The following is a 230686-nucleotide window of genomic DNA, read 5'->3' on the forward strand; positions in this document are numbered from 1 at the left end:
TCGAGCACCGGACTGGCACCTTCCGCATGCCATGAGGCTTCAAACTTGTGGGTTTTGCGCTGCAGGCTGACGATCGCCCGCCCGCCGGTAGTCTTATCGCCGACCACCTTATTGAGCGGCGCGCTGCTGCTGCCGTTACTGAATGAGGACTGGCCGAAGATTTCAATCTCCCACGCATCGCCGACATCCGGGGTATAGATGTTGCCCAGCTCAACCCATTTCTGCTGATTGCTGTTATTTTCGATGCGGAAACGCGAAGTCAGGTAGTTGTACTTCATGCTGCCGTCGACCGCGATACCGTAGGATTCCACGCGGGTTGAACCGCGCTCCCAGGCGCCCAGCCACTCACCTTCCGCCAGCGAGTTATCGATCCAGCTGCCGGCCTGCAGATTCGTCTGGCGCGTATTCAGGCGCGAGTTATGGGCGATCAGCGGGTTCTTACAGGTTTCCAGGCTCAGGGCATCGATAATCCACTGGCCGTTGGAGATGTCGCCGGGGAATTCGGTATGCTCGATCCAGCCGTTGTGGATCAGCGACTGACCGCAGCGCTGCAGGTTAAGGACTTTCCCTTCGGTGCAGTACTGCGCGTTAAAGTTAGACAGCTCGATGGCGGTGCTGTGGTCCCACTTGCCCTGCGGCGCGTTCGACCAGACAGATTTGATCACGTCGCCGCTGCAGCGCAGCGCATACCACTGGTCAATTTTACAGTCGAGGGTGTCCATCAGGCTGAGCGAGGTGCCGCCAACGCGCACGAAGCGCAGGCAGGCGCCGCGGAAATACTGGCCGCCGGCGCATTTGTTGTCGAAAAAACCCTGCCTGTTCGGGCGCTCGTCGGTGCGGCCGTTGAACTGCAGGTTGCTGACTTCCACCCAGCGGGTGTTAACCTTAAAGACAAAGTCTGAATCGCCGTCGGAAACAATGGTGGTGGCCGGGAAGTAGCCAAAGTTGACCATCGCACCAGAGATGCGGAAGAAGCGCGTTTGCTGTGCAGAGAAATCACAGGCGCTGACGAAGAACGTCCCCGCCGGGAACTGCAGGCAGATCTGCTGATTGGCATCCTGCGCCCACTGGTACATGGCCTTGATTGCCGGTGCACTGTCGGTTTTGCCATCGTCAATCGCCCCGAAGTCAAACAGGGTCAGGCGGTTGAAGTCCTCAACCACGCGGCGCCAGTGGAAGTCGCCGTTGCCTGCGATAATCACCCCGCCATCATCTTTGGCGGCGCTGAGGTTACCGACAAACTCACCGCCGCCGACCTCCAGCCCGTCATGCCAGCTTTTCAGCTTAATCTTGGCGCCGCTGAACAGCGGGCGGGTTTTACGCAAGTCATCTACCGAGGCAATTTCACCGATCAGCTGGTAACCGGCGGGCTGTGCCAGGCGCTGGCTGAAGTTGTTACTGCCGCGCGTCACGTCAGGGATGTTAAACAGCGTTTGTCCGCCGTCATCCACCACCGCCATTGAGTGCGACGGGTCAGCAATCAGCGCGGCATTATCGGCAATAAACTGCTCGAAGCTGCCTTTATTCAGCGCCACCGGCTGCTGCACTTCAGACACGTTGCCTTTGGCATCGCGCAGGTAGAGGCTAATCAGATTGCCCGCTTGGGTCGGGTCGCTGCCGGCTTTACCGATATAGAGTTTGCCGCTGAAATTTTTCCAGAACTGATCCGGCATGGTATAGACATTTTCCGGCGTCAGAATAGGCACATCACCCTTCGGCAGATCGCCAGGATTGACACTTTTCAGGGCCAGTGTGGGGTTACTTTTGGCCGCATTAGCGGTGAATGAGCTTACAGTGAACCCTGCAAGAATCGATGAGAACGCAGTGAGTAATTCTCTTCTTTTCATGATGTTGTCCCGTGGTCAATTTTTGGTCCTGCAGCACAGCAGGTATGAAACAGACTTCCAGAGGTCAGGCGCGAGCCCGTGCCGTCGTTAAATCAGCGACAGCCAGGCTTCTTTGATGACCTTGCCGTCAAACTTGAGGGCGGTCGTTTGAGTACTGGCGCTCATGGCGTAAAACAGCTCATCGTCATGGGCCAGCTGATTCATGCTTTCGATAAAGCGCGCTTTATCGTTCATCGCCACCAGGAATCCATCCTGCTGATGATTAACGATCTCCTGCGGCCCGGTCGGGCAGTCATACGCCACCACCGGCAGGGACCAGGATTTCGCTTCCAGCAGCACCAGCGGCAAGCCTTCATAGCGCGAGGTCATCAGCGCCATATCGCTGTCGCGATAGTAGTCGTTGATGTTGCTGACGCGGCCGACAAAATTGACGCTGTTGCTGATATTCAGGCGCGCCGCCTGGGCTATCAGCTGCTCTTTCAACTCACCGTCACCGGCAATCACCAGCTTCCAGTCCGGATTGGTCGCCACAAAGCCCTGCCAGACATCCAGCAGCAGATCGAAACCTTTCTGATGATCCAGGCGGCCGACGGCCAGCGCCTGGTAGTGGCGCTGAGTGCGGTGATGATTTTTGTACACCACAGGATTGGGGATGGTTTTGCTGGCGATATTCCAGCCGTTGAACACCTGATGGTCTTTATCCGTCAGCACAATTACGCGGTCGTAATAGCGCAGCATCAGGTACTTGAGGAGTTTGATCGGTTTACTGAAGGAGTTAATCGCCACGTGCTCGCAGGCGTACACTTTGGCCGTTTTCTTTTTCAGCGTCATCATGCTGTACAGGGCAAACATCACGCTGAGGCGCCCCATGCTGATCAGAAACACTGCGTCAAACTGCTCCTGATGAATACGTTTCACCACGCTTTTCAGCGGCTGCTTTTCACCGGCAAAACTGACAATTTGCTGCACATGCTCAAAGGGATAGAACGGCTGACCCGAGCCTTCCAGCGAATAGACGGTAACCTCATGCTGCGGGCCTAAACACTCCGACATAAAGTTACAGATATTCTCGGTTCCGGCATAGGAATAGGCATCTTTGATAACCAGCACGATTTTTTTCATGATTAAAACCACCTCAAAAACATCAAATATTAACGGTGCTTCAAAGTAAACAACACGCCATTAACCATGTACCAGACATAGTAGTAATAGACTTTCAGCGGGTTATTTTTAAAAATGAACTTCAACAGGTCGAGATGCCATTTGGCCGCTTTATTTTTATTGCGCGACAGCGAGTCACCCATCTCGTAATAGGTCACCAGATTTTTATCGATCACCCGCGCCTGCTTATATTGTTCAAACAGCTCGTACAGGAACAGGAAGTCTTCGTGGCCCTTTTTCTTAAACAGCACCGTTTTCGCCGGGCGGCGATAGCAGACGGAAGAGAAGCAGATACGGAACTGCTTTTTCACGAAGCTATCCTGCATCAGATAGGGTTTACCGTAGCGCACGTCATAGGATTTGGTGCGCGAACGGTAGCTGTAATCGCTGATCACCAGATCGTCGCCGGAGGCCAGCGCGCGCGTTTGCAGCATCAGCTTGTCACTGAACCACTCATCATCACTGTCGAGGAAAGCAATAAACGGTTCGCGCGCCGCTTTCAGGCCGACATTGCGGGTTTCCGCCGCGCCGAGGTTGACCTCATTACTGAGGATCGTGATGCGCTCGTCGGTGCAGTGCTGGCGCACGAACTCCAGTGAATCATCGGTAGATTTATCGTTAATCAGGTAGATCCGCCAGTCAGTATAGGTCTGATCAATCACCGACTGCACCGCCCGCAAAATGGTCGCGCGCGCGTTGTACATGGGGATAATAATCCCGACCGTGCCGATTTGATTATTCATCTGATACCCTGAATCTGAGGTTTATAAATTATTAAATTTTCAGGGCCGGGTATGCCCGGCCGCGACGTTAATTAAAACAATCTGAATATTGGCGCGATGCTGTAACCGTTAATCGACTGCACCGACAGGATGGTGTTGTAAGCCAGGTAATAAGACGTCATGGCAAACAGCAGCCCAAAGTTCAGCAGCACGTTACGGATGCGCATCATCAGGAAGGCCAGCAGCAACGGCTCGCAGTGCAGGAACAGGTTACCCACGCGCCCACCCAGGATTGAGAAGTCTGAGAAGACAATACGCACCGCCGCACCCGCCGAATAGGCGATAAACAGAATATAGGCGATGCGATCTTCTTCTTTAATCGGCTGGCGGAAGTAGACCACGGTGAAGAAGGCAATAAAGGCGATGTTTTTCAGGTTCGCCAGGCCAAACACCGGCGAGGCAGCATCAAACACCGTACCGCTATAGCCCATGGCGCGGTCGCCGATCACCGGCACAATACCCAGCGAGTCAAGGAACAGCTTTTTACCGCCGACCAGGCCTAATGGGATAGCGGCAAACACCATCGCCAGACCGAAGTACTTACGCTCTTTCAGGAACAGGAACGGCAGCACCATCAGCACCGCATAGCCAGTGGAGTGCGACTGAGTACTAAATGCCAGGAAGACAAACGCCATGAAGTACTTGCGCCCGGCCGCCGAACAGATACAGGCCACGGCGAAAGCACTCGACAGGCCGAAACGGATCTGGTTCATATCCTTGTTGATAAACAGGTGCGCTGAGTACAGGCACAGCGAACAGAGGATCAACGGCGAATACTTCTTATAAATCCAGGCGTTGGTCGATACGGCAATAAATGCGACAAACAGCAGGAAGTAGTAGCTTTCATGCGTGAACCAGCCCAGCACCCATGCCAGCAGCATAAACAGGTTTTCATAGCGGTAAATATCCGCCACGGTGGCGTAGCCACTGATAGTGGTCTGCCGCGAGAAATCGTGGAAGAAGCCAAGATACTGCCAGTCATCAATACCCGAATTTGGCCCCCTGAAACCGGCAAACATGATCAGCGCCACCGTACCAATAAAGAAGAAGTAGGTCAGCACGCGCTTCATTTTTGGTTCATTGGCCTGGTTAATCGATGCCAGTTCAAAAAAACAGAAAACGAGAATGGTGTAGCTAATTATCCAATATATTGCCATGTTCTAATCCGCCCGTTCTTTATAATTCTTATAGTGCTACTTCCCCCCTAAACGCGCCCTGAATTTATCTTTCAGACGATTAAGGAAGTAAGTGCGGTTATCTTTATTGGTTAAGAAAAAGTAGCGGGCAAAGCTGAGGCTGGCCTGGAATGACTTGCCATCCATCTTATAACGTAACGGCAGCTTGTACGCTTTATAGGTGTGGATATCACGGCGCGTCAGGTACGGCTTCATATTATCGAGCCAGAAGTAAGAGTACTTCACCGACTCACCCTTATGCTTGGAGCCAAACTTGGTCACCAGATGATAGTTCGCCAGCGGCTGCGCAATCATCACGAACTCATAGCCAAGACGATCGGCGCGGATGCAGAAATCGTAATCCTGATGGCGGATGTACTTCTGATCAAAGCGGATCTCCTGCGCATATTCGCGCTTCAGCACAATGGTGCTGGTCTGGATAAAGCCGTAGCAGCCAAACAGATATTCGGCCACGGTTTCAGTGCGCGACACCTGCTGTAGCGGCAGCACTTTCAGGAAGTGACCGTCCTGAATAATGTTAACCTGGCTATAGATAATAAACTTCTGCTTACCCTGCCCTTCCAGCTGCTGGATGAGCTTCAGGCTCTCCTGCAGCTTGTCCTTGTGCCATTCGTCATCGGCATCGAGGAAGCTGATATAGTCGCCGGTCGCCAGTTCGATGCCTTTATTGCGCGCGCCGGAGCCGTTGAGCTTCTCCTGCGACAGCACCAGGTTGATCTTCAGCTGCGCGTAACGCTCTGACTGCACCACCGCAGCCAGCTGTTCGGCATCGGCGGATTTATCATCAATGATGATCACTTCAAAATTCTGGTAACTCTGCGCTGCCACACAATCCAGGGTGGTCACGATAGATTCGGATGCATTATATGCAGGAATGACGATGGAAAATAAAATATCCTTCATTGTCAGGCACCTTTTAATCGTCCAAAACAACATTCTAAAAAATAAAGGAACCTTCAAAGAAGGTTCCTCAGGGTTTACTTAGCTTTTCGCATCCTGCTTGTAGCTGTAGTCGTAATAGTCATAGCCGTAACCATGAGAATTAGCGGCCTTACGCACTACGGCATTGAGGATCACCCCTTTAATATCGATACCATTCTGGGCGAAGCGCTTGTAGCTGAACTCGACCTCTTTCACGGTGTTGGTTTCGAAACGCGCCACCATCAGTGACGTCCCTGCCATCTTGCCGATGATGGAGGCATCGGTTACAGCCAGAATCGGTGGCGTATCGATCAGCACCAGATCGTAGTTCTTGCTGGCCCAGTCGAGCAGCTCGCTCATGCGGTTATGCATTAACAGTTCGGACGGATTCGGTGGCACCTGGCCGCGGGCGATAAAGTCAAAGCCGTACGGACCGTGCTGCACCAGTTCACTGCTGAGCGGTGTTTTACCGGACAGGATGTTCGACAAACCGCTTTTGGTTTCCGCACCCAGCAGGTCGTGGGTGTAACCCCGGCGCATATCACCATCGATGAACAGCACTTTCTGACCGGCCTGAGCCACCAGTGTCGCCAGGTTGGTACTGATAAAGGTTTTACCAATCCCCGGGCTGGCACCGGTAATCATCAGAATGTTGTTTTTCGCTTCCATCATCGCAAAGTGCAGGCTGGTACGCAGGCTGCGGATCGCTTCGATAGAGAGGTCGGTCGGGTTACCCAGCGCCAGCAGCGTGTTGTGCGGGTCAGCTTTGGCTTTCAGGCCGCGTTTGGCCAGCGCTTCAGCATCTTTCTTACGCTGCCAGTCGGAGAGCGGCACGCTGGCGTAAACGCTCAGGCCCAGCTCTTCCAGCTGCTCAGGGTTGTCGATACCGTGGTGGAACAGTGCCTTCAGCAGAATCACGCCTACAGAGACCACCAGGCCAACAATCAGGCTGGCGGCAATCAGCAGCAGTTTCTTCGGTGCCACAGGCGTACCGGCAGTTTCCGCATGGTCGATAATACGCACATCACCGACGGTGCTGGCTTTGCTGATGTTCAGCTCCTGCTGACGGTTCAGCAGCTGCATGTAGATCTCCTGCCCGGCCTGCACATCACGCGTCAGACGCACGATTTCCTGCTGGGTTTGCGGCATCTGGCTGATTTTGCCGTTCAGCTTTTTCTGCTGATCTTCCAGCGTCTGGCGTTTTTCCAGCAGCGCACGGTAGGTTGGGTGATCTTTCTTGAACAGCTGGGACACTTCTGCTTCACGGAAGGTCAGCTCGTTCAGCTGGCTCTGGATGCTGACGGAAGAGTCGAGCGCCGACTTGGCTTCCAGCGACATATCCACCGAGTCATTCTGGCGACGGTAGCTGTTGAGCTTATCTTCAGCCTGGTCCAGCTTAGCGCGCACTTCCGGCAGCTGGTGCTTAAGGAACTCGAGGCTCTTCTCGGCTTCTTCAGATTTACGCTCAACGTTCTGATACAGATAGTTGTTAATAATCTGGTTCAGGACCAGGCTGATCTGCTGCGGATCCTCACCGTTATAGGTCAGGCCCAGCACGCCGGTGTCTTTACCCATATCGGCCACGGTCAGGTTGCTGCTGACCAGTTTGATCGCCTGCAGGTCGCTGAGTTTGGTCACGGTGAAGCTGGTACCCTCATCCGCTTTAATGTCGCTGACCAGCATGGTGACATCGCCGTGCTGCTCGAACTGACCCACTTTACCTTTGAACAGCTCATCACCATCTTTACTGACGGTGTAGCTGTCCGGGCCATCAACTTCAACGGTCAGCTGACGCTTTTCCCACACCGCCGGCACTTTCATGCGCGAAATGGCGATCTGCGCCGGTTTGTTGCCCATCATGCGCGACAAACCTTTACCGATCAGCGGGAAGAAATCTTCCTGCACCAGCACGTCGAGGCCAAGGTCCTGAACCGTTTTGCCCAGCACCATACGCGAGGTAACGATTTCCACTTCGGTCGCTGAGGCCGGCTGTGAATTCGGCATCATCTGCGTTAAGTCATTCAATACGGTGTTGGCGTTTTTCGACTCCACCTGCACCATCGCATCGGCGCTATAAATCGGTGTTGCGAACAGGCTGTACAGCGTGCCCATCAGCATAAACAGCGCTGTGACAGCCACAATGATCCAGCGATGGTCAATAAGTTGTCCCACAAGGTGCGCCAGATCGAATCCGCTAGAATCGTCTTTAGGCGCTGACGGTGCCTTACTTTTTATTTTCATGGAGGTCCCAACTATCGGCTTAATGCGTTGACCCATTTCTGGGCAGCGTTTTCAAGGATTCCGTACACGGCTTCAAAGGCATCGCGGCTTTTCTTATACGGGTCCGCTATTTCCTGCTGATTGATCCAGTGTCCAAACAGCATAGTTTTGCCACGTACGGAGGGGTTGATGCGGCACACCTGGTCGACATGTTTTTTTTCCATCACCAGGATCAGGTCATAATCCCGGCACATGTTCGAGGTGAGCTGCTGTGCCGCATGACCTTCCAGCGACACACCATGCTCACCGGCCACGCTGCTGGCGGTTTCGTCAGCAGCGTGATCAACCAGAGCGCCCAGCCCTGCGGAAGCGATATTCTTCTCAGGCAGTGCGGTTTTCAGCAGCCGTTCCCCGGTCGGGGAGCGGCAGATGTTGCCTACACAAACGACTAAGATTGAATTAATCATAATGATCCCCGAGGGTTACCAGTTATGAAGCGTCTGCACGGTTCGTGTCGCATCGTAAACACCACTGATGGTTGGGACCAGCTGTGAAATCACGCGGTTCCAACGTGCCAGAGGCGTCGAGGTGACATAAACGATGTCATAAGGTTCTAGCTGGAACTCAGTTCCCATTACCATCGCGGCGGCATCTTTAGTATTAAGCTGATAGATGTTGGCGATTTTACTGCGGTTTTGTCCACGAATTGGACGGATAACGAAGACGCCCGTTGCATCTGCCACGGTCTGATCCATACCCTGTGCATTACCCAGCGCTTCCGACAGCGTCATACCGCTGCGGTCCATTTTCAGCGTGGCCTGCTGCTTGACTTCACCCATCACAAACACTTTGAGATCGTCATTACGCGGCACATAGAGAATGTCGCCCGGGTAGAGCAGGTGGTTTTGCGACAGGTCGCCATTCTGCATCAGCGCCTGCAGCGAGATCGGCTGCTCCTGGCCGTTGTGCGTCAGCACCACGTTGCGCCAGTCGGCGTTGGCAGTCAGACCGCCCGCGGCATTGATCGCATCCAGAATCGTCAACGGCACGTTAGTGATTGGCTGCTGGCCAGAGGTGGTCACTTCCCCGGTCACGTAAGTTTTTTGCGATTTGAACGAGGCGATGCTGACATCCACCTGCGGGCTTTCGATGTACTGCGCCAGACGGCGGGCAATCTCATCGCGCACTTCCTGCACGGTACGGCCGGCAACGCGCACGCGGCCGATGTACGGATAGAAGATGGTGCCGTCGGAATGTACCCAGTTACCGGTGTCGCTGGCGCTACGGTACTGACCGGCTGGCGTGGTCAGTTCCGGGTGATCCCGAGACGGTCACGGTCAGGACATCGCCCACACCAACGCGGTATTCATAGTTCTGCACCTCGCGCTGCAGACCGGCATTGGCCTGCGCCACAACGGGCTTCGGCTTCATGCGTTCTACCAGGCTTGGCGTCAGCGGGTAGACATTGACGTATTTATCAATATCGAAGTCGCTGTCCTGTTGCTTGACGACATCTTTCCCCATGGTGGAGAGATGACTGCCCGGCTCGATAGTACAGCCGGAAAGGAGTGCTGCCGATACCAGCAGGGGTATCAATTTAGTTTTGATTGTAATCATCTAGTTCATCGCTATCAGTAATTTGAATGATAGTGGCGAGACCGCCGCTGTGTAGCGTCTAAAAGTAGCTAATTGCTCAAATCAGGCACTGGTACTGTTGGTCATTATCTTTAGCCCCCTGGCTTCGTTTTAATAAGCCCCATCGCGTTTCAACACGACGCCGACGGTTTTAAATAAGATGGCGATATCGTTCCACAGTGACCAGTTCTTCACGTACCAGGAGTCGAAGTAAACACGGGTTTCATAGTCCACGTCGTTACGCCCACTCACCTGCCACAATCCAGTCATGCCTGGTTTAGCCATAAAGTAGTAATCAACATCCCCCGCATAACGCTCCAGTTCGGCTTCGATCACCGGACGTGGACCCACCAGGCTCATCTCACCGCGCACCACGTTCCACAGCTGCGGCAGTTCATCAAGGCTGGTTTTGCGGATGAAATGGCCAACGCGGGTAATGCGCGGGTCATTTTTCAGCTTAAAGTCTTTATCCCATTCTTCACGCGCTGCCGGATCGGTTCGCAGCACCTCCTCCAGAACCTCCTTGGAGTTCACTACCATTGAGCGGAACTTTAGACATTTGAATTTGCGGCCGTTAAGGCCCACGCGTTCGTGACCGTAGATAGGTGCCCCACCATCGCGGGAGACCATAAAGATCAGGACAGCCAATGCGGGCATCAGCATGGTGATAATGCTCAGCGCACCCACAATATCGAAGCTGCGTTTCAGGAAACGCGAAGTGCGCTTGGCGAGATTGTTATTTACGCGCAGGATCATCACTTCATGACTGAAGATATATGCCATATCCGTGCCATAAAGCGGAACGCCGCGTAAAGAAGGAATGACCGAAACAGAACGGCAGTTATGTTTAGCCAGATTTTTCAGCCACAGATCGCGTGACTGGCTCTGCTCATATTCCACGGCCACGATAAACTGCGTTTCGCTGTTTACCAGTGACCATAGCTGCTGCTCATCTTTGAGTACCGGAATACCAAACAGCTCCAGAGCGGGCTGGCTACCGTCAACATCAAAGAATGCCACCACGTCGAAGCCCATCACTTCTTCGCTTTGCAGCGCTTTATACGCCTCTTCCGCATTCTTACCGCTGCCAAGAATAATGGACTGTTTCTTCCATAACTTGTTGCGGTTAAGCACGCGTTTCACTATCGAGCGCCCAATTGGAATCATCACCATCGCCAGCAGCCAGGTTAATACCCAGATCCAGCGGGAGAGTTCCCATTTGGACAGTGCGCTAATTGACAGGTCAACAATGGAGAATACCAAAATTGTTCTGAAGACTTCTTTTAACTCAAACCAGAACGGTTTGCGGTATGTGTAATGGCGTAATCTCACCCAGAACCAGCCAACACAAACTACAGAAAGTAAAATATGTGTTGCTATTTTCAGGTTTAGATCGTGAGCCGGTATTTCTGACAGAATATCACCAGGCAAACTATTAATCAGCATAATGGCAATTGCCAGTGCCGCATTAAAACAGATGAGATCTGAAAGAGCCAATGACAGTTTTATTAACAACCCTTTAAAGGTAAATTCAATATCGCGCATAGTTAACTCGTAATTTTTATCTTAGGAAGCCTGTGTTTTATTGGTTTCAAACCTGGAGATGCGTGTCTTAGCAACACGGCGGTTATTTCACAGGAAACTTATTTAGGGAGTCTGGCAAAAAAGTCATTATAGCTGCATAGCGGCAAGAGATTTTGGCAATAAAATCAACATAAACGTTTACTGTCCGCGGCGCTTCCTGAACAGTCTCAAGACTCGTCAGGACACGCTACCGCCCCTGGCTTGTAGCTGCCAATGCGCTGTAAATGTTTCCGTATCATGTCGTCCACCCGTCATCTCTTACGGCAGGCCTTAGCGTTTACCAGCAAGTTGCGTGTCGAATCACGTAAATCAACATCCAACCGCTTAGCACTGCGCTAAATACAACATCCACGCAGACATTCAGTAACACGTTGCTATACTAGTTATAACTGGCCTGTTTACAAGAGGCTCCCTGCGCCCGTACCTTCTTTTCGGAATAAGACTACCTTACGACTGTGTCAGTACCACTCATAGCCCCACCCCTTACACAGTAAAATTCGGAATTAGCTTATATTGTAATTTAAGACTAATCCTGCTCGGTGCGTTATTACCCGTTAAGTATCACGCTTTAATCAGATAGGCCCTATACGATTATTCCTGAAAGCCATCAGATTAAGAATTTCGGAAGTAATGGGTTAATAACATAGCGTGATTGCTGTTTTTTTGTTCGCCAGCCTGCTAAGCAAAAGGCGCAGAAGTGCCGTTGCAGGTTGAAATGCCGGACAAAGCGTCCCATCATTGAAATATTGCAAATGCTGTTCAGGTGAAAACAATGTTCGAATGGATCGCCGACCCGTCAATATGGGCTGGCCTGGTCACGTTAGTGGTACTGGAACTGGTGCTGGGCATTGACAACCTGGTGTTCATTGCCATTCTGGCGGAAAAACTCCCCCCTGCCCTGCGCGATCGAGCGCGCGTAACCGGATTACTGTTGGCGCTGGTGATGCGCCTGCTGCTGCTGGCTTCAATTTCCTGGCTCTCTTCACTGACCGCACCATTATTCAGCGTGGGCGCGCACCCCTTTAGTGCACGCGATTTAATCATGCTGGTCGGCGGAATATTCCTGCTTTTTAAGGCCACCATGGAGTTGAATGAGCGGCTGGAAGGCAAGGATGAAGACGAGGGGCCGCAGAAGCGTGGCGCCCGTTTCTGGCCGGTGGTGGCGCAAATCGTGGTGCTGGATGCGGTATTCTCACTCGACTCGGTGATCACTGCCGTCGGAATGGTGGACCACCTGGCCGTGATGATGGCCGCGGTCATTATTGCTATCCTGCTGATGCTGCTGGCCAGTAAGCCGCTGACCCGCTTCGTTAACGGCCACCCCACGATTATTATTCTCTGCCTGAGCTTCCTGCTGATGATTGGCTTTAGCCTGGTGGCTGACGGCTTTGGCTACGCGATCCCAAAAGGCTATCTGTACGCGGCGATTGGCTTCTCGGTGATTATTGAAGCGCTTAACCAGCTGGCGCACTTTAACCGCCGACGTTTCCTGTCAGGCAATGCCCCGCTGCGCAAACGCACCGCAGAAGCCGTCCTGCGCCTGCTGCGCGGGCATCATGAAGAGTCAGAGCTGGATGCTGAGACCGCCTCGCTGGTGGCCGATAATCCGGGGCGTAAAGCGATCTTTAATAAGCAGGAGCGCATGATGATTGCACGCGTGCTGGCCATGGGCCAGCGTAGCGTCAGCAGCATCATGACCTCACGCCACGATATTGAGCATATTGATCTGGCCGAATCGCCGCAGCAGATTATGGCGTTGCTGGATAGTAACCAGCACACGCGATTAATTATTACCGAGGGCAATGATGACCCGCTCGGCGTGGTGCATGTCATTGACCTGCTGAAGCAGGCACTGCACGGCAACGATCTCGACCTGCGGGGGTTAATTCGCCAGCCGCTGGTGTTCCCGGAGCAGCTCTCCCTGCTGCCCGCGCTGGAGCAGTTTCGCCACGCGCGCACCCACTTTGCCTTTGTGGTCGACGAGTTTGGTTCGGTCGAGGGCGTGGTCACGCTGAGTGACGTCATGGAAACCATTGCCGGTAATCTGCCCAATGAGGGGGAGAAGACCGACCCGCGCTATGATATTGAGCAGCACAGTGACGGCAGCTGGATCGCCAACGGCCACATGCCGCTGGATGATTTAGCCATGCATCTGCCGCTGGAACTGGATGATAAGCGTGAGTACCACACCCTGGCGGGCCTGCTGATGGAACATTTGCAGCACGTGCCGCAGGAGGGAGAAGAGGTGGAGGTCGGCCAGTATCTGTTCCGTACCCTGCAGGTGGACAGCCACCGGGTGCAGAAAGTGCAGATTATCCCGTTAAATATCAATCCGTAATGCTAACTGTAGGGGCGGACCCTCTTTTTCGCTCCGCCCGGTGTAAATCATCAGCACGGGTCGACCCCGACAGGCTTCACACTCCCTGCAGAAAGTACATGCTGACTGTAGGGGCGGACCCTCTTTTTCGGTCCGCCCGGTGCATATCATCAGCGCGGGTCGACCGGAAAAAAGGGTCGCCCCCTACATCACATATCCTTGAGTAACTTTTTCGCATCGCTGTTTTTGTCACTGTCCGGGTTGCGGCCAATCCACTCTTTCAGGCGTTGGCGCGCTTCGTCACGCAGCTGCTGGCGCAGCACATCATCCACCTTCAGGTTGTAGTTAATCGCTGACCACGGACCGTAAATGCGCAGCGGCACCGGCGTCTGCTGCAGGCGTTTAACCAGCGTGTCGTCGCCGCTCCAGCCCGCCGTCACCGTGACGCCAAAGCGCACATCCAGCGCCCGCTTAACCAAATCAACGCTGCCCGCACCGGTATAGTTCAGCAGGTTCGAGCGGGCATCCAGCGTGCCGAAATCAATCACCCCATTGTTCAAGCTGGCGCTGCCGGTAATTGACTGCAGGTCCGGAATATTCTCATCGCCCTGGCCGTGCACTTTGCTGCTGCTATTTTCCACCGCACGCTGAATCAGCTGCTGGAAGTTCAGCCCGGCGAACTGGGCATTCTCCACACTGAGCTGGGCTTTGCCCCGCCACTGGCGTTTAAAGTCATCCACGCTCAGGCCGCTGCCGGTAAAATTGCCGTTGAGCGACAGAACGCCGCTGACGGTGTCCGGCATGGCGAAACTTTTCAGCAGCGGTGGCAGATTGATTTGATGCAGTTCAGGAGCCAGCGTCACGCGCGTCGTGGCGGTACGCACATCAACGGTCCCGGGCAGCGAGAAACTGCCGTTTTCAGACTGCCCTTTAAAGTTGTCCACCGTCAGCAGCCCGTCTTTACTCACGCCATGCACCGCAACCTTGCTGAACGGCATACCGCGCCAGCGCAGCTGATCCACCGCCAGCGTCAGTTCACCGTCCATCGCGTTCAACACCGAATCGGCATTATCAGATTCAGGAGTGCTGGAGATCACCGGCCCGCGCCCGCTGCGCTGATCTGACCCGCTGGTGCTGTCCTCGGCATCGGCGACAAATCCGAACAGCGAGTCAAGATTCAGGCTGGGCGAGTGCAGATCGGCCAACAGCTGTGGCCGCTGGCCGAGGGTGCCCGAAAGGGTACCGGCCAGCGTGCTGTCGTTGGCGCTGAGGCTGAAATCGCTCAGTTCGAAACGCTGAGCGGTTGCCGCCCAGCGCGCTTTCATCTGCCCTTTACCCTTGATGCCCTCCTGCGGCAGATCGGCCCCTTTCAGCTGGTAATCAAGCTGGTTAACCAGCGCGCTGAGATGCTTCGGGTAATCGGTGATATCGAGATCGGCATCAAAGTGCAGCTGCAGTTCACGCTGATCGCGGTTGATGCGGCTGCTGAATTCAATGTGTGCCTGGCGCGGCTGAGTTTGATCGAGCGACAGATTAAAATCGCGCACGTTAAGCTGCTCGCCGTTATTTTGCTGCCAGACCAGCAGGCTGTCGTTGATACGCAGGCGGGAGATATCAAAGCGCCAGCCGCGCGTCACCTCATCCACCGACAGCTCGCTGTTGTCGCTGGCCGGGCCAATCGGTGCATCTGCCGGGCGCTGGCTTTCGCTGTCCGGCGTCAGGCGCACCACCGCCCCTTTCAGCATCACCTGCTTAACGGAAAGCTGATGGGAGAGCAGCGGCAGTAAGTTGACGTCGAGACGCATATTGTCTGCGTGGACAATCGGCTGGGCCGCACCGGGTGCGGTCAGGGTGATCGGGCCGGAAAGAATGCTGAGCTGCGGCCAGACGTGCCAGCGCAGCTCACCGTTTAGCGCCAGCTGATAGCCGCTGCGCTGCTCGACCTGACGGATCATATAGGCGCGAAAATCATTCGGATTGACCAGCACCACTAACGCAGTCATTCCTGCCACCATCACCACCAGGAGGATGGCCAGTGTGGTTATCAATCTTTTCATGCCTACTCCTTAAACCCTTCATCGTTCAAATTGCAGGTGTATTGGCTGCCTTCCTGCAACCTGAAATCTCTTGGGCCTGACATCTGTCCGCTAGTCTTTATCTATCCGGCTGGCGTCGGCACCCTGCTGACCCTTGTACTTGGCATCCTGGCGGCTGTTATAAGGACGAGCAGCCGGCCCGGAAAGTGGCTCAAAACTGAGTGCGCCAATCAGCATCCCGGGGCGCAGCGCCAGCGGTAGCTTACCTGAATTATAGAACTCCAGCACGATGCGTCCCTGCCAGCCAGGGTCGATGCGGTGCGCCGTAACGTGCACCATCAGGCCGAGGCGCGCCAGCGAAGAGCGCCCGTCAAGCCAGCCGACTAAATCGTCAGGCAGCGTAACGGATTCAAACGTCACCGCCAGCGCCAGTTCGCCAGGATGAAGATAAAAAGCATCCCCTTCCGGCAGCACAATCTCGTCGCTCATCACGCGGTCAAGCGCTGCGCTGACTTCATCCTTAGGACCGCTTAAATCGATAAAGGGGGCCGTATGGCCGCGAAAGGTGCGGAACTGGTTGCCCAGACGCACATCAACGGTTGCGCCATTGATACGCTCAACCGGCGGGCGCGGCTCAATGCCCAGCTTGCCATTGTCGAGCCAGGCTTCTATATCGCGGTCACATAATCTCATTGCGCTACTCCAGCTGACGCTTCGATCATTCGAAGAACTGATTAATTTTTGCTTTCAGGATATCGATAGCAATGCGGTTTTTACCGCCGCGCGGCACGATGATATCGGCGTACTGTTTGGACGGTTCGATAAACTGCAGGAACATTGGACGCACTGTCTTCTGATACTGTGCCATAACCGAATCCATTGAGCGCCCGCGTTCGTTAACATCACGCTTCATGCGGCGCATCAGGCAGATATCCAGCGGCGTGTCGACGAAGATGGAGAAGTTCATCTCCTGGCGCAGGCGCGCATCGGTCAGCAGCAGAATGCCTTCAAGAATAATCACTTTCTTTGGCTTGAGAATAATCGTTTGCGAGGTGCGGGTATGCTCAACGTAGCTGTAGACCGGCAGTTCAATCTGCTGCCCCGCTTTCAGCATCTGCAGATGCTGCAGCAGGAGGCTGTGATCCATGGCGCTCGGGTGGTCGTAGTTGGTTTTGACCCGCTCTTCCATGGTTAAATGGCTTTGGTCTTTGTAATAGGCATCCTCTGGGATAACGCCGATGTTTTCATCACCTACCCGATCGCGCACTTCACGATACAGCGTACTGGCAATAAGACTTTTTCCCGAGGCAGATGCGCCCGCGATACCTACGATGACGCACTGGTGTGACTTGTCAGTCATATATTAAAGACCTGATTTTGAGACGATATTAAAAAGTATGAATACACCTGGATGGAACGCCGCAATTATAGGGAGTTAGCCGCTCTGATGCCAGAGAAAAGCGCCCTTGCTGTTTTCGGACTTTCCCGTTAGGCGACAAATGCTTTCACCGTTAAACTGGACAGCAGAAAAACAGCAAAAGGAAACAGCGTGTCCTGGCATCTCATTCATCTCCTGACTTACTTTGGCGACAGCATGTTGCTGATCCCGACCGCCGTCATTATGGCGCTGCTGCTGCACTGGAAAAGTGACGATAAGCGCACCGCGTGGTACTGGGTGCTGGCGTTTTGCGCGGCGGGTGCAGTGGTTAGTCTGTCTAAAATTGCCTTTCTCGGATTTGGCATCGGCAGCGCACGCTTTAATTTTACCGGATTCAGCGGCCACAGCGCGATGTCTGCCACCCTGTGGCCGGTGATGCTGTGGCTGCTGAGCGGCCGTCTTAGCAACGTCTGGCGCGGGCTGGCGCTGGTTGTCGGCTATCTGATCCCGCTGATGGTGGGGATTTCACGCCTGGTGCTTAACTACCACTCCACCAGCGAAGTCATCTGCGGTCTGATCCTCGGTTTCACCCTCAGCACCGCCTTCCTCGTCAGCCAGCGCCGCATCCGCCCGCACGGATTCTCCCCCGTCCAGCTGTGCATTGCCCTGCTGCTGCCGCTGTTGCTGATTGGTCATGGGCGCATCGCCACCACTCAGCAATTTTTACAGCGTCTGTCGGTGCAGATAGCCGGTATCGACCATGCCTGGACGCGCGAAGAGCTGCTGAAGCTTCGCCAGTAACAGGATTCTCTGGCCGCCCCGCGCGGCCACAATCGCCTGTCAATCGTCCGAATACAGGCATCTTTGTATTTCGCGCGCTGCATCGCTTATTTCTTATGCTAGCATGGCAAAAGTTATTAAGATTACGCCTATATCGGCGCCGTGCTGGATGTGTGATGACGACAGAAACTTTGCCCCGCCCCGAAACCTCTCCCCAACCCTGGCTTAACGCCGGGCTGCTGGGGGTATTGAGTTTTGTCGTCACGTTTTACTGCCTGGAACTGATTAAGGTCAGCGGGCAGATCTCTCCGCTCTGGTTCTCTACCGCCCTGATGACCATCGTGGTGTTCCGCAACCCACGCCGCACGCTGCCGCTGCTGTTACTCGGCTGCGTGCTGGGCGTTGCCTGCGCCAATGCGCTGGTGATTGGCCCGGCTCTGTCTAACCTTCTCTTCCCGCTGATCAACCTGATCCAGGCGCTGCTCGGCGGCGCTCTGCTGCGCCTGCTGCTCGATCGCCATGCGCCGCTTAGCTCGTTATTAAGCTGGAGTAAAATGTTGGTGGCCGTGGGGATTTTCACCCCGCTGGTCGGCGGGCTGCTGGCCAGCTGGCTGCTGGACATTCATGGTCATGCCTCGCTGCGCTTCTTTACGACCTGGGTCATGTCAGAAGTGGTCGGCATGCTGGCAATCGGACCGGTCGGCCTGCTGTGGCAGCGCGATTATGTGCGCCGCCACCTGCGTCAAAATGTGCTGTTTGAAGCCCTGCTGACGCTGACCGCCACGCTGGCGCTGTGTTGGGTCACGCTGCGCTATGCGCCCTGGCCATTTACCTTCGTCATCGTGATCCTGTTCTACAGCGCGGTGCGCCTGCCACGCCTTGAAGCTTTTGTGGTCTATCTCGCCACCGTGTCGATGATGTCGCTGATGCTGGTGTTCCAGCTGATACCCATCGACACCACCGCACGCCAGCTGCTCTCCATGCCCTGGGTCCCCTTCCTGCTGGCGCTGATCCCCAGCCATATGATGACGCTGGTGATGCACTCCTTCCGCGAAGAGCGCAAACACATCTCGGAGAGCGAAACGCGTTTCCGGCATGCGATGGAGTTTTCCGCCATCGGCATGGCGCTGGTCTCCCCTTCCGGCCAGTGGTTACAGGTCAATAATTCCCTGTGCAAACTGCTGGGGTACACCCCAAAAGAGCTGCTGTCGCTTAACTTCCAGCAGCTGACCCATCCGGACGATCTCAACGCTGACCTGACGCAGCTGCAGGCGCTGCTGACGGCAGAGATTGACAACTACAGCATGGAAAAACGCTATCTGCGCAAGGATGGCGAGATCGTCTGGACGCTGCTGGCGGTGTCGCTGGTGCGCGACAGTGAGCGCACTCCGCTGTATCTCATCGCACAGATCGAAGATATCACCGGCCTGAAGCAGACCGAAAAGGTCAACCAGCGCCTGATGGAACGCATCACGCTGGCGAATGAGGCGGGCGGGATTGGCGTCTGGGAGTGGGATTTTAATAGCGGCACCATGAGCTGGGATAAGCGCATGTTCCAGATCTATCAGTTGCCCAGTGCGATGCAGGCCAGTTACCTGACATGGGTAAACAGCCTGCACCCCGCCGACCGGGAGATGGCGATTAAAACCTTCGATAATGCTGCCAGAGATGGCACCCCGGCGGACGTTGAGTTCCGTATTGAAACCGCCACCGGCATCCGCTACATCCGCAGCCAGGGCAGCATCGTGCTGGATGAGAAAGGCAATGTCGAACGCATGCTGGGTATTAACCAGGATGTCACCGCTATGCGCCTGCTGACCGACGCGCTGTATCAGGAAAAAGAGCGGATGCACATCACGCTCGACGCCATCGGCGAAGCGGTGATCAGCACCGATGACGAGATGCGGGTGATCTTTATGAACCCGGTGGCCGAGAAGATGAGCGGCTGGCTGCAGCATCAGGCTTCCGGCAGGCCGCTAAGCGACATTCTGCGCATCACCTACGGCAGCCACGGCCCCCGGATAGAAAATCTGCTGCAGTGCGATGTGCCGCAGGAAAAAACGCCGGGCGACTTTGACGCTGGGCTGGTGCTGCACAACCGCGCCGGCGAACAGTATGCCGTTCACTACAGCCTGTCGCCGTTGAGCACGCTGGAAGGCGAGCAAATCGGCAGCGTGATGGTCATTCAGGACGTCAGCGAGTCGCGGGAGATGATGAAGCGCCTGAGCTACAGCGCCTCGCACGATATGCTGACGCGCCTGCCGAACCGGGTCAGCTTCGAGCGTCAGCTAAAACGCCTGATCGCCAGCGCCAGCGCCAGCGAGCATCAGGTGCAGCATGCGCTGGTGTTTATCGACCTCGACCGCTTTAAGGCGGTAAATGACACCGCAGGCCACGCGGCGGGCGATGCGCTGCTGGGCGAAATCTCCGGGGTGATGCAGCATCACCTGCGCGGCACGGATTTCCTTGCCCGCCTCGGCGGCGACGAATTCGGCGTGCTGCTGGCGGAGTGCAGCATGGAGAAAGCCAGTGAGGCGGTCGGCCGCATCGTTGATGCCGTTAACCAGCATCGCTTTCTTTGGGAGGGCCGCCTGCACCGCGTCGGGGCCAGCGCCGGGTTAACCGTGATTACCCGGGAGAATGCCAGCGCCAGCGAGCTGATGGCCCAGGCCGACCTCGCCTGCTATAACGCTAAGCATAACGGCCGGGGTCAGCTATCGGTGTATGAAAATCACCTGCACCAGCGCCTGAAGCCAGTGATGAGCCGCATTGAAAATGAGCAGATTATCACCCAGCAGCCGATGCGCCTGCAGATCCGCGCCGCCGCGCCGCCGCGCAAAATTCATGCGGTCAGCTTCTGGCTGGCGGAGATGCAGCTGTTTACCCCGGAAGGTTATGAGATTGATGAGGCCAGCTTCCGCGCTGGCTTACAGGATGGTGAGCTGTTCGTCGCGCTCGACCGCAAGCTGATGAGTGAGTTTTTCCAGCACTATGCGCAGGGAGTGATGAGCAAGTCGCTGACGCTGGCCCTGCCGCTTTCCGGCTTCGGGCTGCGTGAGGATGCCTTTATCAGTGACGCGCTGGCGATGATTGGGCGCTATAACGTTCCGAATAATCTGCTGTGGTTCACCATCAATGCCGATGTGCTCAGCCAGCCGGACGAGCGCCTGCATGCTAATATCGGCCGCCTGCGCGCTGCCGGCTGCCGCATCGTGCTGCGCGATTTTGGCCGCAATCTTGATGCCTTTAATCAGCTGCCCGCTGATGAGATTGATTACCTGATCCTCGCCCCGGAACTGGTCAGTAACGTCCACTGTAATCTGATGGACGAAATGATGGTGTCGATTATTCACGGTCACGCCCAGCGCCAGGGGATCCTGACGCTGGCCGGACCGGTCGACCTGCCCGCCGCGCTGAATACTCTGTCATCAATCGGTATTGATGCCGTGTGGGGCGATGCCATCGCCACACCCCAGCCATTATCTACGCTGCTGGTGAACAGCTATTTTGCGATTAAGTAGGGGCAGAACACCGCTGCGCAATCCGCTGACGAGCGCGAATATCGTTGTCATCCTCTTTCAGCAGCGCGCTGACGGAGAGCAGTCGGGAGCACGGCAGCCCCGCCTCGATCAGCATCGCCAGCGTTACCCCCTGCTCGTCGTAGCGTAAAATATCTGCCAGCTGCGCTGCTGGCAGCGTGGCACGCTGGCGCACCGCGCTGACCAGCACCTGCTGCAGCACCGTGGGGTTTTCATCGCGAAATCGCCAGTTCCCGCGCGCCTCATTCACCAGCGTATTCTCTACTTTCCCGTCAGCTGACGCGCGCTGAAAGCGATCCCACGCTATCAGGTTGCTCTCCAGTACGGCCTGACGGGTGGGTTGAGCGGCGTATTTAATCAGCCACTCCATCAAACTCAAACGGCGCCCCGCACCCTCCGTCAAGGTTTCTTCGAGCTGCGCCGGCTGCTGGTGCAGCGCATTCATCAGCGGCTGCGTTTGACCATTTAACGCCAGCAGCGCCAGCTGCCAGACCCCCTGCGGGGCGGGCAGCCACGCCAGTAAAAAGTTGGCACTTTCGGTGTAGCCGTTAAAGATGGCGGTGGTGAAATAAGATGGCGAAGAGCCACTGCGCGGATGGATCCAGTCCGGACGTGCCTTCAGTAACAGCGCCATGCTGCGGTAAAACTTTTTCCTTTCGGCATCGTGATAAGGCGGTTCGAGGCGCAGGTCGCGCAGCGGATCGTGATCGAAGGTGAGCGCCTGAATCTGCGCCGGAGTCATCAATCTTAAGAACAGATCAAGGGCGACCGGATTATGGTGTTCAATCGCATTACTGAACGGCGTAAAGCCAAACTCCTGCCGATCGAGGGGGGAGATCCCCTGACGAATAAAGTAGTGGTAGCTCTCAACCGGATAATCCTGCTCGACTGCACGGAAAAACAGCTCGCGCTGTTGCCCGCTCGGCAGGCGGTCGAGATCTGCCCATGCCTGCCGCTGCAGCAGACCCAGATTATGCTGCACCTGCTGCTGATGGCGCGCCCATTCCATGGCGCTCTGATGCTGTGGGTAGAACCAGAATGCCGCCGCCAGCAGGATAAACAGCGCCCAGCCGCTCACCAGAGCCTGGAGCCACGCCTGCGGTCGCCAGCGGCCAAACAGCAACGTCAGCAGCGCGCAGAACAGCACCAGCCAGGCCATCATCGGCAGCGCCAGCCCGACAGCATTCAGGCCCTGCCACAGCATCACCGCGGCAATCAGGCACTGCGGCAAGAGCAGCAAGAGAAGGAGCCGCCGCGACGCAGGCTGCTGCCATTTGACGGCCAGAACCAGTGCGCCGATAGCCAGCAACAGCGGCCCCAGCATGATAATCAGCAACAGCAGCGCCACTGACAGCGTTAAGTGCACAATATGCCCCCTGCAAAATAATAAAGAACGATTCCGTTCAGCGCTGCCGATTCTATATGCAGGCGGTTGATATTTGAAAGCCGCGATATTCAAAGCGGGATTTGCCGCTTGCGCCGCCCCCGCACACAGGCTAAAGTCGCCCCCTTTTTTCACACTCAGCGGAGGAAACGATGTTTATCGGTTTCGACTACGGTACGGCAAACTGCTCGGTTGCCATCATGGAAAACGGCGCACCAAAGCTGCTGCCGTTAGAGCAGGGCTCGCCTTATTTACCTTCAATGCTGTGTGCGCCGACCCGCGATGCCGTCAGTGAATGGCTGTTCCGTCACCACCAGGTGCCGACTCCGCAGGCGGAAAACCAGGCGCTGCTGCGCCGTGCCCTCGCCTTTAACCGTGAGGAAGATATCGAAGTGCTGCCGGGCAGCGTGAAATTCGGGCTGGCGTCGCTGGCGCAATATATGGATGACCCGGAGGAGGTGTGGTTTGTTAAATCACCAAAATCCTTCCTCGGTGCCAGCGGCCTGAAACCTCAGCAGGTGGCCTTCTTTGAGGACCTGGTGTGCGCGATGATGCTGCAAATTCGCCTCTCTGCGCAAAGCGCGCTGAATGACAGCGTGACGCAGGCCGTGATTGGCCGCCCGGTCAACTTCCAGGGGTTGGGCGGCGATGATGCCAACCAGCAGGCTGAAGGTATTCTGGCACGCGCTGCCAGCCGCGCCGGGTTTAGCGATGTGGTATTCCAGTTTGAACCGGTCGCTGCCGGGCTGGATTTTGAAGCCACGCTGAGCAAAGAGACGCGCGTGCTGGTGGTGGATATCGGCGGGGGAACCACCGACTGCTCGATGCTGCTGATGGGGCCGCAGTGGCATGATAAAGCCGACCGTAAGCAGAGCCTGCTGGGCCACAGCGGCTGCCGCGTTGGCGGAAACGATCTCGACATTATGCTGGCGTTTAAAGAGCTGATGCCGCTGCTGGGCCTTGGTGGGGAAACCGTGAAGGGCACCGGCCTGCCCGCGCTGCCGTGGTGGAATGCCGTGGCGATTAACGACGTTCCGGCGCAGAGTGATTTTTACGCCGCAGCTTCGCGCAAGCTGCTGCAGGACCTGATCCGCGACGCGGCCGAGCCGCAAAAGGTGCAGCGTCTGCTGAAAGTGTGGCAACAGCATCTAGGCTATCGCCTGGTGCGCGCGGCGGAAGAGAGCAAAATTGCCCTGTCGCAGCAGAGCGAGGTGCTGACCGCGCTGGACTTTATCGAGAGCGGGCTGGAAACCGGGATTAGCGTGGCGGGATTAGAGACGGCTATCAGCCAGCCGTTAGAGCGGATCCAGGAGCAGGTGACGCTGGCGTTAAATACCAGCGGCACCCGTCCTGACGTCATTTATCTCACCGGCGGCAGCGCCAAATCCCCGGTACTGCGTGCCGCACTGCAACAGCAATTGCCGGATATCCCGCTGGCCAGCGGCGATGATTTCGGCTCGGTCACCGCCGGGCTGGCACGCTGGGCGCAGGTGATGTTCCGCTGATTTGGTTGCGGGCGTGCTGGCCCACCTGTAGGGGCCGATCATCTTTTTCGATCGGCCCTTTCACTCGTGCGGTGCGGGCGGGCTGGCTGACCGGAAAAGAGGGTCAGCCACTACGAATCCCTCGTACCGTTGATTTATTGGGTTTACGCTGCACGGACGGGCTGACCGGAAAAGAGGGTCAGCCACTACGGTAGGACCCACACATCAATAGCTGCTCACTTCCGACAGCAGGCGCAAATCGTCATCCTTCAGCTTCAGCACCGCCGCTTTGCTTAGCTCTTCAACCTGTGCCAGGGATGTTGCGCTGACGATCGGGGCGGTGATGCTCGGGCGGGCAATCTGCCATGCCAGTGCCACCTGCGTCGGCGTAGCGCGATGTTTCTCCGCCACCTCTACCAGTGCTTTGACAATCTTCAGCCCGCGATCGTTAAGATACTTCTCGACCACGCCCTGCCCGCGCGCGCTTTTCGCGGCGTCCTCTTTACTCAGGTATTTCCCGCTGAGGAAACCGCTGGCCAGCGAGTAGTAGTTAATCACCCCCAGCCCGTGATCTTTCGCGACTTTCTCCAGCCCGCTCTCATAGCCTTCACGGTCGTAAAGGTTATATTCCGGCTGCAGAGTTTCGTAGCGCGCCAGGCCATTGTCGCTGCTGACTTTCAGCGCCTCCTCAAGACGTTCATCGGAGTAGTTAGAGGCACCAATCACCCGCACCTTGCCCTCTTTAATCAACGCATCAAACGCCGCCAGCGTCTCCTGCAACGGCGTATCGGCATCGTCACGGTGCGCCTGATAGAGGTCGATATAGTCGGTTTGCAGGCGCTTGAGCGATGCCTCAACCGCCTGACGAATATAGTGCGGCGCGAGGCCGGTTTTGCCATCACCGAGGTCCATGCCAACCTTGGTGGCGAGAATAATTTTGTCGCGCTTGCCGCTCTGCTTCAGCCAGTTACCAATAATCACCTCTGACTCGCCGCCCTTGTTGCCCGGCGCCCAGCGTGAATAGACATCGGCGGTATCAATAAAATTGAGTCCCTTTTCCACCAGCGCGTCGAGCAGCGAAAACGAGGTCTTTTCGTCGACGGTCCAGCCAAATACGTTGCCACCAAACGTCAGCACCGGAACCTGAAGCTTGCTGCGGCCCAGCTGGCGATGTTCTAAATTACTCATGATCATTCTCCTGATATGAAGGATGCAACAGCCTGTAAGCTTAGCAAACTAAGCTTTTCGCGCTGCGCTAATTTGTGGCAAAAGATTTGCGTATTCGGCCCGATGAACGCGGGACAGAACAAAACTAACCCGTTATCCTTATTTCCTTCATTTTTCAGCGCTTGAAATCCGCTATTGTGACTATATTCGGGATACTGTTTTGTCCCGCCTGGGCTTCAGGCCCTGCTACCGGAGAGCAAAAAAACCATGAAATCGCAGCGCCGCGTTCCGCTAATTCCCCTGATTATCCTCGTTGCCCTGATCGGTGGTGGCGCTTACTGGTGGCACAGCCACAGCGCCTCATCCACTGCTGAGCCAAAAGCCGGCACTCAGCAACCGCGTGGCAAAGGTGGGCGACACGGCGGCGCGGGTGCAGCGATGGCTCCCGTGCAGGCGTCAGAGGCGGTACGTCAGAGCGTGCCGCAGTACCTTTCCGGATTAGGGACCGTCACCGCGGCCAATACCGTGACGCTGCGTAGCCGGGTGGACGGCGATTTAATGGCGATTCACTTCACCGAAGGGCAGGAAGTCAAAGCCGGTGAGCTGCTGGCCGAAATCGATCCGCGCCCGTACCAGGTCGCGCTGATGCAGGCTCAGGGACAGCTGGCGAAGGATCAGGCGACATTAGCCAACGCCCGCCGCGACCTGGCGCGCTATGAAAAGCTGGCGAAAACCAGCCTGGTGTCAAAACAGGAGCTGGATACGCAGCGCTCGCTGGTCAGTGAAACCCTCGGCACCCTTAAAGCCGACGAAGGCAGCGTGGCCAGCGCCCAGCTCAACCTGAGCTACAGCCGCGTCACCGCGCCCATCTCCGGCCGCGTCGGGCTGAAACAGGTCGATATCGGCAATTACATCACCAGTGGCGATACCAACGGTATTGTCGTGATCACCCAGACGCACCCGATTGACCTGGTGTTCAGCCTGCCGGAAAACGATATTTCCAGCATTCTCAGCGCGCAGAAAAGCGGCGCGGTGCCGGTCGAAGCCTGGGATCGCAACAACAAAAACCTGCTCACCACCGGCCAGCTGCTGAGCATGGACAATCAGATTGATACCACTACCGGCACCGTCAAGCTGAAGGCGCGCTTTACCAATGAAGACGATCGGCTGTTCCCCAATCAGTTTGTTAATGCGCGTCTGAAGGTCAGCACGCTGCAGGATGCGATTGTTATCCCGACCGCCGCGCTGCAGATGGGCAACGAAGGCAGCTTCGTCTGGGTGGTCAACAGCGACAGTAAAGTCAGCAAGAAAATTGTCAGCGTAGGCTTCCAGGACAGTGAAAAAGTCGTGGTTAAGGCCGGGCTGGAAGCCGGGGAGAAAGTGGTCACCGACGGGATTGACCGCCTGACCGAAGGCGCGCAGGTGGAGGTGGTGGCTGCGCAGGCCACGCCGCTGACCTCAGGGAAAAGCGCCCTGCCAAGCAAGGGAGCCAGCGACTGATGCAGGTGATGCCCCCAACGCCAGGCGGCGGACCGTCCCGCCTGTTTATTCTGCGCCCGGTCGCCACCACCCTGCTGATGATCGCTATCCTGCTGGCGGGGATTATTGGCTACCGCTCGCTGCCGGTTTCGGCCCTGCCGGAAGTCGACTACCCCACCATTCAGGTCGTCACGCTCTATCCGGGCGCCAGCCCGGACGTGGTGACCTCGGCGATTACCGCCCCGCTGGAGCGCCAGTTCGGGCAGATGTCCGGGCTTAAGCAGATGGCCTCGCAGAGTGCGGGCGGTGCATCGGTAGTAACGCTGCAGTTCCAGCTGGCGCTGCCGCTCGACGTTGCCGAGCAGGAAGTGCAGGCGGCGATCAATGCCGCCACCAACCTGCTGCCTAACGATCTGCCCAATCCGCCGGTTTACAGCAAGGTTAACCCAGCCGACCCGCCGATTATGACCCTTGCCGTCACCACCTCCAGCATGCCAATGACCCAGGTGCAGGATATGGTGGAGAACCGCGTGGCGCAGAAAATTTCCCAGGTGTCCGGCGTCGGGCTGGTGACGCTCTCCGGTGGCCAGCGGCCCGCGGTGCGGGTGAAGCTCAACGCGCAGGCGCTGGCGGCGCTCGGTATCACCAGTGAAACGGTGCGCACCGCTATCAGCAATGCCAACGTCAACTCGGCCAAAGGCAGCCTGGATGGCCCTGACCGCTCGATTACCCTCTCCGCCAACGACCAGATTAAAACCGCCGAAGGCTACCGCCAGCTGATCGTCAGCTACAGCAACGGTGCGCCGGTGCGCTTGGGCGACGTGGCATCGGTTGAACAGGGGGCGGAAAACAGCTGGCTCGGCGCCTGGGCTAACCGCCAGCAGGCCATTGTGCTGAACGTGCAGCGCCAGCCGGGCGCCAATATTATTGCCACCGCTGACAATATCCGCCAGATGCTGCCTGCCCTCACCGCATCGCTGCCAAAGTCGGTCAACGTGCAGCTGCTGAGCGACCGCACCACCAATATTCGCGCTTCGGTGCACGACGTACAGTTTGAGCTACTGCTGGCGATTGCGCTGGTGGTGATGATCATCTATCTGTTCCTGCGCAACGTGGCGGCGACCATTATCCCGGCGGTGGCGGTACCGCTGTCGCTGGTCGGCACCTTCGCGGTGATGTACTTCCTCGGCTTTTCGGTGAATAACCTGACGCTGATGGCGCTGACCATCGCCACCGGCTTTGTGGTCGATGACGCTATCGTGGTCATCGAAAACATCACTCGCTACATCGAGAAAGGCGAAAAGCCGCTGACGGCGGCGCTGAAAGGGGCGGGTGAGATCGGCTTTACCATTATCTCGCTGACCTTCTCGCTGATTGCCGTGCTGATCCCGCTGCTGTTTATGGGCGACATCGTCGGCCGCCTGTTCCGCGAGTTTGCGGTGACGCTGGCGGTGGCTATCCTGATCTCCGCGCTGGTGTCGCTGACGCTGACGCCGATGATGTGCGCGCGCATGCTGAAGGCCGAGTCGCTGCGCAAACAGAACCGGTTCTCCCGCGCCAGCGAAGCCTTCTTTGAGCGCGTGATTGCGCGCTACGGCATCATGCTGCAAAAGGTGCTCAGCCATCCGTGGCTGACGCTGGGCGTGGCACTCAGCACCATGGCAATCACCGTGCTGCTGTGGCTGGCGATCCCGAAAGGCTTCTTCCCGCTGCAGGATAACGGCATTATTCAGGGCACCGTTCAGGCGCCGCAGTCGGTTTCCTACAGTAATATGGCGCAGCGCCAGCAGGAAGTGGCCTCGATCATTATGAAAGATCCGGCGGTGCAGAGCCTGACCTCCTTCGTCGGCGTGGACGGCACCAACCAGGCGCTGAACAGCGGCCGCCTGCAGATCAACCTCAAGCCGCTTGACCAGCGTGACGACCGCATTCCGGTGGTGATCGCCCGCCTGCAGCAGGAGGTGGCGAAGCTGCCGGGCATTAACCTCTATCTGCAGCCGGTGCAGGACCTGACGATTGATACCCAGGCCAGCCGCACGCAGTATCAGTTCAGCCTGCAGGCAGGTTCGCTCGATTCGCTCAGCCTGTGGGTGCCGAAACTGCAGGCCGAGCTGAACAAATTACCGCAGCTGAAAGAGGTGAGCAGCGACTGGCAGGACCAGGGACTGGAAGCCTATATCCGCGTCGATCGCGACAATGCCAGCCGGTTGGGCATCTCCCTGTCTGACGTCGATAACGCGCTGTATAACGCCTTCGGGCAGCGGCTGATCTCAACGATTTATACCCAGGCCAGCCAGTATCGCGTGGTGCTGGAGCACGACACCGCCGCCACGCCGGGGCTGGCTGCGCTGCAAAGCATCCGGCTGAATAGCACCGATGGCGGCAGCGTGCCGCTCAGCGCCATTGCCAGCATCGAACAGCGCCACGGCGCGCTGAGCATTAACCACCTCGATCAGTTCCCGTCGACCACCTTCTCGTTTAACGTCAGCGACGGTTATTCGCTGGAGCAGGCAGTGAATGCGATAACCCAGGCGGAACAGGATCTGGCCATGCCGACGGAGATCATTACCCAGTTCCAGGGCAGCACCCTCGCCTTCCAGGCGGCGCTCTCCAGTACCGTGTGGCTGATTGTTGCGGCGGTTGTGGCGATGTATATCGTGCTCGGCGTGCTGTACGAGAGCTTTATTCACCCGGTCACCATTCTCTCGACGCTGCCGACCGCCGGGGTGGGTGCGCTGCTGGCGCTGCTGATCAGCGGCAGCGAGCTGGACGTGATTGCCATTATCGGCATTATTCTGCTGATCGGCATCGTCAAGAAGAACGCCATCATGATGATCGACTTTGCGCTGGCGGCCGAGCGTGAACAGGGCATGACGCCGTATGAGGCGATTTATCAGGCCTGTCTGCTGCGCTTCCGTCCAATCCTGATGACCACGCTGGCGGCACTGCTCGGTGCGCTGCCGCTGATGCTGAGCACCGGCGTCGGTGCCGAACTGCGCCGCCCGCTGGGCACCGCGATGGTGGGCGGCCTGATCGTCAGCCAGGTACTGACGCTGTTCACCACGCCGGTGATCTACCTGCTGTTTGACCGTCTGGCGCTCGCCACGCGCCGCCGCTTCAGCAAGCAGGAGGCAGAGTGAAATTTTTCGCGCTGTTTATTCATCGCCCGGTCGCCACCATTTTGCTGACGGTGGCGATCCTGCTGGCGGGCATGCTCGGCTTTCGCCTGCTGCCGGTGGCCTCGCTGCCGCAGGTCGATTTCCCGGTGATTGTGGTCAGCGCCTCGCTGCCCGGTGCCTCGCCGGAAACCATGGCCTCCTCGGTTGCCACCCCGCTGGAACGGGCGCTGGGACGCATTGCCGGGGTGAGTGAAATGACCTCTACCAGCTCGCTCGGCAGCACGCGGGTGATACTGGTATTCGACTTCGAGCGCGATATCAACGGCGCGGCACGTGACGTGCAGGGCGCGATTAACGCCGCCCAGAGCCTGCTGCCAACCGGGATGCCAAGCCGCCCGACCTATCGCAAAGTGAATCCGTCCGATGCGCCGATCATGATTATGACGCTAACCTCGGACACTTACTCCCCCGGCCAGCTGTACGACTATGCCTCAACGCAGCTGGCGCAGAAGCTGGCGCAAATTGATGGCGTAGGCGATGTCACCATTGGCGGCAGCTCGCTGCCTGCGGTGCGCGTCGACCTCAATCCGCAGGCGCTGTTTAATCAGGGCGTGTCGCTGGACGCGGTGCGTACCGCCATTGCCGACGCCAACGTGCGTAAACCGCAGGGTGCGATCGAGGATCAGCAGCAGCGCTGGTGGCTCAAAACCAATGACGAGCTGCAAACCGCTGCCGAGTATCAGCCGCTAATCGTGCATTACAACAATGGCGCGGCGGTGCGGTTGCAGGATGTCGCTACCGTCTCGGACTCGGTGCAGGACGTGCGCAACGCCGGGATGTCCAACGCCCGCCCGGCTATTCTGGCGCTGATCCGCAAAGCGCCGGAAGCCAATATCATTGATACCGTCGACCGGATTAACGCCCAGCTGCCCGAACTGCGCAAAGTCATTCCGGCGTCGATCAAACTGGAGGTGGCGCAGGACCGTTCACCGACCATCCGCGCCTCGCTGCATGAGGTCGAGCAGTCGCTGGCGATCTCGGTCGGGCTGGTCATTCTGGTGGTGTTTGCTTTCCTGCGCTCCGGGCGCGCCACGCTGATCCCGGCAGTCGCCGTGCCCGTCTCGCTGATCGGCACCTTCGCCGCGATGTACCTGTGCGGCTTCAGCCTCAATAACCTGTCGCTGATGGCGCTGACCGTGGCGACCGGCTTTGTCGTCGATGATGCAATTGTGGTGCTGGAGAATATCTCGCGCCACGTCGAAGCGGGGATGAAACCGCTGGCGGCGGCGCTGCAGGGGGTGCGTGAAGTCGGCTTTACCGTGGTCTCGATGAGTATTTCTCTGGTGGCGGTATTTATTCCGCTGCTGATGCTCGGCGGGCTGATAGGCCGCTTCTTCCGTGAGTTCGCCGTCACGCTGTCGGTATCGATCGCCATATCGCTGCTGGTGTCGATTACCCTGACGCCGATGATGTGTGCCTACCTGCTGCGCAATAAGCCGCGCCACCAGCAGCCGCGCATTCGCGGTTTTGGTAAGCTGCTGCTGGCCGTGCAGCAGGGCTATGGCCGCACGCTGAATCTGGTGCTGAATCATGCACGCTGGACGCTACTGGTGTTTCTCGCCACCATCGGCCTGACGATGTATCTCTACGTCTCGATCCCGAAAACCTTTATGCCGGAGCAGGATACCGGGCGGCTGATGGGCTTTATTCAGGCCGACCAGAGCATCTCCTTCCAGTCGATGCGCGGCAAGCTGGAAGACTTTATGCGCATCGTCCATGCCGACCCGGCGGTTGACAGCGTGGTGGGCTTTACCGGCGGGTCACGCACCAACAGCGGCTCGATGTTTATCGCCCTGAAGCCGCTGAGCGCGCGCACGGAAACCGCCCAGCAGGTGATTGCCCGCCTGCGCGGCAAGCTGGCGAAAGAGCCGGGCGCCAATCTCTACCTGATGGCCGAGCAGGATCTGCGCGTCGGCGGGCGCGAGTCCAACGCCGGCTATCAGTACACGCTGCTGTCCGACAGCCTCGACGACCTGCGCGAGTGGGAGCCGAAAATCCGCCGCGCCTTTGCCGCGCTGCCGGAGCTGGCCGACGTCAACTCCGACCAGGAGGACAAAGGCTCGGAGATGGCGCTGACCTACGACCGTGAGACCATGGCGCGGCTGGGGATTGACGTGGCGGACGCCAACGGCCTGCTGAATAACGCCTTCGGCCAGCGCCAGATCTCCACCATCTACCAGCCGCTCAACCAGTACAAAGTGGTGATGGAGGTTGACCCGCGCTACACCCAGGATATCAGCGCGCTTAACCAGATGTACGTGATCAACAGTGAGGGGCAGTCCATTCCTCTGTCGTCGTTCGCCAAATGGCAGCCGCAGAACTCGCCGCTGTCGGTCAATCATCAGGGGCTTTCTGCGGCTTCAACCGTGTCGTTTAACCTGCCGGAAGGGGTATCGCTGTCCGAGGCCTCCGCCGCGATCGACCGCAGCATGACCTCACTGGGCGTGCCTTCCAGCGTGCGCGGCAGCTTTGCCGGTACGGCGGCGGTGTTTGAGCAGACCCAGAGCAGCCAGCTGTGGATGATCCTCGCCGCTATCGCCACGGTGTATATCGTGCTGGGGATCCTGTATGAGAGCTACGTCCACCCGCTGACGATTCTCTCTACCCTGCCCTCGGCGGGGGTCGGCGCGCTGCTGGCGCTGGAGCTGTTCTCCGCGCCGTTCAGCCTGATTGCGCTGATCGGGATCCTGCTGCTGATCGGCATCGTGAAAAAGAACGCCATTATGATGGTCGACTTTGCGCTTGAAGCGCAGCGCAACGGCAATCTCACGGCGCGTGAGGCGATCTTCCAGGCCAGCCTGCTGCGCTTCCGCCCGATTATGATGACCACGCTGGCAGCCCTGCTGGGCGCACTGCCGCTGGTACTGACCAGCGGTGACGGGGCCGAACTGCGCCAGCCGCTGGGGATCACCATCGTCGGTGGCCTGGTCATGAGCCAGCTGCTGACGCTGTACACCACCCCGGTGGTGTATCTGTATATGGATAAACTGCGGCGTAAAGCTAAGCCGCAACCGGCACACGAAGGAGCCTGAGATGGCTAACGCCTCCCCCGCTTCGGTTCGCTGGCAGCTGTGGATTGTTGCCTTCGGCTTTTTTATGCAGGCGCTGGATACGACCATCGTCAATACCGCGCTGCCGTCGATGGCCGCCAGCCTCAACGTCAGCCCGCTGCATATGCATTCGGTGATTGTCTCCTATGTGCTGACGGTGGCGGTGATGCTGCCTGTCAGCGGCTGGCTGGCCGACCGCTTTGGGGTGCGCAACGTCTTCTTTAGCGCGATTATCCTGTTCAGCATCGGCTCGCTGTGCTGCGCGATCTCCGCCACGCTGGATCAGCTGCTGCTGTCGCGCGTGGTGCAGGGCATTGGCGGGGCGATGATGGTGCCGGTCGGGCGCCTGACGGTGATGAAGCTGGTGCCGCGGGCGGAATATATGGCGGCGATGACCTTTGTCACGCTGCCAGGGCAGATTGGCCCGCTGCTCGGCCCGGCGCTCGGCGGCGTGCTGGTCGAGTACGCCAGCTGGCACTGGATCTTTCTGATTAACATTCCGGTCGGCATAGTTGGCGCGATCGCCACGCTGATGCTGCTTCCCAACTTTACGCTGCAGACCCGGCGCTTCGACTTTAGCGGCTTCTTTCTGCTCGCGGCAGGGATGGCCACGCTGACGCTGGCGCTCGACGGCCAGCGCGGCTTAGGCATTTCCCCGCTGCTGCTGTGCCTGCTGATCCTCGCCGGGGTATTCGCCCTGCTGTTCTATCTGCTGCACGCGCGCAATAACGAGCGCGCGCTGTTCAGCCTGAAGCTGTTCGATAACCGCATCTACTCAATTGGCCTGCTCGGCAGCCTGACCGGGCGCATCGGCAGTGGGATGCTGCCGTTTATGACGCCGATTTTCCTGCAGATCGGCATGGGCTACAGCCCGTTTCACGCCGGGCTGATGATGATCCCGATGGTGCTCGGCAATATGGGCATGAAGCGCATTATCGTGCAGATCGTCAATCGCTTCGGCTATCGCAACGTGCTGGTCGGATCGACCCTCGGGCTGGCACTGGTGGTGGTGCTGTTCCCCACCGTGGCGCTGCTGGGCTGGAACCTGCTGCTGCCGGTGGTGCTGTTCTTACAGGGCATGGTCAACGCTATCCGCTTCTCGGCGATGAACACCCTGACGCTGAAAGAGCTGCCCGATGAGCTGGCCAGCAGCGGCAACAGCCTGCTGTCGATGGTGATGCAGCTGTCGATGAGTATCGGCGTGACCATCGCCGGGCTGCTGCTCGGCACCTTTGCCCACCAGGCGGTGACCGACAGCCCGACGGTGCACCAGGCCTTTATCTATACCTATTTCTGCATGGCGCTGGTTATCGCCCTGCCCGCGCTGGTGTTCTGGCGCGTGCCTGCGGAAACCGGCCCTAATGCGCTGCTGGCGCGCAGGAGAAAGCGTTAAATGTTGGCAAAATTACGTATCGGCATCACCGCCAAGCTGTTCGCGGCGATCTTCTCCACCTGCATGCTGGTGCTGATCACCATGCACTGGGGGGTGCGCCTCAGCTTTGAGCACGGCTTTATCGACTACATTAAACGCGGCAACGAGCAGCGGCTGATGATGCTAAGCGATGCGCTGGCGGACCAGTACGAACAGCACGGCAACTGGGACTTCCTGCGCAACAACAATAAGCTGGTGTTTAATATTCTGCGCTCGCTGGAGCAGAATCCCGACGCCAGTAATCAGCTGCCGCCGCACGGCTGGCGCACCCAGTTCTGGATTATTGACCAGCAGTATCAGGTGATGATGGGGCCGCGCGCGCCGGTGCCGCCGGAAGGTTCGCGGCGCAATATCACCACCAGCAGTGGCAAAGTGGTCGGCTGGGTGATTGGCTCGCCGCCCGAGCGCCTGACGCGCAGCGCCGATATCAACTTTGACCAGCAGCAGAAGCGCACCAGCTGGATGATCGTCGGGCTGACGATGCTGCTGGCCGCAGCGGTAACCTGGCTAATGTCGCGCGGCCTGTTGGCCCCGGTAAAACGGCTGGTCGACGGTACCCATCACCTCGCCGCCGGGGATTTCGCCACCCGCGTAGAGTCCTCCAGCCGCGATGAGCTTGGGCGGCTGGCGCAGGACTTTAACCGCCTTGCCAGCACGCTGGAGAAAAACGAAAGCATGCGCCGCGCCTTTATGGCCGATATCTCGCACGAGCTGCGCACGCCGCTGGCGATCCTGCGCGGCGAGCTGGAAGCGATTCAGGACGGGGTGCGCAAGCTGACGCCGGAGTCGATCGTCTCACTGCAGGGTGAAGTCGCGACGCTGACCAAGCTGGTCGACGATGTGCACCAGCTCTCGCTGTCCGACGAGGGGGCGCTGGCTTACCGCAAAAGCCAGATCGATCTGGCGTCGCTGCTGGAGCTGGTCTCCGGGAACTTCTCCCAGCGCTTTGCCCGCCATCCGCTGGCCCTGACGCTGGATCTGCCGGCGAGCGCGCCGCAGTTTGGTGACCCGGACCGCCTGATTCAGCTCTTTACCAATCTGATGGAGAACAGCCTGCGCTATACCGACCCCGGCGGCACGCTGCATATCACTTTGCAACACCTGCCGGACGGCAATTACCTTCATTTTGACGACAGCGCACCCGGTATTAGCGATGAGCAGCGCACTCAGATTTTTGAGCGCTTTTACCGGGCGGAAGGGTCGCGTAATCGCGCCAGCGGCGGCTCTGGCCTTGGGTTGGCAATCTGTCAGAACATTGTCGAAGCCCATGACGGCACCCTTGTTGCGGACCACTCCGATGCCGGAGGCGTGAGAATTACGGTACACTTACCGTATAAGACTCACTGATATGGACTCCTTTAATGCTTCCGGACAACGCTGCTCCGCTGATCTTAATCGTTGAAGATGAACCCAAACTTGGCCAGCTGATGGTGGATTATCTGCAGGCCGCCAACTATCGCACCCACCATCTGATGCGCGGTGATGAAGCCATCGACTGGATTAAGCAGCACGCGCCGGACCTGGTACTGCTCGATCTGATGCTGCCGGGGCTGGATGGTCTGTCAGTGTGCCGCGAGCTGCGCCGCTTCTCCGAGCTGCCGGTGATGATGGTTACGGCGAAAATTGAAGAGATTGATCGCCTGCTGGGGCTGGAGATTGGCGCGGATGATTACATCTGTAAGCCTTTCAGCCCGCGGGAAGTGGTGGCGCGGGTGAAAACCATTCTGAAACGCTGCCAGCGCACGCCGGAAGAAGCCCAGGCAGTCTCGCTGCTGAAGGTTGATGAAAACCGCTTTCAGGCCAGCTGGGACGAAAAACCCCTCGACCTCACTCCGGCGGAGTTCCGCCTGCTGAAAACGCTGGCGCAGGAGCCGGGCAAGGTATTTTCCCGCGAACAGCTGCTAAACCACCTGTACGACGATTATCGCGTGGTGACCGACCGCACCATCGACAGCCATATTAAAAATCTGCGCCGCAAGCTGGAGTCGCTCGACGCCGACCAGCCCTTTATCCGCGCCGTTTACGGCATGGGCTATCGCTGGGAAGCCGATGTCTGTCGTTTGATTTAGATCAAATCCCGCCGCGATTCCCGCCAGTACAATCCCCCGCCGTCGGGCCGATCGAAAAAAATGATCGGCCCCTACAAAAACTAACCCCCATTGCAATTTCTGACCTGACATCAGACTGAGACATCATGTATAAACCGGAACTGCTTTCTCCGGCCGGCACCCTGAAAAATATGCGTTACGCTTTTGCGTATGGCGCAGACGCAGTGTACGCCGGTCAGCCTCGCTATAGCCTGCGCGTGCGCAATAATGAATTTAATCATCACAACCTTGCCCTCGGCATCAATGAAGCTCACGCGCTCGGAAAAAAATTCTACGTGGTGGTAAATATCGCCCCGCATAACGCCAAGCTAAAAACGTTTATTCGCGACCTGCAGCCGGTGGTGGCGATGGGGCCGGATGCGCTGATTATGTCCGATCCCGGGCTGATTATGCTGGTGCGCGAAGCCTTCCCGCAGATGGATATTCACCTGTCGGTGCAGGCCAACGCGGTCAACTGGGCAACGGTGAAATTCTGGCAGCAGATGGGGCTGACGCGGGCGATCCTGTCGCGCGAACTGTCGCTGGAAGAGATTGGCGAAATCCGCCAGCAGGTGCCGGAGATGGAGCTGGAGATCTTCGTGCATGGCGCACTGTGTATGGCTTATTCCGGCCGCTGCCTGCTTTCCGGCTATATCAACAAGCGTGACCCGAACCAGGGGACCTGCACCAACGCCTGCCGCTGGGAATACAACGTGCAGGAAGGTAAAGAGGATGCCGTCGGCAATATCGTTCATCGCCAGCAGCCGATTGCGGTGCGCAACGTTGAACCCACGCTGGGCGTCGGCGAGCCGACCGATAAAGTATTTATGATCGAAGAAGCGATGCGCCCCGGCGAATATATGACCGCCTTTGAGGATGAGCACGGCACCTATATTATGAACTCAAAGGATCTGCGCGCGGTGGCGCACGTTGAGCGCCTGACCCGGATGGGCGTCCACTCGCTGAAGATCGAGGGGCGCACCAAGTCGTTCTACTACTGCGCCCGCACCGCTCAGGTTTATCGCCGGGCGATTGATGACGCCGCCGCCGGAAAACCGTTCGACCCTGCCCTGCTGGAAACGCTGGAAGGGCTGGCGCACCGCGGCTATACCGAAGGGTTTCTGCGCCGCCACACGCACGATAGCTACCAAAGCTATGATGCCGGGTACTCCGTCTCCGACCGTCAGCAGTTTGTCGGGGAATTTACCGGCGAGCGGCGCGGTGCGCTGGCCGAGGTCGATGTGAAGAACAAATTCAGCGTGGGTGATAGCCTGGAACTGATGACCCCGGCGGGCAATATCAATTTCACCCTGGCACAGATGGAAAACGGCAAGGCGCAGCCGATTGAGGTTGCACCGGGCAACGGTCATCTGGTGTGGCTACCGCTGCCGGAGGCGGTGGATCTGCAATACGCCCTGCTGATGCGCAATCTGTCAGGCACCACTACCCGCTCCCCCCATGCGGTCGACTTGGCAAAAGAAGTCACATAATGTTACTGATATTAGAATCTGGTCACATAACCTCAGGACATTCCTGGTTATGATGCTCCCGCTCCTAACGAACAAATCCAAATAGCATATCGGTCATTCAAATTTCCACCCGAAAAAGGGATGACCTGGACCACCTCATTTGGCTCGCCCGGCTCCCCCGTGCGGGCCATTTCTTTTTTTACAGCCCTATTTTTTCAGACGTTGTCCCCCTGCGTTACCCCCAGGCGCCAGGATATGCTATATCTTGATGCAAACTGCAAACGCCATCAGGAATTAAAAATGGAAAAACATTCACTTACCCTGGCGATCCTCAACGGTAAAAGCGCTGGTAATGAAGAGCTGCGCGCGGCGATTAGCACTTTGCGCCAGCAGGGCTTCCCGCTGGAGGTACGCGTTACCTGGGAACACGGCGACGGCGAACGCTACGTGCGCGAAGCGGTAGCGCTGCAGGCCAGCACTGTGATTGCCGCGGGCGGCGACGGCACCATCAATGAGGTCGCCACCGCGCTGGCCCGCCTGGCGCCGCAACACCGCCCGGTGCTGGGCCTGGTACCACTGGGTACCGCCAACGACTTCGCCACCAGCGCGGGTATCCCGCTGGAGATGGAGAATGCGCTGCGCCTGGCCATTCTCGGTAAAGCCACGCCTATCGACATCGCCCGCGTCAATAACGACCGCTACTTTATCAATATGGCGACCGGCGGCTTCGGCACGCGCATTACCACCGAAACCCCGGAAAAGCTCAAGTCGGCACTCGGCGGCGTCTCCTACTTCATCCATGGCCTGATGCGCATGGATACCCTGAAAGCCGACAGCTGCACGCTGCAAGGCCCGGATTTTCACTGGCAGGGTGATGCGCTGGTGATTGGCATCGGAAACGGGCGCCAGGCCGGAGGCGGGCAGCGCCTGTGCCCGACCGCGCTGATTAATGACGGCAGGCTGGAGCTGAGCATCGCCACCTCGCAGGAGCTGCTGCCCACCCTCATTCACAAGCTGACCAGCGACGAAGAGAACCCGAACCTGATCACCGCTTCCCTGCCGTGGCTGACCATCAGTGCGCCAAATGAGATGACCTTTAACCTCGACGGCGAACCGCTGAGCGGAAAAGAATTCCGTATTGAGGTGATGCCGGACGCGCTGGAGTGCCGCCTGCCACCTTCCTGCGAACTGCTGGCTTAACCCCTAAAGGCCGATCGCAAAACGATCGGCCTTAATATCATCACCCATCATTATTTTGCGGCACGCCTTCCATTTTATTTATCACACCAATTATTTAAATAGACTCGTTACGCCTTATCGTTAATATACCTTGTAAATGAGCAGGCGTTATTTTTCTGCGGAGAACAAGGATGATGACACAAATGGAATTTAAAAAATTTTACTATCACACAAACCGGGTGACTTATATTTATGAGTTCCTCTCGCAGGGTATTGATTATGAGATTATTATCGAGCAGCTCACCCATGTCGATCAGGCCACCATCAGCCTGCATGACGGCTTTACCCTCAGTAAAAATGGCGCGTATGAAGTTAGCTTTGATATTAAAGCGAATCGCTTAGCGAAGCGGTTATATGCGCGGGCGTTGCCTGGCCAGGTGTCAGCAATACAGGTTATTCGCCAGATGGAGAAAGCATTAATTGCACACATGGAAGAATTTAATGCTGGTATGTATATCTTCACCGCCAGCGATATTAAGCTGGCAGCGATTTATCGACGCATTATTAAAAAACACCACGCCAGGGGAAATACTCTGGAATCAGGCTTTAAACCCATCGGGAGGGGATATGTTATACGGACGAAATACTGTTACCGCTGAGCAAAAAGAAGCGGATAAAAAGGAAGATGAAGAAGCGTGGCAAAGAGCTCTCAATATACTCACTGCGATGATGGTGCGGGCCGGGGAAGCTTATGACGCCTGGAAAGCCGAAGAAGCGGCGAAGGCAGCCGCTGCCGCGCAGGCTGACTCCTCTGCCAGTGAGTAAGCGACTTTCCACTTTCTGATAAGCGCCATCCGGCGCTTTTTTTGTTATCCCAACCCTGTTAAGCAAATGTGATCCCCTTCGCGAATTCTGCACGCGCATCTTGTATGGTAGTACGTTAAGAGCGTATTTTTTCACCATTGTCAGCGCACAAGGCGAACTCAGAATGAAAATTGTTAAAGCAGAAGTCTTTGTTACCTGCCCCGGCAGGAACTTTGTCACCGTTAAAATCACCACTGACCAGGGGCTGACCGGCGTCGGTGATGCCACGCTCAACGGGCGCGAGCTGCCCGTTGCCTCCTACCTGAAAGATCACGTCTGCCCACAGCTGATTGGCCGCAATGCGCACCAGATTGAAGATATCTGGCAGTTCTTCTATAAGGGCGCTTACTGGCGTCGTGGCCCGGTCACCATGTCGGCGATCTCTGCCGTGGACCAGGCGCTGTGGGATATCAAAGGGAAAGCGGCGAATATGCCGGTTTACCAGCTGCTGGGCGGCGCATCCCGCACCGGGGTGATGGTTTACTGCCATACCACCGGCCACAGCATTGATGAAGTGATGGACGATTACGCCAAACATAAAGAGCTGGGCTTCAAGGCGATCCGCGCCCAGTGCGGCGTGCCGGGGATGAAAACCACCTACGGCATGGCGAAGGGGAAAGGCGAAGCCTATGAACCCGCCACCAAAGGTGCCCGCCCGGAAGAGCAGCTGTGGTCGAGCGAGAAATACCTCGACTTCACGCCAAAGCTGTTTGCGGCGATCCGCGACAAGTTTGGCTTCAACGAGCATCTGCTGCACGATATGCATCACCGCCTGACCCCGATTGAAGCGGCGCGCTTCGGTAAAAGCGTGGAAGCGTACCGCCTGTTCTGGATGGAGGACCCAACCCCGGCCGAGAACCAGGAGAGCTTCCGCCTGATCCGCCAGCACACCGTCACGCCGATAGCCGTCGGCGAGGTGTTTAACAGCATCTGGGACTGCAAGCAGCTGATTGAAGAGCAGCTGATCGACTATATCCGCACCACTATTACCCACGCGGGCGGCATCACCGGGATGCGCCGCATCGCCGACTTTGCCTCGCTGTACCAGGTGCGCACCGGCTCACACGGCCCGTCCGACCTGTCGCCAATCTGCATGGCGGCGGCGCTGCACTTCGACCTCTGGGTGCCTAACTTTGGCGTGCAGGAGTATATGGGCTATTCGGAGCAGATGCTGGAGGTGTTCCCGAACAGCTGGAGCTTCGACAACGGCTATATGCATCCGGGCGACAAGCCGGGCCTCGGCATTGAGTTTGACGAGAAGCTGGCGGCGAAATATCCCTACGAACCTGCGTACCTGCCGGTGGCACGCCTGGAAGACGGCACCCTGTGGAACTGGTAAGGAGAGAACAATGAAAAGTGTGGTGATTGAACGCCCGGGCGAACTGCAGCTGCAGGAGCGCCCGCTGCTCACCCCGTCCACGGGTGAAGTGCGCGTCAAGGTGCGCTTCGCCAGCATCTGCGGCTCTGACGTGCATATCTGGCACGGCCATAATCCCTTTGCCCGCTATCCGCGCGTCATCGGCCATGAGTTTTTTGGCGTCATCGACGCCGTCGGCGACGGTGTGGATGCTGCACGCATCGGCGAACGTGTGGCGGTGGACCCGGTGGTGAGCTGCGGCCACTGCTACCCCTGCTCCATCGGCCGCCCTAACGTTTGTCGCGAGCTGCAGGTGATTGGCGTACACCGCGACGGTGGCTTCAGCGAATATGCGCTGGCCCCGGCGGGCAATGCTTACACTCTGCCGGAAGCCATCCCCGATACGCTGGCCAGCCTGGTTGAGCCGTTTACCATCGCCGCCAATATCACCGCGTTCCTTAAGCCGCAGCCGGATGACGTGGCGCTGATTTACGGCTCCGGTCCGATGGGGCTGACCGCCATTCAGGTGCTGAAAGGCGTGTATAAGGTCAGGCAAGTGATTGTCGCCGATCGGCTGGATGAGCGACTGGCGATGGCCAAAGCCAATGGCGCGGACCTGGTGCTGAATAATGGCGAAACGCCGCTGGCAGAACAGCTGAATGGCGTGCAGCCTACGCTGATTATCGATGCCGCCTGCCATCCGTCGATTTTGGCGGAAGCGGCGGCGCTCGCCTCCCCCGCCGGGCGCATCGGCCTGCTTGGATTCTCCGGCGAGGCGTGCACCGTGACGCAGCAGAGCCTGACCAGCAAAGAGCTGTCGCTGTTCACCTCGCGCCTGAACAGCCATCGCTTCCCCGAGGTGATTGCCTGGATGGAGCAGGGGCTGATCCAGCCGGAAAAACTGGTTACCCATACGCTGCCGCTCAGTCAGATTGAGCAGGCGATGACGCTGTTCGAAAAGGATCCGCGCAGCTGCTGCAAAGTGATTTTACAGGTTAGCTAACACCAGAACGCCGCAGGCCCGGTTCCCGGCCTGCGGTCAATATCAATACCTCAAACCCTACCCACTAAAAATATAACAAGCGGAGTTATTACTATGTTTAAGAACCTGCGCTGGACGATAGTCTTATTACTGTTCCTTGTTTACATGATCAACTATCTCGACCGCGTCGCGCTGTCGCTGACCGTGCCGATGATTGAAAAAGACCTGATGCTGAACGCCGAAGAGTTTGGCCTGATTTTCGGCAGCTTCTTCTTCGGCTATGCCATCTTTAACTTTGTCGGCGGTCTGGCGACCGACAAATTCGGCCCAACGCTGACCCTCGGCGTCGCCGTCGGGATGTGGTCGCTGTTCTGCGGCTTCACCGCGCTGGCGACCGGCTTCTGGTCGATGCTGATCCTGCGCGTGCTGTTCGGCATGGCGGAAGGGCCTATCTGCGCCTCGGCTAACAAGGCCATTAACGGCTGGTTCCCAAAAAAACAGGCGGCAACCGCGATGGGGCTGCTTAGCGCGGGTTCTCCGCTCGGCGGGGCCGTGGCGGGGCCGATTATTGGCTACCTCGCCCTCGCCTTTGGCTGGCGCCCGGCGTTTGCCATTATCTGCAGCATCGGCATCGTCTGGATGGTGGTGTGGTTCTTTATCGCCTCGGATAACCCGCTAAAAAGCAAAATCATCAGCGAGCGTGAGCGCGCCCTGATTGCGCAGATGAAAGATGAGCAGCTCAGTGCGGAAGAGGAGCTGTCGCAGTCGCAGCACGGGCTCGGTTACTACCTGCGCCAGCCGATCATTCTGGTCACGGCGTTCGCCTTCTTCTGCTACAACTATATTCTCTTCTTCTTCCTGAGCTGGTTCCCGGCCTATCTGGTACAGGCGCACGGGCTGGATATTAAGGCGATGAGCATCACCACCATGATCCCGTGGATTGTCGGTTTCGTCGGCCTGGCGCTGGGTGGGATCATTTCAGACAAGATCTTTAAAGTCACCGGTAAGTTACTGCTTTCCCGCAAAATTGTGCTGGTGGTCTCGTTAATGGCAGCGGCGATTTGTGTCGGCCTGGCGGGTACGGTAAAAGAGGTAACGTCGGCGGTTGGCCTGATGTCGGTTTCCATCTTCTTCCTGTATATCACCGGGGCCATTTACTGGGCGATTATTCAGGACGTGGTGCACAAGAGCCGCGTCGGCAGTATCAGTGGTTTTATCCATCTGATTGGCAGCCTGTCCGGTATCGTTGGCCCGATTGTCACCGGCTATATCGTGCAGCACACCGGCAAGTTTGACAGCGCCTTTATCCTCGCCGGCTGCGTGGCCGCGCTGGGCGCGCTGCTGGTACTGCTGGTGATTAAACCGCCGAAAACCCATAACACCCCGGTTTCAGTGTGACCCCTGCGGGCGGGGATAACCCGCCCTAAACTAAGGATGTTTTATGCTCTCCCTCGATAAGCTTCCGCAAGACGTACAGCGCCCGCAGTATGACCGCAAGGCCCTGCGCACCCGCATGGTACATATCGGTTTTGGTGCTTTCCACCGCGCTCATCAGGCGGTATGCAGTGACCGCCTCGCCGCCGAGCAGAGCAGCGACTGGGGCTATTGTGAAATCAATCTCAACAGCGGCGAGCTGATTCAGGCTCTGCGCCAGCAGCAGCTGTGCTACAGCGTGGCAGAGATGGCCGATGACCGCCTCAATCTGCGGGTCATTGGCGTGGTGACCGCCGCTCTGCACGGCCAGTCCGACGGCATCAGTGCGGTACTGGATGCACTGTGCCAGCCGGATGTGGCGATTGTTTCGATGACCGTGACGGAAAAAGGCTACTGCCATCATCCGGCCAGCGGCAAGCTGAACCTTGAACACCCGGCTATCGTGCACGATCTGGCCCATCCGGATGCGCCTGAATCGCTGCCGGGCATTATTCTTGCCGCCATCCGCCGCCGCCGCGAGCTGGGGCTGGCTCCTTTCAGCGTGATGTCCTGTGACAATATGCCAGAAAACGGCCACGTCACGCGCCAGGTTATCAGCGCACTGGCCCGCCAGCAGCAGCCCGAACTGGCCGACTGGATTGCGCAGAACCTGACTTTCCCGTCGACCATGGTTGACCGTATCGTTCCGGCGATGACGGATGACACTCACCGCGCCCTGCACAATAAGCTGGGCTGCGAAGACCCGGTAGCCGTGGCCTGTGAACCCTTTTTCCAATGGGTGATTGAGGATAATTTTGTCAGTGGGCGCCCGGCCTGGGAGCTGGCTGGAGCAGAGCTGGTTACCGACGTACTGCCGTTCGAAGAGATGAAGCTGCGCATGCTGAACGGCAGCCACTCTTTTCTCGCTTACCTCGGCAATCTGGCGGGCTATGAACATATCAGCGACTGTATGGCCGATGCCAAATTTAAACAGGCCGCACGCCAGCTGATGCTCGACCAGCAGGCGCCGACGCTGCGCACTCAGGGCGTGGACCTGACGGCCTACGCCGATTCCCTGATAGCCCGCTACAGCAACCGCGCAATTAAGCACCGCACCGCGCAGATTGCCAACGACGGCAGTCAGAAGCTGCCACAGCGCTGGCTGGACAGTATTCGCTGGCACCTCGCCAACGGCAGCAACTTTGACCTGCTGGCGCTTGGCGTGGCGGGCTGGATCCGCTATGTCGCGGGCAAAAACGAACGGGGAGAGCCGATTGCGATTAACGATCCGCTGCGTGACGATCTGGCGCAGCGTGTGGCATCGAGCAGCGAAGGTCAGGAGCGCGTGAGTGCGTTACTGGCGATGACTAACGTATTTGGTGAAGATTTACCCGCCAGCGCGCAGTTTGTCAGCCGGGTCAACCATTTTTACCAGCAGCTGCTCAGCCAGGGTGCCAAACTGACGGTGCATCAGCTGGTTGCTGACGTTTAACGCTAGCGCACTAACGCCATGCTGATTAGACTGGTGCTTTCCCGTCGCTCGCAGGCAGGCTGCTGAGCCTGCCGCAAAAGGAAGTTGCCGAATGTCTTATACCATCACCGCCAGTGAACCGGTCAACCAGCAGATCTACCGCTTTTTGCGCCAGGAGATCGTCACCTGTGCCATTCACCCCGGTTCGCTACTGTCGGAAAAAGAGGTGTCTGCGCGCTTCAACGTCTCGCGCCAGCCGGTGCGTGAAGCCTTTATCAAGCTGGCGGAAGCCGGACTGGTGCAGGTACTGCCGCAGCGTGGCACCTTCGTGCGTAAAATCTCCGCGCAGCGCGTGGCCGATGGGCGATTTATTCGTGAGGCGGTGGAAGTCGCAGTCGTGCGGCGGGCGGCCGTTGAAGCGAGCGCAGACGGACTGGCGGCGCTGGAGCACAATCTGCAGCTGCAAAGACTGGCGGCAGAGCGCCATGACAGCCAGGCGTTCCTGCTGCTGGACGATGAGTTTCATCGCCTGATTGCACAAAGTATTCACTGTGAGCTGGCGTGGGAAACGGTGGAAAATATTAAAGCCACTATGGACCGCGTGCGCTTCCTGACGCTGAGCAAAGTCTCCCCGCCCGAAAGCCTGATTGAGCAGCACCAGCTGATTTATCAGGCGCTGCGCGCGAAAGATGCCGACGCCGCCGAAAGCGCGCTGCGCCGTCATTTGCAGGAGATGATCTTCTCCATCACCCCAATTGCCGAGCAGAACAGCGAGTGGTTTGAAGCGCTGTAACGCGTAGGGGCTGACCCTCTTTTTCGGTCAGCCCTTTTTGCTCACGGCTGATGCAAACCTTCAACACGGGTCGACCGGAAAAAATGGTCGACCCCTACGGAATTTTGTAGGGGCTGACCCTCTTTTTCGGTCAGCCCGTTTTACCTCAGGCGATAGTCACGTTCTTCGCCAGATACACATCCTGCACCGAATTAATCAGCGCCACGCCCTCTCTCATCGACTTCTTAAACGCCTTGCGGCCAAGGATTAACCCCATACCACCCGCACGTTTGTTGATCACCGCGGTACGCACCGATTCGGCGGTATCCGTCTCCCCCGCTGCTGCGCCACCGGAGTTAATCAGCCCGGCGCGGCCCATATAGCAGTTCGCCAGCTGATAACGCACCAGATCGATAGGATTATCACTGGTCAGATTGCTGTAGACGCGCTCGTCGGTATGACCGAACTTCAGCGCCTGGTAGCCGCCGTTATTCTCCGCCATCTTCTGCTTAACGATATCCGCCCCGATGGTGGCGGCCAGATGGTTGGCCTGCCCGGTCAGATCGGCGCTGGCGTGGTAATCCACCCCATCCTTCTTGAAAGCATCGTTACGCAGGTAGGCCCACAGCACGGTGACCATCCCCAGCTCATGCGCCCGTTCAAACGCGGCGGAGATCTCCTCAATCTGGCGACGCGACTGCTCAGAACCGAAATAAATCGTGGCACCGACCGCCACCGCACCGAGGTTGAACGCCTGCTCGACGCTGGCGTACAGGGTCTGGTCGTACTGCGTGGGGTAGCTCAGGGTTTCGTTGTGGTTCAGCTTGACCATAAACGGAATGCGGTGGGCATAGCGGCGCGATACCGACGCCAGCACGCCATAGGTGGACGCCACGCAGTTGCATCCGGCTTCAATCGCCAGCTCCACGATATTTTTCGGATCAAAATAGAGGGGATTGGCGGCGAAGGAGGCCCCCGCAGAGTGCTCAACGCCCTGATCGACTGGCAGGATAGAGAGGTAACCTGTCCCGGCTAAACGTCCGGTGTTGTACAGGGTTTGCATATTGCGCAGTACCGCTGGCGGGCGGTTATTATCCACCATCACCCGATCAACATAATCCGCGCCCGGGAGATAGAGGCTGTCCGCTGGAATAGTCATGCAGCGATGTTGCAAAAGAGAGTCTGCTTCTTTGCCCAGTAACTGTACGATGTCCGTCATGGTAACTCCTGTCAAAGTTGTGGAGGCCGCAGCGAAGCGGCCCGCGGGTCAGACTGACTGACCTCAACAGGGTGAACCTAAAACGTCCATTAAGGCAAATTGCTGACTCCATTTTTCAGAAGGATCCGCACTAAAAAGCGTGAGGGGGTGCGCGCTACCACCACTGATGGAAATGGTGCACCGGGCCGTGCCCGTGGCCGACTTCCAGCGAGTCAGCCTGCTCCAGCGCCCCCTGCAGCCACTGCTTGGCGGCCTGCACCGTCGTTACCCAGTTATCATGGCGCGGACGCAGCGCTGCCAGCGCCGCCGAGAGCGTGCAGCCGGTGCCGTGGGTGTTGCGCGTGTTAATACGCGGTGCGGTGAAGCGCTGTTCTAACTCGCGGGTTAACAGCCAGTCAGGGCTCTCCTCTTCGCTGAGGTGGCCGCCCTTCATCAGCACAGCCTGGCAGCCGAGCGCCAGCAGCGCCCGCCCTTGTGCGCGCATCTCGGTTTCGTTGCGCGCGGGCTGGCACTGTAACAGAGCCGCAGCTTCAGGCAGGTTTGGGGTGATCAACGATACCTGCGGCAGCAGGCGTTCGCGTAGCGTGGCAACGGCCTCCACCGAGAGCAGCGGATCGCCGCTTTTCGCCAGCATCACCGTATCCAGCACCACCCACGGTGCGCTGGCACCCTTCAGGCGATCGGCCACCACGTCGACGATGGCACTTTCCGCCAGCATGCCGATTTTAATGGTGTCGATGCGCACGTCGGACAGCACCGAATCCAGCTGCGCGGCGACAAAATCCGGCTCAATGCGATACACCGACTGCACCCCGGTGGTGTTTTGCGCCACCAGCGCGGTGATCACGCTGGTGCCGTAAGCGCCCAGCGCGGAGAACGCCTTAAGATCGGCTTGAATACCCGCCCCGCCGCTCGGGTCGGTACCGGCAATAGTCATGGCGTTGATACGTTTCATACCAGCGCCTCCGGATTGAGTTGGTACAGGGCATCGAGAAACGCCGGGATAAAGCTGCCCGGCCCCTTCACCTGCGCGGCAGCACGCTCGCCAGCCAGCGATACCACGCGGCAGGCACTGGCGACATTCACCAGACGGTCGCCCGGCAGCGCGGCAAACCCGGCCACCACAGCCGACAGTGCACAGCCGGTACCCACCACGCGAGTCATCAATGGCGAACCGCCGCTCACGCTTAGCGTGCGCCGCCCGTCGGTAACAAAATCGACCTCGCCGGTTACCGCAATCACCGCGCCGCTGGCAAGCGCTAGGGTTTCGGCGGCCTGTAACGCTGCATCCGACGGATGCAGGCTGTCGACGCCACGCCCGCTGACCGCCTGTTTTGCCAGCGCCATGATTTCGGAAGCATTACCGCGAATCGCGGCGGGCCTGCTCGCCAGCAGCTGCTGACAGAATTCACTGCGGAAATCCAGCGCGCCGACCGCCACCGGGTCCAGCGTCCAGGCGTGTCCGGCGCCATTCGCAGCGCCGATCGCCGCACGCATCGCGTCACTGCGCGAATGCGTTAGCGTGCCGACGTTGACCAGTAAGGCATCGGCGATGGCGCTGAACTGCGCGGCTTCATCCGGGTCGATCACCATCGCCGGGGAGGACCCCAGCGCCAGCAGCACGTTGGCGGTAAAGGTTTGCACCACGTCATTGGTCATACAGTGGATTAACGGTGATTTTTGGCGAAACAGCGCCAGAGAGTGGGCCACGTCGGCGTGGCTGAGGCTTTGAGGTTGGATCATGATTACTCCCAACCGGCGATCAAGAAGGCGATGCCGGTCGGGCATCTGACTTCCCTACGCTGGCATTATCCAGTTCAGGTTATGCGGGTTTTTCTCAGCCGGACGGTTAGGTCGGGCACCCCGAGTCATTGATAAATCGTTAAATTTTAGAATTCATTGCGCTGGTAGCGAATCCACAGAATACGGGGGATGGCGCTATCTTGTAAACCCATTTGTCATGCATCCGAATACCAGACGCATCTCGTAGGTGACAGGTTGCGCAACGCCCATAATCCCACCTCTTTAACCGTGCCAACACCGCAAATACATCCAAATAATAGAGACAGAAATGAAACTTTTTATTGCCGCAACACTACTCGCCCTGTCTGCATCAGCCAGTGCAGAGACAGCGCCGCACTGGACCTATGAAGGCCAGGCTGGACCAGAAAACTGGGGGAATCTGAGCGAAAAGTTCGCCACCTGTAAAATTGGTCAGTTTCAGTCACCCATTGATATCCGCTTTGTCACTAAAGCGAATCTTCCCGCGCTAGAAATGGATTATCACTCTGAGGCGGAAAGCCTGGTGAATAACGGCCATACCTTACAGGTCACCGTGGATGATGAAGATGATTTCAAGCTGGATAACAGGATGTTTAGGCTGCGCCAGTACCACTTCCATGCGCCGAGCGAAAACCTGATCAACGGCAAGCGCTATCCGCTGGAGGTGCACTTTGTGCATGCGGATGCCAGTGGTTCACTGGCGGTAGTTGCGGTGATGTTTGAAGTGGGTGCGGAAAACAGTGCTCTCAATCCCATCCTTAAGCGCATTCCGGCTAAGTTAAACCAGAGTGTGAAGCTGGATGAGCGTTATGACCTGAAACCCCTGTTCCCGACCGATCTACACTACTACCGTTTCAGCGGCTCGCTGACCACACCACCTTGCACAGAGGGCTTGCGCTGGCTGGTGATGAAAAAGCCGGTCACCTTGTCCGCAGCACAGCTGGCGCAGTTCCAGAAAGCGCTGGCACAGAGCAACAATCGCCCGGTGCAGCCGCTGAATGGCCGTATGGTAGTCGAGTAAAGGCTTTTCTATCCCTGCTCCGCCACCAGCAGCGCCAGCGTATCCGGCTCCAGCGCCTTGAAGATATGCGGGCGATCGCCGGGATAGCAGATGTAATCGCCGGGGAATAACTCTTCCGGCGACTCTTTCAGCCCCACCAGCGCCCGCCCCTGGGTGATGATAATATGCTCAACAGAGCCGGGAATATGGGGCTGTGAGAGGCGTTCCTCGCCAGGCTGGGTGATCAGCAGATAGATATCCCGCCGCGCGCCCGGCGGACAGCTGGCCAGCAGAATGGCCTCATAGTTGCCGCGCTCGGCCACCACTTTACTTCCCTCTCCACGCCGTACCACCTGAGTCTTATTGCTCTCCGGCTCCAGCAGTTTAGCAAACGGGATATTCAGCGCCACGCACAGCGCCCACAGCGTTTCCAGGCTGGGATTGCCGTTACCCGCCTCCAGCTGCGACAGCGTGGATTTAGCGATCTCTGCCCGCCGGGCGACTTCGGCCAGCGACAGCCCTGCGCGCGTCCGCTCGCGCACCAGGCTTTGGGCAATCAGGGCGATTGGCTGGGTCATGCCTTACCTCACAGTTCGTTAAAACGAACGAAACGTTCGTCTTGATAACCTATTCTAATGCGTTCATTATAATGGCAGTTTCGTTCGATAGGGTTAGAAAAGCATGTTTAGCCACAATTTTTCCTCGCTGACGCCCGCCACGCGTAAGGCGATCTACCTGATCTGCCTTGCCGTTGGCGTGGTGGGTGTTTCCTACGGTTCTCTGGCAACGGCTTACGGTTTTCCGCTGTGGGTGCCGCTGTTCTCCTCGCTGTTTGTGCTGGCCGGGGCGTCAGAGTTTATGTTTATCGCCATTATTGCCAGCGGCGGCAATCCGTTAGCCGCCGCCGCCGCCGGGCTGCTGGTCAATGCCCGCCATTTTCCGTTTGGCATTGCGGTGCGCGACCTGGTCGGTTCACGCCTCTCCGCGCTGCTTGGCTGCCATATTATGAATGACGAAAGCGTGGTATTTGGCCTGTCGCAGTCCACGCCGCAGCAGCGTAAGGCCGCATTCTGGCTGTGCGGGCTAGGGGTGGCGATCGTCTGGCCGCTTGGGGCGCTGATCGGCAGCCTGATTGGCACCCTGCTGCCCGATACCAGCGTGATTGGGCTGGATGCCGTGTTCCCGGCGATCCTGCTGGCGCTGGTGATCCCGGCGTTTAAGTCTCGTACCACCCTGACGCGCGCCTCCTGTGGCGCGGCGCTGTCGCTGCTGGCAGTGCCGTTTACTCCGGTCGGCTTACCGGTGCTGCTGTCGATGGCCGGCCTGCTGGCGAGGAGGAAATAATGCCCGCTCACTCTTTGATCATCAGCGGTATCGCGATTCTGGCGCTCGGCACCTGGCTGATGCGTTTTGCCGGAGCAAAACTCGGTAACCGCATGGCGCTGTCAGAAAATGCGCGCACGCTGCTCTCCGATGCCGCCACCACGCTGCTGTTTGCCGTTGCCCTGGCGAATACCTTCTATGAAGGGGTACATTTTGCCGGGATTGCCCGCGTGGCTGGGGTGGCCGTGGCCGTGCTGCTGGCCTGGCGTAAGGCGCCGCTGATCGTCGTGATCTTCGCGGCGGCGCTGGTCACCGCCCTGCTGCGTTATGCCGGGGTCAGCTAACCGCCTTTACGCGCTTTTTCTTCTTCAGAAACGGCTGTTTTGCGATAAACTCTGCGCCGTTGCCACACGGCGTTTTGCTGCAGGAGTTTCATCATGAATATTCGTCCGTTTACCGAAGCTGACCGCCCCTTTTTGCGCACGCTGTTTCTCGCCTCGCGCAAGGCGAACTGGACCTGGCTGGACGACGCCGAATGGCAGTTAGAGGATTTTGACCGCGTGACGCTCGGCGAGCGCGTGCTGGTGGCAGAAGAGGACGGGCACCGCGTGGGTTTTGCCGCGGTGCTGGATAACGATAACTTTTTGCACAGCCTGTTTATTGACCCGGCCTGGCAGGGCAGCGGCGCGGGCAGCGCGCTGTTGCAGGCGGTACAGAACAGCTTTACCTCTACCGGGGCGCTCAAGTGCCTGGCGGAAAACTTACAGGCGCAGAGCTTCTATAAAAAGCACGGCTGGCGGGTAGTGGCGCAGGGCGAGAGCGACCAGGGTGAATACCTGTTAATGCACTACGTGCTGAAATAGCCGCCACCGCAGCATCACACCTGCACTGAAATATAAAATCGGCTTGCCGCCTGTCGAACACAACCGACTATAATGCGGTTTTAGCTCTAAGAATGGCGCCAGAACCGACGATGACCAACAGACCTCTTCACGAACAGGCGGGCGTAAGCAAAAACGCTTATGAGATGCTGCAATATCTGAAGCGCATTGCGCGTGGCGACAAGGCCTTTACTATCCAGGACACCCTGCTCAACCACCGCTGCAACGTGACGCCGGATAATGACTTTACCCTGATTAACCAGCTGTTTGACGGCGGGAAAATCGATTTTGATTATTCGATGGTGGATGGCTTCCAGCAGCGGCACGTGCGTTTAGTGTGAAATATCTTAAACAGGCCGACCAGAATAAAGGTCGGCCCCCTACAAAGATAGAGAATTACAGCGCGCGGAAGGCGATATCCTGCGGGATAACGTCGCCCTGCCAGTAAAGCTGGGCCGCCACGGCGTTCGCCAGCTGGCGGTAAAGGCGCGTAAACTCACTGTCCGGTCGGCGCACCACGGTTGGCTCACCAGCATCGAGGTCTTCGCGCAGGCTGATGTGCAGCGGCATCTGACTCAGCAGCCGGGTGTGATACTGCGCCGCCAGCTTCTCCGCCCCGCCGGTGCCAAAGATCGGTTCATGATGGCCGCACTGGCTACAGATATGCATGCTCATATTTTCCACCACGCCCAGTACCGGAACGTTGACCTTCTCGAACATCACAATGCCCTTGCGCGCATCCAACAGCGCAATATCCTGCGGTGTGGTGACCACTATCGCCCCGGTCACCGGCACGTTCTGCGCCAGCGTCAGCTGGATGTCTCCGGTGCCTGGCGGCATATCGAGGATCAGGTAATCCAGCTCCGGCCACAGCGTTTCATTCAGCAGCTGCATCAGCGCCTTGCTGGCCATCGGGCCGCGCCACACCATGGCGTTATCTTCGCTGACCAGGTAGCCAATCGAGTTGGTTGCCAGGCCGTGCGCCACGATCGGCGCCATATGCGTGCCGTCCGGTGAGGTCGGGCGCTGATCTTCCACGCCCAGCATGTCCGGGATCGACGGGCCGTAGATATCCGCATCCAGCAAACCCACTTTCGCCCCTTCCGCGGCCAGCGCCAGCGCCAGATTCACCGCCGTGGTCGATTTCCCCACCCCGCCCTTGCCGGAGCTGATGGCGATAATATTTTTCACGCCGTTGGTGCCCGGGCGGTTTTTCACCCGCTGCAGCGTGGCGACATCCAGCGTTAAGCGCCAGTTAATCGCGGTAGCTCGGGTCAGGCGCAGCAGCTCGGCGCTGAGCGAAGCTTTCAGCTCCTCAAACGGGCTTTGCCAGACAAACGGCATGCCCAATTCGATATGCAGCGTATTATCCATCAGCGCGCAGTGGCGTAACGCCTTCAACGTCGTGAGGTTGTGCTGCAGAGTGGGGTGTTCAAACGTCGTCAGCACGCCCATCACGATAGCACGCAGCGCCTCGGGGGAGTGATGCCCCCTGGATTGTGAAGTCATCTCGGTTCCTTGATATTGCTGGTGGTTTTGTTCGATATCTGCGTTTAAGCATATCAGATCTGCCATGTACTGACCTTAGCCGCTGGAAAAATCCTCGGGCAGTAGAAGCCCTTGTTTACGCAGGGTCCGGCAATCGGTTACCATCTAAACCCCTTTTTCAACAGGTATGAGCTAAGTCTCACTATGACTCAAGTCGCGAAAAAAATTTTGGTAACGTGCGCACTGCCGTACGCTAACGGCTCCATCCATCTCGGCCACATGCTCGAGCATATCCAGGCAGATATTTGGGTCCGATACCAGCGAATGCGCGGCAATCAGGTTTACTTCATCTGTGCCGATGACGCACACGGTACGCCAATCATGCTGAAAGCTCAGCAGATGGGTATTGCGCCGGAGCAGATGATTGCCGAGATGAGTCAGGAACATCAGACCGACTTTGCCGGTTTCGAAATCAGCTATGACAACTACCACTCGACGCACAGCGAAGAGAACCGTGAGCTGTCTGAGCTTATCTATACTCGTCTGAAAGAGAACGGTTTTATTAAGAACCGTACCATCTCTCAGCTCTACGATCCGGAAAAAGGCATGTTCCTGCCGGACCGTTTTGTTAAAGGCACCTGCCCGAAATGTAAATCTCCGGATCAGTACGGCGACAACTGTGAAGTGTGCTCGGCCACGTACAGCCCGACCGAACTGATCGACCCGAAATCGGTGATTTCTGGCGCCACGCCGGTGATGCGTGACTCTGAGCACTTCTTCTTTGACCTGCCAGAGTTCAGCGCCATGCTGCAGGCGTGGACGCGCTCCGGCGCGCTGCAGGAGCAGGTGGCGAATAAGATGCAGGAGTGGTTTGAATCCGGCCTGCAGCAGTGGGATATCTCGCGCGATGCCCCCTACTTCGGCTTCGAAATTCCCGGTGCGCCGGGCAAATACTTCTACGTCTGGCTGGATGCCCCCATCGGTTACATGGGCTCGTTCAAGAACCTGTGTGATAAGCGTGGCGACATCAACTTTGACGACTTCTGGAAGAAAGATTCGGACGCCGAGCTGTACCACTTCATCGGCAAGGACATCGTCTACTTCCACAGCCTGTTCTGGCCGGCGATGCTGGAAGGCAGCAATTTCCGCAAGCCTACCAACCTGTTTGTGCACGGCTATGTCACGGTCAACGGCGCGAAAATGTCTAAATCGCGCGGCACCTTTATTAAGGCCAGCACCTGGTTGCAGCACCTGGATGCCGACAGCCTGCGCTACTACTACGCGGCCAAGCTCTCTTCGCGTATCGACGATATCGACCTCAATCTGGAAGATTACGTGCAGCGCGTTAATGCGGACATCGTAAACAAGGTGGTGAACCTGGCCTCGCGCAATGCCGGTTTCATCAACAAACGCTTTGGCGGCCAGCTGTCTGCTGAACTGGCCGACCCGGCGCTGTACAAAACCTTTACTGATGCCGCTGAGAGCATTGGCGAAGCCTGGACCAGCCGTGAATTTAGCCGTGCCATCCGCGAAATCATGGCGCTGGCCGACGTGGCCAACCGCTATGTTGACGAGCAGGCTCCGTGGGTAGTGGCGAAGCAGGAAGGCCGCGATGCCGATCTACAGGCGATCTGTTCAATGGGCATCAATATGTTCCGCGTGCTGATGACCTGGCTGAAGCCGGTGATGCCTTCGCTGGCCGAGCGCACCGAAGCCTTCCTGAATCAGGAACTGAGCTGGGACGGCATTCAGCAGCCGCTGCTGAGCCACAACATTTCGGCGTTCAAGGCGCTGTATAACCGCGTTGAAATGGACAAGGTTAACGGCCTGATTGAAGCCTCGAAAGAAGATGCCGCGGCGGCAAAAGCACCGGCTAGCGGCCCGCTGGCGGACGACCCGATCGCTGAAACCATCAGCTTTGACGACTTCGCCAAAGTTGATATGCGTATCGCGCTGATTGAGAATGCCGAGTTCGTTGAAGGTTCTGACAAGCTGCTGCGCCTGTCGCTGGATCTCGGCGGCGAGAAGCGCAACGTGTTTTCCGGCATCCGCGCCGCCTATCCTGACCCGGCGCTGCTGGTCGGCCGCCTGACGGTGATGGTAGCGAACCTGGCGCCGCGTAAAATGCGCTTTGGCATCTCGGAAGGAATGGTGATGGCAGCCGGTCCTGGCGGGAAGGATATCTTCCTGCTCAGCCCTGACAGCGGCGCACAGCCAGGCCAGGCGGTTAAGTAACTTCGTAGGGGCGGGGCATGCCCCGCCCGGGTCAGGCATGCCTGACCCCTACGGCGATTGTCGTTCAATCCTGGGGCCGACCATGCGCAACGTTCCGCTTGTTTTATGGCAATACCTCCGCGCCTTCTTCATAATCTACCTCTGTCTTTTTGCCGGTCGCGGCATTGAAACGCTGTTGCCCGTCGCCATCCCCGGTAGCATTCTCGGTATGCTGCTGCTGTTTGCCCTGCTCGCTTCACAGCTGCTGCCCGTTCACTGGGTGAAACCCGGCTGTCATCTGCTGATCCGCTATATGGCGCTGCTGTTCGTGCCGATCAGCGTCGGCGTGATGAACGATATGGATATTCTCACCGCCCAGTTTGCCCCAATTGTGCTCTCCTGCATTGTCAGCACCCTGATTGTACTGGTGACCGTCGGCCTGATTTCGCAGCGCCTCAACGATCGCCACATCCAGCGAGCGGGAGGCGAAAATGAGTGATATCTGGTGGTCGCTACCGCTGACCATTGCGGTGTTCTTCGCGGCGCGAAGGCTGGCGGCAAAAGTGAAAGTGTCGATCGTCAATCCGCTGCTGATCGCCATGGCGGTGATTATTCCGCTACTTTTGCTGCTGCAGCTGCCCTATACGCGCTACTTTCAGGGCAGCAAGCTGCTCAATGACCTGCTGCAACCGGCCGTGGTAGCGCTGGCGCTGCCGCTGTATGAGCAGATGCATCAGATCCGCGCACGCTGGAAATCGATTATCAGCGTATGCTTTATCGGCAGCCTGACGGCGATGATCTCCGGCACCGCGATTGCGCTGTGGCTGGGCGCAACGCCGCAGATCGCCGCTACCCTGCTGCCGAAATCGGTCACCACGCCGATTGCGATGGCAGTCTCCGGCACGCTGGGCGGCATCCCGGCGATCAGCGCCATCTGCGTGCTGCTGGCCGGGGTGCTCGGCGCGGTGTTCGGCCATATGCTGCTGAACCTACTGAAGGTGCGCAGTAAAGCGGCGCGCGGGCTGGCGATTGGTAATGCATCACACGCTCTTGGCACCGCTCGCGCTGCTGAAGTGGACTATCAGGAGGGCGCATTCAGTTCGCTGGCGCTGGTACTGTGCGGGATTATCACTTCCCTGCTGGCGCCGTTTATTTTCCCGCTGCTGATGGCGCTGTGGGGATAAAACTTGCGATAAGTCTCGCAATTTGTTGATCGTTTTCATGTATTGCATTGATAGAGCGATTCAGATCACATATAAATGGCTGCCGGCCCGCTAGCACGGGCGGCTTTTTGCGAGAGGCTTACTATGCACCCACGTTATCAGCAGGCATTTGCCACGCTGCCTACCCTGTTACAGAGCGCTTTGCAGCCGATATTATCTGCTGACGACTTTGCCGGATTTATCACTGCCAGCCAGGCACACCAGTTAAAACAGCACTGCGGTTACAGCGACAGCGAGCTGGCCTTTGCCCTGCTGCCGCTGGCGGCGGCCTGCGCCGTCGCCACCCTGTCTGATTTTAAAGTGGGGGCGATTGCGCGCGGAGCCAGCGGCACGCTGTGGTTTGGTGCCAATATGGAATTTGCCGGGGCCACCATGCAGCAGACGGTGCATGCCGAACAGAGCGCGGTCACCCATGCCTGGCTGCGCGGGGAAAGCGCGCTGGCCTCGGTAACCGTCAACTACACGCCGTGCGGCCACTGCCGCCAGTTTATGAACGAGCTGAACAGCGGAACGCAGCTGACGATTGAACTGCCCGGCCGCGCTGCCGCAACGCTGGGCCACTATCTGCCGGACTCTTTCGGCCCGCGCGACCTGGCGATCACCACCCTGCTGATGGATGCCGTCGATCACGGCATCGTCGCTTCGGGTGATACGCTGGAGCAGGCCGCCCTGAATGCCGCCAACCGCAGCCATGCCCCTTACAGCCAGGCTTACAGCGGCGTGGCGCTGGAGACGGCTGAGGGGGGTATCTTCGCCGGAAGCTACGCGGAAAATGCCGCCTTTAACCCTGGCCTGCCGCCGTTGCAGGGGGCACTGAACCTGCTGAACCTGGCAGGGCACAGCCTGAATACCATTCAGCGTGCAGTACTGGCTGAATCCCCGCAGGCGAAGCTGAGCCAGCAGAATGCCACCGCCGCCACCCTGGCTGCCCTCGGCTGCGGTAATCTCAGCGTCGTTGCTCTGGTTAAAGCGTAACAAAGCCTCTGTTCGTCGAGGAGGATCGCAGCTTTTGTTATTACTTGTTAACAAAAGCTGTACTTTCAGATGAATTATTTTAGGATTGGCGCCACGACACTTCCGATCCTGACACCTGACAGAGTATTAATTGCATGGAACTCGAATACGAAAGTAAACGACCGCTGTATATCCCCTATGCCGGCCCTATCCTGCTGGAATTTCCCCTTCTGAACAAAGGCAGTGCGTTCTCCATTGAAGAGCGTAATGACTTCAACCTGAATGGTCTGCTGCCAGAAACGGTGGAAACCATTGAGGAGCAGGCTGAGCGTGCATGGCGCCAGTTCCAGGACTTTAAAAACGATAACGATAAGCACGTCTACCTGCGCAATATTCAGGACACTAACGAAACGCTGTTCTACCGCCTGCTGGACAATCATCTGGAAAAGATGATGCCAATTATTTACACCCCGACCGTGGGCGCGGCCTGTGAGCACTTCTCCGAAATCTACCGCCGCGCGCGCGGCCTGTTTATCTCCTACCCGAACCGCTCCAGCATTGAAGACATGCTGCAAAACGCCACCAAGCAAAACGTGAAGGTGATCGTGGTCACCGACGGCGAGCGCATCCTTGGCCTGGGCGACCAGGGCATCGGCGGCATGGGCATTCCTATCGGTAAGCTGTCGCTGTACACCGCCTGTGGCGGCATCAGCCCGGCGTATACCCTGCCGGTGGTGCTGGATGTCGGCACCAACAATCAGCAGCTGCTGAACGACCCGCTGTATATGGGATGGCGCCATCCGCGCATCACCGGCGAAGAGTATGACGCGTTCGTCAACGAGTTCATCAACGCTGTCAAGAGCCGCTGGCCGAACGTGCTGCTGCAGTTTGAGGACTTCGCGCAGAAGAATGCCATGCCGCTGCTGGAGCGCTATCGCGACGAAGTGTGCTGCTTTAACGATGATATCCAGGGCACCGCAGCGGTGACGCTGGGTACGCTGATCGCCGCCAGCCGCGCCGCGGGCAGCAGGCTGTGCGAGCAGAAGGTGGTGTTCCTTGGTGCCGGTTCCGCGGGTTGCGGCATCGCCGAGCAGATCGTCGCGCAGATGAAGTCTGAAGGGCTCAGCGACGAAGAGGCGCGCGGGCGCGTATTTATGGTCGACCGCTTTGGCCTGCTGACCGACAAACTGCCAAATCTGCTTAACTTCCAGAGCAAGCTGGTGCAGAAGAGCGACGGCCTGAGCGGCTGGGACAGCAGCAGCGATTCGCTGTCGCTGCTCGACGTGGTGCGTAACGCGCAGCCAAGTATTATGATCGGTGTTTCCGGCCAGCCGGGCCTGTTCAGCGAAGAGATCGTGCGCGAGATGCATAAGCACTGCGCACGCCCGATCATTATGCCGCTGTCGAACCCGACTTCACGCGTGGAAGCAACGCCGCAGGATATTATGGCGTGGACCGACGGCAATGCGCTGGTCGCCACCGGCAGTCCGTTCTCCCCGGTGAGCTGGAAGGATAAAACCTACCCTATCGCACAGTGCAATAACTCCTATATCTTCCCGGGTATTGGGCTTGGCGTGATTGCCTCTGGCGCGACCCGCGTCACTGACAGCATGCTGATGGCGGCCAGCCGCGCGCTGGCCGACTGTTCCCCGCTGGCGAACGAGGGCAGCGGCCCGGTGCTGCCTGAAGTGAAGGACATTCAGGGCGTGTCGAAAGTGATCGCAATGGCGGTCGGTAAAGCCGCACAGCTGGCCGGCGTTGCCGTGGTGACTTCTGAAGATGTACTGTCGAAAGCCATCGCCGCCAACTTCTGGCTGCCGCAGTATCGTAATTACCGCCGCACCTCAATTTGATCGTCTGAACCCTCACTTGATAGCCGGGTGCAGCATTGCGCCCGGTTATTTGTGCGAAATCCCGCCATCCGACGCACTGTCACTTGCTTCACTCCCCTGCCTCAAGTAGCCTTGAATTCTCTTTTGATTGCCAACCCGAGCGCCGTCCAGCATGTTGAAACGCCTGATTTATGGTCTGATTATCATCGTCGCCCTGATGGTGATGGCCGCGCTTGGCCTGGACCGCTGGATCAGCTGGAAAACGGCACCCTATATATATGACGATCTGAAAACGCTGCCGCACCGTCAGGTTGGCGTGGTCCTGGGCACCGCGAAATATTATCGCACCGGGGTAATCAATCAGTATTATCTCTACCGCATGCAGGGCGCGTTGAACGCCTACAACAGCGGCAAGGTGAACTATCTGCTGCTGAGCGGGGATAACGCGTTACAGAGCTACAACGAGCCCATGACCATGCGCCGCGACCTGATCGCCGCAGGCGTTGAGCCATCCGATATCGTGCTGGACTATGCCGGTTTCCGCACCCTCGATTCGATTGTGCGCACGCGTAAGGTCTTTGATACCAACGACTTTATTATCATCACCCAGCGCTTCCACTGCGAGCGTGCGCTGTTTATCGCCCTCCATATGGGCATTCAGGCGCAGTGCTATGCGGTGCCATCACCCAAGAATATGCTGAGCGTGCGTATGCGTGAAGTCGGCGCCCGCCTCGGCGCGCTGGCGGACCTGTACCTGATGAAGCGTGAACCGCGCTTCCTCGGACCGCTGGTGCCGATCCCCGCCGTACACGAAGTGCCGGAAGATGCGCAGAGCTACCCGGCGGTGACGCCAGAGCAGCTGCTGGAGATCCAGCAGAAGAGATAAGGCTTAAGCGTTAAATCCCGTGTGCGTGTTATCAGCCTGTTTCCGAAATAAAAAGGGCCGACCCAAAAAGCGGTCGGCCCCTACGCGATCTTCTGCCACTTGTAGGGGTTGACCTTCTTTTTCGGTCACCCCGTCAGCTCAGGAGAATTACTTCTTACGTGCGTACTTAAGCGAATCCAGCGCCACGGCGAAGATGATGATGCCGCCCTTAATAATGTACTGCCAGTAAGGGTTAACGCCGATATAGGTCAGGCCGTAGTTGATCACCGTAAAGATGATAACCCCGGTTACCACGCCCGCTACCGTACCCACACCACCGGCAAACGACACACCGCCGACCACGCAAGCCGCAATCGCATCCAGCTCATACATAAAGCCGAGGTTATTGGTAGCAGAACCGATGCGCCCGGCTTCCAGCATGCCGCCGAAGGCGTAGAACACGCCGGACAGCGCGTACACCAGAATCAGGTTGTACGGCACGTTAACGCCAGAGACTTTCGCCGCTTCCGGGTTACCGCCGATAGCGAAGATGTTTTTACCAAAGCGCGTTTTGTTCCACAGGATCCACACCAGGAAGATGGCGATAATCGCGTAGAAGGTTATGTAAGAGAGCTTGAAGTCACCAAAGCGCAGGAAGCCCTGAGCAAAGGTTGAAAACTTCTCGTCAAAGCCCGCCACCGGCGAAGCACCCACAAAGTCGTAATACAGTGAGTTAATACCGTAAACGATAATCATGGTGCCCAGCGTGGTGATAAACGGTGTCACCTTCAGATAGGCAATAATCAGGCCGTTAACCAGGCCAATCACCGCACCAATGGCGCAGACAATCGCAATCACCGCCGCAATCGGCAGAGTTTCCAGGTGCGGGAACACCTTGTTCGCATTGTCCATCGCCTGCAGCAGCGTTGCTGCCACCACCGCTGCAAGGCCAACCTGACGCCCTGCTGACAGGTCCGTGCCCTGAGTAACAATCAGCCCGGCCACACCGAGTGCGATAATCACGCGAACGGAAGACTGAGTCAGAATATTACTCAGATTCATTAAGCTTAAGAATGTTGGATCCTGGATAATAATGATCGCCAGCAATACCAGCAGCACCACATAAATCCCGCCCTCTTTTAAAAAGGTGAGCGCACTTTTCTTATTCACTGCATTCATAGTAACAGCCCTTACATCATTAAAGGTGCAACGATGCCAAACGCAATATTTCGTTTTGCGTAGTCGTTTTTGTTTCGACAATGCCTGCAACCAGGCCATTACTCATTACCAGAATCCTGTCGGTAATCCCTAACAACTCTGGCATTTCAGAAGAGATAATAATAATCCCCTTATCCTTCTTCGCCAGCTCTGAAATCAACTGATAGATTTCAAATTTCGCCCCCACGTCAATACCGCGCGTAGGTTCATCGAGCATCAATATTTCCGGCTGGGTTAATAACCAGCGGCCGATAATGACCTTTTGCTGGTTACCACCGGATAAAGAACCGATGGACGTGTGGTGCCCCGGTGTTTTCACCCGCATGGAGTCAATCACCCACTGGGTATCGCTCTTCATGCGGCTATTATCCAGCAGGCCAATACTGTTTTTATATTTCTTAATATTGGAGATCAGTGAGTTAAAACCGATATCCAGGTACGCATAAATCCCGGTTGAGCGGCGCTCTTCGGTCACCAGGGCAAAACCGTGGTTGATGGCTTCATTGGCACTGTGGTTATTGATCGCTTTACCGTGCAGGCGAATAGTACCGGCGGACTTCTCGCGAATACCAAACAGCGTTTCCACGATATCGGTTCGTTTCGCCCCAACCAGGCCCGCAATGCCGAGGATCTCGCCTTTACGCAGGTCAAAGGAGATATCACGGATCGACGGCTGGCGCAGCGATGTCAGGTTGCGCACCTCAAGAATGGTTTCCCCCGGCACGTTGGCTTTATCCGGGAAACGCTGATTGAGCGAGCGCCCAACCATCATTGAGATGATCTTATCCATATCCAGCCCTTCCAGCGACTGAGTGGCAATCCACTGGCCGTCGCGCAGGATGGTGATTTCGTCACACAGCTGGAAAATCTCTTCCATCTTGTGCGAGATATAGATAATGCCGCAGCCGCGATCTTTCAGCTTACGAATAATCGTGAACAGATGGTTCACTTCTTTTTCGGTCAGCGATGACGTTGGCTCATCCATAATGACAATTTTGGCATTATAGGAGAACGCTTTCGCGATTTCGATCATCTGCATCTGGGATACAGAGAGATTGATCACCTTGTCGCGCGGATCGATATCAATATCCAGCTCGTCGAAAATGGCTTTGGTATCGCGATACATTTTATCCTGATCGACGAAGAAGCCTTTTCTCGGATAACGCCCGAGCCACATATTGTCCATAACGGTACGTTGCAGAACGAGGTTTAATTCCTGATGCACCATTGAAACGCCATTTTCCAGCGCTTCTTTAGAGCTTTTGTAATTAACTTCCTCACCCTGAAAAAGAATGCTCCCCGTATCTTTACTGTAAATGCCAAACAGGCATTTTAATAGCGTCGATTTCCCCGCGCCATTCTCCCCCATCAAGGCGTGAATAGAGTGTGGACGGACTTTTAAATTTACATTATCGAGCGCTTTAACACCGGGGAATGACTTACTGACATCAGTCATTTCCAGCAAATATTCGCGCTGTGTTTGCACGTTATCACTGCCCATATGTCTACCTGGATGAGTGGTGTAGAGTCAGGTCACCCTGACTCAACGCCTGAATACAGGCGCCGCAGCGCCCGCATCAGGTGATACTTATTTGACGAACTGAGACAGATTCTCTTTATCGACTGGAACATAGGCAACGCGAACCACTTTGCCGTCCAGCTTATAGTTGGTGCCTTCGGTAGCAGGTTTACCCGCTGCCAGGTTTTTCGCCATATCGAAGGTGGCTTTAGCCTGGTTTTCAGCATCATTCAGTACAGTACCGGCCATCGCACCGGATTTCACCATCGCCAGTGCTTCTGGCAGCGCATCTACACCGAACACCGGTACAGAAGATTTGTTGTGGGCTTTCAGGGCTTCTACCGCACCCATCGCCATTGCATCGTTGTTAGCGATAACCACTTCGATTTTGTTACCGTTCGGGCCGGACAGCCAGGCGTCCATTTTGTCTTTCGCCTGAGCGGTATCCCACATCGCGGTATCCATATGCAGCTGCTGAGTTTTCAGGCCATCTTTATTCAGCGTCTCGATCACATACTTGGTACGCGCTTCAGCATCCGGGTGGCCCGGCTCGCCTTTCAGCAGCACGAACTGGATCTGACCATCTTTGTTCAGGTCCCATGCCGCGTTCGCTTTCCACTGCTTCTCGATCAGTTCGCCCTGCTTCACGCCAGACTCTTTGGAGTCAGTCCCGACGTAATAGGCTTTGTCATAGCTGGCCAGTGCTTTTGCCGATGGCTCTTTGTTGAAGAACACCACCGGGATATCATTAGCTTTCGCTTTGCTAATCACCACCGCAGCCGCAGCCGGGTCAACCAGGTTGATGGCCATCGCCTTAACGCCCTTAGCAACCATAACGTCGACCTGGTCGTTCTGGGTAGACTGGCTGTTCTGCGAGTCATTCATCAACAGCTGAACGTCCGGGCTGTTTTTGGCTTCTTTCTCGATATCCTTACGCACCACCGACATAAAGTTGTCGTCATACTTATAAATAGTTACGCCGATACGGGTGTCAGCAGCATGAGCAGTGGCGCCAAACAGCATGGTGGCCACCAGGGCGCTGAGAGTGAAAACCTTCTTATTCATGGTATCTCCGGTTTTTTGTAGGGTAGTACTCAACGCCGCGTGTCGGCTATCAGGACAACACGCAGCATCCAGTTGGTGGCGGCGCGTCGATAGTGTTAAATCGATGTTGCGCACAGCCGACGTTCTAAAACATCAAACCCGACTTCCCTGTACGGAAATGCTTTCCAGTTACTGTGTGTGAAAGTGTTTCACAGGGCAGTAAGAAGAGAGCTATCAGGGGCGCTCTCTCCGTTACATAATGTTTCAAACCCTGCAGGACGCTGCCATCATAGAGAAGGCCCTGTTAATTAACTGTGAATTTACTCACAGATTGGAAACGGTTACATCCCAGATTCGCCTGAGTTAGTGACGGCCGCCACATTTTGCCGCACGGCCACCGAATGGCGACGCACAAGAGTAGGCATAAAGCAGTGCTCAGCACTGCTATCCAGCTCGCCAGCCGCCCCTTTTAACGCCAGTTCGGTCGCCAGTTTTGCCATGGAAACAATCGGATAGCGCACGGTGCTCAGCTGCGGGTCGGTATAGCGCGAAATAGGAATATCATCGAAGCCCACCACTGATAGCTGCTGCGGCACCGCAATGCCGTTGTCTTTCAGCGCGGCTAAAGCGCCGGCGGCCATGCTGTCGTTATAGGCGAAGACGGCGGTCAGATGCAGATTACGCCCCAGCAGCTCCACCATCGCCGCTTCCCCGCCCTGTAAGTCGGGTTCGCCGCTGGCGCACCAGCTGTCGACCGGAACAATCCCCTGCTCTGTCAGCGCCTGCGACCAGCCGTCACGGCGCTGATCGTTATCTTCGATGGGGTGGGCAGAACCCAGGTAGCCAATGCGCTGATGACCATGCTGTTGCAGCATACGCATCGCCATCAGCGCCCCGCTAACGTTATCGAGGCAGACGCAGCGGTGAGCAAAACCGGGGATAATCCGGTTGACCAGAACCATGCCCGGCACCTGCTGCATCAGGGACCCCAGCTCGGCATCGCACAACGCTTTTGCATGGACGATCAGGGCGTTACAGCGCTGACGGATCAGAACTTCAATCGCGTGGCGCTCTTTATCCGCCTGATGATAGGAGTTGTTGATAAGGACATGCTTGTGCAGACGCTGGGCCACGGTATCCACCGCTTTGACCAGCGCGCCAAAGAAGGGATCGGAAACGTCCATCACGACAACACCGATGGTGTCGCTAACCTGGGTGGCCAGCGCCTGCGCGTTGGCGTTGGGCCGGTAGCCCAGCCGTTCCACGGTTTTCAGCACCGTATCCCGCGTGTCGCCCGTGACCGATGCGCTGTTGTTGAGCACGCGCGACACGGTCGCTACCGACACGCCCGCTTCACGTGCCACATCACGAATAGTAATCATGAGCGATTACCGCTGAAGTATAAGTTTTGCATAGCCCTTCCTGACAGACGCATTCTGGAGTCTATTCTGTCAGTCTTCAAAGCCTGGCTGCGTGAATTGCGTCACAGCTCTGAAAACGGTTACATACAAATTTATAACCTTTGTGATGGATATCATTATCCTGTGGGACACTATGTGAGGGATGTCCCGCCTGGTCCAATTAGTCAGAGGTTTACCCCGCATTCAGGGATCGATTAGTCGACCAATATGCCGGTAGAATTGCTGTTGGTCGTGCTTGCTGGCACCAAAAAGTTTTACCACCTGCTGCCACAATGCATAAATTCTTCGTGGATTACAGTCAAGTGCTCTGGCAATCTCTTTAGTATGAAGATTGTATAAATAGCCGCGTAATACACTTATCTGCTGCTGGTTAAGTTTTCGATTTTTTTTAGTCAGCGCCTGATAACCTGCGCTCACACGGGAAGGTGATTTAACCAATACACTGTTAATCAGCGCTCGCACGCAGCCAATTTTGACTCCTTTACTAAGCGAAAAATCTGCAGATAATGTGGGCATGTATTCATTTATGATTGAAAAATTAAAAACTTTGCAGTCTTGATTAGCCCGCTTGATGCGCGCTATATCACTGTCAAGGTCGATGAGTATCTCATCGGAACTCAGCACGTCATAAAAAACCATATCATGATTTTGGGTTAAAGAGGCCTCAATAAACGCATTCAGCGTACAGAAGTTCGACATGATAATGTTGGCATTCAGCTCCATGCAAATATGGCTGAGAGCTAATTGAGTGAAAACACACGCATCAATGACGGCAACATTAATTTCCATTTTTGTTTCTGCTTCCATTTTTTTATTTTCACCTCCATAAAAAAGTACATTTGACATGCTAAGTTAACCAATTAGCATTAATAAACTTTTACCAGACCACCGTATCACAAGAAAAATCAGAAAAAAGCCAGAGACCATCAATTGCCATAGTAAGTTATTAAATATGTGCACTCTACTTTCATAGTCAGGCAGAAAGCACTTAATAACAAAAAACCTCGATCTCTTTAGGCATGGGTTATCTTAATGCTCGCTTACGCAACTAAGATAACACTCATATTCAGATTAAAATTGATTAACTTAATACAAATCTATAGTAACGAAGAGAAAAAACGGCCACAGTTGACTTATTGCCTGATAATTACATTAGGAGAAACCCTTAAATTGAGAAAAAATCCTAGCTACTAATGTTTGCCTTAGAAAAATAATCACTTTAGTATTGACGCGCATGTCTGGAACAGCATGCCACTTCAACCCAAAAGGATTTAATATGAAAAAAATTTACGCCGCACTTCCGCTCGCTGTCGTTGCAATGACTCTCTCCAACGTGAGTTATTCTGCAGACCCGGCAGATAAAACAGTGACCGCAACAGCAGTCTGGCAAGCTGAAGCCAGCAAAGATACGACAAGTGAACTGGTGGTAACCCCAATGAGAGCACTGGTATTTAAATACTCTCCGAGCACCAAAAGCTTTAACCAGGATATTGGGACCTTTGATGTTGCCATTAAAGGCGACCACTCCAGCGCGAAAAGCTTTAAGCTTGAAGCACGAATTGATGACGGTAATAACACCTTACGTCAAATGGGTGGTAAAAGTACGCTGCAAGTGGGTGGCTCTTTCGGTAGTAGTTTATTAGGCTCCAGCGCAGGCGGTACCGATCAAGGCGTTGGTGCTAATAGCAACTGGACCACGCTGATTGATTCAGGTAAAGATATTGGTACCGGCAGTGCACTGTGGAATCTGTCGCAGGAGAAAGGTTCAGCCGACACCGTGGTATCTGCACGCGACAACTTCAAATTCAGCGTAGTTAACGCCAGCGCTGATGGTATTGCCAAGACGACGGATATGTCTACTCTTCCTGATGGAATGTGGCAGGGTGAAGTGGCTGTGGCATTCCGTGCAACCTGGGAAGCTCCAGCTGCACCTTAACCTTAATTAATTTAATGTAAGCCATTTAAACCAATAAGAGAATAACTTGCAGGGGCAGGGACTTGCCCCTGCAATTACCACAGGGAAAGTAATATGATCAAATATCGTGCTTTTGCATTGGCTGCTTTCATCTTACCACTGGCAGCAAATGCATTAAATGTTGGAAGTGTCACCACTATTATCCCAGCTGATAAGCAACTGGTGGCTAAGCAGTTATCAAATGAAACAGACACAGGTCGTCTTGTCAAAATTTTCGCACAAAGAATAAACTCCCCCTACTCTTCCGGAGAGGTGATTAATTTTGATAGTCCATCAGAATTACTGATAACGCCTACGCGTATGATCATGCCAGCTGATTCAAGAAATTTAGTAAAGATATACTATCAGGGTAAATCAGATAATACCGAACGCTATTATCGGCTTACTTTTACCGATGAACCTGTTTCGGATAACGCTACCGAACAGACCGGAAAACAAGCTCAGGCTCTTACCAGAGCAGTGATCAGCACAATTCTGGTGGTACAACCGCGAAACAAAAATCTTGATTTCAAATATCAAAATGGCCAAATCAGCAATACCGGAAACGTTTCATGGCGAATTACAGCAAATGGCCCCTGCCAGAAAAAACCAATGCTTGATAAGAAAAAAGATTGTCGCGATGCGTTTTATGTCCCTCCAGGAAAAACTTATCTGTTCCCGACGGTAGATGTTGCAGCAAAAGAGTCATACATAGGCATATGGGATATTGGTAAATTTATTTATGTTGACAAGAATAACAACTTTTAAAAATGAATAAAAAAAACCAACTCTATAGCCTAATTGCATGGGCGATTTTTTCATCCACAGCATCGGCAATGGATAACCCTGAGAAATCTCATGTAATTGGTCATTACCGATTCCCTGCAGCACTATACAGCATGATGGAGTCCGGTTTAGAAATACCCATAATGCTGGATAATGCTGCCAACCCCTCCGATTCTAAAGCTTGTGGTGAGGAGTGCTATGTCTCGATTGGCAAGACTATATTATTTAGCGAGCATGATAAGCTGGGCCTTAGAAACATTCAAACTTCCGTTAACGATGATAACAACATCAAATTATCCACTAACTTAATTAACCAGTTTGACGGGATTAACAACAAATACTTCGATGATAAACTAAATTTATCGGTTACACCATGGGCATGGTTCAGCCTGGACGTTAGCAAAATGAGATTAATACTTCATATACAACAGCAAGGGTTTGGTGTTGTAACCCGTCCGCGCCAGTTCGACATGGATGCTCCCTCGAACGAAAGCTTAAGTGGCACTATCTCATATAACTTTGGCGGTTATAGCAATAATACTTCACAGGGACTGAACACCAACTCCGGCTATCTTAACGCTAACAGCACCACTTCACTGGGAGCACAACATTTCATTCTCAATGGTTCAATGTATGTGGGCAACAGCATTTCGTCCGACCGAAGTGGCAGAATCAATGCCGCGTTATGGGAGCGTGATTACAAAGGGATGAGATATGCTGCTGGTGCGCTGGACTCCTGGAGTATGCAGTCTGTCGGTAACGTCACCGCCTTAGATGGCGGCGATATCTATGGTTTTTCATTAGGTAATGCAGCTAGCTCACGCAAACGTGATAAGACATTATCGCTCACTCCAGTTGTGGTTTTTTTCTCGCAGGCAGGTGAAGCACGCCTGTATCGCGATGGTAAATTGATTAACATCCAACGCTTCGCAGTGGGCAATCACGAAATAGACACCTCTGTCCTGCCTTACGGTATATACAGCGTTGACATTGAAGTGGTCAGTGGCGGGCATCGCTTATCGAGAAGCGTATATCAGATTAATAAGCCATTCTCTGCTGAAGTCGGCGACAGCATGCGCTGGCAAGTATGGGGCGGCGCTTATAACCGCGACCGCTACAATAACAACCAGTATGATAACGAAAAGAAAAATCTCGATCGTGAAGATGATTTTTCACAAAATCGCAAACAGCTGCTTTCGTTGCTGGGCATTTCTTTGGGTAAGAGTCATAGCAAGCTGGAGTGGAGTTCTTCAGGGTATATGCTGCGTAACCGCATCATTGCTGAAGTTTCAGCATCGACACGCCTTATCTCCTGGTTATCCTTAAACACTCAAGGCATGGCTGCAAGCGACGGCAGCTCACGTACCAATGTTGGATCAAATCTCAATCTGCCCTATAACGCAGGTAGTGTCTGGTACAGTTACAGCAGATTGTCCACTGGTCGATTTCTTGCGCTTTATGAAAATAAAGGGGTCAACTGGGGAGTCTCCCTGAATGTGCCGTCCTTAGGATTCATTCGAAATGGTGTCGTGACCTTCAACGAGGATCGCGATGCGATCTACGGGTATAAACGTCGCCGACTGGACTACTCTCAGGCCCTGTACGCTGGCAGGTATGCTTCTGTAAGACTGCGTACGGGTGTCGCAACTAACAGCAGTAATTATGGTTATCATAGTCATACCTCCCGTGAAAGATACGTCATGCTCGATTTCTCAATCCCGCTGGGTGATTCCATCTCCGCAGGTATATCACACTCGCGTGAATCCGGTACGAATCTCGATCTCAATGCAACCCATCGTTTCGAGGGTGAATACCTCAAGAGCGTTTCAGCAAATATGTCGAAATCCTTCTCAGGTAATGTTAGCCGCAGCGTAGCGGGTGGCGTAACTGCGGATATTGACACGCCATTTAACGCCAACAGTGTCAGCGTCCAAACAGATAATGACAAAGGATGGAACGGTACATTGACCAGTGCAGGATCGGTTGGATGGTCAGGAATGAGCTTTGGGGCGGATAAGGGAACATCAAACGCTGGGGTGATGATTGATACCGGGCTGAAGTCGGGAGAAAAACTCATGCTTGATGTAGATGGACGTTCATACCCATTAAAAGGAAATCGTAATTACATCCCTTTGCCTCCTTACAGCAATTATAAAATTGAATTAATGAACAGTGCTGACACGCTAGATAACTATGAAATTGATGATAGCTATAAAAATAAGGTCGCGCTTTATCCAGGGAATGTTGTCCATTTGACCCCGAGGGTTAAAAAAATCGTTACAGTCTTCGGTCGGCTGGTAGATAAATACGGTCACTCTTTGGCTAAACGCAGGATAAAAAACAGCTTCGGCCTGGCCGAAACTGAAAGTGATGGCCGCTTTGTCATCGATGTCGATACCCTTAAGCCTGTGCTGGATATTGAAACTTCAGATAACAGCGTGTGTTCAATCACGCTTGAATTTAAATCAACACAGGGTGCCCAGTGGTTGGGTGATGTTAAATGCACTGCTGATAGCTATGTCGCGAATACTAGCGTCTCGGATAAAGGGAGCAATAAATCATGAAATGGCTGACGTACGTTCTGGCTCTAATTTCTACTATGGCATGGTCAGATAGCACCATCCCCTTCGTCGCATTTCATCACTTGGGAGCGAAAAGCAGTGAGAACACGTCAGCACTGTATGGATTGGCGCGAGGAACAAGTTTACTGGTAGGGTCATCCACCCTGCCTGTTTTAAGCGATCAGCAATCACCAACCGTAGCAACCTATGTTCCTGGTAGTCTGACCGAAGTCGGACTAAACAATTATGATAATGACCCGGTATGGAATTACAGCATCCAGGGATTTAAGGGCACGGCGTTTAGGGGTAGCAGCTGTACCTTCAGCTGCGGCAGTGGTTTCACTCAACCCGTTGCCGTGAGTGATTCATCTATTACGCTCAAGTATGTGATGACGGGGGGGATATATAGCCAAAATGGTCTGGTTTTAAGCGAACCTTTCTTCAACTATCTGGCTCAGTTATCAGCAGGTAGTAATACAACTATTACTACTTCCGTAAGAAACCAATTCAACGAGTTTAGCCAAAAAAACACCGTGCATAAGCTAGGTGACTTTACCTTGTCAAACCTGGAACGACTGGAGTTTGCAATTGACCCTATCAGTGGACAGATCACTCTTAAAACAGCGGACAGCAAGAAAAACTGTGTCTCATATACTCGCAATACTATGCCGGGTGTGTTGTGCAGTATTATGAGTTATACCTATCGAGGGGAATCAACAGCCGCCTGGAAATATACTCTTTCACTTAGCACCTCCAAGGTTAATCCGATTTTGTATAAATATTACGCGCGAGGGCTAAACGTTGAATACACCTTTGATGAAAAACTATGGACGGCATTATCGAATGCCAGCACAGGTTCCCCCGCCGAGCTGGCTAACAATTTTATGGAACAGCCACAGAAATATGGCGGGACTGCCAACATGAAAATGTTCTTTCCCAATGATTTTATTTCTGCGGTTGCAACCGGCGGTAACGCCAGCGATCTGACTGATATCATGACATTATGTATAAGCGCACCCTACAGTATGATAAATGCAGACTTCTGTGTAAAACCGGGAGATGGTATCGGGATCCGCCCCATTGCACCAGATGTAGAAATTACGCCAGACAACCCCGACTATACCCTTGACCCCGATGGGCTTGCCGGCAGTGGTAAAGGCAAGATTGGTGACAGTGCACCGATAGCCATCCCTTACACCATCACGACCACCGCAGAAGATCCGGCAATGGCGATGAGTGTACGTGTCACCGGCAATAGTCAGTCATTAAATGGCCACCTCTACTGTCTTTTTCGCGGTATTGCCGATGCCAGCGCCGTCACGGTTCCGGTGCCCGGTTTCATGACGGTAGGAAATAGCAAAAAACGCTATGCGCACAATTGCTCGGGTAAAATGATAAATATTGATGACCCTTATCACTCTCCGCAGGAGTGGAATCGGCGAGACTCAGCTATTAGTGGTCTCAAATCGTGGCACACGCCGTTTATTCTTGAGTTTCAAATGGATGACCCTGTCTCACTTAGGACATATTCCGATGGCTACTGGGATGGCGTAGTCAATGCTCAGGGAACTATTGAGGTTTCTGCATCATGGAAATAAAAAAATCAATACGTTGCCTTTTATGTTTAGCATTTTATTTTATTCCATTTAGTGCTTTTTCCCTGACTTTGGATAATCTAAATATTGACCTGATGCCTGATAAAAAGGTGCGCTATGTCACTATTCATAACAGTAGCCCGCAGAAAAATCTCTACACGGTCAGCATGGTGCAGGTCGCTGTCCCCAGACAGAGTGGTCAGGAAACCATTATTTCAGATGGTTCTCTTCTTTACTCCCCCCAAAAGTTAGAACTCAATCCCGGCCAACGCGCCGGGTTTAAGTTTTATTATATGGGAAAAACTGACAACATTGAGCGCTACTATCGGGTAAAGTTTACTGAAACACCGATAACGACGATGAAGTGGACAGCAAGCAAACGAGAAATCAGCTCTGATTTTCGCCTTGCGGTTGAAGCTATTATGATTGTCAGACCCGCTAAGATAGCGTTTAGCTATAAGATTAACAAGAATGAGATAATCAATACTGGAAATGCCTATTTTAAGTATATGTCTTCCGTAGGTTGCAGCAACAATTATCTTGATTCTAAATTTGTCGCCCCTGATGAAACCTTCCTAATAAATCAAAACAGCAGCAAGTCAAAAAAAATACTTGTCTTTAGAGATAAAATAATTAAACTCACCTCCTGTAGCAAGTAACTATAGCTACGCCGTAATCTGTAAAAAATAAGCTAAGCCAGTAAAATAGTTAAATCTCTAATTGATTTAATTAAAAACCTCACCTTCATTTACAAAAGGAAAATAAAATGAAAGTTGTCTCTATGTTCTCAGCATCAACGGTTATCGGTGGCGCAATGAACCCAATTGAGGGGCTGGTAAAAGGTGCTCAACTGGGCTACACCACTGGCGCTGAAATTATGGGCATTATCGGTGGTCTTGCAATGGGTGCAGTATGCGGTATCGGTGGATTCTTGGGTGCATTCTTCGGTAGCTTTAAGTAGTACTGCGATAGAAATATACTTTTATACGATATCAATTTTCAACTAATAAGGACATTATATGAAAGCTGTTAAGCAAAGCCAGTTAACTGAAATTGTAGGTGGTTGGGACCCTTTCGGCGCTGCTCTTCAGGGGGCAACTAAAGCCTATAATACCGGTGCACAGATCCTTGGCCCACTGGGCGGGACCTTCACTGGTCTGATGGGCTTGATAGGTGGATTCATTGCTGGTTTCCTCTCTGCGTAAGCATTAGTTACACCAAGGCCCAAATTTATTTTGGGCCTGTTAATTCCAGTAAAATAAAATGAATCTATTCTCCTTTATTAGCTCACAAAAAAACACCCTGACACCATTAATAAGACAGCATGAATATACAGAGTGTGGTCTTGCCTGCCTTGCTATGGTTCTTGGTCATCACGGCCACCATACTTCTGTAAGCCAACTTCGTCGTGAATATACCGTATCTGAAGATGCCGGAACATCGATGGCTGATCTGCTGCAGTGGTCAAATAGCAAAGGACTTGAAGGCCGCATACTCAAAGGTAACATTAAAGAAGTTAAGAATATTTCTTTTCCGCTGATTGCCTTTTGGCGCGGAAATCATTTCGTGGTAATTGTAAAGTCTGATGTGAGAGGGATAACAATCCATGATCCTGCGTGTGGCATACGCACTTATAAATACAGTGAAGCCGAATCTCTGTTCTCTGGGTATGTTCTTGAACTCAAACCGACACAAGAGTTCAAATATCAGGATAAGCAGAAAAATTTCAAGCTCGAATTCATGGCAAGGTTCATATCGCAAGTGGCAAAAAAACAGCTTGTTCTGTTTCTTTTTTCACTATTTTCGCTGATCATTCTGCTTATCTCGCCATCCTATGTACAGCTAGTACTTGATGAAGCAATTGCACGCAATGATTTCGACCTGGCCATCTTGCTCACATTTATTTTTGCTATTGTATTTATTTTCGATGTTGCCAGTAAATTCATTAAGCAAATACTTGAGATTTGTATGCGAAACTTCGCCTATGATGATTTAAGTCAGCATATTCGTGGTTTCCTTTTACGCACTCATCCTTCCTATTTTCGTACCCGGCCAGTAGGTGTTATTCTCGCCATCGAGAAGTCACTTCATGCTTGTGCAGACTTTATCAGCAATGGTTACGTTCTCATTGTCTATTCAGCAATGATCGCGGTTTTCAGTATGATTTTCATGCTGTTTTATAACGTCTATATTGCTCTGATCACCCTGGCATCGATGGCAATCTTCCTGGCGATACGATTCATCCTAATTGGCCCCTACCAGCGCGCCGTGGATGACTCCATCACTAAAACTGCAGTGTACGAATCACTCTTAGTCGAAACACAAAAAGGTATTATCACTGTCAAAGCTAATAATATGGAGGTCAACCTCAACTCAATCATTGACCGATCCATGCGTGAGCACATCAATGGTTTGATGAAGCGTGAACGTTTGCTGGCTCGTTTCGATGCAGCTTCAGTCGGTGTGATAAATATCGAACAGTTGATTGTTGTTTGCTTCGGCGCATGGTCAATTCTAAAAGGTGAAATGACTATTGGTATGCTTTTTGCCTACCTGAGTTATAAACGCTACTTTGCCGATTCTGTCATTCAATTAGCGCACAAGTATCTTGATAAAAATGCTCTTCAGGGACCTCTTGAGCGCATCGGCGACTTAGTCACTTATCAGCGAGAAGATGCTCAGTATGGTGAACGTGTCATGACGCACGTCGATGAAATCGAATTCAATGAGGTAAGTTTTGCTTATCCGGCAAAATCAGTCACTTTACACAATATCTCCCTCACTCTGCACTATGGAGAAGAAACAGTCATTATAGGGCGCAGCGGATCCGGAAAAACAACTTTTCTGCGGCTGGTATCAGGTATTCTTGCAGCCAGCTCCGGTGAAATAAGGATCAACCAGCATCCTCTGACATCTTATAAACTTACCTCTTTGCGGGAGCATATACGCATTGTGCATGCTGATGATACCTTGTTTACAGGTAGCGTGGCAGAAAACATCGGTTGTTTTGATAGCGAGCTGGATCTGGAGAGAATTATTTGGGCCTGCAAACTTGCTGAAATCGATCATATTATTTCTGAGCTTGCTCATGGCTATGACACACCCTTTGTGCCGGGAAGCCCCTTTTTCTCTGCGGGTGAAGTTCAGCGCCTTGTCCTGGCTCGCGCACTCTATTCACGACCAGACTGGTTATTGTGCGATGAGGTAACGGCTAATTTGGATAAAGAGACTGCACAAAAGGTATTACAAAATCTTCGCAGCCTCAATATCGGTCTGGTTTTTGTCACACACTCTCCAGAGGTGGTATATCAGGGCGGGCAGCTCCTCAAGCTTGACCGTGGTAATTTAACAAAATTGGAAAATACTCCTCACGATGAAAGGAATCTGCAATGATCGCAAACTATTTGCATCAGTGGCTGGTGAAAATCGCCCTCAATCAGCCATGGGCCAGCAGGATTGAACAAAATTATTCACAGTTAATGGGAATATCACCAAATGATTATGTTCATGAATGGCTTATGGAGCATATCCTTGAAAAATTACGGCTGATGACGACATTGAGCATCAAGTCGCCTCGCCGCTGGGAGATAATATCTGCGCCATATCTTACTCCAGCTGTTCAGCAGTGGCTGGACATTACGCAACTCTACCAGCAGCGTACACTGTTGCCGCTTTTGCGTTGGACGGGGCTTCCCCTGATACTGAATCAGATAAAATTACATGCCCCTGACTATTTTCAGCTAAAAATTATTACTACTGATGAGCTCTATCACTCGTTCAACAGTGACTCCTGTTCTTTTTTTTCTCAACAGCCGATGGCCGTCGTCGTTTTTATGGATGAACGGTTACCGATGTCATTCAGACAACCGATTAAATTCAACAAAAATCGATTCTTTGTTACGGCCTGTCGCGCACAGGTTCTGAACCGACTCAAGCTGTCGATTACCACTCTTTTACCTGTTAACCGCTGTTTAGAACCTCTTTATTCTATCACCGGCAATCGTTATCAATCCGATCAGTACCAACTGGCCGTAAATGATACGTTTAAACATCTTGAATCTTTCCCTGCCCCCTGGGGGAAATGGGATGATATTTCTGTTTTATTGCATGGATAAGCTATGTCATTAATTAAAAACCGCAAGGAACATCTACCGGTGGTTACCGGAAATAAATACGCCCGCATTTACCGGATTAACATTCCGACGCTTAAGACTGTCTCTACTCTTTTTTCATTGTTCTTTATTTGCTTACTGACTTATTCGATTATCATTGATTTCTCCGAAACAACTCCGGCACGCGGGGTTATTATTAGTGCGAAAGGTGATGCTGAAGTACGGGCTAAAGCATCAGGTACAATAGTCGATATCCCTGTTACAGTCGGGCAGTATATTGAAGAGAATCAGGTACTGTTTACTCTGACTCAAGACTATGGTGGAAAAGATGGCTCGGTGATCGATTATGAAGCTAAACGCTACCAGCAAGAAAAAAATCGTGCTGAGATTCGCATCAGGGAGTTAAAACTATCGGTTGAAAAGCTTAAAGCCAATCTTATCCTGCAGCATAAGTTAATAGATGCGCAGATTGCAGCATCAGAGATCAAAGTAAATAAAACTAAAGAGTTGGTTAAAAATACTCAGCAGACTTTAGACTCTTATAAGAAGATGATTGATAGAGGTTATGTTTCACAGCTTGACTTGAATCAACGCACTAACGATCTCCTGAATGCACAGTTAAATCTGAAGCTGGAGGAAACCTCAATACTCCAGCTGGAAAGCAATAAAAGTAGCCTGACAAACAATACTAATTTTCAAATTGACGATTTGTCAAACCAAGCATTGAGTCTCAGCAGTAGAGTTAGCGAAATAGATCGCACTCTTGCATCACGTGGTAGTAAGAGTCTGGCTATGTTAGCCCCTATTAGTGGCTATGTTGTTGCGATTAACTTCCCACCTGGCCGGGCTGTTACTCAAGACAATGAAGTGGTTATGGTCATTCGTCACGATCTGAACAGCCCACTTGAGGGATATGTCTATATTCCATCAACAGGGGCTGGAAGGATTCACCCTGGTGAATCGGTGAAAGTACATTTCGATGCCTGGCCAGTGGATAAATATGGCACGGTCACCACCACGCTCAAAGATTTTTACCCAGTGAATATTGATGCTAAATCGGCATTAATCACTCTGCCTCAGGGGCAGACATGGTATCTGGCACGTATCAGTCTTCCTGCCAGTTTTACTGACCCAAATAAACATCCGCGGTTATTGATGGGAGGTATGACCCTGGGCGCTGATATTGTGGTAGATAAAAAACCCCTTATCGCCATGCTGATAGCACCGTTAGATCGGGTCAGGGCACGTTTTCTTGGCAGTGATGATTAGCCTTAACTCTTTCTCATTAATCCAATGATGTGTCTCTAACATTGGCGGATTAAACGCCGCCATAACCACTCCATCGGCCCCTGGCGGAAAACGCGCAGCCACAGGGTGGAAAACAACAGGTTAATCAGCCAGATCGCCGGCACCAGCATCAACAACTGCAGGCGATCCAGCTGATTAAACAGCGCAAAGTGATTAAATAGCGTGGTGCAGATCAGCGTCTGTAACAGGTAGTTACTCAGCGCCATCCGTCCTACGGCGGTAATGCCGTGCGTGATGCGAAAACGCTGTAACTGCGGCCAGAAACCGAAGCATAACGCGGCATAGCCCAGCGCCTGCAGCGGCGCACTGATTTCACGAGGCACCTGCAGGAAGAAGCCGGACCAGCGGAAATCCCACTGCGTTACCCACTGCATGACGATCGACGGCAGCTCAATCGCCAGGCCTGCGGTGATGAGGATCAGTCCGCTGCGACGATAGTGCTGCAGGCTGTAGGTGCCCTGCAGCCAGCCGCTGCGCATCAGCGCGGCGCCCAGCATCATCAGCCCCGCCAGCTGCCAGCCATACTGCGCCGCCAGCGCCATCAGCGCAGAACCCAGCATATCGAGACGATTAAACGCCGCTTCCCCACCGCCCTGAGTCCGCCAGAAGGTTTCATACTGCACCTCGGCCGCACCCGGCAGCCAGGAGCTGTTAGGCGTGGGTCCGGACGCCAACCCGAGCACCACCAGCACCGCGCTACCGATCAGGTAAAGCATCACGCCGGTGTTAAACAGCTGCCGCGTACCCGGCACGTCGCGGATCATGCGCCACGCAATTAACCCCACCAGCCCATAGGCCAGCAGGATATCGCCCTCCCACAGCAGCAGCGCATGCAGTAAACCGAAGATCACCAGCCACGACAGGCGCGACTGGATCCAGCGCTTGCCGCGTGGCAGCAGCAGTTGCAGCCCGGCGCCGAACAGAATGGCAAACAGCGTAAGGAATTTCGCCTGCGCCAGCAGATCCATGCTCGCCCATACCCAGAAATCGCTGGCGGACGGTAGCCCCTGCCAGGCAGGATTAAGATAGGCGGCCTTCGGCAGGCCAAAAGCGGTGATATTCAGCAGCAGGATGCCGAGGATCGCCATCCCACGCACAAAATCCAGCGGAACAATACGCGGCATAAAAGGTTCCACATCAGGGATGCTGAGGCCATTACGGGCGGACCGATAAACAGGGTCCGCCCCTGAGAGGGATAATCAGTTAACGGTGGCGTACGGAGCGCAGAAACTCCTGGCGAGTGTTCTGGCTCGATTTGAACAGCCCACCCAGTGAAGTGGTGGTGGTGGCGCTGGTGGCATCACGAATACCGCGTGCTTTCACGCAATAGTGAACGGCATCGATCGATACGGCCACATTATTCGTGCCGAGCAGCGTTTGCAGTGCCAGCAGGATCTGCTGCGTCAATCGTTCCTGCACCTGCGGGCGCGAGGAGAAGAACTGCACGATACGGTTGATTTTCGACAGGCCAATCACCTTATCTTTCGGAATATACGCCACGGTCGCCTGGCCATCGATAATCACAAAATGGTGTTCGCAGGTGCTGGTCAGCGTGATATCACGCACCGTTACCATCTCGTCCACTTTCATTTTGTTTTCAATCAGGGTGATTTTCGGGAAGTTGGCGTAATCCAGGCCGGAAAACACTTCATTAACGTACATTTTGGCGATGCGCTGCGGGGTTTCCGCCAGGCTGTCATCTTCGAGATCGAGATTGAGCAGCTGCATAATCTCGGTCATGTGACCGGCGATCAGCGCTTTACGCGTGTCATCATCCATGTCGCGCACGGGTGAACGCAGCGGGGTTTCCAGACCACGGGCAAGCAGTGCTTCGTGAACGAGTGTGGCTTCCTGACTCAACGTCGCCATGATTTTCTTTCTCCGGCAGGTGTGACTTGCCAGGATAAACAGTCCTGGCGAAAATTCTGAGGCGCTATTTTGGTACACATTGCCGGTGTAATCCAGTGAATCAGAACAATTGACGATGAAACTGCTTCATTCAGCCATCGCGTCACGCTGCCACACCAGCAGGCCGGCGATCAGCAGCGCTACGCCTGCCACATACAGCGCCGGTTCCAGCCGGTGCGTTAACGCGGTGGAGGCAGCCGACAGCAGCGGCCCCACCAACTGCCCTACCGCATAACCGGTGGTAAGCAGCCCGGCGAGATAGCGCGTATGCTGCGGTGCCAGTTCACGCGCGTACTGCAGCGACAGCTGCACCACGCAGAGGAAGCCGCCGCCGACCAGTGCGGCCCCCAGCGCCAGCCCGCCCAGTCCGGGCAGCAGATCGGAGGCAAATACGCCCAACGCCTGCACCCACAGCACCAGCGCCAGGCGGCAGTTACTGCTGCCCAGATGACGCGTGAGGATGCCAATCACAATGCCGATCACCGCTGCCCCACCAAATACCGGCCAGACAAACTGGCTGATCAGGCCGGGGAAGCGGGTGGTCGCCATCTGGGCCAGAAAGGTGGCGGGCAGAATGTAACCAAACCCGGCCAGGCTGTAGCTCCACACCAGCCGCTTCAGGCCCGTCGTCAGGCGCAGCGGCTCCGGCGCAATATCCGGGCGATGAAGCTGACCGGTGCGTGGCAGCGTGCGGGCGATCAGCGCCACCAGAATCAGCGCCAGCACGCCGTAAGCGGCCCACGCCCAGGCCGCGGAAACCTGCAGGCTGTGCAGCCCGACGGCCAGCATGCCGCTGATAAAAATCCCGGTGCCGGGGCCGGCAAAAACGGCGGCGCTGAGGCCCGGGCGCTGGTAGCGGTGCAGCTGCTCGTTGCTCCAGGCGGCGATCAGCACCATCCCCCAGCCGCTGGCCCAGCCGATCAGGAAGCGCACCACGCCGTGCAGCCACGGCCCGGAGACGCAGGCCGACAGCAGCGTCAGCAGCACGGCGCCCCAGATGCCGGCCTGTAAGCGCCACTCTACCCGGCGCGTGGCGCGCATGGCGTCAAACGAGCCGCACAAATATCCCAGATAGTTTAAGGCCGCCACCACCGCCGCGCTGGTCAGCGACAGCTGATGTTCGGCTATCATTAATGGCACCTGCGGCGTAAAGGCAAAACGCCCAATCCCCATTGCTACTACCAGCGCCAGAAAGGCGCTAAACGCGACGCGCACAGCCATTTTTACCTCAGATTCTGTTTTTCAGTTGCCACCAGCATGGGGGATGAGTAAACTCACGAAAAGTGAATAATAGTAATCAAGTTACTTACAATAAGAGAATACATGGATCTGACCCAGCTAAAAATGTTCTGTGCCGTGGCCGAAAGCGGATCGGTGGTGCGCGCGGCGGAGCAGCTTCATCGCGTCCCGTCCAACCTCACCACTCGCCTGCGCCAGCTGGAAGAAGAGCTGGGCACCGATCTGTTTATCCGCGAAAAACAGCGCCTGCGCCTGTCGCCGATGGGGCATAATTTTCTCTGCTATGCCCAGCGCATTCTGGCGCTGAGCGAGGAAGCGCTCAATATGGCGAAAGGCGGCGAACCAGCGGGTAATTTCGCGCTCGGTTCAATGGAAAGCACCGCCGCCACTCGCCTGCCCACCCTGTTGGCCGAGTTTCATCAGCGCTATCCGGCCGTATCGCTGGCGCTGAGTACCGGCACTTCCGGCGATATTATCGAGCGCGTGCGCGCCGGTACGCTGGCCGCCGCGCTCGTCGACGGTCCAATCAACGTTGATGAGCTGAACAGCTGTAAAGCCTTTCCTGAGCAGATGGTGTTGATCTCAAGCACCGAGCATGCCCTGATAACCCAGCCGGCTGACGCCGCAGGCTGTACATTGTTTGGCTTTCGTCCCAGCTGCTCCTATCGCGTGCGCTTTGAGAACTGGTTCCGCGCCGCCGGGGTACAGCCCGGCAACGTGATGGAGATCCAGTCCTATCATGCCATGCTGGCCTGCGTGGCCAGCGGTGGCGGCCTGGCACTGTTACCCGCCGCCGTGCTGGAGCAGATGCCCGGTCGCGAGCGCGTGCGCCAGCACCCCATCCCCGCTGAATTACGTGATACCGACACCTGGCTGGTGTGGCGTCGCGATGCTTTCACCCCCAACGTGGAAGCGCTGAAGTACCTGATTATTGAACAATTTGACGAGAAGTCCAGCGATTAGCGGCGCTTTTCCTCAACCCTGGTTACGCTTAACTCTCTCCACGACTGACAGGAAAAAAATATATGCAGATGATTAAAACACGCGCCGCCGTAGCCTGGGCCGCCGGTGAGCCGCTGAAGATTGAAGAAGTGGATCTGATGCCGCCGCAAAAAGGCGAAGTGCTGGTGCGCATCGTCGCCACCGGCGTATGCCACACCGATGCCTACACCCTTTCTGGCAAAGATCCGGAAGGCGTGTTCCCGGCGATCCTCGGCCATGAAGGCGGCGGCGTGGTGGAAGCCATCGGTGAAGGCGTGACCAGCGTCGCGGTTGGCGACCACGTTATCCCGCTTTACACTCCGGAATGCGGCAAGTGTAAATTCTGCCTGTCCGGTAAAACTAACCTGTGCCAGGCAATCCGCACCACCCAGGGCAAGGGCCTGATGCCGGACGGCACCACCCGCTTCTTTAAAGACGGCCAGCCGATCTTCCACTATATGGGTACCTCTACCTTCTCTGAGTACACCGTGGTGCCAGAAATCTCGCTGGCGGTGGTCAGTAAAGAAGCGCCGCTGGAAGAAGTGTGCCTGCTGGGCTGTGGGGTGACCACCGGCATGGGCGCGGTGATGAACACCGCGAAAGTGAAGGAAGGCGATACCGTGGCGATCTTCGGCCTTGGCGGCATCGGTCTGTCGGCGATTATCGGCGCTAAAATGGCCAAGGCTGGGCGCATTATTGGCATCGATATCAACACCAGCAAATACGACCTGGCGCGCAAGCTCGGTGCCACTGACCTGATCAACCCGAAAGATTTCGATAAGCCGATTCAGGACGTGATTGTCGAAATGACCGACGGCGGCGTCGACTTCTCCTTTGAATGTATCGGCAACGTCAACGTGATGCGTTCCGCACTGGAGTGCTGCCACAAGGGCTGGGGCGAGTCAGTGATTATCGGCGTGGCCGGTGCAGGCGAAGAGATCGCTACCCGTCCCTTCCAGCTGGTGACCGGACGCGTATGGCGCGGTTCCGCCTTTGGTGGCGTGAAGGGCCGTTCGCAGCTGCCGGGCATTGTTGAGCGTTACATGAACGGTGAGTTCCAGCTTAACGACTTCATTACCCACACCATGCCGCTGGAAGAGATTAACGAAGCGTTTGACCTGATGCACGAAGGCAAATCCATTCGCTCTGTGATTCATTTCAACAAGAAATAAGCGAGGAAAGGATGCCATCCACACTGGAGCTTTTAGAAGAACATCGCCTGTTTGGCGGCTGGCAGCAGCGCTATCGCCACCCATCAACCAGCCTCAACTGCGCGATGACCTTTAGCGTATTCCTGCCTGGCCCAAAAGGCAGTACCCCGCCGCCGGTAGTGTACTTCCTCGCGGGGCTGACCTGCAGCGATGAGAACTTCAGCGTTAAGTCCGGCGCGCAGCGCGTAGCCGCCGAACTGGGGCTGGTGCTGGTGATGCCGGATACCAGCCCGCGCGGCGAAGGCGTTGCCAATGACGAGGGCTATGACCTCGGCCAGGGCGCCGGGTTCTACCTCAATGCCACCGAGGCACCGTGGGCGAGCCATTTTCGCATGTACGACTACATCAACGATGAGCTACCGGCACTGATTTCCGGTAATTTCAACGTCAGCGATCGTCAGGCGATAATGGGGCACTCGATGGGCGGCCACGGCGCGCTGATGATTGCGCTGCGTAATCCGGGGAAATTCAGCTCGGTGTCGGCATTTGCCCCTATCGTCAATCCGCTGGAAGTGCCGTGGGGGCAAAAAGCCTTCCGCGCTTATCTGGGTGATGATGAGACGACGTGGCGTCAATACGACAGCTGCTGGCTGATGCGTAACGGCGGTGCGGTGCTGCCGATGCTGATCGACCAGGGGGACAGCGATCAGTTCCTCGCCGACCAGCTGCGGCCGCAGCGGCTGGAAGAGATTGCGCTGGAGGTGAAGTATCCGTTAACGGTGCGTGAGCAGCCGGGATACGACCACAGCTACTTCTTTATCGCCAGTTTTGTTGAGGATCACCTGCGCTTCCATGCGCAGCATCTGCTGGCATAAAACCGGGCCGACCGAAACAGAGGGTCGGCCCCTACATGATTGCGCCCAGAGGCCGACCTTTTTTTCCGGTCGGCCCATAATCACATTGCGCCCAGAAGCCGACCTATTTTTTCCGGTCGGCCCATAATCAAAACGCCGGTGATTCAACTAATCCATCGATTAATACCTGCGGGGTGCCCTGCGAACAGCGCTCAATGCGCCCTTTCACGCCGTACACCCGTGCCAGGCTCTGCGGCGTGATCACCTCTTCTGGCAATCCATCCGCTATCAGCTCGCCGTTCTGCAACATCAGCACATGCTCACCGTGGCGCAGCGCGATATTGATATCGTGTACCACTACCACCGTGACGATATTGCGCAGCCGCGTTTCGCGCCGCACCAGATCCATCACGTGGAACTGGTAGTTCAGATCCAGCGCGCTAAGCGGTTCATCCAGCAGCAGCAGCTCCGGGCGGCGGATCAATGACTGCGCCAGGCCCACCAGCTGCTTCTGCCCGCCGGAAAGCTGGTCGAGATAGCTGAGCGCCAGATGAGCGATCCCCAACTGCTCCAGCAGCGCCATCACTTCCGCTTCGCTGGCAGCACTGCTCCGCCCGCCGCTGGCGCGCTGCGCCACGATAATCGACTCCAGCACGTGCAGATGCACCCCGGCGGGCAGCGACTGCGGCAGGTAGACCACGCGGCTGGCGCGGCGGGCAAACGGCAGCGCCATCAGCTCTTCACCATTGAGCCACAGCTCACCTGAGGCGCGGTTAAGCCCCGCCAGCGAGCGCAGCAGCGTCGATTTACCGCAGCCATTCGGCCCCAGCAGTACGGTGATTTTGCCGCGTGGCAGCATGGGCACATTGAGGTCGCTGATAATCTGGCGCTTCGGATAACCGGCGTTAAAGCCGCTGATTTTTAACCCCTGCATCAGACACTCCCTCGGTGGCGCAGAATAATACTCAGGAAGAACGGCACGCCCACCAGCGAGGTCACAATGCCCACTGGAATGATCACACCGGGGATCAAATTCTTCGACACCACCGAGGCCATCGACAGCACCAGCGCCCCGGTCAGCGCACTGGCAGGCAGATAGAAGCGGTGATCTTCGCCAAACAGCATTCGAGCGATATGCGGTGCCACCAGGCCGATAAAGCCAATGGGCCCGACGAACGCCACCGCCAGCGCGGAGATAATGCTGATGCGCAGCAGCGTCGCGAGGCGCAGGCGGCGCACGTCGATGCCAAAGCTGACGGCGCGATCTTCGCCAAGGCGCAGCGCGGTCAGTTTCCAGCTGCTCAGCAGCGAAAACGGCACCAGCACCAGCAGCGCGATGCACAGCACGCCCAGTTTATCCCACGACGCGCGCGCCAGGCTGCCCATGGTCCAGAATACCAGCCCCTGCAGGGTGTCTTCGCTGGCGATAAACTGCATCATCGACACCAGCGCGTTGAAGGTGAACACCAGCGCAATGCCGAACAGCACCACGCCGGAGGTTGCCACCTGCGTCCAGCGCGTTACCGCATCCAGCATCAGCGCGGCAAACAGCGCAAAGACAAACGCATTGGCGGAGATAAACCACTGATCGGGAATGCCCGGAATACCGATGCCCAGCACAATCGCCAGCGCGGCGCCAAACGCGGCGGCGGAGGAGACGCCAAGGGTAAACGGACTGGCCAGCGGGTTATTCAGGATGGTTTGCATCTCAGCCCCGGCGAGGCCCAGCCCCAGCCCAACCACCACCGCCATCAGCGCATAGGGCAGGCGAATATCCCAAACGATCACCCGGGTGCCGGCATCAACCGTTTCCGGCGACAGCAGCGTTTGCCACAGCGTGGAGAGCGACAGGCCCGAAGGGCCAAGGGTAAAGTCCAGCACCAGCGAGGCGACAATCGCCAGCAGCAGAATCGCCATCATCAGCAGGCGGTGGCGCAGCAGCTGATGGTAGCGCCCCATCACGCCTTCAGGAGGCTGCGCGGCAGAGGTCGCCAGCGGTTCGTGGGTTACACTCATTTGAATCCCTGTTTTTCTGTTCAGGTGCAATAAAATAGAGCAAATGATAATACGTATCAGTAATATTTGTAATCCCAGATTTCAGAATAAAAAAAGGCGCGGAGAGCCCGCGCCTGAGTTAACTTTCCGCCCGATTTATTTCTCGAATTTCGGGAATTCCATCTCGCTGTACTTCACGAAACGCGTTTTGCGCGTCAGCTTGAAGCCGAACCAGATAATCAGGAACAGCGGGATACCGATGTAGGTTGCCGCCACGCCGCCCCAGTCGATGGTGTCGGACAGGAATGCCTGGTAGTTCTGGCCGAGGGTAATAATCAGGCACAGCACGAAGGCGAAGATCGGCCCCAGCGGGAAGAAGCCGGAGCGGTAAGGCAGATCGGCCAGATCGTGCCCCTGCGCCACATAACCGCGGCGGAAGCGGTAGTGGCTGATAGCAATCCCGAGCCAGGCGATAAAGCCGGTCATGCCCGAGGTATTCAGCAGCCACAGGTAGACGGTCTGATTACCAAACATGGAGGTCAGGAAGCACAGGCCCGCGACCACGGTGGTGGCATACAGCGCATTACGCGGCACGCCGCCTTTCGACAGCCTGGCGAAAATGCGCGGCGCTTTGCCTTCAGACGCCAGGGTGTAGAGCATACGCGTGGAGGCGTACATGCCGGAGTTACCCGCCGACAGTACCGCCGTCAGGATCACCGCATTCATCACCGCCGCAGCCGACAGCAGGCCTGCGTGCTGGAACACCAGGGTGAACGGGCTGACGCTGATGTCTTTCACATCGTTGCGCAGCAGGCTCGGGTCGGTGTACGGGATGATCAGGCTGATCACCAGAATGGCCAACACATAGAATAGCAGGATACGCCAGAACACCTGGCGCACCGCGCGCGGAATGTTCTTCGCCGGATCTTCCGATTCCCCGGCGGCGATGCCGATAAGCTCGGTGCCCTGGAAGGAGAAGCCGACAATCATCGCCACGCCGATCATGGCGGCAAACCCACCGGAGAATGGCGCATCGCCAATCTGCCAGTTGTGCCAGCCCGCGCTCTCACCGCCGCGCAGAATGCCGACGATCATCGCCACACCGACAATAATAAAGATGATCACGGTGGCGACCTTGATCAGCGAGAACCAGTATTCCGCTTCGCCGAAGCCTTTCACCGAGATGTAGTTAAGCAGGAAGATCAGGCAGAGGAACAGCGCGCTCCAGATCCAGCCAGGGGTATCCGGGAACCACCAGGTCATCACCAGCTGTGAGGCGACGAGGTCAACGGCGATGGTCACCGCCCAGTTGTACCAGTAGTTCCAGCCCAGCGCGAAGCCGAAGCCCTCTTCGACGTATTTCGCGCCGTAGGTAGAAAATGAGCCTGAGACCGGCATAAACGCCGCCAGCTCACCGAGGCTGGTCATCAGGAAGTAAACCATCAGGCCGATCAGCGCGTATGAGAGTAGCGCCCCGCCCGGGCCAGCCTGCGAAATGGTCGCGCCAGAGGCGACAAACAGACCGGTACCAATTGAACCGCCAATGGCGATCATCGTTAAATGACGAGCTTTAAGCTCACGCCTTAACCCAGGCGGTTGTGTTGTTTTTGTGTCATGATCCATGTTTTAACGCTGCGCCTTGCAAAAAATGAGGCGCGATTATAGCAACATGGGCATCCCGGTATAGCGATAACGCCACGTTATAAGTTAGCTTCATGATCGGCGGCGGATTATTAGCGCGGGTACGTCAGGTGTAAACCCTCAGCACGGGGCGAGCGAAAAAATGGTCGCCCCCTGCGGGGGATCGTCGGCCCGGTTACTCGGTGCAGTAACTCAGGAAACGGCTCAGCGCTTTCGAAATATGCTTCTGGCGGTGGTGAATGCGGTACAGCGTGCGCTTGAGCGCGGGCAGCGGTATCGACACTTCCACCAGCGTTCCCATCTCCAGCTGCTCGGCAATCACCCGCCGCGACAGGCAGCTGATCCCCATGCCGTGGCGCACCGCATTTTTAATCGCCTCCGAATTGCCCAGCTCCAGCGCCAGCTCAAACTGCGGCAGGTGCGACAGCAGCAGATAATCGACAATCTCACGCGTGCCGGAACCGTGCTCACGCAGGATCCATGGCGCAGCCGCCAGGCTTTTCAGTGAGACCGGCTGGCTGAGGATCGCGGCACCCGGTGCGGCAAACACCACCAGCTCATCTTCCAGCCACGGCTCGGTGATCAGCTCGGCCATATGGCACGGCCCCTCAATTAAGCCAATATCGACGCGAAAATCCGCCACGGCGGTGATCACATCCTGACTGTTGCCGACGCTCATCTCCAGCGGCAGCGCCGGGAAATCGCGGCGATAGTTAGCGATCATCCCCGGCAGTAGATAGTTGCCAATGGTGCTACTGGCCGACACGCGCAGCGCGCCGTTATCTTCGCGAAACAGCTGCTCGATCTCCAGCGCCTGCTCCAGCAATCCGACCGCGCGCGGATACAGCAGGCGGCCATGCTCGTTAATGACCAGCCGTTTACCGACGCGGTCAAACAGCTGCACGCTGAGCTGCCCCTCCAGATCGGCGAGGGCGGCGCTGACGGCCGACTGCGACAGCGCCAGCACCTGAGATGCCTGGGTGGTCGATCCGCTTTTCAGCACCTCGGTAAAAACTTCCAGCTGGCGCAGCGTGATATGCATAGTTGTTCCTTACTGTTATTGCGGCGCATCGGGCCTCGATCAGACGATGACGCGTTAACACTTATAGTGGTTAATTATAAATATATAATCAATTTCTCTTTTATACCAGCCCCCCTCATTATGTGGATATTGCATAAGGAGAAGAGATCATGGCTGAACTGAATATTACTCATCATCATCCGCGTCCAACGCGTTTTGCTCCCGGCGTATTGCTGGCGCTGGTTATTGCCGCTGCGGCGATCTGGCTGGGCAACCAACCGCATATCGCCGCGCTGGGCCTGGGATCGTTAACGCTGGCGATTATCGGCGGGATCGTGGTCGGTAATAGCGTCTATCCGCGCATTGCCGTGCGCTGTGACAGCGGGGTCGTGCTGGCCAAACAGCGCCTGCTGCGCGCCGGTATCGTGCTGTATGGTTTTCGCTTAACTCTGCAACAGCTTACTGATGTCGGCATTAGCGGTGTGATTATCGATGCGCTGACGCTCAGCTCCACCTTCGTGCTTGCCTGCTGGCTGGGGCAGCGCGTGCTGGGGCTGGACCGTGATACCAGCTGGCTGATCGGCGCGGGTAGCAGCATCTGCGGCGCCGCGGCGGTACTGGCGACCGAGCCGGTGGTGAAAGCGGACCCGGCCAAAGTCGCGGTCGCCATTGCGACAGTAGTGATTTTCGGCACGCTGGCAATCTTTATCTATCCGCTGATGTGGCCGCTGGTGAGCCACTGGCTGCCGCAGGTCAGCGCCAGTGAATTCGGCGTCTATACCGGTTCCACCATGCATGAAGTGGCGCAGGTAGTGGCCGCCGGTCACGCGATTGGCCCGGATGCGGAGAACTCAGCGGTCATCGCCAAACTGCTGCGCGTGATGATGCTTGCGCCGTTCCTGGTGCTGCTGGCAGCGCGGGTGCGCCGCAGTGACAGCAGCAAAAGCAGCGGACCGATTACCTTCCCGTGGTTCGCGCTGATGTTCATTGTGGTCACGCTGTTTAACTCGCTGCATCTGCTGCCGCCGGTGGTGATTAGTTATATCAATCAGCTGGATAACATCTTACTGGCAACGGCGATGGCGGCGCTTGGCCTGACCACCCATGCTGGCTCACTGAAAAAGGCGGGCCTGAAACCCCTGCTGCTCGGACTGATGCTGTTTGTCTGGCTGATTGTCGGTGGCGGTGCGATCAATCTGGCGGTCGCGCATTTGATGGCATAATTCCTGCCGTTTTCCGGTTATGATGATGCGCCTGCATTGCGCAGAATCATTAACAGGAGAACGGCATGAAATATATCGGTGCCCACGTCAGCGCGGCTGGCGGTGTGGATCAGGCGGTACAACGCGCATATGAACTGGAAGCGACTGCTTTCGCGCTCTTTACCAAAAACCAGCGCCAGTGGCGCGCGTCTCCGCTGACTGATGAAGTGATTTCCGCCTTTCGCCTCGCCTGTGAAAAGTATCACTACACGCCCGGGCAGATCCTGCCGCACGACAGCTACCTGATTAACCTCGGCCACCCGGTGAGTGAAGCGCTGGAGAAGTCGCGCGAAGCTTTCCATGATGAAGTAACGCGCTGCATGCAGCTCGGCCTGACGCTGCTGAACTTCCATCCCGGCAGCCATCTGCATCAGATTAGCGAAGAGGATTGCCTGAAGCGTATCGCCGAGTCGATCAATATCGTGCTGGATAAAACCGAAGGGGTGACGGCGGTGATCGAAAACACCGCCGGTCAGGGCAGCAATCTTGGCTTCCGCTTTGAACATCTGGCCGCGATTATCGACGGCGTTGAGGATAAATCCCGCGTCGGCGTCTGCATTGATACCTGCCATGCATTTGCCGGGGGCTACGATCTGCGCACGGAAGATGAGTGCGTGAAAACCTTTGCCGAGTTTGAGCGTATCGTTGGCTTCCAGTATCTGCGCGGGATGCACCTCAATGATGCCAAGAGCGAGTTTAACAGCCGCGTCGACCGTCACCACAGTCTTGGCGAAGGCAACATTGGTAAAACGGTGTTTAGCTGGCTAATGAAGGATGCGCGTTTTGACGGGATCCCGATGATTCTGGAAACCGTTAACCCGGATATCTGGAAAGATGAGATTGCGTGGCTGAAGTCGGAACAGCGTTAAAAAAAGTAGGGGTCAGGCATGCCTGACCCCTTTTGATAACCTGTTACCAGGGCGAGGCATGCCCCGCCCCTACGGTGATAAGATTACACTTTCAGTGCTTCTGCTTCCGGGCGCTTCAGCACCGCGTAAGCCAGGCCAGCAATGAGCGTACCGACGATAATCGCCCCCAGGTAGCCCAGCACCGGGGTAATAGCGCCAGGGATCAGCAGTACAAACAGACCGCCGTGTGGCGCCATCAGTTTGGCACCAATCGCCATCGACATCGCACCCGTTACCGCACCACCGATGATGCAGCAAGGCAGGACGCGCATCGGGTCACGCGCCGCAAACGGAATCGCACCTTCAGAAATAAAGCACAGTCCCAGTACCAGCGCCGCTTTGCCGCCTTCCTGCTGACCCTTGTTGAACTTCTTACGCGCAACCAGCGTCGCCAGGCCCATCGCCAGCGGTGGCACCATACCGGCGGCCATAATCGCTGCCATAGGCGCGTAGGTTTGTGAGCTTAACAGCCCAACGCCGAACGCGTAGGCCACTTTGTTCACCGGGCCGCCCATATCAGTACACATCATGCCGCCGAGAATCGCCCCCAGTACGACCGCGTTGGCGGTACCCAGGTTCGCCAGCCACGCGGTCAGACCGGACATAATGCCGGCAACCGGTGTGCCCACGACATAGATCATCAGCAGACCGGTGATCAGGCTGGCAACCAGCGGAATGATCAGGATCGGCTTCAGCGCTTCCATACTGGTCGGCAGTTTCACCTTCGAGCTGAGGAACTTCGCGGCATAGCCGGCAATGAAACCGGCGATAATCCCACCAAGGAAGCCGGCGTTAATGCTGGTGGCGATCATCCCGCCAATCAGCCCCGGGGTCAGACCCGGACGGTCGGCAATCGAGAAGGCAATAAAACCTGCCAGCACCGGCACCATCAGGGCGAAGGCACTGCCACCCCCGATCTGCATCAGCGCCGCAGCCAGCGTACCCTGCTCTTTAAACGCGGTGATACCAAAGGCAAACGACAGCGCGATGCTCAGACCCCCTGCGACCACCATCGGCAGCATGTAAGAGACGCCGGTCAGCAGATGCCGATAAGCCCCCGCTTTCTCTTTCTTATCTTCGGTAGCGGAAGAGTGGCCGCCCTGCGGCTGATATGGCTTGGCTTCCGCCACGGCCTTATCCAGTTCCTGCGCGGTTTTCTTCAGCGCAAGTCCGGTAGAGGTGCGGTACATCGGCTTGCCGGCAAACTTCGCCAGATCCACTTCAATATCCGCCGCGACGATCACCAGGTCGGCCTCTGCCACCTCTTCCGCAGTGATTGCGTTACCCGCGCCCACTGAACCACGGGTTTCCACCTTCACCCACCAGCCGCGCTTTTTCGCTTCGGTGTCGATGGCTTCCGCCGCCATAAAGGTGTGCGCCACGCCGGTCGGGCAAGCAGTGACGGCCACGATGCGTTTTGGCCCTTTGCTGGCGGCCGCAGCCGGTGCCGGTGCCGCGCTCACCGCTGGCGCAGTGTACGGCTGGGCGTCAGTCTGCGCTTTCGCCAGCACTTGTGCAGGTTCGCGCATCAGCTGCTCGATATCCGCCAGATAGATGGCTTTACCGTTCAGCGTGCTGTCCGCTGGAATATTTTTACCTGCAACAATGACCTGGTCCGCCTCTGCCGGATTATCCGTCAGCGTCAGACCGGCTTTTGCAGCAGCCGCAGTGGTGATATTTTTTGCCAGATAGCCCGTTGCCAGTCCCAGCGAAGAATCGATTATCAGCAGCGTTTTCATTTAGCTTCTCCTGCTGTTAGTTATAGGGTTGTAGGTCGACACGCGCCATCATCGCGGCCAACTGGGTACGATCGGTAACGCCCACGTTGCTCTGGCTGACGGCCATCGCCGCCACTGCCGTTGCAAGACGCAGTGTATGCTCGCTGGATTCGCGCATCAGCAGGCCGTAGATCAGCCCGCCAACCATCGAATCACCGGCACCCACGGTGCTTACAACTTCACAGGCAGGTGGTTTTGCAATCCATTCGCCTGAAGCATTCACCCACAGCGCCCCTTCGGCACCGAGAGAGATCACCACGTGTGCGATACCCTGCTCACGCAGCGCATGTGCTGCTTCAATCACATCTTGTAATGTCGGGAGTTTACGCCCCGCCCAGATTTCCAGCTCGCGGCGGTTAGGCTTGACCAGCCACGGCGCGGCTTTCAGGCCAGCGACCAGCGCCTCACGGCTGCTGTCAAAAATAATGCACGGGCAGTGGGTACGCAGCTGCGTCATCCATTCGGTGAACGCATCCGGATCGACGCCTGCTGGCAGACTGCCGCTGACGCAGACCATGTCGAACTGACCCAGCCAGGTCAGCGAGTCGGCGGTGAAGCGCTCCCAGTCCTGAGCGGTGACTTCAAAACCAGAGAAGTTCAGGTCGGTCACGTCGCCATCTTTTTCAGTCAGCTTTACGTTGATACGCGTGCGCCCTTCCACCACCTGGAAGCGGTTGGCGATGCCAAGGTCGCTAAAAAGGTGCTGGAAGCCGTCCTGATTCTCTTTGCCGAGGAAGCCGCCAACGGTGACGTCGATGCCGAGATCCTTCAGCACTTTGGCCACGTTGATGCCCTTGCCGGCCGCGTGCAGCCCGGTGGTTTTTACCAGGTTGACTTCTCCGCGTTCAACTTCCGGCACGTACCCGACCAGGTCATAGGCCGGGTTGAGGGTAATGGTGGCTACGCGTCTGCTCATGCTGCCCCCTCACCCAGGCCGGAAGCGATGGCGGCGCCGATGGCATCCAGCGCGGCGCGGGCATCTTCACCGCTGGCGGTGAAGCGCAGACGGTGGCCTTTTTTCACGCCCAGCGCGACCACTTTCATCAGGCTGCGGCCGTTAGCGGGCTTGCCGCTGCCGTCGAGGTTAGTCACGGTGACATCACAGTTGAACTGCTTGATCACGCTGACCAGGGCGGTGCCCGGACGGGCATGCAGGCCATGTTCATTACGAATGCTGAACTCTTCGGTCAGCACGTCTGCCTGTTCGGACACTTCGCTGGTTAACAGCGCGAGGATCCCGGCGGCATCGGCGCTCAGCAGGCGATCGGCTTTCTGCTGGATCAGCAGATCGCTTAAATAGTTGAGCACGGTTAATGGCTGGTCATCGGCGACGGATACGGTGATCAGCAGCTGTGCAGTTTCACCATTAACATCAAATGGTGCGGCAGCGCGGCTGATTGCCACGGCGCTGGCGAGGTTACCGCTGGTGCTGTCGCTCAGCCAGATGCCCTGCCCGAGGTTCAGCGGCTTACCGGCAATCACGCAGGTCAGGAATGAGGCATCTACCGCGCCCGCCTGCTGTAAACGCCCGGCGTTCAGCGCCTGCAGGGTCATCAGATCGCTGGCTGCAACGTCGGTGGCAATCAGCGAGGTATCAAATTTGAATTCGGCGGCCAGCTTCTCACCCATCAGGATGCTGCGCAGAGTTTCGGCGGAGTCGGCCGTTTTCAGCTGTTCCGTTACGCTGTCATCGCTCAGTACGTGCGTCAGCTGGCGCAGCAGTGCCAGATGCTCGTCAGACTTCGCCGCAATGCCGATCACCACATAGGCGGTCTGATCGTCACCCCAGGCGATGCCCTGCGGGAACTGGAATACCTGCACACCGGTTTTCAGCACCAGGTCGCGGGTATCGGTGGTACCGTGCGGAATAGCGATGCCGTTACCCAGATAGGTAGAGGTCTGCTGTTCACGCGCCAGCATGCCGTTTACGTAGCCTTCGCCCACGTTACCTGCTGCGGTCAGCGCGGCAGCAACCTGACGAATGGCATCCTGTTTGTCGCCGGCCTGGGCACCAGGCTTAATGGCGTTGAGTTCTAACTGGAACATGGTTCTCCTCGCTGCTGAATTTGAATCGTTTCAGCTAATTTGAGAAAAAAAGCGCTATCACCTTGATAACAACCTGAAGCGACAACGCTGAAACGTTTCAATGAGTTTGGTCCCGTTAGCGGATCCGTTGCAAGTTTTACTGTGAACGGCGTAGCAGATTTTTGATGTCCCGCACATTTCATCAAGGTTTTTCGGAAAAAGAGCCCCTTAACTCAAATAGCTGAAGGCCTGCTGAAGCCAGACGGCACAGGGCTTTATTGTGCAAAAAGTGCGTTAATTCCACACACTTGCGCAAAGGATTGCAAAAGCATTCCCGCCCGCTGGATAACGGCGTAAAATCTCGCCGTTTTTCCTTATCAGGCCCGATTACCCCATGCAAATACCCGCTGCACCCGCCAGAACCTTGCCCGGCAACCGCTCGCTGGCCTTCCTCGTGGTGGCATTTATCTCTGGCCTCGCCGGGGCGCTGCAGACCCCGACCCTCAGCCTGTTTCTCACCACCGAAGTGCAGGTGCGGCCTTTTATGGTTGGGCTGTTTTTCACCTTTAATGCGGTCATTGGCATTCTGGTCAGCCAGCTGCTGGCGCGTTACTCGGACCGTAAAGGCGACCGAAAAACGCTGATCCTTTACTGCTGCCTGCTCGGTGCGCTGGCTTCCCTGCTGTTTGCCTGGAACCGCAACTACTTCGTGCTGCTACTCACTGGCGTGCTGCTTTCCAGCTTTGGCAGCAGCGCGACCTCGCAAATGTTTGCGCTGGCGCGTGAGCACGCCGATAAAACCGGGCGCGAGAGCGTGATGTTCAGCTCGGTGATGCGCGCACAGATTTCTCTGGCGTGGATGATAGGCCCACCTTTAGCCTTTGCGCTGGCGCTAGGCTATGGTTTCCGCACCATGTATCTCACCGCCGCCATTGCCTTTGTGCTGTGCGCGGTCATTGTTCGCTACCTGCTGCCGTCAATGCGCAAAACGACGCAGGTGACCGCAAAACCCATTCAGGCGCCGCGCCAGCACCGCCGCGCTACCCTGACGCTGTTTATCGCCTGCACCCTGATGTGGTCCTGCAACGGGCTGTATCTGATTACCATGCCGCTATACGTAGTCAATGAACTGCATCTGCCGGAGAAGCTGGCGGGGATAATGATGGGGCTGGCGGCCGGGCTGGAGATCCCGATCATGCTGCTGGCGGGCTATTACGCTAAGCGCTTTGGCAAACGCCTTTTAATGCGCATCGCCGCCGTTGCCGGGCTGCTGTTTTACACCGGCACGCTGCTGTTTGATGGTGAGATGCAGATGCTGGTGTTGCAGGGGCTGAACGCGGTGTTTATCGGTATCCTCGCGGGTATTGGCATGATCTACTTCCAGGATATGATGCCCGGCCAGGCCGGAGCGGCCACTACGCTGTTCACCAACTCAACGCGGATGGGCTGGATTGTTGGCGGCGCGCTGGCGGGTGCCGTGGCGCAGTTCTGGAGCTATCATGGCGTATTGTGGTTTGCGGTGGTGATGATGGCGGCAGCAATCGCCTGCCTGTTACGCGTGCCGGAACCAAAAGTGCAGAGTTGTGAAGTGGCACAAGGGTAATTCAGGGGGCGGTTTGCGCCTCCAGATCCAGCAGAAACACCATCGCCTGCTGGCGGCTACTGCCGCACATCGTCGATTCCGGCTGCAGCCCGGCACAGACTTTGGGCCGCAGCGGGGAGGCGAATATTTTGCAGCGCGACTGGCTGTCGAGCTGCACGCAGGGTGTGTTTGCCGGTTTGCCGTTCGGCATGCCGGGAATAGGCGATGAAATTGACGGTGCTGTACAGCAGGCACCACATCCGACACGACATTCCATCACTGACCCCCCTGTAATAAGATCGCGACAATAGCAGCTCGCCCTGCTGAATACTATTGTTTAACGATGGCCCGATCGGGTCGACCAAAAAAGAAGGTCGCCCCCTGCGATCTCCCGAGATTTTGATGATCTTCCGACCAGATATTTTCACTGCGCCATCTTGCCTGGCGGCAGCGGCACGAGTAACGTGTCGCGATAATTTATCCTCTTCACGACGAGACCTGTTTTATGCCAAGAGCGAACGAAGTTAAAAAGGGCATGGCGATCAATTACAACGGCAAGCTGCTGTTAGTCAAAGATATTGATGTACAAAGCCCCAGCGCCCGTGGCGCGTCTACCCTTTATAAGATGCGCTTTACCGATGTGCGTACCGGCCTGAAAGTCGAGGAGCGCTTCAAAGGCGATGACCTTCTCGACACCATCCAGCTAAGCCGCCGTCAGGTCACCTTCTCCTATATTGACGGTGACGAGTACGTGTTTATGGATGACGAAGACTACACCCCTTACAACTTTAAGCAGGAGCAGATTGAAGATGAGCTGCTGTTCCTGCCGGAAGGCGGCATTCCGGGTATTCAGGTGCTGACCATGGACGGCCAGATTCTGGCGCTGGAGCTGCCGCAAACGGTGGACATGGAAATCGTTGAAACCACGCCTGGCATTAAAGGCGCTTCCGCCAGCGCCCGCACCAAACCGGCCAAAATGAGTACCGGCCTGGTGGTGCAGGTGCCGGAATACCTGAGCAACGGCGACAAAATCCGCATTCACATCCCGGAACGCCGTTACATGAGCCGCGCTGACTAGCCTTCGCCTGCGACCATAAAAAAAGGCGCGGTCTGATGACGGCGCCGCTGATGTTATGTTATAACAACTTGATCATGATTACTGATACTCTACCGTGACAATCCCCACTCTTCGCTGCGCATCAATCCAGTGGATTTTGCTGCTGCCGATATTGTAGGGCAACTGCTGTGCGGTCGTGCTGTTCAGTGCCAGCGTGCTGACTTTTGTCTTGCCGTTGCGCTGACAGGAGACATTAACCTGGGTTTTATTCACATCGGAATCGCAGAGAGACTCAACGATACTGCCTTGAAAATTAATAACACCCGAACCGCTCGTTGATTGACTATTCCCTGCCATAACACTGCTCGTCCATGAGGCGAATAGCACCACGGCCGCAGCCGAAAGAATGCTTTTCATGCTCACCTCATCGTTTATTGTGTTCCTTATTAGGATAGCCAATTACAATTAGTTACATGATGAAAACAAATCACGGTAAAGAACGATAAATATCATTAAAGTTTCTTCAAGGAGTGCCGATGACCCGCGTAAATCTGATTACTGGCTTTCTCGGAAGCGGAAAAACCACCACCCTGCGCCATCTGCTGGCCAGCAAACCTGCAGGTGAAAACTGGGCGGTGCTGGTAAATGAGTTCGGCGAAATCGGTATCGATGGTGCCCTGCTGGCGGAGAGCGGCGCGGTTCTGAAGGAAATACCCGGCGGATGCATGTGCTGCGTCAACGGCCTGCCAATGCAGGTCGGGCTAAATATGCTGCTCAAGCAGACCCGGCCCGACCGCCTGCTGATTGAACCCACCGGCCTTGGCCACCCTAAACAGATCCTGGATATGTTATCGGCGGCGGTATATCAGCCGTGGATCGATCTGCGCGCCACGCTTTGCCTGCTTGATCCGCGCCAGCTGGAGGATAATCGCGTAGTAGAAAATGAAAACTTCCGCGATCAGCTGGCCGCCGCCGATATCATTATTGCCAATAAGCAGGATCGCTGGGACGAAGTCACGCAAACGGCGCTCAGCCAGTGGCAGCAGGATTTCGGCCAGGCGCGGCCGCTGGTGCGCACCTCTCAAGGCACCATCGACGCCGCCCTGCTCGATCGGCCGCGCAGCAATCAGCAGGTATTACCCTCCCCTTTGCACCACCATCACGGCGCCCCCTCACCGCTGGCCTCGCTGCGGCTGAATGAAAATTCCCGCTGGCGCCGCGCGCTGAATCAGGGCCAGGGCTACTATGCGGCGGGCTGGATTTTCGACAGTGACACCGTATTCGACACCATCGGCCTGCTTGAATGGGCGCGACTGGCGCCCGTTTCGCGCGTAAAGGGCGTGCTGCGGATCGCCGAGGGCCAGGTGAGCATTAACCGCCAGGGCGCCGACTTCCATATCGAAACCCGCCAGTTGCCGCCGCCGGACAGTCGGATTGAGCTTATTCACCAGGAACAGTCCGACTGGAATATTTTACAAAGTGCTTTGTTGAGCCTTCGTTTATAATGTCAGGCATACTCTACGCCGCGACATTTCTTAATAAATCCTTAATCACAATGACAACTAAACGCCTGCTAACAATACTGGCCCTGAACGCTGCGGGCTTTGCGCTGTTCTTCTCGTGGTATCTGCCGGAGAATCATGGCCAGTGGTTTATCCTCGACAAGACGATTTTCTACTGGTTTAACCAGCATCTGGTGACTAACCAGGCCCTGCTGTGGCTGGTAGCCATCACCAACTTCCGCGCGTTTGACGGCGTGTCGCTGCTGGCGATGGGTGCGCTGTATCTGCACTTCTGGCGCCGTGAAACCCCACAGGGGCGCCGCCGGATGTTGGCGATTGGCATCACGATGCTGATTACCGCGGTCGGTCTGAACCAGTTAGGGCATTTGATCCCGGTCTCTCACGGCAGCCCGACGAAGTTCTTCCCGGACGTCAACCACGTGACCAGGCTGACCGGCATCCCGACTAAAGACTCCTCTGCGGACAGCTTCCCGGGCGATCACGGCATGATGCTGATGATATTCGCCTGCTTTATGCTGCGTTATTTCACCCGTCGCGCGTTTGCCGTCGCTGTGGTTATCGTGCTGGTATTTGCTCTGCCGCGCGTAATGATTGGCGCCCACTGGTTTACCGATATCGCCGTGGGATCGTTATCGATAGTGCTGGTTGGTATGAGCTGGTGGCTGATCACTCCGGCGAGTGATTATCTGGTGAACTGGCTGGATCGAAACCTGCCGGGAAAATATAAGCCGCAGAAATAATTTATCGGCAGTAGCGAAACGGCGGGGAATATTTCCTCGCCTGCTGCTGCGATCATTGAAATTAATTAGTCTGCTAACGAAGCGTGATAAATAGAATTTATTATGCCCTGGCCCGCACAAAATCCTCTGATTTTCCCATCCGTCCAGCCCGATAATTCTGATTTTAACTTGACTATGAGCGCGTTGTTGCATAATTGCACTTAGGTGCACACGGTTGCGCTGCAAATTGACGATAATGTAACCAATTCGTTGCGTAATGATTTCACATCACAAAAACCTATAAAAAACTGCTTAAAACCCCTCGCCATGCGGCTTGTAATCGGTTAACCTCACTTTCAATTAGACGATCTGGCTAAAGTATTTCGGTAAGTTACATTTTAAAGTGTGCTAAATCACACATTTTAACGTTTTCCGAATTGTCTTAGCTCACTGGACTAATTAATCTCGTTTCGCTCCGTCACTTTTCTAACGACTTGGTCGTTAAGGACTTCAAGGGATCACAAACATAATGGTCAAGTCTCAACCTATTCTGAGATATGTTTTGCGGGCGCTCCCCGCTGTCGCGTTAGCGGCGCTGTTGTCAGCATGTAGTTCGAACAGCGGACACAATGTACAAACTGATACTCATGCAGTTAAAAGCCAGAACGGTTTTTTACTTCAAGCGTCTCAGGATGAATTCGAACAGATGGTTCAGAATGTGGATATCAAATCCCGCCTGATGGACCAGTACGCGGACTGGAAAGGTGTGCGATACCGCTTAGGCGGTACCAGCAAGCGCGGCGTTGATTGCTCCGCCTTTGTACAGAACACGTTCCGTGAGCAGTTTGGCCTGGATCTGCCCCGCTCGACCTATGAGCAGGAAGATACCGGTAAAAGTATTCAGCGCACGAAATTGCGCCCGGGTGATTTAGTTCTGTTCCGTGCAGGCTCTACGGGTCGTCATGTCGGTATTTATATCGGTAATGATAACTTCGTTCATGCCTCCACCAGCAGCGGTGTGATGATTTCTAACCTGAATGACTCATACTGGAAAAATCGCTACCGCGATGCACGTCGCGTACTGAGCCATACGCAAAGCTAACTTCCGATCTCCTGAAGTTCGCGAAACACGAGATATGAAAACGCTGCCCAGGCAGCGTTTTTTTTTGCCTGATTTTCAGCGCAAATAGCGGCGCTGAAAAAGGATTGATACACATCAATAATCATAGAGACAGAACGGCCAGCGCCGTTATATTCTCATGGGCTTCACCAGAGAGCAGTATTTGACGACAACATAATAAGAACCGGCGAAAACGGGAGAAAACACCCAATGCCACTCACCACCACCGTCAGGCGGCATGTGACGCATCCGCGCAGGATAATCTGCCTGAGTGCGGCAATGGGGCTGCTCTTTTTTCTGTTATTTGTTGCTATCACGCTGATCCTGACCTGGAACCGGCGCTCCGAAGGCCATAACCGGCTTGCCGGATATACGCAGTCTTATGTCATCAACGTTTTCGATGAGCTGAAAACCACCCTGTTGCCCTTGCAGGGCGCGACGCAGGCTCCCTGTGAGCAGGTTCGCAGTGATTTAACCCAGCGCGCGGCCTTTGCGGCCAATATTCGCGCCATCCTGCTGGTGAAAGATCACAGCGCTTTTTGTTCATCCGCCACCGGCCCCATGGCGCTGGATATCGATGAAATCTCACCCGAAACCGACGCCAGCCGTGCCGTGGATATTCGCCTGATCCCCGGAACGCCAATGGTGCGCAACACACCCGCTATCGTGCTGTGGCTGAAGAATGCTTCCCAGCCCGGCAGTGGGATTTTTACCACGCTGAATATCAACCTGACCCCTTACCTGCTGCTCGCTTCGCGCCAGCAGGAGATCAGCGGTATGGCGATTGCCGCCGGGCAGAGGGCGCTGACCACCTGGAATGACAAAGTGGTCAACCGCAGTCAGCTGCCCGCCAGCCCGCTGCGTAAAATCGCCATTACGGGCTATCCACTCACGCTCTATCTGTATGGTGAAGTGCTGCCCGGGCGCGATGTTCATATTATTTTGCTGGCCGGGTTGCTGCTGGGCGTGCTGATTACCTGCGGCTGCTTCCTGCTGTTGACCCTGCGCCTGCGCCCCGGCAAGGAGATCCTGCTGGGGATTAAGCGCGGCGAGTTTCACGTTGAGTACCAGCCGGTCATTGATGCCAGCAGCGGCAAACCCTACGCGATCGAAGCACTGCTACGCTGGACGCATCCGACCGAGGGACGCATTCCACCGGACTCCTTTATCAGCTACGCCGAAGGGCAAAACCTGATCGTCCCACTGACCCGCCATCTGTTTCGCCTGGTGGCGCGCGATGCTCATCGCCTGCGTCACGCCGTGCCTAAGGGCACCAAAATGGGTGTTAATCTCTCCCCTGCTCATCTGGTTCATCCGACCTTCCGTCAGGACGTCAACGACTGGATCAGCGCGATGCCAGCAGACCACTTTGGCTATGTGTTTGAGATTACCGAACGCTCCATGGTGGCTGAGGCAAATGCCGACGAGGTGTTTGACTGGATCCGCGAGCGCGGGATCAAGATTGCCATTGATGATTTCGGCACCGGGCACAGCGCCCTGATCTATCTGGAAAAGTTCCAGTTTGACTACCTGAAGATTGACCGTGGCTTTGTGCAGAGCATTGGCATGGAGACGGTAAACTCACCGGTGCTGGACACCGTGCTGAGCCTGGCGAAAAAGCTGAATCTCAAGACCGTGGCCGAAGGGGTGGAAACCGGCGAACAGGCGCTGTGGTTAATTAACCGCGGCGTGACGCATATGCAGGGTTACCTGTTCAGTCGTCCACGCGGTGTGGCGCAGCTGATCGAATATTATCTGCAGCAGCAGGCACCGGCGAAAACTCTCAGACGTCGCGATTAGCCGGTACTGTCAAAACGGGTAAAAAGCCTTTAATATCATTGCTCCGCCCGGCTAATGGTGTCAGGCTTACGCAGATTACTGACCCCTCACAGGTGGGAGCCGATGAAACCATGATTGCGCGTATTGTTGCCCTGACTTTATTTGGCCTGACCGCCAGCGTTGCGCAGGCGGAAAAGATTAATGTGAGCTACAGCTTTGCTCAGCTGGGTACAGCGAAATACGCCAGCGGTTTCAACCACTTTGATTATGCCGACCCGGCCGCACCGAAAGGCGGCACTATTACCCTCTCCGCCATTGGCACCTACGACAACTTTAACCGTTACGCCATGCGCGGCAACCCGGCCGTAGGAACGGAGTCGCTGTACGACACGCTGTTTACCTCCTCGGATGATGAAACCGGCAGCCTTTACCCGCTGGTGGCCGAGTTCGCGCGCTACCCGGATGATTACCGCTGGGTTGAGGTCAGTATCAATCCGCGCGCACGTTTCCACGACGGTACGCCGATTACCGCTGAAGATGCGGCCTTCACCTTTAAACTGTTTATGACCCAGGGCGTGCCGCAGTATCGCGTGATCTATAAGGGCGTAACGGCAAAAGCCATTTCGCGCCTGACGGTACGTTTTGAGCTGCCAAAGTCGGACCGTGATCAGATGCTCTCTTTGCTGTCGTCGAAAGTTTTTCCGAAAAGCTTCTGGAAAGATCACAACCTCGCCGACCCGCTGCCGTCACCGCCACCGTCCAGCGGTCCGTACCGCATCACTGCCTATAAAGTGGGCCAGTCCGTCACTTATACGCGGGTGAAAAACTACTGGGCTGCAAACCTGCCGGTGAATAAAGGTCGCTACAATTTCGACACCATGCGTTATGACTACTATCTGGACGATAATGTCGCCTTTGAAGCGTTTAAGGCCGGGGCGTTTGATTTCCGCGCCGAAGGCTCGGCCAAGAAATGGGCTACGCAGTACAGCGGCAATAACTTTGCACGCGGCTATATCGTTAAGGATGAGGTACCTAATACCGTCAGCACTGATACCCAGTGGCTGGCGTTTAATATCCAGAAGCCGCAGTTTGCCGACCGCCGGGTGCGTGAAGCACTCTCCCTGCTGTTCAATTTTGAATGGATGAACAAAGCGCTGTTCTATAACGCCTACCGGCGCGTCGACAGCTATTTCCAGAACACCGAATATGCGGCGCGCAGCTACCCGGATGCCAAAGAGCTGGAAATTTTAGGGCCGTTAAAGGGCCAGTATCCGGCGGAGGTGATTGATAAGATCTATCAGCCGCCAAAGTCGGACGCTTCTGGCTACGATCGTGGCAAACTGATGCAGGCGCTGGATTTGCTGAAGCAGGCGGGCTGGGAGCTGAAAAATCAGCAGCTGGTGAATGTGAAAACCGGCCAGCCATTCCGCTTCGAACTGCTGCTGCGCAGCGGTGGCAACGACCAGTGGGTGCTGCCGTTCCAGCATAATCTGGCGCGTATTGGCATTACCATGAACGTGCGCCAGGTTGACAGCTCGCAGTATCTGGCGCGCCTGCGCAAGCGCGATTTCGATATGCTGCCTACGCGCTACCTGGCGTTTGCCACGCCGGATGCGCAGCTGCAGATTGTCTGGGCTTCGGCCTATATCGACTCGTCATGGAACACGCCGGGCGTGACCAGCCCGCTGGTGGATAATCTGATTGCGCAGATTGTGCAGCATCAGGGCGACAAAAATGCCCTGCTGCCGCTGGGCCGCGTGCTGGATCGCGTGCTGCTGTGGAACTATTACATGATCCCGATGTGGTATGCCGCCAACGATCGCTATGCGTACTGGAACAAGTTCTCGATGCCGACCACGCGCCCGACCTATGCGCAGGGCATCGACAACTGGTGGTACGATGTCAATAAAGCCGCACAGCTGCCGGCGCAACGTCGTTAAGGAGCCAGACTGTGGGTGCTTATTTAATTCGTCGCTTATTACTGATTATTCCCACGCTGTGGGCGATTATTACTATCAACTTCTTTATTGTGCAGATTGCCCCCGGCGGCCCGGTCGATCAGGCGATTGCCAATATTCAGTTCGGCCAGACCACCGGCATGCCTGGCGCCGCCGGAGAGGGCGCGGCGCACGGGCGCAGTTCGCTCAATGCCTCACCGGGCGACAATCAGTATCGCGGCTCGCGCGGGCTGGACCCGGAGGTAATCGCGGAGATCACCAAACGCTACGGCTTTGATAAGCCGCTGCACGAGCGCTACTTCACCATGCTATGGAACTACATTCGTTTCGACTTCGGTGACAGCCTGTTCCGCAGCAGCTCGGTGATCCAGCTGATTAAAGAGAGCCTGCCGGTTTCGGTGACGTTAGGGCTGTGGAGCACGCTGATCATCTACCTGGTGTCGATCCCGCTGGGGATCAAAAAGGCGGTGCGCAACGGCAGCGCGTTTGATATCTGGAGCAGCACGCTGATCATTGTCGGCTACGCCATCCCCTCTTTCCTGTTTGGTATCATCATGATCGTGCTGTTTGCCGGCGGCAGCTACCTCGACTGGTTCCCGCTACGTGGCCTGGTATCCCCGCAGTTCGACACGCTGCCGTGGTACGGCAAGGTCACAGATTATCTGTGGCATATCTGCCTGCCGGTGCTGGCAACCGTGATTGGTGGCTTCGCTACGCTGACCATGCTGACGAAAAACTCGTTTATGGATGAGATCCGCAAGCAGTATGTGGTGACCGCACGCGCAAAGGGGCTGGACGAGAAAAAGATCCTTTATCGCCACGTGTTCCGCAATGCCATGCTGCTGGTGATTGCCGGGTTTCCGGCCACCTTTATCAGCATGTTCTTTACCGGGTCGCTGCTGATTGAAGTGATGTTCTCGCTCAACGGCCTCGGGCTGCTTGGCTATGACGCCACCATCCAGCGCGATTACCCGGTGATGTTCGGCACGCTGTATATTTTCACCCTGATCGGCCTGCTGCTCAATATTCTCAGTGATATCACCTATACGCTGGTCGACCCACGTATTGATTTTGAGGGCCGCTAATGAGCCGTTTAAACCCGATTAATCAGGCGCGCTGGGCGCGATTCCGCCATAACCGCCGCGGCTACTGGTCGCTGTGGGTTTTTGCCGTGCTGTTTGCCCTGTCGCTGGGCGCAGAGCTGCTGGCCAACGATAAGCCGCTGGTGGTGCACTATCACGACCGCACCTATTTCCCGCTGCTGGTGAACTATACCGAAAGCGACTTCGGCGGCCCGCTGGAGACCCCGGCGGATTATCAGGATCCTTGGCTGAAATCGCGGCTGGCAGCAAACGGCTGGGCAATCTGGGCGCCGGTGCGCTTTGGTGACGACACCATTAACTTTGCCACCGATGTTCCCTTCCCTTCCCCCCCTCGGCGCAGAACTGGCTGGGCACCGATGCCAATGGCGGCGACGTGCTGGCGCGCATTCTTTACGGCGCCCGCATCTCGCTGCTGTTCGGGCTGATGCTGACGCTGGCCTCCAGCGTGATTGGCATCCTCGCCGGCGCGATTCAGGGCTATTTCGGCGGCAGGGTCGACCTGTGGGGCCAGCGCTTTATTGAAGTGTGGTCGGGCATGCCGACGCTATTCCTGATTATCCTGCTCTCCAGCGTGATCCAGCCCGGCTTCTGGTGGCTGCTGGGCATCACCGTGCTGTTTGGCTGGATGAGCCTGGTGGGGGTGGTGCGTGCCGAATTCCTGCGCACGCGTAACTTTGACTATATCCGCGCCGCGCAGGCGATGGGCGTCAGCGACTGGCGCATTATGTCGCGCCATATGCTGCCCAATGCGATGGTCGCCACGCTCACCTACCTGCCCTTTATTCTCTGCGGCTCAATCACGACGCTGACTTCGCTCGATTTCCTCGGTTTTGGTTTACCGATGGGTTCGCCGTCGCTGGGTGAGCTGCTGCTGCAGGGCAAAAACAACCTGCAGGCGCCGTGGCTTGGCCTGACCGCTTTCTTCTCGCTGGCGATCCTGCTGTCACTGTTAATATTTATCGGCGAAGCGGTGCGCGACGCCTTTGACCCCAGCAAGGTGTATTGATATGGCACTACTCTCGATTCAGGATCTGAGCATTGCCTTTCGTCAGGGCGCGCAAGAGCGCCGCGTGCTCGAGGGGCTGTCGCTGTCGGTCGATGCCGGAGAGACGCTGGCGCTGGTCGGCGAGTCCGGCTCCGGAAAAAGCGTCACCGCCCTGTCGGTGATGCGCCTGCTGCCAACGCCGCCGGTAGTATATCCGCAGGGTGATATTCTGTTTGCCGGGCAGAGCGTGCTGCACGCCGATGAGCGCACGCTGCGCGGCCTGCGCGGTAACCGCATCGCGATGATCTTTCAGGAGCCGATGGTGTCGCTTAATCCGCTGCACAACATCGAAAAGCAGCTGTACGAGGTGCTGTCGCTGCACCGCGGCATGCGCCGTGAAGCCGCACGGGCCGAGATGCTCAGCTGCCTTGATCGCGTGGGCATCCGCAATGCCGCGCAGCGCCTGAGTGATTTTCCGCATCAGCTTTCCGGGGGTGAACGTCAGCGCGTGATGATCGCCATGGCGCTGCTGACCCAGCCTGAATTGTTGATCGCCGATGAACCCACCACCGCGCTGGATGTGACGGTGCAGGCGCAGATCCTGGTGCTGCTGAAAGAGCTGAAGCAGGAGATGAATATGGGCCTGCTGTTTATCACGCACAATCTGAATATCGTGCGCCAGCTGGCGGACAGCGTCACGGTGATGCGCAACGGTCAGGCGGTCGAACATAATCGCACCCAGCAGCTGTTCAGCGCACCACAGCATCCCTATACGCAAAAGCTGCTGGACTCCGAGCCGGAAGGCCAGCCTGACCCGGCTGACAGTGCTGCGGAGCCGCTGCTGCGGGTAGAGAATCTGCAGGTGGCCTTCCCAATCAAACAGGGGCTGATGAAGCGCACTGTGGGCTATCACCACGCGCTGAAGTCACTGAGCTTTACGCTGCGCCCGGGTGAGAGCCTTGGGCTGGTGGGGGAATCCGGCTCTGGCAAAAGCACCACCGGGCTGGCCCTGCTGCGCCTGCTGCATTCGCAGGGTGAGATCTGGTTTAAACAGCAGCCGCTGCATTTGTGGAACCGTAAAAAGATGCTGCCGGTTCGCCGTCAGATCCAGGTGGTGTTCCAGGATCCAAACTCATCGCTCAACCCGCGCCTCAACGTGCTGCAGATTATCGCCGAGGGTCTGCAGGTGCACCATCCCGAGCTGAATGAAGCCGAGCGCGAGGCGCGCGTGATAACCGCTATGGAAGAGGTTGGGCTGGATCCGGCTACGCGCCAGCGCTATCCGTCAGAGTTTTCCGGCGGTCAGCGCCAGCGTATTGCCATTGCGCGCGCCCTGATCCTGCAGCCGCAGCTGATCATCCTGGATGAACCGACCTCATCGCTCGACCGTTCGGTGCAAAAGCAGATCCTCGCGCTACTGAAAAATCTTCAGCAGCAGCACCGGCTGGCCTATATCTTTATCAGCCACGATCTGCGCGTGGTGCGGTCGTTATGCCATCAGGTGGTGGTGTTGCGGCAGGGAGAGGTGGTGGAACAGGGCATGTGCGAAAGCGTGTTTAGCGCGCCAGCGCAGGAGTATACGCGCCAGCTGCTGGCGTTAGCCTGAGAACGGCTCGGCAATGCCTACGCCAAAGTTTTTCAGACGGCAGGTGGTGGCGCATTCGTCTTCGCGCTGGACGAACAGGCAAGGCTCCCCTTCCCACTCCAGCACCGAACAGCTGAGCTGAATTTCAGCCAGCGCGGCCTCAATCTTCTGCATAATTTCCCACGCAGAAGCCCCGCTATGGCTGAGCAGGCGCAGCCCGATCACATCGTCATCGCTGTTCAGGAGGTTGAGTGCGCGTGGTTCGACAGCCATGCCAACAGGCCCGGCGCACCAGCGATAGCTTTGCGGCAAACGATGTACTACTGAATGTTGTAACGTATTCAACAGGGTTCCCCAGAGCGAATTTTAAACAATATTTTCACAAATAATTCACAAGGTAAATCATCAATTGGCGCCAGCAAAGCAACTCATTAATAACTGGCACTATTTACCCTGCAACTGCTTACCCTTCAGCGGGATAAATCCTGCGTTCGGCGGTTTTTTTGAGAGCTACCTCTCATTTATTCGTTATATTTACCGCGTTCGCCGGGCAATCACAACCAATTTTGCTGCAATCTGGTTACTTATTGCGAAATATTTTTACAAATAATCAACATATTGAGCAGGGTTTTAGTGGGGAAGCCAGGTGATATGGCTCGAGCGGAGAAAGGCTCTTCATTGGGGACGGTGCAGATCCTCGGCACGGGGCGACCGGGAAAATAGGTCTTCATCGGGGACGGCGCAGATCCTCGGCACGGGGCGACCGGAAAAAATGGTCGCCCCCTACGGCGGGCGATTACACTGTAGGGGCTGACCCTCTTTTTCGGTCAGCCCGGGGTCAGCCTGGAGTCAGCCCGGGGTCAGCCCACCCTATCCGATTTACGTGGCCGTGAAGCGTAGGTAAACAGCACAATCGACACGGTCGCACAGATAAAGATCGCGCCCACCATCGGCCATGCGCTGTTGAAGGTGATCAGCGACAGCAGTGCGCCAGCCAGCGCCCCCACGCCAAAGCGCAGCGTGCCCGCCAGCGAAGACGCAGTACCGGCCATATGTGGAAACTCTTCCAGGATCACCGCCATTGCATTGGATGACACCATCGCCACGCAGCCGATAAACATCGCCACGCCAAACACCAGCGGCAGGAAGCCGAGGTTCAGCGCGCTAACGATCACCATCCAGACGCCCATGGTGAACTGGATCAGCAGCCCAAGGCGGAACATCACCAGCGGCCCAAAACGGCGCACGCAGCGGCTGTTAAGCAGCGTCATCAGGAACAGAAACACCACGTTAAGCGCAAAGTAATAGCCGAAATCCTGCGGCGAGATGTGGTTCAGTTCGATGTAAACAAACGGACCGGCATTGAGGAACGAGAACAGCCCGGCAAACGAGAAGCCGCTCGCCAGCATGTAGCTGAATACGCGCTTATGGCGGAACAGCGACAGGAAATTACGCAGGGTGGTGCGCAGGTTAAACTTCTGGCGTTGATCGTGCGGTAACGTCTCTTTGATCTGGGTCACCACCATCACGGTGGTGATGACGGCCGCGGCCGAAATGGTCCAGAAAATCGCGTGCCAGCTCCAAATCAGCAGCAGCCAGCCGCCGACAATCGGTGCCAGCAGCGGTGCAATAGTGGTGACCAGCATCACGAAAGACATCATGCGTGAAAACTCCTCTTTCGAGTAAGTGTCACGCATCAGGGCGCTGATCACCACGCTGCCGGCCGCCGCCGACAGGCCATGCATAAAGCGCAGGACAATCAGCTGATCGATGGTCTGCGCCATGGCACAGGCCCCGGCAGCAATCGCAAAGATCAGCGTGCCAACGGCAATCACCGGTTTGCGGCCAAAGCTGTCCGCCAGCGGGCCATATACCAGCTGCCCGAGCGCGAAGCCAAGAATATAGGCGTTTAGCGTCATCTGTACGCTGCCCGCAGAGACCGAGAATTCGCGGGCGATTTGCGGCAGCGCCGGAAGATACATATCAATCGACAGCGGCATTAACATCGCCAGCAGTCCGAGGATCACCACCAGACCCACAGAGGAATTCTTATCCTTAGCCACGCACCCACCCTTTAAAAAAGTCTTAACGCGCCAAACCGACGCTGGCAATTTCTTCTTCTGTTAACGGACGGTATTCACCCGGTTCCATATCCGCATCCAGGGCAATCGCGCCGATGCGCTCACGGTGCAGGGCCACCACGTGGTTGCCGACGGCGGCGAACATACGTTTAACCTGGTGGTAGCGCCCTTCGCTAATGGTCAGGCGCACCGTCTGCGGGTCAATCACTTCCAGCGTCGCCGGTTTGGTCAGGGTCTTCTCATTATGCAGCTGCACGCCGTCGGCAAACTGCCGGGCAGTATCGTCAGAGAGCGGCGATTCCAGCGTCACCAGATAGGTTTTCTCGCAGTGATGGCGTGGAGAGGTAATGCGGTGCGACCACTGACCATCATCGGTCATCAGCACCAGCCCGGTGGTGTCGATATCCAGACGCCCAGCGGCGTGCAGTTTGTAAGCGGTCGGTTCAGCGAGGAAATAGAGCACCGTCGGGTGATCCGGGTCATCCGTTGAGCAGACATAGCCCTGCGGCTTATTCAGCATAAAGTAGCGCGGCCCCACCTGAACGTGCAGCGGGTTGCCGTCATATTCTACTGCGCTTTCCGCGCTGAGTTTAAAGGCACCACTGCGTACCACTTCACCGTCAACGGTGATTTTATTGGCGCGAAGTTCGCGTGCGGCGATGGCGCGGCTGACTTCCAGCTGCTGGGAAATAAATTTATCAAGTCGCATTAACTCTGCACTGCCTGTTATTTGGGGTGAAAACGGAAAATTATGTCTTGGATGTGGCGCTGAACGCTCATCCAGAATGGAATGCACATTATAGCGGTAGAAACCCACAAGGCACAGAGGGGATCGTACTCGCAAAGTAATTTCGTGGCATAATATGCCTTTGTTGCTGCTTTACGAGTGTTCATGTCGTTTACCCTACGCCCCTATCAGCAGGAAGCAGTGGATGCCACCATCAGCTACTTCCGCCGCTCCAGCCAGCCCGCCGTCATTGTGCTACCGACCGGTGCCGGAAAAAGTCTGGTGATTGCCGAACTGGCACGCGTGGCGCGCGGACGCGTGCTGGTGCTGGCGCACGTTAAGGAACTGGTGGCGCAGAACCACGCCAAGTATCAGGCCTACGGGCTGGACGCCGACATTTTCGCCGCCGGGCTGCAGCGCAAAGAGAGCCGCGCCAAAGTGGTGTTTGGCAGCGTGCAGTCGGTGGCACGCAACCTTGAGCTGTTCGATGCCGAATTTTCGCTGCTGATTGTCGACGAGTGCCACCGCATCAGCGACGCCGACGACAGCCAGTACCAGCAGATTATCAACCAGCTGCGCCAGCATAATCCGCAGCTGCGCCTGCTCGGGCTTACGGCCACGCCTTACCGTCTGGGAAAAGGCTGGATTTACCAGTTCCACTATCATGGCATGGTGCGCGGCAATGAACGCGCGCTGTTCCGCGACTGCATCTATGAGCTGCCGCTGCGCTACATGATTAAACACGGCTTTCTGGTGCCGCCGGAGCGGCTGGATATGCCGGTGGTGCAGTATGATTTTAGCCGCCTGCAGGCGCAGGAAAACGGCCTGTTTAGCGAAGCCGATCTCAATCGCGAGCTGAAGCAGCAGCAGCGCATCACGCCGCATATCATTCAGCAGATTGTTGAGTTTGCCGAACAGCGTGAGGGCGTGATGATCTTCGCCGCCACCGTTGAGCACGCGCGTGAGGTGCTCGGCCTGCTGCCCGGCAGTAAGGCGCTGATCAGTGCCGGAACCCCGGCCGCCGAACGCGACGCGCTGATTGCCGCGTTTAAAGCCCGCGAGCTGCGCTACATGGTTAATGTAGCGGTGCTGACCACCGGCTTCGATGCCCCGCACGTGGATCTGATTGCCATTCTGCGCCCGACCGAGTCCGTCAGCCTGTATCAGCAGATCGTCGGGCGCGGCCTGCGCCTCAGCCCCGGCAAAACCGACTGCCTGATCCTCGACTATGCCGGCAACCCTCACGATCTGTTCACCCCGGAAGTGGGCGCACCGAAGGGCAAAAGTGATAACCAGCCGGTGCAGGTGTTCTGCCCCGGCTGCGGCTTTGCCAATACCTTCTGGGGGAAGACCACCGCTGACGGCACCCTTATTGAGCATTTTGGCCGCCGCTGTCAGGGCGTGCTGGAGGATGATGACGGCCTGCGTGAGCAGTGCGATTATCGCTTCCGTTTTAAAAACTGCCCGCAGTGCAATGCCGAAAACGATATCGCCGCCCGCCGCTGCCGCGAGTGCGACACCATTCTGGTTGACCCGGATGATATGCTGAAAGCCGCGCTAAAGCTGAAGGATGCGCTGGTGCTGCGCTGTGCCGCAATGGTGCTGGAGAGCGGCAGCGACGAACACGGCGAGTGGCTGAAAGCACGCTATTACGATGAAGATGCCACCGAGGTCAGCGAGCGTTTTCGCCTGAAAACCCCGGCGCAGCGTACGGCCTTTGAGCAGCTGTTCCTACGCCCGCATCAGCGTGCTCCCGGCGTGCCGCTCGGCTGGAAAACCGCCGCTGATGTGATCGCCCTGCAGCCGTTACTGCGCCATCCTGATTTTGTGGTGGCGCGCAAACAGCGCCATTTCTGGCAAATTCGCGAGAAAGTGTTTGATTACCAGGGGCGTTTTCGCCGCGCAAACGAGCTGCGCTGAGTTATTGCGTTGCCTGGGGGGCGGTATTCGGCTATAATCCCGCCCGCTTTTGCCGGGTTTCACCCGGTCAAAGCTGAACAATCCAGACTGCTGCTGGGTCGCCTGTAGCAGGATTAAAAATTGAAGAGACTTAACAATGTTCACTATTAAAGCAGAAACTCGTAAAGAGCAGGGCAAGGGTGCGAGCCGCCGCCTGCGTACAGCTAACAAATTCCCGGCAATCATTTATGGCGGAAACGAAGCAGCTGTAGCTATCGAACTGGACCACGACTCCGTACTGAACCAGCAGACTAAGCCTGGTTTCTACGAAGAAGTGCTGACTCTGGTTGTAGATGGTAAAGAAACCAAAGTTAAAGTGCAGGCTGTCCAGCGTCACCCGTTCAAGCCAAAACTGCACCACATCGACTTCGTTCGCGCTTAATTGCCCGAGTGAAAATGATGTAAAGAAAACGCCGCATCTGCGGCGTTTTTTTTCGTCTGAATATTGTGGTGATTGGGGGCGGGCCTCAGCACGCAGCATCCTTCCTGATACCTGTCATTCCGCGATTATATTTAAATTAATTTTTGTGGGGCTGCTTCAGAAAAGGTCCATCACATCACTACATTTCATGCATATGAAAAACTGTTAACAATCATTCATTAAATAAAGTTTAGCTAAAATATTTTACGGCAGTAGGCTCAATATAATCCTGTAAAGACATATCCCCCAATCTCATCCTGGATGAGGATTATCAATTGAAGCTTAAAGTAGGATAAAATATTTTTCTCAGCACGAAAGAATCAGAATATATCCCTTCAGGTCTTGTAAAGTAGCCTTTGTATCGTTCTATAAGGATACCACCCCAAACCTCACCCTGGAGAGGATTTATCAAATGAAGCTAAATGTAGATCAACATATTCTTCTCAGCACGAAAGAATCAGAATATGTTCGTTCAGTTCTTGAGAATATTGCTTACGACCCATCGGGTTCTGATTTGTATCTAAACGAAATCCGTAAGGTTGCTTATGCGACATTTCCTGAGCGTGTAATAACAGCAATCAATCGAATTAAAAGCTTTTCATCTAGCGCTCTCGGTTACTTACAAATTGATAATCTTCCAATAGACAAGGGTGTCACTGGAAGCCCCCGCCACAGAGAAACCGGCAATGCATTCAAAAATGGCGTATTAAGCGAAAATGTACTGGTGACGATGGGTGTACTTATCGGTGAACCATATTCTATTGCTCATGAAGGTCATGAGCTGGTAAATAATCTTACACCACATAAAGAGGCCGCAAAAGAATTTACCGGTCTTGGATCTGAAGTTGAGCTTGATTTCCATATCGAAAATGCCGCACAAGCGTATATGCCAGAAGGTGACACCTCACCTCTTGCTCTTATATTACTTGGCGTACGTGGTGAACTTCACGGGGGCCCACAGACCCGTATTTCAGACTGCCGCCGGGCGTTAGAAAAACTTTCTGAGGAAGATATAAAACATCTTTATGGCAAAAATTTTATTATTCGCGTGCCGTACCGTTGGCGTGGCGCTTCTGCTGAACCACGTGATAATACGGACTTAAGCCCAATTCTTTCAGGCCCTATCTCTGCTCCACGTGTCACCGTGGCTTTCTACCCTGATATGGTGCTTGCAGTTAATCAAAGCGCCAAACAGGCTCTTGAAAACCTTTATCAGGCGGTACGTGAAGTCTCATTTGGCATTCAGATAAACCCTGGCAGACTGATACTCATCAATAACAGTTTCACTCTGCATTCCCGTGATAGTTTTAAACCCAATTTTGATGAAAATGATCGTGCACTTCGCTGGGTTCAGAGAGTTTTCGTTGCCCGAAACCTGTGGAACTTCAGAGAGTTCACTGCTGTAGAAGATCGCGTATTTGACCCCACAAACAAAATAGCAGCGTCTGAAAAGACAAATCTTAAAACTGCATCATCAGCAGCGTAAAGCCTTTACGACACCGCTAACGCCAAAAAGGAATGTTAATGAAACCAGCCAGTCGGACATCCCTCAAGCGCTACATTCCGGGTGGCGCCGGTAATATAACGGGAACCTTACTTGCAACCAGCTTCGGTTTCATTGTCGTCCAACTGGATGTCACAATAGTGAATGTTGCACTTCCGGAAATTGGAAGCAGCTTACGGACAGGTATATCAGGGCTTCAGTGGGTGGTTGACGCTTATACCCTTTCATTTGCTGCCCTGCTGCTTACAGCCGGATCTGCCGGAGACCGGTTTGGAAGCCGCAATGTTTTTAATGCCGGTCTTTTACTATTCTGTATGGCCTCCCTGACATGTGCGCTTGCACAGTCGGTCGACCTACTTATCGCGGCTCGCTGCCTTCAGGGTGCCGGCGCGGCGCTTATACTTCCAACCTCTCTGGCGCTACTTTCACACGCGTGCGCAGAAGATTCAGCAGCGAGAAGCCATGCAATCGGATGGTGGAGTGCTATCGGGGGAGGTGTAAGCGCCATGGGACCGGTCGCAGGGGGGCTTCTCATAACAGGTTTTGGATGGCGCGCCATCTTCCTGGTAAATCTTCCCGTATGTTTATTAAGCTTGTGGGCAACCCACCGGTTTGTGGCTGAAACACGGGCAACTAAAAGTGAAAGCTTCGATACGCCCGGCCAGATTCTGGCAATCTTATTTCTGTTTTTACTCACCTACTCCGTTATTGAAGCCGGGGCAAAAGGATGGTTTTCCTCGGCAATATGGACTGGTTTTATCCTGGCACTAACCACTGCATTATTATTTCTGGCCAGAGAATCACGGGCTGCAAATCCTATGTTACCGCTCACTTTATTTCGCAGCCCTGTACTAACAATTTCCGTTATTTTAGGACTACTTTCAAATCTGACTTTTTATGCCCTGATATTTATTCTGAGTATTTTTTTCCAAAGTGTAAAGGGATATACGCCTACTGAGACAGGGCTGGCTTTATTGCCTTTTACCGTGATTATAATTGCCAATGTAGCAAGCAGTCGGCTTGCCAGACATTTCACATCCCGCATGACGGTTATTGGCGGCGGAGTTTTATCTGTTCTTAGCTTCCTGCTTTTACACGGTCTGGAGCAGAATACACCTTATTACGTTATCATGCTGTGCATGATGTTACTGGCGATAGGCTCTGGAATAAGCACGCCTGCTCTCACATCAGCCATTCTGAGCAATGTCCCGTCAACCTGCTCTGCAACTGCATCGGCCATCTTCAACGCATCACGTCAGGTAGGGAGTGCGCTGGGCGTGGCGCTGTTAGGCGCCATGATGACAGGTACCACTGATAATATGACAGTGGGCGCCAGTCTTGCCTTTGATATTTCAGCAGTGCTGCGGATGGCCGGAGTCATACTGGCCGTATTGTTTCTGTAAAGAAATCATTTCAAACAGGAGAGTAAGCATGATGAGGCTTGTAATTATTGGCATCCGCAAAACGGGAACCAGCCTGACACTGGTTGATACTGCGCTAAACAGAGGGATTGACGTAACAATAATAAGCAACCCCGAGGACAAAATAGACGGAATTTTTTCTCCTGTCGTTGTAATAGAGTATATAACCTCAAGTGTCAGTATCATCACTAACTGGATTAAGGGAAATTATCCAACTCCTGAATCCAGCCTGAGAATCACCACGTTAAACGATGTGTACGCATGTGTTACAGCGCAGGTAAACTCGGCGCTTAATCTTCCAGGGCCAGACGTCTTGTGCGTCTCCCGTGCAGTGTCAAAACATCAACAGAAGAAAATATTCAGCGCTAATAAAATACCCACTTCCGGGTTTTGGAAAATTAGCCTTTCAGAACTTGAAAAAAAATCAGAAATCCTCGACAAACTTGAATTTCCAGTAGTTGTAAAACCCTCAGAGGGGACTGCCAGCAATGGTGTAAAACTATGCAATCTTTACTCTGAAGTCATCAGCCACCTTAATTTCCTTGCCGAACAAAAAAACCTGAGACCCGACCTGGTTCCCAGCGATATTATTCTTCTGGAAGAATATTTACCAGGTGCAGAATACTGCGTGGAATATTTTGACGGGAAATATGTGGGAGCCATACGCAAGTCTAAACGTTACGGCAATGATTTTTTTGAACGCGGCTATACTTCAGAACTTAATATAGATGAGAAAGCGCTACGCAATCTTATCGAAACAGGTTCTCGAGCAGTCGAAGCAGCAGGGCTGAATTGGGGTCCGGTTCATATTGACTGCATTGTGAATGATGGTCTGGCAAGCATTATTGAAATGAATCCCAGAATTGCAGGCAGTTTTATCTGTGACATTGTACGCGATGCCTACAGCTTCGACATGATTGAAAACCTTCTCAATAAACTTCAGGGGAAAGACGTTACTGTTCCCGTGAAGTTTATTCCTGACGCCTATGCCTGCGTTAATTTTTTCCTGGAAAGCGATCCGCTGCCCTGGGCGTTTGCTGAAAGTGGAGAATTGAAGAATGACATTATACACATCACTTATGGCCCACAGCACCTGAGGAACCGCAATCGCAGGGCATACGTTTACACAAAAATTTTAATGCGGACTAATCAACTCGAGACTGATTAAATGAAATTAATAAATACTGTGGCCATTGTGGATGGTGCATCAACCAGCGCCTATCTGGCGCCTGCTTTTCGTTCTTATGGCATTAAATGCGTGCACGTACTCAGCAGTGAGTCACTGCCAGATCGGCTCAAAGTGCAAATCATTCATACAGACTTTATACGTAGTGTCGTTTACCAGGGAGACATTAGTGTGCTGGCAAATATGCTGAAAGATTTGCAAATCGATGTGGTTTTACCAGGCGGGGGGAGTGGCATTGAGCTTGCCTCCGAACTTGCTGATGCACTTGACGTCCCCTATAAAAACCCCGGGCATCTGGCAAAAGCCCGCCGTCATAAATATGAACAGATTGAAATATTGCACCGTAGCGGTTTACTCACGCCAAAACAGTATCAGTCAGATCAGGTTGCTGGGATCGTGGAATGGACACGCACTCATCTGACCCTGCCGGTCGTGGTGAAACCTACACGCGGAGCAGGTGTAAGCGGAGTAAAGGTATGCCACACCCTCTCTCAGATCCGGGAGGCTTCTGAAAGCATTCTCAACTCTAAATCTTATTATAATGAAGATCAGAATGAAATTCTGGTTCAATCCTGTACAGAAGGTCAGGAATTTATTGTTGACATCGTGTCTTTTAAGGGAATTCACAAAGTTGTCAGCGTATGGCAAGTTGATCGCGACCGCCGCGAGTCGCCACGGCTTGAAAAAATGATGGTGGTCGATCATACGCAGCAGAGTTACTCACAGCTTATTGATTACGCTAAAAAGGTTTTGAATGTGGTGGGGCTAAATTATGGCCCATCACACATGGAAGTTATGTTAACCAGTGAAGGCCCGGTCATCGTTGAGCTGAACTCCCGCCTTCATGGAAGCCTCGACCCTTTATTGACCACAGCCGTTACGGGCGAAAACCATGTTTCCGCTACAGTAAACGCCTTTGTTAATACGTCACATTTTATCGACAGCATCAGTCAGGACCCCGTATTCAGCGGCTTCTGCGGTCATATACTGTTGGTTTCGCCAGTCTCAGATCGTGAATTCAGGGGCTTTCCGTGGGACAGAATTGAAAACCTCCCGTCTTTTGTTAGTGTAAAGCGCTGGGTGAAGCCCGGTGACATACTTCAGGTCACTACAGGCTTACAGACAGCCATCGGTATGGTCGGATTGTTTCATAAGAAATTCGAACAATTGGATACGGACTGGAAAGAAATCAGGAAAATTGAAAAAGATTACTTTTCACTACCTCAAATGCCTGCCGAGCCAGCATAGGTTGAGATTAAGCATCTTGGTCGAACTTCCGAAAACTTCTACCTACTAGAATTTCTTCAGTAATAAGGTCGCCCCTGAGGTATCCCCATAAAAATTGATCTGAATATTATCGCGGGATGACAGCTGTCGCTTTGAGGAGGAAGGCTGCTTTCAACATAGCCTCATCGTCGCAGTTGTAAACCCACAGCGAGCACAATGATAGCGGGGGCTGAGCTCAGCCTGAGGTAAGCCGGACGTCACGCGGCAGGGATGCCGCGTGCCGAGGCCCGCAGGGAGCGTCTTTTGCCGTTCCGGCGTGCTCAGACCGGTTAGCAGGCGTATAGCGAGGGGGCAATTCAGAGGATACCTTAGCGGTCAGCCCCTAAAAAGAGTGGTAGCATCGACCCGTTATGGCCCCCCTCTTCCCTGCGGCTACTTCCCGCTGGTGCGGCGCTGCAGCTGGTCGCGCAGGTTCGGTGGCGTGCCTTTGATGGTCAGCGTGTCCGTCACCGGATCCCAGAAAATACGCTCGCCTAACAGCATCGCATCGAAGTTGATGGTTAAGCCGCCGCCGCTGCCGGCAAACTTGGTTAACTGACGCAGCGTGCTGCGATCGGCCGGGAAGCTCTCTTCCAGCTCGTAGCCCTGCTCCTGGGTAAACGCCTGGAAGGTTTTCTCTCCCAGCGGCGCCAGCTCGTTCGACAACTCCGCCAGTTCAATCTCTTCACCGGACTTCAGCTGCTCGTTGCAGTAGGTCGAGACCTGCTGGCGATAGTTCTGACGCTCGTTTTTATCCAGGCTCGCCTCTTCGCAGTAATCATCCACCGCCTGTAACAGGCCGCGGTTCTGCGCTTTGGTGTCCAGCCCGACGCTGGCGCCGAGAAAGTCCATAAAGAAATCGGAGACTTTACGTCCTACCCGCCCGCGCAGGAAGGTGAGATAGCGCGTCGATTCCGGATTGGTTTCCCACTCGGTCAGATCGATACGCGCGACAATATCCGCGTGGTTGATATCCAGATAGTGCGTGCTGCTGATATCCAGCTCTTCATTAACGCGCATGCTGTTCTGGCTGCTGAGCACCGCAATCAGCAGGTACTCAACCGCCAGATAGCGGTAGTGGCCGAACAGCACAATGCCGCCTTCCGCAAACGGGTACTTGCCCAGCTCATCGCGCAGGCGTGCGCTGGCCGCGCGGCTGAACGCCAGGAAGTCATTCTCACCCTTGCGGCAGTTACGCAGCGCATCGGCCAGCTCGCTCTCTTCATTGAACAGGCCGTAGGCTTTGCTCTTGGCGCTGTAAACACGATGCAGCTCTTCCATCATCGCCGTCACGGTCACATTGGACGGCAGCAGTGAATCGCGCAGGACCAGCTCAAGCGTTTGTTCGTCACGTTTGATCATCTGGTGAAGGGCAATCTGGTCGATATCCAGACTCATGGTAAACTCTCCTTTAAGCACAGGCGCGTATTCAATCACTGTGCGCCTTTACGATCAACTGCAACAAGTTTACGCGGATGATTACGATAAAAATGCAGAAAAAAATGCGCTCTTACGGTAAGATAGCGCCTTTTAAATCTCAGTAAAATTGACCTCATGGCCCAATCATCTCGCTACAGTAACGAACGCGTGGAACGCATCCTCGCAGAAATGGTGCAGGTTCTGGAACAAAACCAGGCCCCAACCGATCTTTCCCTGATGGTTCTGGGAAATATGGTGACCAATCTACTTAACACCAGCGTGGCACCTGCGCAGCGCCAGCATATGGCTCGTTCGTTTGCCGAAGCCCTGCAGGCTTCCGTGATCAACAACGACAAAGCCCACTAAAGAGACGCCCCGATCCCGCTATGGTAACAAATCGACAGCGCTACCGAGAAAAAGTCTCCCAGATGATCAGCTGGGGGCACTGGTTCGCCCTGTTTAACATCATTTTTGCCTTTGTTCTCGGCAGCCGTTACCTGTTTGTCTCCGACTGGCCAGCCTCGCTGGCCGGACGTATCTACTCTTTCAGCAGCTGGATTGGTCACTTCAGCTTTATTGTCTTTGCCGCCTATCTGCTGATTGTTTTCCCGCTCACCTTTGTGGTGATGTCGCAACGCCTGCTGCGTTTCCTGTCGGCGATTATTGCCACCGCCGGGCTGACGCTGATCCTCATCGACAGCGCGGTGTTCGCCCGCTTCCACCTGCACCTGAATCCGGTGGTTTGGGAACTGGTCGTTAACCCCGACCAGAGTGAGATGGCGCGCGACTGGCAGCTGATGTTTATCAGCGTGCCGGCGATTTTCCTCGTTGAGATGCTATTCGCGACGTGGAGCTGGCAGAAATTGCGCAGCCTCAACCGGCGCAGCTTTGGTAAACCGCTGGCCGGGCTGTTTATCACCGCGTTTTTTACCAGCCATCTGATGTATATCTGGGCAGATGCTAACTTCTATCGCCCGATCACCATGCAGCGCTCTAACCTGCCGCTCTCCTATCCAATGACCGCGCGTCGCTTCCTGGAAAAACACGGGCTGCTGGATGCGCAGGAGTACCAGCGCCGTCTGGTCCAGCAGGGCAATCCAGAAGCGGTATCGGTGGCTTACCCGCTTAACGACATCACCTTCAGCGATAAAGGCACGCGCAATAATCTGCTGGTGATCACCGTTGATGGCCTGAATGAAGCCTCAATGGCGAAATCGCTGCCCAATCTGATGCGCTTCGCCGACGATAACGTGCGCTTCAGCCAGCACTTCAGCTCCGGCAGCTCAGAAGACAGCGGTCTTTTCGGCCTGTTCTACGGTATCTCACCAAGCTATATGGACGGTGTGCTGTCGTCGCGCGTGCCGTCAACGCTGATCAATGCGCTAAGCCAGCAGGGTTACCAGTTTGGCCTGTTTGCCAGCGACGGCTTTAATTCGCCGCTGTATCGTCAGGCGTTGCTGTCCGACTTCTCACTGCCGAGCGCGCAAAATCAGTCCAACGCGGATACCACCAGCCAGTGGCAGCGCTGGCTGGACAGCCATAAAAATGTGAGCAGCCCGTGGTTCTCCTATATTTCCCTGTCGACGGCAGATGACAGCAACAGTGCGGATAAAACTACGCTGCGCCACTACAACCGCGCAGCCGGTAACGTGGATAAACAGATTCAGAACGTGCTGACCACGCTCGATCAGAAAGGTCTGCTGGCGAATACCGTGGTGGTGATCACCGCCCAGCACGGCGTAGTGCTGGATGGCGAAGCCGTAGCGGGGAATCGTGAAATGCTGCAGGTGCCGCTGGTAGTACACTGGCCAAACACGCCGGCGCAAACCGTGAATAAACTCACCGATCATCAGGACATCATGACCACCCTGATGCAGCGGCTGCTGCACGTCAGCACCCCTGCGGTGGATTACTCGCAGGGCGAGGATCTGTTTGCCGCTCAGCGACGTCATAACTGGGTTGCCAGCAGCACCAACCATCAGCTGCTGATCACCACCCCACAGGAGACGCTGGCGCTGGATAATAACGGCAGCTATGCCGCATGGGATAGTCAGGGCAATAGTCTGAAAGACCATAAGCCGCAGCTGGCACTGCTATTACAGGTGTTGACCGACGAGAAGCGCTTTATCGCCAATTAACTGCACAAATCCTGCGCAGTCAAGATGTTAGCCGCTTGCAATCGAAGTGAAGTTGAGTAATATAACGTCATCTGTCGGCGCGTAGCGCAGCCTGGTAGCGCATCGTCATGGGGTGGCGAGGGTCGAGAGTTCAAATCTCTCCGTGCCGACCAAAATACTCCAATAGAAAAGGAGCTAATCTTACGATTAGCTCCTTTTTTGTTTCAGGGCTACTGGCCGCAGTGCTTGCCACTGCCCGGCTGTGCTTTACCTGCCTGCTGACGCTGACGGCGGGCCGGCGGGGTTCCCTGGGGATGCAGACAGGACTGACAGCGGGTCACCGGTCCGAATCGCAGCCTGGCCACTCTTAATGCATCGCTTGCTGAGAAAAAACTGCCGAGAAACTCGCGCTGCTGCACGGGAGGAAGGTGGCGACAGCCCTTGACATGGACGCCGTACAGGCCATTTTGCTGTGGTAATTTATTAATATAATAAAAAGTAAACATCTCCAGACCCTTATCGCCTTGTTGTTTTTATAACCTTATTAACATTAGACCGCTGCGCAGAATTTGGTATTAAGACTGCCGTCTTACATCGATTTTCAGAATTTCCTGCCCTGAAAAGGCTAAAAAGTGTAGTTAACGCGGCGAAAAAGGGGAGGAAAAAAGGCGCCTCTTTACAGTTTTTTTTCACTGTAGCTAAAGTTTTCACTGGTCGTAAAATTGTGGCGATCTTCTCAATTTTCAACCCTGCAACAAAACTGTCACAGTAATATCATAGGCTGTCGCTACACTTTCCCGGCAATCCGTAAACAGGATCAAACCCATGGCGACGATCAAAGCAAAAAACCTTAAAGATGCAGAAGAAATGCTGTACTCCGGGATTAGCAAAGTAGAACTGGCTTACGACATCGGCAGCGATGATTTCTTTCGCCTGGCCAGCCAGTGGTGTGACCGCGGCGCTAAAATCTCCAAGGGTGACGATCACTTCGTCGTCTCTCTGAAAAGCATGGCGATACCGCCAAATCACTGATGCGTTAAAGTAGCTTTTGATATCCGGCCATTAACCTGTTTAAATATTTTATCTTTTTTACACAGGTTAGTGGCTATGTCTGCCCTAAGCACCCCACTGTTCAGTAACTACACCCTGCGCCCCCTCGACGACTATCCGGCTATTTTGCTACTTGATGTGCATTTCGACGCCAGCCAGTTTGCGGAATCCCTGTTCAGCACCTTGAACATCACCCCACCCGCGCATCTCATTCGCGCCGTGAAAAAGCGCCGCGCTGAATATCTGGTCAGCCGCTACTGCATTCAGCAGGCGATGCAAACGCTGGGGATTGAGGGTTTTGTGCTGCGTAACGGGGAAGACCGCGCGCCAGTCTGGCCTGAGGGAATCGGTGGGTCGCTGTCCCATACGCAGCATCGGGTATGCGCGCTGCTGACGCGGGAGCGCGGACTGCTACTGGGGGTGGATTGCGAACGCCTGATGACGGCGGAAACTGCCGCCGAAACCCAGCATATGTTAATCAACGCGGCGGAAAAGCGCCTGCTGGAGCAGTGCAGCCTGCCGTTTAACCTGGCTCTGACGGTGGTGTTCTCGCTAAAGGAGAGCCTGTACAAAGCGCTCTATCCGCAGCTGTTGCAGTTTATGGATTTCAGCGCGGCGCAAGTGGTGGCCTGCAGTGACGATCTGCAACAGCTGACGCTGCGGCTGACGCACACTTTTTCAACAGAGATGGTGGCCGGGCGGGAGTTTATTGGCAGAGCGCAGGTGCAGCCCGACGAGGTGTTAACCTGGGTCGTCGGGCAGCAGTGATAAGCTTGCGTTAGCGGTTTTCATCCTGTCCACGCGGCTCCGGCGTGGTCAGCTCATAGAGATCGACACCGTACAGTTCGATCATCGGTATCATCGCCTCGACCACGCGACAGCTGTCAAAGGTTGCCATACCAGAGGGGCCTTCAAAATAACGCGTAAAGTGCTGCCAGAACCCTTTCATACTCTGTTCTCCTCTGCTCAGTGAACCCTGATTAAACCTGACGATCGCCCTGCGGCAAAATACCCATTTCTCACAGCTATTTGCGTTTTCCGGCAAAGGCCGCCATTCCCGTCTGGCGACTGTTTTAAGCCAGATTTGTTGTTTTACAGCCCCCCTTCAGCCCTTCAATAATTGCCCGCATCTGAACTGAACAAGGATGCATTATGGCTTACCGACTGAGCTTACTGGATAAAAGCCCGCTGGCCGAAGGCGAGAGCGCATCTGCCGCGCTGGCCCGCACCGTAGCCCTGGCACAGCAGGCGGAGGCGCTGGGCTATCATCGTTTCTGGCTGGCCGAGCATCACAATACTCAGGCGCTGGCCAGCCCGTCGCCGGAAGTGCTTATCGCCTGGATTCTGGCGCACACTACCCACCTGCGCGTCGGTTCCGGTGGCGTGATGCTGCAGCACTACAGCCCCTATAAAGTGGCGGAAAACTTTAACCTGCTGGCCGCGCTGGCCCCGGGCCGGGTGGATCTTGGCGTCGGTAAAGCGCCGGGCGGCCTGCCGCTGTCGACCAAAGCCCTGCAGCTTGGCGTGCATGCTGAAGAGAAAGGCGATTTTGCCAGCCAGCTCAAGCTGCTGGATAGCTGGCTGAATGCCAGACCCACGGGCAAAGAGGAGGACCAGCTGCTGGCGACGCCGCTGCCCGCCCGCCCCGCCGAACGTTTTCTGCTGGGGGCCAGCGAAGCCAGCGCCCGACTGGCGGCACAGCTGGGCTGGCAGTTTGTTTTCGCCGCGCATTTGAACGGTGACCGTCAGGAGCTGGAGCGCTCGCTGGCAGCGTATCGCGACCTGAGCGGCGGCAAATCCGCACTGCTGGCGGTACAGGTGATTGTCGCCGACTCCCCGGCCGCAGCCGAACTGCTGGCAGCGGACCTGCAGCAATACCGGGTTCATGTGGATAACGGTCAGAGCGTCACCGTGGGCAACCTTGAGCAGGCGCAGGCGTTTATTCGCCAGTCGGGTGCTACCCGGCATCGCATCGAACCGCGTGAATCGGCGGTGCTGAAGGGAACTGCATCCCAGGTTCACGCCCGGCTGGCGCAGCTGCACCAGCAGTTTGGCGTCGAGGAATTTATCATCGATACGCCGCTCAACGCCGCGGTACCGCGCCTCACCTCCCTGCGCCTGCTCGCCAGCCGCCAGCCCGCCATCGCGCAGGAGGCCGTATTATGAGCCACGATTTTGCCCAACAGCTGATCGCCTGGCGCCGCGAGCTGCATCAGTTTCCCGAGCTTTCCAATCAGGAGTTCGCCACTACCGAACGCATTAAAAACTGGCTGCGGGCTGACGGCATCACCCTGCTGCCGTTTGATCTGGCGACCGGCGTGGTGGCGGAAATCGGTCAGGGCGAGCCGCTGATTGCTTTGCGCGCCGACATCGATGCCCTGCCGATAGAAGAGGTGGTAGCGGTCGAGTTCCGTTCGCGCAACGCCGGAGTGATGCATGCCTGCGGTCACGATGTGCATACTTCGGTGATGCTCGGCGCGGCGCGGCTGCTAAAAGCGCGTGAAAAAACCTTACCCGGCCGCGTGCGGCTGCTGTTCCAGCCTGCGGAAGAGCGCTTCGGCGGGGCCAAAACGCTGATCGCCGCCGGCGCGCTGCAAAACGTCGCGGCAATCTTCGGCATGCATAACGCTCCGGAGCTGCCGGTCGGCACCTTCGCCACGCGCGGCGGCCCGTTTTACGCCAACGTCGACCGCTTTGAAATCGAGGTGTACGGCAAAGGGGCACATGCCGCCCGCCCGCAGGAAGGGGTCGATGCCATTGTCACTGCCAGCCAGATCGTCACGGCTCTGCAAACGCTGGTCAGCCGCAGCTACAGCCCGCTGGAAACGGTGGTGGTCAGCGTCACGCGTATTGAGGGCGGAAATACCTGGAACGTGCTGCCGCAAAAAGTGGTGCTGGAAGGCACCGTGCGCACCTACAGCGATGCCATTCGCCGTGATGTGCCCGTGCGCCTCGCGAAGCTGATTGAGGGCGTTGCCGCCGGGTTTGGCGCGCGCAGCGAACTCAACTGGCACCCGGGTCCGCCCGCCGTGGTCAACACCGAGCGCTGGGCCGAGTTCAGCAAACGGGTGGCGGCACGCGCCGGGTACGAGGTGCAGCACGCCGAACTGCAGATGGGCGGCGAGGATTTTGCCTTCTATCTGCATGATACCCCCGGCACCTTTGTCAGCATCGGCAGCGCCAGCGAGTTTGGCCTGCATCATCCCGCGTTTAACCCGGACGAGGCCCTGCTCTCCCCCGCTGCGCACTATTTCAGCCAGCTGGCGCAGGATGCATTACACGAGATCGCTTAACCGGCAGGGAACTGCCGAACTTTCATCTGCACACATAATAAGAGTCACTCACTATGAAAAAAACACTGCTCCTCAGCCTGCTCAGCGCTTCGCTGTTACTCAGCATCACGGCACGCGCCGAAACCGTCACCGTGAACGGCACCGGGATCAGCGTCGAAGCCAACGCCGCGCCAATCCATGCGCCGGTCAACCCGCAGGCGGTCGCGCTGCTGCCGAAGGATCTGCGTCTGGCGCAGCCGGGCAAGTTTACCGTGGCGGTTGCCGCGCTTAACTCCCCGCCGTTAACGCTGTTCTCCGACGACAATAAAACCCTGCAGGGCAGCGAGGTAGACATCGCCCGCCTGGTGGCCGACAGCCTCGGGCTGGAGCTGAATGTGGTACCTACCTCGTGGGAAGACTGGCCGCTGGGCGTCAGCTCGGGCAAATATGATGCGGCCATCACCAACGTGACGGTGACCAAAGCGCGCAAAGAGAAGTTCGACTTCGCCACCTACCGCAAGGACTCGCTGGGTTTTTACGTCAAATCTGACAGCAAAATCACCTCACTGACCAAAGCGCCGGATATTGCCGGGCTGCGGATTATTGTCGGCTCCGGCACCAATCAGGAAGCGATCCTGCTGGCGTGGGATGAAGAGAACCAGAAAAACGGCCTGAAGGCCTTCACGCCGATCTACGTCAAGGATGATGCCGCGCAGACACTGGCGATCCAGTCCGGCCGCGCCGATGCTTACTTCGGCCCGAACGTGATTGGCGCATGGAAAGCGGCGCTGACCGGCAAAACCAAACTGGTCGGCAGCGTAGACGGCGGCTGGCCAAAAGCGGCGCACATCGCGGTGACGCTGAAGAAAGGCAGCGGTCTGGTGACGGCGGTGAATGCCGCGCTGAACGGCGTGATCAAAGGCGGCGAGTACGACAAAGTGCTGAACCGCTGGGGCGAAGGCATTGAGCGCCTTGACCACTCAGAAATTAACCCGGCCGGTCTGGGCGATTAACGGAGGTCCGTATGAGCCATGAACAATTTCGCCAGCTGTCGCCGGAAGCCCCGGAGCTGGAACCGATTATCGACGGGCTTTTCGGTGAATACAGCGCGCGCTACGGCGACTTTTTTGCGCGCGATGCCGAGGTTGAACTGACCGAATGGTATCTGCCACCGCGCGGCATGTTTGTGGTGCTGGAGCGCGACGGCGAGATTATTGCCATGGGCGCCTATAAGCCACTGGATGCGGAAACCGCCGAGCTGAAGCGTATCTGGACGCGCGGCGATCTGCGTCGCCAGGGGCTGGCGCTGAAAATCCTGCAGGAGCTGGAGCGGCTGGCACTGCAGGCTGGGTATCGTCAGGTGTATCTCACCACCGGTTTCCGCCAGCCGGAGGCGGTGCGCCTCTATCTGTCGCACGGCTATCAGCCGCAGTTTGACACCACGCGCGACCCGGAAGAGTACAGCCGCGCCCCTTACGATGGCCGCCTGCGCTTTACCAAAGCGCTGCATCAGCATGCCACAACAGGAGCCACCCATGAAATCGACTGAAACCCTGCGCGTGGTGCCCGCCCGCTATCCGCTGCGGCTGGTGGGTGCGGCGATTGCGCTGTTTATTCTGGCGGTGGTGATCCAGTCGGTGGCGTTTAATCCACGCTGGGAGTGGTCGGTGTTTGCCCACTGGTTCTTCCACCCGGCCATCCTCAGCGGGCTGGGGCAGACGCTGCTGCTGACGCTGATTGCCAGCGTACTGAGCATCGTGCTCGGCGTCGGGCTGGCGCTGGCGCGCCTCTCCCCTTCCTGGCTGCTCTCCGGGCTGGCGTTCAGCTATATCTGGCTGTTCCGTTCGCTGCCGCTGATTGTGGTGCTGATTATTCTCTATAACTTCTCTTACCTGTACGACACGCTGTCGATTGGCATTCCGTTTACCGCGCTAACGCTGGCTGAGTACCACACTATCGACGTGCTCGGCCAGTTCAGCACTGCGGTGATTGGCCTGACGCTGGTGCAGGCGGCCTACAGCGCGGAGATTATTCGCGGCGGCATTCTCGGGGTCGATCAGGGGCAGTTTGAAGCCGCTGCGGCGCTCGGCCTGCCCGCCTCACGCCGCACCTATCGCATTATCCTGCCGCAGGCGCTGCGGGCGATTATCCCGACCGGCTTCAACGAGATTATCAGCCTCGCCAAAGGCACCGCGATGGTCTACGTGCTGGCGATGCCGGAACTGTTCTACACCATTCAGATGGTCTACAACCGCACGCAGCAGGTGATCCCACTGCTGATGGTGGCGGCGGTCTGGTATCTGATTATCACCACCGTTCTGTCCGCCGTTCAGCACTATGTTGAGCGCTGGCTGGCACGCGGCGCCACGCGTGAATCCGGGTCGCGCACCGCAACCACTGCGCCGGGCGCCGCCGCCATCACCCCAATCAGGAGCTAACCATGTCTGAAGCGATTGCACTGGAAAACGTCCCGACCCTTGGCCATATCTCCATCGCCGGGGTGAGTAAAAGTTACGGCAAATTTAAAGCGCTGGACGATGTTTCACTGGAGCTGACGCCGGGTTCGGTGACGGTGATCATCGGCCCGTCCGGCTCCGGCAAGTCCACCCTGCTGCGCGCGATTAATCATCTGGAGCGCGTGGACCAGGGCTTTATCCGCATTGACGGCGACTATATTGGCTATCAGCGGCGCGGCAACCGGCTGTACGAGCTGAAGGAGAAAGCGATCCTGCGCCAGCGCACCGGCGTCGGCTACGTGTTCCAGAATTTCAATCTGTTCCCGCATATGACGGTACTGGAAAATATTATTGAAGCGCCGCTGGCTCATAAGCAGCTCAGCCGCGAGGCAGCGGAACGGCGGGCGCTGGAACTGCTGGAAGCCGTCGGGCTACGCCATAAGGCCGATGCCTGGCCGCGCCACCTTTCCGGTGGCCAGCAGCAGCGCGTAGCCATTGCCCGGGCGCTGGCGCTTAACCCGAAGGTGATCCTGTTCGATGAACCCACCTCAGCGCTGGACCCGGAGCTGGTGGGCGAAGTGCTGGACACCATTAAAAAGCTGGCGCGCTCCGGCACCACGCTGGTGGTGGTGACCCACGAGATTGGTTTTGCCCGCGAGGTGGCGGACCAGGTGGTGTTTATGGTGGAAGGAAAGATTGTCGAACAGGGCAGTGCACGGCAGGTGCTGAACCAGCCGCAGCACCCACGCACCCGGCGTTTTCTGGCGAAAGTATTGTAGGACCTGCGGCACGGGGCGAACACGTTGTTTTGTAGGGGTTGACCTTCTTTTTCGGTCAACCCGTTGCGGTACCAGTGCGTTTCACCGCGTCGAGGGCGACCGAAAAAAATGGTCTTCATTGCGGCCGGTGCAAACCTGCAGCACGGGGCGACCGAAAAAAATGGTCGCCCCCTACGGGGGGGAACCCGCTGCGGTATCGGTATCGGTATCGGTGCGTTTTACCGCGTCGAGCGTGGCGGCATCGCGCTCAATGCCGGTCAGCTCGCTCAGCACGCCGTCACGCATCTCCAGCAGGCGGTCGGCATGCAGGAAGTAGTGGTCATCATGGCTGATGGCAAACACCGTTTTCCCCATCTCCTTTAACCACGGCAGCAGCTCGCGATAGAAAATGCGGCGGAAGTGCGGGTCCTGATCCGCCGCCCATTCGTCCAGCAGCAGAATGTCACGCTGTTCGGCGGTTGCCAGCAGCAGCGCCAGGCGCTTAGTCTGCCCCTTCGACAGCTTGAGGTTCAGCACCCGGTTGCCCTCCAGCTTGATCTTGTCCTGCATCTTCAGGCGTTCCAGCCAGCTCTGCACCAGCGCCGGATCGATCGCCTTACCCTGGTCATCAATCAGCCGATCAAACAGATGCACGTCGGTAAACACCGCCGAGAACATGCGGCGGTAGCTGTCCATCGCCGCGCTATCAATCACCTTGCCATCCAGCAGGATCTCACCGGAAACCGGCTGATACAGCCCGGTCAGCAGCATCGCCAGCGTTGACTTACCGCTGCCGTTGCCGCCAATCAGGAACACCAGCTCGCCACGCTTCAGCGTCATGTTCACCGGGCCAACGGCAAAACCGTGGTCGCCGTAGTGGAACATCAGATTGCGCAGCTCCAGCGTCTGCCAGCTTTTTGCCGCCGGCAGCTGCGGGAACTCCGCCTGATACGGCGCCAGATTAAACCTGTTCAGCTTGTCAAATGCCACCTGCGCGGTGAGTAACGTCGGCAGCGCGCCAACTGCTGACAGCATGGGCGTGCGCAGGAACAGCAGCGTCAGAGAGTAGGTTGCCGCCACGGCGGTATCGGCCCAGCCCAGGCTGTTGGCGAGGTAAAACGCCAGCCCGATGGCGCCGAGCATCATAATATTCGACCAGTTCACCGCGCTGAGGTGATAGGTATCGGCACGCACGATGTGATGACGGTAGGTTTTGGCATCCACGCTGTAGACCTCGTCGAAGATCTGCTGCGCGCGCTGACGGTTGAGCGCCAGCTCTTTACGCCCTTCAATAATGGTCTGGAAGTCAGCGTACAGGTTATCTTCGGTATCACGCAGGATTGCCATATGGCGGTAAACCCGCGCCACCAGCAGCCAGCCGCCGATGATGGTGATCGCCACCCAGACGGCGGTCACCACCAGCATTTTCGGCGACAGCCAGGCCAGGTAGGCCGCAGAGCCGACGGTCAGGATAATCCCCTGGATTAACTCCGGCAGGCGCACAAAAGCGATAGTAATATTGCGCACGTCGCTGGTCAGCCCGGCCAGCAGCTGTGCGCTGCCGATCTGCTCAATGCGCTCTACGCGGGTGTCGAGGATGCGTTTGATAAACTCGCCGCGCAGGCGGTAGACAAAGTGGTGGCCGAGCAGCGTCAGCGCCAGCTGCGAGCCAAGCGTTACCGCCATCAGCAGCAGCAGCAGGCCGAGAAGCTGTGGCAGCACCATCAGCGAGGAATTTAAGGTGACGATCAGCTCGCGGTTAATAAACGCGATTAGCCCGATCCCCAGCGCGGCGCTGAGCAGGCTGAGCACAATCACCAGAATAAACGGCCAGCGGTACTGCTTGTAAACGACGTGAAGCAACTCCATGAAAACATCCCGGCAGGTAAAAAAGCAGCTTGCAGTTTAATGAGAAGCAAGACGATATCAATAACAATTCTCATTCGGGAGAGTGCCGCGGGGGAAATTAGCGGGCGCGGCGGAAGGTGAGATTAAAGCGGAACGCCCCGGCCAGCGGATGAATGCCCGGCTTAAGCGGTAAAATGCCGTGATAGCGCAGGCGCGACGGACCGCCCCACACCACCACATCGCCATGCTCCAGCAGCACGCGCTGGCAGGCATCACCGCGTTCGAAGCCGCCGAACAGAAATATCGCCGGTAACCCCAGCGAGACAGAAACAATCGGCTGGCGCAGGTCGCGCTCGTCTTTATCCTGATGCAGCGTCAGTTTCGCCCCCGGCTGGTAGCGGTTGAGCAGGCAGGCATCGGGATTGAAGCCGTTAAACCCCGCCTCGCGCGCGCAGGTCACCGCCAGCTGGCGAAACAGCGGCGGCATCGCGGGCCAGCGCTGCCCGCTCAGATTATCCTGCTCGCTGTACTGATAGCCGCGTGAATCGGTGGTCCAGCCGGAATCACCGCAGTTGGTCATCGCCACCGACATGCGGTGGCCGCCGGGCGTGATGCGGTGACGAAACGGGTTCTCTGCCGCGACCTGCTCCACCAGCGTCATCAGTTCTTCTGAACGTGCGCGGGCGCGACGGCGCAGGATCACCGCCCCTTCTGCCAGCGGCTCCTGCCACGGGCTATCTTCGGCAAACAGATCGAGCATCGGCTCTCCTTAATCAGTGCGTGGAGGACGGGGTAAGAAAGGCAGCAAACTGCGGCGACATCCAGCTCTCAAAGCGATCCCCCTGCTTGTAGATCAGATACACCGCCAGTTTATCACGCAGCGCCAGCGCTTTCGCGCGCTCGGTACCCAGCACCATCAGCCCGGTATCCCAGCCATCGGCCTCCAGCGCGGTTGTGGCGATCACCGTGGCAGAAACCAGCTTGTGCTGAATCGGCTGCCCGGTTGCCGGGTCAATGACGTGCGAGATGCGCTTACCGTCCAGTTCATAATAGTTGCGATAGCTGCCGGAGGTGCTGATGCCGTGGCCCTGTAAATCGACAATTGCCTGCACCGCATTCTCTTTATCGGTCGGTTTCTGGATCGCCACCTGCCAGGCATTGCCCTGCGCGTTTTTCCCGCGCGTCAGCACTGCCCCGCCGACCGATACCAGATAGTTGTTGATCCCTTCCCGCTCCATCAGGCGCGCCAGGTGATCGGTGGCGAAGCCTTCGCCGACGGTAGAGAGATCAACATACAGCCCGGGCAGATCTTTTTGCAGCCAGGCCTGCCCGGCGCGGTTGATCACCTGCAAGTGCTGCAGGCCAGTCAGCGCGCGTGCGGCGGCGATCTGCTGCGCGTCCGGCGTTTTCACCGGCTGCTTATCCGGCCCGAAGCCCCACAAATTCACCAGCGGCCCGACGGTGATATCCATCGCGCCCTGCGTCTGCTGGCCAATGCGCAGCGACAGCGTGACGATATCCGCCATATTGTTGCTCACCGGCTGCGGGTCCGTACCGCGATACTGATTAAACCGTGACAGCACCGAGTCATTTTTCCAGGTCGACAGCTCATGGTCGTCGTTGTCCAGCTGCTGCTGAACCGCTGTTTGCAGCGCCGCGCGCCGATCCGCTGCCACTCCGGCCAGGCTAACTCTCCAGAATGTTCCCATAGTGCGCCCTTCGAGTACCATACCATCAGGACCTTTCGATGGCTGAGGCGCGTCACAGGCTGCCAGCAAGCAAACCACCATAAAACTTAAAAAACACCGCCAATTACTCTTCATATTTGCCTGTAATCTTAATTAAAAACTGGTCCGATCCGGGTTATCTCGCAGGAAAAACTCAGATTCGAGACCTTGATCTTGCGGCGTGCTCTCACCAGGATAGTGGCTGAACAGGGCCGATCCCCGCCCCCTTTTTTCACCCTTAACAGGAGAGCCATAATGATCTATTTCGCGCTTCTCATGATTTCCACCGCACTGATTATCTTTGCGGGCTATAAGCATTACAAGCAGACACACACCCGCCAGCTGCATCGCCCGCGCTATCGCTGATGCTAACCCGGCTCCCCTGTTGGCCAGGGGAGTTGCCCTTGCGGCACTCTCTTCGTGCGCGCTGCACCGTATTAGCGCAGCTATTCTGCCCTGCCACACCTTAATCCCGCCTCAATCGCCCCCGCTTAGCTGGCACGTTTTCTGCAAGCATGGCTGGAGACAGAAAATGTTTTCTGCTGACCGCGAGGGATACTACGATGCGCAACAAAAATTCGGTTAAAGAGAACCAGGCACGTCGTCGCCTGCTGCGTTTTTCGCTGTTTACGCTCGGTGGGATGGGGCTGGAAGGCAGTTACCTGCCAACGAAAGATCAGAGTAGTGAGAAGAAAGCGGGCGTGATTGCCGCGTAGACAGGTTGATATTGAACAGGGGCGACCGGAAAAAAGGTCGCCCCGATGGGCCGTTCGGAAAAGACGATCGGCCCCTACAGTCGGGCCGACCCTTTTGATCAGAACTGGTAAACCAGGCCCACTGCCACCACGTCGTCGGTGTTGATACCGGCGGCTTCGGTGAAGTCGTTGCTGTCCATCAGGTTGATCTGGTAATCAACATAGGTAGACATATTTTTGTTGAAGTAGTAGGTGGCGCCCACGTCGATGTACTGCTTCAGGTTCTGGGTGCCCCAGTTCTGAATGTCGGTACCGCGTGAGGTCACGTATGCCAGGGATGGGCGCAGGCCGAAGTCGAACTGGTACTGAGCAACCAGCTCCCAGTTTTCTGCTTTATCCGCAAAGCCGTAGGCGGCTGGGTTGTCGGTGCTGCCGAAACGGGTGGCGTTGTACGATTTGGTGTACATCGCGGCCAGGTAGATATTGTTGGCATCATATTTCAGACCACCGGTGTAAGCCTCAGCTTTGTCACCGTTACCCAGCAGCGCTGCGCTGTTCTGAGTGTTGGTACGGTCGGAGGAGAACATGGCCGCACCGGCGCTGAAGCCCTGACCGAAGTCATAGGTGGCAGACAGACCGTAGCCATCACCGTTCTGCGCGGTGGCGCTGCGGTTGCCGGCGACTTCTGCATCGCTGTCGTTTTTGCCCTGGTACTGTACGGCGACGTTCAGGCCGTCAACCAGACCAAAGAAGTTGTTGTTACGGTAGGTCGCCATGCCGTTACCGCGCTGGAACATAAAGTTGTCCGCGCCGTAGGTATCGCCACCGAACTCTGGCAGCACGTCGGTCCATGCGCCGATGTCATAGGCTACGCCATAGTTACGACCATAATCGAAAGAGCCAGCATCACCAAATTTCACACCAGCAAAGCCAACACGCGTGTAGCTGTTTGCCGTACCCTGAGATTCTGCGGTGTTCAGCGCAGCCTGGTACTCCCACTGGCCGTAACCGGTCAGCTGGTCTGAAATCTGAGTTTCGCCCTTGAAGCCAAAGCGCAGGTAAGACTGGTCGCCATCGGTGCCGGAGTCGTCAGAGAAATAGTGCAGGCCGTCAACTTTACCGAAAAGGTCCAGTTTGTTGCCGTCTTTGTTATAAATTTCTGCTGCACCGGCCGATGCTGTAACCAGCAATGCCGGGACCATCAGGGAAAGAACGCGAAGTTTCATTTTATTACCCTCTCGATTATAAGTCTTATTTGCCACTGCGTGCTGAATATGGATTTGAGCACGAAGTGTCATGTTAAGCCGAGGTGAGTAATAATCTATCAGGAAAATGATACTGAATTTCCGAAAGTGTTTCATTTAAGGTAAAAATATTACAAAATGTAATTTAAGCGGAACTTTTATACAGCACAAATAGATAAAAATTATGGCATCTAAAGACAAGAAAATAAGATAAGTCCATAATTACATCAACTTAACTGGAAACCTATCCTTGCGCACTGAATGATAAAAATTTTCACCCATGTGGATGTATTATTACCCCGCTATCATCATTTTATTTCAGTATTACCTTCATTCACCCCGAATGAGTTGCCACATTTAGTATTCCCGCCGGGCTTAGTTCCCGGCATTTTTTTGCCTTTTTTTCCCCCAGCGTCAAAAAATGTCAATAACGGTAAAGTTAACCACGGCAACAAAATAAGTCCCCGCTTTGCCGGGAATTTACGCCAGATAACTGAAAAATATCCGGCGTGCTCCTCTCTAAATTGCCAATCAATTAAGCGCCGAAAATAACTGCCCCTTTCAGTAAGCCTGGCCGTAATATCTAACGCTCACGCAGCGACTCTTTGACTTTATTCAGCGGCTTAATCAGGTAATCCATGACGGATTTCTGGCCCGTTTTAATTTCAACATTGGCGACCATGCCCGGCACGATAGGGAATTTGCGCCCTGCTTTATTGGTCAACTCGGCTTTGTCGGTGCGCACATAGACGCGGTAGTAGTACTGATCGCGTTTGACCTCATCCTGTAAGGTATCCGGCGACACGGTTTCCACCTCGCCGTGCAGGTCGCCATAGATCGAAGAGTCATAGGCGGTCACCTTCACCGTGGCGGGTAGCCCGGGGCGGATATAGGCGATATCACGCGGGTTAATGCGCGTTTCAATCAGCAGCTGATCCTCTAACGGCACAATCTCCATCAGCTTGCCGCCAGGCTGCAGTACGCCGCCTACGGTGGTGACCTGGATATCCTTCACGATACCGCGCACCGGCGAATAGATTGTGGCGCGGGTGAGCTGATCCTCTTTACCGGTCATCACCTGCAGCTGAGCGTCGAGGTCGGCGTTATTTTTTACCTGCTCTTCACGGGCGCGTACCGCGTAGTCATTGCGCGCTTCGTCAATTTTTCCCTGCAGCTCAGTGACCTGCCGCCGCAGGCGGATCACCTCTACCTGACCGGCTGCACCTTTTGCCACCAGCGGCTCAGTCATGCGCAGCTCGTCCTGCACCAGCTTTTTCGACTGTTGCAGGTTGCTAACGGTTTCCGTCAGGTTCTGGCGCCGTGACTGATAGAGCTGGGTCTCACGCGCCACCAGGTCTGGCTCTTTCAGGGTGGCTGCACTGAACTGCAGCGGTGCGCCGGTCAGCTCCGCGCGCAGGCGCTCTGCCGAGGCGCGCAGGGTGGTCGCTTTGGAGGCCGCCTCGCCGAAGTTCGACTGGAAGCGGGTCGGGTCGAGCTTTGCCAGCACCTGCCCCTTCTCCACGATGTTGCCCTCGTGCACGTTTAGCTCATCGACGATGCCGCCGTCGAGGCTTTCGATCACCTGCGCACGGCTGAGCGGGGTGACCTTGCCGGTACCGACGGTAACTTCGTCAAGAATGGCGAAGTGCGCCCAGACAATAAAGAGCACCAGCGCAGCGGTACAGATCCAGATAATGGCGGAGGTGCGCCGTTCATTTTTTTTCAGGCTGCGGTCGATCAATACCAGGCTCATGCGGCATCTCCCCGGGCGGGCGTGGCGGCCGGCGGGGTGCTGGCAGCAGTGGCACGCTTAAGAATCTCATCTTTCGGGCCGTCGGCGATGACCCGCCCGTTGTCCATCACGATAATGCGATCGACCATTTTCAGCAGCGCCGGGCGGTGGGTGACCAGCACCAGCGTGCGTCCGCTCAACCAGCCCTGCATCTGCTTAATCACATGCTCTTCCAGCTGTTCATCCATTGAAGCGGTCGGCTCATCCATCAGTACCACCTGCGGCTGGCGCAGGATCATACGGCTCAGCATCACCATCTGCCGCTGCCCGCCGGACAGCCCGCGCCCACCCTCATTAATAATGCGGTCGAGGCTGGCGGCATCCTGCTGGATCAGGCTCAGCGCCCCGCTGACGCGTAGCGCCTGCAGCATATCCTGCTCGCTGGCGTGGGGATTCCCCAGCATCAGATTCTGGCGCAGCGTGCCGAAGAACAGGCGTGAATCCTGCGACAGCCAGCCGAGCTGACGGCGCAGATCCACCGGGTCAATACGGCGCAGATCAACGCCATCGACCATCACTTTGCCCTGGCTGGCCAGTGCCTGGCCGGCCAGCAGCTTGAGCAGCGTCGATTTTCCGGCACCGACGCGGCCAAGAATGGCGATGCGCTCCCCCGGTTTAATCTGCAGCTGATTGATGGTCAGCACGTTTTTCGGGTTCTCTTCCTCATAGCTGTACTGCACGCCGCGCAGATCGTAGTGCCCGGTCAGCGTTGGGCAGTGCGCCATTTCGCCCTCCTCCGGCTGGTCGAGCGGCTTTTTCAGCAGTTCGTCCAGACCGTTCATCGCGCTTTTTGCATGCTGCCAGCGCGAGAACACCATCGTCAGCTGCATCAGCGGCGCAATGGTGCGTGAGGAGAGCATGCTGCTGGCGACCAGGGTACCGGTGGTAATTGCGCCGTCGAGCACCAGATAGACGCCGAATACCAGCATGCTGGCATAGGTCAGCTGCTGCACGCTGGAGGCCCAGCCGGTGAGCCGGGCGCCCCACAGTCGCTGCTGCATGCCGATGGCGGCGCTCACTTCATGCGTCTGCTCCCACTGGCGCTGGAAGTACGGCTCCGCCTGCAGCGATTTAATATCCTCAATCCCTTCAATGGTCTCCACCAGGATCGCGTTGCGCAGCGCCCCTTCGCGCAGCCCCTCTTTTGCCAGTTTCGCCATCGGGATCTGGATCAGCAGGCCAGGAATGACGATCAGCGGGATCGCCAGCAGCGGCACAATCACCAGCGGGCCGCCGATAAACGCCATGATAAACAGGAACAGGATGACAAACGGCATATCTGCTGCCGCCCCGACGGTGGTGGAGGTCAACAGCTCGCGCACCTGGTCTATCTCACGCAGCTGGGAGATAAACGAACCGGTGGATTTGGGCCTGGCCTCGTTGCGGATGTTCATCGCCCTGGCAAACAGCATGGAGGAGACTTTCAGGTCGATGCGCTTCCCCATCAGATCGGAAACCTGGGTACGCATCAGGCGGATAAGATATTCAATCACCGCCGCGATCAGTACGCCGCCGAACAGCACCCACAGCGTCGATTCGGACTGTGCGGGGATCACCCGGTCATAGATCTGCATCGAGAACAGGATCCCGGCCAGCGCCAGCACGTTGCCAACAATCGAGGCCAGTGAGATCTCACCAATTCGGCGCCCCATTCCTTTGAAGTTGTGCCAGAACCAGTGCTCTTTATACGGCTGAACAAATTCATCGATGCGCGCATCGCGCCCGCGCGCCGCCACGCCAACGATGCCGACCTCCTGCTGGCTCTGGGCCAGCAGCAGCGCCAGCTCGCTTTCGCGTACCACGTCGCCGCCGTCGCTCAGCCAGTAGCGGGCGTTACCTTCGCCGTCGATGGCTTCCAGCACCACCACGCTGCCGTTCTCCATGATCAGCACCACCGGCGTGACCTCCTGTCGCCAGCGGATCTTATCGCGCGGGGTCATGGTGAGATGCAGACCGAGCAGCCCGGCCAGGCGCTCCAGCTGCTGAGGCGGGCTGAGGTGTTCGAACCAGCGCATCTGCTGACGCAGGGTTTTTCCATCGGCCGGCTTACCGAAGCGCGCCGCCACGCGCAGCATGGCATCGATCCAGTTTTCGGTGGTTGCGGTTTGTTTCGTCATAGAACTGCCTTATCTGGTTGTCATGCACACGGCCGCTTTACAGCGACGGCAGCGTTTGCCCACTGTTTGCTTCACGATCGATGCCTAAAATATCCAGCAGATTGTCGACGGCGGCAGCGTAGCGGACCGTGGCATCCCAGCCGTCGTACAGCGCCGTCAGGCGGCCGCTGTCGGCCTGAAAGACATCCTGCTCCACGCTGAGCAGGTCATTCAGGCTGCGTTTGTTCAGTTTGTACTCATCGGCGTAGACCGAACGCGTATGATCCGCGCTGTCCAGCTGCATCTCACCCGCCTGCTGGCGCTGCTGCGCGCCGATCATGTCGGCGTAAGCAGTGGAGGCATTCTGGTTGATTTGCAGCTTTGACTGCTGGATGGCGGCTTCGGCGGCTTCGCGGTCGCCCTCGGCGGCGCGGGTTTTGGCATTAACCAGCCCGCCCTGATAGAGCGGCGCTTCGACCTGCAGTTGCAGCTCGTCGTCCCAGTAAGAGCGGCTCTGGTTTTCATAGCGGGTGCGCCCCGCCTGCACTTTGATGGTCGGCCAGTGGTTGGAGGAGGCCTGGCGCAAGCGCTCCATCGCCGCTTCCTGCCTGGCCTGCGCGCTGCGCACCGCAGCGCTTTTCTCATAGGCAATCTTATCCAACGTGACCTGCTGGTTGAGCAGTGCCTTCGGCAGTTCCGGCAGATTGTCGGACATCACTCCGGTCAGCACCGTCAGCTGCGCGCGCGCCGAGCGCTCCTGCGCACGATACTGCTCCATGCTGGCGTTCATCCCGGCGATGCGCGTTGACGCCTGCAATACGTCGGACTGCGAGCTAAGCCCGGCGTCGGCGCGCAGTTTCGCCATGTCGCGCACCCGCTCCAGCGAGCGAATGTTGGCGCGCGCGGCCTCCACCAGCGCCTGGTAGCGCTTGACCGACAGATAGGCTTGCAGCGTGTCCTGCGCCACGATGGTCATGGTGTCGTAAAGGGCATATTGATAGGCTTCAGAGAGCTTGTGCTGTTCATCAATCGCCCCGCCGGTGCGGCCAAAGTCATACAGCAGCTGGCTGAGGGTGATGCCGCCAGAAGCGCTGTTGTTCAGGCTACCTGCGGAGTCGGTCTGCTGCGAGCGCCCACCGCTGGCCGCCAGCGAGATTTGCGGATACCACGCGCTTTTCGCCGCATCGAGATCGGCGTCGCCAACACGAATTTGTGCGGCAGCTTCAGAAATTTTCGGGTTGCGGGCAAAAGCGCGCAGGATGGCATCGCGCAGGGTCAGGGTAGCAATCTGTTCTTCGGTCGGTGCCGCGCGCCAGTTAAATGCCGCGACCGGCTGCTGTTGCGCGGCCAGCGCCGTCTGACTACTCAGGCAGGTGGCAAGAATAATAACCGCGCCACGGGCGGAATTAGCCATTGAACTCTCCTTAATACCCCGGAAAAATGAAAAACGCCCGCGGAAAAACACAAGCTGTGCTGTTTCTTCCCACGTATCACGTTGGCCAGCATCACAACCATGATGCCAGGCTTTACCCGGTGTGCTTAAGGATTACCATGTAATCCGTAACAAGAATAAATTGGCTCAGCGCCAAAAAAATGCAAAGAATTTTCATGCCGTTATCAATACCGGCGTCGTTGAGTGCCAGTTTCAATACTGGGTTGACTGGCGCCACAACGACCAACAGCGGCCGAAGCCGCTTCTGGTCATTATTTTTACCAACCCATCACTTCCTCTTAACTTTAGACCCCCTGCACGGGAATGCGAACCGCGCAGGGGTTATTTTTTTGTTATACGACATGGACCTGCAGATTGTGCTGGATCAATACGTCACCCAGGGTGTTCTCCGACGACAGCGCCGAGTTGTGGTAGACGTCATAGGTTTGCCCGCCGACCGTGCGCTGCCCGGTGGTAGCCCAGATGCCGCCATCACCGTTGGCCAGCGTCACCTGGTCACCCAGCGTCCCTTTAATCAACAAATCATCCGTCTGCTTGTCGGTGATGTTCAGCGCCTCATTAAGGTCCAGCTTGATGCTGTTATTGCCCGCCTTGCCGAGGTCGATAATCTCGATATGCTCCACCTTCAGCCCGAGCGAGGTGAGATCCAGCGTGAGATGCTCGCCGTTCAGCACCAGGGTGTCGGTCCCTGCGCCACCGTCGATATGGCTAAAGTCCATTGAGCCAACCGAGATGGTGTCGTTACCGCTGCTACCCGTCACCGAGTCGCCATGCAGCACCTGCCCGTCCGCCAGCGTAATGGTGACGCCGCCGATGGTGTAAGCATCGCTGTCGGCCTCGACGGGAGTGGTCGCCGCTGCCGCGGTGCTGGTCGTCGCGCTGGTGCTGGTCGTGGCGGCATCGGTGCTGCTGGTGTCGCTGTCGGTCACCAGCGTCGAGTGAACTGCCGCGACGGCATGCGCCGTGCTGCTGCTCTCCTCCGTGGTGGTGCTGGTTTTGCTGCTGGTGCTGGAGGTATCGGTTGAGGCCACCGCCAGCGAGTCATCAGCCGCGACCGCCATCAGCGATGCCGCTGCCACCGTTGAGCTGACCGGCAACAGCGAGCCGAGCAGCAGCGTGGTAGAGGTCGTCGCCGGGTTGCCCGCCGCATCCACCGCCGCGACCGTCACCAGCGCGCCCAGGTTCAGCGTGGTGAGCAGCCCCCCGGTGAACCTGGCGCTGTAGCGCCCATTGGCGTCAATCACTGCCGTTTGCGTTTGCGACTGGCCATTCTGCGACAGCGTGATGCTGACCGTGGTGCCCGTTGCCAGGCGCAGCGTGCCGCCGGTGATGGTCAGACCGGTTAACAGCACATTTACCAGGCTGGTAACCGCATCGACCCCAACTGCCGGCAGGCTGTGGGTCACCGCCGTGAAGCTGGTGCTGGTGCTGGCGCTGTTGCCCGCCCGGTCCGTCACGGTTACCGCGACAGTGTGGCTGCCATCGGCAATCGCGCTGAGGCCCGAGCTCGGCACGCTGACGCTCCAGCTGCCGTTGCTGCCCACCGTGGTGTTGTAGACCGTACCGGCAATGTTGACCGCCACAGTTCCGCCCACCGCGTTGGTCGCCGTGCCGCTCAGGGTCTGCGCCGCCCCCGCTTCCGCCAGGTTGAGGTAGTGGTCGGTAAACACCGAGGCGTTGGTCAGCGTGACCGTTGGCGTGACGTGCGTACCAACAATCACCGATGCCGAGCCGTTTGCCGTGTTGCCCGCGCCGTTGACCAGACTGGCGGTAATGGTCTGCGTACCGTCCGCCAGCGCCAGCAGGCTGGCAGAGGGGACTGAGACACTCCAGCTGCCGTTGGCGGCAACAATGGCGTTAAGGGTCAGTGCACCGACCTTAACCGCAATGGTTGAACCTTCCGCATTGGTGGCGGTACCGGAGATAGTCTGCGCCGACAGCGCCTCGACCGCATTCAGGCCGCCGTCGCCAAACAGCGTGCCGATAGTGATAGTCGGGGCGGTCTGGGCGATCACGCTGACCGTACCGCTGGTGGTCGCGCTGTTGCCATACGGGTCGCTAAGCGTGACCTGAGCCGTCTGCGTACCGTTCGCCAGCGTCGCGAGGTCCGCTTTCGGCACGCTCAGGCTCCAGCCACCGCCGCTGCCCACCGTGGTGGTATAGGTATGCGTTCCGAGCACCACCGTGACCGTTGAACCCGCCACCGCGTTAGTGGAGGTCCCGCTGATCAGCTGGGCGTTGGCGAGATCGCCCGCGCTCAGCACGCCGTCACCGAAAATAGCGTTGACCGCGATAGTGGGGGCGCTCTGCACGCCGATGATGACGCCCACGCTGGCACTGGCGTTGTTACCATAGGCATCGGTCACCGCCACGCCCACGGTAAGATTACCGGTCAGCAGCGTGGTCAGCAGCGAAGGCGCCAGCGCAGCGGTGAAGTTACCGTTGGCATCGGTGGTGGCGGTCAGCGTGGTGGTACCCACATTGATTCGGACGCTGGTTCCCGCCGCCACGTTATTCACATGCCCGCTCAGCGTCTGGCCGAGCAGCGCTTCCGCCACGCTCAGCACGCCATCGCCAAACAGCGGATTCAGCGTGACCGAAGGCAGGTTGTTGATGCCCACAATAGCACTCAGCGAGTTGCTGGTGGTGTTGCCCGCCGCGTCGGTAACGCTGACGCCGACATTGAGGTTGCCGTCGGTCAGCGTTGCCAGCAGCGCCGGGGTCAGCGCAATGCTGAATTTCCCGTCGCTGTCTGCGGTCGCTACCAGCTGCGTACTGTTCACGCTTACCACCACGCGCGCTCCGGCAGCGGTGGTGCCGCTGATGGTCTGGGTCAGCAGCGCATCCGCCGCGTTCAGCACGCCATCACCGAACAGCTGCAGCTGGTTGAGCACCAGCGACGGCGCGGTGAGGTTAACTGCCAGCCCGCCCGAGGCGCTGGCGGTATTGCCCGCCGCATCCTGTAGCGAAGCGGTCACCGTCAGGTTCGGGTTACCGGTCAGCAGCTGCAGCTGCGCCTGCGTCAGGTTGGTGCTGAAGGTGCCATCGGCATTCACCGTGGCGGTGGCAGAGACAATATTCCCCACGTTGAGATTGACGATAGTGCCCGCCGCCACGTTTTTCACCGTACCGCTAATCAGCTGGCTGGCGAAGTTAGTGACATCGTTGAGGTTGAGCGCCCCGTCACCGAAGATGGTGTTAAGGGTAATGCTCGGTTCTGCGGTCAGCAGGCCCACGGTGACGCTGTTGCTGGCGGTGTTGCCCGCCGGGTCGACCACTTTGACGCCCAGCGTGGCGTTCCCGGTAGCCAGGCTAAGCAGATCCGTGGCGCCAATATTTACGCTCCACGCCCCGCCCGCCTGCACCGTGGTGGTATAGGTTTTAGTGCCGAGGGTGACGGTAACGGTTGAACCGGCCACCGCATTCAGCGTACCGCCAATGGTCTGGCCCAGCAGCGCCTCAGCGTGGTTCAGCAGATTATCCCCGCCAAACAGGCCGGTAAGCGCCGGAACTACCGGTACGTTGTTGATAATCGCCGTGACGTTTTCCGCCAGGGTTTTGCTGTTACCTGCCGCGTCGCTCACCACTACATTGAGCGCCAGATTGCCATCGGTCACGCCGCTCAGCGCGGAGGATGGGATGGCCAGCGACCATTTACCATCCTGGCCCACGGTGGCGGTCAGGTTTTGTCCCCCCAGAGACAGAGAAACCGTTGCGCCAATGGTGCCGGTACCGGTAATCACGTGATCGACCAGCAGATCGGCTTTGCTCAGGAAGCCATTATCAAACAGCGGGTCAACCGCCAGCGCCAGGGTGTTCAGCACTTTGCTGACGGTCAGCGCGGCGCTGCCCTGGTTGCCGTTGACATCATTGACTCGGACCGACAGCACGTTGGTGCCGCTGGCTAACAGGGCAATCTCGGCAGCGGCCAGCGGGATGCTGAACACCCCGTCAGTCACCACGGCCGAGGCCAGCAGCGTGTTGCCCAGATAGACGCCAACGGTTTGCCCATCCGCGCCGGTCGCTGTCCCGGTCAGCAGCTGCTGTAGCGTTGCTTCCACCCCATTGATGATGTTGTCCTGCGCCAGCACGTTAAGCGTGATCAGCGGCGGTGTGGTATCCACCACGATGCCATGCGTTGCCGTCCCGACGTTGCCCGCTGCATCGCTAATAGAGGCATTAATGGTTTGCGCATTCTGCCCCAGCGCCTGCAGATCCGCCGACGGCACGTTGAGTGACCAGGTACCGCCCGCCTGCACCACGGTGGTGTAGGTTTTTCCGCCCAGCGTGACGGTCACCGTACGCCCCACTTCAGTGAGCGATGCGGTGCCGCTGATGGCCTGCGAAACCGCGGCTTCGCTGGCATTCAGCACATTATCCGCACCGGCAAAGTCGCCGATAGTCAGGGTTGGCACCACCGTATCGACCAGCACCGTGGTGGTGGTGGTTACCGGAGAGCCAACGGTTGGGGTATAGGTGACAACCACCGTATCTGTCCCCTGCGGGAATTCCGCGGTGGAGAGTGCAGCCGAGGTCCAGTTGTTATCCGCACGTATTGCATTAACCGTCACCGTGCTGACTAAGGTGCCATTCACCGTAATGGTGATGGTGCCTCCGACACCCGGGGTGGCATTTTGCAACGCACCGCTCAGGGTCGTGGTTGCCCCATCCGCTGCGTTAATAATATTGTCGCCGGTTACCGGGTTCAGCGTGATTGACGGCGTCAGCGGCACGGTCAGGTCAAGGATCACCGAACCATTGGCGGTGGCGGTGTTACCCGCCGCGTCGGTAATCGACACGCTGTAAGCGCCCAGGCTGGTGGCCAGTGCGGCGAGCGCGGCGACCGAGACATTGACGCTCCAGCTGCCGTCGGCCTGCACCGTGCCGGTTAAGGTTTGGCTGCCGATGGTCAACGTCACGGTGGAACCGACGTCGGCAGCGTTAGTGGTTCCGGTCAGCGTCTGAGTGGTCAGGCTTTCCAGATAGCTCAGGGTGTTATCCCCGGCAAAGGTCAGGCCGGAGATGGTTGGCGCCACGGTGTCAACGATAAAGCCTTCGCTGATGGTATTGCTGTTGCCCGCAGGGTCAGTCACGGTCACCGACAGATTCTGCGCCCCCTGGCCAACGCCATTCAGCTCGGCGTTGGTCAACGCGAGGGTCCAGTTGCCATTGACATCTACTGTCGCCGTTTGCGCTTGACCATTGATGGTGACGGAGACCGTCTGGCCCGCCCCCACTGCACCGGTGGTCCCGGTCAACGTCCCGCCGTTGGTCAGCTCGTTCAGGTTAAGGTAGCCGTCACCAAACGCCACGCCAACCGTGGGCAGCGGCAGCGTCAGGTAAGCGTCGAAGCCCAGCGTCTGGCTGGCGCTGTTGCCTGCCGCATCGGTTACCGTCACGCTGAGATTGTGTTCGCCGTTCGCCAGGCCGCTCAGCGCCCCGGCAGGCAGCGCCACCGACCAGCTGCCGTCGCTGTTCACCGTGCCGGTATAGCTGATGCCATTGACGTCGACCTTCAGCACCACGCCCTGATTGGCGCCGGTCACGCCGGTATTCCCGGTGATGGTGATCGCGCCGTTGGCCTGAGTAATGCCCAGCGCGTCGTTAGCAAACGGATTGGTGATGGTCGGCACCGGGGCGGTCAGCACGGCGGTATAGCTGCCGTTGAGCACCGATTCGTTGCCGTAGCTGTCGGTAGCGGTCACCACCACGGTTTTCGTCCCGTTGCCAAACCCGCCAAGCTGATCGGGCGTCAGGTTCAGCGACCAGTCGCCGTTGGCGTTTACCGTGGCGGCAATCGCCGTACCGCCGTTAATACTGACCAGCACGCTCTGCCCCGCCCCGGTCACGCCGGTAGAGCCGCTGAGTAGCTGGGCGACGCCCGCCTCCGCAATGCTCAGCAGGCCATCGACAAACGGCGTAACCAGCGTCACGGCCGGAATATCATGCACCGCCACCACCAGCGAGGTATTGGCAGAGCTGCTGTTGCCAACCGCATCGGTGATGGTCACCGAGATCGGCCAGTTACCGTCCGGCAGCGCCTGCAGCACCTCAGCCGACAGCGGCAGCGACCAGCTGGTGCCGTCGGCACTGATGGTGGCAGGCAGCAGTGCGCCATTGACGTTGACCGTCACCGTCAGCCCCGCCAGACCACCGGCATGGGTGATCGCCCCGCTCAGGGTGCCGCCGAGCGCCGCTTCCGCCGCGTTCAGCACGCCGTCGCCGAACAGCGGCAGGCCGCCAACGGACACGGTTGGCAGTGCGGTTACGATGGCGTCGAAGTTCAGCGTGGCGCTGTCGCTATTGCCCGCTGCATCGCCCGCCGTCACCACGATTTCATGATTGCCATTGCCCAGCGCCAGCAGCTGCGCCGGTGACACCGTGGCGCTCCATACGCCATTATCATTGACCGTCGCGGTCAGCGCGGTGCCGCCAATGGTGACGCTGATGGTCTGCCCGGCCCCGATCAGGCCGGTGGTGCCCGTCAGGGTCTGTGCGACGCCCGCCTCAGCGACATTCAGCAAGCCGTCAACAAACGGCAGATTGATGGTTGGGTTCAGCGTAGTGGTCAGCACCAGTTCCGCACTGGCGGTAGCGCTGGCCGGATTCACCAGCCCGGCTTCGGTACTGACAGTGACCTGCACCGCCCCGTTACCCAGCCCGACCAGCGCGCCCGCCGGAATATTCGCCGACCAGGTACAGTCAGCGCCCACCGTACCGGCAAAGGTCAGGTTACCGACCGTCACCACCAGCGCCGTGCCGACCTCAAGATTGCTCACCGTACCGGTCAGCGTCTGCGCCAGCGCCGCCTCCACGCCGCTCACCAGGCCGTCACCAAACGGCAGATCCAGCGTCAGCGTTGGCGTATCGTGAACATCCACCACAATCCCGACGTTGCTGGTGGTGGTATTGCCGTTGGTATCGATAACGGACACGCCTACCGTGACGTTGCCGTCCACCAGCGCCAGCAGATCGGCGGCTGGAATAGTGGTGCTCCAGTTACCGTCTGCATCGGCCAGCACGTTGTAAACTTTGGCCCCCACCGTGATGGTCAGATTAAGGTTTGGCAGGGTGGTGCCTTCAATCAGCAGGCCCGCCAGCGCTTCGGCCAGGCTGAGAATATTATCCGCACCCACGCCGACATCCACCGTCAGCAGCGGCGGCACGGTGTGAACGGTGAACTCCTGGCTGTCCGTCGCCACGTTCTGCGCCACATCATTGCCGGTCGCGGTGACGGTGTTGCCATCTTGCGGCAGCGCCTGCACATCCGCAGCGGGCACGGTGGCCTGCCAGTTGCCGTCGGCATCCACCGTCGCGGTGTAGTTTTTATTGTTCAGAGTGACGGTAATCGTCTGCCCCGCCGGAATATGCTGGCTGCTCCCGGTGATCGTCAGGTCACTGCGCGACTCCTGGTAGTCGACCATATCGTCGCTGGTCACGGGATCGATGGTAATGGTTGGCAGGTTGCCAGGCTGCGCCACCACGGTGAAGTCCTGACTGTCGTTGGCAATGTTGCCATCGCGGTCGGTGACGGAAACGCTCACCTGCTGAGCACCATCCGCCAGCTGCTGTACATCCGCAGCCGGTACGCTGAAGCGCCATTCCCCACCGGTTACCGTAGTGGTATAAGTCTGGCCGCCGAGCGTGATGGTGACCGTTTGACCGTCCGGCACGCCGTCACTGGTGGTGCCACTCAGCAGCAGCGGCTGATTATGCTCGGTGCTGTTGATGTAGTCATCGCCGGAGACCGGAGCAATGGTGATTAACGGCAGGTCAGCAGCGGTAGCGCGCACGGTGACGGTTTCAGTTTGTACCGTCTGGTTGCCCGCGCTGTCGGTCAGCGTGGCGGTCACGATGTAATCGCCGTTGGCGAGCGTTTTGGTCACGCTGCCCGGCAGATCGAAGCTCCAGCTGCCGTCACTCTGCACGATAGCAATGTAAGCAGGCTGGATGCCGTTAAAGATGATGCTGACCTGCTGGCCCACCTCATCCGGCGAGGTACTGCCGGAAACGGTAATCGTCTGCTGGATCTCGGTCGGGTTGATGACGTTATCACCCGCCACGTTATTCAGCACCAGATCCGGCGGCGTCAGGTCCACGATGGCGGCGCTGCTGACAGTGCCGCTGTTACCCGCGGCATCGGTCACCGTCACCGTAATCGGCAGATTGCCTTCGTTCAGCCCCTGCAGCGTAGCCGCCGGGATATTCAGCGTCCAGTTGCCGTTGTTATCCACCGTGGCCGGATAGTCCGTGCCGCCGATGTTCACGCTGACCTGCTGGCCTGCGCCGACAGTACCGGTGGTCCCGCTCAGCGTCTGGCCTGCGCCTGCTTCATCCTGGTTGAGGTAGCCATCGCCAAACGGGGTGTTGATGGTCGGCTGCAGCGCGGCGGTCGCCAGGGTGACATCCGCGCTATTGCTGCCCGGATTGCCCGCCTGGTCGGTGACCGTGGCGGTCAGCGTGTAATTGCCGTCGCTGACGCCCGTCAATGCCGCCGCCGGAATATCCAGCGTCCAGCTGCCGTCGGCACCCACGGTGGTGGTCCAGGTCTGGCCGTTGAAGTTAACGGTGACCGTCTGCCCTTCCAGCGCCGGACCGCTGCCGTTATCGGTGCTGCCGCTAATGGTCAGCGGCTGGCCCGCTTCGCTGGCGTTAATAATACCGTCGCCGGCAATCGGGTTCAGCGTAATGGCCGGAGCCACGGTATCAACGTTAAAGCTGACCGGCTGCGTACTGGCGTTGCCCGCCGCATCGGTTGCCGTCACCTGCAGGGTATTGCTGCCCTGTTCGAAGGATTGCAGTAGCGCAGAAGGCAGGCTGATGCTCCAGTTGCCGTTACCGTCGACGGTGCCGCTGTACTGGGTGCCGTCAATGGTGACGCTCACCGTCTGGCCGTTACCGCTGACGCCGGTGGTGCCGTTCAGCGTCTGGGTCAGCGCGGCCTCACTCGCGTTGAGCGCGCCGTCGTTAAACGGCACGTCGACAGTGACGGCAGGAAGCGTGTTGACCACCACATTCAGGCTCGCACTGCTGTTGACGAGGTTACCGGTGGCGTCGGTGACGCTGACGCCGACGGTTGCCGGGCCATCAGGCAGCCCTGCCAGCGCGGCAGCCGGAACCACCACGCTCCATGCGCCGCCGTTGCCGACCGTCGCCTGGAAAGTCTGGCCGTTGATGGTCAGCGTCAGCTGGCTGCCCGCGTCGACGTTGGCGGTGTGCCCGGTCACGATCAGCGGCTCCTGCGCTTCGCTGGCATTGAGATAGCCGTCGTTGGAGATCGGGTCGATACTGATGCCGGATGCCAGGCTGTTTACCGTGACATCATGGCTGGCACTGACCGGGTTTCCGGCCGCATCGCTGACCGCCGCCGCGATGGTGGTAGTGCCGTTCTCCAGCCCTTGCAGCGTGGAGGCAGGAATAGAGACGCTCCAGCTGCCGTCCGCCTGCACCAGCGCGCTGTATACTTCCGTACCAAGGGTGATGCTGACCGTCTGCCCGGCTTCCACATTACTGGTGGTCCCGGAGAGCAGCTGGCTGCTCTGCTGCTCCGCCCCGTCCAGGATATCGTTGCCGGCAAAGGTATTGATGCTGATGGTCGGCAGATCGGCGGCCGCCGCCTTGACCTCCAGCGGGCTGCTGGTGGTGGTGCTGTTGCCTGCTGCATCGGTCGCCGTAACGCTCAGCGTGTAGCTGCCGTCAGCCAGCGCCTGCAAATCGGCGCTCGGAACAGATACCGTCCAGTCGCCGTTGCCGTTGACCTGCACGCCCTGGTAGGTGACGCCGTTCAGCGTGACGACAATCGTGTCCCCGGCTTCGCCCCGACCGCTGACGGCCAGATCCGCGCCCTGTTCGGCAGCATTAAGGATGCCATCGCCCGCCACGGGGGCTACCGTTACCGTTGGTGCCACGGTGTCGACCGTAAACGGCTGGGTGGTATTGGCGCTGTTACCTGCGGCATCGCTGACCACCACGCTGAAGCTGTTATCCCCCTGGGCCAGGCCCGCCAGCGCGGTGGCAGGTACCGCCACGCTCCAGCTGCCGTCAGCCGCTACGATACCGGTATAGGTGGTGCCGTTCAGCGTCAGGGTGACGGTCTGACCATCGCCCGTGACGCCAGTGCTGCCGGTAATCGTCTGCGTGGCACCGGCTTCCTGCGCGTTGAGCGCGCCGTCGCCAAACGGTGGGTTAACGGCCACCACCGGCAGCGTATCGACAATCACCACCAGGCTGCTGCTGCTGGTCTGGGTGACGCCCGCCGCATCCGGACCGCTGACCACAATCGGCAGCGTGCCGTCGGTGAAAGCAGCCACCACGTTTTGCGGCAGCGTCACGCTCCAGCTGCCGTCTGCCTGTACGGTTGCCAGGTAAGACGCCCCGCCAATCGCCACGGTCAGCTGGGTTCCCGCCGTGTAATTCGCCGAGGTGCCGCTGATGGTCAGCGGCTGCGCCGCTTCCTCCGCATTCAGGTAACCATCCACGCTGACCGGGTTAATCGCCAGGCCGGAGAGCTGATTATTGATCTCGAAGCTGCCGCTGACCGTGGCCGGGTTGCCTGCCGCATCGCTGACCACCACGCTGTAGCTCTGTTGGCCGTTACTCAGCGCCTCCAGCGCGGAGGCCGGAATGGTTATGCTCCATGCCCCGCTGGCCTGCACTACGCCAGTGTAAGTCACACCGCCCAGCGTGACGCTAACCAGCTGCCCTTCCTGCACGTTAGTGGTGGTGCCGCTCAGCACCTGACTGACGTGCTGTTCCGCGCCGTCAACGATGTTATTACCGGCAAAGGTGTTCACCGTCAGGGTCGGCAGCGTTGCCGCGTCCACACTGACCGCCAGCGTGCTGGTCTGCGTAGTGACGTTACCTGCGGCATCGGTAGCGGTCACGCTGAGCGGATAGTTACCGTTGGTCAGCGCAGCCAGATCGTCAGCGCTGAGCGGCAGCGACCACTGGCCGTTTGGCCCGACGGTGGTGGTGTAAGTTTCATTGTTTAGCGTGACGGAAATGCTGGCCCCGCGCTCGCCGCTGCCGCTCAGCGTAATGCCCTCCTGCTGCTCGGCGGCGTTGAGGATGTTATCCCCGGCTGGCGGATTGAGCGTCAGCGCTGGTGCAGCGACGTCCACCGTCAGCGCCGGGGTCTGCGTGCTGATATTGCCCGCGCCATCTTTCACCGCCACGCTGACGGTGTAGTCGCCGTTGGTCAGTGCAGCGAGATCGGCTGGCGGAACGCTGACCGACCAGTTGCCGTCACCGTCAACGGTAGCGGTATACACTTTGCCGTTTAGCATCACGCGCACGCTGTCATTGCTGTCGCCGGTACCGCTGATGGTCAGCGGCTGCCCCTGCTCGGCGGCATTGAGATAGCCATCGGTTGAAATTGGCGCCACGGTAAAGTCCGGCGGCGTGGTGTCCAGCCCGACAGGGCGAGTCACGGTCGCGACATCTCCCGCCGTTGTAGTGGCCGTCACGGTCAGCGTGTAGCTGCCATCGGTCACGCCGTTCAGCGCGCCGGCCGGAATGGTGGCGCTCCACAGGCCATCAGGCCCGACGGTGGCAGGGTAGTTAGTGCCATTGAAGTTCACGACCACCGAGGTACTGCCGTCCGGCACGCTGCCGGTAACGTTAAACCCGGCGGCCGCTTCTGCCGCATTGATCAGATCGTCGCCCGCAACCGGATTCACCAACACTTGATTGGTGATGCTGGTATCCACATCGACCGTCGCATTTTGGCTGGCGCTGTTACCGTTCGGCGCGGTCACCACTACGGTTACCGTGTTGTCGCCCTGCGGCAGTGCCCCGAGGGTCTCTGCCGGAACGGTCACCGACCATGCGCCGTTCACCACCGTGGTGGTCAGCGTCTGGCCACCAATGGTGACGCTGACGGTATCACCGTTGGTGCCGGTCCCGGTGATATCCAGCGGCTGCGCGGCTTCAGCGCGATCGATGATGCCGTCTCCGGCAATCGGATCGAGGGTATAAGTAGGCGCGGTAAGCTGCACCTGGACTACTTCACTGTTAACCGTTTGGTTGCCCGTTGGGTCAGAAACCGTGACCGTCAGCGGATAGCCGCCGTTTTGCAGCGCCAGCACGTCGTTGGCCGGGATGGTGGCGCTCCAGTTGCCGTCACCGTCGACCACCGCCTCATAGGTTTTGCCATTCAGGCTGACCACCACGCTATTGCCCGCCGTGGTAGTACCGCTAATGTCGAGCGGCAGCTCATGTTCCGCCGCGTTGATAATGCCATCTTCCGCCACCGGGCCAACCGTCACTGGCGGCAGCTCAGTGGCAATATTCACCGGAACCGGCGTGGTAGTGCTGCTGTTTCCGGCCACGTCCGTCGCGGTGACGGTAATGTTCTGTTGCCCGGTCGGCAGCGCCTGCAGCTGTTCCGGCGTTAGCGCCAGCGTCCACACGCCGGAGCTGTTAACGGTCGCGCTAAAGTCCGTACCGCCGATGTTGACCACCACCGTCTGGCCGTTGCCGGTTTCGCCAGTGGTGCCGCTCAGCGTCTGGCCCGCGGCTGCGGTTGCTTCAGCATTGGTCAGCACGCTGTCGCCAAACGGCGCTTCCAGCGTTGGCTGCGGCAGAGTGTTGATATGCACATTGAGGGTGCTGCTGCTGGTCACCTCAGTGCCATTTGGCGCCACCACGCTGGCGGTGGCGGTAAACGGACCATCGGCCAGTACGGTGAGATCGCCCGCCGGAATGGTGGTGCTCCACGAACCGTCCGCCTGCACCTGCGCGCTGTAGGTTTTGCCGTTGAAGGTGAAGGTGACGGTGCTGCCTTCCGCGATATTGAGGGTGCTACCGCTCACAGCCAGCCCGTTTTCGGCTTCCTGCTGGTTGAGATAGCCGTCGTCGCTCAGCGGGTCGAAGGCAATCGCCGGCTGGGTGTTATCCACGGTGAAGGTTTTGCTGCTGCTGCCGGTGTTGCCTGCCTGGTCAGTAATGCTGACCGTCAGGGTGTAAGAGCCATTCGCCAGCCCGCTCAGCGCCGATGCCGGCAGCTCCACCTGCCAGCTGCCCGGACTGCCCGCCTGCACCGTGGTGGTGTAGCTTTCGCCGTTCAGGGTAACGGTAACCGTATTTCCGGCTTCGGCATTGGTCACGGTGCCGCTGATAATCTGCGCCACCTGCTGCTCTGCGCCATCAACGATATTATTGGCGGTGACGTTAGAGACAAAGATCGCCGGAACCCCGGTATCAATAGCCAGCGGCGTGCTGGTGCTGCTGGTGTTGCCCGCCGGATCGGTTGCGGTGACGTTGAGGGTATAGCTGCCGTCGGCTACGCCCGCCACGTACGTTCCCGGAATGGTCAGCGTCCACTGGCCGTTGGTGCCGACCACCGCGCTGAAGGCGGTACCGTTCAGCTCAACGCTAATGACGTTACCCGCTTCCCCGCTGCCGGTGACGACCAGCGGCTGGCCGGATTCCGCGGCGTTAATCACGCCGTCAGAGACCGGATTAACGCTGACCGCTGGGGCCGTCAGGTCCACTTCGATGGTGCGCGTGACGGTGGTGCTGTTGCCCGCCGTATCGGTGCTGGTGACCTGCAGTGGGTAGCTGCCATTGGTCAGGGCCGTCAGTGCGTTTGCCGGCAGATCGATGCTCCAGCTGCCGGTGCCGCCAACCGTGGTAGTGTAGGTTTCGCCATTCAGCGTGACGGTGATGCGGTCGCCGACCTCGCCGGAGCCGCTGAGGGTTTGCAGCTCGCCGCTCTCTGCGGCGTTGATGCGGTTATCCCCGGTCAGGGCTTCCACGCTGACCTGCGGCGCTACGGTGTCGACGGTGAAGTTGCCGGTCGCCGTGCTGGTGTTGCCCGCGCTGTCAGCCACCGTGACGCTCAGGGAGTTGGCCCCCTGCGGCAGAGACTGCAGCACGGCGGAAGGCAGGGAAACACTCCAGTTGCCCTGCGCGTCCACCGTCCCGGTGTAGGTAATCCCCGCAATCACCACGCTGACGGTCTGGCCTGCCCCCTCCACCCCGGTGCTGCCGCTCAGGGTCTGCTCGCTTCCGGCCTCCACCGCGTTGAGCAAGGCATCGCCAAACGGCGGATTGATGCTGAGGTCGAGCTCAGAGGTCACGGAACTGTCCAGCGAGTGCTGAGCCGTGACGGTGTTGCCATTGATATCCGTGGCAGTGGCGGTCACGGTCAGGTTGCCGTTGGGCAGCGCCACCAGGTCGGCAGACGGCACATTCACCGTCCAGCTACCGTCGCTATTGGTCGTGGTCAGATACTCTTTGCCGTTGAAGGTCACCGCGACGCGGCTGCCTGCGGCAACAAAGCGGCTGAAGCCGTGAATCGCCATCGGCAACAGCGACTCGTTGTGGCTCAGCATATTGTCATCGCTGATCACCCCGATGGCGATGGCGCTGAAGGTGTTATCAACGGTGAAGCTCCCGTTGGCGCTGGTCGGGTTACCGGCAACGTCGCTGACGCTGACGGTGTAGCTGTCGGTGCCGTTCGCGAGGTTAGCCAGCGCCGCTGCCGGAACCAGCACGCTCCAGCTGCCGTCGGCGTTCACTAGCCCGGTGTACTGGTTGCCGTTAAGCGTCACGGTCACTACCTGCCCGGCCTGTACGTTGCTGGTGCTGCCGGTCATCAGCTGCGACAGCCCTTTCTCGGCGCCATCCACAATATTATCGCCGGCAAACGCGCCCACGGTAATCACCGGCAGCGAGGCAGCGCTGGCAATCACGGTCAGCGGCTGGCTGCTGCTGCCCATGTTGCCGACACTGTCGGTAGCGGTCACCGTCACGGTGTAGCTGCCGTCCGCCAGGCCGCTAACCACATTGGCCGGTATATTGGCGCTCCAGCTGCCGTCGGCAGCCACGGTAGCGGTGTAGTCGACGTTGTTGATGGTCACGACCACGCCCGCACCCGGCTCGGTGGTGCCGACGATCGCCAGCGCCGCGTTATGCTCGGCAGCATTAAGATAGCCATCGCCGGAAACCGGCGCGACGGTCACAACCGGAGGCGCGGTATCGATGACGATCGGCGCCTGCACGGTGGTTTCATTGCCGCCGCTGTCGCGTGCGGTAATGCTGATGTCATATTTGCCATCGCTCAGCCCCTGCAGGGTGGCCGGGTCGACATTGACGCTCCAGCTGCCGCTGGCATCGGCCGCGCTGTGGTAGGTCACACCGTTGATCACCACGGTAATGGTGCTGAGCGCCTCTGCCTGGCCGCTCAGCACCAGCGGCTGATTCTGCTCGCTGGCGTTAATCACGCCGTCGCCAGCAATGGTGCCGACAGAAAGGGTTGGCGGGGTGGTATCCACGCTGACAGTGGTGCTGCTGACGATCTGATTGCCTGCGGCATCGCTGACGGTCACGGTGACCGTATTGCTCCCCTGCGGCAGCCCGCTGAGCGCCGATGGCGGCAGCGTTACGCTCCACTCGCCGGTGGCCGGGTTAACCGTCGCCGGGTAGTTCACGCCGTTCAGGCTCACGGTGACCACCTGGTCCGGCAGCGCCAGCCCGGTATTACCGCTCAGCACCTGCGGGGTTGTCGATTCGCCCAGGTTGAGGATATTGTCGCCACCGAAGGCGGCATTAAATTCAATATTGTTCGGGAAGTTAACCTGCACGCCCAAATTGAGGCTGCTGGTCACCGAGTTGTTATTGGCATCGGTGACCACCACCGGATAACTGCCGTTAGCCACTCCGGCGAAATCAGCCGGAGGGATGGTGATGCTCCAGCTGCCATCGGCTGCCACGGTGGTGTTGTAAGTATGACCGTTAAAGGTGACGGTGAGCGGCGCGCCCACGGGCAGATTGAGGCTGGTACCGTTCACGCTAACCGGTGACTGAGCCTCCTGCGCGTTGACCCAGTTATCTTCGCTGATCGGAGCAATGGCGAGGCTGGCGGCAGCCGGATCGAGAGCCACACTGACCGAACCGCTGCTGGTCGCGACGTTGCCTGCTTTATCGGCAACGGTGGCGGAGTACGTTACCGTCTGGCCGTCGCTCAGGCCGCTGAGGGCGCTGGCCGGGATGGAGACGTGCCACAGCCCGCCCGCCAGCACCGTGGTGGTGTACTGCACCCCGTTGAAGGTCAGGGTCAGGGTTTGTCCGGCCTGCACGTGGGCGGCGGTGCCGCTCAGCTCCTGCGCCACATTCAGCTCTGCCCCCTGCAGAATATTATCCCCGGCGAAGCTGTTGAAGGTGATGGTTGGCTGATTGGCTGGCTGGGCGGCAAAGGTCACCTCGGTATAGGCCGTGCCCTGGTTACCGGCCGTATCGGTTGCCGTCACGGTGACCGGATAGCTGCCGTCAATGAGGGTAGCTTTGCTTTCCGGCGGAACCACCACGCTCCAGTCGCCGGAACCGTTGGTGGTGGTGGTCAGCGTCACGTCGCCAAACTTCACCTGAATAGTGCTGTTGGCTTCCGCCCGACCGCTGATGGTCAGGTTACCCGCCAGTTCAGCGGCGCTGACGTAGCCATCGCCGCTGACGGGGTTAACGCTAACGGCAGGCGCCAGCGTATCCACGTTGAGATTCAGCGGGTCACTGCTGACCGTGTTGCCATATTTATCGCTGGCCGTTACCGTCAGCGAATTATTCCCCTGCTCAAGCTGCTGCAGCGCGGAAGCTGGAATATTGACGCTCCAGCTGCCGTTCGCGCCCACCGTCGCGGTGTAGGTCTGACCATCCAGCGTCACGGTGACGGTCTGGCCGCCGGTGCTGGTGCCGGTCAGCGTCAACGCCTGGCCGACATCGGCGGCGTTGAGTGGGGCATCAGGAATATTCACCTCCAGCCCCGGAGGCTGGGTATCGACATTCACCTGGGTGGTGGTGGTGGTTTTGTTGCCTGCGGGATCGGTGACGGTCACCACCAGCGGCAGCTGCCCTTCAATCGGGGTTGAGACCGCATTGGCGGGCAGAGTGACGCTCCAGCTGCCGTTGCTGTTTACCGTGCCGGTGTAGGTGTTGCCGTTGAAGGTCACAGTGACGGTCTGGCCCGCCCCGCTAACGCCGGTGTTACCGGTGATGGTCTGGCTGCTGCCCGCTTCCGCACCGCTCAGCACCCCGTCGCCAAACGGCAGATCGATCCCGGCATTTGGCAGCGTGGTGTGGACGTCAACCGTCACGACCGTACTGTTCTGCAAGGTGGTGCCGTTGGCCAGCGTCGCGGTCGCCACGATCAGGTTTGAACCCTGCGGCAGGCTTTGCAGATCGGCAGACGGCACGCTGATGCTCCAGCTGCCGTTCGCTGCCGTGGTGGTGGTGTAAGCATGGCCGCCGAGGGTGACGGAAATCGCCGTGCCGGCTGGCAGACCGCTGGCCGTACCGGAAATGGTCAGCGCACTTTGTGCCTCTGTGGCATTGAGGTAACCGTCGCCGCTTATCGGCGCGGTGATGCTAATGCTGGGGCTGCCGCTGGTATCGGGCTCAACGGTAAAGTTATGCGTATCAGTGGCTGTCTGACCGCTGGCGTTGGTGACGGTCGCGGAGAGGGTCGCGGTGCCGTTCGCCAGCGCCTGCAGTGCGCTGGCAGGAACCGAGACGCTCCAGCTGCCGTTGGCCTGCACGCTGGCGCTGTAGGAAACGCCGTTCAGGGTAATGGTGACCGTCTGCCCGGCCTGTACGTTGGTGGTGGTGCCGCTCAGCAGCTGGCTGGTCTGCTTTTCCGCGCCGTCCAGCACGTTATCCCCGGCAAAAGTGCCGATGGTCAGGGTGGGTACGCCGGGTACCACCGTTGGCTCAACGGTGAAATTATGCGTGTCGGTCGCCGTCTGGCCGCTGGCGTTGGTGACGGTGGCGGAGAAAGTGGCAGTCCCGCTCGCCAGCGCCTGCAGCGCGCTGGCAGGCACGGAAACGCTCCAGCTGCCGTTGGCCTGCACCACCGCCGTGTAACTCACGCCGTTAAGCGTGATAGTCACCGTCTGCCCGGCCTGCACGTTGGTGGTGGTGCCACTCAGCAGCTGACTGGTCTGCTTTTCGCTGCCGTCAAGAATGTTATCCCCGGCGAAGTTGCCGATAGTCAGCGTCGGCGTGGTGGCAGGCGGATTAGTGCCGCCGTTGTTGTCATTGCCTCCGCCACCGCCGCCACCGCCCGCTAAGGCGCCGATGCCCACGCCGACTAATCCCAGCGCCCCGATACCGGCAGCGGTCATCACGCCGCTACCGGCCCCCGTATCAGCCAGCAGCAGCGGTTCAATACTGCCGAGGGATTCATATTGCGGGGTCAGGACCATCGCGGTCTGTGCATCAAGTTCGTTGGTCACCGGGAACAGCACGTGCTCCGGCCGGTTAACCCCATCGTCAAACACCAGTTCGCTGTGCTCGCCGTCCACATCGTCAAAGAAGAACTGCTGATAGCGCACGGTAGTGCCATCTTTCATGTGCAGGATCAGGTCGTTACCCTGGCGTTCGTATTCAGCCACCATCTCGCGCGTGCCGTGGATTTTCACCACGCTAGGCTGATTGAGGAGAACCGTTTTCGAGGAGCCCGAAGTGGCCTGAGAGAGGATCGTTCCGTCGTCGCGTGAAAGGATTTCTACGCTGCCATTATTGAGCTGTGCCATGGTCATAACCTCGTGTACACCAGATAACAGGGATTAAGTGTCCAACGCACAAAAGTGAAAATAAATTTCACTTTTATTGCGTTAGACAAAATTTTGAGCAGTGCCATCTACCGGCAGCGCTTTTCACCTGATGCACGGACGGGGGTTAGTTTCCCCGCGAAAATATAGGACCTAAACTGGCTAATAGAGACTGTTATTTTGTTAATTTCACTAACAGATATAATTAATAAAGTGAATGTGTTGTTTGATGTTTATTTATCGGAAGGATAAATTTATTTAATTACTAACCGTACTCGACAGCTGAGAAGAGCGGCAAAAAATGTCAGATAATTACGATTCAGCTGACAGTAATGATTTGATTTAAATCCAAGAAAAATCCTAATCAGCAGCGAGAGGAATGGGCGATTTATTAGGTCAGAGTGGATTAAAAACAGGTAATACCCCCCGGTGAGTTTCGCGAAAATTTCATGTTGATTCGTGACATTCAGCACAAGTTTTATCCCAGACAAATGTCTGGTGAGGAACGGTCATAAAGTCACTGCCAGCAGAATTTTTTTACGCTTTTCCAGTGATTTGGCTTAAGGAGTGATCCCCGTCACGTTTTCCAGGACTCCTCTGGAAATTTGCCCTTAAGCGACAATTCTGATTAACAGCCGCATTTTTTCAGGTTATTAACTCCTCTACCCTAATGTAGCTGGATTGATGCCAGCGCTTTTAACCTCATTCCGCCAGGGTTTAGCTTCTTAAAACAGGTCAGATGTGGTAAAAATTGGGGCTAATTTTTGTGGCTGGCAATAGGGATAAAATGACGACAGTGGATGCGCAAGCCTCTGATACTCAAGCGCGAGCAGTACAGCGCGCAACGCGAATAGCGTTTTTGATCGCCGGTATCGGGATGGCGTCGTGGGCCCCGCTGGTCCCCTACGCTAAACAGCGTGCTCAGCTGAGTGACGGCTCACTCGGTACCCTGCTGCTGTGCCTGGGTTTAGGCTCACTGATCGCCATGCCGCTCACCGGCGTGCTGGTCGGCCGCTTCGGTTGCAAGCGGGTGATGGCCACCGGAAGTGCTCTACTGCTGGTCCTGCTGCCTCTGCTGGCATCGCTCTCAACGCCCCTCTCGCTGGGCCTGACGCTGATGGTATTTGGTGCTGCGATCGGGTTAATCGACGTGGCGATGAATATCCAGGCCGTGGAGGTCGAAAAGGCCGCAGATAAGGCCATGATGTCGGGCTTTCATGGCTTTTTCAGCGCGGGGGGGATTGTCGGTGCCGGTCTGGTCAGCGCGGCCCTCGCCCTTGGCGCCAGTCCGTTAGTTGGCGTGCTGTTTATCGATTTATTACTGGTCCTGCTGTGGCTGGGCTGCCAGCGTCACCTGATGAACCAGCGCCTGCACCAGCCGGATACACCGCTGTTTGTGATGCCGCGTGGCTGGGTACTGTTCCTTGGAGTGATGTGCTTTATTCTGTTTTTAACCGAAGGCGCAATCCTCGACTGGGGGGCGCTGTTCCTCAACCAGGCTCGTGACCTGCCTGCCGCTCAGGCCGGGCTGGGCTATGCGGTGTTCTCGGTGGCGATGACCATTGGCCGCTTAACCGGCGACCGAATCGTTAACTATTTTGGCCGCACCGCGACGCTATTCTGCGGCACGCTCTGCGCCGCCGCCGGGATGCTGCTGGCGGTGTTGGTGCCGAGTACGCTGGTGACGCTGCTGGGTTTTATGCTGATCGGTTTTGGTGGTGCCAATGCCGTACCGATTATGTTCACCGCTGCGGGTAAACAGCAGGTGATGCCGGTCAATCTGGCGATTTCGGCCATGACAACCATCGGTTATGCAGGTATTCTGGCAGGCCCGGCTTTAGTCGGATTTATCTCACAGTTGTCCAGCCTGTCGGTGGCCTTCAGTGCCATTGCCGCGCTGCTTTTAGTCGTGGCTGCCAGCGCCCGACTGATTACACGTTAACTGGGGTTTCATTGCATGTTGCCATATAAATTTCCGCTGACATCCGGCAATGTTACGCGCTTTTTTGTGATGTTTATCGTGGTGCTGCTCCTGGCATCAGGATTTATGATCCACAACGCGGTAAACGCCTGGTTGACGGAAAAACGTTATGCGATGGCGGATATCACCCATGCCATGCAGAAGCGCATTGATACCTATCGCTTCGCCACCTGGCAGATCTATGAAAACCTGGCGGCCAGCGCGGCCGGTATGCCATCGAACAGTCTGCAGGAAACGCGCCTGCGCCCGGACGTCTACTATCTGGAAAAAACCCGTCGTAAAACCGAAGCGCTGATTTTTGGTTCTCACGATAGCGGCACGCTGGATATGACCCTGCGCATGAGCAACTACCTTGATACGCTGTGGGGCGCGGAAAACAGCACCTGGTCGATGTACTTTTTGAACGGCCAGGATAACAGCATGATCCTGGTCTCTACCCTGCCGCTGAAGGATATGGCCACGCGCTACAAAGAGAGCGCCATCAGCAATATCGTTGAGGCACGCCGCGCGGAGATGCTGCAGCAGGCCAACGCCCTGGACGAGCGCGAGAGCTTCTCGCCGCTGCGCCGCTTCAGCTGGCAAAACGACCACTACTTTACGGTACGCACCACTTTTAATCAGCCGGGTCATCTGGCAACCGTGGTGGCGTTTGACCTGCCGGTGAATGACCTGGTCCCGCTCAATATGCCGCTGGAAAACTTCCAGTTGAAGCAGGATGCCGCACCGGTGGCGGAAGGGGATGACAATCAGGACAGCAACGGCAGCACGCGCATTGACTGGGTTAACCCGAATATTGAAATTGCCGCTTCGCTGGCCAGCACCCCGCTACAGCTGGTTTATCGCGTACCGATCACCGGCCTGGTCATTGATACCCTGCACAATCTGCTGTGGCCGCTGCTGGCAAACCTCGCGCTGCTGATCATGTCGCTGGCTGGGCTGTTTTTGCTGCGCCAGCAGTCGCTGCGCCCGAGCGAGAATCAGAGCGCAGAGCTGGAGTCATTGCGCCTGCTGAACGAAGAGATTGTTGGCACGCTGCCGGTCGGTCTGCTGGTGTATGACTTCGCCAACAACCGCACGATTATCAGTAACAAGATTGCCGAACATCTGCTGCCGCATCTTAACCTGCAAAAGATTATCAATATGTCCGATCAGCATCAGGGCGTGCTGCAGGCCACGGTGAACAACGAAGTGTATGAGATCCGCCATGCGCGCAGCGTCATCTCTCCGCATACCCAGCTGTTTATGATGCGCGATCAGGACCGGGAATTACTGGTCAACAAGAAGCTGCAGAAAGCGCAGCAGGTGCTGGATAAAAACCACCAGTCGCGTCAGCAGCTGTTACAGAACCTGGGTCATGCCCTGCAGCGCCCGCTGCATGATGTTATCGGCCGTTTGCAGTCGCTCGGGGCGGAACACCCGCCTGAGCAGCTCGAAGATTCGCTGGAGGCATCAAAGGCTCTGAGCCGCCTGGTGGATGATATCGTGCTGCTGAACCAGCTGGAAACCCTCGACTGGGCGCCGGACGCCTGCAGCTTCAGCCTGCAAACCCTGCTGGATGAGCTGGCGGTAGAGATCCTGCCGATAATGCGCCGCAAAGGGTTGACGCTGATGATTAACAACACCCTTAGCAGCGATGAGATGCGTTTCGGTGACCGCCGGGCCATTGCTAAAATTCTCTCAACGCTGGTGCATTACGCGGTGACCACCACCACCTGGGGCCGCGTCAGCATCACCATCAGCGCACCGCCAGAGCGCGCCGACCGCCTGTCGATTGAGATTGTCGATACCGGCGCGGGGCTGTCCGCCGATGAGATGGCGAATACCGATTTCCCGTTCCTCGGAGAGACGCACCAGGATCGTTTTGGTCAGGCATCCGGTATGGCCTTCTTCCTCTGCAAGCAGCTGTGTAAACAGCTTGGCGGGCATTTGGACATTGCGGCGCGCCCGGATATTGGCTCGCGCTACAGTATTCAGCTACACGCCCCGCTGGAGCCACAGCAGGATCAGGAAGAGAAACTGCTGGAAGGGGTTAACGCCCTGATTGATATTACCGTTGATGACGTGCGTAAAATCGTGGTGCATCAACTGGAAAACTGGGGCGCGAACTGTATTACGCCAGACGAGCGCTTCTCCGGCCAGGAACATGATGTGCTGGTGACTGACGATCCACAGCGTTTAACGCCATGGTCGCTACTGCTCACGGATGATGAACCCGGTTTCAGCCAGCTGGCTGCAAATCAGTACCGCGTGAACTTCAATATCAGCAGTGCGATGCAGGATGCGCTGCTGACGTTGATTGAACAACAGCTTGCCCGGGACGAGTTGACTGACGAAAATATGGACCCGCAGGATACGGCTCAACTTTTCGCCAGTGGCTACTTCCAGCTTTTCGTTGATACAGTACCAGATGATGTAAAGAGGCTGTATAATGAAGCCGCAGACAGGGATTACAGTGCGCTGGCTCAGACCGCACACCGGCTGAAAGGCGTGTTTGCCATGTTAAATTTGCTACCCGGCAAGCAGCTTTGTGAAACGTTAGAACTGCACATTAAAGAATGTGACGATTCAAACATTAAAAATACCACCAGTGAAGTTGACACTTACGTCGATGAACTGCTGCAGCAAGGTAACCAATAATATGAATAACCTGAATGTCATTATTGCCGACGACCATCCTATTGTTCTGTTCGGCATTCGTAAGTCGCTTGAGCAGATTGAATGGGTCAACGTTGTAGGCGAATTTGAAGACTCCACGGCCTTAGTTAACAGCCTGCCTAAGCTTGATGCGAACGTGCTGATCACCGACCTTTCTATGCCAGGTGAGAAATATGGCGACGGTATTACGCTGATTAAATACATCAAGCGTCACTATCCCGACCTGTCGATTATTGTTCTGACCATGAACAATAACCCGGCGATCCTGAGCGCGGTACTGGACCTGGATATCGAAGGGATTGTCCTGAAGCAGGGTGCACCAACCGACCTGCCGAAAGCGCTGGCAGCCTTGCAGAAGGGTAAGAAATATACTCCGGATAGCGTGGCAAAACTGCTGGAGAAAATCAGCGCGGGTGGCTACGGTGACAAACGTCTGTCGCCGAAAGAGAGCGAAGTATTACGCCTGTTTGCTGAAGGTTTCCTGGTGACTGAAATTGCCAAGAAGCTGAACCGCAGTATTAAAACCATCAGTAGCCAGAAGAAATCAGCGATGATGAAACTGGGTGTTGATAACGATATTGCCCTGCTGAATTATCTCTCTTCAGTGAGCATGTCTCCTTCCGTAGATTAAGCCAATATTCACCTGGCGGGTCGACCGGAAAAAATGGTCGACCCCTACGAGGGAATGTGTAACGGGTCGACCGGAAAAATGGCCGCCCCCTGCGAGGGAATGTGTAACGGGTCGACCGGAAAAATGGCCGCCCCCTGCGAGGGAATCTGTAACGGGTCGACCGGAAAAATGGCCGACCCCTACATGGGAATTTGTAGGGGCTGACCTTCTTTTCCGGTCAGCCCTTAATACTTAAACGCTACCCCTGCCCTTTCTCACCCGCTCCGCATAAAACGCCAGCGCCTGCTGCAACGTATCCATCGTCACCGGCTTCGACAGGCAGTTATCCATTCCGGCCTCAATACAACGCTGCTTCTCTTCGGCCAGCGCATTCGCGGTCACGCCGACCACCGGGAAAGTTTGCCCCAGCTCGCGCAGGCGCTGCGTCAAACGGTAGCCATCCATATTCGGCATATTGACATCGGTCAGCACAATATCAATCTCGCTGCGGCTCAGTACATTGAGGGCATCAATACCGTCCTGCGCCGTTTTGACGCGGTAACCCAGCGAGCCGAGCTGATCTGACAGCAGCATGCGGTTGATCGGATGGTCATCAACCACCAGAATCAGGATATCGTCATTGCTGACGCCGCTCTCCTGCTCAACCAGCGTGGCCGGTAATCCTTCCGGCATCGCGACTTCCACGCGATAAATGCGCCCAAGCAGCACCGGCAGCTCGTGCGGCGTGGTCGTGGCGCACAGCCAGCGCCCCGGCAGCACTTCGCGCGGTCCGTCATTATGACGATTGTCGAAGCGTATCACAGCGCGCACGTTCTGTTCCGGCTGGCAGTCGTAATCGCAGATAATCACGTCCTCCGCTTCAGCCTCACCCTCGTAGCGCCGCACCTGGATGCCATGACCACGCAGCATTTTGTCGAGGAATTCCGCCAGCTGATCGTTACGCACCGCCAGCCAGCACTGTTTATCCTGCAAGCCATCATGCAGCTCGGGGGTCATCACCCGGCTGTTGTAGAGCGGTATACGAATAATAAACTGGCTGCCCATCCCCGGCTCGGAGTCCACCTCAATATCGCCGTCCATCATGTTGATCAGCTTCTCACAGATCGCCAGCCCGAGTCCGGTTCCCTGGAAATTCCGCTGCACGCCGCTGCCGACCTGGAAGAACGGGTCAAACAATCGGGTCAGCTCCTTCGCCGGGATCCCCACGCCGCTGTCGCGCACGCGGAACGCCAGGTAACCATCCTTGACGTAGGCGTGCAGAACGATGCCGCCGGTATGGGTAAACTTGATGGAATTACTCAGCAGGTTGGAGATCACCTGCTGCAAACGCATCGGATCGCCGTCCAGCGTCACCGGCACGTCGCTGTCGATAAAGCACCACAGCGTCAGACGCTTTTTCACCACCATCGCCAGATAGTTGGAGGTGATATGCGCTATCACCTCACGCGGGGAAAACTCACGCGGCTCAATCTTCAACTGCTCAGACTCGATTTTCGAGAAATCGAGGATATCACTGATGATTTTCAGCAGCAGGCTGGAGGAGTTGTTCATCGCCGTCACCAGCGACTCCACGCCTTTCGGTAAGGTTTTGGTTTGCAGCAGGTCGAGGTTACCAATAATGCCGTACAGCGGGGTGCGTAGCTCGTGGCTGACGGTGGCGAGGAACATCGATTTCGACTGGCTGGCCTGCTCTGCGGCCTGCGCCATCTCCTGCAGCGACTCTTCCATCTTCACGCGCGCGCTGACATCCACCAGCACGCAGATCGCCACGTTTTCATTGCGGTAGCGTGAATGCACAAAGCTGATTTGCAGGTTGGTATTGCTTCCGGTCAGCACGTCGACAAAGTTAACCTGCTGTCCGCAGATAATCTCGGTCAGACGCAGCCGGTCTTCCTGGGTCAGCATGGTGAGGTAGTTGTGCGCCAGCTCGTTACTCAGAATATTGGTGCCGTCGCTGGTGCGCAGAATGCAGATCCCGACCGGCGCCGAAGCGACAATTTTGCGGTTGAACTGCTCATGCTCTTCCAGCCGGTGTGCATTATCCTCGGCGGGGAGAAACATGCGGCGCTCGAACAGCCAGGCGAGGGTAAACAGGATAATCGCGCTGATAATATTCAGCAGGATGGCGTTGATCAGCAGCATTTTTAGCGGCTCAATCATCGCGCTGGTCGGCACCGAGTACACCACGCTCAGGGACGAAGGCGGCAGCTCTTTTTTCATCACCAGCTGTTTGTACCCGGCAACATAGCCAAACCAGCTGGCGTCATCAGGGAGATCGTCGGCGGAAAAGGCCAGCGCGCCGCGGGACGAAGAGAGCACCCGCTGGTTGTTCTGATCGACCAGCGTCACCGCCACCGGCAGGTTGCCCGGGGTGATAAAGTCCTCCATACGAATGCTCTGCTCAATACCGAGCAGCGCCGCAACCTTATTCGCCACATAAACCGGGGTGATCATATAGTAATAGCCGACCCCCGGCTGCGCGGTTGGCGACACCCAGAACAGGCTATTTTTGCGCTCCTCTTCGTTGCCGCTGCGGTACTTCAGGATGCGTTCATGCAGCGATTTCAGCGCTCGCTCACGGTCGACGGAAGCATTCCCCACCCCGAAGTCCGCCAGGCACTGGCTCTCGCCACCGACGAAAAATACCCGGTTCAGCTCATAGGCCGAGGCAAAGTTCACTTTCCAGTAATTGAGGAAATAGCTGAGCGATTCCAGCGAATTACGCCAGGTGTTGCTCATCGCACTACAGTCTGAATCGGCATAAAGCGGGTAGAACTGCGGCAGCGTACTCTTACCGGGAAACACGCCGTTCAGCACATCAAGCCCGCTGGAGGAGGTATTCAGGCGGTTTTCAGCAATAAACTTCAGCTCGCGCGTCACGTCTGCGGAGTGACGCACGTACCACTGAGTCTGGTCATAGCTGGTATTAAACTCCTGGCGAACCTGGGACTCTCTCTCGTGCAGGACGTTAATAATGTAGAACGTTGTCAGCAAGGCACCCAGCATCCACAGCATCAGCGCCAGCGCACGGAACAGGTAGCGCGAGATTTTTAACGTTGTACGGAAAGAGACAAGATATTTCAAACGGGACCCACGCAGCCATCAGCAGTGATAAACAGAGTGCCGATACAGTAGCGTTCACCTGCTGAAAAAGCCAGTTATCCCCGCCCCGCCCCCGCTCTATTTCAGCTAATTCTGCTTTGTTCCCCGGACTCTTTACGCCACTGCGAGGGGGTTTTGCCGGTAATGCGCAGAAACTCGCGATTAAAGTTTGATTTGGTCTGGAAACCGACGTTTTCCATGATCTCAATGATCGTACTCTGACTGCGGCAAAGGTGCTCGCAGGCTTCAGCAATTCGCCAACTGTTAACATATTGCGATACGCTCTGGCGGTGGAGTGCATTGATGGCGGCGGAGACCTGACGACTCGGAATTCCTGATTTACGCGCCAGCTGCTCGAGGTTCAGTCCGGTCTCGCGATGAATACCGCTACGCATCAGCTCATCGATGCGCTCGAGCACGGCGGCGTCGCCCTCTTTCACTTTGCGCGATTTTACCGCCGTGCTGGCGGTGGCAGGCGTCAGCAGTAGCGTCAGGGCCACCAGCAGGCAAACCAGTAAATTACCGCAGGCTGTTAATAGCTGAACCCCGCTGCCCGCCCTGTATTCCAGCAGCCCCGCAACGCTGATGTCGATCAGCGCGACCGCGATTAGCAAGACGGCCAGCAGACGCCAGCCATTCACGCTCAGGCCACTGCTCTCCAGCGGCAGCTGGCAGAAAGTGTCCCTGCCCTGACGCAATGTTATCAGCATCGCTGCTGCGCTACTCATCCAGATGACTGCCATCAGCCCATCAATCGCCTGCGGTAGCCACAGGATACTGCCCGCCATTAACAGTAGCGCCAGCACGCTAAGCGCAAGATGCAGCCTCTGCCCGGTGGCCTGGCACAGTGCCAGATAGCAAAACAGCGGCAGCGCGACTGCCGTCAGCGGCTGTATTATGCGCAGCTGATTAAACTGCGGCAGTGCCCCCAAACCGGCAACCACCGTGTGCAGCAGGAAAACCAGCAGCAGCAGACGGAAGAACGCGCCAGCCTGACGTTTCTGCACCAGCAGCAGCAGGCAGGCAAAGCTAAGGAGAAAATTTATCGGTATTAGCATAGGACTCAATCGCGATCGAGGACGCCAGGCGCCTGTAAAGTTCTGATAATGTGACTTTTATACGCGAGGAGTAAATAAGATGCGCCTGATTTTTCTGTTTTCACTGATGCTAATCAGTTTCTCGAGCTGGAGCTATTCCGTTGCTACACAGCAGGAAACGCTCAGTAATCCTGCCCTGAAGCGCACGCTCAATGTCCGTATTTTCTACCCCAGCGATAGCCATCGGGCGGCCAGGTTGCAGGCAGCAAGCCCGGTGTTCTCTGGATTTTATGCGTCAGAACAGGCTCAGCCTGCTGCAGGTCAGTTTCCCCTGATTGTGCTGAGCCACGGCAGCGGCGGTAATAACAGCAGCCTGGCCTGGCTGGCCGTGCCGCTGGCGGCGCAAGGGGCCATTGTGATTGCCGCTAATCACCCGGGCAGCACCACCGGCGATTCCAGCCCCGATACCGACCTCACGCTGCAGACGCGCGACCTGTCGTTTTTAATCACCCACTATCTTGATGACGCCAGATGGCGGCCTGCCATTGACGCCAACAGGATTGGTGCTATCGGGCATTCAAAGGGCGGTTACAGCGTGCTGGCACTGGCCGGGGCGCGGATAACACAGGCACGGCTGGTTGATTACTGCCGCAGCAAACCGCAGATGCCGGACTGCCAGTTTTATCAGCGCGGGCACCTGCCGCTGGCACAGCGATCGGCGGCCACGCTGGCGGCCAGCTATCGTGACCCGCGAGTGAAGTTTGTCGTCGCTATCGACCCGGCAATGAGCGATGTTTTCACTCCCGCCAGCCTGCATTCCATTACCCTTCCACTGCTGGTGATTGCCGCGGGCTATTATATCCGCGCGCAGCCGGAGATTAATTTGGGGGTGGATAGGTTGCCGCTACCGCTGTTGCACCTGCCACAGGCCGGGCACTTTGACTTCCTGCCGCAATGTCAGCCAGCGGCACAAGCGATTCTGGCAGAGGAGGGGGAAGCATTTATTTGCGAAACATCGCGGGAAAAGCGTGAGGAGGTACATCAGCAGACAATTACCGCCGTCAGCGCGTTTATTCAGCGCAGCTGAGCAGCGGGAGTTTCAATATGGAGTGAACTCAGCGTTTCGATTTGAGTTCAGGTTTGGCAGAGAGGTCGGGGCCAAGGAAAGGCTCCAGCGATCCATACTCGAGCAGGATTTGGCGTATCCTCGCACTGCTTTCCAGAAACATCTGGTCCATCGCTGCGCCGATCGCTTCCCGCCGCTTTGAGGTGGCTATGATGCTCATATCCATAGCACTACTTTTTTTCAATGACATATACTGCCTCCTGCAACCACGTCTGATTATAGATAAATCCTTTTTCAGCGGCATGACGCCGCAGCAATCTATCGTACATTTTCCCTAATGCCGGATGGATTGGCATAGCCAGAAGAGAGGCTACAAGCTGATGCTGAAGAAAACTCTCCACCGCCTGGCCGACCCCTTCTGCCAAAAACCGTATCAACTCACTGTAGCTAAATGCCATACGGCGGTCGACTCTGTAGCGGGCACCAGGTTCCGACGAGAATAGCGCGTCATATGGATAAAAATCAACCAACCAACAGCAATTCTGTAGGTAATAACCAGACCAGTAACAACCAAAGCAGTTATGGATCATCGTTGGTAATCTTTTTATCTCAACAACATATTCATTGTTTCTACCCCCTGACTTTTTAACCGAAACCAGATAACTCAGCGCGTTGGCTAATAGCGGTGATGAGAACGCCTTAACAGTAATATCCATGGCCACCTCTCCTTTTGGGTACCCGCGGGTTGTATCACTCTCTGCTCTGCTGGTCAGATTTGGCGCTGCATCCTGCGTAGCGTCTTCCAGATCCCCAGATTTCAGGCAAAAAAAAGCCGGTTCAGCTGAACCGGCTTTTTCATCAGGGCTTAACGATTACTCGTCGTCGGCCTCTGGCGCTTCATCGTCATTGTCGACTTCAGGTGCGATATCATCATCGCCTTCCGCCACGCTGCCGTCGATAGCATCGAGCTCTTCTTCCGCTACCGGCTCGGCCACGCGCTGCAGGCCAACCACGTTTTCATCTTCCGCGGTACGGATCAGGATCACACCCTGGGTGTTACGCCCGACCACACTCACTTCAGAAACGCGGGTACGCACCAGCGTACCGGCATCGGTGATCATCATGATCTGATCGCTGTCGACCACCTGTACCGCACCGATAACCGGTCCGTTACGCTCGGTGACTTTAATCGAGATCACCCCCTGAGTCGCACGCGACTTGGTCGGGTATTCGCTGTTGGCGGTACGCTTACCGTAACCGTTCTGCGTCACCGTCAGGATGGCGCCGTCATCACGCGGCACAATCAGGGAAACCACGCGGTCACCTTCTGCCAGCTTGATACCGCGCACGCCTGAGGCGGTACGGCCCATGGCACGCACAGCGCTTTCAGCGAAGCGCACCACTTTACCGGCGGCAGAGAACAGCATGGTTTCATCCGTGCCGTTAGTCAGGGCCACGCCGATCAGTTCGTCGTCGTCACGCAGGTTGACGGCAATAATACCGGCACTGCGCGGACGGCTGAACTCGGTCAGCGCGGTTTTCTTCACGGTACCGCTGGCGGTCGCCATAAAGATGTTCCAGCCCTCGGCGTATTCACGCACCGGCAGGATCGCGGTAATACGTTCATTCGCTTCCAGCGGCAGCAGGTTGACGATTGGACGCCCACGCGCACCGCGGCTCGCTTCCGGCAGCTGGTAGACCTTCATCCAGTAGAGACGACCGCGGCTTGAGAAGCAGAGGATGGTGTCATGGGTGTTGGCCACCAGCAGGCGGTCAATAAAGTCCTCTTCTTTAATACGCGCTGCCGATTTACCCTTACCGCCGCGGCGCTGCGCTTCGTAATCAGTCAGTGGCTGATACTTCACGTAGCCCTGGTGCGACAGGGTCACCACAACGTCTTCCTGGTTGATCAGGTCTTCGATGTTGATATCGGCGCTGTTGGCGGTGATCTCGGTACGACGCGCGTCGCCGAACTGATCGCGGATCAGCTCCAGCTCTTCACGGATCACTTCCATCAGGCGCTCTGAACTGCCCAGAATACGCAGCAGTTCGGCAATCTGCGCCAGCAGATCTTTATACTCGTCGAGCAGTTTTTCATGCTCAAGGCCGGTCAGTTTCTGCAGGCGTAAATCCAGGATAGCCTGCGCCTGCTGCTCGGTCAGGTAGTACTGGCCGTCACGAATACCGTACTGCTCTTCCAGCCACTCAGGGCGGGCGGCGTTGTCACCGGCACGTTCCAGCATCGCAGAAACGTTGCCCAGCAGCCATGGGCGGGCAATCAGGCCCGCTTTTGCTTCGGCTGGGGTCGCAGCCTGGCGGATCAGCTCGATAATCGGATCGATGTTTGCCAGCGCCACGGCCAGTGCTTCAAGGATATGGGCACGGTCGCGCGCTTTACGCAGTTCGAAGATGGTACGGCGGGTGATCACTTCACGACGGTGACGCACGAAGGCTTCGAGAATATCCTTCAGCGGCATAATCTTCGGCTGGCCCTGATGCAGTGCCACCATGTTGATGCCGAAAGAAGTTTGCAGCTGCGTCAGCGAGTAAAGGTTGTTTAACACCACTTCGCCCACCGCATCGCGCTTCACTTCGATGACGATGCGCATCCCGTCTTTGTCGGACTCATCGCGCAGAGCGCTGATGCCTTCCAGACGCTTCTCTTTCACCAGCTCGGCGATTTTCTCAATCAGGCGCGCTTTGTTCACCTGATAAGGAATTTCATGCACGATGATAGTTTCACGGCCGGTCTTGGCATCCACTTCCACTTCGCCACGGGCGCGGATGTAAATTTTGCCGCGACCGGTACGATAAGCTTCTTCGATGCCGCGACGACCGTTGATGATAGCAGCGGTGGGGAAGTCCGGGCCTGGGATGTGCTCCATCAGGCCTTCAACGGTGATGTTCTCATCGTCGATATACGCCAGACAGCCGTTGATCACTTCGGTCAGGTTGTGCGGCGGAATGTTGGTCGCCATACCGACTGCAATCCCCGAAGCACCGTTAACCAGCAGGTTAGGTACGCGGGTTGGCATCACTTCTGGGATCTGCTCGGTGCCGTCGTAGTTTGGCACAAAGTCGACGGTCTCTTTTTCAAGATCCGCCAGCAGTTCGTGAGCAATTTTGGACATGCGCACTTCGGTATAACGCATCGCCGCAGCCGAGTCGCCGTCGACGGAGCCGAAGTTACCCTGGCCATCGACCAGCATGTAGCGCAGCGAGAATGGCTGCGCCATACGCACGATGGTGTCGTACACGGCGGTATCACCATGCGGGTGATATTTACCGATGACGTCGCCGACAACACGGGCGGATTTTTTATAGGCTTTGTTCCAGTCGTTACCGAGCACGTTCATAGCGTAAAGCACACGGCGGTGAACCGGCTTTAAACCATCACGGACATCTGGCAGCGCACGGCCAACGATGACCGACATTGCATAATCCAGATAAGAGTTCTTTAGCTCTTCTTCGATATTGACCGGTGTAATTTCGCGGGCGAGGTCGCTCATGGACGCGCTTTCCTTCTGTCTTATTCCCGGATTCAAAGGTGCGAAAGTATATCACATCGCGGGCATGTGTTGAATGGAAAGCATCGCTTTGGCCGCTTTATTGCATTCTGTTTTTAGCGCAGGCAACAACCCTGGCTGTCAGGGGCGGGAAACTTGTATACTGCGGCAAACTTTGGCCGGAGTCATACCCCAATGAAAGCAGAACATAACGCGGGCGCGCAGAACGTAGACCATGGCGAGATCGCCAAATTTGAAGCGGTAGCGACACGCTGGTGGGACCTGGATGGCGAATTTAAGCCGCTGCACCGAATTAACCCCCTGCGCCTCGGCTGGATTGCCCAGCACTGCGACGGGCTGTTTGGTAAAAAGATCCTCGACGTCGGCTGCGGCGGCGGCATCCTGGCGGAGAGCATGGCACGTGAAGGTGCTAACGTCACCGGGCTGGACATGGGCGCGGAGCCGTTACAGGTCGCCCGTCTGCACGCGCTGGAAAGCGGTGTAACCATTGATTACGTGCAGCAAACGGTTGAAGAGCACGCCGAACAGTTCGCCGGGCAGTATGACGTGGTGACCTGCATGGAGATGCTGGAGCACGTGCCGGACCCGCGCTCTGTGGTTCACGCCTGCGCCAGGCTGGTGAAACCCGGCGGCGAAGTGTTCTTCTCTACGCTGAACCGCAACAGCAAAGCCTGGCTGATGGCGATTATCGGCGCTGAGTACGTGCTGCGCATGGTGCCGCGCGGAACGCACGACATCAAAAAATTCATCCGCCCCGGCGAACTGCTGAACTGGGTTGACGAAACCCCACTGCGCGAGCGCCATATCATTGGCCTGCACTACAACCCGCTGACCAACCACTTCAAGCTGGCCCCTGGCGTTGATGTGAACTACATGGTTCACACGCACCGCGCAATTGACTGACCCATCAGGGGGTGGATACCACTCCACCCCTGCCAGATCTTTTTCGTCTTACAACTGTCATCACGGCTGAGTTAGGGTTACCCCATCACGACAATTATTGCTGTGAGGCGTCTCAATACGCCGCATTTTTCAGCAAAGAAATTCAGGAAATATCGGGGATGAACAAGAAACCCGCGCTCGATCAAATTTCTAAAAAATTTCTCAAACCATTGACATCGACTGTGGGCCTTGAGAAACGTGGACTTAGGAAAAATACCCACCCTGCGACAGTAGTTTAACCTGAAAATCAAGCCTTGTTAAGCACGCGGAAATTACTAGAATACTCACCATATTGTTAGTCAGTCTTCCCTCACCCCCTATATATAGTGTTTATCCACAGAGTTACTCACAACGAGCAAGCTGTGTATAAACGTGGGGATTATTTGTTAAGGACAGGTAAAACGCGACATGAATCAGAGTCTGCTTGTAACCAAACGCGACGGCCGCACCGAACGCATCGATCTCGATAAAATCCACCGTGTTCTCGACTGGGCTGCCGAAGGTCTGCAAAACGTCTCCGTTTCGCAGGTTGAACTGCGTTCACACATCCAGTTCTACGAAGGTATTCGCACCTCCGACATTCATGAAACGGTGATCAAGTCTGCCGCTGACCTGATCTCGCGTGATGCACCTGATTACCAGTACATGGCCGCCCGCCTGGCCATCTTCCACCTGCGTAAAAAAGCCTACGGCCAGTTCGAGCCGCCGAAGCTGATCGAGCAGGTCAAACGCATGGTCGATATGGGCAAATATGACCCTCACCTGCTGGAAGATTACAGCGCGGAAGAGTTCGAGCAGATGGACGGCTTTATCGACCACTGGCGCGACATGAACTTCTCCTATGCGGCAGTCAAGCAGCTGGAAGGTAAATACCTGGTGCAGAACCGCGTCAGCGGTGAGATCTACGAGAGCGCGCAGTTCCTGTATATCCTCGTGGCCGCCTGCCTGTTCTCTGGCTACCCGCGTGAAACCCGTCTTGATTACGTCAAGCGTTTCTACGATGCGATCTCCACCTTTAAGATTTCGCTGCCGACGCCAATTATGTCCGGCGTGCGCACCCCGACGCGCCAGTTCAGCTCCTGCGTACTGATTGAGTGCGGCGACAGCCTTGATTCCATTAACGCCACCTCCAGCGCGATTGTGAAGTACGTTTCTCAGCGTGCCGGTATCGGCATTAACGCCGGTCGCATCCGTGCGCTGGGCAGCCCGATCCGCGGCGGTGAAGCATTCCACACCGGCTGCATTCCGTTCTATAAGCACTTCCAGACCGCGGTGAAGTCCTGCTCTCAGGGCGGCGTGCGCGGCGGTGCAGCGACCCTGTTCTACCCAATGTGGCATCTGGAAGTGGAAAGCCTGCTGGTGCTGAAGAACAACCGCGGCGTTGAAGGCAACCGCGTGCGTCATATGGACTACGGCGTGCAGCTGAACAAGCTGATGTATCAGCGCCTGCTGAAGGGTGAAGAGATTACTCTGTTCAGCCCGTCCGACGTGCCTGGCCTGTATGACGCGTTCTTCGCCGATCAGGATGAGTTTGAGCGCCTGTACACCAAATACGAGAAAGACGACAGCATCCGCAAGCAGCGCGTGAAGGCGGTGGATCTGTTCTCGCTGATGATGCAGGAACGCGCCTCTACCGGCCGTATCTACATTCAGAACGTTGACCACTGCAACACCCACAGCCCGTTTGACCCGGCAATCGCGCCAGTGCGCCAGTCTAACCTGTGCCTGGAGATCGCACTGCCGACCAAACCGCTGCTGGATGTTAACGACGAAAATGGCGAAATCGCGCTCTGTACGCTGTCGGCGTTTAACCTCGGCGCGATTGAGAGCCTGGACGATCTGCAGGAGCTGGCAACCCTGGCGGTGCGTGCGCTGGATGCCCTGCTCGACTACCAGGACTACCCAATCCCGGCCGCGCAGCGTGGCGCAATGGGCCGCCGTACTCTGGGTATTGGCGTGATCAACTACGCTTACTACCTGGCGAAGAACGGCGTGCGTTACTCCGACGGCAGCGCTAATGTCCTGACGCACCAGACCTTTGAAGCCATTCAGTACTGGTTGCTGAAAGCCTCTAACGATCTGGCTATCGAACAGGGTGCCTGCCCGTGGTTTAACGAAACCACCTATGCGCAGGGTATTATGCCGATCGACACCTATAAGAAGGACCTGGATGCGATCTGTGATACGCCGCTGCTGCTGGACTGGGAAGCGCTGCGTGAATCGGTGAAAACCCACGGCCTGCGCAACTCTACGCTCTCTGCCCTGATGCCGTCTGAGACCTCTTCCCAGATCTCGAACGCCACCAACGGTATTGAACCACCGCGCGGTCATATCAGCATTAAAGCGTCGAAAGACGGCATTCTGCGTCAGGTGGTGCCAGAGTATGAGCGCCTGAAAGATAACTACGAACTGCTGTGGGATATGCCAAATAACGACGGTTACCTGCAGCTGGTCGGCCTGATGCAGAAATTTATCGACCAGGCAATTTCATCCAACACCAACTACGACCCGACGCGCTTCGCCAACGGTAAGGTGCCGATGAAGCAGCTGCTGAAAGACCTGCTGACTGCCTATAAGTTTGGCGTGAAAACGCTCTACTACCAAAACACCCGTGACGGTGCGGAAGATACGCAGGAAGATCTGGCGCCATCGATTCAGGATGACGGCTGTGAAAGCGGCGCCTGCAAAATTTAACCCGATTTAACAGCAGGGCCAGGCATGCCTGGCCCCTACAGCATTTGGACTGAATCATGGCTTACACCACATTTTCGCAGAATAAAAATAACCAACTGTTAGAACCGATGTTCTTCGGACAGCCGGTAAACGTGGCGCGTTTCGACCAGCAGAAATATGACATCTTTGAAAAGCTGATCGAAAAGCAGCTCTCTTTCTTCTGGCGCCCGGAGGAAGTGGACGTCTCGCGCGATCGTATTGACTATCAGGCGCTGCCAGAGCACGAAAAACACATCTTTATCAGCAACCTGAAGTATCAGACTCTGCTGGACTCCATTCAGGGACGCAGCCCGAACGTGGCGCTGCTGCCGCTGATCTCGATCCCGGAACTGGAAACCTGGATTGAAACCTGGGCGTTCTCTGAGACTATCCACTCGCGTTCGTACACCCATATTATTCGTAATATCGTTAACGACCCGGCGCTGGTCTTTGACGATATCGTCACCAACGAGCAGATCCTGTCACGCGCCAAAGATATCTCTGGCTACTACGACGATCTGATCGAAATGACCAACTACTGGCATCTGCTGGGTGAAGGCACGCACCAGGTGGCGGGCAAAACCGTGACCGTCAGCCTGCGCGCGCTGAAAAAGCAGCTCTATATCTGCCTGATGAGCGTCAACGCGCTGGAAGCGATCCGCTTTTACGTCAGCTTCGCCTGCTCTTTCGCCTTTGCCGAGCGCGAACTGATGGAAGGCAATGCCAAAATCATTAAGCTGATCGCCCGCGATGAAGCTCTGCACCTGACCGGCACTCAGCATATGCTGAACCTGCTGCGCAGTGGGGAAGACGATCCGGAAATGGCCGAGATTGCTAAAGAGTGCCGTCAGGAGTGCTACGATCTGTTCGTGCTGGCTGCCGAGCAGGAGAAAGAGTGGGCGGAGTATCTGTTCAGCGGCGGTTCAATGATTGGCCTGAACAAGGATATTCTGTGGCAGTACATTGAGTACATCACCAACATCCGTATGAACGCTGTTGGTCTGGATCTGCCGTTTAAAACCCGCTCGAACCCGATCCCGTGGATCAACTCGTGGCTGGTGTCCGATAACGTGCAGGTTGCTCCGCAGGAAGTGGAAGTCAGCTCTTACCTGGTCGGACAGATCGACTCTGAAGTCAACGCCGACGACCTCAGCGACTTCGAACTGTAATTCTGATGGCACGCTCTACCATTACGCTGCGCACCACCGGTGCGCAGCTTGAATGCCATGATGAACACCCTTCCCTGCTGGCTGCGCTGGAATCGCACCGCGTCTGCGTGGAGTATCAGTGCCGCGAAGGCTACTGCGGCTCCTGCCGGATGCGCCTGTTGAAAGGGGAAGTGAGCTACAGCGCGAAACCGCTGGCCTTTGTGCAGCAGGGTGAGATTTTGCCATGCTGCTGTAAGGCCGAGGGTGATATTGAGATCGAGCTGTAGAACGGGTCGGGCATGCCCGACCCCTACACGATCTGGCGTAGGGGCTGACCTTCTTTTTCGGTCAGCCCGTATTGAAACGCCCAAATCTTATAACGTTTCCACCACATCTATCCAGCCATGCCCGGTGCTGACGGACTGACCGTTCAGCCAGCGGCGCAGCATATTCATCGCCAGCATGGCCACCATATCCTGCCGTGCCTTCAGATCGTGACGGTTGACGTTGAACTTCACCTTCTGGGCAAAGGTGCCATCCGGCGTGTGCAGCGCAAAGCCTAAACGATCGTCCTCAATGCCGCCCACCAGCAGCGCCACAGCGGAACCGCTGCTGGCTGCCAGCTGGCGCGCACGCTCGGCCATGTTCTGCAGCGGCTCGGCCTGATTCGGCAATATGTTGCCTGCGGCCAGCGCGGCGCCGGCGGAGATCAGCTGCCACTGCAGCAGCCCGGCGCTGAACTGTTCACTGACGGCCAGCGTAAGGTTGCGCGCCTGCAGACGGCGCGCCAGCTGCTGCGGTAAGGTCTCAAATCCTTCGAAAATCACGCTGTCGCCCGCTATCTCGCGCACCTGCTGCCAGAACTGCTCCATTTCCGGCAGTTTTTCCGCCGGGCCGTTCAGCTTCAGTTCGATAATCGGCATCGAGGCGCGATAGCCCATCACCACGCCTTCCGGCAGCGGCAGCGGTTCAATGTCGGATGCCAGATCGCTCTCGCCACGGCCAAAAGTGGTCATGCGCAGGCAGACCGGCGGCTCTGGCAGCTGATAACGGGCTTTCAGGCGCGGCAGGATCTGGTCCATCACCATCACTTTATATTCGGAAGGGACGCCGGGGGTGAAGAAGATCCAGCAGCGGTTAAGCTGCATGGCGAAACCGCAGGCGGTGCCGACCGGATTGTCGATCATCTCGGCCCCTTCCGGGATCTCCGCCTGCTTACGGTTGCTGGCGGCCATCGCCTTGCCGCGGCTGGCGAAGAAAGCTTCCATTTTAGCCAGCCACTCGGGGTGAATTTTTAGCGCCACACCGGCGGCGGTCGCGGCGGCCAGCGCGCTCAAATCGTCGCTGGTCGGGCCAAGACCGCCGTTGACGATCAGCACGTCAGCCACTTTGCTGCGTTCAGTCAGCACCGTGACCAGTTCCTGCAGGCTGTCGCCCACCGTCTGGCGGCTGGTCATCGGTAAACCGTGCTCGAACAGCACTGTCGCCAGCCAGGCGGCGTTGGTATCGACGATCTGGCCGTGCAGCACTTCATCGCCGGTTGCGAGCATTTCCACTCTTATCATGTTGTTCTCCGGTGTACTCAGGGCATAACACGGTGGACTGTGTCCCGTAACTGGTCGTGGTGCCGTCGCAGTGCCAATCTCACGCACAGTTATGGAACACAGTCTAGGAAGCCCTTTGCGGAAACACAACGTCAATTTCCTGCTGCTGCTGCTGCGCCACCCACTGCATCAGCCGGCGGCGCGATGGCTTGATGCCACCGCAGCCGAGCGCTGGCAGCGTATACCACTTAACCGGGCGCTGCCAGGCAGCCAGCTGCGGCAGCGCCCATGCGGCCAACGGTGCCATTGCCACCCCGTCATTCACCAGCGCCACCGGCCGGCTGCCGTATTCATCATCTTCCAGCGCGACCACGACTGCCTGCGTCACCTGCGGATGCCGCAGCAGCAGGCGCTCAATCACTTCCGGCTGCACGGCTTCTGCGCCACAAAAAAACAGGTTATCCCGCCGGCCAAGAACGCAGAGTTCATCCAGGCGCCACGCACCGAGATCGCCGCTGTGCAGCCAGCCGTCGGCATCCGTCAGCGGACGCAGCTGACCCTGCTGCCAGTAACCGAGCGCCAGCGTGGGCGAGCGTAGCCAGATCTCACCGTTGATAATCCTGACCTCCTGCCCGTCGAGCGGCTTCCCGACGCCCGGACGGTCGTCTGCACGTTTGGCACTGACGGTCGAGGCGCTTTCCGTCATGCCATACCCGCAGAAGCAGCGGATGCCCGCTGCCTCCGCCCGCTGCACCAGCTCGCTGGCGATAGCTGCGCCTCCCAGCAGCACCGAGCGCAGCATTGCCGGGCGCTCCGGCTGGCGCAGCAGTCGCCACAGTTGGGTTGGCACCAGCGAAGCAAAACTGCTGCGCGCCAGCGCGGCGCTAAACCCGGCACTGTCCGCCAGCGTTAATGTCGCCCCGCTGACCAGCCAGCGCCAGAGAATGCCCAACCCGGAAACGTGAAACAGCGGCAGCGACAGCAGCCAGCGGTCGCGCGCGCTGAACTCCATCAGTGCGATCACCGCTGCAGCACTGTGCAGATGGGCCGCAATCGTGTGCGCTGCGGCTTTTGGCAACCCGCAGGAACCCGAGGTCAGCGTCAGGGTTGCCAGCGCTGCCGGCTGCCAGGGGTGAATAAAATGGCCTGCGCGCCGCAGGTGCAGCAGCGCAGGCGGGTTCAGGCAGCCAGCGCCTGCGCTGCCGACGCTGAAATCGGCGCGGAGGTTGGGTAACAGCATTTCCAGCTGGCTGTCCGGCAGCTGGGGATTAAGCGCCAGCACCCGGGCGCCGCAGGCGAGCAGGCTTAGCCAGCTCACGACCGCCTGCAGACTGTTGGCACTGCGCAGTATCACCAGGTTACCCGGCTGCACGCCCTGCTGGCGAAACCCCTGAGCGTGCTGGACAATTTCCTGCTCCAGCTGCTGCCAGCTGAGCGTGACGTCACCCGCATCGATGGCCTGCGCCTGCGGGCATCTGCGCGCCCAGTGACGCCACGGCCAGTCAGTTAGTGCTGCCACAGACATGTTAAAATCTCCCTGTCGGTCACGGGCACCGCCACGGGTAGCGCACTGCCGGGCCAGCGGCGCAACAGCTGCTGCTGCATCAGCTGCAGCGTGTCGAGCCCGGGGATGATGCCCGGCGTGAGCCAGTGTGCCAGCCGCGCCAGCTGGGTCAGACCGAGGCTCGACTCCAGCGCGCTGCTGATTACCGGGGTTAATCCCTGTGATTTGGCCCATGCCACCTGCTGCTGCACGCGCTGAATGCTGCCGGTCAGCGTTGGTTTGATCACCACCGCGCTGACGCCCGGTGCTGCTGCCAGCGGCCCCTCGCGCAGGCTCTCATCCCAGGCAACAGCGATGGATGCTTGCTGGGCAAATGCGAGGCTTTCCGCCATGTTGCGGCACGGCTCTTCGATAAAGGCGATGCGCCCGCGCAGCTCGGGTGAGACGTAGCGGGCAAACTGCAGCGCTTTTTCCAGGCTCCAGCTGCGGTTCGCATCCAGCCGCAGCGTCAGGTTGGGTAGCGCCTCCAGCAGCAGGTTGGCCTGCATCCCGTCGCGCACCGCTTCATACAGCCCAACTTTCATTTTTGCCAGCGGCTGCGGCAGCTGGCGCAGCCGCTGGAACAGCTCATCCGGGTCGCCGCTGCACAGTAAGGCGGTACGATACTCGCCTGCGGCGGGCAGCGTGCCATCCAGCTCGGCAAGCGCACAGCTGATGCCAAATGCGACGGAAGGCAGATCGCTCTCTGCGGGATGAGAACCGGCGCGCCATGCCGCCAGCCAGGCACGGCAGGCCTGCTCTGCCTGCGCGGGCGTTTCCACGCTGAACTCTGGCAGCGGCGCAATCTCACCCCAGCCCTCACCGCGTTGGTCACGCAGCTGGATCAGCAGGCCCTGGCGCGCTGTTAACCGCTGATGGCGCAGCACGACCCCCGCTTCCAGCGGGATCTGATAGCGATACAGTGCGACCGCACGCATCAGGGATTGCGCCGGAAGTGGCTGAAATCGGGCGAGCGTTTTTCATTGAAGGCGTTGCGCCCCTCCTGCCCCTCTTCGGTCATGTAGAACAGCATGGTGGCGTTGCCCGCCAGCTCCTGCAGCCCGGCCTGGCCGTCACAATCGGCATTGAGCGCCGCTTTCAGGCAGCGCAGCGCCATCGGGCTGTTCTGCAACATTTCGCGGCACCAGCGCACGGTTTCCTGCTCCAGCTGCGCCAGCGGGACGACGGTGTTCACCAGCCCCATCGCCAGTGCCTGCGGTGCGCTGTACATGCGGCACAGGAACCAGATTTCCCGCGCTCTCTTCTGCCCGACAATGCGCGCCATATAGGCTGCGCCCCAGCCGCCGTCGAATGAACCGACCTTCGGGCCGGTCTGACCAAACTGTGCGTTATCCGCTGCGATAGTCAGATCGCACATCATATGCAGTACGTGCCCCCCGCCGACGGCATAGCCGGCTACCATTGCCACCACCGGCTTCGGGCAGGTGCGGATCTGGCGCTGCAGGTCGAGCACGTTGAGGTGATGCACCCCGGCATCATCCTGATAACCGCCGTAATCGCCGCGGATTTTCTGATCGCCGCCCGCGCAAAACGCCAGTTCGCCCTCGCCGGTGAGGATAATCACGCCGACCGCCGGGTCGCGCCGCGCGTTATCCAGCGCCTGCTGAATTTCGCTAATGGTCAACGGGCGAAAAGCGTTGCGCACCTCCGGGCGGTTAAGGGTAATTTTTGCTATGCCGTCGCTCGACTTGTGATAGCGGATATCGCGGTAGTCCGCTGCGCAGTCGTGCCATTCGACGGGTGCCGTCAGCAGGCTTTCATCGGGGTAGATCATCGAAGTTCCTTAATGATAATTGAGCACGCGAGCGAGCTGATGGGCAAAAGCCAGCGGGTTCGCCAGGTGAGAGTTGTGGCCGGCAGCGGGGATCACCGCCGGGGGCAGCGCGGCCTGAAGCGCCAGCTGCAGGAATTTTTGATCCCACTCACCGCACAGATAGCGGAACGGGAAACTTTTCTGCCGTAGCTCCGGCAGGAGCCACGGCTGCGCCGACAGCGACGTGGCCTCCAGCATCGCGGCCAGCCCTTCACCGCGATTATCCAGGCGGCGAGCCACCAGGCGCTGGCGCTCAATCGGGGTCAGCTCGGCAAAGACCGGCTGCTGATACCACTGGCACAGCGCCTGCTCCAGCGGCTGCTGGCGAAAGCGCTGCGCCCAGCAGAGATCGTGCTCCCTGCGGGTCGCGCGCTCTGAGGGCGAAGCGAGGCCAAAATGTCCGGCTTCGACCAGTAACCCCATCAGTCCCTTCCCGGCATGGCGGCAGGCGTGGTAAAGCGCCAGCCGCCCGCCGAGCGAATAGCCAATCAGCCAGTAGCGCTTAACCTGGTGATAATCCAGGGTGGCGTTAAGCCGCTGCGACAGCTCATCAAAGCCGTTAACGCTTTGCGCGCGCGAACCACCATGCCCGGGGAGATCAACGCTGAGCAGCGGCCAGTGGCTGAAATAGCGCTGTACCGGCTGCCACTCCTGCGCGCTGCCGAGAAAACCGTGCAGCCAGACCAGCACCGGGCGCGTGCTGTGATGATGCCCCTGCCAGTGCGCATGGAGCATCACAGGGTCACCACTTCTCTGGCGCAGCAGGCCAGGGTTTGCGCGCCGTCATCGCCATTGACCACCACTTCGACCAGCGTGACGCCGCCGTTAAAGCCCTGCTGCACCGCCTGTTGCAGCGCCAGCCAGCTGGCCACGCGCTGGAACTGCAGACCAAACAGCGCCGCCGCATGGCTGAAGTCCGCCTGCGGCGGCAGGGCAAACAGCGAAGCGCGCTGCGCAGGCGGCGTCGGCAGCAGCGAGAAGATCTGCCCTCCCTGATTGTTGACCACCAGGATCACCACCGGAGCCGGGGCCTGCAGCAGCAGCGCCAGGCTGTTAAGATCGTACAGCGTGGAGAGGTCGCCCAGCAGCACCAGCAGCGGCTGGCCGTTGCCGCGCTGGGTGCCCGCCGCCGTCGCCAGCAGGCCATCAATACCGCTGGCACCGCGATTGCAGTACACCGGATATCCGGCCGGCAGCGAGGCAAAGGCATCCACCAGCCGGATCGACAGGCTGTTACCGAGAAACAGCGCGCCTTTTTCCGGCAGCAGTTCGGGCAGACGATGCGCCAGCTGCGCCTCGCCGAAGTGGTGCAGATGCTGATGAAGATAGCGCCGGGTGCGCTGCGCCAGCGCATCAAGCTGCGGGCACCAGGGCTGGCGCGGCTGGGCCGGATGGTGCTGTAACCAGCGATCGCTCTGCACTTCCATCCGCCGCCCGCGCGGGCATGCCGGGTTACGCTGGCCGGGCAGAGGATCAACATGCCAGTAGCTCTGCGCCCGGCAGTTGGCCTGGTAGCCGAGCAGGTTTTTCCCGGTCAGGCTGCTGCCAAACTGCAGCACAATCTGCGCGGCATCCAGCGCCCGCTGTGCATCGGGATGTGCCAGCCACAGCGCGGCGGCCGGTAATGGTTGCCCACATTGCGCAATCACATCACCCAGCAGCGGCCAGCCCAGCTCTGCGGCCCACTGCCCCACCAGCACGCCCTCGGCCGCCGTCATTCTTCCCGCAATCACCACGCCACGCTTCTGCCGCCAGAACAACCAGTCGGCTTCGGTCGGGATATTCACAGTGCGAGCGTAATGCAGCCAGGGATCCCGGCTCTGCCACCAGTCGCCCAGCGCCTGCTGCCAGCCAGGGAAATCATCGCTCTGCTCAGCGTACAGCGGCTCGGCAAACGGACAGTTAATATGAACCGGACCGTGACGCGGGTTTGCCAGCAGCGTATCCAGCGCGCTAACCAGCCAACGCGCCGGGATCTCCGCCGTCGGGCGCGGCAAATTGAGGGAGCCTGCGAGGTGAGATGCAAACAGGCCAGGCTGTTCGGTCGCCTGATTGGCGCCGCAGTGGATCAATTCTGGCGGGCGGTCGGCGCTGATAATGACCAGTTTTTCTCCGGTCAGCTGCGCTTCCACCACCGCCGGATGCAGGTTCGCCACCGCCGTGCCGGAGGTGACAATAATCGCCACCGCCTGGCGGGTTGATTTCGCCAGACCCAGCGCCAGAAAGCCCAGCCCGCGCTCGTCAAAATGGGTGTGGCACACCAGCTTTTGGTTTGCCGCGGCGGCCAGCGCCAGCGGCGCCGAGCGTGAACCGGGTGCAATGCAGACGTGGTGGATGCCGTGGCGCGTGAGCGTCTCCAGCAGCACCTCTGCCCAGCAGCGATTAAACGCTGCCTGTGAACTCCCCTGCGACCTCGTTTGCTGCATAGCCACTCCGCATCAAAAACCCTGCTGCTATTATAAGCAGCTGTTCTGCGCCCTTTTTGATTTGAACCCGTATTACGCCGGGTTTTCACCACTGAATAAGCAGCCAAGCGTCGCTGCCTTATGCTCAACTTCCTGCCACTCCCGCTGCGCATCGGAGCCGCTGACAATGCCCGCTCCGGCATACAGCCGCGCCTGATTTCCCCGTACTTCGGCACAGCGCAGCACCACCGCGAACTCACTGTGGTGCAGGGAGAGATAGCCAATTGACCCGCTGTACCAGCCGCGCTGAAATGACTGATGCTGATGAATGAACGCAGCGGCCGCGCGGCGCGGTAAGCCATAGACGGCGGCGCTCGGCTGCAGGCGGGACACGCAGCGTGCGTCATCGCTGTGGCGCAGCGTGGCGTGAATGCTGCGCCGCAGGTGCTGCAGGTGACGCAGCGGCAGCAGTTCCGCAGCCGCGACGTCGAGCGCCGTCACCTCATCGGCCAGCCGCTGGCGGATATCCTCAACCACCAGCTGGTTTTCCCACTGATTTTTACCGTCGGTCAGCAGGCCAGCCTCAGCAATATCGGCGGTACCCGCCAGGGCTTCGCTCCACAGTTCCGTGCCATGCCGGGCATATAATCTTTCCGGGCTGGAGCCTGCCAGTGCCCGATCTTCGGCGGTGGCCAGCATAAAGTGATAACAGCGCGGGTTGATCTGCTGACTGGCGGCCAGCAGCGCTGCAGCTGAGAGCGGCTGCGCGCAGGTGAAATCACTGGCGCGGGCCAGCACGACCTTATCCAGTTCGCCAGCGCGAATGGCCTGCAGGGCGCGCTCAACCTGCTGGCACCAGCCGGATTTATCCGGCTGCGTATTGACGCTGATTGCGCGGGGTAACGGTGGCAGCGGCTGTGACGGCAGCAGGCCGTCGAGCCAAGCCAGCAGGCGCCGGGCTTCCTGATACAGGGAGGTCTCGCTGAGTAAGTGAAGGCTCAGCCACTGCCCGCTGTCGTCCTGTCGCAGGCTGAGGATCGGCAGAAACAGGTAGCTGTCGCCATCGACGGCGTTCGCCCCGACCAGCTGCCAGTGCGGCGGGAGTGCGTGAAGTCGTGCGGTCGCCCGATCCATCGAGCGGCAAACATCCCGCGCCCCAAGCGCCATTAAGGTGCTCTGCCCGCAGCGCGACTGCCAGTAAAACTGCGGCCAGCAGCGCTGGCTACCCAGCCACGCCAGCGCGTCGACCTCCCCTGACAGAGAGACGCGTAGCTGCAGCGCGCCGGGGGCATCACTCGAAATCTCAATAAGCTGGTCACGCAGTTGATGCAGCGCACGGACGAACGGCAAGGGAACCTCGGCAGTAAACGGGCCAGGCGCACATTTTAATGAAGGGAAAAACGGGGAATATTGATCTCAGTGGGGCAGAATGAAAACAGGCGCCGAAGCGGCGCCTGAATCACGAGCAATTAACGCTTAGCGTCGAGCCAACAGCAGCCCGACGACCAGGCCAAGGGTGGCACCGACGCCAATACCCTGCCACGGTTTATCATGCACATACTCGTCGGCGCGCGTGACAGCCTGCTTAGCGCGCACATAGTAGGTATCAGACGCGTTGCTGACGCGGGATTTCACTTCATTCAGTGATTTTTCCGCTTTCGCTTTCAGCTCCATGTATTTCTGGTCTGCCGGGTCGCCCGATGATTTCAGTACTTGTTCCAGCGTTTCAGTCAGTAACGCCAGGTCGTCATCCAGTCGAGTTTCATGTGGTTCAGTTGTTGTTGCCATTTCCATTCTCCTTGGGCGAATAACATACGTTGATAACTATAGACAGTATTTGCCGCTCTGCCTGGCTAAAGCGACCAGGAATGCGCTGAGAATCGCGCAGAAGGTTGCCATAAGGCGCGTGTATTTGTGCTTCAGGCGCGGTAAACCAACGAATAAACACGGGAAATCACTGCGGCAGTTAGATTTATCTGATAAATTTTGCGTGAACTGAATTATCAACCCGGCTCGCTGTCGTAACTCCCTGTAACCGGGCTAAATCCGGCCAAGCGAATGCGTGCAAACGCACGACAGTCACTACAAACTCCGTTCACCTGAGGAAATTATTTCCGGCATGAATCGAAGAATGTTTATGAAAGCGTCAATGGCATTCGCTACCGTAAGTGGGATGTCAGGACTCTCCGCGTTATTCTCCCAGGCTGCCTGGGCGGAAGATGGGATTGCCGACGGAACCGCTAAGCGTTTTGACTTTGACGTCCTGAAAAAAATGGCTGCCGGCATGGCAAAACAGGCCTATGGCGGCGCTCCGGCCCCGCTGCCGGAAACGCTGGCAACGCTGACTCCGCAGGCCTATAACGAAATCCAGTACGATGCAAACCACTCGCTGTGGAACGGCATTGACAATCGTCAGCTCGACGTTCAGTTCTTCCATGTGGGCATGGGCTTTAAACGCCGTATCCGCATGTTCTCCGTTGACGGCGCCAGCCGTGAGGCGCGTGAAATCCACTTCCGCCCGGAGCTGTTCAACTACAACAATGCCCACGTGGATACTCAGCAGCTGGAAGGCAAAAACGACCTCGGCTTTGCCGGTTTCCGCGCGTTTAAAAAACCGGAACTGGCAAAACGCGACATCGTTTCGTTCCTTGGCGCCAGCTATTTCCGCGCGGTAGATGAAACCTACCAGTACGGGCTGTCGGCACGCGGCGTAGCGATCGATACCTTTACCAGCAAAGAAGAGTTCCCGGACTTCACTGCCTTCTGGTTCGAAACGCCAAAAGCAGACGACACCACGTTTGTGATGTATACCCTGCTGGATGGCCCAAGCTGCACCGGCGCATTTAAATTCACCATCCACTGCGAAGAGAAACGCGTGGTGATGGAAGTGGAAAACCACATTTATGCGCGTAAAGATATTCAGCAGCTGGGTATCTCTCCCATGACGACCATGTTTAGCTGCGGCAATAACGAACGCCGCATGTGCGACACCATCCATCCGCAAATTCACGACTCCGACCGCCTGGCGATGTGGACCGGTAGCGGTGAGTGGATCTGCCGCCCGCTGAACAACCCGCAGCGCCTGACCTTTAACGCTTATCAGGACGAAAACCCGCGCGGTTTCGGCATGTTACAGCTTAATCATGACTTCCAGGATTATCAGGACGTGATTGGCTGGTACAACAAGCGCCCGAGCCTGTGGGTTGAGCCGGTCGGCAAGTGGGGCAAAGGGGCGATTAACCTGATGGAGATCCCGACTACGGGTGAAACGCTGGATAATATCGTCTGCTTCTGGCAGCCGGCGGACGCCATCAAAGCGGGCAGCGAACACAGCTTCTCCTACAAACTTTACTGGAGCGGCCTGCCGCCGGTTCGTAGCGGTCTGTCACGGGTGAATGCGACGCGCACCGGAATGGGCGGCTTCCCGGAAGGCTGGGCGCCGGGCGAACACTATCCCGACGTCTGGGCGCGCCGTTTTGCGGTCGACTTCGTGGGTGGCGATCTGAAAGCGGCGGCCCCGAAAGGGATCGAGCCGGTGATCAACGTCAGTGGCGGCACCCTCAAGCAGGTTGAGATCCTCTACGTCGAGCCTATCGACGGCTACCGCATCCTGTTTGACTGGTATCCTGACAGCGACTCCACCGCACCGGTGAATATGCGCCTGTTCCTGCGCACCAAAGATGAGACGCTGAGCGAAACCTGGCTGTATCAGTATTTCCCCCCACCGCCGGACAAGCGTAAGTATATTGATGACCGCGTGATGACGGCGGGTTAAATAAGTTAATTGACTGGCCAGAATACCTGGCCAGTCTGATGATATCTAATCAATAATGTTTCATGCTGAAATCTCAGCGTTGTTAACCCCCTCTTGTGATTACTGTCGGCATTAGCGCAATTAATGCCTGTTCATTAATTAGCCGCGCGTGATACTTTTCCCACTCAGATTGAGAGGAAATCCAGGAGGGATACCATGTCGTTACACCCGTTGATCCATATTGCGTCTTTTACATCTTCACTCAATTCCCGCTTTCGATTAAACGTCCTTGTATTAAATCAACAACCTTCAAAATCGACTTTAATGCATTTCCTCAATGCTTTAGCGACCAGCGGTATCGACGAGAGGGTGAATAAATGATTATCAGCCCCCCGATGCTGCGTGATAAAAACTACGGCGAAAGTGATATTGACTGGGTGATGCGTATGATCCCCATTGCCCCTCAGCGTAACTATCCGATTAACACCCATCAGTCATGGCACGGCGGTGTGCATCTCAGGCACGCAGACAGTGGGCCCAGGCCCGAGTATATCCGCGCGATTGCCGATGGAACGGTCGTATCCTTCCGCCCGTCGAACCTGGATATGCGTGATAAGCCACCGCTGAATTATAACGGTGGTTCTGACTGTGGTTATGTCTTGCTTAAACATGAAACGGAAACGGGCAGCGGTGAACAGGGCAAGGTGACGTTTTACTCTCTGTATATGCATGTGAAAGATATTTCCGATGCAATGCAGAAAAATGACCGAATTTACCGCAAGGACCCACTGGGCACCGTCGGACGGGTTGATGCCCGGAATGGTGTTCACTTCCAGATATTTGTGACGATGCCAATCTGCAAAAATTAGTCGGTCGTACCACCCCAGAACTGGATATCAGCCACGATGGTCGCCGGGACGTGGTATACGGCGATATTCATTTTTACCTGCCGCCAGGCACCCGATTCTATCCATCACGACCGGATAACAATGCCCCGCAGTCACGTGAAGATGCCGTTTATCAAAGTGAGCAACCGCTGTACGTCACTATGGCCTTTGAACAAGGCAACGGCAGTATAACCACCCGCTGTAAGGTTCCTGCTCCGGGTGTGGGTTATGCAGAAGTGGGTGAAACACTGGTTAATGCGGATGTGGACGATAATGACGGAGGGTATGAGTCGCTACTTTACGATCTGGCTAAAAAGTTATATCCAGATAATCCTTCAGCCGGTTACGAACTGCTGCGCTTTGGCCGAATTATCCATCCCGATCGTGAAACGCTGATGCCCGATAATGCGCCATTATGGCGCACAGTTAACTACCCCGGCGGGCACGGATGGGTCAATATTGCTGCGGCTGAAATCAAAAAATTCAGTGATGCGGATTTCCCGCACTGGCTGGGCTGGCTGCTGATTGATGACGATCCCGATGATAACAGCCAGTGGAATTCACCAAGCCTGTTCGCGATGAACGGCGAAGACTTAAGCCGCACTATCTGCCACTTTCCGTTTGAGTGGAACGAAGACAGCGTAGAAACCCGCTATAGCTGGCTGAAATCGCAGGAAATCGCGACAAGCATAGCCCGCCGCCAGGCTGTGCATCGCGCACAGACCACAGACAGCGGGGAGCAGAGCGATACATCATGGCACTCCTCCAGGTTGGAGGAGTTTGATAAACCAGTTACTGCGCCCTCCGCCTGGGAGCTGGCAGCCAGCCAGGTGGTGCTGGCAGAAGATGACTGGGATAAGCTGATCGCCCATGCCAGGGCACTGTGCTTTAACAGCACAGCGTGCGGGCTGCCTGCCGGGCGCGTCTGGCACTTTGAGCCACGCCAGTTTATTGCTCATTTTCGCCGCTGTTCCTGGTTAAGTAAGGCTGAATTTAAGCAGACTATCCCCTCTTATGCCATGCGCCTTGTCGGAAAAATTTACCACTGGGAACCGGTCCATCTTAATGAGGGGGATGGTTCCGTCTTCTCACTGCATTATCAACAACTCAATATCGCCATGCGTAAATACGGTATTAACACCCCGTGGCGCATGGCGTGCTTCCTCGGGAATGCCTGCCAGGAGACGCAGTGGTTTAGCACCACCGCGGAAGGCTACCGCTACAGCAGAAAAAGTGCTTTAAGCGGGCAAACGGAATATTACAACGCCTGGTACTATCCGTGGCACGGGCGCGGATTTTTACAGCTGACCAACCCTGACAACTATTTTAGCTATTTCAGCTTTCGCGGTTACCACTATCCGCAAGCTATCCGCAACACGCTGGTGGCGGCCTACCGCCGTATAGCGAATAACCGTGCACTGCGCGACGGTGATACCTCGCTGTATGATGAGAACCAGCCGGAGCTTAGCACAGAGATTATCGGCTGGCGTGAACAGGTTAACACCGGGAGCTATCAACCAGCTGACAGTGCGGGGTTTTATTGGGTTAAAGCGGGAATGGCCGCCTATGCCGATCAGGAGCACGTTCTGGAACGTCAGCTAATCTCAACGATCAGAGGAAGTAAGGTCTACTATCGCAGCCTGGCCTTCTGGCGGGCCAGCGCAGCGGTTAATCTCCCGACAAAGGTTGATAGAATAGATTATTCCGGCCTGAATGGTTTTGATGCACGCTGCTGCGCCTATGGTAATGCTCTTTCGGTGCTTACAGAAATAAGGTTCCCTGACTCAGAAAACCATTGCACGGTGGAAAACCCCGAATCCAATCAGTTGAGGAGGAATAAATGAAAGCGCTAATTTTTATATCTATAATATTAAGTTTCGCCGTCCATGCAGCTATCACACCAATGATTAAATTTCCTGAGTCATTCAATGAAAAAAAATACTCACCCCGGACCATTAGAGAAATTTCATTTGTACATTACATCCAGGAGTCAACTGCATGCAATAACGCAACATTTAATGATTACTACTTCCCCGCAAGAAAGAAATACTCCTGGCCCAGCCGAGGAGATGAACCTGAGACAAAACCCATAAAAGAGTGGTTTTGTCTTTATGCTAATGGCATCCGTGAAGCGGGGTATGACGTTAGCGTAAAGCAGAAAGTTGTATTCAGCACAAAAAATAACAGCTGGGAGCTGAGAAAAAGCGCTTACATCCATAAAGACCATAAAGAAAAAAAATATATTCCACTCAAGCTGTACAATATCCAGTCAACACACGCCAAAGGATTTATGGTTGTTGATGAAAATATCACCGAAGATAATAAGTCACAGCTGGGAGATAAAAACCTTAAAAAGAAAATCTATTTTTGCATGATTCAAAACAGCTCTGGATTGTGCGGATTTGGTAATTTAATGATAAACACTGATGGAAAAGAAGTCGATCTCACCCCTTACTTTCTGAAGTCACTGGAAAGTATGGAATTAGGCGTTAAAGAGTAAGTCATTATCAGTATTTCCCACCACCGCCGGACAAGCGTAAGTATATTGATGACCGCGTGGTGACGGCGGGTTAATCAAATTACAGGTAAAAAAAATCGGGCCACATGGCCCGATTTTTTATTGGCAGCGTGCTGAATTACATTAGCGGCTGCGCCAGTTTTACCAGCGAGATCAGCGGCTGCGGGTAGATACCCAGCGCCAGCACCAGGATTGCTGAAATCAGGACCACCACACCACCGGCGGTGAACGCCCAGTTCGCCGGGGTATCACGCTGCATCAACTCTGGCGGGTTGAGGTACAGGCTGACGGTCATACGCAGGTAGTAGTACAGGCCGATGGCACTGCCCAGCACCACGGCGCCGGTCAGCCACCACAGATGCGCACTCACACCGACCGCAATGACGTAGAACTTACCAATAAAGCCAAGCGTCATCGGGATACCCGCCAGTGACAGCATCATCACGGTCATCACCGCGGCGAGGATCGGACGGTGCCAGAACAGACCACGGTAGGAGTACAGCGAGTCAGCATCCGGGCCACGGTAAGGGCTGGACATCAGGCTGACGACACCGAAAGCACCGAGGCTGCTGAACAGATAACCGGCCAGGTAAACGCCAACCGTCTCCATCGACAGCTGGTGAGTCTGCACGGCAATCAGCGCCACCAGCAGATAGCCGAGGTGAGCAATTGACGAGTAGCCCAGCATACGCTTGATGTTGGTCTGCGAAATCGCCATCAGGTTACCGAACAGCATCGACAGCACCGCCATGATGCCGAGTACGCTGCGCACGCCTTCGTTATCGGCCAGCGGTGCATACATAAACAGGCGCATCAGCACGCCAAAGATGGCGATTTTGCTGGCGGTAGCCAGGAAGGTCGACACCGGAGCCGGAGCCCCCTGATAGACGTCTGGCGTCCACAGGTGGAACGGAACCAGCGACAGCTTGAAGCCAAAGCCGACGATCATCATACCCAGACCCGCCATCAGCAGCGGCTCATGCAGGACACCATCGTTCAGGCTCTTACCCAGCGAAGCAAAGCTGAGGTTGCCCGAGTCTGCATACACCAGCGCCATACCGAACAGCAGGAATGATGATGCGGCAGCCGACAGGATGGTGTACTTGATCGCCGCTTCCAGCGAGCGTTTCTGCTGGAAGGCGTAACCCACCAGGCCAAACAGCGGCAGGGAGATCAGCTCAATACCGAGGAACAGCGAAGCCAGGTGATTCGCGCTGGCCAGCATCACACCACCCAGCGTCGCAATCAGTACCAGCAGGTAGAACTCTTCGCGGTTATCCGGGTAGCCCGCCAGCCACGGGTAGGCAAAGGTGCAGGTTGCCAGGCTGGCAAGGATAACCAGCCCGGTATACAGCATCGAATAGCTGTCCACGCGCAGTAGCGGGGTGACATCCATTGGCCCAGCCTGGCCGACAAAGTACAGCGAGAACAGCGCCAGGTTGAGACCGATGACGGCCAGCGTCGCATTAACGAAGTGATTGCGTCGCCACGCAATGGACAGCATCACAACTACCACCGTCAATCCGACGATCAGCAGCGGTAGAAGCGCGATCAATTGTTGAGGAGTTATTGTCATGGCGAATTACGGCCTTGTAGTTGAAATTGAAGCAGTAAACCACTGCTGAATATTACTCATCGCAGCATGCGAGGTATCCAGAATCGGCTGAGGATAAACACCCAGCAGCACCAGCAGGACCACCAGCACCATAATCATCAGGAACTCACGCGCTGACATACCGCGCAGTGGCGTATCTGACTTTGGCGCACCGTAGTAAGCGCGTTGCATCATAATCAGTGAGTAAACCGAAGCAAACACCAGACCGAAGGTCGCGATGACAATGATCACCGGCACCGTCTGGAAGCTGCCCGTCAGGATCATAAACTCCCCGACGAAGTTACCCGTACCCGGCATCCCAAGGTTTGCTACCGCGAAGAACAGCGACAGGCCCGGTAACCATTTGATACGTGCCCACAGGCCCCCCATCTGACGCATATCACGGGTATGCAAACGCTCATACAGCTGACCACAAAGGATGAACAGCGCAGAAGCTGACAGGCCGTGCGCAATCATCTGCACCACCGCGCCCTGGAACGCCAGCTGGCTACCGGTGTAGATAGCAATCAGCACGAAGCCCATGTGGGAGATAGAGGTATAAGCAATCAGGCGCTTGATATCGTACTGCGAGAAAGCCATCCACGCGCCGTAGAAGATGCCGATAATCCCCAGCCACATCGCAATAGGAGCAAACTCGGCCGAAGCATTTGGGAACAGCGGCAGCGCAAAACGCAGCAGACCGTAAGCGGCGGTTTTCAACAGAATACCGGCAAGGTCAACCGAACCTGCCGTGGGTGCCTGGCTATGCGCATCCGGCAGCCAGCCGTGCAGCGGAACCACCGGCATTTTTACCGCGAAGGCGATAAAGAAGCCCAGCATCAGCAGGTATTCAACGCCGTGCGACATTGGCGTTTTCAGCAGTCGTTCGTAGCTGAACGTCCATTCGCCGGTCGCGTTGTAGTGCACAAACACCAGCGCAAGAATCGCAATCAGCATCACCAGGCCGCTGGCCTGGGTATAGATGAAGAACTTGGTCGCGGCAGAAATACGCGTCTTCCCGTCGGAGGCTTTGTGGCCCCACAGCGCGATCAGGAAGTACATCGGCACCAGCATCATCTCCCAGAAGAAGAAGAACAGGAACATGTCCATGGCGAGGAACACGCCGATCACGCCACCGAGGATCCACAGCAGGTTAAGGTGGAAGAAGCCCTGCCATTTCTCGATTTCATTCCACGAGCAGAGGATCGCCATCAGGCCAAGCAACCCGGTCAGCACCACCATCAGCAGCGACAGGCCGTCGAGCGCCAGATGGAACTCAATACCAAAGCGCGGGATCCACGGAACGGAGAACTCAGATTGCCACTGCGGGATCCCCGCAGCCTGAGTCAGTGAATAGCCTCCCTGCAACCACAGCTGCAGCGAAAGCACCAGCGTCAGCCCCATTGCGATCAGTGCGATCCAGCGCGGTAGCTTGGGTCCGAAGCGCTCAAGCTGCCAGCACAGCAAGCCGCCGACAAACGGGATTAATATAAGCCAGGGTAATAACATGGCGATTTGTTCCCTTTATAAGCCTGAATGGGCTATCTTGCTTGCCATTTTTGCCCCCGGCAGTGCTCGCAATGCTCACATACTTCAGTATGCTGCGCTTGCTCTGCGCTGGCGGTGACAAAACTGACTGCGCCGATGACGCCCAACCTTCAGGTAATTTTCAACATTCTTAAACTCAGGACGGGGCCAACCAGCCCCACCCCACTCACGAACCTTTACATCACCATCAGCAGAGCCAGCACCACCACGGCGCCGATGCTCATTGAGGCCAGATACCAGCGCAGGTAGCCGTTTTCGCTGATCACCAGGCCTTTGTTAGCGCCACGCGCCAACAGTGCCGGGATGTTCATCAGGGCATTTAACGGGTCACGCGACAGCAGCCAGGCCACGCCAAGGTAAGGCTTGACGAAGATTTTGTCGTACAGCCAGTCGAAGCCCCAGGCAGCAAACCACCAGGTCGAGAAGAAACGGCCTGGCGCGCTGTTGGCGATCGAAGTCACCAGCGTGCGTTTGCCCAGCCACAGCGCGGCAGCCAGCAGAATGCCGACAATCGCGACTACGCCAGAGGCAATCTCCAGCGTCAGCACGCTGCCGTGCGCCAGTTCAGCGGTATCCGGCAGTACGCCTTTCAGCGGCGGCACAATCATCGCGCCAATAAAGGTTGAGAGAATTAACAGCACGATCAGCGGCAGATGATGAGTAATCCCTTTGCCGGCGTGAGCGTGAATTTGTTCTTTCCCGTGGAAAGTAATGAAGATCATACGGAAGGTGTAGAGCGAGGTCATAAACGCCCCGGCCAGACCGGCAATCATCAGGTTAAGATGACCATTAGCCAGTGCCCCTGCCAGAATCTCATCTTTACTGAAGAAGCCCGCAGTGATCAGCGGCAGAGCAGACAGCGCGGCGCCCCCGACCAGGAAGCAGACATACACCAGTGGGATACTTTTACGCAAGCCGCCCATTTTGAAGATGTTCTGCTCATGATGGCAGGCAAGGATCACCGAACCCGAGGAGAGGAACAGCAGCGCTTTGAAGAACGCATGGGTCATCAGGTGGAAAATCGCCGCATCCCAGGCCTGAACGCCGAGCGCCAGGAACATATAGCCAATCTGACTCATGGTCGAATAAGCCAATACGCGCTTGATATCGGTCTGCACCAGCGCCGCAAAGCCTGCCAGCACCAGCGTCACCGCACCAACGATACCGACCAGATGCAGCACTTCCGGCGTCATCAGGAACAGGCCGTGAGTACGGGCAATCAGATAGACACCTGCGGTGACCATGGTTGCCGCGTGGATCAGTGCAGATACCGGGGTTGGGCCCGCCATCGCATCGGCCAGCCAGGTCTGCAATGGCAGCTGGGCTGATTTACCGACCGCACCCCCTAACAGCATCAGGGTTGCCCACATCAGCATATGGTTATCGGCAGCAAAGTGTGCCGGCGCCAGCTCGACCATCTCGCGGAAGTTCAGCGTACCCAGCTCGTTGTAAAGAATGAACAACGCAAATGCCAGGAACACGTCACCCACGCGGGTCACGATAAAGGCCTTCATAGCCGCCGCACCGTTTTTCGCTTCGGTGTAGTAGAAACCGATCAGCAGGTACGAGCAGAGACCCACGCCTTCCCAGCCGAGATACATCAGCATCAGGTTATCGGCCAGTACCAGAACCACCATGCTGGCGATAAACAGGTTGGTATAGGCGAAGAAGCGCGAGTAGCCCTCCTCCCCACGCATGTACCAGGAGGCGAACATATGGATGAAGAAGCCGACACCGGTGACCACAGACAGCATAGTCAGCGACAGCCCATCCAGCGTCAGGCTGACGCTGATGTTGTAGTTACCTACGTGGATCCAGGTCCACAGCAGCTGATTAAATACCTGCTGGCCGTTGGCAAAGAAGTCCATGCCAACATAGAGCGTGACCAGCGCGGCCAGACCGACAGAGCCCATCCCGACGGTAGCGGCCAGATTTTCTGACCAGCGACCACGGGAAAATGCCAGCAGTAAGAAGCCAATCAGCGGAAACAGGATTGTTAAATAGAGAAGGTTCATCCGCGCATCTCACTCACTTTATCAATGTTGAGGGTCTGACTGCGGCGATGCAGCTGCAGCAGCAGCGCCAGGCCAATACTGGCCTCAGCCGCAGCCAGGCTGATTGCCAGGATATACATCACCTGACCGTCTGCCTGACCCCAGTAGCTCCCCGCCACCACAAACGCCAGTGCTGCGGCGTTAATCATGATTTCGAGACCAATCAACATAAACAGCAAGTTACGGCGAATAACCACGCCCGTGAGTCCGAGGACAAACAGAATGGCCGCCAGAATAAGTCCATGCTGCAGAGGGATCATACCTGCTCCTCCTTGTTACTTTTCACTTTGTCCGCCGGGCGGTTGCTCAGCACCTCACCAGGGCGCTGCTCGCGACCGATGTGGAAGGCCACGACCAGGCCTGCCAGCAGCAGCATGGAAGCCAGCTCAACGGCCAGAACATAAGGACCAAACAGGCTGATGCCGACGGCTTTTGCATCGATCATCGTGCCGTCAATGCCCTGGTCATTAATGCTACGGATGGCGTAAACCAGCACCACCAGCAGGACAAACGACAGCACGGCAGGCCCGATCCACATAGACGGTTGCAGCCAGCGGCGCTCCTGCTCGATCTCCTGGCCGCCAAGGTTCAGCATCATCACCACGAAGACGAACAGCACCATGATGGCACCCGCATACACAATGATCTCCAGCGCACCGGCAAAGTAAGCGCCGAGCGAGAAGAACACACCGGCGACAGCCAGCAGAGAAATAATCAGGTACAGCAACGCATGTACCGGGTCTGTGTGGGTGACAACGCGCAACGTCGCCAGCACCGCTACCAGTCCGCAAAGATAAAACGCAAATTCCATGCCTGGCTCCTTAAGGTAACAAGCCCTTGACGTCGATGGGTTTGGCTTCGTTTTCTGCGTCGCCTTTGTCTTTGCCGTCGATCGCCATACCCGCCATCCGGTAAAAATTGTATTCCGGGTATTTGCCCGGGCCGGAAATCAGCAGGTGTTCTTTTTCATACACCAGATCCTGACGCTTGAACTCACCCAGTTCGAAATCTGGGGTAAGCTGAATCGCAGTGGTCGGGCAAGCCTCTTCACACAGGCCACAGAAGATGCAGCGCGAGAAGTTGATACGGAAGAATTCCGGATACCAGCGGCCGTCGGCCATCTCTGCTTTTTGCAGCGAGATACAGCCCACCGGGCAGGCGACGGCACACAGGTTACAGGCAACGCAGCGTTCCTGGCCGTCCGGATCGCGCGTCAGCACGATACGCCCACGATAACGTGGCGGCAGGTAAACCGGCTCTTCCGGGTACATCATGGTTTCGCGTTTGGCGAAGGCATTCATACCTATCAGCCAGATACTGCGTACGGTTGTCCCGAAACCAACGACAAGGTCTTTTAATGTCATGTTCTTAACCCCTTACTGCGCCGTGTACAGAATCACTGCGGCGGTCGCCAGCAGATTCAACAGCGTCAACGGCAGACAGACTTTCCAGCCGAACGACATCACCTGGTCATAGCGCGGGCGCGGTAACGCAGCACGAATCAGAATGAACATCATCATGAAGAATGCCGTTTTGATGGCAAACCAGAAAATCGGCGGCAGCCACGGACCATACCAGCCACCGAAGAACAGCGTGACGATCAGTGACGATACGGTCACGATACCGACGTATTCACCGACGAAGAACAGGCCGAACTTCATCCCGGCATACTCAATGTGGTAACCGTCGGCCAGTTCCTGCTCGGCTTCTGGCTGGTCAAACGGATGGCGGTGACACACGGCAACACCGGCGATGCAGAAGGTGATAAAGCCCAGGAACTGCGGGATCACGTTCCACAGATGCTGCTGGCTGTTCACAATGTCGACCATGTTGAACGAGCCAGCCTGAGCGACCACGCCCATCAGCGACAGGCCGAGGAACACTTCGTAGCTCAGCGTCTGGGCCGAGGCACGCATCGCACCGAGCAGTGAGTATTTGTTATTACTCGACCAGCCCGCGAACAGCACGGCATACACTGCCAGGCCTGCCATCATCAGGAAGAACAGCAGACCGATGTTCAGGTCCGCGCCCATCCAGGTGGAAGTCACCGGCACAATCGCCATCGCCAGCAGCAGCGAGGTGAAAGCGATCATTGGCGCAAGAGTAAAGATCACGCGGTCGGTGAACGGTGGGATCCAGTCCTCTTTAAAGAACATTTTGATCATATCCGCCACCAGCTGCAGCGAGCCGCCCCAGCCGACACGGTTTGGTCCGTAACGGTTCTGGAACAGCCCGAGCAGGCGACGTTCGCCGAAGCTCATAAACGCGCCGCAGCCCACCACGACAAACAGAATCACTAAGGCTTTTACGACGGCGATAATGACGTCGATAACTTCCGGTGTCAGCCAGCTCATTGTGCAGCCTCCCGCAGATTTTCAATGTCGCTTCCGGCAAGGAACGGTGGAACACCCGGCAAACCAATTGGCAGACCAACCTGCCCTGCCTGCAGGTTGCTGGAGAAGCGCACCGGCAGACGCAGGACTTCACCCTGACAGTTAAATTCCACCGCAGCACCGGCATTGACGCCCAGTTTTGCCGCATCGTCCGGGTTCACCATCACGTAAGCTTCAGGCATACGCTGCTGAATAACCGGAGCGCGCTGCGTCATCTCTTCACTACCAAACAGGTGGAAGTATGGCGCCACGCGCCAGCTTTCGGCGCGACCGCTGAAGGCAGCCGGCACATTTTCGAACCAGCCCAGCTGAGACTCACCCGCTTCGATCAGGCGCACGCCTGGATCGCCGTTACGCAGATGTCCACCCACTTCCGCCTGGAATTTGTTCCATGCCTGCGGTGAGTTCCAGCCTGGAGCCCATGCAAATGGGATCTGCGAGCGCGCAGCGCCCGGCTGGTTGTTCCCTTCCATTGAGAAGGAGAACATGGTGTCTTTGTCCTGCGGCTGACGCGGTTCGTGCACGCTGATATTGGCGCGCATCGCGGTACGTCCACTTGAGCGATGCGGCGAACGCGCCAGCTTCTGACCACGAATACGGAAGCTGGCATCCGGTGCCGCTTGTTTAATTCCGGCCAGCTGCGGCAGTACCGCCACGCAGGCATCTATGACGTGATCGAGCTGGCTCCAGTCCACTTCGCGGCTGTTGATGGTGCTCTGCAGCGAGTGCAGCCAGCGCCAGCTTTCCAGCATCTGAACTTTTTCGTCGTAGTAAGCCGGGTCATAAACCTGGAAGAAACGCTGTGCGCGGCCCTCCTGGTTGACGACGGTGCCGTCGCTTTCGGCGAAGCTGGCGGTAGAGAGGATCAGACCGGCCTTTTCGCTGGTGGCAGTACGCTGGTGATCGAGCACGATCACGTTTGGCGTATTGCTCAGCGCGGCATCCACGGTGGCTTTCGGCAGGTGACGATAGAGATCGTTCTCCAAAATGATCACCGCATCTGCCGCGCCGTTTTCCAGCTCGGCCAGGGCGACGTCGAGCGAGTGACCGCCGATCATGCCAAGGCCAACGCTGTTAGTGGCACCCGCAATCAGGGTGATCCCCACATCAGAACCGCGCGCTTTCAGCGCTTTCGCCACGTTGGCGGCGGCCTGAATCATCGCTTCACTGCCGGAGTGAGTGCCGGAAATAATCAGCGGTTTTTTCGCACCGGCCAGCGCCTGCACGATCACATCGATTTTGCCCGCCAGTGATTTATCGAGATCGCTGACTGCCGGTGCGCTGGCGTCCAGCTCATGGGCGATGGCAAAACCTAAGCGTGCCTGATCGTCAACCGGGGCGCGATAGCTCCAGGCGGCGATATCATCCAGGCGGGTTTCATCCACGTTAGTGACGAACAGCGGATGTTTGGCGTTCTGACCGATATTGAGAATCGCAGCAATCTGCCAGTCCGCGACTTTCTGTGCGGCGGCCATTTCACGCGATTTGCCCTTCACGGCCTGACGCACGGAGAGCGCAACGCGCGCCCCGGTCTGAGTCAGATCTTCACCCAGCACCAGCACCGCATCGTAGCTCTCAATATCACGCAGCGCCGGGGTGTGAATGCCGCTGTCGCGCAGCACGTTAAGCATCAGCTCAAGACGCGCCTGCTCGCCCGCCGCGATACCGGTAGAGAAGTTTTCTGCTCCCACCAGCTCGCGCAGGGCGAAGTTGCTCTCCACGCTGGCGCGCGGTGAACCGATGCCGATCACTTTCTTCGCCTGGCGCAGCACATCTGCGGCTCCCTGCATCGCCTGCTCAGCGTTGAGCGCGATCCAGTCGTCGCCGCGGCGCTGCATTGGCTGGCGCGGGCGATCTTTCAGGTTAACGTAGCCATAGCCGAAACGGCCACGGTCGCACAGGAAGTAGTGGTTTACCGTACCGTTATAGCGGTTTTCGATGCGGCGCAGTTCACCGTAGCGCTCGCCCGGGCTGGTGTTACAGCCGATGCTGCACTGCTGGCAGATGCTTGGCGCAAACTGCATATCCCACTTACGGTTATAACGCTCGGAGTGAGTTTTGTCGGTGAACACGCCGGTCGGGCAGATTTCTACCAGGTTTCCGGAGAATTCACTCTCCAGCACGCCATCTTCCGGGCGGCCAAAGTAGACGTTGTCATGCGCACCGTAAACGCCGAGGTCTGTACCATCGGCATAATCTTTGTAGTAGCGCACGCAGCGATAACAGGCGATACAGCGGTTCATCTCATGGGAGATAAACGGACCGAGATCCTGATTGCGGTGAGTACGCTTGGTGAAGCGATAACGGCGGAAACTGTGGCCGGTCATCACTGTCATATCCTGCAGGTGACAGTTACCGCCCTCTTCACAGACCGGACAGTCGTGCGGGTGGTTAGTCATTAACCACTCCACCACGCTTTCGCGGAACTCTTTCGCTTCCCCATCATCAATGGAGATGAACGTGCCATCGGACGCCGGGGTCATGCAGGACATAACCAGGCGGCCACGGGTGTCTTCGGCATTTTGGAACTGCTTTACCGCACACTGGCGGCAGGCACCGACGCTACCGAGCGCCGGGTGCCAGCAGAAATAAGGAATATCAAGGCCGAGGGAGAGACATGCCTGCAACAGGTTGTCTGCACCATCAACATCATATTCTTTACCGTCTACATGAATTGTAGCCATAGTGAACATGCTTCCGTAAGGCCCGTGCGAACACGGGCGTTAAACTTTGCTTACCAGCGCGCCTTTAACAGGTTTGGCTGGATGCCGCTAATCGCGTGTGCGTTGCTGTATACCTGGGGTGCCATTCCCGCTTCAAACTCTTCGCGGAAGTATTTAATGGCACTTTGCAGTGGCTCTACTGCACCCGGCGCATGCGCACAGAATGTTTTACCCGGGCCAAGCTGGCGGCAGAGCTGCAGCAGGGTTTCGATATCCCCTGGCTGCCCCTGCTTGTTCTCCAGCGCGCGCAGAATTTTAACGCTCCACGGCAGGCCGTCACGGCAGGGTGTACACCAGCCGCAGGATTCACGGGCGAAGAACTCTTCCAGATTGCGCACCAGCGACACCATGTTGATCTCGTGGTCAACAGCCATTGCCAGCGCCGTGCCCAGACGGCTACCGGCTTTACCAATGCTGGCAAATTCCATTGGCAGGTCGAGGTGGGATTCGGTCAGGAAGTCAGTCCCTGCGCCACCCGGCTGCCAGGCTTTGAATTTCAGGCCGTCGCGCATGCCACCGGCATACTCTTCCAGAATTTCGCGGGCGGTGGTGCCAAACGGCAGTTCCCAGACGCCAGGATTTTTCACCCTGCCGGAGAAGCCCATCATTTTGGTGCCGGTATCTTCACTGGTGGAAATGCCTTTGTACCAGTCAACGCCATTAGCAATGATGGCCGGCACGTTGGAGAGCGTCTCAACGTTATTCACGCAGGTCGGCTTGCCCCAGGCACCCGCTGATGCCGGGAAGGGTGGCTTGGAGCGCGGGTTAGCGCGGCGCCCTTCCAGGGAGTTAATCAACGCGGTCTCTTCACCACAGATATAGCGACCAGCGCCGGTGTGCACGATCAGCTCAAAATCGAAGCCCGACCCGAGGATATTTTTACCCAACAGACCCGCTTCGGTTGCTTCCGCGATGGCGCGGCGCAGGTTAGCGGCCGCTTCAATATATTCGCCACGCAGGAAGATATAGCCACGATAGGTTTTCAGCGCGAAAGCGGCGATCAGCATGCCTTCCACCAGCTGGTGCGGCATCTGCTCCATCAGCAGGCGGTCTTTATAGGTGCCTGGCTCCATTTCATCGGCGTTACACAGCAGGTAACGGATGTTCATGGATTCGTCTTTCGGCATCAGGCTCCACTTCAAACCCGTGGAGAAGCCTGCACCGCCGCGCCCTTTCAGGCCAGAGTCTTTAACCTGGGCGACGATCTCTTCCGGCGCCATGGATTTCAGGGCTTTCTCAGCACCGGCATAGCCATTCTTACTGCGATATTCCTCAAGAAATACCGGCTGTTTGTCTTCACGCATGCGCCAGGTCAGCGGATGCATTTCGGCAGTACGCACGATCTGTCTCATTGATACTGCTCCAGTAAGTTGGCGATGCCTTCCGGCGTCAGATGAACGTGAGTGTCTTCATCCACCATCATCACCGGCCCCTTGTCGCAGTTACCCAGGCAACAGGTCGGCAGCAGCGTGAAGCGGCCATCAGCCGTGGTCTGGCCCGGCTTGATGTTCAGATTGGTCTCCAGCGCGGCCTGAATGCCCTGGAAGCCAGTGATGTGGCACACCACGCTGTCGCAGTAGCGGATCACATGGCGGCCAACCGGCGTGCGGAAGATCTGGCTGTAGAATGTTGCTACCCCTTCCACATCACTGGCCGGAATACCCAGCACATCCGCAATCGCGTTAATCGCGCCGTTTGGCACCCAGCCGCGCTGCTTCTGAACAATTTTCAGCGCTTCAATTGAAGCGGCACGCGCATCTTCGTAATGGTGCTTTTCATGCTCGATGGCGTCGCGCTCGGAGGCACTCAGCACAAAAGCCCCGGATTCATCGATCGTTTCGATCGCAATTCTTTGATCGTGCATAATTAGCGGTCCACGTCTGACATAACAAAATCGATACTACCGAGGTATACGATCAGGTCGGATACCAGGCTGCCGTTGATCACTGAAGGGATCTGCTGCAGGTGCGGGAAGCTAGGCGTACGCACGCGGGTGCGATAGCTCATGGTGCTGCCGTCGCTGGTCAGGTAGTAACTGTTAATCCCTTTGGTCGCTTCAATCATCTGGAAGGACTCATTGGCCGGCATCACCGGGCCCCATGAAACCTGCAGGAAGTGAGTGATCAGGGTTTCGATATGCTGCAGCGTGCGCTCTTTTGGTGGCGGCGTGGTCAGCGGATGGTCAGCCTTGAACGGGCCTTCCGGCATGTTCTTCAGGCACTGTTCCAGGATGCGCATACTCTGACGCATCTCTTCCATCTTCAGCATCACGCGGCTGTAAGCACAGCTGACCCCGTCACCGATTGGAATGTCGAAATCGAAGTTTTCATAACCGGAGTAAGGGCGCCATTTACGCACGTCAAAGTCGAGACCCGTCGCGCGCAGACCTGCGCCGGTGGTACCCCAGGCCAGTGCCTCTTCCATGTTGTAGGCAGAAACACCTTTCGAACGGGCGATCAGCACGGAGTTTTTCAACGCGGTCTGTTCGTAGGATTTCAGACGTTTTGGCAACCAGTCCAGCAGCTCGCGCAGCAGGCGCTCCCAGCCTTTCGGCAGGTCATGCGCCACGCCGCCAATGCGGAACCAGGCCGGGTGCATACGGAAACCAGTAATGGCTTCCACCACGTCATAAATTTTCTGGCGATCGGTAAAGGCAAAGAACACCGGAGACATCGCACCGACGTCCTGAATAAACGTTGAGATGTAGAGCAGGTGGCTGTTTATACGGAACAGCTCTGAAAGCATCACGCGGATGACATCCACGCGCTCTGGCACTTTGATACCGGCCAGTTTCTCAACCGCTAACACGTACGGCATTTCATTCACGCAGCCGCCAAGATACTCGATGCGGTCGGTGTAAGGAATGTAGCTGTGCCAGGATTGACGCTCGCCCATTTTCTCCGCACCGCGATGGTGGTAACCGATATCCGGCACGCAGTCGACGATCTCTTCGCCGTCCAGCTGCAGGATAATACGGAACGCACCGTGCGCAGACGGGTGGTTCGGGCCGAGGTTGAGGAACATAAAGTCCTCATTGTTGGTGCTGCGCTTCATGCCCCAGTCTTCAGGCTTAAAGGTGAGCGACTCCATCTCCAGATCTTCTTTCTGCTTGGTCAGCTCGAAAGGATCGAATTCGGTCGCACGCGCCGGATAATCTTTGCGCAGCGGGTGCCCTTCCCACGTCTGCGGCATCATGATGCGCGTCAGGTGCGGGTGGCCCTCGATATTGATACCAAACATCTCCCAGGTTTCACGCTCATACCAGTTGGCATTCGGGAAGATTTTGGTGATGGTCGGCACATTCAAATCGTTTTCAGACAACGCCACCTTGAGCATGATATCGCGATTGCGTTCAATGGAGATGAAGTGGTAGAAAACGGAAAAATCCGCCGCGGGTAAACCCGCACGGTGAGTACGCAGACGCTCGTCCATGCCATGCAGGTCATACAGCATGACATAGGGTTTTGGCAGCTTGCGCAGGAAATGGATAATCTCAAGCAGCTGCTCACGTTTCACCCAGACTACCGGAATGCCGGTACGGGTTGCTTGCACAGTAAAGGCGTCAGGCCCAAAACGATTACGCAGCTCGCCGATCACCGGGTCATCCTGGTGATCTCGGGTTTGCCATAACGGCTGAGCGAGATCTTGCGTGGTTAAATCTGTCATAAGTGGTTCACCATTCTGGCCTGTCATCCAGGCGCTCAGTGTTGGCGTCAGGTGGGTCGGCGCACGTTACATTGTGTTTTTTTTGCGCTGTTGCTGACCACATCCATAAACTGCTGTTTTTAAATTTCGTCAGGCGTGCGCAGATTCGTCACGGCGATACGCTCGGCATTCTTTCTGTCGCGCTCCGACTGCATATTGGCGCGATACACGCCCTGATCGCTGACAACCCACGACAGCGGGCGGCGCTCTTTGCCAATCGACTCCTGCAGCAGCAGCAGTGCCTGCATATAGGCTTCAGGGCGCGGAGGGCAACCCGGGATATACACGTCAACCGGCAGAAACTTATCCACGCCCTGCACCACAGAATAGATATCGTACATACCGCCGGAGTTCGCGCAGGCACCCATCGAGATCACCCACTTGGGTTCCAGCATCTGGTCATACAGGCGCTGCACAACCGGAGCCATCTTGGTGAAACAGGTTCCCGCTACCACCATAAAGTCAGCCTGGCGAGGCGAAGCACGAATAACTTCCGACCCGAATCGCGCCACGTCATGTACCGCCGTAAACGAGGTAGTCATTTCGACGTAGCAACAAGAAAGGCCGAAGTTAAACGGCCAAAGGGAGTTCTTACGACCCCAGTTCACCATGTCATGCAGAGCGTGTTCCAACTTGCCCATATAGACGTTTTGATGAACGTGCTTTTCCAGGGGATCGGTAACAATCTCCTGTTTTTGCAGGGGGTAACGGTCGTTCTCACCGTTCGGGTCTATGCGGGTGAGCGTATAGTCCATGTGTTTTTGCCTCGCTGTTACTGCTTGTGACGGTTGGCGTGCGAGATGGTGGTTGGTTTGACGTCAAACTGACGACGGGCAGGAGCCCAATCCAGCGCGCCAATGCGAACCAGATAAAACAGACCAGCTAGCAGAACCAAAATGAAAATAGCGGCTTCCACAAAGCCGACCCAACCGCTTTCGCGGATCGCCGTCGACCATGCGTAGAGATAGAGGGCTTCAACGTCGAAGATGACGAAGAACATGGCAACCAGGTAAAACTTGGCAGACAGGCGCAGTTTAGCGCTGCCCACCGAAGCAATACCGGATTCAAAAGGTGTATTTGTATGCCTTCCACGGGCTTTTCCGCCCAGGAACCATGCTCCGGCCAGCATTGCGCAGCAAAGGCCAATAGAGACGATCAGGAAAACAGCGAATGCCCAATGATGGGCGACGACTTCTGTGGTTGTTGACATACTCTTGCTTACTCACCAAAAGTGGCGTTTCGCGTCCTGCTCTGATAATTGGCAGTTAACACACCACATCGATTCAAGGGAAGAATGAAAAACCTGATAAATCTTACTGTCTTTCGCGATTAGGCAGTAATTTTATGTGGTTTTTTACTCCTTTAACTAACCTTTTGTCAACTTTGACAAAACTATCCGCACATTAATTTACACCCACAACACGAATTTAACATATGATGCTCAATAAGTGAGCTAAATCGAGTCAGTAGCATCATGTGAAGTTAGTGTAGCGGGTAAAACCTTGTTTGGATCGGGTATTTAACAACGCCTATTTTGGCAGGATTCACCCGGTTTTCCTGCCCCTTATTGGGGTTATTTTTTTGATCCAGAACACAGTTTGGTGTTTTATGCCGGTAAAACAGGCAACTTTTTTTGAGCAGAATCAATTCACTGATCGGACCAGAGTGGAGCGTGAGGGAGGAATTTTGGGTTTTTAGCTGAATGGGCGCTTTTTAACGCGCATAGCCAGATTAATGCCAAAAAATGGCCTGAGCTGGCATATAAATTTGCAACAAAAAGGCCCTTCAGCTTAATTTCTAACTGAAAGGCCTTTTTTAACCACTCATTTCGAAAACAATCGACTTTTAATGATAAAAGTAATCGTTTGCGTTTGGACGGTTATTCATCTTCGTCGGCGAAGCCTGCGGCGCTCTGCCCTGCAGTGATCAGGTTGTACGGATCGTTGCTGGACTCCATCGCGTTGAAGATTGCCAGCGCCAGCTCGTTATCGCTGTCCGGATTACGGCACAGCAGATACTCGGTATCCGGCAGCATTGGCAGGCCTTCTGCAGCACCCATTACGCGCAGCTCCGGGCTCATCATCTCCACCGGACGCGCAGTCACACCTAAGCCCGCTTTCACCGCAGCACGTACCGCAGCCAGCGTAGAGGCCACGTACGATATACGCCACGGGATGCCCGCTTCGTTAAGGTGATCGATCGCCATGTCGCGGTATGGGCTTGGCTCATCCAGCAGCACCAGAGGAATCGCTTCCCCACGCTGGAAGATGTAATCAGCCGCGCAGTACCACAGGGTCGGCGACGTACGCAGTACCTGCCAGGTGAAATTCATCGGGCTGGAGGTGGTCACCACCAGGTCAACTTCGCCCTGGTTAAGCATTTCCATCATAAATGGATTGCGCTTCACGCGAACGTCGATGGCCAGTTTCGGGTATACCGAGGTCACACGATTGAGCAGGAACGGTAAAATGGTATCAGAAGTATCATCGGAGGCACCGATGGTGAGCACCCCCTGAATGTTGCTGTACATCAGAGAAGTACAGGCTTCATCGTTGAAGCGCAGTATCTTTCTGGCGTAGCCCAACAGCTGAATACCATGTTCCGTCAATAACTTGTTGCGTCCATGCCTGGCAAACAGCTCTTTGCCTACCAATTGCTCCAGACGCTGCATCTGCTGGCTCACGGCGGATTGCGTTCTGCACACGGCGGCCGCAGCAGCGGCAAAAGTGTTCAGGTCGGCAACAGCCACGAAAGTTCTCAGCAGATCGAGGTCGAGATTAAGTATCGGACGATTTGCACTAGTCATGTTTTTCTTCACTTTATAAGTTTTTTACAAACAGCTACCCTGGTGTTATTACCAGTCTTATCAAAGGGATAAGACGATAACAATTGCGTAATGGCTACAGTGTTTAGCAATTAAAAATTACCCGATGCATTACTTACATTTGCAGACGATAAAGACTCTTCACCTCCAGCCGTCGATCCCGCTTGAGCCAGGATTTACTGCCAGAGTTAAATAGGTTCTTCTGTCTGATACATCACTAATGCACGCTGCACTAACCCATAAGTTGCAGGAAGCCGCGTCGTTATAGTTAATTAACACCGACGAAACTCAAAAAAGGATGAGTTGTGGTGCCGCAAGTCTAAAACAACCATTGAAAATTGAATTGCCAGATCGCTGTAGTTACAGCGCAAAATGTTAAGTACAACTTACTATTTAGGGTAATAAAAAGCGTTTTTTTATCACCCGGAGTACCTGCACGCACGGTGCAAAGTCTCCTGAGCATTATCCTGACATACTGTCGTTTACTTTTTAAGCCCAAAAGCAATTAAACTTATCACTAAAGCAAGATTTTATCGGCGACAGCACGCAATACCGGGCCTGGCCCTAAAAAATTTATCGTCACACGGGTAGCCTCAAGTTCCGATCCTTCTCTCCCCCCTCCCCCCTCAGATGCTGCCTATTCTTCAGCTATCGCCCCGACTGATTAAAAAACAGACAGTGAAATAAGCATATCTTCACAGTTTCTTAAAGCATCAGTACACCGTTTTTTACTGAATCAGCTAACAGAGTCCCTTTAGTGGAACGACTAATCATGCAGGCGCTTGACAGCGTAGAATCATTGCACAGATGTTAGTATCGGATTACACCCATTATGCAGCATGAAATATCAGAATATTCGGTCCTGACGTGCCCCCCTGCCAGCTGAGTGAAAAAACATCCTTTAACTCACCAAAGCCCGCTGTCGCCCTTCAAAAGCTCAGAGGAGAGGAGTACATTGTGCAATGTTTAGTTTTCCACGGCAGGAACGCAGTTCTGCCAGTCAAGGCGACAAAAATGACCCCAATTGATAAATCCAGCAAACTGGATAATGTGTGTTACGACATTCGCGGCCCGGTGCTGAAAGAAGCTAAGCGCCTCGAAGAAGAAGGTAATAAAGTCCTCAAGCTGAACATCGGCAACCCGGCGCCGTTTGGTTTTGAAGCCCCCGATGAGATTCTGGTGGATGTGATCCGCAATCTGCCAAGCGCTCAGGGCTACTGCGATTCCAAAGGGTTGTACTCGGCGCGTAAAGCGATCATGCAGCACTACCAGGCACGCGGCATGCGTGATATCACCGTTGAAGATATCTACATCGGCAACGGCGTCTCTGAACTGATCGTACAGTCGATGCAGGCCTTGCTGAATACCGGTGACGAAATGCTGGTTCCGGCGCCGGATTATCCGCTGTGGACTGCGGCCGTCTCGCTTTCAGGTGGCAAAGCCGTTCACTACCTGTGTGATGAGTCCGCAGGCTGGTTCCCGGACCTTGATGATATCCGCAGCAAAATCACCCCGCGCACCCGCGGCATTGTGATTATCAACCCCAATAACCCGACCGGTGCCGTTTACAGCAAAGAGCTGCTGATGGAAGTGGTCGAGCTGGCCCGTCAGCACAACCTGATTATTTTCGCCGACGAAATCTACGACAAAATCCTTTACGATGCCGCACAGCACCACTCTATTGCGGCGCTGGCGCCGGACCTGCTGACAATCACCTTTAACGGTCTGTCTAAAACCTATCGCGTCGCGGGCTTCCGCCAGGGCTGGATGGTCCTCAACGGGCCGAAGAAGCACGCCAAAGGCTATATTGAAGGTCTGGAGATGCTGGCCTCCATGCGCCTGTGCGCCAACGTTCCGGCACAGCACGCCATTCAGACCGCGCTGGGTGGATATCAGAGCATCAGCGAATTTATCCAGCCTGGCGGCCGCCTCTATGAGCAGCGCAACCGGGCATGGGAGCTGATTAATGACATTCCGGGCGTGAGCTGCGTGAAGCCAAACGGCGCGCTGTATATGTTCCCGAAAATTGACAGCAAGAAGTTCAATATTCACGATGACCAGAAGATGGTGCTCGACTTCCTGCTGCAGGAAAAAGTGCTGCTGGTTCAGGGCACCGCCTTTAACTGGCCGTGGCCGGATCACGTGCGCATTGTCACGCTGCCGCGCGTTGATGAACTGGATATGGCGATTAACAAGTTTGGTCGTTTCCTCAGTGGCTACCGCCAGCTGTAATGTTCTCCCCAAAGAGCGGCTCAGGCCGCTCTTCGCATTTTGTACCAGGGAAAATAATCATGACCCAAAGCCACTTCTTCGCCCACCTCTCCCGCCTGAAGTTAATCAACCGCTGGCCGCTGATGCGCAACGTGCGCACGGAGAACGTTTCCGAACACAGCCTGCAGGTAGCGATGGTTGCCCATGCGCTGGCGGTCATCAAGAACAAAAAGTTTAATGGCAATCTCAATGCTGAACGCATCGCCATGATGGCGATGTATCACGATGCCAGTGAAGTCCTGACCGGCGATCTCCCCACCCCGGTGAAGTATTACAATGCGCAGATCGCCCACGAATATAAGAAAATCGAAAAGATAGCCCAGCGTAAGCTGATTGAGATGCTGCCGGAGGAGCTGCGCTCCGCCTATGCTCCACTGATTGACGAGCATCAGCACAGCGAAGCGGAAACGGCGGTGGTGAAGCAGGCCGACGCGCTCTGTGCCTATCTGAAGTGTCTCGAAGAGCTGTCGGCGGGCAATAATGAGTTTCTGCTGGCCAAAGCTCGCCTGGAAAAGACGCTGGCACAGCGCCACAGTCCGGAGATGGACTACTTTGTAGAGGTATTTGTTCCGAGCTTTAGCCTGTCGCTGGATGAGATCAGTCAGGATTCGCTGTAACCCATCGGCAAAAACTGCGTCAGCGTGAGATTATGCAAATGCGGTAGCCATGGCAGAGCAGCAAAGAGTATGCAGGCCAGCGTTAACGCAACCTTGTGCGGGTAAATTTTCATGTTAAGCAACCTTGCACTGCTTTTAAACAGTGGCTCCCAGGAAAACCGGAGAGCCATATGTAACTCAATTAGTTATTTGTAGCGCAGTGAATTGACCAGTCGGTCCCAGATTTCAATCATCTGCGCTTCGCTGTAGCGCGTTTTTAGATACTCACTGCTGAGGCCAACAATAAGATTGGGTTTTTCAGGCGTGGCATCGCGCTCATTGGCATAAAGAAGAAAGTCATAATAAGTATTATTTTCATCTTCATGCGTCACCGGATTTGTAATAGTCTGATTTCCACCGAACAGCCAAGTCTCACTGGGAATGCCCCCAGGCGCAAGGGTCATTTTCTTCATGCTGTATTTATTGGATGTTTTCAGCGCTTCATTAATTTCCGCACTACGATTAAACAGAGTGTCATCTGAACCCTCTATCGTATTGTCCATTTCAGCACCAAAAACAAAATCATCATTGACATATCGGAAGGTGATTTTTTCAATGTGTTTAGCGCCATCATCCCTGATAAATCCGTTTGGTATACACACCCCTTTTTCCCTCGGGATTTCTTCATCCTTTCGGCCACTTAAGCGCGAAATCAACGATTGCAGTGCGGCCAGCTTGGCGGGTTTGGTGTTTGCATCTGCTTCAGTAAAACCATCAGCTAAATATTCAATTTTCTCTTGCTTATTTTTCTCACCAGAGAAATCCTGAATATCCGTAGTAATGACAAAGGCCACATGATTGACATACACATGGGCCTCAAGCTGGCGGTAAATATCTGGCGTAACCGACTCGTTATGATCATAAATCATGCCACGACCATCAGGTAAGGTAATGACTTCCTTCAGATAGGGGGCATCTTTGGCTTTATTTCCAGGTTTATTAATCGCGTCACGCAGTTCCTGCTCTCTCAGCCTTATCCGCTGCTGAAAGGCTGGCGGGTAGACCCACTTGCTGCTGATTTTAAAGTCATCGATAAAAATCATATCGTGCAGCTGGTTGTTAAATGACTGCGGCACATCAATGATATAGCGCCCGATGCACTGCGGTTTGGTCTCGGCAAACAGGGTGTTGATCACAGAACTCTCCTTCATCGGTGACGTGACAGCTTTAGCCTGGACAATAAACATGATGAAGGCCAGCGACAGCGCAACGCTGTAATGGAAAATTTTCATGATAAGCATCCTTGCACCGTTTTTAACAGTGGCTCCCAGGAAAACCGGAGAGCCATAATTAACTCAATTAGTTATTTGTAGCGCAGTGAATTGACCAGCCGGTCCCAGATTTCAATCATCTGCGCTTCGCTGTAGCGCATTTTTTTGTACTCACTGCTGAGACCAATATAAAAGTTGGGTTTTTCAGGCGTGGCATCCCGTTCGTTGGCATACAGGTCAAAGTCGTAGACGGTGATCTTTTCATCCTCGTTCGTCTGCTCATTTCTGAGATCTTGTGTACCACCAAACAACCACATTTCAGTGGGGATACCGTTAATGGTCCGCGCCTCTTTTTTAATGCTGTACTTATTGGAGGTTTTCAGCGCTTCGTTTATTTGCGCACTGCGATTAAACAGAGTGTCATCCGAACCCATAAACTTGTTATTTTCATATACACCCAAAATAAAATCATCATTTTCATAGCTAAATGTCACTTTTTCCATGTGCTTAGCGCCATCATCCCTGATAAACCCGTTCGGAATACATACCCCTTTCCCCCTCGGGATTTCTTCATCCTTTCGGCCACTTAAGCGCGAAATCAACGATTGCAGTGCGGCCAGCTTGGCGGGTTTGGTGTTTGCATCTGCTTCAGTAAAACCATCAGCTAAATATTCAATTTTCTCTTGCTTATTTTTCTCACCAGAGAAATCCTGAATATCCGTAGTAATGACAAAGGCCACATGATTGACATACACATGGGCCTCAAGCTGGCGGTAAATATCTGGCGTAACCGACTCGTTATGATCATAAATCACGCCACGACCATCAGGTAAGGTAATGACTTCCTTCAGATAGGGGGCATCTTTGGCTTTATTTCCAGGTTTATTAATCGCGTCACGCAGTTCCTGCTCCCTCAGCCTTATCCGCTGCTGAAAGGCCGGCGGGTAGATCCACTTGCTGCTGATTTTAAAGTCATCGATAAAAATCATATCGTGCAGCTGGTTGTTAAATGACTGCGGCACATCAATGATATAGCGCCCGATGCACTGCGGTTTGGTCTCGGCAAACAGGGTGTTGATCACAGCACTCTCCTTCTGCGTGATAGGCGGTTGTGTGGCGGCCACGGTCGGGGTAGCCAGCAGCATGCTGCTGGCCAGCAGCGCTAACATAGTAAATTTCTGGACAGATTTCATGGAACCGGGACCTCATGCACCATTTTCACAATCGCCCGCAGGGTAAATTGCAGGGCCGGTCGTTTAGAGATATCTTTCAGGCTGCTGACGTCATAGGCTTTCTGATGTTCAACTGCGGTTGCCAGCACGCTTTTGATGCTACTGCTATGGCGTATAGTGTTCAGTGATTCCACCGGCACCGTACCGTCACCCGGGGTGTTGGATGAGCCGAGTCGGTAGACCTGAGCACGCTGAAGCGGCAACGGGACTTCCCGGTAGTTATTGGGCAGTTTTAAGTCATTCTCACCCTTTTTTTTCGGGTAAACCTGGGTGATCCTGTTCCAGCTTAGCGTACCGTCAGAGTCTATTTGATCACCATAAAACGCATAGCTATTAGGGTGATAGGTATCGTCTAAATTTTCAATAAATGGTTTTACTACTTTACGAATACACCTGTTGTATTCAGCCCAGTTGCTCTTTATTACCGCTGCATCCTTATCGATAATATCGGCCTCATACAGGCGATACCACAGGGTTTTATTGAGGTAAATCTCGCCGAACGGGTCCCGGGTTTGCGGCAGTGCTATATCGCTGTCATCCTCATTAACTCCTTCCACCGTCAGCCATGGCGCGCCACCAAGGTATTTAGCCGAGGGCAAAAGCTGCAGCGGTGCCGGGGCGCGGGCTAACACCGGCATCAGCTCCTGCGCCGTACTGCCCAATACCGCCCCCGCCATCCCCTCCTGCCCCGCGCCGACTTTCATACGGCGGTACGCCGCCGGGGAACCGAGGTCAGGGATAACGCCGTGCACAATGCCAAGGATTTTATCCTTAGCCCCTAAAATCTGCGAGGCATAGCGCGCCACCAGCCCGCCCATGGAGTGAGTGACGATGATGACTTTCTCCTGCCCGGCGGGAAAGGCCATGCCGTGACCATGCTCATGTTTGTAGAGGTCAATCACCTCGTCGATATAGTTAACCAGCCCCTCGGCAGAAGTTTTATTATCCTGCAGCCAGTTATAGCCGTAGACATGGAGCGGCAATAAAAAATTCCGGAAGTGGTCAAGCTCCTGCTGAGTCATTACGGATTCGCCACTAATCTCGTCTCCTTTATCCTGCGACAGCGGCCTGCCCACCAGCTGGCTTAACACGCCGCCTTTCCCCCGTGCGGGCGTGGCGTAATTCACCAGGTCCTGCTGCCAGTCATCCAGCAGTGCCCCCTGGAAGACGCTTAAAAACTTGCCGTAGCTGAAGGATAAAATCTCGCCCCAGCCGCGTTCGCTGCGGGTTGGAAACATTTTTCCGTCATCGGATAACGGTGAATAGAAACTTTGGTCGATATCGCCACGGTTATCCACCTTAGTGGTATTGGGGTTTAGCAACTCCCGACGGTCATTGCCTTTTTTCCGCGCCCACTCCCAATACACCCCCACCTGACTGTCGCCGCGCCAGATAACGCTCTTCTTACCCTCATCGTTTGACATCAAATTCGTCCCCATCACGCCGGGGAGAAAAATCACCGGGATAACCTTAATCGGTGGCTGCAGCAGCACCGCCCTGGCATTCAATGATTTTTTCTGGTTCTGGATACCGTGCCAGTTGACCAGCCCGTGCTGGTCCCACTCCGGCAGTATGTAGGTCACATGCTGACCGTCACCGTTTCCCTGCTGTGTTTCTTCCGTCATTCGTCACGTCCTTTTTCCGTTCAGGTAGATACTTTCATTACGCTGCCGGGCAGCGGTCCTTTAGCTTTTTTTCGGCAAAGTCGCGCTGTGTGAATCAATATCGACATTATTCTGCGTTGACGTTTAACCCGATGAGGAGGTTGCCAGGGATTGCTGTATGCCGTCGCCATTTTTAAAACTAAACGCCTGGCCCACCACGTCGATACTCTGTCTGCCAGTCTTTAACTGCTATAACTCAGCCTGCATCTCACGCTGGTTGTCTTGCGCCTTATGTTGGCCATCCACTTTGATTGGTAATCCCTTTAAATAGTGAACTTCAGAGTAGGTATACACACTCTTTCATAGGTATTTAGCTGCGACTATATAGCAGCCAGGTTAATGGCTGCAATATGTCAAATCAGGAATTTCTAGCTGATTTTTATAGGATTTTTCTTGCCTTCTTGAGTTAACCAGCTGAATGGGATGGCGAAAAACACATCGATATTATCGGAAAAGCTAAAGGATTCGTCAGCAACCAGCGTCAGAATAAACAGCATCAACCCGCCAGTATTATCACATTATGTTAACTGTTGAATGTAATGACCTTCACCTGATCTGACTTTTATCATCACTGCTTTAGCTGGATGCGGAAGAAGATATACCAGCCAGGCTGGAAGTTACGCTGCAGGAATACTGCAGCGCAGTTGCGGGGTCTTAGGGGAGATTAGTGTTTGCGATGGACGTTGACGCTGCCGTCAGGATTCTTGTTGATGATCAACTCTTCCAGCGAGCTGAGCACCATATCGACATCTTCCAGCCGCGGTGAATCTGCCGGCGCGTTAACCGCGATCACATGGCTGCCGGAAGCCAGACCGGAGAGGATCCCGGCAGCGGCATCTTCCACCACCACGCACTCCTCCGGTTCCAGGTCGAGCAGCTGGGCGCCAAGCAGATAGGCATCCGGCTCTGGCTTGCCGCGCTCAACGCGCTCGGCGGTGACAAATGCTGCCGGGGCGGGTAAACCTGCCGCCGCATGGCGCGCGCTGGCAACGGGTATGGAACCTGAAGTGACGATCGCCCAGGGGATCTCCAGCTCGTCCAGCTGGCTTAACAGCGCAACGGCACCGGGCAGGGCAACAATGCCGTCAATATCTTCAGCTTCCAGCTTTTCCAGCGCGATAAATTCCTGCTGAATCTCCTCCGCTGAAGCCCCGCTCATAAAGTGGCGCAGTGAGGTAATTGCCTGCTTACCGTGGATGAAGCCCAGCACCTCTTCAGGAGCGATCCCGTGGCGCTTACCCCAGTTTTTCCAGGCACGTTCAACTACCGCAAGGGAGTCAACTAACGTGCCATCCAGATCAAACAGAAAACCTTTACACTTCACCGCATCTTCCTTCTCAGGCGTTGATAACTTGCGCGATCTCGTTCGCACTCAGATGATACTGCCGGGGACAATTGTGCCACAGCGCGAGCATGCGTTGGTATTTTTCCCACATCGGCACCTGAGTATCAAACTCGTGGCTGCCCGCATCAAAGTGGGTGTAGCGCCCTTCAACCTCCACCAGAAAGCGCACATAGCCAAGATATCGCCCTTCAGAAGCGGCATCAAAGCCAGGGAATACCAGACGACGCAGCTCGATGCCCTGCGGTTCTTTCAGATTGGTCCAGGAGATATGCAGGGCATGATACATCTCCATCATCGCGATCAGCGTGCGGCACTCCGCCTCCGGAAGCTGGCTAAAATCGTTATCCAGCTCGCGCATCTGCAGGCCAAAGCCGCGTTCGATAATGGTCTGATGGCGCTGGTAACGCGCGGCGTTATCCGGGTCGAGCATCGCCATCATCTGGTACTGATTGGAAAGAATTAAACGCTGGGCATGGGTCATGTCCATTTGGGGCTCCTCCGCCACGGGGAAAATAGTCAGTGGCGGCAGGATCTCACGGCGCGGGGAGAGGCTTCTTTGACGCAGCGCGGGTTTCCGGTGAGATCGTCACAGAAAACCCGCAAACGCGATTAAAGGTCGTCGAGGAAGGTTTTATCCAGCTGCTTGAAGGCGCGCTTCAGCACGTCAGCCAGTGACTGATAGGTTGGCTTGCCTTCCACCGGGGCAATGGCCTGGCCTGCGGCCTGCAACTTTTCACGCACGTCGTGGAACCAGCCCAATAAAGAAGGCGGCAATGGCGTTACCGAGCGCTTGCCCAGCCACCACAGACCCTGCATCGGCAGGCTGCAGGCGAACAGCGCGGTGGCGACGGCCGGGCCCAGCTGCCCGCCAAGGGCGATCTGCCAGGTGAGGCTGAAAACAGCCACGGGCGGCATAATGCGGATGGCAAACCGTGTCGCGCGCGTGACGCGATTTTCTGGAAACATAGGCGCAAGGCGTTTATCGACAGGCCATGTCTTCATGTAGTGCTGACCATGCTGGAACAGCTTAAACCAACCGACACTGCCGGATTCATTCGCCATGGCTAACCTCAACTTCAGAGATAAATATTAAAAAAAAATTACAAGTCACCAACTTTACCTAACATCATTCAAAATATTTTGTCTTTACGGCTGACACTGGTTATCCTGTGCGCGTTTTTACCCGTCATACTTCAAACTTCAGGTGCGCCGACTTCCTTTGCTCACCTCAGTCACTTACTTGAGTAAGCTCCTGAGGGTTCACTCAGTTGCCGTCTTCCTGAAACTCGAATTATTTAGGGTAATGCCCTGGACAGCGAGCAATCCTGGTCAACATTCGGCCAAGCCATGAAAAAGCGCATCAGATTTAAAAAAAAATCGTAAAGTTTCCAAAATTTTTTGCTTTCGGACAAAACTTTCCGGCAGCATGATGTTCATCATTAATGTACCAGCTTTCATGCGCTACGCTGATAGTCTGTTTGACTTTTATTTCGCCACTTTTAATAAATAGGACCTTCCATGTCGAGTAAGTTAGTACTGGTTCTGAACTGCGGTAGTTCTTCCCTGAAGTTTGCCATTATCGATCCGGCAAACGGCGACGAATACCTGTCAGGTTTAGCTGAATGTTTCCACCTGCCGGAAGCCCGCATTAAGTGGAAACTGGAAGGCGCTAAACAAGAAGCGGCTCTGGGTGCAGGCGCAGCGCACAGCGAAGCACTGAACTTCATGGTTAAAACTATTCTGGCACAAAAACCAGAACTGTCGGCACAAATCGTTGCTATCGGTCATCGCATCGTTCACGGTGGCGAAAAGTTAACGCAGTCCGTCGTGATTGACGAATCCGTCATCCAGGGTATCAAAGACGCCTCTTCATTTGCACCGCTGCACAACCCGGCGCACCTGATCGGCATTGACGAAGCGCTGAAAAACTTCCCGCACCTGTCAGATAAAAATGTGGCTGTTTTCGACACCGCATTCCATCAGACTATGCCGGAAGAGTCTTATCTCTACGCCCTGCCGTACAAATTGTACAAAGAGCACGGCGTACGCCGCTATGGCGCGCACGGTACCAGCCACTTCTACGTGACGCAGGAAGCCGCCAAAGTGCTGAATAAGCCGGTGTCCGAGCTGAACATCATCACCTGTCACCTGGGTAACGGTGGTTCGGTTTCCGCTATCCGTAACGGCGAGTGCGTTGACACCTCCATGGGTCTGACCCCGCTGGAAGGCCTGGTGATGGGGACCCGCAGCGGTGATATCGACCCGGCGATTATCTTCTTCCTGCACGATACGCTCGGCATGAACGTGGATGCGATCAACAAGATGCTGACCAAAGAGTCTGGCCTGCTGGGCCTGACCGAAGTCACCAGCGACTGCCGCTATGTGGAAGATAACTACGATACCAAAGCCGATGCCAAACGTGCGATGGACGTTTACTGCCACCGCCTGGCGAAATATATCGGCTCTTATGCCGCGCTGATGGATGGCCGTCTGGACGCGGTGATCTTCACCGGCGGGATTGGTGAGAATGCCGCGATGGTGCGCGAGCTGTCGCTGGCGAAGCTCGGCCTGCTGGGCTTCGAAGTGGACCACGAACGCAACCTGGCCGCGCGCTTCGGCAAATCCGGCTTCATCAACAAAGAGGGCACCCGCCCGGCGCTGGTTATCCCAACCAACGAAGAGTTGGTCATCGCGCAGGACGCAGACCGTCTCACCGCATAATAAACGATTCTCTCCGTCAGCTCAGGCTGGCGGAGTTGTTTTAGACACCAAGAAATTTGTATAGCCCTTGCTACTGGAGCAGCTGCTCTACGTGTGCAGGCTAAAGTCATGAGGAGTTACTGTGTCCCGTACAATCATGCTCATCCCTACCGGCACCAGCGTCGGCCTGACCAGCGTCAGCCTCGGCGTTATTCGTGCTATGGAACGTAAAGGCGTGCGTCTTAGCGTCTTCAAGCCTATCGCCCAGCCGCGCGCGGGTGGCGACAGCCCGGACCAGACCACCACTATCATCCGTAAAAACTCCAGCATTCCCGCCGCCGTGCCGCTGGCCATGAGCCGCGTGGAATCCCTGCTGGGTTCCAATCAGCAGGACGTGCTGATGGAAGAGATCATCGCCAACTACCATGAAAACACCAAAGACGCAGAGGTCGTGTTGGTCGAGGGCCTGGTGCCGACGCGCAAACATCAGTTTGCCTCGGCGCTAAACTATGAAATCGCCAAAACCCTGAATGCGGAAATCGTCTTCGTGATGTCGCTGGGCAATGACTCGCCGGCGCAGCTGAAAGAGCGTATCGAACTGACCCAGAGCAGCTTCGGCGGCAGCAAAAATAAAAACATCACCGGCGTGATCATTAACAAGCTGAACGCACCGGTTGACGATCAGGGCCGTACGCGCCCGGATCTTTCCGAGATCTTCGACGATTCTACCAAAGCCAGCGTCGCGAATATCGATCCCAAGCAGCTGTTCGCTAACAGCCCGCTGCCGGTTCTGGGCTGCGTGCCGTGGAGCTTCGAGCTGATCGCCACCCGCGCCATTGATATGTGCCGTCACCTTGACGCCCGCATCATTAACGAAGGTGAGATCGCCACCCGCCGCGTGAAATCCGTGACCTTCTGTGCACGCAGCATTCCCCACATGCTGGAGCACTTCCGTCCGGGTTCCCTGCTGGTGACCTCTGCCGACCGCCCTGACGTGCTGGTTGCAGCCTGCCTTGCGGCGATGAACGGCGTTGAGATTGGTGCCATCCTGCTGACCGGTGGTTACGCGATTGATGCCCCCATTCAGAAGCTGTGTGAACGCGCCTTCCAGACTGGCCTGCCGGTATTTATGGTCGACACTAACACCTGGCAGACCTCCCTTAGCCTGCAGAGCTTCAACCTGGAAGTACCCAGCGACGATACCCAGCGTATTGAGCGCGTGCAGGAGTACGTGGCCAGCCACATTGACGCGGACTGGATCGAGTCGCTGACCGCCGCTTCCGAACGCAGCCGTCGCCTCTCTCCTCCGGCCTTCCGCTACCAGCTGACCGAGCTGGCGCGTAAAGCGGGCAAACGCATCGTGCTGCCGGAAGGCGACGAACCTCGCACCGTGAAAGCGGCGGCTATCTGTGCCGAACGCGGCATCGCCACCTGTGTCCTGCTGGGCAACCCGGAAGAGATCCAGCGCGTGGCCGCAGCTCAGGGCGTTGAGCTGGGTAAAGGCATCGAGATTGTTGACCCGGAAGCCGCACGTGAAAACTACGTGGCGCGCCTGGTAGAGCTACGTAAGAGCAAAGGCATGACCGAAGTGGTCGCGCAGGAGCAGCTGGAAGATAACGTGATGCTCGGCACCATGATGCTGGAGCGTGGCGAAGTGGACGGCCTGGTTTCCGGTGCGGTTCACACCACTGCCAACACTATCCGCCCGCCGCTGCAGCTGATCAAAACCGCGCCGAACAGCTCGCTGGTCTCGTCGGTGTTCTTTATGCTGCTGCCTGAGCAGGTGCTGGTGTATGGCGACTGCGCCATCAACCCGGACCCGAATCCGGAACAGCTGGCAGAGATTGCGATTCAGTCCGCCGACTCCGCGCTGGCGTTTGGCATCGAGCCGCGCGTGGCGATGATCTCCTACTCCACCGGTAACTCAGGTGCCGGTAGCGACGTTGAGAAAGTGCGTGAAGCGACGCGTATCGCGCAGGAAAAACGCCCTGACCTGGTGATCGATGGTCCACTGCAGTATGACGCAGCGATTATGGCCGACGTGGCGAAATCTAAAGCGCCAAACTCCCCGGTTGCCGGCCGTGCGACCGTGTTCATCTTCCCGGATCTGAACACCGGTAACACCACTTACAAAGCGGTACAGCGTTCTGCGGACCTGATCTCAATCGGGCCAATGCTGCAGGGGATGCGCAAGCCGGTCAATGACCTGTCGCGTGGCGCACTGGTCGACGATATCGTCTACACCATCGCGCTGACGGCGATCCAGTCGAAGCAGGCGGAAGGGTAATCGCGCAGCCGGGTCAGGCAGCCTGTCCCCTACCCGGCCCTTGTACACATCGTCGTTACCCCGCAGGGGCGAGGCATGCCTCGCCTTTTTTATTGACTGAATTTACTGGAGCACCACATCCAGCGCCCGCAGATGCTGCGGCTGCCACGACAGCAGCACTTCACTACCAGGCTGCCAGCGGCTGTCCATTTTGGCGGGTGACAGCTTGACCATAAAGTTCCCCTGCCCTGCGACTTCCGTCAGCATCCGCACGTGATCCCCCAGATAGATAAACTGCTGAATCCGCGCCTTCACCTGCTGATCGTCCTGTTCCGGCGCATTGACGTTAATGCGCTCCGGGCGGATGCTGAGCTGGATTTTCTTACCCGGCGAGCTTGGGCGCACCTTGAGCGCATCCAGCTCGCAGCCATCGTCCAGCTTCACGCGATAGTAGTCGCCCTGCACCGAGACCTGAGTCGCCAGCAGGCTGTTATTTTCGCCGATAAACTGCGCGACGAAAGCATTTGCCGGCTGCTCATAAAGCGTGCCGGGGCTGTCCATCTGCTGGATCATGCCGTCGTTGAATACCGCCACCCGGTTCGACATGGTCATCGCTTCGCTCTGGTCGTGCGTAACGTAGACGATGGTCAGACCCAGCATTTCGTGCAGCTGTTTAATCTCCAGCTGCATATGCTCGCGCAGCTGCTTATCCAGCGCACCCAGCGGCTCATCCATCAGTACCAGCTTAGGTTCAAACACCAGCGCACGCGCCAGGGCCACGCGCTGCTGTTGCCCACCCGACATCTGCGCCGGGTAACGATCGGCCAGCGACGTCAGCTTAATCATATCGAGAATGCGCGACACCCGATCTTTGATATCCGCCTTGTTCATGCGGCGGATCGACAGCGGGAATGCCAGGTTTTCCGCCACGGTCATATGGGGAAACAGCGCATAATTCTGGAATACCATGCCGATATCACGCTGGTGCGGCGGCAGGGTATGCAGCGGTTTCTCGCGTAGAAAAATCTCGCCATCGGTCGGGGTTTCAAAGCCAGCGAGCATCATCAGGCTGGTGGTTTTTCCAGATCCGGATGGCCCTAAAAGCGTTAAAAACTCACCCTCCTGCACCTCAAGATTCAGGTTGCGAACCACCAGCTTTTCGCCGTCGTAGCTCTTTTTGATGTTCTTAAAACTCACCAGGGATCTCATAGTATTCTCTCGTCAAGCGGGGGAAAAACCTCTCAGGCACGCTTTGTGCATTACCTGCACCGGGCGCATCTGTCGGGTGGCTCTTTTTTAGCTCTACCACAACGAATTTCGCTTCGACAAGCAGAATTTGACAAAATCACAAAAAAAAAGCCTGAGAGCAGATCTCCCAGGCTATTGTTTTCTATTGTTTTTTATCTTTGCACCAGATCAGGTCATACAAATAACCCGCAGAATCAGGCTATTCGCTCAGTCCGCACTGCGCTGGTGCAATTGCGCCGACTGCAGGCGACGGTTGAGACAGGCGAGCACGGGGGCAAATTTCTCCGCCATCTGCTGCTCCTCGACGCAGGCATAACCCAACAACAGCCCGCGCCGCGTGGTACCCAACAGGTAATAGGCCGAGAGCGGGCGGGTCAGCACGCCGTTTTGCTCCAGCTCGGCGCTGAGCGCCACATCGTCAATATTATCGGGCAGTGAGAGGATCAGGTGCAGCCCGGCATTGCTCTGCTGAGCGATAAAACTCTCTCCCAGGCTCTCCTTGATGACCCGCACCAGCTCCGCGCGGCGGCGGCTGTAGAGCTGGCGCATCTTGCGCACGTGCGCCGCGTAATGCCCCTCGCGAATGAACTCCGCCAGCGTCAACTGCACCAGCCCATTGCCGCCGCGATACAGTTCGGAGTGAGCCATCTTCATGCGCGCCGCCAGCGCTTTCGGCACCACCATGTAGCTCAGGCGCAGCCCGGGGTAGAGCGTTTTGCTGAAAGTACCGAGATAAATTACCGGTGCATCCGGTGCCAGCCCCTGCAAGGCCGGGATCGGCGACTCGGCAAAGCGAAACTCACCGTCGTAATCATCCTCCACCACCCAGCTGCCCGCGCTTTGCGCCAGCGCCAGCAGCTGGTGCCGCCGCTGCAGGCTCATCACCGAACCGAGCGGATACTGGTGCGAAGGCGTAACGCAGATCAGGCGCGGCGGGCGCAGCTCCGCGCTAAGGTCCGGCAGCGTCATGCCCTGCTCATCCACCGCCGTCGGCAGCAGGTCGATACCGTTGACCGCCAGCACGTTGCGGATCCCCCAATAGCCCGGCTCCTCAATCCACGCGCGGTCGCCCGGGTCGCAGAGCATTTTCGCCAGCAGGTCCAGCGCCTGGTGCGTTCCGGCAGTGATCAGAATCTGCTCCGGCGTGCAGTTGACCGAGCGGATCACCCGCAGATAGTCGGCTAACGCCTGCTGCAACTCCAGGCAGCCGCCGTGGCTGGAGTAGCTCAGCGCCTCCACCGGCATACGGCGGCTAAGCCGCAGGTGGATCTTGCGCCAGATGTCGTGCGGCATATGGCTGACATCCGGCACTCCGGGCATAAACGCCCCCCACTGATGCGGCCCGGCCCCGCTGCGCGTCAGCAGCCGTGAACCACGGCTGGAGAAGCGCACAAAGTTGAACGGCTTGCCGGCGCTGACCGGTAATTCATCGGTTTCCGGCACCGCTTCCGGCAGTGAGTCGCTGACGAAGGTACCACTTCCGGTGCGCGTCTGCAGATAGCCCTCGGACTGCAGCTGCTCGTAGGCTGCCAGCACGGTATTACGTGAGACCGACAGCTCGCGTGCAAGGTCGCGCGTGGCGGGCAGGCGGCTGCCGGTGGCAATGGATCCATCCTGAATCGCACACTGCAGCACGTCGTACAAACGTTTGCCCAGCGCCCCATTAGGGTTCCGGGCTAAGCGGTGTGCAAGCAGGTCTCCGAGTAACGTTCGCAAAATTGGTTCCTTGAAATAAAAAAAACTGGATCTGGTTTATAAACCCCCGAAAAAGCTACAAAACAGGGAGAGCTGAGAATGTGTGAAGTTTATACCTAAAATTTGACGAGGTAACACCATGAGTCACAGTGAAGTACAACAGCGCCGTCTGAATGCCACACCGCGCGGTGTCGGTGTGATGTGTGATTTCTTCGCCGCTAAGGCTGAAAATGCCACGCTGTGGGACCATCAGGGCCGCGAATATATCGACTTCACCGCCGGGATCGCCGTGCTCAACACCGGCCACCGGCACCCAAAAGTGATGGCCGCCGTCAGCCAACAGCTTGAGTGCTTCACCCATACCGCGTACCAGGTGATCCCCTACGAGAACTACATCGCTCTGGCCGAACAGCTTAATGCCCGGGTTCCTGTCAGCGGTCCGTGCAAAACCACCTTCTTCTCCAGCGGTGCCGAAGCGGTAGAAAATGCGGTGAAAATTGCCCGCGCTGCCACCGGTCGCCCTGGCGTTATTGCTTTCACCGGCGCATTCCATGGCCGCACGCTGATGACCATGGGCCTGACCGGTAAAGTCACGCCGTATAAAACCGGCTTCGGTCCCTTCCCCGGCTCCGTATTTCACGCCCGCTATCCGAACGCGCTGCACGGCTACAGCGTCGATGATGCGCTGGAGAGCCTGGAAACGCTGTTCAAATGTGATATCAGCCCGCAGCAGGTCGCGGCAATCATTTATGAGCCAATTCAGGGCGAAGGCGGTTTTAACATCGCCCCCGCCGAGTTTGTCAGCGCCCTGCGTAAGCTGTGTGACCAGCACGGCATCCTGCTGATTGCCGATGAGATCCAGAGCGGTTTTGCCCGCACCGGCAAGCTGTTTGCCAGTGAATACTATGAAGTAAAACCCGATCTGATGACCATGGCGAAAAGCCTTGGCGGCGGTCTGCCTATCTCTGCCGTCTCCGGCCGCGCTGCGGTGATGGATGCGCCAGAACCCGGTGGTCTGGGCGGCACTTACGCCGGTAACCCGCTAGCGGTGGCGGCCTCGCTGGCGGTGTTAGAGGTGATCGAAGAAGAGCAGCTGTGCGCCCGCGCGCTGCGCCTCGGCGCTGAGCTGGTCGAAACGCTGAATAGCAGCAACAACCCGGCGCTGGTCGAAGTCCGCGCGCGCGGTTCCATGGTGGCCGCCGAATTTAACGACCCTGCCACCGGTAAACCGTCCGCAGAGATTGCGCGCAGCATCCAGCAGCGTGCGCTCGAGCAGGGCCTGATCCTGCTGACCTGCGGCGTGCACGGCAACGTCATCCGCTTCCTCTACCCGCTGACGATCCCAGACGCACAGTTCAAAAGCGCGCTCGCACTGCTCTCTACTTTATTACGTGGCTGATCGATTGCGCCCGGCCACAGGGAAGTGGCATAGAAACTGCATATAAAACATTAATAATCAGGAGTTTGGCATGGTAAAGACATTAGCTGCACTGATTCTCGCGACGTTCACACTCCAGGCGCAGGCGGAAAGCCTGACGGTGATTTCGTTCGGCGGCACCAATAAAGATGCACAGGACAAAGCCTTCTACAAACCGTTTACCGCCGCAGGCAAAGGCACCCTCGAAGCGGGTGAATATAACGGCGAAATGGCGCGCATTCGTGCGATGGTCGAAACAGGTCAGATCGGCTGGGATGTGGTGGAGCTGGAAACCCCGGAACTGCAGCGCGGCTGTGAAGAGGGTCTGTTTGAGACGCTGGACTGGAATAAGCTGGGCAAGAAGTCGGACTTTATTCCTGCTGCGGTGACCGAGTGCGGCGCGGGCATTTTCGTCTGGTCAACCGTGCTGACCTATGACGCCGACAAGCTGAAAAAAGGGCCAGCCAGCTGGGCAGATTTCTGGAACGTGAAGGCGTTCCCGGGCAAACGTGCCCTGCGTAAGAGCGCGAAATATACCCTGGAAATTGCGCTGATGGCCGACGGCGTGAAGCGGGAAGAAGTGTATAAAGTGCTGGCCACTCCGGCTGGCGTTGAGCGCGCATTCAAGAAACTGGACCAGCTGAAGCCAAATATTCAGTGGTGGGAATCCGGCGCGCAGCCGCTGCAGTGGCTGGTATCCGGCGACGTGGTGATGAGCTCCGCCTATAACGGCCGCATCGGCGCCGCGCAGGATGAAGGCCACAACTTCAGGATCGTCTGGGACAACGCGCTGTATGACCTCGACAACTGGGCGATCGTTAAAGGGTCGAAGCACAAGGCGCTGGCGGAGCAGTTTATTGCCTTTGCCAACCAGCCTGAAAACCAGAAGGTGTTTGCCGAGAACATTCCTTACGGCCCTACCAACCTGAATACCAGCAAACTGCTGGATCCGGCGCGGCTGAGCAAACTGCCGACGGCACCGGAAAACCTTGCCGTTTCCATGCAGATCAACAGCGAATTCTGGCTCGAGCACGGTGAAGACCTGGAGCAGCGTTTTAACGCCTGGGCGGCAAAATAATACCCTGCGGGCGGACCGCAACAAAAAGTCCGCCCCTACTGTAGGGGCGACACCCCGTTGCCAGATATCTTTCAGGAGACAGCAATGAGTCATACCGTAATGGAAACCCCCACCCCTTCGGCCCCAGCCGGGGTGTCGCTAACCCAGCGCCTGCGTCAGGTCGACGGTACTAAAACCCGCCGCTCCCTGCTGCTGATTGCGCCGCTGCTGATTTTCGTGGTGCTCTGTTTCCTGTTTCCAATTGCCTCCATCCTGAGCAAAAGCGTTGAGAATCCGGAATTCCACGACGCTCTCCCGCAGACTTCCCGTGCGCTTGAGCAGTGGTCGGGGAAAAACCTGCCGGATGAAGCGCTGTACGCCACGCTGGGCAAGGAGCTGATCGCCGCACGTGAAAGCGGGCAGATTGCTGCCGTGGCTAAACGCCTGAGCTATGAAAACGCGGCTTTCCGCCGCCTGACCGTCACCGCGCCACGGCAGGTGCCGGAATCGGGCATGGGGGTTAAAGACGCGCTGATTGCCAAACAGCCTTTGTGGGGCGAGCTCTCCACCTGGCAAACGCTCAAGCGCGTCTCCAGCCCGGTGACCAGCTACTACCTGCTGTCGGTGTTTGACCGTAAAATTGATGTGCAAAGCGGTGAAGTTAAGGCCCTGCCCGCCGACCAGGCGCTGTATGTCAATGTGCTGCTGCGCACGCTGTGGATGGCAACCGTGGTAACGCTGCTGTGCGTGGGCATTGGCTATCCGCTGGCTTACTGGCTGGCAAAACAGCCATCAAACCGCGCCAACCTGCTGATGATTCTGGTACTGCTACCGTTCTGGACCTCGCTGATTGTCCGCACCGCCAGCTGGATCGTGCTGCTACAGTCAGGCGGATTGATCAACCGGGCGCTGATGGCGGTCGGCATCATCGATCATCCGCTCACGCTGGTGTTTAACCGCGTCGGGGTGTTCATCTCCATGACCCACATCCTGCTGCCATTTATTGTGCTGCCGCTGTACGCGGTGATGAAGGGGATTTCACCAAGCTACGTGCGTGCTGCGGTATCGCTTGGGGCTCATCCGTTTCTTGCCTTCTGGCGCGTCTATGTGCCGCAGACCTGGGCCGGGATTGCTGCCGGAGCGCTGCTGGTGTTTATGATGGCGATTGGCTACTACGTGACCCCTGCCCTGCTGGGCGGCCCGGATGACCAGATGGTCAGCTATTTCGTCGCCTTCTTCACTAACAGCACCATGAACTGGGGCATGGCCGCCGCACTCGGCAGCCAGCTGCTGATCATTGTCATGCTGCTGTACATCGTATATATCCGCGTCACCCGCACCTCTGCCGAAGCGGCAGCTCACTAAGGAGATGATGATGAGACAACAGGGAACCCTGATCCTGCGCTTGTGGAAAGGCCTGTTCAATTTCTACAGCGCTGCTGTACTGCTGTTTTTAATTGTGCCGGTGCTGGTGATAGTGCCGCTCTCCTTTAACGCCAGTTCATTTCTCAGCTACCCGCTGAGCGGCTTTTCGCTACGCTGGTATCAGACCTTCTTTCATTCGCAGGAGTGGCTGAGCGCGTTGGGTAACAGCCTGATTATTGCCCCTCTGGCCACCCTGCTGGCGACGGTGCTGGGCGTGCTGGCGTCGATGGGGCTGGTGCGCGGTGAGTTTCGCGGCAAAGGACTGGTGATGGCGATTATCATTTCGCCGATGGTTGCGCCGGTGGTGATCATCGCAGTGGGAATGTTCTTCTTCTTCGCCAGGCTGTCGCTGCTCAACAGTTATCTCGGTCTGGTTCTGGCCCATGCGCTGCTGGGGGTGCCCTTTGTGGTGATCACCGTGGTGGCGGTGCTGAAGAGCTACGATACTAACCTGTCACGCGCGGCGGCCAGCCTGGGCGCATCGCCGTTCCTGACTTTCCGCAAGGTAACGCTGCCGCTGATTGCCCCCGGAGTGTTTTCCGGTGCGCTATTTGCCTTTGCTGCCTCGTTCGATGAAGTGGTGGTCACGCTGTTCCTTGCCAGCCCCGGCCAGCGCACGCTGCCGATCCAGATGTTTGCCGGGATCCGGGAAAACCTTGATCCCACCATCGCTGCCGCGGCCAGCCTGATGATTGGC

Annotated in this window: 172 protein-coding genes, 1 tRNA gene, 4 pseudogenes and 1 riboswitch (2 of these 178 only partly in view); of the genes and pseudogenes, 92 read left to right on the forward strand and 85 right to left on the reverse strand. The window is 56.6% G+C overall.

Translation table 11 applies throughout. From position 1 onward, the window contains the following. The 9 genes and pseudogenes from ACLI4M_RS01455 to wbaP all read right to left on the reverse strand — a co-directional run. Window positions 1-1847 carry the 5' portion of a phage tailspike protein gene (locus ACLI4M_RS01455; protein WP_133623293.1) on the reverse strand. The gene continues 367 nt to the left of window position 1, outside the view, so the window shows 1847 of its 2214 coding nt (coding positions 1-1847); the start codon lies at window positions 1845-1847; the stop codon falls past the left edge of the window. 87 nt (window positions 1848-1934) lie between these two features. Continuing rightward, window positions 1935-2969, reverse strand: coding sequence for a glycosyltransferase (locus tag ACLI4M_RS01460; RefSeq protein WP_048915579.1), 1035 nt, complete (start codon window positions 2967-2969; stop codon window positions 1935-1937). A 29-nt stretch (window positions 2970-2998) separates the two neighbouring features. Then, entirely contained in the window at window positions 2999-3751 is a 753-nt protein-coding gene (locus ACLI4M_RS01465) for a glycosyltransferase family 2 protein (RefSeq protein WP_048915578.1), read from the reverse strand. Window positions 3752-3822: 71 nt separating this feature from the next. Next, window positions 3823-4947, reverse strand: coding sequence for an EpsG family protein (locus ACLI4M_RS01470; protein ID WP_048915577.1), 1125 nt, complete (start codon window positions 4945-4947; stop codon window positions 3823-3825). A 36-nt stretch (window positions 4948-4983) separates the two neighbouring features. Further along, the gene (locus ACLI4M_RS01475) at window positions 4984-5889 is read right to left on the reverse strand and encodes a glycosyltransferase family 2 protein (protein ID WP_133623292.1); all 906 of its coding nucleotides are present in this window, start codon (window positions 5887-5889) and stop codon (window positions 4984-4986) included. Window positions 5890-5967: 78 nt separating this feature from the next. Next, window positions 5968-8148 carry a tyrosine-protein kinase Wzc gene (gene wzc, locus ACLI4M_RS01480; protein ID WP_099754596.1) on the reverse strand — a complete coding sequence of 727 codons (2181 nt, stop codon included), beginning with the start codon at window positions 8146-8148 and terminating at the stop codon, window positions 5968-5970. A gap of 11 nt (window positions 8149-8159) precedes the next feature. Continuing rightward, window positions 8160-8594 (reverse strand): protein tyrosine phosphatase, encoded by a 435-nt coding sequence (locus ACLI4M_RS01485; RefSeq protein WP_133623291.1) that lies wholly within the window; start codon window positions 8592-8594, stop codon window positions 8160-8162. 15 nt (window positions 8595-8609) lie between these two features. Then, window positions 8610-9744, reverse strand: a pseudogene (locus tag ACLI4M_RS01490) (polysaccharide export protein). A 129-nt stretch (window positions 9745-9873) separates the two neighbouring features. Next, window positions 9874-11307 carry an undecaprenyl-phosphate galactose phosphotransferase WbaP gene (wbaP, locus tag ACLI4M_RS01495; RefSeq protein WP_133623290.1) on the reverse strand — a complete coding sequence of 478 codons (1434 nt, stop codon included), beginning with the start codon at window positions 11305-11307 and terminating at the stop codon, window positions 9874-9876. 811 nt (window positions 11308-12118) lie between these two features. Here wbaP and ACLI4M_RS01500 point away from each other — a divergent pair. Further along, window positions 12119-13684, forward strand: a complete 1566-nt coding sequence (locus ACLI4M_RS01500; protein WP_133623289.1) for a TerC family protein — start codon at window positions 12119-12121, stop codon at window positions 13682-13684. 188 nt (window positions 13685-13872) lie between these two features. Here the strand turns inward: ACLI4M_RS01500 and asmA are convergent, their stop codons facing one another. The 3 genes from asmA to udk all read right to left on the reverse strand — a co-directional run bounded on the left by asmA (window position 13873) and on the right by udk (window position 17059). Further along, window positions 13873-15720, reverse strand: coding sequence for an outer membrane assembly protein AsmA (gene asmA / locus ACLI4M_RS01505; RefSeq protein ID WP_133623288.1), 1848 nt, complete (start codon window positions 15718-15720; stop codon window positions 13873-13875). Between the two features lie 90 nt (window positions 15721-15810). Further along, window positions 15811-16392, reverse strand: a complete 582-nt coding sequence (gene dcd / locus ACLI4M_RS01510; RefSeq protein WP_048915569.1) for a dCTP deaminase — start codon at window positions 16390-16392, stop codon at window positions 15811-15813. 25 nt (window positions 16393-16417) lie between these two features. Continuing rightward, window positions 16418-17059 (reverse strand): uridine kinase, encoded by a 642-nt coding sequence (udk, locus tag ACLI4M_RS01515; RefSeq protein WP_048915568.1) that lies wholly within the window; start codon window positions 17057-17059, stop codon window positions 16418-16420. A 189-nt stretch (window positions 17060-17248) separates the two neighbouring features. Here udk and ACLI4M_RS01520 point away from each other — a divergent pair, with 189 nt between their 5' ends. Then, complete coding sequence (locus ACLI4M_RS01520; protein ID WP_413449772.1) at window positions 17249-17878, forward strand: phosphatase PAP2 family protein; 630 nt, start codon at window positions 17249-17251, stop codon at window positions 17876-17878. Between the two features lie 155 nt (window positions 17879-18033). Beyond that, window positions 18034-21378, forward strand: coding sequence for a diguanylate cyclase (locus tag ACLI4M_RS01525; protein ID WP_133623287.1), 3345 nt, complete (start codon window positions 18034-18036; stop codon window positions 21376-21378). Here the strand turns inward: ACLI4M_RS01525 and ACLI4M_RS01530 are convergent. Further along, on the reverse strand, window positions 21371-22762 hold the full coding sequence (locus tag ACLI4M_RS01530) for a hypothetical protein (RefSeq protein WP_133623286.1): 1392 nt from the start codon (window positions 22760-22762) through the stop codon (window positions 21371-21373). The two genes, ACLI4M_RS01525 and ACLI4M_RS01530, sit on opposite strands and share 8 nt — an antisense overlap. A 170-nt stretch (window positions 22763-22932) precedes the next feature. Between ACLI4M_RS01530 and yegD the strand changes: the two genes are divergently transcribed. Continuing rightward, a complete protein-coding gene (yegD, locus tag ACLI4M_RS01535; RefSeq protein WP_133623285.1) occupies window positions 22933-24285 on the forward strand; it encodes a molecular chaperone in 1353 nt (450 codons plus the stop codon). Window positions 24286-24489: 204 nt separating this feature from the next. On the opposite strand, the gene ACLI4M_RS01540 is transcribed toward yegD, so the two are convergent. Further along, window positions 24490-25452: an aldo/keto reductase gene (locus tag ACLI4M_RS01540; RefSeq protein WP_099755259.1), complete on the reverse strand. Its 963-nt coding sequence runs from the start codon at window positions 25450-25452 to the stop codon at window positions 24490-24492. Between the two features lie 246 nt (window positions 25453-25698). Between ACLI4M_RS01540 and ACLI4M_RS01545 the strand changes: the two genes are divergently transcribed. From ACLI4M_RS01545 to ACLI4M_RS01615, 15 genes are all read left to right on the forward strand, one after another. After that, complete coding sequence (locus tag ACLI4M_RS01545) at window positions 25699-26931, forward strand: MdtA/MuxA family multidrug efflux RND transporter periplasmic adaptor subunit (protein ID WP_048915563.1); 1233 nt, start codon at window positions 25699-25701, stop codon at window positions 26929-26931. After that, a complete protein-coding gene (locus ACLI4M_RS01550) occupies window positions 26931-30050 on the forward strand; it encodes an MdtB/MuxB family multidrug efflux RND transporter permease subunit (RefSeq protein WP_133623284.1) in 3120 nt (1039 codons plus the stop codon). The genes ACLI4M_RS01545 and ACLI4M_RS01550 overlap by 1 nt, the downstream gene beginning before the upstream one ends. Further along, window positions 30047-33121 carry a multidrug efflux RND transporter permease subunit MdtC gene (gene mdtC / locus ACLI4M_RS01555; protein ID WP_133623283.1) on the forward strand — a complete coding sequence of 1025 codons (3075 nt, stop codon included), beginning with the start codon at window positions 30047-30049 and terminating at the stop codon, window positions 33119-33121. Before ACLI4M_RS01550 ends, mdtC begins: the two co-directional genes overlap by 4 nt. Before the next feature lies 1 nt (window position 33122). Beyond that, a complete protein-coding gene (locus ACLI4M_RS01560; protein ID WP_133623282.1) occupies window positions 33123-34532 on the forward strand; it encodes an MFS transporter in 1410 nt (469 codons plus the stop codon). Continuing rightward, window positions 34533-35918, forward strand: coding sequence for a two-component system sensor histidine kinase BaeS (baeS, locus tag ACLI4M_RS01565; RefSeq protein WP_133623281.1), 1386 nt, complete (start codon window positions 34533-34535; stop codon window positions 35916-35918). It begins immediately after the preceding gene. A gap of 14 nt (window positions 35919-35932) precedes the next feature. Continuing rightward, entirely contained in the window at window positions 35933-36640 is a 708-nt protein-coding gene (baeR, locus tag ACLI4M_RS01570) for a two-component system response regulator BaeR (protein ID WP_048915558.1), read from the forward strand. A gap of 125 nt (window positions 36641-36765) precedes the next feature. Continuing rightward, complete coding sequence (yegQ, locus tag ACLI4M_RS01575) at window positions 36766-38148, forward strand: tRNA 5-hydroxyuridine modification protein YegQ (protein WP_133623280.1); 1383 nt, start codon at window positions 36766-36768, stop codon at window positions 38146-38148. Window positions 38149-38427: 279 nt separating this feature from the next. Then, the gene (gene yegS / locus ACLI4M_RS01580; protein ID WP_133623279.1) at window positions 38428-39327 is read left to right on the forward strand and encodes a lipid kinase YegS; all 900 of its coding nucleotides are present in this window, start codon (window positions 38428-38430) and stop codon (window positions 39325-39327) included. 170 nt (window positions 39328-39497) lie between these two features. Then, window positions 39498-39965, forward strand: coding sequence for a hypothetical protein (locus tag ACLI4M_RS01585; RefSeq protein WP_133623278.1), 468 nt, complete (start codon window positions 39498-39500; stop codon window positions 39963-39965). After that, entirely contained in the window at window positions 39934-40131 is a 198-nt protein-coding gene (locus ACLI4M_RS01590; protein ID WP_133623277.1) for a hypothetical protein, read from the forward strand. Before ACLI4M_RS01585 ends, ACLI4M_RS01590 begins: the two co-directional genes overlap by 32 nt. A gap of 163 nt (window positions 40132-40294) precedes the next feature. Then, entirely contained in the window at window positions 40295-41509 is a 1215-nt protein-coding gene (gene manD, locus ACLI4M_RS01595) for a D-mannonate dehydratase ManD (protein WP_133623276.1), read from the forward strand. A 10-nt stretch (window positions 41510-41519) separates the two neighbouring features. Continuing rightward, window positions 41520-42530 carry a Zn-dependent oxidoreductase gene (locus tag ACLI4M_RS01600; RefSeq protein WP_133623275.1) on the forward strand — a complete coding sequence of 337 codons (1011 nt, stop codon included), beginning with the start codon at window positions 41520-41522 and terminating at the stop codon, window positions 42528-42530. 93 nt (window positions 42531-42623) lie between these two features. After that, entirely contained in the window at window positions 42624-43907 is a 1284-nt protein-coding gene (locus tag ACLI4M_RS01605; protein WP_048915553.1) for an MFS transporter, read from the forward strand. Window positions 43908-43950: 43 nt separating this feature from the next. After that, window positions 43951-45414 (forward strand): mannitol dehydrogenase family protein, encoded by a 1464-nt coding sequence (locus tag ACLI4M_RS01610; RefSeq protein ID WP_133623274.1) that lies wholly within the window; start codon window positions 43951-43953, stop codon window positions 45412-45414. 91 nt (window positions 45415-45505) lie between these two features. After that, window positions 45506-46186, forward strand: coding sequence for a GntR family transcriptional regulator (locus tag ACLI4M_RS01615; protein WP_133623273.1), 681 nt, complete (start codon window positions 45506-45508; stop codon window positions 46184-46186). A 145-nt stretch (window positions 46187-46331) separates the two neighbouring features. Here the strand turns inward: ACLI4M_RS01615 and fbaB are convergent, their stop codons facing one another. From fbaB to thiM, 3 genes are all read right to left on the reverse strand, one after another. After that, window positions 46332-47384 (reverse strand): class I fructose-bisphosphate aldolase, encoded by a 1053-nt coding sequence (gene fbaB, locus ACLI4M_RS01620; RefSeq protein ID WP_133623272.1) that lies wholly within the window; start codon window positions 47382-47384, stop codon window positions 46332-46334. 154 nt (window positions 47385-47538) lie between these two features. Next, window positions 47539-48339 carry a bifunctional hydroxymethylpyrimidine kinase/phosphomethylpyrimidine kinase gene (gene thiD / locus ACLI4M_RS01625; protein WP_133623271.1) on the reverse strand — a complete coding sequence of 267 codons (801 nt, stop codon included), beginning with the start codon at window positions 48337-48339 and terminating at the stop codon, window positions 47539-47541. Next, entirely contained in the window at window positions 48336-49127 is a 792-nt protein-coding gene (gene thiM / locus ACLI4M_RS01630; protein ID WP_133623270.1) for a hydroxyethylthiazole kinase, read from the reverse strand. Before thiM ends, thiD begins: the two co-directional genes overlap by 4 nt. 34 nt (window positions 49128-49161) lie before the next feature. Further along, window positions 49162-49260, reverse strand: a riboswitch (TPP riboswitch). Between the two features lie 195 nt (window positions 49261-49455). Between thiM and ACLI4M_RS01635 the strand changes: the two genes are divergently transcribed. After that, window positions 49456-50187, forward strand: coding sequence for a carbonic anhydrase (locus ACLI4M_RS01635; RefSeq protein ID WP_133623269.1), 732 nt, complete (start codon window positions 49456-49458; stop codon window positions 50185-50187). 8 nt (window positions 50188-50195) lie between these two features. Here the strand turns inward: ACLI4M_RS01635 and ACLI4M_RS01640 are convergent, their stop codons facing one another. After that, window positions 50196-50744, reverse strand: coding sequence for a helix-turn-helix domain-containing protein (locus ACLI4M_RS01640; protein ID WP_048915546.1), 549 nt, complete (start codon window positions 50742-50744; stop codon window positions 50196-50198). A gap of 103 nt (window positions 50745-50847) precedes the next feature. On the opposite strand from ACLI4M_RS01640, the gene ACLI4M_RS01645 reads away from it, so the two are divergent. The 4 genes from ACLI4M_RS01645 to ACLI4M_RS01660 all read left to right on the forward strand — a co-directional run bounded on the left by ACLI4M_RS01645 (window position 50848) and on the right by ACLI4M_RS01660 (window position 52711). Beyond that, entirely contained in the window at window positions 50848-51510 is a 663-nt protein-coding gene (locus tag ACLI4M_RS01645) for an AzlC family ABC transporter permease (RefSeq protein WP_048915545.1), read from the forward strand. Further along, window positions 51510-51833 carry an AzlD domain-containing protein gene (locus ACLI4M_RS01650; RefSeq protein ID WP_133623268.1) on the forward strand — a complete coding sequence of 108 codons (324 nt, stop codon included), beginning with the start codon at window positions 51510-51512 and terminating at the stop codon, window positions 51831-51833. Before ACLI4M_RS01645 ends, ACLI4M_RS01650 begins: the two co-directional genes overlap by 1 nt. Window positions 51834-51926: 93 nt before the next feature. Further along, window positions 51927-52352, forward strand: a complete 426-nt coding sequence (locus ACLI4M_RS01655; RefSeq protein ID WP_048915543.1) for a GNAT family N-acetyltransferase — start codon at window positions 51927-51929, stop codon at window positions 52350-52352. A 110-nt stretch (window positions 52353-52462) separates the two neighbouring features. Next, window positions 52463-52711 (forward strand): hypothetical protein, encoded by a 249-nt coding sequence (locus ACLI4M_RS01660; protein ID WP_062818168.1) that lies wholly within the window; start codon window positions 52463-52465, stop codon window positions 52709-52711. 55 nt (window positions 52712-52766) lie between these two features. Here the strand turns inward: ACLI4M_RS01660 and apbC are convergent, their stop codons facing one another. Continuing rightward, window positions 52767-53879 (reverse strand): iron-sulfur cluster carrier protein ApbC, encoded by a 1113-nt coding sequence (apbC, locus tag ACLI4M_RS01665; RefSeq protein ID WP_133623267.1) that lies wholly within the window; start codon window positions 53877-53879, stop codon window positions 52767-52769. A gap of 132 nt (window positions 53880-54011) precedes the next feature. Here apbC and metG point away from each other — a divergent pair, with 132 nt between their 5' ends. The 6 genes from metG to sanA all read left to right on the forward strand — a co-directional run bounded on the left by metG (window position 54012) and on the right by sanA (window position 60967). Continuing rightward, window positions 54012-56093 (forward strand): methionine--tRNA ligase, encoded by a 2082-nt coding sequence (gene metG / locus ACLI4M_RS01670; protein ID WP_366521322.1) that lies wholly within the window; start codon window positions 54012-54014, stop codon window positions 56091-56093. 82 nt (window positions 56094-56175) lie between these two features. Beyond that, window positions 56176-56571 carry a CidA/LrgA family protein gene (locus ACLI4M_RS01675; RefSeq protein ID WP_048915539.1) on the forward strand — a complete coding sequence of 132 codons (396 nt, stop codon included), beginning with the start codon at window positions 56176-56178 and terminating at the stop codon, window positions 56569-56571. Continuing rightward, window positions 56564-57256 (forward strand): CidB/LrgB family autolysis modulator, encoded by a 693-nt coding sequence (locus tag ACLI4M_RS01680; protein WP_048915538.1) that lies wholly within the window; start codon window positions 56564-56566, stop codon window positions 57254-57256. The genes ACLI4M_RS01675 and ACLI4M_RS01680 overlap by 8 nt, the downstream gene beginning before the upstream one ends. Before the next feature lie 123 nt (window positions 57257-57379). Continuing rightward, window positions 57380-58270 (forward strand): cytidine deaminase, encoded by an 891-nt coding sequence (gene cdd / locus ACLI4M_RS01685; protein ID WP_133623265.1) that lies wholly within the window; start codon window positions 57380-57382, stop codon window positions 58268-58270. 134 nt (window positions 58271-58404) lie between these two features. Next, on the forward strand, window positions 58405-60102 hold the full coding sequence (locus tag ACLI4M_RS01690) for an NAD-dependent malic enzyme (protein WP_048915536.1): 1698 nt from the start codon (window positions 58405-58407) through the stop codon (window positions 60100-60102). A gap of 151 nt (window positions 60103-60253) precedes the next feature. Continuing rightward, a complete protein-coding gene (sanA, locus tag ACLI4M_RS01695; RefSeq protein WP_048915535.1) occupies window positions 60254-60967 on the forward strand; it encodes an outer membrane permeability protein SanA in 714 nt (237 codons plus the stop codon). 147 nt (window positions 60968-61114) lie between these two features. Here sanA and mglC read toward each other — a convergent pair whose 3' ends face one another. The 5 genes from mglC to ACLI4M_RS01720 all read right to left on the reverse strand — a co-directional run bounded on the left by mglC (window position 61115) and on the right by ACLI4M_RS01720 (window position 66994). Next, complete coding sequence (mglC, locus tag ACLI4M_RS01700) at window positions 61115-62125, reverse strand: galactose/methyl galactoside ABC transporter permease MglC (RefSeq protein WP_048915534.1); 1011 nt, start codon at window positions 62123-62125, stop codon at window positions 61115-61117. Window positions 62126-62144: 19 nt separating this feature from the next. Further along, window positions 62145-63665, reverse strand: a complete 1521-nt coding sequence (gene mglA / locus ACLI4M_RS01705; protein WP_133623264.1) for a galactose/methyl galactoside ABC transporter ATP-binding protein MglA — start codon at window positions 63663-63665, stop codon at window positions 62145-62147. An 87-nt stretch (window positions 63666-63752) separates the two neighbouring features. After that, on the reverse strand, window positions 63753-64748 hold the full coding sequence (gene mglB / locus ACLI4M_RS01710) for a galactose/glucose ABC transporter substrate-binding protein MglB (RefSeq protein ID WP_048915532.1): 996 nt from the start codon (window positions 64746-64748) through the stop codon (window positions 63753-63755). A 320-nt stretch (window positions 64749-65068) separates the two neighbouring features. Then, window positions 65069-66109, reverse strand: coding sequence for an HTH-type transcriptional regulator GalS (gene galS, locus ACLI4M_RS01715; RefSeq protein WP_133623263.1), 1041 nt, complete (start codon window positions 66107-66109; stop codon window positions 65069-65071). Between the two features lie 222 nt (window positions 66110-66331). Continuing rightward, window positions 66332-66994 carry a hypothetical protein gene (locus ACLI4M_RS01720; protein WP_133623262.1) on the reverse strand — a complete coding sequence of 221 codons (663 nt, stop codon included), beginning with the start codon at window positions 66992-66994 and terminating at the stop codon, window positions 66332-66334. 430 nt (window positions 66995-67424) lie between these two features. Between ACLI4M_RS01720 and ACLI4M_RS01725 the strand changes: the two genes are divergently transcribed. The 10 genes from ACLI4M_RS01725 to ACLI4M_RS01770 all read left to right on the forward strand — a co-directional run bounded on the left by ACLI4M_RS01725 (window position 67425) and on the right by ACLI4M_RS01770 (window position 78425). Continuing rightward, on the forward strand, window positions 67425-68084 hold the full coding sequence (locus ACLI4M_RS01725; protein ID WP_336796988.1) for a common pilus major fimbrillin subunit EcpA: 660 nt from the start codon (window positions 67425-67427) through the stop codon (window positions 68082-68084). Window positions 68085-68177: 93 nt separating this feature from the next. After that, on the forward strand, window positions 68178-68870 hold the full coding sequence (locus tag ACLI4M_RS01730; RefSeq protein WP_133623261.1) for a fimbria/pilus periplasmic chaperone: 693 nt from the start codon (window positions 68178-68180) through the stop codon (window positions 68868-68870). A gap of 2 nt (window positions 68871-68872) precedes the next feature. Beyond that, entirely contained in the window at window positions 68873-71452 is a 2580-nt protein-coding gene (locus ACLI4M_RS01735; RefSeq protein ID WP_133623260.1) for a TcfC E-set like domain-containing protein, read from the forward strand. After that, a complete protein-coding gene (locus tag ACLI4M_RS01740; protein ID WP_133623259.1) occupies window positions 71449-73047 on the forward strand; it encodes a hypothetical protein in 1599 nt (532 codons plus the stop codon). Before ACLI4M_RS01735 ends, ACLI4M_RS01740 begins: the two co-directional genes overlap by 4 nt. Then, entirely contained in the window at window positions 73038-73703 is a 666-nt protein-coding gene (locus tag ACLI4M_RS01745; protein WP_133623258.1) for a hypothetical protein, read from the forward strand. Before ACLI4M_RS01740 ends, ACLI4M_RS01745 begins: the two co-directional genes overlap by 10 nt. 107 nt (window positions 73704-73810) lie before the next feature. Continuing rightward, window positions 73811-74005, forward strand: coding sequence for a hypothetical protein (locus tag ACLI4M_RS01750; protein ID WP_133623257.1), 195 nt, complete (start codon window positions 73811-73813; stop codon window positions 74003-74005). 58 nt (window positions 74006-74063) lie between these two features. Beyond that, on the forward strand, window positions 74064-74249 hold the full coding sequence (locus ACLI4M_RS01755) for a hypothetical protein (RefSeq protein ID WP_133623256.1): 186 nt from the start codon (window positions 74064-74066) through the stop codon (window positions 74247-74249). A gap of 58 nt (window positions 74250-74307) precedes the next feature. Further along, on the forward strand, window positions 74308-76437 hold the full coding sequence (locus ACLI4M_RS01760; RefSeq protein WP_133623255.1) for a peptidase domain-containing ABC transporter: 2130 nt from the start codon (window positions 74308-74310) through the stop codon (window positions 76435-76437). After that, complete coding sequence (locus tag ACLI4M_RS01765; protein ID WP_133623254.1) at window positions 76434-77159, forward strand: hypothetical protein; 726 nt, start codon at window positions 76434-76436, stop codon at window positions 77157-77159. The genes ACLI4M_RS01760 and ACLI4M_RS01765 overlap by 4 nt, the downstream gene beginning before the upstream one ends. Before the next feature lie 3 nt (window positions 77160-77162). Further along, window positions 77163-78425, forward strand: a complete 1263-nt coding sequence (locus ACLI4M_RS01770) for an HlyD family secretion protein (RefSeq protein ID WP_133623253.1) — start codon at window positions 77163-77165, stop codon at window positions 78423-78425. Between the two features lie 35 nt (window positions 78426-78460). On the opposite strand, the gene yeiB is transcribed toward ACLI4M_RS01770, so the two are convergent. From yeiB to ACLI4M_RS01785, 3 genes are all read right to left on the reverse strand, one after another. Next, window positions 78461-79588, reverse strand: coding sequence for a DUF418 domain-containing protein YeiB (yeiB, locus tag ACLI4M_RS01775; RefSeq protein WP_133623252.1), 1128 nt, complete (start codon window positions 79586-79588; stop codon window positions 78461-78463). 79 nt (window positions 79589-79667) lie between these two features. Next, entirely contained in the window at window positions 79668-80333 is a 666-nt protein-coding gene (gene folE / locus ACLI4M_RS01780; RefSeq protein WP_048915529.1) for a GTP cyclohydrolase I FolE, read from the reverse strand. Between the two features lie 126 nt (window positions 80334-80459). Next, window positions 80460-81593 (reverse strand): YbfB/YjiJ family MFS transporter, encoded by a 1134-nt coding sequence (locus ACLI4M_RS01785; protein ID WP_133623251.1) that lies wholly within the window; start codon window positions 81591-81593, stop codon window positions 80460-80462. A gap of 102 nt (window positions 81594-81695) precedes the next feature. Here ACLI4M_RS01785 and ptrR point away from each other — a divergent pair, with 102 nt between their 5' ends. The 3 genes from ptrR (at window position 81696) to fghA (ending at window position 84618) form a co-directional block, all read left to right on the forward strand. Further along, window positions 81696-82574: a putrescine utilization regulator PtrR gene (gene ptrR / locus ACLI4M_RS01790; protein WP_133623250.1), complete on the forward strand. Its 879-nt coding sequence runs from the start codon at window positions 81696-81698 to the stop codon at window positions 82572-82574. A 62-nt stretch (window positions 82575-82636) separates the two neighbouring features. Further along, complete coding sequence (locus ACLI4M_RS01795; protein WP_048915527.1) at window positions 82637-83764, forward strand: S-(hydroxymethyl)glutathione dehydrogenase/class III alcohol dehydrogenase; 1128 nt, start codon at window positions 82637-82639, stop codon at window positions 83762-83764. 11 nt (window positions 83765-83775) lie between these two features. Next, on the forward strand, window positions 83776-84618 hold the full coding sequence (fghA, locus tag ACLI4M_RS01800) for an S-formylglutathione hydrolase (RefSeq protein WP_048915526.1): 843 nt from the start codon (window positions 83776-83778) through the stop codon (window positions 84616-84618). Window positions 84619-84745: 127 nt separating this feature from the next. Here fghA and ACLI4M_RS01805 read toward each other — a convergent pair whose 3' ends face one another. The 4 genes from ACLI4M_RS01805 to yieE all read right to left on the reverse strand — a co-directional run bounded on the left by ACLI4M_RS01805 (window position 84746) and on the right by yieE (window position 89275). After that, a complete protein-coding gene (locus tag ACLI4M_RS01805; RefSeq protein WP_048915525.1) occupies window positions 84746-85531 on the reverse strand; it encodes an ABC transporter ATP-binding protein in 786 nt (261 codons plus the stop codon). Further along, a complete protein-coding gene (locus ACLI4M_RS01810) occupies window positions 85531-86613 on the reverse strand; it encodes a FecCD family ABC transporter permease (RefSeq protein ID WP_133623249.1) in 1083 nt (360 codons plus the stop codon). The genes ACLI4M_RS01805 and ACLI4M_RS01810 overlap by 1 nt, the downstream gene beginning before the upstream one ends. A gap of 135 nt (window positions 86614-86748) precedes the next feature. Further along, window positions 86749-88215: an amino acid permease gene (locus ACLI4M_RS01815; RefSeq protein ID WP_133623248.1), complete on the reverse strand. Its 1467-nt coding sequence runs from the start codon at window positions 88213-88215 to the stop codon at window positions 86749-86751. Window positions 88216-88408: 193 nt separating this feature from the next. Next, on the reverse strand, window positions 88409-89275 hold the full coding sequence (gene yieE, locus ACLI4M_RS01820; protein WP_048915520.1) for a DNA-binding transcriptional regulator YeiE: 867 nt from the start codon (window positions 89273-89275) through the stop codon (window positions 88409-88411). Between the two features lie 149 nt (window positions 89276-89424). Here yieE and ACLI4M_RS01825 point away from each other — a divergent pair, with 149 nt between their 5' ends. Beyond that, window positions 89425-90477: a YeiH family putative sulfate export transporter gene (locus ACLI4M_RS01825; RefSeq protein WP_133623247.1), complete on the forward strand. Its 1053-nt coding sequence runs from the start codon at window positions 89425-89427 to the stop codon at window positions 90475-90477. A 65-nt stretch (window positions 90478-90542) separates the two neighbouring features. Beyond that, entirely contained in the window at window positions 90543-91385 is an 843-nt protein-coding gene (gene nfo / locus ACLI4M_RS01830; protein WP_048915518.1) for a deoxyribonuclease IV, read from the forward strand. An 83-nt stretch (window positions 91386-91468) separates the two neighbouring features. Here the strand turns inward: nfo and fruA are convergent, their stop codons facing one another. The 3 genes from fruA to fruB are packed head-to-tail and all read right to left on the reverse strand — an operon-like array spanning window position 91469 to window position 95248. Continuing rightward, the gene (gene fruA / locus ACLI4M_RS01835) at window positions 91469-93163 is read right to left on the reverse strand and encodes a PTS fructose transporter subunit IIBC (RefSeq protein WP_048915517.1); all 1695 of its coding nucleotides are present in this window, start codon (window positions 93161-93163) and stop codon (window positions 91469-91471) included. A gap of 16 nt (window positions 93164-93179) precedes the next feature. Next, entirely contained in the window at window positions 93180-94118 is a 939-nt protein-coding gene (gene fruK / locus ACLI4M_RS01840) for a 1-phosphofructokinase (protein ID WP_048915516.1), read from the reverse strand. Further along, window positions 94115-95248 carry a fused PTS fructose transporter subunit IIA/HPr protein gene (fruB, locus tag ACLI4M_RS01845; RefSeq protein WP_048915515.1) on the reverse strand — a complete coding sequence of 378 codons (1134 nt, stop codon included), beginning with the start codon at window positions 95246-95248 and terminating at the stop codon, window positions 94115-94117. The genes fruK and fruB overlap by 4 nt, the downstream gene beginning before the upstream one ends. Before the next feature lie 373 nt (window positions 95249-95621). On the opposite strand from fruB, the gene ACLI4M_RS01850 reads away from it, so the two are divergent. Beyond that, window positions 95622-96830, forward strand: a complete 1209-nt coding sequence (locus ACLI4M_RS01850; protein WP_133623246.1) for a sugar efflux transporter — start codon at window positions 95622-95624, stop codon at window positions 96828-96830. A gap of 1 nt (window position 96831) precedes the next feature. On the opposite strand, the gene ACLI4M_RS01855 is transcribed toward ACLI4M_RS01850, so the two are convergent. Beyond that, a complete protein-coding gene (locus tag ACLI4M_RS01855; RefSeq protein ID WP_133623245.1) occupies window positions 96832-97086 on the reverse strand; it encodes a YkgJ family cysteine cluster protein in 255 nt (84 codons plus the stop codon). 228 nt (window positions 97087-97314) lie between these two features. Here ACLI4M_RS01855 and yeiP point away from each other — a divergent pair, with 228 nt between their 5' ends. Then, window positions 97315-97887 (forward strand): elongation factor P-like protein YeiP, encoded by a 573-nt coding sequence (gene yeiP, locus ACLI4M_RS01860; protein WP_048915512.1) that lies wholly within the window; start codon window positions 97315-97317, stop codon window positions 97885-97887. Window positions 97888-97965: 78 nt separating this feature from the next. Here the strand turns inward: yeiP and ACLI4M_RS01865 are convergent, their stop codons facing one another. Then, a complete protein-coding gene (locus ACLI4M_RS01865; protein WP_048915511.1) occupies window positions 97966-98283 on the reverse strand; it encodes a hypothetical protein in 318 nt (105 codons plus the stop codon). Window positions 98284-98402: 119 nt separating this feature from the next. Here ACLI4M_RS01865 and ACLI4M_RS01870 point away from each other — a divergent pair, with 119 nt between their 5' ends. The 8 genes and pseudogenes from ACLI4M_RS01870 to yejF all read left to right on the forward strand — a co-directional run bounded on the left by ACLI4M_RS01870 (window position 98403) and on the right by yejF (window position 108659). After that, a complete protein-coding gene (locus tag ACLI4M_RS01870; RefSeq protein WP_133623244.1) occupies window positions 98403-99371 on the forward strand; it encodes a GTP-binding protein in 969 nt (322 codons plus the stop codon). Window positions 99372-99421: 50 nt separating this feature from the next. Then, entirely contained in the window at window positions 99422-100129 is a 708-nt protein-coding gene (locus tag ACLI4M_RS01875; RefSeq protein WP_133623243.1) for a phosphatase PAP2 family protein, read from the forward strand. Between the two features lie 508 nt (window positions 100130-100637). Further along, window positions 100638-101210 carry a bifunctional murein DD-endopeptidase/murein LD-carboxypeptidase gene (gene mepS / locus ACLI4M_RS01880; protein ID WP_048915508.1) on the forward strand — a complete coding sequence of 191 codons (573 nt, stop codon included), beginning with the start codon at window positions 100638-100640 and terminating at the stop codon, window positions 101208-101210. A gap of 228 nt (window positions 101211-101438) precedes the next feature. Continuing rightward, a complete protein-coding gene (locus ACLI4M_RS01885) occupies window positions 101439-103028 on the forward strand; it encodes a cyclic di-GMP phosphodiesterase (RefSeq protein ID WP_133623242.1) in 1590 nt (529 codons plus the stop codon). A gap of 110 nt (window positions 103029-103138) precedes the next feature. Continuing rightward, complete coding sequence (locus ACLI4M_RS01890; RefSeq protein ID WP_133623241.1) at window positions 103139-104947, forward strand: extracellular solute-binding protein; 1809 nt, start codon at window positions 103139-103141, stop codon at window positions 104945-104947. 11 nt (window positions 104948-104958) lie between these two features. Then, window positions 104959-106050, forward strand: coding sequence for a microcin C ABC transporter permease YejB (locus ACLI4M_RS01895; RefSeq protein ID WP_048915505.1), 1092 nt, complete (start codon window positions 104959-104961; stop codon window positions 106048-106050). After that, a pseudogene (locus tag ACLI4M_RS01900) lies at window positions 106050-107074 on the forward strand (microcin C ABC transporter permease). Before ACLI4M_RS01895 ends, ACLI4M_RS01900 begins: the two are co-directional and overlap by 1 nt. Before the next feature lies 1 nt (window position 107075). Further along, on the forward strand, window positions 107076-108659 hold the full coding sequence (yejF, locus tag ACLI4M_RS01905; protein ID WP_133623239.1) for a microcin C ABC transporter ATP-binding protein YejF: 1584 nt from the start codon (window positions 107076-107078) through the stop codon (window positions 108657-108659). Here yejF and ACLI4M_RS01910 read toward each other — a convergent pair. From ACLI4M_RS01910 to rsuA, 3 genes are all read right to left on the reverse strand, one after another. Then, window positions 108651-108983, reverse strand: coding sequence for a YejG family protein (locus ACLI4M_RS01910; RefSeq protein ID WP_253536791.1), 333 nt, complete (start codon window positions 108981-108983; stop codon window positions 108651-108653). The two genes, yejF and ACLI4M_RS01910, sit on opposite strands and share 9 nt — an antisense overlap. 515 nt (window positions 108984-109498) lie before the next feature. Continuing rightward, window positions 109499-110701 (reverse strand): Bcr/CflA family multidrug efflux MFS transporter, encoded by a 1203-nt coding sequence (locus tag ACLI4M_RS01915; RefSeq protein WP_133623237.1) that lies wholly within the window; start codon window positions 110699-110701, stop codon window positions 109499-109501. A 22-nt stretch (window positions 110702-110723) separates the two neighbouring features. Next, on the reverse strand, window positions 110724-111428 hold the full coding sequence (gene rsuA, locus ACLI4M_RS01920; RefSeq protein WP_099754029.1) for a 16S rRNA pseudouridine(516) synthase RsuA: 705 nt from the start codon (window positions 111426-111428) through the stop codon (window positions 110724-110726). Window positions 111429-111611: 183 nt separating this feature from the next. Between rsuA and ACLI4M_RS01925 the strand changes: the two genes are divergently transcribed. The 6 genes from ACLI4M_RS01925 to ACLI4M_RS01950 all read left to right on the forward strand — a co-directional run bounded on the left by ACLI4M_RS01925 (window position 111612) and on the right by ACLI4M_RS01950 (window position 119185). After that, entirely contained in the window at window positions 111612-113366 is a 1755-nt protein-coding gene (locus ACLI4M_RS01925; RefSeq protein WP_133623236.1) for a DEAD/DEAH box helicase, read from the forward strand. A gap of 136 nt (window positions 113367-113502) precedes the next feature. Further along, complete coding sequence (gene rplY, locus ACLI4M_RS01930) at window positions 113503-113787, forward strand: 50S ribosomal protein L25 (protein ID WP_048915499.1); 285 nt, start codon at window positions 113503-113505, stop codon at window positions 113785-113787. Window positions 113788-114238: 451 nt separating this feature from the next. Further along, window positions 114239-115312: a TauD/TfdA family dioxygenase gene (locus tag ACLI4M_RS01935; RefSeq protein ID WP_133623235.1), complete on the forward strand. Its 1074-nt coding sequence runs from the start codon at window positions 114239-114241 to the stop codon at window positions 115310-115312. 38 nt (window positions 115313-115350) lie between these two features. Beyond that, on the forward strand, window positions 115351-116733 hold the full coding sequence (locus ACLI4M_RS01940; protein ID WP_208864878.1) for an MFS transporter: 1383 nt from the start codon (window positions 115351-115353) through the stop codon (window positions 116731-116733). A 28-nt stretch (window positions 116734-116761) separates the two neighbouring features. Further along, window positions 116762-117919, forward strand: a complete 1158-nt coding sequence (locus tag ACLI4M_RS01945; RefSeq protein WP_133623233.1) for an ATP-grasp domain-containing protein — start codon at window positions 116762-116764, stop codon at window positions 117917-117919. After that, window positions 117920-119185: an ATP-grasp domain-containing protein gene (locus ACLI4M_RS01950; protein ID WP_133623232.1), complete on the forward strand. Its 1266-nt coding sequence runs from the start codon at window positions 117920-117922 to the stop codon at window positions 119183-119185. A gap of 411 nt (window positions 119186-119596) precedes the next feature. Here ACLI4M_RS01950 and yejK read toward each other — a convergent pair whose 3' ends face one another. Beyond that, on the reverse strand, window positions 119597-120601 hold the full coding sequence (gene yejK / locus ACLI4M_RS01955; protein ID WP_133623231.1) for a nucleoid-associated protein YejK: 1005 nt from the start codon (window positions 120599-120601) through the stop codon (window positions 119597-119599). Between the two features lie 156 nt (window positions 120602-120757). On the opposite strand from yejK, the gene ACLI4M_RS01960 reads away from it, so the two are divergent. The 5 genes from ACLI4M_RS01960 (at window position 120758) to ACLI4M_RS01980 (ending at window position 124557) form a co-directional block, all read left to right on the forward strand. After that, window positions 120758-120988 carry a YejL family protein gene (locus ACLI4M_RS01960; RefSeq protein ID WP_048915494.1) on the forward strand — a complete coding sequence of 77 codons (231 nt, stop codon included), beginning with the start codon at window positions 120758-120760 and terminating at the stop codon, window positions 120986-120988. 20 nt (window positions 120989-121008) lie between these two features. Next, a complete protein-coding gene (yejM, locus tag ACLI4M_RS01965) occupies window positions 121009-122760 on the forward strand; it encodes an LPS biosynthesis-modulating metalloenzyme YejM (RefSeq protein WP_133623230.1) in 1752 nt (583 codons plus the stop codon). A gap of 75 nt (window positions 122761-122835) precedes the next feature. Then, window positions 122836-122912 (forward strand) — tRNA-Pro (locus ACLI4M_RS01970). Window positions 122913-123564: 652 nt separating this feature from the next. Next, window positions 123565-123771: a hypothetical protein gene (locus ACLI4M_RS01975; RefSeq protein WP_048915491.1), complete on the forward strand. Its 207-nt coding sequence runs from the start codon at window positions 123565-123567 to the stop codon at window positions 123769-123771. A 75-nt stretch (window positions 123772-123846) separates the two neighbouring features. Then, entirely contained in the window at window positions 123847-124557 is a 711-nt protein-coding gene (locus tag ACLI4M_RS01980) for a 4'-phosphopantetheinyl transferase family protein (RefSeq protein WP_133623229.1), read from the forward strand. A gap of 10 nt (window positions 124558-124567) precedes the next feature. On the opposite strand, the gene ACLI4M_RS01985 is transcribed toward ACLI4M_RS01980, so the two are convergent. Next, entirely contained in the window at window positions 124568-124738 is a 171-nt protein-coding gene (locus ACLI4M_RS01985) for a hypothetical protein (protein WP_166643171.1), read from the reverse strand. Between the two features lie 203 nt (window positions 124739-124941). Here ACLI4M_RS01985 and ACLI4M_RS01990 point away from each other — a divergent pair, with 203 nt between their 5' ends. The 6 genes and pseudogenes from ACLI4M_RS01990 to ACLI4M_RS02015 all read left to right on the forward strand — a co-directional run bounded on the left by ACLI4M_RS01990 (window position 124942) and on the right by ACLI4M_RS02015 (window position 130296). After that, window positions 124942-125955 carry an MsnO8 family LLM class oxidoreductase gene (locus ACLI4M_RS01990; RefSeq protein WP_133623228.1) on the forward strand — a complete coding sequence of 338 codons (1014 nt, stop codon included), beginning with the start codon at window positions 124942-124944 and terminating at the stop codon, window positions 125953-125955. Continuing rightward, complete coding sequence (locus ACLI4M_RS01995) at window positions 125952-127082, forward strand: M20 peptidase aminoacylase family protein (RefSeq protein WP_133623227.1); 1131 nt, start codon at window positions 125952-125954, stop codon at window positions 127080-127082. Before ACLI4M_RS01990 ends, ACLI4M_RS01995 begins: the two co-directional genes overlap by 4 nt. Window positions 127083-127123: 41 nt before the next feature. Beyond that, window positions 127124-128074, forward strand: a pseudogene (locus tag ACLI4M_RS02000) (ABC transporter substrate-binding protein); the annotation flags it as partial. Window positions 128075-128085: 11 nt separating this feature from the next. After that, window positions 128086-128610 (forward strand): GNAT family N-acetyltransferase, encoded by a 525-nt coding sequence (locus ACLI4M_RS02005; protein WP_048915486.1) that lies wholly within the window; start codon window positions 128086-128088, stop codon window positions 128608-128610. After that, window positions 128597-129499 (forward strand): amino acid ABC transporter permease, encoded by a 903-nt coding sequence (locus tag ACLI4M_RS02010; RefSeq protein WP_048915485.1) that lies wholly within the window; start codon window positions 128597-128599, stop codon window positions 129497-129499. Before ACLI4M_RS02005 ends, ACLI4M_RS02010 begins: the two co-directional genes overlap by 14 nt. Before the next feature lie 2 nt (window positions 129500-129501). Then, window positions 129502-130296: an amino acid ABC transporter ATP-binding protein gene (locus ACLI4M_RS02015; protein WP_133623226.1), complete on the forward strand. Its 795-nt coding sequence runs from the start codon at window positions 129502-129504 to the stop codon at window positions 130294-130296. A 171-nt stretch (window positions 130297-130467) separates the two neighbouring features. Here the strand turns inward: ACLI4M_RS02015 and ACLI4M_RS02020 are convergent, their stop codons facing one another. The 3 genes from ACLI4M_RS02020 to apbE all read right to left on the reverse strand — a co-directional run bounded on the left by ACLI4M_RS02020 (window position 130468) and on the right by apbE (window position 133946). After that, window positions 130468-132144, reverse strand: coding sequence for a multidrug ABC transporter permease/ATP-binding protein (locus ACLI4M_RS02020; RefSeq protein WP_133623225.1), 1677 nt, complete (start codon window positions 132142-132144; stop codon window positions 130468-130470). A 97-nt stretch (window positions 132145-132241) separates the two neighbouring features. Further along, entirely contained in the window at window positions 132242-132883 is a 642-nt protein-coding gene (alkB, locus tag ACLI4M_RS02025) for a DNA oxidative demethylase AlkB (protein ID WP_133623224.1), read from the reverse strand. Between the two features lie 13 nt (window positions 132884-132896). Next, entirely contained in the window at window positions 132897-133946 is a 1050-nt protein-coding gene (gene apbE / locus ACLI4M_RS02030) for an FAD:protein FMN transferase ApbE (RefSeq protein ID WP_048915481.1), read from the reverse strand. Window positions 133947-134413: 467 nt separating this feature from the next. Between apbE and ACLI4M_RS02035 the strand changes: the two genes are divergently transcribed. Then, the gene (locus ACLI4M_RS02035) at window positions 134414-134566 is read left to right on the forward strand and encodes a hypothetical protein (RefSeq protein ID WP_166643170.1); all 153 of its coding nucleotides are present in this window, start codon (window positions 134414-134416) and stop codon (window positions 134564-134566) included. Between the two features lie 98 nt (window positions 134567-134664). Here the strand turns inward: ACLI4M_RS02035 and ompC are convergent, their stop codons facing one another. From ompC to ACLI4M_RS02060, 5 genes are all read right to left on the reverse strand, one after another. Next, window positions 134665-135771 (reverse strand): porin OmpC, encoded by a 1107-nt coding sequence (gene ompC, locus ACLI4M_RS02040; protein WP_099754255.1) that lies wholly within the window; start codon window positions 135769-135771, stop codon window positions 134665-134667. 601 nt (window positions 135772-136372) lie between these two features. Then, the gene (locus ACLI4M_RS02045) at window positions 136373-137542 is read right to left on the reverse strand and encodes an HlyD family efflux transporter periplasmic adaptor subunit (RefSeq protein WP_062818159.1); all 1170 of its coding nucleotides are present in this window, start codon (window positions 137540-137542) and stop codon (window positions 136373-136375) included. After that, window positions 137539-139698, reverse strand: coding sequence for a type I secretion system permease/ATPase (locus ACLI4M_RS02050; protein ID WP_062818158.1), 2160 nt, complete (start codon window positions 139696-139698; stop codon window positions 137539-137541). The genes ACLI4M_RS02045 and ACLI4M_RS02050 overlap by 4 nt, the downstream gene beginning before the upstream one ends. Window positions 139699-139735: 37 nt before the next feature. Further along, complete coding sequence (locus tag ACLI4M_RS02055; RefSeq protein ID WP_133623223.1) at window positions 139736-141091, reverse strand: TolC family outer membrane protein; 1356 nt, start codon at window positions 141089-141091, stop codon at window positions 139736-139738. Window positions 141092-141462: 371 nt separating this feature from the next. Continuing rightward, the gene (locus ACLI4M_RS02060; RefSeq protein WP_133623222.1) at window positions 141463-159657 is read right to left on the reverse strand and encodes an Ig-like domain-containing protein; all 18195 of its coding nucleotides are present in this window, start codon (window positions 159655-159657) and stop codon (window positions 141463-141465) included. 805 nt (window positions 159658-160462) lie between these two features. On the opposite strand from ACLI4M_RS02060, the gene ACLI4M_RS02065 reads away from it, so the two are divergent. The 3 genes from ACLI4M_RS02065 to rcsB are packed head-to-tail and all read left to right on the forward strand — an operon-like array spanning window position 160463 to window position 164942. Next, the gene (locus ACLI4M_RS02065; protein WP_062818157.1) at window positions 160463-161617 is read left to right on the forward strand and encodes an MFS transporter; all 1155 of its coding nucleotides are present in this window, start codon (window positions 160463-160465) and stop codon (window positions 161615-161617) included. A gap of 15 nt (window positions 161618-161632) precedes the next feature. Beyond that, on the forward strand, window positions 161633-164293 hold the full coding sequence (gene rcsD / locus ACLI4M_RS02070) for a phosphotransferase RcsD (protein ID WP_133623221.1): 2661 nt from the start codon (window positions 161633-161635) through the stop codon (window positions 164291-164293). A 1-nt stretch (window position 164294) separates the two neighbouring features. Further along, window positions 164295-164942: a response regulator transcription factor RcsB gene (gene rcsB, locus ACLI4M_RS02075; protein WP_048915479.1), complete on the forward strand. Its 648-nt coding sequence runs from the start codon at window positions 164295-164297 to the stop codon at window positions 164940-164942. A 231-nt stretch (window positions 164943-165173) separates the two neighbouring features. Here rcsB and rcsC read toward each other — a convergent pair whose 3' ends face one another. Together rcsC and ACLI4M_RS02085 are read right to left on the reverse strand one after the other, a co-directional pair. Then, window positions 165174-168026, reverse strand: a complete 2853-nt coding sequence (rcsC, locus tag ACLI4M_RS02080) for a two-component system sensor histidine kinase RcsC (protein WP_133623220.1) — start codon at window positions 168024-168026, stop codon at window positions 165174-165176. A gap of 101 nt (window positions 168027-168127) precedes the next feature. Beyond that, window positions 168128-169102 (reverse strand): helix-turn-helix domain-containing protein, encoded by a 975-nt coding sequence (locus ACLI4M_RS02085; protein ID WP_048915477.1) that lies wholly within the window; start codon window positions 169100-169102, stop codon window positions 168128-168130. A gap of 79 nt (window positions 169103-169181) precedes the next feature. On the opposite strand from ACLI4M_RS02085, the gene ACLI4M_RS02090 reads away from it, so the two are divergent. Beyond that, window positions 169182-170168, forward strand: a complete 987-nt coding sequence (locus ACLI4M_RS02090; RefSeq protein WP_133623219.1) for an alpha/beta hydrolase family protein — start codon at window positions 169182-169184, stop codon at window positions 170166-170168. A gap of 28 nt (window positions 170169-170196) precedes the next feature. On the opposite strand, the gene ACLI4M_RS02095 is transcribed toward ACLI4M_RS02090, so the two are convergent. From ACLI4M_RS02095 to gyrA, 3 genes are all read right to left on the reverse strand, one after another. Then, window positions 170197-170397: a hypothetical protein gene (locus ACLI4M_RS02095; protein WP_133623218.1), complete on the reverse strand. Its 201-nt coding sequence runs from the start codon at window positions 170395-170397 to the stop codon at window positions 170197-170199. Further along, entirely contained in the window at window positions 170378-170863 is a 486-nt protein-coding gene (locus tag ACLI4M_RS02100; RefSeq protein ID WP_133623217.1) for a hypothetical protein, read from the reverse strand. The genes ACLI4M_RS02095 and ACLI4M_RS02100 overlap by 20 nt, the downstream gene beginning before the upstream one ends. A gap of 156 nt (window positions 170864-171019) precedes the next feature. Continuing rightward, the gene (gyrA, locus tag ACLI4M_RS02105) at window positions 171020-173656 is read right to left on the reverse strand and encodes a DNA topoisomerase (ATP-hydrolyzing) subunit A (protein WP_048915474.1); all 2637 of its coding nucleotides are present in this window, start codon (window positions 173654-173656) and stop codon (window positions 171020-171022) included. A gap of 192 nt (window positions 173657-173848) precedes the next feature. Between gyrA and ubiG the strand changes: the two genes are divergently transcribed. From ubiG to yfaE, 4 genes are all read left to right on the forward strand, one after another. After that, entirely contained in the window at window positions 173849-174577 is a 729-nt protein-coding gene (gene ubiG / locus ACLI4M_RS02110) for a bifunctional 2-polyprenyl-6-hydroxyphenol methylase/3-demethylubiquinol 3-O-methyltransferase UbiG (protein ID WP_133623216.1), read from the forward strand. A gap of 447 nt (window positions 174578-175024) precedes the next feature. Then, window positions 175025-177310: a class 1a ribonucleoside-diphosphate reductase subunit alpha gene (nrdA, locus tag ACLI4M_RS02115; RefSeq protein ID WP_048915472.1), complete on the forward strand. Its 2286-nt coding sequence runs from the start codon at window positions 175025-175027 to the stop codon at window positions 177308-177310. Window positions 177311-177366: 56 nt separating this feature from the next. Beyond that, a complete protein-coding gene (gene nrdB / locus ACLI4M_RS02120) occupies window positions 177367-178497 on the forward strand; it encodes a class Ia ribonucleoside-diphosphate reductase subunit beta (RefSeq protein ID WP_048915471.1) in 1131 nt (376 codons plus the stop codon). A 5-nt stretch (window positions 178498-178502) separates the two neighbouring features. After that, on the forward strand, window positions 178503-178763 hold the full coding sequence (gene yfaE, locus ACLI4M_RS02125) for a class I ribonucleotide reductase maintenance protein YfaE (RefSeq protein ID WP_048915470.1): 261 nt from the start codon (window positions 178503-178505) through the stop codon (window positions 178761-178763). Window positions 178764-178850: 87 nt separating this feature from the next. Here yfaE and ACLI4M_RS02130 read toward each other — a convergent pair whose 3' ends face one another. From ACLI4M_RS02130 to elaB, 8 genes are all read right to left on the reverse strand, one after another. Next, on the reverse strand, window positions 178851-180041 hold the full coding sequence (locus tag ACLI4M_RS02130) for a nicotinamide mononucleotide deamidase-related protein YfaY (protein ID WP_048915469.1): 1191 nt from the start codon (window positions 180039-180041) through the stop codon (window positions 178851-178853). A gap of 103 nt (window positions 180042-180144) precedes the next feature. After that, complete coding sequence (gene menE / locus ACLI4M_RS02135; RefSeq protein ID WP_208864909.1) at window positions 180145-181539, reverse strand: o-succinylbenzoate--CoA ligase; 1395 nt, start codon at window positions 181537-181539, stop codon at window positions 180145-180147. After that, complete coding sequence (menC, locus tag ACLI4M_RS02140) at window positions 181527-182501, reverse strand: o-succinylbenzoate synthase (protein ID WP_133623214.1); 975 nt, start codon at window positions 182499-182501, stop codon at window positions 181527-181529. The genes menE and menC overlap by 13 nt, the downstream gene beginning before the upstream one ends. Continuing rightward, window positions 182501-183358: a 1,4-dihydroxy-2-naphthoyl-CoA synthase gene (gene menB, locus ACLI4M_RS02145; protein ID WP_133623213.1), complete on the reverse strand. Its 858-nt coding sequence runs from the start codon at window positions 183356-183358 to the stop codon at window positions 182501-182503. The genes menC and menB overlap by 1 nt, the downstream gene beginning before the upstream one ends. 9 nt (window positions 183359-183367) lie before the next feature. Continuing rightward, the gene (menH, locus tag ACLI4M_RS02150; protein WP_099754609.1) at window positions 183368-184132 is read right to left on the reverse strand and encodes a 2-succinyl-6-hydroxy-2,4-cyclohexadiene-1-carboxylate synthase; all 765 of its coding nucleotides are present in this window, start codon (window positions 184130-184132) and stop codon (window positions 183368-183370) included. Beyond that, window positions 184132-185823 carry a 2-succinyl-5-enolpyruvyl-6-hydroxy-3-cyclohexene-1-carboxylic-acid synthase gene (gene menD, locus ACLI4M_RS02155; RefSeq protein WP_133623212.1) on the reverse strand — a complete coding sequence of 564 codons (1692 nt, stop codon included), beginning with the start codon at window positions 185821-185823 and terminating at the stop codon, window positions 184132-184134. The genes menH and menD overlap by 1 nt, the downstream gene beginning before the upstream one ends. A gap of 72 nt (window positions 185824-185895) precedes the next feature. Next, entirely contained in the window at window positions 185896-187152 is a 1257-nt protein-coding gene (locus tag ACLI4M_RS02160) for an isochorismate synthase (protein WP_133623211.1), read from the reverse strand. Between the two features lie 126 nt (window positions 187153-187278). Beyond that, on the reverse strand, window positions 187279-187590 hold the full coding sequence (gene elaB, locus ACLI4M_RS02165) for a stress response protein ElaB (protein WP_048915462.1): 312 nt from the start codon (window positions 187588-187590) through the stop codon (window positions 187279-187281). Between the two features lie 331 nt (window positions 187591-187921). Between elaB and ACLI4M_RS02170 the strand changes: the two genes are divergently transcribed. The 3 genes and pseudogenes from ACLI4M_RS02170 (at window position 187922) to ACLI4M_RS02180 (ending at window position 192943) form a co-directional block, all read left to right on the forward strand. Further along, complete coding sequence (locus ACLI4M_RS02170) at window positions 187922-189577, forward strand: glucan biosynthesis protein D (protein WP_133623210.1); 1656 nt, start codon at window positions 187922-187924, stop codon at window positions 189575-189577. A 356-nt stretch (window positions 189578-189933) separates the two neighbouring features. Then, window positions 189934-192287: pseudogene (locus ACLI4M_RS02175) on the forward strand (M23 family metallopeptidase). Then, window positions 192284-192943, forward strand: a complete 660-nt coding sequence (locus tag ACLI4M_RS02180) for a hypothetical protein (protein ID WP_253536803.1) — start codon at window positions 192284-192286, stop codon at window positions 192941-192943. The pseudogene ACLI4M_RS02175 and the gene ACLI4M_RS02180 overlap by 4 nt, the downstream one beginning before the upstream one ends. A gap of 136 nt (window positions 192944-193079) precedes the next feature. Here the strand turns inward: ACLI4M_RS02180 and nuoN are convergent, their stop codons facing one another. The 14 genes from nuoN to lrhA all read right to left on the reverse strand — a co-directional run bounded on the left by nuoN (window position 193080) and on the right by lrhA (window position 209784). Next, window positions 193080-194537 carry an NADH-quinone oxidoreductase subunit NuoN gene (gene nuoN, locus ACLI4M_RS02185; RefSeq protein WP_133623207.1) on the reverse strand — a complete coding sequence of 486 codons (1458 nt, stop codon included), beginning with the start codon at window positions 194535-194537 and terminating at the stop codon, window positions 193080-193082. A gap of 6 nt (window positions 194538-194543) precedes the next feature. Next, window positions 194544-196064, reverse strand: coding sequence for an NADH-quinone oxidoreductase subunit M (nuoM, locus tag ACLI4M_RS02190; RefSeq protein ID WP_048915459.1), 1521 nt, complete (start codon window positions 196062-196064; stop codon window positions 194544-194546). A gap of 215 nt (window positions 196065-196279) precedes the next feature. Next, the gene (nuoL, locus tag ACLI4M_RS02195) at window positions 196280-198118 is read right to left on the reverse strand and encodes an NADH-quinone oxidoreductase subunit L (RefSeq protein ID WP_048915458.1); all 1839 of its coding nucleotides are present in this window, start codon (window positions 198116-198118) and stop codon (window positions 196280-196282) included. Continuing rightward, on the reverse strand, window positions 198115-198417 hold the full coding sequence (nuoK, locus tag ACLI4M_RS02200; protein WP_048915457.1) for an NADH-quinone oxidoreductase subunit NuoK: 303 nt from the start codon (window positions 198415-198417) through the stop codon (window positions 198115-198117). Before nuoK ends, nuoL begins: the two co-directional genes overlap by 4 nt. Then, window positions 198414-198968: an NADH-quinone oxidoreductase subunit J gene (gene nuoJ / locus ACLI4M_RS02205; protein ID WP_048915456.1), complete on the reverse strand. Its 555-nt coding sequence runs from the start codon at window positions 198966-198968 to the stop codon at window positions 198414-198416. Before nuoJ ends, nuoK begins: the two co-directional genes overlap by 4 nt. A 10-nt stretch (window positions 198969-198978) precedes the next feature. Next, window positions 198979-199521: an NADH-quinone oxidoreductase subunit NuoI gene (nuoI, locus tag ACLI4M_RS02210; protein ID WP_048915455.1), complete on the reverse strand. Its 543-nt coding sequence runs from the start codon at window positions 199519-199521 to the stop codon at window positions 198979-198981. Window positions 199522-199533: 12 nt separating this feature from the next. After that, window positions 199534-200511 carry an NADH-quinone oxidoreductase subunit NuoH gene (gene nuoH, locus ACLI4M_RS02215; protein ID WP_048915454.1) on the reverse strand — a complete coding sequence of 326 codons (978 nt, stop codon included), beginning with the start codon at window positions 200509-200511 and terminating at the stop codon, window positions 199534-199536. Then, window positions 200508-203234 carry an NADH-quinone oxidoreductase subunit NuoG gene (gene nuoG / locus ACLI4M_RS02220; protein ID WP_133623206.1) on the reverse strand — a complete coding sequence of 909 codons (2727 nt, stop codon included), beginning with the start codon at window positions 203232-203234 and terminating at the stop codon, window positions 200508-200510. Before nuoG ends, nuoH begins: the two co-directional genes overlap by 4 nt. A 50-nt stretch (window positions 203235-203284) precedes the next feature. After that, window positions 203285-204625: an NADH-quinone oxidoreductase subunit NuoF gene (nuoF, locus tag ACLI4M_RS02225; protein WP_048915452.1), complete on the reverse strand. Its 1341-nt coding sequence runs from the start codon at window positions 204623-204625 to the stop codon at window positions 203285-203287. Continuing rightward, window positions 204622-205137, reverse strand: a complete 516-nt coding sequence (gene nuoE / locus ACLI4M_RS02230; protein ID WP_413449773.1) for an NADH-quinone oxidoreductase subunit NuoE — start codon at window positions 205135-205137, stop codon at window positions 204622-204624. Before nuoE ends, nuoF begins: the two co-directional genes overlap by 4 nt. Window positions 205138-205139: 2 nt before the next feature. After that, the gene (nuoC, locus tag ACLI4M_RS02235; protein WP_099754448.1) at window positions 205140-206939 is read right to left on the reverse strand and encodes an NADH-quinone oxidoreductase subunit C/D; all 1800 of its coding nucleotides are present in this window, start codon (window positions 206937-206939) and stop codon (window positions 205140-205142) included. A 119-nt stretch (window positions 206940-207058) separates the two neighbouring features. Beyond that, window positions 207059-207733, reverse strand: a complete 675-nt coding sequence (locus ACLI4M_RS02240; protein ID WP_048915449.1) for a NuoB/complex I 20 kDa subunit family protein — start codon at window positions 207731-207733, stop codon at window positions 207059-207061. Window positions 207734-207750: 17 nt separating this feature from the next. Then, window positions 207751-208188, reverse strand: coding sequence for an NADH-quinone oxidoreductase subunit A (locus ACLI4M_RS02245; RefSeq protein ID WP_048915448.1), 438 nt, complete (start codon window positions 208186-208188; stop codon window positions 207751-207753). 669 nt (window positions 208189-208857) lie between these two features. Beyond that, on the reverse strand, window positions 208858-209784 hold the full coding sequence (gene lrhA, locus ACLI4M_RS02250) for a transcriptional regulator LrhA (RefSeq protein WP_048915447.1): 927 nt from the start codon (window positions 209782-209784) through the stop codon (window positions 208858-208860). A gap of 1032 nt (window positions 209785-210816) precedes the next feature. Between lrhA and ACLI4M_RS02255 the strand changes: the two genes are divergently transcribed. Next, a complete protein-coding gene (locus tag ACLI4M_RS02255) occupies window positions 210817-212034 on the forward strand; it encodes a pyridoxal phosphate-dependent aminotransferase (RefSeq protein WP_413449774.1) in 1218 nt (405 codons plus the stop codon). Window positions 212035-212093: 59 nt separating this feature from the next. Further along, window positions 212094-212690: a 5'-deoxynucleotidase gene (gene yfbR, locus ACLI4M_RS02260; RefSeq protein WP_048915445.1), complete on the forward strand. Its 597-nt coding sequence runs from the start codon at window positions 212094-212096 to the stop codon at window positions 212688-212690. A 185-nt stretch (window positions 212691-212875) separates the two neighbouring features. On the opposite strand, the gene ACLI4M_RS02265 is transcribed toward yfbR, so the two are convergent. From ACLI4M_RS02265 to yfbV, 7 genes are all read right to left on the reverse strand, one after another. Then, window positions 212876-213961 (reverse strand): T6SS immunity protein Tli4 family protein, encoded by a 1086-nt coding sequence (locus ACLI4M_RS02265; RefSeq protein ID WP_133623203.1) that lies wholly within the window; start codon window positions 213959-213961, stop codon window positions 212876-212878. 71 nt (window positions 213962-214032) lie between these two features. Continuing rightward, complete coding sequence (locus ACLI4M_RS02270; protein ID WP_133623202.1) at window positions 214033-215133, reverse strand: T6SS immunity protein Tli4 family protein; 1101 nt, start codon at window positions 215131-215133, stop codon at window positions 214033-214035. Continuing rightward, window positions 215130-216797: a lipase family alpha/beta hydrolase gene (locus ACLI4M_RS02275; protein ID WP_133623201.1), complete on the reverse strand. Its 1668-nt coding sequence runs from the start codon at window positions 216795-216797 to the stop codon at window positions 215130-215132. Before ACLI4M_RS02275 ends, ACLI4M_RS02270 begins: the two co-directional genes overlap by 4 nt. A 407-nt stretch (window positions 216798-217204) precedes the next feature. Continuing rightward, the gene (locus tag ACLI4M_RS02280; RefSeq protein WP_301291977.1) at window positions 217205-217333 is read right to left on the reverse strand and encodes a hypothetical protein; all 129 of its coding nucleotides are present in this window, start codon (window positions 217331-217333) and stop codon (window positions 217205-217207) included. Between the two features lie 167 nt (window positions 217334-217500). After that, entirely contained in the window at window positions 217501-218160 is a 660-nt protein-coding gene (locus ACLI4M_RS02285; RefSeq protein ID WP_133623200.1) for a sugar phosphatase, read from the reverse strand. A 13-nt stretch (window positions 218161-218173) separates the two neighbouring features. Beyond that, a complete protein-coding gene (locus ACLI4M_RS02290; RefSeq protein ID WP_048915443.1) occupies window positions 218174-218668 on the reverse strand; it encodes a YfbU family protein in 495 nt (164 codons plus the stop codon). 122 nt (window positions 218669-218790) lie between these two features. Beyond that, window positions 218791-219243 carry a terminus macrodomain insulation protein YfbV gene (gene yfbV / locus ACLI4M_RS02295; RefSeq protein ID WP_048915442.1) on the reverse strand — a complete coding sequence of 151 codons (453 nt, stop codon included), beginning with the start codon at window positions 219241-219243 and terminating at the stop codon, window positions 218791-218793. A 456-nt stretch (window positions 219244-219699) separates the two neighbouring features. Here yfbV and ackA point away from each other — a divergent pair, with 456 nt between their 5' ends. Continuing rightward, on the forward strand, window positions 219700-220902 hold the full coding sequence (gene ackA / locus ACLI4M_RS02300; protein WP_048915441.1) for an acetate kinase: 1203 nt from the start codon (window positions 219700-219702) through the stop codon (window positions 220900-220902). 121 nt (window positions 220903-221023) lie between these two features. Continuing rightward, entirely contained in the window at window positions 221024-223168 is a 2145-nt protein-coding gene (gene pta / locus ACLI4M_RS02305) for a phosphate acetyltransferase (RefSeq protein WP_099754969.1), read from the forward strand. Window positions 223169-223270: 102 nt separating this feature from the next. Here pta and ACLI4M_RS02310 read toward each other — a convergent pair whose 3' ends face one another. Together ACLI4M_RS02310 and ACLI4M_RS02315 are read right to left on the reverse strand one after the other, a co-directional pair. Beyond that, window positions 223271-224356 carry an ABC transporter ATP-binding protein gene (locus ACLI4M_RS02310; protein ID WP_133623199.1) on the reverse strand — a complete coding sequence of 362 codons (1086 nt, stop codon included), beginning with the start codon at window positions 224354-224356 and terminating at the stop codon, window positions 223271-223273. A gap of 246 nt (window positions 224357-224602) precedes the next feature. Next, a complete protein-coding gene (locus tag ACLI4M_RS02315) occupies window positions 224603-226111 on the reverse strand; it encodes a PLP-dependent aminotransferase family protein (protein ID WP_048915438.1) in 1509 nt (502 codons plus the stop codon). A 118-nt stretch (window positions 226112-226229) separates the two neighbouring features. On the opposite strand from ACLI4M_RS02315, the gene ACLI4M_RS02320 reads away from it, so the two are divergent. The 4 genes from ACLI4M_RS02320 to ACLI4M_RS02335 form a co-directional block, all read left to right on the forward strand. After that, window positions 226230-227489, forward strand: coding sequence for a 4-aminobutyrate--2-oxoglutarate transaminase (locus ACLI4M_RS02320; RefSeq protein ID WP_048915437.1), 1260 nt, complete (start codon window positions 226230-226232; stop codon window positions 227487-227489). Between the two features lie 70 nt (window positions 227490-227559). Next, entirely contained in the window at window positions 227560-228585 is a 1026-nt protein-coding gene (locus tag ACLI4M_RS02325) for an ABC transporter substrate-binding protein (RefSeq protein ID WP_099754971.1), read from the forward strand. An 84-nt stretch (window positions 228586-228669) separates the two neighbouring features. Next, window positions 228670-229929, forward strand: a complete 1260-nt coding sequence (locus ACLI4M_RS02330) for an ABC transporter permease (RefSeq protein ID WP_133623198.1) — start codon at window positions 228670-228672, stop codon at window positions 229927-229929. A 10-nt stretch (window positions 229930-229939) separates the two neighbouring features. Then, window positions 229940-230686, forward strand: partial view of an ABC transporter permease gene (locus tag ACLI4M_RS02335; protein WP_048915434.1) — the 5' portion only. It continues 78 nt past the right edge of the window; 747 of the gene's 825 nt are visible here — the first part of the coding sequence; it begins with the start codon at window positions 229940-229942; the stop codon falls past the right edge of the window.

It is taken from the genome of Erwinia sp. LJJL01 (assembly GCF_047300805.2).
Taxonomy (GTDB): domain Bacteria; phylum Pseudomonadota; class Gammaproteobacteria; order Enterobacterales; family Enterobacteriaceae; genus Erwinia; species Erwinia aphidicola.

Coding starts and splice junctions, on each gene's coding strand:
- yegQ (WP_133623280.1), top strand. CDS start 36,766: ATGTATAAACCGGAACTGCTTTCTCCGGCCGGCACCCTGAAAAATATG.
- ACLI4M_RS01730 (WP_133623261.1), top strand. CDS start 68,178: ATGATCAAATATCGTGCTTTTGCATTGGCTGCTTTCATCTTACCACTG.
- ACLI4M_RS01610 (WP_133623274.1), top strand. CDS start 43,951: ATGCTCTCCCTCGATAAGCTTCCGCAAGACGTACAGCGCCCGCAGTAT.
- nrdB (WP_048915471.1), top strand. CDS start 177,367: ATGGCTTACACCACATTTTCGCAGAATAAAAATAACCAACTGTTAGAA.
- ACLI4M_RS01785 (WP_133623251.1), bottom strand. CDS start 81,593: ATGGCTGTGCGCGTCGCGTTTAGCGCCTTTCTGGCGCTGGTAGTAGCA.
- ACLI4M_RS02020 (WP_133623225.1), bottom strand. CDS start 132,144: ATGGAGTTGCTTCACGTCGTTTACAAGCAGTACCGCTGGCCGTTTATT.
- manD (WP_133623276.1), top strand. CDS start 40,295: ATGAAAATTGTTAAAGCAGAAGTCTTTGTTACCTGCCCCGGCAGGAAC.
- wbaP (WP_133623290.1), bottom strand. CDS start 11,307: ATGCGCGATATTGAATTTACCTTTAAAGGGTTGTTAATAAAACTGTCA.
- nuoF (WP_048915452.1), bottom strand. CDS start 204,625: ATGAGACAGATCGTGCGTACTGCCGAAATGCATCCGCTGACCTGGCGC.
- ACLI4M_RS01635 (WP_133623269.1), top strand. CDS start 49,456: ATGAAACTTTTTATTGCCGCAACACTACTCGCCCTGTCTGCATCAGCC.
- mglA (WP_133623264.1), bottom strand. CDS start 63,665: ATGGGCAGTGATAACGTGCAAACACAGCGCGAATATTTGCTGGAAATG.
- ACLI4M_RS01875 (WP_133623243.1), top strand. CDS start 99,422: ATGACAACTAAACGCCTGCTAACAATACTGGCCCTGAACGCTGCGGGC.
- ACLI4M_RS01470 (WP_048915577.1), bottom strand. CDS start 4,947: ATGGCAATATATTGGATAATTAGCTACACCATTCTCGTTTTCTGTTTT.
- nuoK (WP_048915457.1), bottom strand. CDS start 198,417: ATGATCCCTCTGCAGCATGGACTTATTCTGGCGGCCATTCTGTTTGTC.
- apbC (WP_133623267.1), bottom strand. CDS start 53,879: ATGACTTCACAATCCAGGGGGCATCACTCCCCCGAGGCGCTGCGTGCT.
- ACLI4M_RS02320 (WP_048915437.1), top strand. CDS start 226,230: ATGAGTCACAGTGAAGTACAACAGCGCCGTCTGAATGCCACACCGCGC.
- ACLI4M_RS01855 (WP_133623245.1), bottom strand. CDS start 97,086: ATGGAATGTCGTGTCGGATGTGGTGCCTGCTGTACAGCACCGTCAATT.
- folE (WP_048915529.1), bottom strand. CDS start 80,333: ATGGCGACGTTGAGTCAGGAAGCCACACTCGTTCACGAAGCACTGCTT.
- ACLI4M_RS02265 (WP_133623203.1), bottom strand. CDS start 213,961: ATGAAAATTTTCCATTACAGCGTTGCGCTGTCGCTGGCCTTCATCATG.
- asmA (WP_133623288.1), bottom strand. CDS start 15,720: ATGAAAAGATTGATAACCACACTGGCCATCCTCCTGGTGGTGATGGTG.
- rcsD (WP_133623221.1), top strand. CDS start 161,633: ATGTTGCCATATAAATTTCCGCTGACATCCGGCAATGTTACGCGCTTT.
- ACLI4M_RS02330 (WP_133623198.1), top strand. CDS start 228,670: ATGAGTCATACCGTAATGGAAACCCCCACCCCTTCGGCCCCAGCCGGG.
- ACLI4M_RS01560 (WP_133623282.1), top strand. CDS start 33,123: ATGGCTAACGCCTCCCCCGCTTCGGTTCGCTGGCAGCTGTGGATTGTT.
- ACLI4M_RS01640 (WP_048915546.1), bottom strand. CDS start 50,744: ATGACCCAGCCAATCGCCCTGATTGCCCAAAGCCTGGTGCGCGAGCGG.
- ACLI4M_RS02035 (WP_166643170.1), top strand. CDS start 134,414: ATGCGCAACAAAAATTCGGTTAAAGAGAACCAGGCACGTCGTCGCCTG.
- nuoM (WP_048915459.1), bottom strand. CDS start 196,064: ATGTTATTACCCTGGCTTATATTAATCCCGTTTGTCGGCGGCTTGCTG.
- nuoC (WP_099754448.1), bottom strand. CDS start 206,939: ATGACAGATTTAACCACGCAAGATCTCGCTCAGCCGTTATGGCAAACC.
- menC (WP_133623214.1), bottom strand. CDS start 182,501: ATGCGTGCGGTCGCACTGTATCGCTATCAGATCCCGCTGGAAGCGGGG.
- ACLI4M_RS01645 (WP_048915545.1), top strand. CDS start 50,848: ATGTTTAGCCACAATTTTTCCTCGCTGACGCCCGCCACGCGTAAGGCG.
- yeiP (WP_048915512.1), top strand. CDS start 97,315: ATGCCAAGAGCGAACGAAGTTAAAAAGGGCATGGCGATCAATTACAAC.
- ACLI4M_RS01815 (WP_133623248.1), bottom strand. CDS start 88,215: ATGGATCATGACACAAAAACAACACAACCGCCTGGGTTAAGGCGTGAG.
- ackA (WP_048915441.1), top strand. CDS start 219,700: ATGTCGAGTAAGTTAGTACTGGTTCTGAACTGCGGTAGTTCTTCCCTG.
- ACLI4M_RS01605 (WP_048915553.1), top strand. CDS start 42,624: ATGTTTAAGAACCTGCGCTGGACGATAGTCTTATTACTGTTCCTTGTT.
- yfbV (WP_048915442.1), bottom strand. CDS start 219,243: ATGGCGAATGAATCCGGCAGTGTCGGTTGGTTTAAGCTGTTCCAGCAT.
- ACLI4M_RS01475 (WP_133623292.1), bottom strand. CDS start 5,889: ATGAAGGATATTTTATTTTCCATCGTCATTCCTGCATATAATGCATCC.
- menD (WP_133623212.1), bottom strand. CDS start 185,823: ATGCAGCAAACGAGGTCGCAGGGGAGTTCACAGGCAGCGTTTAATCGC.
- ACLI4M_RS02255 (WP_413449774.1), top strand. CDS start 210,817: ATGACCCCAATTGATAAATCCAGCAAACTGGATAATGTGTGTTACGAC.
- menB (WP_133623213.1), bottom strand. CDS start 183,358: ATGATCTACCCCGATGAAAGCCTGCTGACGGCACCCGTCGAATGGCAC.
- yfbR (WP_048915445.1), top strand. CDS start 212,094: ATGACCCAAAGCCACTTCTTCGCCCACCTCTCCCGCCTGAAGTTAATC.
- ptrR (WP_133623250.1), top strand. CDS start 81,696: ATGGATCTGACCCAGCTAAAAATGTTCTGTGCCGTGGCCGAAAGCGGA.
- ACLI4M_RS02015 (WP_133623226.1), top strand. CDS start 129,502: ATGTCTGAAGCGATTGCACTGGAAAACGTCCCGACCCTTGGCCATATC.
- ACLI4M_RS02180 (WP_253536803.1), top strand. CDS start 192,284: ATGAAAGCGCTAATTTTTATATCTATAATATTAAGTTTCGCCGTCCAT.
- ACLI4M_RS01725 (WP_336796988.1), top strand. CDS start 67,425: ATGAAAAAAATTTACGCCGCACTTCCGCTCGCTGTCGTTGCAATGACT.
- ACLI4M_RS01825 (WP_133623247.1), top strand. CDS start 89,425: ATGGCTGAACTGAATATTACTCATCATCATCCGCGTCCAACGCGTTTT.
- cdd (WP_133623265.1), top strand. CDS start 57,380: ATGCACCCACGTTATCAGCAGGCATTTGCCACGCTGCCTACCCTGTTA.
- ACLI4M_RS02130 (WP_048915469.1), bottom strand. CDS start 180,041: ATGATAAGAGTGGAAATGCTCGCAACCGGCGATGAAGTGCTGCACGGC.
- mepS (WP_048915508.1), top strand. CDS start 100,638: ATGGTCAAGTCTCAACCTATTCTGAGATATGTTTTGCGGGCGCTCCCC.
- apbE (WP_048915481.1), bottom strand. CDS start 133,946: ATGAAGAGTAATTGGCGGTGTTTTTTAAGTTTTATGGTGGTTTGCTTG.
- ACLI4M_RS02240 (WP_048915449.1), bottom strand. CDS start 207,733: ATGGACTATACGCTCACCCGCATAGACCCGAACGGTGAGAACGACCGT.
- gyrA (WP_048915474.1), bottom strand. CDS start 173,656: ATGAGCGACCTCGCCCGCGAAATTACACCGGTCAATATCGAAGAAGAG.
- thiM (WP_133623270.1), bottom strand. CDS start 49,127: ATGATCCAACCTCAAAGCCTCAGCCACGCCGACGTGGCCCACTCTCTG.
- ACLI4M_RS01540 (WP_099755259.1), bottom strand. CDS start 25,452: ATGAGTAATTTAGAACATCGCCAGCTGGGCCGCAGCAAGCTTCAGGTT.
- ACLI4M_RS01870 (WP_133623244.1), top strand. CDS start 98,403: ATGACCCGCGTAAATCTGATTACTGGCTTTCTCGGAAGCGGAAAAACC.
- ACLI4M_RS01500 (WP_133623289.1), top strand. CDS start 12,119: ATGTTCGAATGGATCGCCGACCCGTCAATATGGGCTGGCCTGGTCACG.
- elaB (WP_048915462.1), bottom strand. CDS start 187,590: ATGGCAACAACAACTGAACCACATGAAACTCGACTGGATGACGACCTG.
- ACLI4M_RS01980 (WP_133623229.1), top strand. CDS start 123,847: ATGTCTGCCCTAAGCACCCCACTGTTCAGTAACTACACCCTGCGCCCC.
- fruA (WP_048915517.1), bottom strand. CDS start 93,163: ATGAAAACGCTGCTGATAATCGATTCTTCGCTGGGACTGGCAACGGGC.
- ACLI4M_RS01615 (WP_133623273.1), top strand. CDS start 45,506: ATGTCTTATACCATCACCGCCAGTGAACCGGTCAACCAGCAGATCTAC.
- ACLI4M_RS02065 (WP_062818157.1), top strand. CDS start 160,463: ATGACGACAGTGGATGCGCAAGCCTCTGATACTCAAGCGCGAGCAGTA.
- ACLI4M_RS01550 (WP_133623284.1), top strand. CDS start 26,931: ATGCAGGTGATGCCCCCAACGCCAGGCGGCGGACCGTCCCGCCTGTTT.
- ACLI4M_RS01995 (WP_133623227.1), top strand. CDS start 125,952: ATGAGCCACGATTTTGCCCAACAGCTGATCGCCTGGCGCCGCGAGCTG.
- menH (WP_099754609.1), bottom strand. CDS start 184,132: ATGCTCCATGCGCACTGGCAGGGGCATCATCACAGCACGCGCCCGGTG.
- ACLI4M_RS01760 (WP_133623255.1), top strand. CDS start 74,308: ATGAATCTATTCTCCTTTATTAGCTCACAAAAAAACACCCTGACACCA.
- fbaB (WP_133623272.1), bottom strand. CDS start 47,384: ATGACGGACATCGTACAGTTACTGGGCAAAGAAGCAGACTCTCTTTTG.
- ACLI4M_RS01805 (WP_048915525.1), bottom strand. CDS start 85,531: ATGCAGGGGTTAAAAATCAGCGGCTTTAACGCCGGTTATCCGAAGCGC.
- ompC (WP_099754255.1), bottom strand. CDS start 135,771: ATGAAACTTCGCGTTCTTTCCCTGATGGTCCCGGCATTGCTGGTTACA.
- ACLI4M_RS01460 (WP_048915579.1), bottom strand. CDS start 2,969: ATGAAAAAAATCGTGCTGGTTATCAAAGATGCCTATTCCTATGCCGGA.
- galS (WP_133623263.1), bottom strand. CDS start 66,109: ATGATTACTATTCGTGATGTGGCACGTGAAGCGGGCGTGTCGGTAGCG.
- yeiB (WP_133623252.1), bottom strand. CDS start 79,588: ATGCCGCGTATTGTTCCGCTGGATTTTGTGCGTGGGATGGCGATCCTC.
- fghA (WP_048915526.1), top strand. CDS start 83,776: ATGCCATCCACACTGGAGCTTTTAGAAGAACATCGCCTGTTTGGCGGC.
- ACLI4M_RS01680 (WP_048915538.1), top strand. CDS start 56,564: ATGAGTGATATCTGGTGGTCGCTACCGCTGACCATTGCGGTGTTCTTC.
- yejF (WP_133623239.1), top strand. CDS start 107,076: ATGGCACTACTCTCGATTCAGGATCTGAGCATTGCCTTTCGTCAGGGC.
- ACLI4M_RS02060 (WP_133623222.1), bottom strand. CDS start 159,657: ATGGCACAGCTCAATAATGGCAGCGTAGAAATCCTTTCACGCGACGAC.
- udk (WP_048915568.1), bottom strand. CDS start 17,059: ATGACTGACAAGTCACACCAGTGCGTCATCGTAGGTATCGCGGGCGCA.
- mglC (WP_048915534.1), bottom strand. CDS start 62,125: ATGAATGCAGTGAATAAGAAAAGTGCGCTCACCTTTTTAAAAGAGGGC.
- ACLI4M_RS01740 (WP_133623259.1), top strand. CDS start 71,449: ATGAAATGGCTGACGTACGTTCTGGCTCTAATTTCTACTATGGCATGG.
- baeR (WP_048915558.1), top strand. CDS start 35,933: ATGCTTCCGGACAACGCTGCTCCGCTGATCTTAATCGTTGAAGATGAA.
- dcd (WP_048915569.1), bottom strand. CDS start 16,392: ATGAGATTATGTGACCGCGATATAGAAGCCTGGCTCGACAATGGCAAG.
- ACLI4M_RS01675 (WP_048915539.1), top strand. CDS start 56,176: ATGCGCAACGTTCCGCTTGTTTTATGGCAATACCTCCGCGCCTTCTTC.
- rplY (WP_048915499.1), top strand. CDS start 113,503: ATGTTCACTATTAAAGCAGAAACTCGTAAAGAGCAGGGCAAGGGTGCG.
- nuoH (WP_048915454.1), bottom strand. CDS start 200,511: ATGAGCTGGCTGACACCGGAAGTTATCGACGTCATTATCGCCGTCGTA.
- nuoI (WP_048915455.1), bottom strand. CDS start 199,521: ATGACATTAAAAGACCTTGTCGTTGGTTTCGGGACAACCGTACGCAGT.
- ACLI4M_RS01655 (WP_048915543.1), top strand. CDS start 51,927: ATGAATATTCGTCCGTTTACCGAAGCTGACCGCCCCTTTTTGCGCACG.
- fruK (WP_048915516.1), bottom strand. CDS start 94,118: ATGAGCAGACGCGTAGCCACCATTACCCTCAACCCGGCCTATGACCTG.
- ACLI4M_RS02045 (WP_062818159.1), bottom strand. CDS start 137,542: ATGAGCCTGGTATTGATCGACCGCAGCCTGAAAAAAAATGAACGGCGC.
- nfo (WP_048915518.1), top strand. CDS start 90,543: ATGAAATATATCGGTGCCCACGTCAGCGCGGCTGGCGGTGTGGATCAG.
- ACLI4M_RS01945 (WP_133623233.1), top strand. CDS start 116,762: ATGATGAGGCTTGTAATTATTGGCATCCGCAAAACGGGAACCAGCCTG.
- fruB (WP_048915515.1), bottom strand. CDS start 95,248: ATGTTCCAGTTAGAACTCAACGCCATTAAGCCTGGTGCCCAGGCCGGC.
- ACLI4M_RS01720 (WP_133623262.1), bottom strand. CDS start 66,994: ATGTCAAATGTACTTTTTTATGGAGGTGAAAATAAAAAAATGGAAGCA.
- ACLI4M_RS02100 (WP_133623217.1), bottom strand. CDS start 170,863: ATGGATATTACTGTTAAGGCGTTCTCATCACCGCTATTAGCCAACGCG.
- yieE (WP_048915520.1), bottom strand. CDS start 89,275: ATGCATATCACGCTGCGCCAGCTGGAAGTTTTTACCGAGGTGCTGAAA.
- nrdA (WP_048915472.1), top strand. CDS start 175,025: ATGAATCAGAGTCTGCTTGTAACCAAACGCGACGGCCGCACCGAACGC.
- ACLI4M_RS02050 (WP_062818158.1), bottom strand. CDS start 139,698: ATGACGAAACAAACCGCAACCACCGAAAACTGGATCGATGCCATGCTG.
- yejM (WP_133623230.1), top strand. CDS start 121,009: ATGGTAACAAATCGACAGCGCTACCGAGAAAAAGTCTCCCAGATGATC.
- ACLI4M_RS02010 (WP_048915485.1), top strand. CDS start 128,597: ATGAAATCGACTGAAACCCTGCGCGTGGTGCCCGCCCGCTATCCGCTG.
- wzc (WP_099754596.1), bottom strand. CDS start 8,148: ATGAAAATAAAAAGTAAGGCACCGTCAGCGCCTAAAGACGATTCTAGC.
- rcsB (WP_048915479.1), top strand. CDS start 164,295: ATGAATAACCTGAATGTCATTATTGCCGACGACCATCCTATTGTTCTG.
- ACLI4M_RS02325 (WP_099754971.1), top strand. CDS start 227,560: ATGGTAAAGACATTAGCTGCACTGATTCTCGCGACGTTCACACTCCAG.
- ACLI4M_RS02090 (WP_133623219.1), top strand. CDS start 169,182: ATGCGCCTGATTTTTCTGTTTTCACTGATGCTAATCAGTTTCTCGAGC.
- sanA (WP_048915535.1), top strand. CDS start 60,254: ATGTTGAAACGCCTGATTTATGGTCTGATTATCATCGTCGCCCTGATG.
- ACLI4M_RS01985 (WP_166643171.1), bottom strand. CDS start 124,738: ATGAAAGGGTTCTGGCAGCACTTTACGCGTTATTTTGAAGGCCCCTCT.
- ACLI4M_RS01485 (WP_133623291.1), bottom strand. CDS start 8,594: ATGATTAATTCAATCTTAGTCGTTTGTGTAGGCAACATCTGCCGCTCC.
- ACLI4M_RS02055 (WP_133623223.1), bottom strand. CDS start 141,091: ATGGCTAATTCCGCCCGTGGCGCGGTTATTATTCTTGCCACCTGCCTG.
- ACLI4M_RS01795 (WP_048915527.1), top strand. CDS start 82,637: ATGCAGATGATTAAAACACGCGCCGCCGTAGCCTGGGCCGCCGGTGAG.
- nuoE (WP_413449773.1), bottom strand. CDS start 205,137: ATGCACGATCAAAGAATTGCGATCGAAACGATCGATGAATCCGGGGCT.
- ACLI4M_RS01525 (WP_133623287.1), top strand. CDS start 18,034: ATGACGACAGAAACTTTGCCCCGCCCCGAAACCTCTCCCCAACCCTGG.
- ACLI4M_RS01660 (WP_062818168.1), top strand. CDS start 52,463: ATGACCAACAGACCTCTTCACGAACAGGCGGGCGTAAGCAAAAACGCT.
- ACLI4M_RS01545 (WP_048915563.1), top strand. CDS start 25,699: ATGAAATCGCAGCGCCGCGTTCCGCTAATTCCCCTGATTATCCTCGTT.
- nuoG (WP_133623206.1), bottom strand. CDS start 203,234: ATGGCTACAATTCATGTAGACGGTAAAGAATATGATGTTGATGGTGCA.
- ACLI4M_RS02085 (WP_048915477.1), bottom strand. CDS start 169,102: ATGCTAATACCGATAAATTTTCTCCTTAGCTTTGCCTGCCTGCTGCTG.
- rsuA (WP_099754029.1), bottom strand. CDS start 111,428: ATGCGACTTGATAAATTTATTTCCCAGCAGCTGGAAGTCAGCCGCGCC.
- thiD (WP_133623271.1), bottom strand. CDS start 48,339: ATGAAACGTATCAACGCCATGACTATTGCCGGTACCGACCCGAGCGGC.
- ACLI4M_RS01935 (WP_133623235.1), top strand. CDS start 114,239: ATGAAGCTAAATGTAGATCAACATATTCTTCTCAGCACGAAAGAATCA.
- ACLI4M_RS02245 (WP_048915448.1), bottom strand. CDS start 208,188: ATGTCAACAACCACAGAAGTCGTCGCCCATCATTGGGCATTCGCTGTT.
- ACLI4M_RS01865 (WP_048915511.1), bottom strand. CDS start 98,283: ATGAAAAGCATTCTTTCGGCTGCGGCCGTGGTGCTATTCGCCTCATGG.
- yfaE (WP_048915470.1), top strand. CDS start 178,503: ATGGCACGCTCTACCATTACGCTGCGCACCACCGGTGCGCAGCTTGAA.
- yegD (WP_133623285.1), top strand. CDS start 22,933: ATGTTTATCGGTTTCGACTACGGTACGGCAAACTGCTCGGTTGCCATC.
- ACLI4M_RS01650 (WP_133623268.1), top strand. CDS start 51,510: ATGCCCGCTCACTCTTTGATCATCAGCGGTATCGCGATTCTGGCGCTC.
- ACLI4M_RS01690 (WP_048915536.1), top strand. CDS start 58,405: ATGGAACTCGAATACGAAAGTAAACGACCGCTGTATATCCCCTATGCC.
- ACLI4M_RS02170 (WP_133623210.1), top strand. CDS start 187,922: ATGAATCGAAGAATGTTTATGAAAGCGTCAATGGCATTCGCTACCGTA.
- ACLI4M_RS01950 (WP_133623232.1), top strand. CDS start 117,920: ATGAAATTAATAAATACTGTGGCCATTGTGGATGGTGCATCAACCAGC.
- yejK (WP_133623231.1), bottom strand. CDS start 120,601: ATGAGTCTGGATATCGACCAGATTGCCCTTCACCAGATGATCAAACGT.
- ACLI4M_RS01755 (WP_133623256.1), top strand. CDS start 74,064: ATGAAAGCTGTTAAGCAAAGCCAGTTAACTGAAATTGTAGGTGGTTGG.
- ACLI4M_RS01585 (WP_133623278.1), top strand. CDS start 39,498: ATGATGACACAAATGGAATTTAAAAAATTTTACTATCACACAAACCGG.
- ACLI4M_RS02270 (WP_133623202.1), bottom strand. CDS start 215,133: ATGAAATCTGTCCAGAAATTTACTATGTTAGCGCTGCTGGCCAGCAGC.
- ACLI4M_RS01925 (WP_133623236.1), top strand. CDS start 111,612: ATGTCGTTTACCCTACGCCCCTATCAGCAGGAAGCAGTGGATGCCACC.
- ACLI4M_RS02095 (WP_133623218.1), bottom strand. CDS start 170,397: ATGTCATTGAAAAAAAGTAGTGCTATGGATATGAGCATCATAGCCACC.
- ACLI4M_RS01975 (WP_048915491.1), top strand. CDS start 123,565: ATGGCGACGATCAAAGCAAAAAACCTTAAAGATGCAGAAGAAATGCTG.
- ACLI4M_RS01770 (WP_133623253.1), top strand. CDS start 77,163: ATGTCATTAATTAAAAACCGCAAGGAACATCTACCGGTGGTTACCGGA.
- ACLI4M_RS01850 (WP_133623246.1), top strand. CDS start 95,622: ATGCAAATACCCGCTGCACCCGCCAGAACCTTGCCCGGCAACCGCTCG.
- nuoN (WP_133623207.1), bottom strand. CDS start 194,537: ATGACAATAACTCCTCAACAATTGATCGCGCTTCTACCGCTGCTGATC.
- nuoJ (WP_048915456.1), bottom strand. CDS start 198,968: ATGGAATTTGCGTTTTATCTTTGCGGACTGGTAGCGGTGCTGGCGACG.
- ACLI4M_RS01465 (WP_048915578.1), bottom strand. CDS start 3,751: ATGAATAATCAAATCGGCACGGTCGGGATTATTATCCCCATGTACAAC.
- ACLI4M_RS02290 (WP_048915443.1), bottom strand. CDS start 218,668: ATGGACATGACCCATGCCCAGCGTTTAATTCTTTCCAATCAGTACCAG.
- nuoL (WP_048915458.1), bottom strand. CDS start 198,118: ATGAACCTTCTCTATTTAACAATCCTGTTTCCGCTGATTGGCTTCTTA.
- ACLI4M_RS01590 (WP_133623277.1), top strand. CDS start 39,934: ATGTTATACGGACGAAATACTGTTACCGCTGAGCAAAAAGAAGCGGAT.
- lrhA (WP_048915447.1), bottom strand. CDS start 209,784: ATGACTAGTGCAAATCGTCCGATACTTAATCTCGACCTCGATCTGCTG.
- ACLI4M_RS02005 (WP_048915486.1), top strand. CDS start 128,086: ATGAGCCATGAACAATTTCGCCAGCTGTCGCCGGAAGCCCCGGAGCTG.
- ubiG (WP_133623216.1), top strand. CDS start 173,849: ATGAAAGCAGAACATAACGCGGGCGCGCAGAACGTAGACCATGGCGAG.
- ACLI4M_RS01960 (WP_048915494.1), top strand. CDS start 120,758: ATGGCCCAATCATCTCGCTACAGTAACGAACGCGTGGAACGCATCCTC.
- ACLI4M_RS01745 (WP_133623258.1), top strand. CDS start 73,038: ATGGAAATAAAAAAATCAATACGTTGCCTTTTATGTTTAGCATTTTAT.
- ACLI4M_RS01810 (WP_133623249.1), bottom strand. CDS start 86,613: ATGAGTGTAACCCACGAACCGCTGGCGACCTCTGCCGCGCAGCCTCCT.
- ACLI4M_RS02310 (WP_133623199.1), bottom strand. CDS start 224,356: ATGAGATCCCTGGTGAGTTTTAAGAACATCAAAAAGAGCTACGACGGC.
- ACLI4M_RS02275 (WP_133623201.1), bottom strand. CDS start 216,797: ATGACGGAAGAAACACAGCAGGGAAACGGTGACGGTCAGCATGTGACC.
- ACLI4M_RS01890 (WP_133623241.1), top strand. CDS start 103,139: ATGATTGCGCGTATTGTTGCCCTGACTTTATTTGGCCTGACCGCCAGC.
- ACLI4M_RS01750 (WP_133623257.1), top strand. CDS start 73,811: ATGAAAGTTGTCTCTATGTTCTCAGCATCAACGGTTATCGGTGGCGCA.
- ACLI4M_RS01600 (WP_133623275.1), top strand. CDS start 41,520: ATGAAAAGTGTGGTGATTGAACGCCCGGGCGAACTGCAGCTGCAGGAG.
- ACLI4M_RS01735 (WP_133623260.1), top strand. CDS start 68,873: ATGAATAAAAAAAACCAACTCTATAGCCTAATTGCATGGGCGATTTTT.
- ACLI4M_RS02280 (WP_301291977.1), bottom strand. CDS start 217,333: ATGCTGTTTATTCTGACGCTGGTTGCTGACGAATCCTTTAGCTTTTCC.
- mglB (WP_048915532.1), bottom strand. CDS start 64,748: ATGAATAAGAAGGTTTTCACTCTCAGCGCCCTGGTGGCCACCATGCTG.
- ACLI4M_RS01765 (WP_133623254.1), top strand. CDS start 76,434: ATGATCGCAAACTATTTGCATCAGTGGCTGGTGAAAATCGCCCTCAAT.
- baeS (WP_133623281.1), top strand. CDS start 34,533: ATGTTGGCAAAATTACGTATCGGCATCACCGCCAAGCTGTTCGCGGCG.
- ACLI4M_RS01940 (WP_208864878.1), top strand. CDS start 115,351: ATGAAACCAGCCAGTCGGACATCCCTCAAGCGCTACATTCCGGGTGGC.
- yegS (WP_133623279.1), top strand. CDS start 38,428: ATGGAAAAACATTCACTTACCCTGGCGATCCTCAACGGTAAAAGCGCT.
- alkB (WP_133623224.1), bottom strand. CDS start 132,883: ATGCTCGATCTGTTTGCCGAAGATAGCCCGTGGCAGGAGCCGCTGGCA.
- ACLI4M_RS01990 (WP_133623228.1), top strand. CDS start 124,942: ATGGCTTACCGACTGAGCTTACTGGATAAAAGCCCGCTGGCCGAAGGC.
- ACLI4M_RS01885 (WP_133623242.1), top strand. CDS start 101,439: ATGCCACTCACCACCACCGTCAGGCGGCATGTGACGCATCCGCGCAGG.